Source organism: Sphingobacterium sp. UBA7855, from assembly GCA_002500745.1.
Classification (GTDB): Bacteria; Bacteroidota; Bacteroidia; order Sphingobacteriales; family Sphingobacteriaceae; genus Sphingobacterium.
Genome location: DLST01000003.1, coordinates 57672 through 288357, shown reverse-complemented (window position 1 = coordinate 288357; position 230686 = coordinate 57672). Strand labels below are relative to the sequence as shown.

At 39.7% G+C, this 230686-nt stretch carries 198 protein-coding genes and 1 riboswitch (2 of these 199 only partly in view); of the genes, 132 read left to right on the top strand and 66 right to left on the bottom strand.

Going from position 1 to position 230686, the window contains the following annotated elements:
• The 5 genes from B2107_RS03760 to B2107_RS03740 all read right to left on the bottom strand — a co-directional run.
• Window positions 1-876 carry the 5' portion of an endonuclease/exonuclease/phosphatase family protein gene (locus tag B2107_RS03760; RefSeq protein ID WP_293953255.1) on the bottom strand. The gene continues 150 nt to the left of window position 1, outside the view, so 876 of the gene's 1026 nt are visible here — the first part of the coding sequence; its start codon is at window positions 874-876; its stop codon lies beyond the left edge, outside the window.
• Between the two features lie 7 nt (window positions 877-883).
• Entirely contained in the window at window positions 884-2263 is a 1380-nt protein-coding gene (locus B2107_RS03755) for a DUF5689 domain-containing protein (protein ID WP_293953254.1), read from the bottom strand.
• 11 nt (window positions 2264-2274) lie between these two features.
• On the bottom strand, window positions 2275-4992 hold the full coding sequence (locus B2107_RS03750; RefSeq protein WP_293953252.1) for a TonB-dependent receptor: 2718 nt from the start codon (window positions 4990-4992) through the stop codon (window positions 2275-2277).
• A gap of 85 nt (window positions 4993-5077) precedes the next feature.
• Window positions 5078-6505, bottom strand: a complete 1428-nt coding sequence (locus B2107_RS03745; RefSeq protein WP_293953250.1) for a fimbrillin family protein — start codon at window positions 6503-6505, stop codon at window positions 5078-5080.
• Window positions 6506-6542: 37 nt separating this feature from the next.
• Window positions 6543-8147, bottom strand: a complete 1605-nt coding sequence (locus tag B2107_RS03740) for a fimbrillin family protein (RefSeq protein WP_293953248.1) — start codon at window positions 8145-8147, stop codon at window positions 6543-6545.
• Between the two features lie 159 nt (window positions 8148-8306).
• Between B2107_RS03740 and B2107_RS03735 the strand changes: the two genes are divergently transcribed.
• From B2107_RS03735 to B2107_RS03570, 34 genes are all read left to right on the top strand, one after another.
• A complete protein-coding gene (locus B2107_RS03735; protein WP_293953246.1) occupies window positions 8307-9437 on the top strand; it encodes a clostripain-related cysteine peptidase in 1131 nt (376 codons plus the stop codon).
• A 152-nt stretch (window positions 9438-9589) separates the two neighbouring features.
• A complete protein-coding gene (locus tag B2107_RS03730) occupies window positions 9590-10291 on the top strand; it encodes a hypothetical protein (protein WP_293953244.1) in 702 nt (233 codons plus the stop codon).
• 89 nt (window positions 10292-10380) lie between these two features.
• Window positions 10381-12351, top strand: coding sequence for a DUF4836 family protein (locus B2107_RS03725; RefSeq protein WP_293953242.1), 1971 nt, complete (start codon window positions 10381-10383; stop codon window positions 12349-12351).
• Between the two features lie 174 nt (window positions 12352-12525).
• A complete protein-coding gene (locus B2107_RS03720) occupies window positions 12526-13326 on the top strand; it encodes a tyrosine-protein phosphatase (protein WP_293953240.1) in 801 nt (266 codons plus the stop codon).
• Between the two features lie 281 nt (window positions 13327-13607).
• The gene (locus B2107_RS03715) at window positions 13608-15191 is read left to right on the top strand and encodes a DUF3843 family protein (RefSeq protein WP_293953239.1); all 1584 of its coding nucleotides are present in this window, start codon (window positions 13608-13610) and stop codon (window positions 15189-15191) included.
• Window positions 15192-15479: 288 nt separating this feature from the next.
• Window positions 15480-16034 (top strand): RNA polymerase sigma-70 factor, encoded by a 555-nt coding sequence (locus B2107_RS03710; protein WP_293953237.1) that lies wholly within the window; start codon window positions 15480-15482, stop codon window positions 16032-16034.
• 56 nt (window positions 16035-16090) lie between these two features.
• Window positions 16091-17050: a FecR family protein gene (locus B2107_RS03705; protein WP_293953235.1), complete on the top strand. Its 960-nt coding sequence runs from the start codon at window positions 16091-16093 to the stop codon at window positions 17048-17050.
• 3 nt (window positions 17051-17053) lie between these two features.
• Complete coding sequence (locus B2107_RS03700) at window positions 17054-20392, top strand: SusC/RagA family TonB-linked outer membrane protein (protein WP_293953233.1); 3339 nt, start codon at window positions 17054-17056, stop codon at window positions 20390-20392.
• A gap of 17 nt (window positions 20393-20409) precedes the next feature.
• Window positions 20410-21939 (top strand): SusD/RagB family nutrient-binding outer membrane lipoprotein, encoded by a 1530-nt coding sequence (locus B2107_RS03695; protein WP_293953231.1) that lies wholly within the window; start codon window positions 20410-20412, stop codon window positions 21937-21939.
• Between the two features lie 141 nt (window positions 21940-22080).
• Window positions 22081-24558: a phosphocholine-specific phospholipase C gene (locus B2107_RS03690; RefSeq protein WP_293953229.1), complete on the top strand. Its 2478-nt coding sequence runs from the start codon at window positions 22081-22083 to the stop codon at window positions 24556-24558.
• Window positions 24559-24749: 191 nt separating this feature from the next.
• Complete coding sequence (locus B2107_RS03685; RefSeq protein ID WP_293953227.1) at window positions 24750-25736, top strand: LacI family DNA-binding transcriptional regulator; 987 nt, start codon at window positions 24750-24752, stop codon at window positions 25734-25736.
• Between the two features lie 146 nt (window positions 25737-25882).
• Window positions 25883-28231 (top strand): GH92 family glycosyl hydrolase, encoded by a 2349-nt coding sequence (locus B2107_RS03680; protein ID WP_293953225.1) that lies wholly within the window; start codon window positions 25883-25885, stop codon window positions 28229-28231.
• 13 nt (window positions 28232-28244) lie between these two features.
• The gene (locus B2107_RS03675; protein WP_293953223.1) at window positions 28245-28964 is read left to right on the top strand and encodes a basic secretory protein-like protein; all 720 of its coding nucleotides are present in this window, start codon (window positions 28245-28247) and stop codon (window positions 28962-28964) included.
• 10 nt (window positions 28965-28974) lie between these two features.
• On the top strand, window positions 28975-31269 hold the full coding sequence (locus B2107_RS03670) for a GH92 family glycosyl hydrolase (RefSeq protein ID WP_293953221.1): 2295 nt from the start codon (window positions 28975-28977) through the stop codon (window positions 31267-31269).
• Window positions 31270-31863: 594 nt separating this feature from the next.
• Window positions 31864-34803 (top strand): SusC/RagA family TonB-linked outer membrane protein, encoded by a 2940-nt coding sequence (locus B2107_RS03665; RefSeq protein WP_293953219.1) that lies wholly within the window; start codon window positions 31864-31866, stop codon window positions 34801-34803.
• A 10-nt stretch (window positions 34804-34813) separates the two neighbouring features.
• Window positions 34814-36328 carry a RagB/SusD family nutrient uptake outer membrane protein gene (locus tag B2107_RS03660; protein WP_293953217.1) on the top strand — a complete coding sequence of 505 codons (1515 nt, stop codon included), beginning with the start codon at window positions 34814-34816 and terminating at the stop codon, window positions 36326-36328.
• A gap of 14 nt (window positions 36329-36342) precedes the next feature.
• Window positions 36343-37449, top strand: a complete 1107-nt coding sequence (locus B2107_RS03655) for a fasciclin domain-containing protein (RefSeq protein ID WP_293953215.1) — start codon at window positions 36343-36345, stop codon at window positions 37447-37449.
• 21 nt (window positions 37450-37470) lie between these two features.
• A complete protein-coding gene (locus B2107_RS03650) occupies window positions 37471-38580 on the top strand; it encodes a DUF5007 domain-containing protein (protein WP_293953213.1) in 1110 nt (369 codons plus the stop codon).
• Window positions 38581-38592: 12 nt separating this feature from the next.
• Complete coding sequence (locus B2107_RS03645; protein WP_293953211.1) at window positions 38593-41751, top strand: SusC/RagA family TonB-linked outer membrane protein; 3159 nt, start codon at window positions 38593-38595, stop codon at window positions 41749-41751.
• Between the two features lie 12 nt (window positions 41752-41763).
• Complete coding sequence (locus tag B2107_RS03640; RefSeq protein WP_293953209.1) at window positions 41764-43311, top strand: RagB/SusD family nutrient uptake outer membrane protein; 1548 nt, start codon at window positions 41764-41766, stop codon at window positions 43309-43311.
• 11 nt (window positions 43312-43322) lie between these two features.
• Window positions 43323-44084 (top strand): fasciclin domain-containing protein, encoded by a 762-nt coding sequence (locus B2107_RS03635; protein WP_293953207.1) that lies wholly within the window; start codon window positions 43323-43325, stop codon window positions 44082-44084.
• Between the two features lie 36 nt (window positions 44085-44120).
• Window positions 44121-45737 carry a DUF5008 domain-containing protein gene (locus tag B2107_RS03630; RefSeq protein WP_293953205.1) on the top strand — a complete coding sequence of 539 codons (1617 nt, stop codon included), beginning with the start codon at window positions 44121-44123 and terminating at the stop codon, window positions 45735-45737.
• A gap of 16 nt (window positions 45738-45753) precedes the next feature.
• On the top strand, window positions 45754-47490 hold the full coding sequence (locus B2107_RS03625) for a DUF4983 domain-containing protein (protein ID WP_293953203.1): 1737 nt from the start codon (window positions 45754-45756) through the stop codon (window positions 47488-47490).
• A 17-nt stretch (window positions 47491-47507) separates the two neighbouring features.
• A complete protein-coding gene (locus tag B2107_RS03620) occupies window positions 47508-48878 on the top strand; it encodes a discoidin domain-containing protein (RefSeq protein ID WP_293953202.1) in 1371 nt (456 codons plus the stop codon).
• A gap of 36 nt (window positions 48879-48914) precedes the next feature.
• Complete coding sequence (locus B2107_RS03615; RefSeq protein WP_293953200.1) at window positions 48915-49967, top strand: PKD domain-containing protein; 1053 nt, start codon at window positions 48915-48917, stop codon at window positions 49965-49967.
• 259 nt (window positions 49968-50226) lie between these two features.
• Window positions 50227-52521, top strand: coding sequence for a GH92 family glycosyl hydrolase (locus B2107_RS03610; RefSeq protein ID WP_293953198.1), 2295 nt, complete (start codon window positions 50227-50229; stop codon window positions 52519-52521).
• A 229-nt stretch (window positions 52522-52750) separates the two neighbouring features.
• Window positions 52751-53092, top strand: a complete 342-nt coding sequence (locus B2107_RS03605) for a hypothetical protein (protein ID WP_293953196.1) — start codon at window positions 52751-52753, stop codon at window positions 53090-53092.
• A gap of 289 nt (window positions 53093-53381) precedes the next feature.
• The gene (locus B2107_RS03600) at window positions 53382-54488 is read left to right on the top strand and encodes an efflux RND transporter periplasmic adaptor subunit (RefSeq protein WP_293953194.1); all 1107 of its coding nucleotides are present in this window, start codon (window positions 53382-53384) and stop codon (window positions 54486-54488) included.
• 13 nt (window positions 54489-54501) lie between these two features.
• Entirely contained in the window at window positions 54502-59052 is a 4551-nt protein-coding gene (locus B2107_RS03595; RefSeq protein ID WP_293953192.1) for an efflux RND transporter permease subunit, read from the top strand.
• Between the two features lie 246 nt (window positions 59053-59298).
• Window positions 59299-60927, top strand: a complete 1629-nt coding sequence (locus tag B2107_RS03590) for a DUF6377 domain-containing protein (protein ID WP_293953190.1) — start codon at window positions 59299-59301, stop codon at window positions 60925-60927.
• Between the two features lie 287 nt (window positions 60928-61214).
• The gene (locus B2107_RS03585; RefSeq protein WP_293953188.1) at window positions 61215-64160 is read left to right on the top strand and encodes a SusC/RagA family TonB-linked outer membrane protein; all 2946 of its coding nucleotides are present in this window, start codon (window positions 61215-61217) and stop codon (window positions 64158-64160) included.
• Window positions 64161-64171: 11 nt separating this feature from the next.
• A complete protein-coding gene (locus tag B2107_RS03580) occupies window positions 64172-65689 on the top strand; it encodes a RagB/SusD family nutrient uptake outer membrane protein (RefSeq protein ID WP_293953186.1) in 1518 nt (505 codons plus the stop codon).
• A gap of 76 nt (window positions 65690-65765) precedes the next feature.
• Window positions 65766-67238, top strand: a complete 1473-nt coding sequence (locus tag B2107_RS03575; protein WP_293953184.1) for a glycoside hydrolase family 30 protein — start codon at window positions 65766-65768, stop codon at window positions 67236-67238.
• 57 nt (window positions 67239-67295) lie between these two features.
• Window positions 67296-68633: a DUF5125 domain-containing protein gene (locus B2107_RS03570; RefSeq protein ID WP_293953182.1), complete on the top strand. Its 1338-nt coding sequence runs from the start codon at window positions 67296-67298 to the stop codon at window positions 68631-68633.
• Between the two features lie 184 nt (window positions 68634-68817).
• Here B2107_RS03570 and folP read toward each other — a convergent pair whose 3' ends face one another.
• The 4 genes from folP to B2107_RS03550 are packed head-to-tail and all read right to left on the bottom strand — an operon-like array spanning window position 68818 to window position 71596.
• Window positions 68818-69660 carry a dihydropteroate synthase gene (gene folP, locus B2107_RS03565; protein WP_293953180.1) on the bottom strand — a complete coding sequence of 281 codons (843 nt, stop codon included), beginning with the start codon at window positions 69658-69660 and terminating at the stop codon, window positions 68818-68820.
• Between the two features lie 31 nt (window positions 69661-69691).
• Window positions 69692-70171 (bottom strand): DUF4920 domain-containing protein, encoded by a 480-nt coding sequence (locus tag B2107_RS03560; RefSeq protein ID WP_293953178.1) that lies wholly within the window; start codon window positions 70169-70171, stop codon window positions 69692-69694.
• 1 nt (window position 70172) lies between these two features.
• Window positions 70173-70751, bottom strand: coding sequence for an L-threonylcarbamoyladenylate synthase (locus tag B2107_RS03555; protein WP_293953175.1), 579 nt, complete (start codon window positions 70749-70751; stop codon window positions 70173-70175).
• A 26-nt stretch (window positions 70752-70777) separates the two neighbouring features.
• Complete coding sequence (locus tag B2107_RS03550) at window positions 70778-71596, bottom strand: 2,3,4,5-tetrahydropyridine-2,6-dicarboxylate N-succinyltransferase (RefSeq protein WP_293953174.1); 819 nt, start codon at window positions 71594-71596, stop codon at window positions 70778-70780.
• Between the two features lie 348 nt (window positions 71597-71944).
• Between B2107_RS03550 and B2107_RS03545 the strand changes: the two genes are divergently transcribed.
• Window positions 71945-72379 carry an RNA-binding S4 domain-containing protein gene (locus B2107_RS03545; protein ID WP_293953172.1) on the top strand — a complete coding sequence of 145 codons (435 nt, stop codon included), beginning with the start codon at window positions 71945-71947 and terminating at the stop codon, window positions 72377-72379.
• A gap of 48 nt (window positions 72380-72427) precedes the next feature.
• On the opposite strand, the gene ytxJ is transcribed toward B2107_RS03545, so the two are convergent.
• From ytxJ to B2107_RS03520, 5 genes are all read right to left on the bottom strand, one after another.
• Window positions 72428-72766: a bacillithiol system redox-active protein YtxJ gene (gene ytxJ, locus B2107_RS03540; RefSeq protein ID WP_293953170.1), complete on the bottom strand. Its 339-nt coding sequence runs from the start codon at window positions 72764-72766 to the stop codon at window positions 72428-72430.
• Entirely contained in the window at window positions 72763-73503 is a 741-nt protein-coding gene (locus B2107_RS03535) for a hypothetical protein (RefSeq protein ID WP_293953168.1), read from the bottom strand. The genes ytxJ and B2107_RS03535 overlap by 4 nt, the downstream gene beginning before the upstream one ends.
• Window positions 73504-73781: 278 nt before the next feature.
• Window positions 73782-74270, bottom strand: coding sequence for a 6,7-dimethyl-8-ribityllumazine synthase (gene ribH, locus B2107_RS03530; protein ID WP_293953166.1), 489 nt, complete (start codon window positions 74268-74270; stop codon window positions 73782-73784).
• A gap of 79 nt (window positions 74271-74349) precedes the next feature.
• Entirely contained in the window at window positions 74350-74844 is a 495-nt protein-coding gene (locus B2107_RS03525) for a tetratricopeptide repeat protein (RefSeq protein ID WP_312332345.1), read from the bottom strand.
• Between the two features lie 260 nt (window positions 74845-75104).
• Window positions 75105-77024: a polysaccharide biosynthesis protein gene (locus tag B2107_RS03520; RefSeq protein ID WP_293953162.1), complete on the bottom strand. Its 1920-nt coding sequence runs from the start codon at window positions 77022-77024 to the stop codon at window positions 75105-75107.
• Between the two features lie 133 nt (window positions 77025-77157).
• On the opposite strand from B2107_RS03520, the gene B2107_RS03515 reads away from it, so the two are divergent.
• Both B2107_RS03515 and B2107_RS03510 read left to right on the top strand, forming a co-directional pair.
• On the top strand, window positions 77158-78369 hold the full coding sequence (locus B2107_RS03515; protein ID WP_293953160.1) for an alanine dehydrogenase: 1212 nt from the start codon (window positions 77158-77160) through the stop codon (window positions 78367-78369).
• 80 nt (window positions 78370-78449) lie between these two features.
• Window positions 78450-79301 (top strand): alpha/beta hydrolase, encoded by an 852-nt coding sequence (locus B2107_RS03510; RefSeq protein WP_293953158.1) that lies wholly within the window; start codon window positions 78450-78452, stop codon window positions 79299-79301.
• A gap of 9 nt (window positions 79302-79310) precedes the next feature.
• Here the strand turns inward: B2107_RS03510 and B2107_RS03505 are convergent, their stop codons facing one another.
• From B2107_RS03505 to B2107_RS03495, 3 genes are read right to left on the bottom strand one after another with little or no spacing between them, the layout of a single operon-like run.
• Complete coding sequence (locus B2107_RS03505) at window positions 79311-80357, bottom strand: ABC transporter ATP-binding protein (RefSeq protein WP_293953156.1); 1047 nt, start codon at window positions 80355-80357, stop codon at window positions 79311-79313.
• A gap of 21 nt (window positions 80358-80378) precedes the next feature.
• Entirely contained in the window at window positions 80379-80789 is a 411-nt protein-coding gene (gene tsaE, locus B2107_RS03500; RefSeq protein ID WP_293953154.1) for a tRNA (adenosine(37)-N6)-threonylcarbamoyltransferase complex ATPase subunit type 1 TsaE, read from the bottom strand.
• Between the two features lie 12 nt (window positions 80790-80801).
• A complete protein-coding gene (locus tag B2107_RS03495; RefSeq protein ID WP_209577497.1) occupies window positions 80802-82355 on the bottom strand; it encodes a PglZ domain-containing protein in 1554 nt (517 codons plus the stop codon).
• 267 nt (window positions 82356-82622) lie between these two features.
• Here B2107_RS03495 and B2107_RS03490 point away from each other — a divergent pair, with 267 nt between their 5' ends.
• The 8 genes from B2107_RS03490 (at window position 82623) to B2107_RS03455 (ending at window position 91472) form a co-directional block, all read left to right on the top strand.
• Window positions 82623-83873 carry an HD domain-containing protein gene (locus B2107_RS03490; RefSeq protein WP_293953152.1) on the top strand — a complete coding sequence of 417 codons (1251 nt, stop codon included), beginning with the start codon at window positions 82623-82625 and terminating at the stop codon, window positions 83871-83873.
• Between the two features lie 33 nt (window positions 83874-83906).
• Window positions 83907-84947, top strand: coding sequence for a UDP-3-O-(3-hydroxymyristoyl)glucosamine N-acyltransferase (gene lpxD, locus B2107_RS03485; RefSeq protein ID WP_293953150.1), 1041 nt, complete (start codon window positions 83907-83909; stop codon window positions 84945-84947).
• A gap of 139 nt (window positions 84948-85086) precedes the next feature.
• Complete coding sequence (locus B2107_RS03480) at window positions 85087-86487, top strand: bifunctional UDP-3-O-[3-hydroxymyristoyl] N-acetylglucosamine deacetylase/3-hydroxyacyl-ACP dehydratase (protein ID WP_209577816.1); 1401 nt, start codon at window positions 85087-85089, stop codon at window positions 86485-86487.
• Window positions 86488-86497: 10 nt separating this feature from the next.
• Complete coding sequence (gene lpxA / locus B2107_RS03475) at window positions 86498-87286, top strand: acyl-ACP--UDP-N-acetylglucosamine O-acyltransferase (protein WP_209577503.1); 789 nt, start codon at window positions 86498-86500, stop codon at window positions 87284-87286.
• 17 nt (window positions 87287-87303) lie between these two features.
• A complete protein-coding gene (locus tag B2107_RS03470) occupies window positions 87304-87933 on the top strand; it encodes an ABC transporter ATP-binding protein (RefSeq protein WP_312332356.1) in 630 nt (209 codons plus the stop codon).
• A 228-nt stretch (window positions 87934-88161) separates the two neighbouring features.
• Window positions 88162-88722, top strand: a complete 561-nt coding sequence (gene efp, locus B2107_RS03465) for an elongation factor P (protein WP_209577505.1) — start codon at window positions 88162-88164, stop codon at window positions 88720-88722.
• Window positions 88723-88972: 250 nt separating this feature from the next.
• A complete protein-coding gene (locus B2107_RS03460; protein WP_293953146.1) occupies window positions 88973-89554 on the top strand; it encodes a 5-formyltetrahydrofolate cyclo-ligase in 582 nt (193 codons plus the stop codon).
• Window positions 89555-89729: 175 nt separating this feature from the next.
• Window positions 89730-91472, top strand: coding sequence for a tetratricopeptide repeat protein (locus tag B2107_RS03455; protein ID WP_293953144.1), 1743 nt, complete (start codon window positions 89730-89732; stop codon window positions 91470-91472).
• Between the two features lie 173 nt (window positions 91473-91645).
• Here the strand turns inward: B2107_RS03455 and galE are convergent, their stop codons facing one another.
• Complete coding sequence (galE, locus tag B2107_RS03450) at window positions 91646-92677, bottom strand: UDP-glucose 4-epimerase GalE (protein ID WP_293953142.1); 1032 nt, start codon at window positions 92675-92677, stop codon at window positions 91646-91648.
• Between the two features lie 170 nt (window positions 92678-92847).
• Between galE and B2107_RS03445 the strand changes: the two genes are divergently transcribed.
• Window positions 92848-94092, top strand: coding sequence for a 3-deoxy-D-manno-octulosonic acid transferase (locus B2107_RS03445; RefSeq protein ID WP_293953140.1), 1245 nt, complete (start codon window positions 92848-92850; stop codon window positions 94090-94092).
• Between the two features lie 36 nt (window positions 94093-94128).
• Here the strand turns inward: B2107_RS03445 and B2107_RS03440 are convergent, their stop codons facing one another.
• From B2107_RS03440 to B2107_RS03430, 3 genes are all read right to left on the bottom strand, one after another.
• On the bottom strand, window positions 94129-95577 hold the full coding sequence (locus B2107_RS03440) for a glyceraldehyde-3-phosphate dehydrogenase (RefSeq protein WP_293953138.1): 1449 nt from the start codon (window positions 95575-95577) through the stop codon (window positions 94129-94131).
• A 137-nt stretch (window positions 95578-95714) separates the two neighbouring features.
• On the bottom strand, window positions 95715-96842 hold the full coding sequence (hemW, locus tag B2107_RS03435; protein WP_293953136.1) for a radical SAM family heme chaperone HemW: 1128 nt from the start codon (window positions 96840-96842) through the stop codon (window positions 95715-95717).
• 316 nt (window positions 96843-97158) lie between these two features.
• Complete coding sequence (locus B2107_RS03430; protein ID WP_293953134.1) at window positions 97159-99036, bottom strand: M1 family metallopeptidase; 1878 nt, start codon at window positions 99034-99036, stop codon at window positions 97159-97161.
• Between the two features lie 161 nt (window positions 99037-99197).
• Between B2107_RS03430 and B2107_RS03425 the strand changes: the two genes are divergently transcribed.
• Entirely contained in the window at window positions 99198-100055 is an 858-nt protein-coding gene (locus B2107_RS03425; RefSeq protein ID WP_293953132.1) for a hypothetical protein, read from the top strand.
• A 174-nt stretch (window positions 100056-100229) separates the two neighbouring features.
• Here the strand turns inward: B2107_RS03425 and B2107_RS03420 are convergent, their stop codons facing one another.
• From B2107_RS03420 to B2107_RS03400, 5 genes are all read right to left on the bottom strand, one after another.
• Window positions 100230-101648, bottom strand: coding sequence for an MBL fold metallo-hydrolase (locus B2107_RS03420; protein ID WP_293953130.1), 1419 nt, complete (start codon window positions 101646-101648; stop codon window positions 100230-100232).
• 11 nt (window positions 101649-101659) lie between these two features.
• A complete protein-coding gene (locus B2107_RS03415; protein WP_293953128.1) occupies window positions 101660-102475 on the bottom strand; it encodes a sulfite exporter TauE/SafE family protein in 816 nt (271 codons plus the stop codon).
• A 64-nt stretch (window positions 102476-102539) separates the two neighbouring features.
• Window positions 102540-102953, bottom strand: coding sequence for a DUF6691 family protein (locus B2107_RS03410; RefSeq protein ID WP_293953126.1), 414 nt, complete (start codon window positions 102951-102953; stop codon window positions 102540-102542).
• A gap of 1 nt (window position 102954) precedes the next feature.
• Window positions 102955-103515: a YeeE/YedE family protein gene (locus B2107_RS03405; protein WP_293953124.1), complete on the bottom strand. Its 561-nt coding sequence runs from the start codon at window positions 103513-103515 to the stop codon at window positions 102955-102957.
• An 83-nt stretch (window positions 103516-103598) separates the two neighbouring features.
• The gene (locus B2107_RS03400; protein WP_293953122.1) at window positions 103599-104039 is read right to left on the bottom strand and encodes a hypothetical protein; all 441 of its coding nucleotides are present in this window, start codon (window positions 104037-104039) and stop codon (window positions 103599-103601) included.
• Window positions 104040-104213: 174 nt separating this feature from the next.
• On the opposite strand from B2107_RS03400, the gene mutY reads away from it, so the two are divergent.
• The 15 genes from mutY (at window position 104214) to groL (ending at window position 119078) form a co-directional block, all read left to right on the top strand.
• Complete coding sequence (mutY, locus tag B2107_RS03395) at window positions 104214-105263, top strand: A/G-specific adenine glycosylase (protein ID WP_293953120.1); 1050 nt, start codon at window positions 104214-104216, stop codon at window positions 105261-105263.
• Window positions 105264-105282: 19 nt separating this feature from the next.
• Window positions 105283-105741, top strand: coding sequence for a single-stranded DNA-binding protein (locus tag B2107_RS03390; RefSeq protein WP_293953118.1), 459 nt, complete (start codon window positions 105283-105285; stop codon window positions 105739-105741).
• Window positions 105742-105974: 233 nt separating this feature from the next.
• Window positions 105975-107015, top strand: coding sequence for a phenylalanine--tRNA ligase subunit alpha (gene pheS, locus B2107_RS03385; RefSeq protein WP_293953116.1), 1041 nt, complete (start codon window positions 105975-105977; stop codon window positions 107013-107015).
• A gap of 123 nt (window positions 107016-107138) precedes the next feature.
• Window positions 107139-107714, top strand: a complete 576-nt coding sequence (locus B2107_RS03380; RefSeq protein ID WP_293953114.1) for a TetR/AcrR family transcriptional regulator — start codon at window positions 107139-107141, stop codon at window positions 107712-107714.
• A gap of 233 nt (window positions 107715-107947) precedes the next feature.
• A complete protein-coding gene (gene rlmD, locus B2107_RS03375; RefSeq protein ID WP_293953112.1) occupies window positions 107948-109360 on the top strand; it encodes a 23S rRNA (uracil(1939)-C(5))-methyltransferase RlmD in 1413 nt (470 codons plus the stop codon).
• 7 nt (window positions 109361-109367) lie between these two features.
• On the top strand, window positions 109368-109766 hold the full coding sequence (locus tag B2107_RS03370; protein WP_293953111.1) for a hypothetical protein: 399 nt from the start codon (window positions 109368-109370) through the stop codon (window positions 109764-109766).
• A gap of 211 nt (window positions 109767-109977) precedes the next feature.
• On the top strand, window positions 109978-110715 hold the full coding sequence (locus tag B2107_RS03365) for a hypothetical protein (protein ID WP_293953109.1): 738 nt from the start codon (window positions 109978-109980) through the stop codon (window positions 110713-110715).
• A gap of 198 nt (window positions 110716-110913) precedes the next feature.
• Window positions 110914-111603 (top strand): OmpA family protein, encoded by a 690-nt coding sequence (locus B2107_RS03360; RefSeq protein WP_293953107.1) that lies wholly within the window; start codon window positions 110914-110916, stop codon window positions 111601-111603.
• 311 nt (window positions 111604-111914) lie between these two features.
• Window positions 111915-113351 carry a tRNA (N6-isopentenyl adenosine(37)-C2)-methylthiotransferase MiaB gene (gene miaB / locus B2107_RS03355; RefSeq protein ID WP_293953105.1) on the top strand — a complete coding sequence of 479 codons (1437 nt, stop codon included), beginning with the start codon at window positions 111915-111917 and terminating at the stop codon, window positions 113349-113351.
• Between the two features lie 36 nt (window positions 113352-113387).
• On the top strand, window positions 113388-114659 hold the full coding sequence (locus B2107_RS03350) for a sigma-54 interaction domain-containing protein (protein WP_293953103.1): 1272 nt from the start codon (window positions 113388-113390) through the stop codon (window positions 114657-114659).
• 9 nt (window positions 114660-114668) lie between these two features.
• The gene (locus B2107_RS03345; protein ID WP_293953101.1) at window positions 114669-115184 is read left to right on the top strand and encodes an LptE family protein; all 516 of its coding nucleotides are present in this window, start codon (window positions 114669-114671) and stop codon (window positions 115182-115184) included.
• Between the two features lie 13 nt (window positions 115185-115197).
• Entirely contained in the window at window positions 115198-116241 is a 1044-nt protein-coding gene (locus B2107_RS03340) for a hypothetical protein (protein WP_293953099.1), read from the top strand.
• Window positions 116242-116253: 12 nt separating this feature from the next.
• Entirely contained in the window at window positions 116254-116667 is a 414-nt protein-coding gene (gene secG, locus B2107_RS03335) for a preprotein translocase subunit SecG (RefSeq protein WP_293953097.1), read from the top strand.
• Between the two features lie 337 nt (window positions 116668-117004).
• Entirely contained in the window at window positions 117005-117280 is a 276-nt protein-coding gene (locus B2107_RS03330) for a co-chaperone GroES (protein ID WP_028070710.1), read from the top strand.
• A gap of 160 nt (window positions 117281-117440) precedes the next feature.
• Window positions 117441-119078 (top strand): chaperonin GroEL, encoded by a 1638-nt coding sequence (gene groL / locus B2107_RS03325; protein WP_209577580.1) that lies wholly within the window; start codon window positions 117441-117443, stop codon window positions 119076-119078.
• A 68-nt stretch (window positions 119079-119146) separates the two neighbouring features.
• On the opposite strand, the gene ggt is transcribed toward groL, so the two are convergent.
• The 4 genes from ggt to B2107_RS03305 form a co-directional block, all read right to left on the bottom strand.
• Complete coding sequence (gene ggt, locus B2107_RS03320) at window positions 119147-120844, bottom strand: gamma-glutamyltransferase (RefSeq protein ID WP_293953095.1); 1698 nt, start codon at window positions 120842-120844, stop codon at window positions 119147-119149.
• Between the two features lie 60 nt (window positions 120845-120904).
• On the bottom strand, window positions 120905-121231 hold the full coding sequence (locus B2107_RS03315) for a nucleotide pyrophosphohydrolase (RefSeq protein WP_046674810.1): 327 nt from the start codon (window positions 121229-121231) through the stop codon (window positions 120905-120907).
• Window positions 121232-121249: 18 nt separating this feature from the next.
• Complete coding sequence (gene dtd, locus B2107_RS03310) at window positions 121250-121708, bottom strand: D-aminoacyl-tRNA deacylase (RefSeq protein ID WP_293953093.1); 459 nt, start codon at window positions 121706-121708, stop codon at window positions 121250-121252.
• A gap of 209 nt (window positions 121709-121917) precedes the next feature.
• The gene (locus B2107_RS03305) at window positions 121918-124374 is read right to left on the bottom strand and encodes a TonB-dependent receptor (protein WP_293953091.1); all 2457 of its coding nucleotides are present in this window, start codon (window positions 124372-124374) and stop codon (window positions 121918-121920) included.
• A 407-nt stretch (window positions 124375-124781) separates the two neighbouring features.
• Here B2107_RS03305 and B2107_RS03300 point away from each other — a divergent pair, with 407 nt between their 5' ends.
• From B2107_RS03300 to B2107_RS03290, 3 genes are all read left to right on the top strand, one after another.
• Complete coding sequence (locus B2107_RS03300; RefSeq protein WP_293953089.1) at window positions 124782-125957, top strand: amidohydrolase family protein; 1176 nt, start codon at window positions 124782-124784, stop codon at window positions 125955-125957.
• Between the two features lie 118 nt (window positions 125958-126075).
• Window positions 126076-126357, top strand: a complete 282-nt coding sequence (locus B2107_RS03295) for an acylphosphatase (protein ID WP_293953087.1) — start codon at window positions 126076-126078, stop codon at window positions 126355-126357.
• Window positions 126358-126362: 5 nt separating this feature from the next.
• Window positions 126363-127865, top strand: coding sequence for a lipopolysaccharide biosynthesis protein (locus B2107_RS03290; RefSeq protein WP_312332398.1), 1503 nt, complete (start codon window positions 126363-126365; stop codon window positions 127863-127865).
• Window positions 127866-127925: 60 nt separating this feature from the next.
• Here the strand turns inward: B2107_RS03290 and dusB are convergent, their stop codons facing one another.
• The 13 genes from dusB to trmD form a co-directional block, all read right to left on the bottom strand.
• On the bottom strand, window positions 127926-128921 hold the full coding sequence (gene dusB / locus B2107_RS03285; RefSeq protein WP_293953085.1) for a tRNA dihydrouridine synthase DusB: 996 nt from the start codon (window positions 128919-128921) through the stop codon (window positions 127926-127928).
• A 66-nt stretch (window positions 128922-128987) separates the two neighbouring features.
• Window positions 128988-131429, bottom strand: coding sequence for an outer membrane beta-barrel family protein (locus B2107_RS03280; protein WP_293953083.1), 2442 nt, complete (start codon window positions 131427-131429; stop codon window positions 128988-128990).
• 28 nt (window positions 131430-131457) lie between these two features.
• Entirely contained in the window at window positions 131458-132591 is a 1134-nt protein-coding gene (locus tag B2107_RS03275) for a PepSY-associated TM helix domain-containing protein (protein WP_293953081.1), read from the bottom strand.
• A 67-nt stretch (window positions 132592-132658) separates the two neighbouring features.
• A complete protein-coding gene (locus B2107_RS03270) occupies window positions 132659-133915 on the bottom strand; it encodes a DUF4374 domain-containing protein (protein WP_293953079.1) in 1257 nt (418 codons plus the stop codon).
• A 25-nt stretch (window positions 133916-133940) separates the two neighbouring features.
• Window positions 133941-136331 carry a TonB-dependent receptor gene (locus tag B2107_RS03265; protein ID WP_293953077.1) on the bottom strand — a complete coding sequence of 797 codons (2391 nt, stop codon included), beginning with the start codon at window positions 136329-136331 and terminating at the stop codon, window positions 133941-133943.
• Between the two features lie 113 nt (window positions 136332-136444).
• Window positions 136445-137533, bottom strand: coding sequence for a DUF4374 domain-containing protein (locus tag B2107_RS03260; protein WP_293953075.1), 1089 nt, complete (start codon window positions 137531-137533; stop codon window positions 136445-136447).
• Window positions 137534-137678: 145 nt separating this feature from the next.
• Window positions 137679-138317: a hypothetical protein gene (locus tag B2107_RS03255; RefSeq protein ID WP_293953073.1), complete on the bottom strand. Its 639-nt coding sequence runs from the start codon at window positions 138315-138317 to the stop codon at window positions 137679-137681.
• A gap of 49 nt (window positions 138318-138366) precedes the next feature.
• Window positions 138367-138912 (bottom strand): RNA polymerase sigma-70 factor, encoded by a 546-nt coding sequence (locus B2107_RS03250; RefSeq protein WP_293953071.1) that lies wholly within the window; start codon window positions 138910-138912, stop codon window positions 138367-138369.
• 33 nt (window positions 138913-138945) lie between these two features.
• Window positions 138946-139728 carry an indole-3-glycerol phosphate synthase TrpC gene (gene trpC, locus B2107_RS03245; protein ID WP_293953069.1) on the bottom strand — a complete coding sequence of 261 codons (783 nt, stop codon included), beginning with the start codon at window positions 139726-139728 and terminating at the stop codon, window positions 138946-138948.
• 11 nt (window positions 139729-139739) lie between these two features.
• Entirely contained in the window at window positions 139740-140315 is a 576-nt protein-coding gene (locus B2107_RS03240) for an anthranilate synthase component II (RefSeq protein WP_293953067.1), read from the bottom strand.
• A complete protein-coding gene (locus B2107_RS03235) occupies window positions 140302-140595 on the bottom strand; it encodes an isochorismate pyruvate-lyase (RefSeq protein WP_293882078.1) in 294 nt (97 codons plus the stop codon). The genes B2107_RS03240 and B2107_RS03235 overlap by 14 nt, the downstream gene beginning before the upstream one ends.
• Window positions 140592-141995 (bottom strand): anthranilate synthase component I family protein, encoded by a 1404-nt coding sequence (locus B2107_RS03230; RefSeq protein ID WP_293953066.1) that lies wholly within the window; start codon window positions 141993-141995, stop codon window positions 140592-140594. The genes B2107_RS03235 and B2107_RS03230 overlap by 4 nt, the downstream gene beginning before the upstream one ends.
• A 259-nt stretch (window positions 141996-142254) precedes the next feature.
• Window positions 142255-142932, bottom strand: a complete 678-nt coding sequence (gene trmD, locus B2107_RS03225; protein WP_293953064.1) for a tRNA (guanosine(37)-N1)-methyltransferase TrmD — start codon at window positions 142930-142932, stop codon at window positions 142255-142257.
• 84 nt (window positions 142933-143016) lie between these two features.
• On the opposite strand from trmD, the gene B2107_RS03220 reads away from it, so the two are divergent.
• Complete coding sequence (locus B2107_RS03220) at window positions 143017-144648, top strand: ABC-F family ATP-binding cassette domain-containing protein (RefSeq protein WP_293953063.1); 1632 nt, start codon at window positions 143017-143019, stop codon at window positions 144646-144648.
• A 121-nt stretch (window positions 144649-144769) separates the two neighbouring features.
• Here the strand turns inward: B2107_RS03220 and gndA are convergent, their stop codons facing one another.
• The gene (gene gndA / locus B2107_RS03215) at window positions 144770-146185 is read right to left on the bottom strand and encodes an NADP-dependent phosphogluconate dehydrogenase (RefSeq protein WP_293953061.1); all 1416 of its coding nucleotides are present in this window, start codon (window positions 146183-146185) and stop codon (window positions 144770-144772) included.
• Between the two features lie 181 nt (window positions 146186-146366).
• On the opposite strand from gndA, the gene B2107_RS03210 reads away from it, so the two are divergent.
• From B2107_RS03210 to B2107_RS03170, 9 genes are all read left to right on the top strand, one after another.
• Window positions 146367-147881: a gluconokinase gene (locus B2107_RS03210; RefSeq protein ID WP_293953059.1), complete on the top strand. Its 1515-nt coding sequence runs from the start codon at window positions 146367-146369 to the stop codon at window positions 147879-147881.
• Window positions 147882-147897: 16 nt separating this feature from the next.
• Window positions 147898-149220, top strand: a complete 1323-nt coding sequence (locus B2107_RS03205) for a gluconate:H+ symporter (protein ID WP_293953057.1) — start codon at window positions 147898-147900, stop codon at window positions 149218-149220.
• A 51-nt stretch (window positions 149221-149271) separates the two neighbouring features.
• Window positions 149272-150756, top strand: a complete 1485-nt coding sequence (locus B2107_RS03200) for a TPM domain-containing protein (RefSeq protein ID WP_293953055.1) — start codon at window positions 149272-149274, stop codon at window positions 150754-150756.
• Window positions 150757-150918: 162 nt separating this feature from the next.
• Window positions 150919-151524: a CDP-alcohol phosphatidyltransferase family protein gene (locus B2107_RS03195; RefSeq protein WP_293953053.1), complete on the top strand. Its 606-nt coding sequence runs from the start codon at window positions 150919-150921 to the stop codon at window positions 151522-151524.
• Window positions 151517-152362, top strand: coding sequence for a phosphatidate cytidylyltransferase (locus tag B2107_RS03190; RefSeq protein ID WP_293953051.1), 846 nt, complete (start codon window positions 151517-151519; stop codon window positions 152360-152362). Before B2107_RS03195 ends, B2107_RS03190 begins: the two co-directional genes overlap by 8 nt.
• Window positions 152363-152434: 72 nt before the next feature.
• Entirely contained in the window at window positions 152435-153466 is a 1032-nt protein-coding gene (locus B2107_RS03185) for a patatin-like phospholipase family protein (RefSeq protein WP_293953049.1), read from the top strand.
• Window positions 153467-153548: 82 nt separating this feature from the next.
• A complete protein-coding gene (locus B2107_RS03180) occupies window positions 153549-154304 on the top strand; it encodes an SDR family NAD(P)-dependent oxidoreductase (RefSeq protein ID WP_293953047.1) in 756 nt (251 codons plus the stop codon).
• The gene (locus tag B2107_RS03175) at window positions 154286-155611 is read left to right on the top strand and encodes a phosphatase PAP2 family protein (protein ID WP_293953045.1); all 1326 of its coding nucleotides are present in this window, start codon (window positions 154286-154288) and stop codon (window positions 155609-155611) included. The genes B2107_RS03180 and B2107_RS03175 overlap by 19 nt, the downstream gene beginning before the upstream one ends.
• A 107-nt stretch (window positions 155612-155718) precedes the next feature.
• A complete protein-coding gene (locus tag B2107_RS03170; RefSeq protein ID WP_293953043.1) occupies window positions 155719-157425 on the top strand; it encodes a bifunctional alpha/beta hydrolase/class I SAM-dependent methyltransferase in 1707 nt (568 codons plus the stop codon).
• Between the two features lie 310 nt (window positions 157426-157735).
• On the opposite strand, the gene B2107_RS03165 is transcribed toward B2107_RS03170, so the two are convergent.
• The 6 genes from B2107_RS03165 to B2107_RS03140 form a co-directional block, all read right to left on the bottom strand.
• A complete protein-coding gene (locus tag B2107_RS03165; protein WP_293953041.1) occupies window positions 157736-162580 on the bottom strand; it encodes a DNA repair ATPase in 4845 nt (1614 codons plus the stop codon).
• 104 nt (window positions 162581-162684) lie between these two features.
• The gene (locus B2107_RS03160) at window positions 162685-164802 is read right to left on the bottom strand and encodes a flotillin family protein (protein WP_293953039.1); all 2118 of its coding nucleotides are present in this window, start codon (window positions 164800-164802) and stop codon (window positions 162685-162687) included.
• An 81-nt stretch (window positions 164803-164883) separates the two neighbouring features.
• Window positions 164884-165615 carry an OB-fold-containig protein gene (locus tag B2107_RS03155; RefSeq protein ID WP_293953037.1) on the bottom strand — a complete coding sequence of 244 codons (732 nt, stop codon included), beginning with the start codon at window positions 165613-165615 and terminating at the stop codon, window positions 164884-164886.
• Window positions 165616-165626: 11 nt separating this feature from the next.
• Window positions 165627-165821, bottom strand: coding sequence for a DUF4177 domain-containing protein (locus B2107_RS03150; RefSeq protein ID WP_293953035.1), 195 nt, complete (start codon window positions 165819-165821; stop codon window positions 165627-165629).
• Complete coding sequence (locus B2107_RS03145; protein ID WP_293953033.1) at window positions 165808-166515, bottom strand: PspA/IM30 family protein; 708 nt, start codon at window positions 166513-166515, stop codon at window positions 165808-165810. The genes B2107_RS03150 and B2107_RS03145 overlap by 14 nt, the downstream gene beginning before the upstream one ends.
• Window positions 166516-166519: 4 nt before the next feature.
• The gene (locus B2107_RS03140) at window positions 166520-166909 is read right to left on the bottom strand and encodes a YbjN domain-containing protein (RefSeq protein ID WP_209577641.1); all 390 of its coding nucleotides are present in this window, start codon (window positions 166907-166909) and stop codon (window positions 166520-166522) included.
• A gap of 90 nt (window positions 166910-166999) precedes the next feature.
• Between B2107_RS03140 and B2107_RS03135 the strand changes: the two genes are divergently transcribed.
• Complete coding sequence (locus B2107_RS03135; protein ID WP_293953031.1) at window positions 167000-167659, top strand: helix-turn-helix domain-containing protein; 660 nt, start codon at window positions 167000-167002, stop codon at window positions 167657-167659.
• 111 nt (window positions 167660-167770) lie between these two features.
• On the opposite strand, the gene B2107_RS03130 is transcribed toward B2107_RS03135, so the two are convergent.
• Entirely contained in the window at window positions 167771-168166 is a 396-nt protein-coding gene (locus B2107_RS03130) for a single-stranded DNA-binding protein (RefSeq protein ID WP_293953029.1), read from the bottom strand.
• Window positions 168167-168340: 174 nt separating this feature from the next.
• On the opposite strand from B2107_RS03130, the gene B2107_RS03125 reads away from it, so the two are divergent.
• Complete coding sequence (locus tag B2107_RS03125) at window positions 168341-168706, top strand: hypothetical protein (RefSeq protein ID WP_293953027.1); 366 nt, start codon at window positions 168341-168343, stop codon at window positions 168704-168706.
• 409 nt (window positions 168707-169115) lie between these two features.
• Here B2107_RS03125 and B2107_RS03120 read toward each other — a convergent pair whose 3' ends face one another.
• Entirely contained in the window at window positions 169116-169328 is a 213-nt protein-coding gene (locus tag B2107_RS03120) for a helix-turn-helix domain-containing protein (RefSeq protein WP_293953025.1), read from the bottom strand.
• A gap of 428 nt (window positions 169329-169756) precedes the next feature.
• On the opposite strand from B2107_RS03120, the gene B2107_RS03115 reads away from it, so the two are divergent.
• Window positions 169757-170287, top strand: a complete 531-nt coding sequence (locus B2107_RS03115; protein WP_293953024.1) for a tetratricopeptide repeat protein — start codon at window positions 169757-169759, stop codon at window positions 170285-170287.
• 94 nt (window positions 170288-170381) lie between these two features.
• On the opposite strand, the gene metE is transcribed toward B2107_RS03115, so the two are convergent.
• The 3 genes from metE to B2107_RS03100 all read right to left on the bottom strand — a co-directional run bounded on the left by metE (window position 170382) and on the right by B2107_RS03100 (window position 175685).
• The gene (gene metE / locus B2107_RS03110) at window positions 170382-172694 is read right to left on the bottom strand and encodes a 5-methyltetrahydropteroyltriglutamate--homocysteine S-methyltransferase (RefSeq protein ID WP_312332434.1); all 2313 of its coding nucleotides are present in this window, start codon (window positions 172692-172694) and stop codon (window positions 170382-170384) included.
• A gap of 77 nt (window positions 172695-172771) precedes the next feature.
• A riboswitch (SAM riboswitch) is annotated at window positions 172772-172874 on the bottom strand.
• Between the two features lie 187 nt (window positions 172875-173061).
• A complete protein-coding gene (locus tag B2107_RS03105; protein WP_293953022.1) occupies window positions 173062-173751 on the bottom strand; it encodes a response regulator transcription factor in 690 nt (229 codons plus the stop codon).
• Window positions 173752-173852: 101 nt separating this feature from the next.
• Complete coding sequence (locus B2107_RS03100) at window positions 173853-175685, bottom strand: sensor histidine kinase (protein ID WP_293953020.1); 1833 nt, start codon at window positions 175683-175685, stop codon at window positions 173853-173855.
• A gap of 451 nt (window positions 175686-176136) precedes the next feature.
• Between B2107_RS03100 and B2107_RS03095 the strand changes: the two genes are divergently transcribed.
• On the top strand, window positions 176137-176466 hold the full coding sequence (locus tag B2107_RS03095; protein WP_293953018.1) for a hypothetical protein: 330 nt from the start codon (window positions 176137-176139) through the stop codon (window positions 176464-176466).
• Between the two features lie 45 nt (window positions 176467-176511).
• On the opposite strand, the gene pyk is transcribed toward B2107_RS03095, so the two are convergent.
• Together pyk and B2107_RS03085 are read right to left on the bottom strand one after the other, a co-directional pair.
• The gene (pyk, locus tag B2107_RS03090) at window positions 176512-177939 is read right to left on the bottom strand and encodes a pyruvate kinase (protein ID WP_293953016.1); all 1428 of its coding nucleotides are present in this window, start codon (window positions 177937-177939) and stop codon (window positions 176512-176514) included.
• Window positions 177940-178073: 134 nt separating this feature from the next.
• Window positions 178074-178538 carry an IPExxxVDY family protein gene (locus B2107_RS03085; RefSeq protein ID WP_293953014.1) on the bottom strand — a complete coding sequence of 155 codons (465 nt, stop codon included), beginning with the start codon at window positions 178536-178538 and terminating at the stop codon, window positions 178074-178076.
• A gap of 317 nt (window positions 178539-178855) precedes the next feature.
• On the opposite strand from B2107_RS03085, the gene B2107_RS03080 reads away from it, so the two are divergent.
• The 8 genes from B2107_RS03080 to B2107_RS03045 all read left to right on the top strand — a co-directional run bounded on the left by B2107_RS03080 (window position 178856) and on the right by B2107_RS03045 (window position 187466).
• The gene (locus B2107_RS03080; protein ID WP_028070665.1) at window positions 178856-179092 is read left to right on the top strand and encodes an acyl carrier protein; all 237 of its coding nucleotides are present in this window, start codon (window positions 178856-178858) and stop codon (window positions 179090-179092) included.
• A 27-nt stretch (window positions 179093-179119) separates the two neighbouring features.
• Window positions 179120-180373: a beta-ketoacyl-ACP synthase II gene (gene fabF / locus B2107_RS03075; protein WP_293953012.1), complete on the top strand. Its 1254-nt coding sequence runs from the start codon at window positions 179120-179122 to the stop codon at window positions 180371-180373.
• 84 nt (window positions 180374-180457) lie between these two features.
• Entirely contained in the window at window positions 180458-181198 is a 741-nt protein-coding gene (gene rnc / locus B2107_RS03070; RefSeq protein ID WP_293953010.1) for a ribonuclease III, read from the top strand.
• 24 nt (window positions 181199-181222) lie between these two features.
• On the top strand, window positions 181223-182605 hold the full coding sequence (hisS, locus tag B2107_RS03065) for a histidine--tRNA ligase (protein WP_293953008.1): 1383 nt from the start codon (window positions 181223-181225) through the stop codon (window positions 182603-182605).
• Window positions 182606-182848: 243 nt separating this feature from the next.
• On the top strand, window positions 182849-183844 hold the full coding sequence (gene pdhA / locus B2107_RS03060; RefSeq protein ID WP_046674850.1) for a pyruvate dehydrogenase (acetyl-transferring) E1 component subunit alpha: 996 nt from the start codon (window positions 182849-182851) through the stop codon (window positions 183842-183844).
• Window positions 183845-183873: 29 nt separating this feature from the next.
• Window positions 183874-185502, top strand: a complete 1629-nt coding sequence (locus B2107_RS03055; RefSeq protein ID WP_293953006.1) for a pyruvate dehydrogenase complex dihydrolipoamide acetyltransferase — start codon at window positions 183874-183876, stop codon at window positions 185500-185502.
• 371 nt (window positions 185503-185873) lie between these two features.
• Window positions 185874-187064, top strand: coding sequence for a serine hydrolase domain-containing protein (locus tag B2107_RS03050; protein ID WP_293953004.1), 1191 nt, complete (start codon window positions 185874-185876; stop codon window positions 187062-187064).
• Window positions 187065-187106: 42 nt separating this feature from the next.
• Window positions 187107-187466 carry a CoA-binding protein gene (locus tag B2107_RS03045; protein WP_293953002.1) on the top strand — a complete coding sequence of 120 codons (360 nt, stop codon included), beginning with the start codon at window positions 187107-187109 and terminating at the stop codon, window positions 187464-187466.
• Here the strand turns inward: B2107_RS03045 and B2107_RS03040 are convergent.
• From B2107_RS03040 to B2107_RS03030, 3 genes are all read right to left on the bottom strand, one after another.
• Entirely contained in the window at window positions 187463-188713 is a 1251-nt protein-coding gene (locus tag B2107_RS03040; protein ID WP_293953000.1) for an ROK family transcriptional regulator, read from the bottom strand. The two genes, B2107_RS03045 and B2107_RS03040, sit on opposite strands and share 4 nt — an antisense overlap.
• 150 nt (window positions 188714-188863) lie before the next feature.
• Window positions 188864-192265, bottom strand: a complete 3402-nt coding sequence (locus B2107_RS03035; protein WP_293952998.1) for a DUF1080 domain-containing protein — start codon at window positions 192263-192265, stop codon at window positions 188864-188866.
• A 12-nt stretch (window positions 192266-192277) separates the two neighbouring features.
• Window positions 192278-193546: a Gfo/Idh/MocA family oxidoreductase gene (locus B2107_RS03030; RefSeq protein ID WP_293952996.1), complete on the bottom strand. Its 1269-nt coding sequence runs from the start codon at window positions 193544-193546 to the stop codon at window positions 192278-192280.
• 561 nt (window positions 193547-194107) lie between these two features.
• Between B2107_RS03030 and B2107_RS03025 the strand changes: the two genes are divergently transcribed.
• From B2107_RS03025 to B2107_RS03010, 4 genes are all read left to right on the top strand, one after another.
• Window positions 194108-195355: a glycoside hydrolase family 88 protein gene (locus B2107_RS03025; protein WP_293952995.1), complete on the top strand. Its 1248-nt coding sequence runs from the start codon at window positions 194108-194110 to the stop codon at window positions 195353-195355.
• 193 nt (window positions 195356-195548) lie between these two features.
• Window positions 195549-196436, top strand: coding sequence for a glycoside hydrolase family 88 protein (locus B2107_RS03020; protein ID WP_293952993.1), 888 nt, complete (start codon window positions 195549-195551; stop codon window positions 196434-196436).
• A gap of 208 nt (window positions 196437-196644) precedes the next feature.
• The gene (locus tag B2107_RS03015) at window positions 196645-197280 is read left to right on the top strand and encodes a hypothetical protein (protein WP_293952991.1); all 636 of its coding nucleotides are present in this window, start codon (window positions 196645-196647) and stop codon (window positions 197278-197280) included.
• A gap of 156 nt (window positions 197281-197436) precedes the next feature.
• Complete coding sequence (locus B2107_RS03010) at window positions 197437-198447, top strand: helix-turn-helix transcriptional regulator (protein ID WP_293952989.1); 1011 nt, start codon at window positions 197437-197439, stop codon at window positions 198445-198447.
• 49 nt (window positions 198448-198496) lie between these two features.
• On the opposite strand, the gene B2107_RS03005 is transcribed toward B2107_RS03010, so the two are convergent.
• On the bottom strand, window positions 198497-198967 hold the full coding sequence (locus tag B2107_RS03005) for a DinB family protein (protein WP_293952987.1): 471 nt from the start codon (window positions 198965-198967) through the stop codon (window positions 198497-198499).
• A gap of 330 nt (window positions 198968-199297) precedes the next feature.
• On the opposite strand from B2107_RS03005, the gene rplC reads away from it, so the two are divergent.
• From rplC to B2107_RS02835, 34 genes are all read left to right on the top strand, one after another.
• Entirely contained in the window at window positions 199298-199915 is a 618-nt protein-coding gene (gene rplC / locus B2107_RS03000; RefSeq protein ID WP_046674864.1) for a 50S ribosomal protein L3, read from the top strand.
• A gap of 5 nt (window positions 199916-199920) precedes the next feature.
• Entirely contained in the window at window positions 199921-200550 is a 630-nt protein-coding gene (gene rplD / locus B2107_RS02995; RefSeq protein ID WP_209577699.1) for a 50S ribosomal protein L4, read from the top strand.
• A 1-nt stretch (window position 200551) separates the two neighbouring features.
• Window positions 200552-200842, top strand: a complete 291-nt coding sequence (gene rplW / locus B2107_RS02990; protein WP_046674866.1) for a 50S ribosomal protein L23 — start codon at window positions 200552-200554, stop codon at window positions 200840-200842.
• A gap of 6 nt (window positions 200843-200848) precedes the next feature.
• Window positions 200849-201676, top strand: coding sequence for a 50S ribosomal protein L2 (gene rplB / locus B2107_RS02985; protein WP_293952985.1), 828 nt, complete (start codon window positions 200849-200851; stop codon window positions 201674-201676).
• Window positions 201676-201942, top strand: coding sequence for a 30S ribosomal protein S19 (rpsS, locus tag B2107_RS02980; RefSeq protein ID WP_002997495.1), 267 nt, complete (start codon window positions 201676-201678; stop codon window positions 201940-201942). Before rplB ends, rpsS begins: the two co-directional genes overlap by 1 nt.
• Before the next feature lie 6 nt (window positions 201943-201948).
• The gene (gene rplV, locus B2107_RS02975) at window positions 201949-202383 is read left to right on the top strand and encodes a 50S ribosomal protein L22 (RefSeq protein ID WP_077438121.1); all 435 of its coding nucleotides are present in this window, start codon (window positions 201949-201951) and stop codon (window positions 202381-202383) included.
• Window positions 202384-202394: 11 nt separating this feature from the next.
• Window positions 202395-203189, top strand: a complete 795-nt coding sequence (gene rpsC, locus B2107_RS02970) for a 30S ribosomal protein S3 (RefSeq protein ID WP_046674869.1) — start codon at window positions 202395-202397, stop codon at window positions 203187-203189.
• Between the two features lie 61 nt (window positions 203190-203250).
• Entirely contained in the window at window positions 203251-203673 is a 423-nt protein-coding gene (gene rplP, locus B2107_RS02965; RefSeq protein WP_046674870.1) for a 50S ribosomal protein L16, read from the top strand.
• 91 nt (window positions 203674-203764) lie between these two features.
• Window positions 203765-203983 (top strand): 50S ribosomal protein L29, encoded by a 219-nt coding sequence (gene rpmC / locus B2107_RS02960; RefSeq protein WP_293952983.1) that lies wholly within the window; start codon window positions 203765-203767, stop codon window positions 203981-203983.
• Between the two features lie 13 nt (window positions 203984-203996).
• Window positions 203997-204251 (top strand): 30S ribosomal protein S17, encoded by a 255-nt coding sequence (rpsQ, locus tag B2107_RS02955; RefSeq protein WP_046674872.1) that lies wholly within the window; start codon window positions 203997-203999, stop codon window positions 204249-204251.
• A gap of 1 nt (window position 204252) precedes the next feature.
• The gene (gene rplN, locus B2107_RS02950; protein ID WP_046674873.1) at window positions 204253-204621 is read left to right on the top strand and encodes a 50S ribosomal protein L14; all 369 of its coding nucleotides are present in this window, start codon (window positions 204253-204255) and stop codon (window positions 204619-204621) included.
• Window positions 204622-204623: 2 nt separating this feature from the next.
• Window positions 204624-204968 carry a 50S ribosomal protein L24 gene (gene rplX / locus B2107_RS02945; protein ID WP_070570406.1) on the top strand — a complete coding sequence of 115 codons (345 nt, stop codon included), beginning with the start codon at window positions 204624-204626 and terminating at the stop codon, window positions 204966-204968.
• Entirely contained in the window at window positions 204968-205537 is a 570-nt protein-coding gene (gene rplE, locus B2107_RS02940) for a 50S ribosomal protein L5 (protein WP_046674875.1), read from the top strand. Before rplX ends, rplE begins: the two co-directional genes overlap by 1 nt.
• Window positions 205530-205799: a 30S ribosomal protein S14 gene (gene rpsN, locus B2107_RS02935; protein WP_028071569.1), complete on the top strand. Its 270-nt coding sequence runs from the start codon at window positions 205530-205532 to the stop codon at window positions 205797-205799. Before rplE ends, rpsN begins: the two co-directional genes overlap by 8 nt.
• Before the next feature lie 136 nt (window positions 205800-205935).
• Window positions 205936-206337 (top strand): 30S ribosomal protein S8, encoded by a 402-nt coding sequence (rpsH, locus tag B2107_RS02930; protein WP_223584601.1) that lies wholly within the window; start codon window positions 205936-205938, stop codon window positions 206335-206337.
• A 21-nt stretch (window positions 206338-206358) separates the two neighbouring features.
• Window positions 206359-206913: a 50S ribosomal protein L6 gene (gene rplF, locus B2107_RS02925; protein ID WP_070570404.1), complete on the top strand. Its 555-nt coding sequence runs from the start codon at window positions 206359-206361 to the stop codon at window positions 206911-206913.
• A complete protein-coding gene (gene rplR / locus B2107_RS02920) occupies window positions 206910-207272 on the top strand; it encodes a 50S ribosomal protein L18 (RefSeq protein ID WP_370877906.1) in 363 nt (120 codons plus the stop codon). Before rplF ends, rplR begins: the two co-directional genes overlap by 4 nt.
• A 26-nt stretch (window positions 207273-207298) precedes the next feature.
• Window positions 207299-207802 carry a 30S ribosomal protein S5 gene (gene rpsE, locus B2107_RS02915; protein ID WP_307188052.1) on the top strand — a complete coding sequence of 168 codons (504 nt, stop codon included), beginning with the start codon at window positions 207299-207301 and terminating at the stop codon, window positions 207800-207802.
• Between the two features lie 5 nt (window positions 207803-207807).
• Window positions 207808-207987 (top strand): 50S ribosomal protein L30, encoded by a 180-nt coding sequence (gene rpmD, locus B2107_RS02910; RefSeq protein WP_046674880.1) that lies wholly within the window; start codon window positions 207808-207810, stop codon window positions 207985-207987.
• A 119-nt stretch (window positions 207988-208106) separates the two neighbouring features.
• On the top strand, window positions 208107-208553 hold the full coding sequence (gene rplO, locus B2107_RS02905; protein ID WP_293952979.1) for a 50S ribosomal protein L15: 447 nt from the start codon (window positions 208107-208109) through the stop codon (window positions 208551-208553).
• A gap of 3 nt (window positions 208554-208556) precedes the next feature.
• Window positions 208557-209894 (top strand): preprotein translocase subunit SecY, encoded by a 1338-nt coding sequence (gene secY, locus B2107_RS02900; protein WP_046674882.1) that lies wholly within the window; start codon window positions 208557-208559, stop codon window positions 209892-209894.
• A gap of 9 nt (window positions 209895-209903) precedes the next feature.
• Window positions 209904-210686 (top strand): type I methionyl aminopeptidase, encoded by a 783-nt coding sequence (gene map / locus B2107_RS02895; RefSeq protein WP_046674883.1) that lies wholly within the window; start codon window positions 209904-209906, stop codon window positions 210684-210686.
• A 74-nt stretch (window positions 210687-210760) separates the two neighbouring features.
• Window positions 210761-210979, top strand: a complete 219-nt coding sequence (gene infA, locus B2107_RS02890) for a translation initiation factor IF-1 (protein WP_002997456.1) — start codon at window positions 210761-210763, stop codon at window positions 210977-210979.
• Between the two features lie 45 nt (window positions 210980-211024).
• Window positions 211025-211141, top strand: a complete 117-nt coding sequence (gene ykgO / locus B2107_RS02885) for a type B 50S ribosomal protein L36 (RefSeq protein WP_013665024.1) — start codon at window positions 211025-211027, stop codon at window positions 211139-211141.
• A 30-nt stretch (window positions 211142-211171) separates the two neighbouring features.
• Complete coding sequence (rpsM, locus tag B2107_RS02880) at window positions 211172-211549, top strand: 30S ribosomal protein S13 (RefSeq protein ID WP_209577713.1); 378 nt, start codon at window positions 211172-211174, stop codon at window positions 211547-211549.
• A 10-nt stretch (window positions 211550-211559) separates the two neighbouring features.
• Window positions 211560-211949, top strand: a complete 390-nt coding sequence (rpsK, locus tag B2107_RS02875; RefSeq protein ID WP_046674885.1) for a 30S ribosomal protein S11 — start codon at window positions 211560-211562, stop codon at window positions 211947-211949.
• 60 nt (window positions 211950-212009) lie between these two features.
• Window positions 212010-212618, top strand: a complete 609-nt coding sequence (gene rpsD, locus B2107_RS02870) for a 30S ribosomal protein S4 (protein WP_293952976.1) — start codon at window positions 212010-212012, stop codon at window positions 212616-212618.
• A gap of 95 nt (window positions 212619-212713) precedes the next feature.
• Window positions 212714-213706, top strand: coding sequence for a DNA-directed RNA polymerase subunit alpha (locus B2107_RS02865; protein ID WP_046674887.1), 993 nt, complete (start codon window positions 212714-212716; stop codon window positions 213704-213706).
• Between the two features lie 130 nt (window positions 213707-213836).
• Complete coding sequence (gene rplQ / locus B2107_RS02860) at window positions 213837-214361, top strand: 50S ribosomal protein L17 (RefSeq protein ID WP_293952974.1); 525 nt, start codon at window positions 213837-213839, stop codon at window positions 214359-214361.
• A 157-nt stretch (window positions 214362-214518) separates the two neighbouring features.
• The gene (locus B2107_RS02855; protein WP_293952972.1) at window positions 214519-215664 is read left to right on the top strand and encodes an aspartate aminotransferase family protein; all 1146 of its coding nucleotides are present in this window, start codon (window positions 214519-214521) and stop codon (window positions 215662-215664) included.
• A gap of 133 nt (window positions 215665-215797) precedes the next feature.
• A complete protein-coding gene (locus B2107_RS02850; protein WP_293952971.1) occupies window positions 215798-216760 on the top strand; it encodes an acetylornithine carbamoyltransferase in 963 nt (320 codons plus the stop codon).
• 51 nt (window positions 216761-216811) lie between these two features.
• Window positions 216812-217609: an acetylglutamate kinase gene (gene argB, locus B2107_RS02845; protein ID WP_293952969.1), complete on the top strand. Its 798-nt coding sequence runs from the start codon at window positions 216812-216814 to the stop codon at window positions 217607-217609.
• Between the two features lie 27 nt (window positions 217610-217636).
• Window positions 217637-218443 (top strand): pyrroline-5-carboxylate reductase, encoded by an 807-nt coding sequence (proC, locus tag B2107_RS02840; protein ID WP_293952967.1) that lies wholly within the window; start codon window positions 217637-217639, stop codon window positions 218441-218443.
• Window positions 218433-219497: a M20 family metallo-hydrolase gene (locus B2107_RS02835; protein ID WP_293952965.1), complete on the top strand. Its 1065-nt coding sequence runs from the start codon at window positions 218433-218435 to the stop codon at window positions 219495-219497. Before proC ends, B2107_RS02835 begins: the two co-directional genes overlap by 11 nt.
• A 38-nt stretch (window positions 219498-219535) precedes the next feature.
• On the opposite strand, the gene B2107_RS02830 is transcribed toward B2107_RS02835, so the two are convergent.
• Window positions 219536-220009, bottom strand: a complete 474-nt coding sequence (locus B2107_RS02830; RefSeq protein WP_046674894.1) for an Lrp/AsnC ligand binding domain-containing protein — start codon at window positions 220007-220009, stop codon at window positions 219536-219538.
• Window positions 220010-220394: 385 nt separating this feature from the next.
• Between B2107_RS02830 and B2107_RS02825 the strand changes: the two genes are divergently transcribed.
• A complete protein-coding gene (locus tag B2107_RS02825; RefSeq protein ID WP_293952963.1) occupies window positions 220395-221441 on the top strand; it encodes a hypothetical protein in 1047 nt (348 codons plus the stop codon).
• On the opposite strand, the gene ruvC is transcribed toward B2107_RS02825, so the two are convergent.
• A complete protein-coding gene (gene ruvC, locus B2107_RS02820) occupies window positions 221442-222008 on the bottom strand; it encodes a crossover junction endodeoxyribonuclease RuvC (RefSeq protein ID WP_209577727.1) in 567 nt (188 codons plus the stop codon).
• A gap of 100 nt (window positions 222009-222108) precedes the next feature.
• Here ruvC and B2107_RS02815 point away from each other — a divergent pair, with 100 nt between their 5' ends.
• Together B2107_RS02815 and B2107_RS02810 are read left to right on the top strand one after the other, a co-directional pair.
• On the top strand, window positions 222109-223083 hold the full coding sequence (locus B2107_RS02815; protein ID WP_293952961.1) for a lysylphosphatidylglycerol synthase domain-containing protein: 975 nt from the start codon (window positions 222109-222111) through the stop codon (window positions 223081-223083).
• Window positions 223067-224197, top strand: a complete 1131-nt coding sequence (locus B2107_RS02810) for a glycosyltransferase (RefSeq protein WP_293952959.1) — start codon at window positions 223067-223069, stop codon at window positions 224195-224197. Before B2107_RS02815 ends, B2107_RS02810 begins: the two co-directional genes overlap by 17 nt.
• A gap of 7 nt (window positions 224198-224204) precedes the next feature.
• Here B2107_RS02810 and B2107_RS02805 read toward each other — a convergent pair whose 3' ends face one another.
• Entirely contained in the window at window positions 224205-224939 is a 735-nt protein-coding gene (locus tag B2107_RS02805) for a lysophospholipid acyltransferase family protein (protein ID WP_293952957.1), read from the bottom strand.
• A 123-nt stretch (window positions 224940-225062) separates the two neighbouring features.
• On the opposite strand from B2107_RS02805, the gene B2107_RS02800 reads away from it, so the two are divergent.
• On the top strand, window positions 225063-225341 hold the full coding sequence (locus tag B2107_RS02800) for a DUF2089 family protein (RefSeq protein WP_293952955.1): 279 nt from the start codon (window positions 225063-225065) through the stop codon (window positions 225339-225341).
• Between the two features lie 257 nt (window positions 225342-225598).
• A complete protein-coding gene (locus tag B2107_RS02795) occupies window positions 225599-226972 on the top strand; it encodes an alpha/beta hydrolase family protein (protein ID WP_293952953.1) in 1374 nt (457 codons plus the stop codon).
• Between the two features lie 112 nt (window positions 226973-227084).
• On the opposite strand, the gene B2107_RS02790 is transcribed toward B2107_RS02795, so the two are convergent.
• Window positions 227085-227792: an SDR family NAD(P)-dependent oxidoreductase gene (locus tag B2107_RS02790; RefSeq protein ID WP_293952952.1), complete on the bottom strand. Its 708-nt coding sequence runs from the start codon at window positions 227790-227792 to the stop codon at window positions 227085-227087.
• 1 nt (window position 227793) lies between these two features.
• Window positions 227794-228708 (bottom strand): lysylphosphatidylglycerol synthase transmembrane domain-containing protein, encoded by a 915-nt coding sequence (locus B2107_RS02785; RefSeq protein WP_293952950.1) that lies wholly within the window; start codon window positions 228706-228708, stop codon window positions 227794-227796.
• Between the two features lie 473 nt (window positions 228709-229181).
• On the opposite strand from B2107_RS02785, the gene B2107_RS02780 reads away from it, so the two are divergent.
• Together B2107_RS02780 and gmd are read left to right on the top strand one after the other, a co-directional pair.
• Window positions 229182-229736, top strand: a complete 555-nt coding sequence (locus tag B2107_RS02780) for a lipocalin family protein (RefSeq protein WP_293952948.1) — start codon at window positions 229182-229184, stop codon at window positions 229734-229736.
• Between the two features lie 241 nt (window positions 229737-229977).
• Window positions 229978-230686, top strand: partial view of a GDP-mannose 4,6-dehydratase gene (gene gmd, locus B2107_RS02775; protein ID WP_293952946.1) — the 5' portion only. 443 nt of this gene lie beyond the right edge of the window; the window shows 709 of its 1152 coding nt (coding positions 1-709); its start codon is at window positions 229978-229980; the stop codon falls past the right edge of the window.

Genomic DNA, 230686 nt, shown 5'->3' with positions numbered 1-230686 from the left:
TAAACCCTTGTTTTTATTGTCCAATAAAGGTCTAGAAATGATGATTTGATCAAAGAGATTCCATTGTCCCTGATAGCCCAGTGATCCAATTCCCTTATCGTAAAACTTCCACATGGTATTATATAAGCCCTGCGCAGGTACATCCTGCGGATTTTTCTTGGCCTGCAATACTTCCTTTACACTTTTATCTTTGGGATCATCATTTAAATCGCCCATGATAATAATCTTGGCCTCGGGATTTTCGCGATATAACGAATCACATATGCCTTTGGTAATTCCGGCTGCAAATTCGCGAAGTTCAGAAGATTTATTGCCATAACGCGAAGGCCAGTGATTGACAATGATATGTACCGTATCTCCAGCAATTGTACCGGATACCAATAGTTGATCTCTCGTCTTAAAGCCTGGGTTTTCTGGTAGGTTGAATGGATGAACCTTGTCATTAAAAGGCGTGAAGAATTCCGGATTGTAAAGGAACCCAACATCCACACCGCGACGGTCAGGAGAATCGTGATGAACGATCTTTAATCCCAGCTCACGGAGCTGGGGATCTCGTGTAAGATCTTCCAGAACCCGACGGTTCTCAATTTCGGCTACCCCTAGAGCGATAGGACCCAAACTAGAACTAGGTGAACCGATGGCACGAATCGCTCGTGCCATGTTTTTTATTTTTTGCTGATACTTAGCTTCTGTCCATGTATTGGCACCCTTTGGTGTAAACTCATCGTCATTGATCGTCGAATCCTTTACAGGATCGTATAGGTTCTCCAAATTGTAGAATGCAATGGGGTAAACCCGACGGTTGGTTTGCGCGAAACCCGGGTGGGCAGTACATAAAAGGAGAAGTAAAATACAGCTGATGTGTTTATAGTTCATCTTTCATCTATTTAGTAACGATAATCGTGTTGTCTGAGCCGCTTCCGCCAGTTGCGCTTACGATTTTAATATTGTCTAAACGGAAGCCAAAGGCATTGTCAGCGCCAGTCATTATAAATTCGACAGTACTTGTCGCTGCAGGTGTAATGTTTGGAATACTGACGGTGTAATATTTATTGCGATCATCTGTCGAATTGATCGCTACAGGCGTGCTTGGAATCGTATAACTTGTTCCGTTGACCTTCACCTTTATGGCATTGAGGTTGGTTGCTTCACCAACATTGTAAATATTAGGAACAAGCTGGTAGCTCAATGTAAGATCCGTTTTGTTGGTCGTTTGGATTCCGGTGATTTTCAGTGTAATATCTTTGTTTGCCGGAAGCCATACTGAGGCACTGATTCCTGTTGCTGTACGAATATCTGCCGAACCACTTTCCTCGCTGTACGTCACCGGAGCTTTCATATCGAAATCGGTGAAACCTGCAATTTTAGGACGGTTGCCACTTGGGTATGTGCCATTTCCAAATGTCTCGTTGAAAATTGTTCCTCCGGTTTCAGGGTCAGTTGGTGTTGTTCCGGCGTCAGTTCCATCAAAGTCAATCACATCTGTTTTATCGCGCAGGAAGAGCTGCCAGCCTCCATTGTAACGGCCCAATATTCCGACTAATGTTCCATTCCCTTTAGGAAGAATATCTTTAGCAAAACTGGAGAAGTTACTGTTGCGTACATCCAATGTTTTGCCATTCGCATCTTTGACTACTTCGCTAACAGTCGCCGTTCCACCTGCGAAAGCATTGACACCACCATTGTTAAAACGCACATTTTTAATGATAACCAACTTGTTGACCATCGAAGCGTCTAATTTAGAAAGATCAACTTCCAATGGCGTTAAATTGGCCGCATTTGGCCATCCGTTTACTTTGGTATGCTCTTTGAAAATTTCCCAGGCGATACGGTTGGCATTTGTTCCACTGAAACCGATCTGTAGTTCACTACCATATTTCACCATGGACAGGCCTTTTAAGTTGATAAACACTTCCTGGCCTGCGCGGAAAGTTGTGTACATGCTGTTTTGATCGACTCCTAGATTGATGGCAGCAGTTTCATCTTGGATGTACAATTGTTTGTAGATATTACCCGAAATGTCGTTTCCGGTCACCATTGCTTTAATGATCAGATCCTCATCGATTACTTTTGGATCGGTAATGTTAGCATATTTTTCTTTCAATGCGGCTATCGTGGTGTTGGCATTGGGACCCTCATAGATCGGTTGAGTCAATAGGGGGGCTTCAGGATCACGCTTACAGGCTCCTGTAAATAAGATGAGTCCAATACAGATAACCGATAGCATCGATGTATAGACAGCTTGTATATTTTTTTTGTTCATTATTGTCGAGATTAAAATCTATAGGATACATTCATAAAACAGTTGATTCCCTGCATGTAATAATATTTGGATGCAAACTTATTTGCTGCAGTAATATCCAAACGTGCATTTTCGAAACCTCCAGTTCTGATGTTTTTGTTATTTAAGACGTTATTGACCGCTAAATTGAAGTTCATTGAATTGCGATTTTTCAGGTAAAGGATTTTACCGATTGATAGATCGACTGTTGCGCTATTTTTGAACTTTTCTTGATCAGTAAGGATATGATAAGCATTATCGAGCTCCGGATCGTAAGGATTGATTGTGCTGTAGTTAGATGCCAACTGACGAAGAGGAGCTTTCGATAGATACATATCGCCAGCGTAATTTAAATTAGCGCCAAAAAACCAGTAGTTTACGAAATAACGGACTCCTAAAGTTCCTGCGGTCTGTGGCATTCCACCAACATAGTAGTTATTGAGGTATACCATCTCGCGTTCATTATTGATCAACCCATTTTCGGAGTTTTGTGCTCCCATTGGGTTGTTGCTGTAATAGTATTCAGCCTTTGTTGCTGCGAGATCAATACTCCAATTGTTGTCAACTTTATAGGTCAATCCGAGCTCTATCCCTCTATTGACCTGGTTCATATCTTTTAGACCATGGTTGATAAAGGTACGGGCGGCATCGTTGTAGTAACTTTGTCGGCTGATGAGATCTGTAAAGTTGGTCTGAAATACCGATAAACGACCATTTAGTTTCGGCAAGGAGAAGACATAACTGATATCTGTAGAGAATATCTTGGCACTTTTGAGGTCTTCAAAAGTAAAGTCACTTACCCTTGGTGAGATATAAGCATCATTGGCCAATGGTGCTTTGGTCTGATAGCTAATTTTGGCGTTTAATAAATGGCGGCCATTGAATTTGTAGGTCATTCCACCCTTGAAAGCATAGTCAAAAAAATGGTGTTCTTGCCCTTTACCATAAGAATTGGTCGGGAAGCGTCCATTTTTCATGTAGCCTACGCGTTGAAAACTGGTGTAAGAAAGCTGTGTAGCGTAGAAAAAGTCGATGTTCGAATACGTGTATTCGTTTTGTAACCAAGCATTCGCAGATTTGATATTAATGTTGTAACGATATCCAAAAATATCATCTTTGCGTGCCTTAAAGTTGGGATTTAACAAGTCGTTTTGGCTCTGACCTGTATTTTGTCCAAAGTCACGTTCAGAGAATTTGTCAATATCCAGTACATATTCGGCGCCCAGTAGATCCGCTACAGTTTTATACTGTTGCGATTGGGAACCTTTGGCGCCTATACCGAGCGTCAGTTTAGCATGCTCATTGATCGTTTTGTTGAGCGTGGTATTGAAACTGCTTTCCAATAGGTCACTATGACGTTTCTCTAACATGTAGATGGCTGCACCATCGTTGATTTTATTTTCGAGCTTGTTGACGAGGTATAAATTGTCCCAATCCACTTGCGATATTTTTGCCGATTGCCAAAGGTGGCTGTAGTATTGATTTGTAATGGAATCCGTAAAATAACTCGGCAAATTGCGGTAATAGTCTGGTCTAGGATCCGGACCGTTGTACCAGTTTAATGCTGTACTGGCATACTTGCCATAGTGCAGCGATATACCTGTCGTTAGTTTTGTATTTGGATCGATTTTCCAGATATGTGAAAGGATTGCGGTAGGGTCATAAGCAGTGACGACACGCGAATTCCTGATTTTTCCGTCTTGATAGCCCCAATTGGGGTTGTATAGGTTGTTGTCGAGGAGGTCATAGGCTTCCTGGAAAGAACCTGATTGTTGGCCGCGCTCTACCGGTGAACCAAAGGTGACCAGTGATAAACTATGTTTGCCTTGCTGGAATTGTTTTTCGATGGAAAGTGCGTAGGTGAAGTTTTTGTAAAATGTACCTTCAATATTTCCTTTGTCTGCATAGCGTCCACCGATTAAGCCTGTAAATGCCCAGCCATTGTCCATTAGTCCCGTTGAATAGCTCAGCATACCCCGGCTATAATAATTGCGGTTGGTGTATGTGGCTGTTGCTTTTGCTCCTTTGGCGAAGGCGCTGGCGCGCATATTGATATTTTCGGAACCGCCGATGGAGCCGAATGTGAAGGTCGAGGCGTCCATAGCATTGTCTTGGTCTCCATTTCGGGTAAAATCATTGATGGCTCCGATGGAGGCGTAGTTGAAGACACCACGCAACTGGTCGTTGAAATGTACACCGTTGATATATTTTTGTTCGTATCGGTTGTTGTATCCGCGAAGGCGGAAACGGAATTGAGAGAGCTGATATCCAATTTTGTTGACGTACACGTCATTGGAAAGGATAATTTTGGCCGAAATGTTTTGATCGAAAGATTCGTTATCATCATCCAATAGATCATCGGCAGCCATGCTTAGTTGTACCATGTTGTCATTGTCGGTACTTGGAAGGACGTAGATGTCGTCCATTTTGAGCAGGCCGGAGGCCGGGATCTGAACGGTAATTTTGATTTCCTGGATATTACCACCTGTGATCAGGATCGTTTCCTCACCCGAGTTTAACTTCGGTAGGCTGAAGTTCCCTTTGGAATCGGTGACGATCGACTTTTGATTTTTCTCAAAGACGAGACGTACATTGGAGAAAGGTTCTTTGCTCACCTGGTTGCGGACAATACCCTGTACATTGGCCCTTTGGGCAAATATAGGTGTACTGGCAGCAGATAGGAGGGCAAAAAGTATGTATTTTTTATACATAGCTTGAGGTTAAATAGTGAAATGTATTTAGCTAACAAATGCAACACATTTTAGATGTGTTGCATTTGAGGATGTTTTTATTGTATTATTTTAAGCCTTTTAAGACGATATTATCGATGCGAAGACCAGCTTTGTTGGTCTGGATATCTGAGAAGAAGGATAATTTTGAGTTAGCAGACAGTGTAGTTGCAGTAGAAAGATCTACTGTTACATTAATGAATTTATTTGCATCTGCAGAAAGAATCATTTTAGATTCAGGATTGAATGTTTGACCGTTAAATATGATTGCTAGATTTTGCAGGTCGAAATCCTTTGATGTCCCAATTGCCACATCAAACGAAACTTTTAATTTACTTGCTTTTTCTGTATTAATTCCTTCTATAGCCAGCTCTGAATTACCTGTAGTAGGCAACCATACGTGATTGTTTACAATAGTCCCAGTTGTTCTAATATCCGCTTTTGCATATTGATCGGAATATGTAACGGTCGTATTCGACCAGCCTTTGAAATCAGCTATTTTAAATTTTTCATCCTTACTTAATGGGGTTGTCCCGAAATCTTCTTCATACAATGTTTGTTCTACAGGATCAGTTGTACCACCATTATCTTCGTCTTTACCGATCACGTATGAACCCGAAGGTACATCGGTCCAGTCTGTAATATTCCCAGACGCCACAATAGCTGCATTGTTGCCAGCCTGCTCTTGCAAGGTGATATTGTAGCTGTATTTTTTACCGGCTTCGTAAGTTGTTGATGATGGTAAAGTCCACGTATAGGTTTCATTACCAATTTTGAATTCAACTTTTGCACCAGCAACGCTAGCTACAGGTAATAAGATGGCCTCTGCTAATGTTGTCGATGTTCCGGCTGTAGTTCTTGCTTTGATAGCCGCCGGGTTAGTGCCAGCAGCTAATGTACCTGTTGCAAGGTCGAAATTTGCTGTAGTATTAAATCCATTGTAAGTTACGGTAAGACCTGATAGGGAACTAACACCAGTTCCAGCAGCAATTGTCAATTCAATTTTACTTAGTTTGTGGCTAAATTGTAATTGGGCATTTGCTGTATTTTTATTGGCACCAGTTACATTATTAGCATACATGAAGTCAATTTTGTTTTGTTGCGTTTGATCGCTTACATTGACTGGGTAGACATTGTTGCTGATGGTTGTTTGATAAGGATAGTAGGCAATAAAATCTACATTGGAACCATCAGCTGGGTAATTGATTTCTTCCGTAGTGCTATTCGCTTTGAAGTTTCCGTCTCCACTTGTCGTTACATACTGTTTGTTGCTTGCCAATGCATTGCTTAAACCGTTGCCGGTTTTCATGAAAACACCGATTGCATCGTTGCTTTCCCAGTTTGCGCCAGCAGCTTTTGTGGTCACTTGGTTAGAGATTGTTGACGAAAAAGTCACCGCCTTGGTGAGTTCTTGTTCTGAAATAGGTGCCTTTTGGCAGGAGCTGGTTGCGGCAGCTGCCGCAGTCGCTAGGAATAAAAGTTGGTTTACTTTCATAATTAAACTGAATTGATATGACTAAATCGTTTATTAATTATTTCCAAATAGAGGTATTTATGTTTCCTTTTTGTGTATCATTTAGATCAGGAAAAAATGTGAAGCCGGTTGCTTTTTCAAGGTCACTTACGGTTAATCTATAATTTTCGAAGGTTACTCCTGAAGGAGGGGTTTCATTGTTTATCTTATACGCTAGGGTATAATATTCGGACCCTTTCTTCATAGCTAATGCTTTGAAATAGTATTTTGGCTTGGCGATATCTTTGCCATCATTGTCCTGTGCAAAGTCTAGGCGGCTATCTGTGCTTGTCTTAGGCATTGCACCAGTTACAATATACATTGTATCGCACTGTGCCGTCCATGTTCTGACTTTCGTTTCCAGGTTTGCCCAAATTCCTTGGTTAAGTCGAGATACCTGAGCTGTCATGTTGGTAAAATAAAACGTTGTTTTATTTTGGGTTGTATTTAAGTTGCGGTCTGCACTTGGCAACTGGTGGCCTCTGTCATAGCCTGTTGGCTGGAAACCTTTAAATAGATTGGGTTGAAACGCAGTAGAGACTTGTGGGTCATATCCCCAAGCATCTGTACGATTGCCCGATCCGAGGATGCTGCTGTATAATGGGTAAGCTACCCAATATGCCATTTTTAACTTTTTGTCATAGAGCATCGCATAGTTTCTGCTGTCGCTCGCGTCGGGCATGAAATGCTGTATAAATACTTCATCATTGCCTAGCTTGCTCATTTTGGGAATCTCCAGATAGGCTTGTGAATCACCGATTCCACCGCTCGGTTTACCGTTGTCAATTTTGATGTCAAAGTTATATCTGTTGCCCGCGATCAGGTGCTGTAGATTCTCATTTTGTGGAACCGTCCAGGTATAGCTATCACCATTAGCAGCAACAAACTTCATTGCCTTTCCAGTGATGTTTTCACCCGGAAGGAGTATAAATTCAATTAAGGCTGTTTTATTCGAATTGACCGTTAATTTTCCCTGAACATCTTTTTTATCAGTTGAATTTACCGTCAATTTTCCAGTTGTTAAGTCGAATCCCCCTTGGGTACTTACTGCTGGTAATTTAACCGTAACTTGATTTGCCTCCAGTACGGCGGTATTGGTAATGGAGAGATGGATACTGATTTTACTCAATTGTCTTACAAAGTTAAGCGGGATGGTGTTGCTGCTTTTATCGATGTTTTTAGCGTTATTTGCGTACATCAGATCTAAAGCTGCGGGATTGGACTGATCACTTAAATCAATTGGATATTGAAAATCTGTTAGCGATTTATACGGATAGTATGCGATGAAATCCACTTTTTCAGCGTTTAAGAAAATTGAATTGTTGCTTTGAAACAGCGAACCATTAAAAGTGAACAAGTGGTTGTTGACCTGGTCGATAACAGTCGCTGACTCCAACGGTTGACCTGATCTGTACATGTATACACCGATTTGGTCATTCTGTTCCCAGGTAGTTCCGGTAGCTTTTGTGTTGATTTGGCCGACGATGGTGGGGGTAAATTGTACTGCCGGCCGCTCGATTCGAGATTCAGGCTTCTGACAGGAATTAAATGTAAGCGATGCAATCATAAAGCAAGCTATTCGCAACATATGCTGTTGTGGAATAGTTATGATCTTCTTAATCATATTGATAGTTAGTGTTTGTTAATAAAGTGATGGCAAAAATACTTAAGTTAAGTTAAATTAATATGAAGTCTTCGTATTCTTTTGTGTAAATAATTACTTTATTGATGTATCATTTTGATTTTTAGATATATTTGTTGCTGTTTTTAAGTGTTTTTACTAATGAATTTGATTATGTTCCGCGTATTGATGGTATCGTCTATTTTATCTATGACCTTGTTAAATAGTTGCAATGACAAAAAAGACAAGTTAATGGCGAGCGATAGCCGTGTGTTGTTGGTTTATATTGGTGCCAATAATAATCTGGTTTCAGATGCTTATAACAGCATCAATGCAATGGAAGAGGGGTTGGTTGGATTGGACGCCGATGTTTATGTATATGCCTCTTTGGCGGGCACCACGCCCAAAATCTACAAAATTGTAGCCGATCAAAGTCCAGAAATTAGAAGTACGGTCATCAAATCATATGGGGATCAAGATTCGGCAAGCCCCGAAGTAATGAAACAAATCCTATTGACCATGAATGCATATGCAGGCAGTCGTCCAGTAGGGCTTGTGTTATGGTCACATGCAACAAACTGGCTGCCAAATGTTGGTGTCAAATTGATGTCTTTTAACGAAGACAGGGGAAGCAAAACTGAACTCAGGGATCTGCAAACGGTTATTCCTTCTGGGCTTGATTTTTTAATGTTCGATGCCTGTTCCATGGCGAGTGTGGAAGTCTTGTATCAGCTTCGGGAAAAAGCTAAATATACGATTGCTTCACCAGCGGAAGTGTTATCCACTAGTATACCTTATCATTTGGTCTTGAAACATTTGTTTGATCCTAATCTTGAGCGGGGGCTGACGTCTGCTGCGGCAACATATTTTAATTTTTATAATCAGTTAACAGGGCTCTATCAGTCTGCTACGATAACTGTAGTGAATAATGCCTATTGGTCGGATCTTGCAAACAATTTCCATATTGCCCTGAATAAATCGCCACTGACAACAGTATATCGCGACAATTTACAGCGACTGGATTTTGACGAGAAGTCTTTATCTGCTGGTTTTGATTTTCTCGATTTTGTGCATCAAAATATTTCGCCCTCCGAGACAACAGCTATCGAGGCTACAGTTTCGAAATTGATTATCTATAAGGCGAATACCGCCAGGTTTCTGGGTAAACCCATTTTACGGTATTCCGGACTGTCCTGTTATGTCCCTAATGATTTAAATAAGTGGATACATCCCTATTATAATACACTCCAATGGTCTAAAGATAGCGGCTTTAACTCTTTCGTGAAGGAGTAGGCTTTATATAAATTCTCATTTTTCCCTGAATTCAGGTAGTGAAATGCTTTCGCGACTTTAATAATTTTGTCAATAAGAAAAAATAGCACAATAATTGCTGCTAATGTAAAACATATATTGATTTGACAAATTATTAATCGTACCGAGTTCTAATGAATGGATTTAAAGCAAAAAGAAAATTGAGAAGATTCTATGGAGTAATTTGTGCTTTTTTAATGACTTTGACATTGTCAAGCTGTTTTGATTTTGTTGAGCAGATTGATTTAAAATCAGACGGTTCTGGGCATATTGCGGCGACATTAAATTTGAGTAAAAGTAAGACAAAGGTGTCTTCCTTAATGAAGATGAAAAGTATAAAGGGAATCCGGATACCTTCTCAAGCCGAAATGGAGAAGGAAATTCGATCAGCTGTTCAGTTATTGAAGCAGACTAAAGGTATTTCTAATGTAGCGTACAAGACGGACTTTACCAATTACATTGTCAATATTTCCTGTGATTTTAGCCAGATTGAATCGTTGAATGCTTTTTCGGATATCTTGGCAAACCGTTTTAAAACGAAGATATCGAATTCGAACCGATATTATTATCATACACAATCTCATGTATTTGAACGCAAATTTGTGGCTTCCAATGAGTGGAGAGCAAAGTTCAATCAGTTGGGAAGCGATAATACAACCCAGTTTGCAGACGCATTCTATACACAGATCATACGTTTTGAAAAGCCTGTAATCTCTCAGGGAAACAGTTTGGCAAAGGTTGCAGGAAATAAAAAAGGGGTATTGCTAAAGTTACCTTTTATGGATTTGGTGTATGGTAAATCGAGCTTGGCAAATAAAATTACACTAACAAAGTAACCTGATAATATCGTGAAGACCGAGACCTGCTCAGTACATACATTGCAAATGAACCATAAGTCTGGTTCAGCTGAAAAATTATTTATAAAATGAAATCAAAAATTATATTAGTTGCATTCGCCTGTTTGTCTTTCGGGGCAAGCGTTAAGGCGCAGGACCTAATCAAACAGGTCCCCGAAGATGTGGAAGTCATTGCTGCTTTCAACCTGAAAGATATTGTACAGAAAGCAAATGCGAACAAACTCAATGAGCTGCTTCAAAAAGCGGGTTTTTTTGAAAAGGCTGGTATTTCTGCGAACAATGATATCAAAAATTTGGGCGTTGATCTTTCTAAGCCTGCTTATTTTTATACCAGGAAAACGGATAGTATTAGTTTTACGGAATTCTTATTTTCTTTGAACAATAAGGGGCAATTTGAACAACTTCTCCATGCGGCTGGTGAACCAAAGGCATTTTCTAATGGCTATAGTAGCGTCAGTCTCAAAGCGGGGAGCATGTTGGTGTATAACGATCATATTGCTCGATTTATTTCGGCAACAGCAAATCCAACTTTTTGGGATACTGATTCCATCGCTAACCGGTATGGTATTAAGAAGGTAGAGTATATTGCACGGCCGGCCGATGACGAGGACGCCTGGGCAGATACTACAACGGTGGCAACGGATTCAGCGGCTGTCGTTTGGGATGAGGCTGTAAAGCTTCCTGAGCAGGTATCGCCTCCTGTTGCTATCAATGTAGAACCGGATACCGTTGAGTTAGCTGCTGCAGAAATTCAGCCGCCGGTAGTGGATATTGTCGGGAGTGAGGAAGTTGAAATGCATGACCCGAGTTACTATGATTCACTTTATACAGCATATGAAGATCAAAATCGAAAAAATGATTCTATCCGCAGTGGTTTACTTGAAAAGTGGTTGTTGAACGAAACTACCCGGCTGCTGGTAGGGAATTATAAGTCCTTATCAAGTGCTGATCAGGAGAAAGTTCAGAAAAATATGGGACTTATTCGCTTGTATGTTCCCCGTGTAGAGGATCTTTATCGTAGCCTTACTCCGTATACCTCACTTCCTTATTATTACATGGGAATTAAGCTGGATAAGTTCAAGACCGGCTATCAAGATGGTATATTGGATTTAGCGCAAGATGGAAGTGTGCTGAAATTAAAAGGTTCTGTTGGATTGGATAAAGGGCTAGCTGAGATGTTCAGAAGAATGTATGCTAAAAAGCCAAATTCTAAGTTTAGTAAATATTTGACTGAAAAGACTTTAGGTTTCTTTAATGTAAATATTAATTCGGAAGCTTATCTGAAAGAGATGCCAGCCTATATGGCGCAGTATTATGGCGGTTTGCTGGGGCCGCGACAAGATGTTTTAGAATGGGGGATGATGGCGCTCGAAATTGCGCTAGATGAAAAAGCAATTGCTCAAGTAATGCCTGGCGACCATCTTGTAGTGGTTAACGGTCTTCGTAAATTCAAGAAAGACTACATCGATTATACTTATGACGATGATTACAATGCAACTGAAGTGAAAAAGACCAAAGAAGAAACACTTCCAGTATTTATTTGGATGTTTACATCAAAGGATCAACGTTTGATCAAAAAAGGCTTAGAAATGGCTGTTTCAAAGCATGTTGGCCAAGTCCATGATGGTATTTATGCATTTTCAACCAAGAAAAATGTGGATGTTCCAATGTATGTTCTTCTAAAGGAGGATTTGGTGATGGTCAGTAATGATTCACTGTCTTTAAATGACATCCGTCAAAATAAGATGAGCGGTCCAACAAACAAAGATTTCGTCAAGCTGATGAAGCAAAATAAGATGTCGGCGGCGATGGATTTAAAAAAGCTGCCTGAAATGTTAAAGGAAATGGGTGTTTCACCAGGAAAACAATGGGAAGAGATGTTGACACAACTCAATCAGTATGGCAGTACTGCAATTACTTCCAAAGGAATCGTAGGCAGCCGCGCTGAAGTTGAAATGTCTACCCGGCTACCTCAAACAGGCGATGGAGCAATCAGTTATTTAATGGATCAGATTATTACAGAATTAAATAAAAAGTAACTAAAAAACGACCAAAACAAATTTATTGCACTATTGTTTTGATTAATTTTGTAATATTATGGTTATATTTTCATAATGTTAAAATAATATTAAGTTTGTTTGCCTTGTTTATGGTACATTTGGTATTTAGCAAATTACTTTAATAGACAAACTAAACGATTTATACATCACAGTATGGGGATATTTTCAAAACTGTTTGGGAAAAAAACTCAAGATTCAAAAGTAAAGGTAGTGGGAAAATTGGCCTTCTTGGAAGTGGATATGCACAACCATATTCTGCCTGGAATAGACGATGGAAGTCAATCTATTGAGCAATCCTTGACTTTGTTGAAAGGACTTGGAAGGATGGGCTTTGAGAAATATGTCTGTACACCGCATATTATGGATGGTGTACATCCAAATTCAATTCGTACGATTGAAGCGGCTAAGGATGAACTTTTAGCTGGTATGAAGGGGCTTCCCAATATGCCAGAAATCCATTCTGCTGCAGAGCATATGATTGATGACGGTATTGCAAATCTCATCCAATCGAATGAGTTATGTGTTATGCCAGGGGGGTATGTGTTGATCGAGATGTCCTATTTACAAGAATCCAAAGCGCTATTTCAAACCATATTGGATATACAAAATCTAGGTTATCAACCTATTTTGGCACATCCAGAGCGTTATAATTACTATCATTACAATTTCAACATGTATAAGCAAATCAAGGATGCAGGTTGTATGTTGCAGTTGAACTTACTCTCGATTAGTCGTTATTATGGTGTTGAAGTGAAATCTACAGCCTTGACTATGATTAAATCTGGGATGTACGATTTTGTAGGAACAGATGTACATCACGAACGTCATTTGGCGGCTCTGGAAGATGTTGTGGCCAAATATCCGGTACGTGATTTATTGAAAACATGCTCTATCTTAAATCCAACGTTGCAAGATCATTTTGGTAGTAGTAAGAATGTGACTGCTACAGGGTAGCTTACGGAACCCTTTTAATAAAAAAGAGAGATACCCAATTGGGTATCTCTCTTTTTTATTTGCGGCAATGCTATTCGTCTAACTTAAATAGGTTCTTCAATTACGTTATTTGTAGGTGTCTCAGGATACTATGGTCGCAAATTACCCTCCCCCCCGGATGATAAAGTGTATTGTGTTGCGAGCCGTGGATTTTGCTGCAGTCGACAATTTTAATTGATGTTTATATCTGCCCGTATGGATATTTCGAAAATTTGGCTACTTTTGGTTTTAGCATTTTTCATATGAGAGGAAATAGAATTTTTATTCAAGATTGGATTGCACACCATACTTATCAAAAAACAAACGAAATAGATAGTTATTACTTACGTGTTGCAAATGAAATCAACGATAGTTTATCTACGCTTTGGTTTGAAGAGCAAGAAACGAATGATCTTATCCATACAGATGCTTTGAAAACATTGAGTATCTATTTGACCTGTTACGTAGAAGATGTTATCGCAAAAACAGGAATATTTTCTGCCTTTAGAACAATCCATAAGGAACTGTACAATCAACTTCTACCTTTCTATACGGATGATGCCTTGACAGATTATTACACCGAAGATATTAATAGCGAAGATATTGCTGTATTGACTTGGTTGTTTTTCAGCGAACGTAATCCACATCTCTTTATCGATCCCCGTGGACGTTTGATTCAGTTGATTACAGATTTAGCCTATTCAATTCTGGAAGAGCATTATGAGGTTGCGCCTGAAAATGAGAAGTTAAAGTTAGAATATGTTTTGGATGAAGGTGCGAGTTATTTTGAAGTCCGCAATTTTATAGAAAAACTCGTTGCTACAAATTATCTGACGGCGGGCGAATATAATACCAATCTGAATCATTTGATGCAGGTTGCTGAAATTGGACGATATCAACACGATCAAAATCAATTACAACAAATGATCTATCGTGTGCGAGACAACCACTTCAATAATTATAGACTGCATTTGTTTGCATTGAAAGCTTCTGAATTTGTCGCTGAGGTGGTAGGAAAGGAACATGCGCTATACCGTATTGTCAAAACGCTAGGTAACCGCATCAATAGCTTTTTCGAATATGTAAAGACAGACGAGCTGTATGTGCATGTAAAGCATATCGGTACAAAAACTCCGTTTAAAATCTTTAAGGACTCCATACAGCAATTTGTTGAACCGACAGAAACCTTATCTTTCTATATGGAAATTGTGCCATGGAAAGACGCGTGGAACTTGTCAGGAATCATGACAGTAGTAAACCCTGCAGAAGTAAATTTTGATTTACCAGAGCAGTATGAAATGACTTATCGTATCGAGGCAATGAACGGTAAGGATAAGAGTTTGAAGAAAACTGAAAAGCAGCTGAAAGATATGGGTAAATTATTCCAATCAGAGCATAAGGCAGCAGTTGTGTTTATGGAAGGAAAGGAAGTAAAGGAATTTGCGACTGATTTTTTTAAGAAATATCAGCAGAAATATCCAAGCAAAGAAGAGTCCCCGCTTCCTGAATCAAATCTAGATCTTACGGAGGATGCTAAAGTCACTGTTTTCTTTAATCCTAAAACTGGTTTGGAAGTATTCGGCGGCATAGAAGAATTTTTTCCATTGGATAATAACAATTTTGTGGAGAAAGACAATCAAAATGAAGTGCCTTTCGCTCGGTATTTTTTGAATCTTCTGGTTGAAGATTTCTTTCCAAGCGAGTTGCCTAAGTATTATATTAATTTATTCAAGGCTGAAGTGGATAAGCAGTTCTTTTTCCCTGTGGACAATGAAGTACTTGATTTCTTCCTCCGTTTCTATAAACGCGGGACTTACTTCTTAGGGCCATTTCCGTTGCTAAAATAGCTTGCGTAGTCTGCTATAAAATTACAGGACAAAAGTCTCCTTGCTTATTGCAAGGAGATTTTTTATTTCCAGCTTATTCCAGGATGTATAACGCGACATGATTCAGCGATCGTAATATTGTTAATGAAGCTCCAATGACCCATCGTGTTAATTTAATGTGAATTCATTATAATTAACGTGTTAATAGTTGTGAAACTGTGATTTATGGTTCATATCTGATGTGTGTTTCATGGGTATATTTTAAAAAATTCTCACTAAACTTGTAGGATCAATTATAAGTGATGAAGAATGCTTATTGAAAATAATAATGCCCTGGATTTTAAAGCGTTCTTTTTACTTTATAAGGATAAAGTGTATAAATATGCTTATTTACACCTGAAAGAAGAATCAGCTGCCGCAGATTTAGTCCAGGAAGCATTCTCCCGAATTTGGAAAAAATGGACGGAATTAGATGAAAATAAAAATCCGCAGTCTTATCTCTATACGATTGCGCGGAACCTTGTGTTTGACGAGTTACGGAAACAAAAGATCAGATTCCAATTTCAGGCTGCAGATATCGATCAGACCAAATTGGTAGACAATTCGAATGAGGAAGCTATTCGGTTTAAAGATTTGGAACGAGTTTATCGTGAGGCCATTTCAAAACTCCCAAAATCGCGACTCGAAATCTTTTTGTTGAGTAAAGAGGAGTTTTTGGATAATCAGGAAATTGCGGATAGGCTTGGGATTTCCGTTAATACCGTCCGCGATCAATTGGTTAAAGGCAACAAGTTTGTTCGGCAATATATTCTCGATCATTTTGAGATTTCAATAGCCCTATTGATTTTTTTAAAAATTTTTTAGAGCTGCATCGTCTTTCGGTCATCTAGATACGTATATGTATTTAAAGATGGGCATAGATGATGAATTCCAAAATTGCTGCTTTATACAAAAAATTCCTTAAGGGAGAACTTAGTCCCGAGGAAAACGCTATATTTCTTGATTTATTGACTTCTTGTGATCGGGATGAACTTCCAGATGTCGAGGAAGTCGTTTCGCTCGATAATCGCGATTGTGAGCTAAATAAAACGGCTTCAGAGGATATCTTCTTTACGATTACAGGTACGTCATTGACTCCGCGCTTAATACCTATTTGGAAAAGACGCTGGTCTGTCATTTCCGCCGCTGCCTGTTTACTGTTGATCGGTCTTGCCGGCCTCTTCCAATTTGAATTTAAGGGCCAACAGGAGATTAATAAAGTTTCTGAAATTGTTCATTATTCCAATCCGACAAAATTTGTTAAGCAACTTGTATTGCCCGATGGTACACATGTTTCTCTTCGGCAAGGTGCACATATTAAATTGTTGTCAGATTTTGATACAGACAGTTTACGTCGGATCAAGCTTTCGGGGGAAGCTTTTTTTGAGGTAGCTAAGAATGCTAAACAACCTTTTGTAATCGCCAGTTCCGGCGACTTTGATGTTCGCGTATTAGGCACCGCATTTAATTTAAATTGTTCTGAAGGAAGGAGCAGTCTCGTGTTGAATCATGGTAAAGTACGCGTTTCGCGCGATGGTCAATATTCTGTTGTTAGTCCCGGTGAGAAAGTCGCCTATGATGTGCGACAAAGACAATTTGATGTAGCCAAAGCGGATACAAGCACCGCATCGAACTGGAAAAGTGATCTCTTGTCATTTAATCAAGTTCCACTCGCGCAGATTGTAGCCGATCTAAATAATCTTTATCCCGATAGTCATCTCGAGTTAATCGATTCTTTCCGGACTGAAAGTTATACCGGTTATCTACCGGCTAGCGATTTGGAAAAGTCTCTTAAGATGCTCAATACTGCATTTAATCAAACAATTATCCATAAAAAGTAATTTATGAAAAGAACCAATTACTATTTAAAACTTATGGGAAGTGCGCTGCTCTTTCAGTCGCTCGCACTTCATACCATGGCCTCACAATTTTCTACCAGTGAAGGAATCGGGAAAATCCTCACGCGAATGGAACAGAAATTCAACGTCAAATTTGGTTATGATGCTTCGATCTCGAACCAAAAGATCAATGAAGCCGCTGACCTTGATAAATTGAAAAAGGAGCAAATCGTTCAATTTATCCAGACAATTTCAGACGGAAATCTTGAAGTCAAAAAAATTGATGAGAAGCTTTATGTGATCTCGAGAAAAACAGGAAACGAGACTAAGGTTAAAAACGACAAGCCCGTTTCTAACTTTGCCAAAGAGATCCGAGGTAAGGTTGTCGACCAAGAAACGGGGCAGCCTATTGCCGGAGTTACGGTACGTGTCAAAGGCAGTACACAAGTAACAACGACCGATCAGCAAGGCACTTTTCGATTTGTAAATGTTGCAGACGATGCTATTTTATTGGTCTCCTATATTGGTTATCAAACAAGTGAAGTATCCGCTTCAAATGCTGATGTTATTAAGTTAGGCAAATCTTCCGAAGAGCTTGGTGAAGTTGTTGTAACGGCACTGGGTATAAAGAGAGAACAAAAAGCACTGGGATATGCAACGCAAAGCATTAAAGGTGATGATCTGACGCGTGTAAAGGGGGTTGATGTAGGAACCACATTGACCGGACGTATCTCCGGTGTCCGTGTTTTGAACAGTACGGAGTTTAACAGTACACCCCAAATCCAAGTAAGGGGATTAATACCTATTTTGGTGATCGATGGTGTCGCCTATGAAAACCTTACCCTACGTGATGTGCCGGTAGATAATATCGAAGATATGAACGTGCTGAAAGGTGCAACCGCAACGGCCTTGTACGGTAGCATGGGGGCTGGTGGCGCCATTATGATCACGACAAAAAAGGGACTTGCGGAAAAAGGAACGGAGATATCCGTCAATAGCAATAACATGTTTTTTTCGGGTTATCTAGCCTTGCCGGAAGTACAACATGGGTACTCTTCAGGTGAAGGGGGAAAGTTTAATAATGATGATTATGTGTGGGGAGATAAACTGGATATTGGGCGTTCAGCCAAGCAATGGAATCCACAGACAAAACAACTGGAAGAGATGGAGTTGCTTTCCCGTGGCAAGGACAACTTTAAGAATTTCCTTGAACCGGGATTTATATCCAACAATTCCGTGAGTTTTACCAATCAGGGTGAACACGGAAGTATTAGAACATCGATAAATCATATTTATAACAAAGGGCAATATCCAAACCAAAAGCTGAATATGACAAATATGTCTGTTGCTGGGCAGACTAAGATTAGCGAAAAAGTTGATATAGAAACGCGCCTTGCCTATAACCGTCGTTCAGCAACAAGTAATTTTGGCGCAGGATATAATGATCAGGGATACATTTATAATATTCTCGTGTGGACCGGGCCTGAGTATAATTTACAGGATTACAAAGATTATTGGTTGATTAAAGATCAATCTCAAAATTGGATGTATAAAGCTTGGTATGATAATCCCTATTTAACAGCCTATGAGAAAGTTACCCCTGAGCTGGTCAATAAAATGAACGCTGCCTTGACCTTAAATTATAAGGTTTCTGATTGGGGGAAACTTATGGTGCGTACAGGATACGATTATTATGGACAAAGACGAGAGCAACGCAATCCAATGGGCATTTATGGTACGAGGGGTGGATATTCAGGCTTTGACAGTAAAGGAAAGTATTGGATGCAAAATCAGGATGGCTTTAGTACTACAAATGACGTAATCTTTACAGCGAAAAAGAAAGTCGGTGATTTTGGCTTCGACGGATTATTGGGTGGCGCAATTTTTTATCGACGTGACAATGCTGTTACAGCAGCGACAGTCAATGGCTTGTCGATACCAGGATTTTACTCGCTTCGAAACTCAATTGACCCAGTGTCGACTATTGAAAGTAAAACAAAGGAAATGGTCAACAGTACCTATGGACGACTTTCTATCTCCTGGCGTAATGCTGTTTTTGTAGAAGCGACCGGTCGTAACGATTGGTCTTCGGCTTTATCCAAAGAACAACGTTCTTATTTTTATCCTTCTGTTTCAAGTAGTGTTGTCGTAAGTGATTTAATAGCGAATAAACCTACTTGGTTGGATATGTTCAAGGTCCGTGGGTCTTGGGCGGTCACTAAGACGGTCCCAGTTCCATATGAAATAAATCAGGCTTTTTCAATTAGCAACAATGTTTGGGATGGATTGCCAACGGCTTCCTATCCGAATTCAATTAAGGACTATTCCATATCACCTACGCAGCGCGATTTGACGGAGTTTGGTTTTGATTTTGGTTTATGGAAAAATCGATTCTATGGTAATTATACCCGTTATTATCGTCTGTTACATAATGTAACGACTTATGCGACCATTTCGGGCTCATCAGGCTTTACGTCGCGGTTAATCAATACACAAGAAGAGAAAATGACGAAAGGTCATGAAATCACTTTGGGTACTGCTGCAATCAAAAAAGAAAACTTTCAATGGGATATTATTTTAAATATGTCTCAAAATCTGGAATTCTATCACAAGCTTGATCCTGTATATTCTGCCGACGCATTATATGTTAAAAAAGGAGCTAGAACAGACTATATTACCGTAAAGGATTGGGAGCTCTCTCCTGATGGGCAAATCGTTAACAATGCCTCCGGTATGCCGATATCTGCAAAATATGCTGCTCAGTTGTACGGTTATACTGCACCGAAATGGTTCGGTGGTTTGACAAATCAATTTCGTTATAAAGACTTCTCGCTTTCTTTGAGTGTTGACGGTCGAATAAAAGGAATGTCTTATTCAGGTATGAACGCTCGTTTATGGCAGACTGGTGCGCATCCTGATTCAGACAATCCATATCGTTACGAAGAGGTCGTTAATGGTAATAAAACGTTTGTTGCACCTGGTGTGAAGATCGTTTCAGGAGGTGTTACGTATGATAAATACGGACAAATTGCAGAAGACACGCGTGTTTTTGCAGACAATGATAAAGTAGTTTCTTATGAGACCTATTGGAAATCTGCGTATTCTGGAAGACGTAATTATTGGGATGAGACATTTATTAAACTTCGCGAGCTATCGCTTAATTACCGCGTCCCTGAGAAATTAGCCTCTAAATTCAAAGCGAAACGTGCCAGTGTCGGTGTTACTGGGCAGAATTTGCTTCTTTGGACAAAAGAATACCGTTTTTCTGATCCAGATGTAGGTTCAGAAGATTTGAACTCACCATCGATGCGTTACATAGGTTTTAATTTAAATGTAACTTTCTAAAAACCAGTGAAATTAAGATGAAAATGAAAAAAATGTGTATATATATTGCCATGGGGAGTTTAATCTCATTGGCAAGTTGTTCAAAATTTGATGAGATAAACACGAATCCGGAAACTCCTGTTCAAGTGAATTCTTCGATGTTAGCGACTCGTATCATATTAAATTTAGCGAACCAGCCTACTCAGAAATCATTTATGCAGCCCTATTTATTAACAAAGGAGATTGCATGGACGGAATTAGTTGAAGGGTATCAATATAACGGATTCGGTGAAGGGAGTATATCGATGAATGCAATCAATGATGCTCACTTTATGGGACAGTATGCTTCGACAGATGTGTTAGCAAATTCCTACAATGGATTAATGTATTTCGCTAGGGCTGTAAAATTTTATGAGGCTACCATGAGTGTTGGAGATATACCTTATAAAGAAGCATTAAAAGGGGAGTCTGACAAAACATATTTTCCAAAATACGACAGCCAAAAGGAAGTCTTTTTGGGTATTCTTGATGAATTAGAAAAAGCAGATCAGCTTTTTGCAAGCGGAGCAAAATTTGCAGGCGATCCGATGTATGGTGGAGATATAACAAAATGGAGAAAGCTCGTCAACAGTTTTGCGTTAAATGTACTGATCCAATTGAGCAAAAAGGAAGCTGATGCAGACTTGAATTTAAAGGGACGGTTTCAATCGATTCTAACGAACAAGCCTATATTCACAGCGAATGCCGATAATTTTCAGTTAGTACGCTCGGATAAAAGTGGTCAAACCTATCCTTTTTATAAAATCAGTAATAGTTTCGTTATTTATCCCGTTGTGTCTACGGAGATTATCGATCGTTTGAAGCAGTATCAAGATAGAAGGCTATTTTTCTATGCAAATCCATCGGCTTTGCAAATTGCCAATGGCAAGCAAGTGAGTGATTTCGATGCATATGTTGGTATTGATCCATCATTGGCATTTGGCGATATTGCGGACTTGAAGAAGAAAAACGACTATTCTAAATTGAATGATCGCTATACCGAGCTAGTAAGTGGCGAACCGACACAACAGTACAGCTATGCGCATCTATGTTTTGTAATTGCTGAAGCAGCTGCAAGAGGATGGGTTACAGAGTCTTCAGTCAATTGGTATAAAAAAGGTATTGAGTCAGCAATGAAATTCATTGCTGAAAACACCCCAAATACGAGCCAATACACACACAATATGCCTTTGGATGGGTCCTATATCGCCAGTGCTACTGCTTCCTATGGTAATCAATTCCCTGCTACTAAAGAAGGGCAGATTGAGGCAATTATGACGCAAAAGTATTTAGCTAGTTTCTTGCAAGGACGAATAAATCCCTATTACGATTATCGTCGTACAGGTTACCCAAAATGGAAAATCAATCCAGCATCTAGTTTAAATGCGGATGATCCAACCAAAATACCAGTTCGTTGGCGCTATCCAGCCAGTGAGTACAACTATAACGGACAAAATCTGGATGAAGCACTCGCCCGCCAATATGGGGGTAAGGATGAGATCAACCAATTGATGTGGCTTTTGAAATAGACCATTTGTAAAAACAATCCCCGTAGATGAGATCAACCGTTTGCGGGGATTGTTTGTTAAAAACGTTACATAAAAAAAGGTGGCGAATGAATATATTCGCTGAAGACCATTGAATTCAGTAAAGAGACTACAAATTTATTTATGGATAGCAGAAGAGATTTTATAAAGAAGGCATCCTTTTTAGCCGGAGCTTTTGGTTTGCAAAGTGTCATGCCAGATGCGATACAGCGTGCCCTGGCAATTGAACCTGTAACAGGAAGTACCTTTTTAGATGCCGAACATATTGTCTTATTAATGCAAGAGAATCGTTCTTTTGACCATAGTTTTGGGACACTTCGTGGGGTTCGTGGATTTAATGATCCACGGGCGATTAAACTGCCTGATGGCAATCCCGTATGGCTGCAGTCGTCGGCTGCGGGTAAGACCTATTCGCCGTTTCGACTGGATATCAAAAATTCAAATGCTGCCTGGACCGGAAATCTACCACATTCCTGGGAAAATCAGATGGCAGCCCGTAATCAGGGAAAACATGATAACTGGATCGAAGCGAAGCGTCCAGGAGGAAAGGTCCTGAAAGAGATTCCTTTGACGATGGGTTATTATACGCGTGAGGATATTCCTTTTTATTATGCATTAGCTGATGCCTTTACCATCTGTGACCAGCACTTCTGTTCCTCTATCACAGGTACAACAACCAATAGGCATTTCTTCTGGACTGGGACCTGTGTGCCACATAAAGGGGCGAAGCCATTGGTGCGGAATTCAGATATCTATTTTAACCGTTGGGCGCACTGGAAGACTTTTCCTGAGCGTTTGGAGGAAGCGGGGATCTCCTGGAAAGTCTACCAGAATGAAGTGAGCATAGAAAGTGGCTTAGACGGTGAGGATCTGTTGGGAAATTTCACGGACAATAATTTGGAGTGGTTTGCGCAATATCATATTGAATTCAAGAAAAGCCATCTTGATTTTATGCGTAAACGTGTGGCAGAATTACCAGCGGAGATTCAAGAACTAGAAAAGGCATTAGCGAATAATAGCTCTGAGAGTGTCCAGAAAACAAAGAATAAGCTTAAGCAGAAGCAGGAGCAGCTGAATAGCTACCAAAAACATTTGGCACGTCTTACGGATCATGCTTTTCAGCAGCTTCCTAAAGAGCAGCGTGCCTTGCATGAAAGGGCTTTCCAGACGAATGAGGGTGATTCTTTCTATCGCGAGACAAGCGTAGTGACACATGAAGGTGAAAAGATTAGAGTTCCTAAAGGAGATGTTTTACATCAATTTAGACATGATGTGAAATCTGGAAAGTTACCCGCAGTGTCTTGGCTTGTAGCACCACAAAGCTTCTCAGATCATCCGAGCGCCCCTATGTACGGTGCTTGGTATGTATCGGAGCTTTTGAATATTCTGACAGAGAATCCAGAAGTCTGGAAGAAAACCATTTTTATTCTGAACTATGATGAGAATGATGGTTATTTTGACCATATTCCTCCTTTTGTAGCGCCTAATCCAGCAGATAGTAGTTCCGGAAAAACTTCGGCGGAATTAGATTATAGTGATGAATATGTGAGTTTAGCAAAGGAGCTTGCCGATGGTGAAGAAAAAGATAATGCAACGGAAGGCCCAGTGGGGCTCGGTTATCGCGTACCTTTGATTGTGGCGTCCCCTTGGTCAAAAGGCGGTTGGGTCAATTCGGAGATTTGCGATATCACATCGACGATTCAGTTTATGGAGCATTTCTTTGAGAAAAAGTTGGGCAAGCATGTGAAAGAGGAGAATATCAGTTCGTGGCGCCGGGCCATTACAGGTGATTTGACATCGATATTTCGGAAAGCTGAGGGAGCGAATGCTGTTGATTTGCCTTTTCTTGATCGGAATCAGCAGATCTATGCGATTGATCAGGCGAAATCGAAACCGCTACCTAATAATTTTCATGTTTGGTCGAAAGAGGATGCCGCAGGATTACGGTCTAAAGGTCATTCAACTTTACTGGCAAGACAGGAGAAAGGTCAGAAAAACTCCAGCGCGTTGGCTTACGAACTTTATGTCAAAGACTCTTTTGCTAAGGAACACAATCAGATTCATCTGACACTAGAAGTTGGCAATAAGTTATTTGGTAGTAAATCGCTAAACAGTCCTTTTAATGTCTATAGTGGACCGAGCTATAAGGAAGGTGTGAAATTTTGGCCTTTTGCAGTTGTTGCTGGTCAGGAGCTGAGCTTTGGGTGGAATTTGGCCGACTTTAAAGATGGGCAGTACGATCTGACGGTATATGGCCCAAATGGGTTTATGCGGACATTTAAAGGACAAGAGGAGCCATTAACTGTTCAAGCAACTTATGAAATCGGAAAGAAGGGCCAGTTGACAGGCAATCTTCTGCTGGAGGTCCATAACAAAGGGAAAAAATCATTTCAAGTACATGTAGAAGATAACGCTTACAGCACCTGGAAGAAATCTAGTGTACTTGCCGAAGGAATGTCTATCAAATGGATTGTGGAATCCCACAAAATCCATGGTTGGTATGATGTGACTGTACATGCGGCGGATACCAAATTTGTACGTGAGTTTGCCGGTCGCGTCGAGACTGGAAGCCATTCGAAGACTGACCCGCAGTTGGGGTGATGTTTTGCCAATCTACATGTAGTCAGAAATATCTTTTGGGGTAAAGGAGCCTTTGTTTGTTATTCATTGTCAGTCTAATTCTTTTGTATAATAATGAGCGGAATGTTAATTTATTGTCTGCTATCAATTGTAATTTCCGATATGTTCATATTTATTTTCTAATTTCACCTTAATTTTATGAAAATGCTTTTATGGCCAAATCAATTAAAGAAATTGCACAGGAGCTCAATGTTTCTAAATCCACTGTTTCATTAGTCATTAATCACAAAGCCGAGCGAGCTCGCATTAGCAAGGGATTGGAAAGCCGCGTACTTGCATATGTTGAAAAAGTTGGTTATAAGCCTAATGCGCTTGCAAAGAGTTTAGCAACAGGGCGATCAAATACCATTGGTCTTATTGTGGAAAATATTGGGGATTCTTTTTTTGGGCCATTTGCCTTGTATGTGGAGGAATTATTCCGAAAAAAGGGTTATCACGTCCTCTACAGTAGTACTCTTGGAAATTCACAAAATGCGCGGGATATCATCGATTCAATGTTGGAAAAGAAGGTGGAGGGGATAATTTTAGCCCCAACAGTAGATCTGGAAGCATATCAGCGAAAAATATTGGAACATAGGGTTCCACTAGTAGTTTTTGATAGAAATTCTCCAGATGTGGAGACCCATTATGTACACATTGATAATGACGTTAGTGCAAAAAAAGCCTGCGATCATTTGAAATCTATCGGTTGCAAAGATTTTGGATTAGTAACCATCGATTCCGATCAGCCACAAATGCTGGCGCGGAAGGGTGCCTATTTGGATTTTTGTGATGCCAACGGTATGGAGCCTCGCATCCTGCAATTACCCTATCAAGAGCTGAAGCAAAAGGGAGGGCGTATGTTGAGAAATTGGGCAGCGAAGCAGACTGGGTTAGATGGTCTCTTTTTTACAACAAATTATCTCTGTATCCTCGGGTTGAAAGCACTGCGGCCAGCGGATGAAAATCACTATACGTTTCCGATGCTTTCTTTTGATGATCATGAGCTGTTTGATATTTTAAACCCTAAAATTTCCTGTATACAACAGCCATTAGAACCTTTGGCTAAAACTTGTGTGAAAGTTTTGTTGAAGGAAATAGATCAGGGGATATCCAAGCCGAAAGAATATCTTATTGCAACCAAATTGATCAAACGATAGAATGCGATGGTGAATGGGTATGTAACAGTAGAATTGTAAAAATCATAAGACGCGCCTATTGAATTTCAGGTCGTTATTTTGATTTAATATTCTTTTTTATATCTTTACTAATACGTTTTAGTAGAAATTTTTATATATCCTAAATAATGAAGAAATCTTTAAGTGTTTTTCTAGGGTCTTTATTGTCTTTTGGTTTGTTTTGCGCAAAACCGGTTTTGGCTCAGAAATTTAGAGGACAGCAAATGGATGCTGTCGATCTTGTTAATCCATTAATGGGTACCGAATCCAAATTTGAGTTGTCCAATGGAAATACCTATCCCTCAATAGCGCGGCCTTGGGGAATGAATATGTGGACTCCGCAAACGGGGAAAAATGGTGATGGATGGCAGTATCAATATACCGCTGATAAGATCCGTGGTTTGAAACAAACGCACCAACCATCGCCTTGGATGAATGATTATGGCGTCTTTTCTATTATGCCGGTTACTGGAAAGCCTGTCTTTGATCAAGATGAGCGTGCGAGCTGGTTTTCACATAAAGCTGAGATCGTAAAACCTTATTATTATTCGGTCTATCTCGCAGATCACGATGTCACTGCGGAAATGACACCAACTGAACGAGCAGCTATGTTTAGGATTTCGTTTAATAAGACAGACGACGCTTATATCGTGTTGGACGCGTATGAAAAGGGATCTGAAGTTCAGATTATTCCTGAAAAAAATATGATTATAGGCTATTCTTCGAAATATGCACGCGGCCCACTGCCTGCAAATTTTAAGAATTATTTTGTTTTGGTTTTTGATCAACCTTTTGCAAGTGTTGCTACTTGGGAAGGCAAAGAGAAAAAGGATGGGCAGCTTCAGATCAAAGGCGACCACACTGGTGCAATCGTCGGATTTAAGGTAAAAGATAAAACGAAACCCGTTCAGGTGAAAGTGGCATCCTCCTTTATCAGTGCCGAACAAGCCTTTTTAAACTTAAATGAGCTAGGTAACAAATCTTTCGATCAAATAAAAGAAGACGGACGTCAGATCTGGAACTCCACGTTAGGGAAGATTAAAGTAGAAGGCGACGATATTGATCAACTGCGTACATTTTATTCGACCATGTATCGGACTTTATTTTTCCCGAATAAATTGTATGAAATTGATGCGCAGGGTAAAGCTGTACATTACAGTCCGTATAACGGAAAAACACTTCCTGGCTATCTATTTGGAGGAACAGGTTTTTGGGATACGTTCAGAGCGTTATATCCATTCTTAAACTTGATGTATCCTTCTATCAATAAGGAAATGCAGGAAGGTCTCTTAAATGCTTACTTGGAGGGCGGTTTCTTACCTGAATGGAGTAGTCCTGGATATGCGGATATCATGGTAGGAAATAACTCTGCTTCGGTAGTGTCAGATGCTTACATGAAGGGATTACGTGGTTATGACATCAATACGCTGTATGAAGCGTTGCAGCATGGAGCCAATAACGAGGGACCAATGAGTGCTGTAGGTAGAAAGGGTGTTGATTACTATAATAGCTTGGGCTATGTGCCTTATGACGTTAAAATCAATGAAAATGCGGCGCGTACCTTGGAATATGCTTACGACGATTTTACAATTTATCAATTAGCAAAAGCGTTGAACCGTCCGAAGGCTGAAATAGATCTCTATGCGAAGCGTGCACAGAACTACAGGAACCTGTTCGATCCGTCAACCAATCTTATGCGCGGGAAAAATAAAGATGGCAAATTCCAATCTCCTTTTAATCCATTGAAATGGGGGGATGCGTTCACAGAAGGAAACAGCTGGCATTATTCGTGGAGTGTGTTCCACGATGTTCAGGGATTGATTGACTTAATGGGCGGAGAAAAAACTTTTGTGAGCATGTTGGATTCGGTATTTGTTCAGTCTCCAGATTTCGATGATAGTTATTATGGTGGTATTATCCATGAAATTCGCGAAATGCAAGTTGCCAATATGGGACAGTACGCGCATGGTAATCAGCCAATTCAACATATGCCGTATCTCTACAATTATGCTGGTCAACCTTGGAAAACGCAATATTGGTTGCGTCAAGTGATGGACCGCATGTATAAGCCTACACCTGATGGCTATTGTGGTGACGAAGATAATGGTCAAACCTCGGCGTGGTATGTTTTTTCAGCTTTAGGATTTTATCCTGTTTGTCCAGCGACAGATGAATATGTGCTCGGAGCGCCATTATTTAAAAAGGCGACGTTAACGTTTGAAAATGGTAAGAAATTGACCATTAATGCTCCTAAAAACTCTAGTGAAAATGTATATGTAAATGCATTGCAAATGAACGGTAAGGATTATGGGAAAAACTGGTTAAGTCACAAAGCTTTGCATGAAGGTGGGACACTACATTTTGATATGGAGGCAAAACCTAACTATACGAGGGGATCGTCCAAAAATGCTGCGCCATATTCAATGACAACAGACTTGCAAATAAATAATAAGGTGAAAACCAATAAAAAGAAATAATCACTGTGCTATTATGAATTTTAAAAAATTAAAAGGCGCTGCTATCCTATTTGGATTGTTGTACTCAAGTGGGATTTTCGCACAGGACAACTGGAAGCATACTGAAAATGACCGTAAGGTTGCGGTGGATGTGGACAGTATCAGCAAAGGTGGCTTTACATTGATTTGGATTAATAAGGACAAAGATTTTAGTCCATCATTAAAAGATCGACTCATTTCGGCTTATTTTGAAAACTACCCCAAACTGGCGAAGAAATATAATAAAAAGACTATAAAAAAGGTATCTTTTGTAATTGATCCGGACTACAAAGGTGTAGCAGCTACAGCGGGTGGGATTGTTCGTTATAGTCCAGCCTGGTTTGCTAAAAATCCAGGGGATATTGATGTGGTTACCCATGAGGTCATGCATATTGTACAAGCATACCCCGATGGGGCCGGTCCGTGGTGGATTACGGAGGGGATAGCCGATTTTGTGCGATTTGATGACGGAATAGACAATGCGGGAGCAAATTGGAAGCTGCCAGAATATAACGAAAAGCAGAAATACACCGATTCTTATCGCGTCACTGCACGATTCCTTTACTGGATTAACACACATGTAAAGAAGGATTTTGTCAAAAAATTGGATTCGGCAATGCGTAGCAATAGCTATAGTGATGCTTTTTGGAAAGTAGAGACAGGTAAAACTATTGATGAGCTATGGGCGGATTACATAAAAAATCCTACTATATAATCCATAAGCGATGAATATAAAAAGTTTAGTCTTTTTGGGATTAATTAGTGTCCCATATCTATTAAAGGCACAAAAAACCAAATTAGTTCAGTATGTCAAACCGCTCATCGGTACGGCAAGAATGGGACATACTTTTCCAGGAGCGACAGTTCCTTTTGGCGCGGTGCAATTGAGTCCGGATACCGATACTTTATCGTATGCAGTGAACGGCCGGTATAATGGTGATGTTTATAAATATTGTGCCGGCTATCAGTATGATGATCCTACGATTGTGGGATTTAGTCATACGCATTTTAGCGGTACCGGTCATTCCGATCTTGGTGATATACAGATTATGCCTACCCAAGGTAAAGTTCAGTTAAATCCAGGTACAGCTGATCGTCCTCAAGACGGTTATCGATCTCCATATAGCCATACAAACGAATTGGCCGAAGCCAATTATTACCGTGTTTTACTGGATAAACATCAGATTAAAGCAGAGTTGACCACGACCACGCGAGTGGGCATACATCGATATACTTTCAATCAGTCTGATGCGTCACATCTCATTGTTAATTTAACTGCGGGGATCTATAATTACGAAGGAAAAAATGTTTGGACTGTTGTGAAAGTACTGAACGATTCTACGTTAGTTGGATACCGTCAGACAAACGGTTGGTCCAGGACACGTACAGTGTACTTTGCCATAAAGACATCAAAAGCTTTTAAAAACTATGGGGCCAAGTATGAAGATGGAAAACCTGTGTATAATGGTTTCTGGCGTAAGTTTGATCAACAAAACAATTTCCCTGACCTTGCAGCGCACAATATTAAGCTACACTTGGATTTCGATACAAAAGAACAAGAGGCCATCCTTCTGAAAGTAGCTTTAAGTCCAGTAAGCATGAAGAATGCATTGGCCAATATGGAGGCTGAGGCTCCCGACTGGAATTTTGATCGGTACGTGAAGAAAGGCCAGGAGGCTTGGGAAAAGGAACTGCATAAGATAGAAGCTGAAATGTTGAACAAGGAAGATCTTGTCAATTTTTATACTGCCATGTATCATGCCAGCTTAATGCCAACGGTATATATGGACGTTAATGGTGAGTATAAGGGCTTGGATCAGGAGGTGCACCGCGCCAAAGGTTTTACGAATTATACCTCTTTTTCGCTATGGGATACATTTCGGGCTTTTCATCCCTTGTTGAATTTAATCAACCCTTCCCGTAATGCAGATATTGTGGCATCCATGCTGGCTCATTATGACCAGAGTGTATTGAAGATGTTGCCCATCTGGTCGCATTATGCGAATGACAACTGGTGTATGAGCGGCTATCATTCGGTGTCTGTTATTGTCGATGCAATACTTAAGGGCGTTTATAAAGGCGATGCGGAAGCGGCATTAGCGGCTTGCGTACAAACAGCAAATACACGTCAGTATGAGGGTATCGGTGCTTATATTGACAAGGGGTATGTTCCTTCAGATGTATCGGGAACATCAGTTTCTAATACATTGGAATATGCGTATGATGATTGGTGTATAGCGCAATTAGCGAAAAAATTAGGGAAAGACGATATTTACGCGACTTTTTCCAAAAGAGCTGAGAGCTGGAAATCACTCTATGATTCCTCCATTGGATTTATGCGCCCTAAGGATTCAGCGGGTAAATTTCAGGAGAAATTTGATGTGCTAGATACTCATGGACAGGGATTTATTGAAGGTAATTCATGGAATTACAGTCTTTATGTACCGCATCAGCCTACCAAAATGATGGCAGTCATGGGAGGTAAGCAGCGTTTAGAGACTTATTTGGATTCTCTCTTTACTATGGAATTACCCGATAAGTATTTTGAGCATACAGAGGATATTACGCGAGATGGTATTATCGGAAATTACGTGCATGGAAATGAGCCTTCCCATCATGTGGCTTATTTATACAACATCACCAAGAGTCCTTGGAAAACTCAATCACGTGTCAGACAAATCATCCGAAATCAGTACCATAATGGTCATGCGGGATTAGGTGGTAATGACGACTGTGGACAGATGTCGGCCTGGTATCTATTTACTGCACTAGGTTTTTATCCGGTGGCGCCTGGGGAAGATAGTTATTGGATTGGCAGTCCTTTGGTCAAATCGGCCAAGGTTAATTTTGAAAATGGGCGTACGCTTTCCATAGTTGCCCGTAATCAGTCTGAGAAGAATGTTTACGTTAAATCCGTTTCTTTAAATGGGCGAAAATTAGCTGATTTGCGATTACCTTATCGTAGCATTATAGATGGCGGTGAATTAATCTTCGAGATGAGTAATAAACCGAATAGATAAGAGTAAAAGATAAAATCCTATAATGCACACCCCTCCTTTACGAGGGGTTTTTATTTTTCCTGCGGTCTGAAGGGATAGTGCTATCCACTTACTAGTCATTTAAGTACGAAGCTGTTCATTCGTTTTTTGATTCATGTGCAGAATGACGTTACAATTTGAAAAAAAATTAATTGAATCTGTCATTTTAGCAAAATCATATTTTATTAGTGTAAAAAACCAGTTTTTGAGCTATAAATTGCTTAATGTTAATTACTAAACCAGTTTAGCAAACGGAAAAAATAACGCATAAAGTTTTTTTTTCTCATTTTTCTATATATCTTCATTATAACCAAGTGAGATAAGTGTAGACCAATTAAGCAAACCGATCCGTTTTAACATTCCATTATGTTGTGTTATGCTAAAACGTTTTTATATTTTATACTTAAAACCTTAAATTATGATATTAATTCTATTTGATACCGCATAATATAAATTTTTGAGAGGAATCGACCAATTTTCCTATCTCGAAAAATCAGTAAATTTCGCCTTATTTTTTAGGTGATTTTAACCAGTAATAGTAGAAAAGTAAAAATAACCTAATTATATATCATTTATATGTACATGATTAAAAAGAGGTATTTGGATAGGCTTATTCTTTTAGGGTGGTCCTGTGCCTGTTATTCTTTTGCTTTTGGTCAAGATAAGGTGTTATCACCGTCCGATAGTCTTAAGCTTCAGATTGGAACTTCGAAATTGGATTCTATATTTCAGATTAAAACTAGCCAAGTAAATCCAGTAGAACTAAAGAAACAAGCTTTATTACCTTATTCTTCCCTGCAGCAATACCTAAAAGGAAATAACACTGGACTGTACGTTACTGAGCCGTCCGGCGAATCAGGCACTAAGCAGCCCATGTACTTTCGAGGCATCTCGAGGCCATTGTTTTCTGATATTGACGTATTTCAAAATCAGCCATTGGTTGTTGTAGATGGAATTCCTTTGGTCGGAGAACACCCCTTTGCTTACGCCGTACAAACGTATAATCTCGAGCGTATTGGGCCTGCGACCAATCTATTTGCAAATATTAATATCGATATGGTAAAGTCCATTGAAGTATTAAAAGATGTCGCTGCGGTGGCGATGTATGGTCCTAATGCTGCAAATGGAGCTATCGTCGTTCGTACGAAAGAGTATAAGGCCGATAAAAGCAACCGGATAGCGATCAACATGTATACGGGATTGGCTGATCGTCCACATGTCACAACGATCAATGGTGAATACGAAAACAAATTCAGAAAGCAATTTTATGATTTATATACCTCCAACGGCAAGTATGATGATGGAGATTCTTATCCAGTGTATTTGAGTGACTCGCTTAATATGAATTATTTTGGGAGATCCGATTGGACCGATTCTTATTACAATAGTGGTTTAGTATACAATTTGAATGCAAATTTATCCGGTGGTGGGCCACGTGCAAATTTTCAATTTGCAGCGGGCTCAACACAGGATAAGGGTGTGTCCGACCAGGTAAAATTGAATAAGTATTATGCCTTGTTTGGCCTGAATATGCGACCGATGACTTGGTTAACGTTCTCTATGCAGGCAAATATCACTCGACTCGATCGAAATCGCAACCTGAATCTGCGGGATAGATTTGCCCAGTTGGCCTATTTCCCAGATTTGTCTGCGCCTTTGTCACCTAATAAGGAGGTCTACAACGAGTACCTGAGCTATTATAAAAAAGGCTTTGATAATAACAAGACGAACGTTGTGCAGGGGTATGGAAAGCTGCAATTTGATTTTGGAAATTTTCATTTTCTTTCAACAGGAATGCTCGATTATAATGAGGGGTATCGGGATCAATTCTACCACAGTAAGTTGATGGAATCCAATAATTTTGCTTCAAACTACTATGGTTATAATCAGCGGGCGGTATTTGACAATAAAGCTCTTTATGATTGGAATATTAATGAAAGCCATACGTTAAACCTATTGGTTGGCAATAGTTTGCAATGGGATACTTATCGCTACAACTATGCTTATGCTTATAAAGGTGTAAATGATTTTATTAAAGTGAATCTGTTGGAAGACGATGCGCTGAAATCAAATTATCTCGAAGCGACGGCGTATCCAAAAGCGCTTATCTTTAAGTTTTTAGATCGCATCCGTCATAACCTGGTCTCATTTTATGGAAAAGCAACTTACAATTATGAGGATAAGGTCGAAACATCGCTATTGCTTCGCTCTGACGGATCCTCTAATGCGCAACCGGATGCCCGCTGGGTTTTTACGCCGTCCTTGTCGGTAAATTGGAATATTAAAAATAGCTACTTTACGACCAATACTGACCTGAAAGATCTTACCGCCCGTTTTAGTGTCGGACGTATCGGCCTAAACAATGTGTTTGATGATTTTGCGCAAGGGCCTAATTATGTCGCTCAAATGGGATTTACGGGAAATCAGCTTATTGCTGGCTATAATGCGATTGCAGGGTTGGTACGGCCGTATGAATCGGGGTGGGTTGGTTATCATATTCCATGGGCTTATATAGACCAGGGTAATTTGGGTTTGGACTATGCGAATACACAGAAAAATTTTTATGTTTCACTGGATGTTTATTTGAAACAGACGAAGAACCAGCTAATTAATATTCCTTCATATAGCGAGTATGGCTATAAATCGAGCTATGCAGCTGGGATGAATGTTCAGAATATCGGTGCTGAATTGACTGTTGGACTAGATCCCATTCAATCCGATAATTTTAAGTGGTCTACAGCGCTCAATGTATCCCATAATCAGAATAAATTGAAGGCATTACCGAACGGTCTCGATAGGCTGGTTATCGGTAATAATCTTTTGGAGGTTGGCAAACCCTTAGACCAATATTGGCTGCTTTCCAACGACGGTATTTACAAAACTGATGCTGATGTGCCTCAGGGAATGACTTATAATGCGATTCAATTGCATGCAGGTGATCCGATATGGAAGGATCTAAATGGTGATAATATGATCAACGATGAAGATCGGAAACTGCAGGGCCATCGCTTGCCTGCTGTTTTTGGCAATTGGTACAACAATTTTGTCTTTGGCAAATGGGACCTGGGGGTGAACATGTATTATAATCTTGGTCGGGAACTCATCAATCAGGAAATGGCCAATCGTTTTGATTTTATCAATAATGAAGGTGCGAAAAGCCTAGACGCAATCAAGGAGATCACCTATTGGGAAAAAAGAGGGGATTATGGCAAATATCCCTTGTATAATCCTTGGAGTACGGTTATTGCTTATCAGGCCGATCAAGACCTTTTCCTAGAAAATGCCTCCTTTCTTAAAATACGGGCGATCACGCTGGGCTATAACTTAACATCTCTTTTGGCAGGCCGGAATCAAGCTATCAAAAATGCTTATGCTTATGTGTCTGCTAATAATGTTGCTACAATTACATCTTACAGTGGTGTAGATCCTGAGATCGTGGATTATACGGGTTATGATATTGGATCAAAAATGAGGATACCACGGATATATACGGTAGGAATAAAAGTTGACTTTTAAACGAAAAGAAATGAAAAGATATCATCTTATATGGAGTGTTTCACTACTTTTCTCATTACTTCTGGGAGGTTGTAAGAAAATGCTGGATATAGACTCTTCTCGAACGGTCAAGGAAGAGAATATGTGGAATGCTTTGGAAGACACGCGGGCAGGTTTGATGGGGATTTACGGTTTAACCAAAGCAGCTTTGGACGATAATAATGCTTATTGGCTGTATGGAGAGGTGAGGTCAGGGGATTTTGATAGCCCCACCCGTCAAGATCTTAAGGCAATTATTAAGAATGATCTCAAAGCAAATTATGAATCGTTGAACGCACTTTCGAACTGGAGACGTTGGTTTGCTGTAGTTAATGCTGCTAATATTTTTATGGAGCGCGCACCGGGAGTAAGAGAAAAAGATATGCGTTACACGGAAAACAATTTGGTCGTGGATATAGCTCAGGCTCGATTTCTACGTGCTTACGCTTACTTCAATATGGTCCGTATTTGGGGTGATGTACCCCTGATACTGAATTCACATGATGGAAATTTTGAGAATAAGCCTAAGGAGGATCGATTAAAACTGTACGCTTGGATCGAAAAGGAAATGTATGATGCGGCTCAATTATTACCTTATTCCTATAGTACGGGTGATGAACAGCAAATTGGGAACTACTACAATGAAGCATCTTCCAGATGGAATGGTGCGTTGGTCAGGAAACTTTCGGTATATGCTATCCTCGCACATTTGGCCGCATGGCAAGCCAATTATGCAGACGCGGCTTCTTATTCGCAATTTGTGATGGACAATTATAGTAAAGGAGGAGCCTATTACCTGTCGACTTCGTTTTTAACAGATGGCAATGGATTTTTCTTTGATAAGCGTTCCGAGCAGCTATTCTCATTTCCTTATATATGGGCACATGTGGAGGCATCGTTCACAGGACATATTGAAGAGTTGACGCTGGCTGCTCCTGTTGTCAATAAGACCGTACCGGATATTTATATGCCGAAGGAAATGATTTTAAAAACATTTAACGAAAAGAAGGACCAACGTTTTAGTATCGATACACTGGGAAATCCGACGACAGAAGTATATTTCCGAAACTTCAACGGCAAGTATCCCATATTTAGCAAAATCAAATGTATTATGGGAGGTTCTTCGGATCCCACCTTCCGCATATTTACCAGTGCGACAGTACTGACTCGTTTGGAAGATATTACGCTTTTACGCGCCGAAGCTTTAGCTGTGTTGGGCGAAAAATCGACGGCCATTGAGTTACTTAATGAAATTAGGGAACGCAGAGGGCTTAAAGTATATAGTGAGACGTCAAATGGAGATTTGGTTGACGCTATATTTTTAGAACGAAAACGTGAATTGATGGGTGAAGGACAGCGATGGTATGATATGATTCGACGAGAAAAGATAAAACATGACAATCCACAGTTAGCACAATTAATCGCTAGCGATGGGATTTATTGGCCAATTGCTCGAGAAATTCTCGCTCAAAATAATTTAATCGAACAAAATGCTTATTGGAAGTAAAGGAAGAACTAATTATGAAAAATAACCTATTTGTACGCAGTGTATATATATTTTTAATTACCGTCCTGCTGTATGCTTGTGCTAAAGATAAAGGCTATTATTCGCCCATATCCCAAGAAGCGATATATAAAGGTAATTTATATAGTTATCTAAAAAGTAAGCCTGGAATATATGATTCTTTAGTGAAAGTAATCGATAGAATCGGTCTAGAAAGAAAATTGCAGGATAGCACAGTGACACTATTTGCGTTGACTAATGCCAATTTTCAACTAGCTATTCAAAACCTGAACAATACCTTAAGTATCTCTGACAAGCCTGCACAATACTTGAATTCAGTGAAGTATGAAATACTAGATTCATTGCTATGTCAATATATTATCCAAGGCAGAATTGCAAGTGATTCCCTCAATAGTCAGGATGGTAAGGACGTACGCGGTATTCGATATGGCTATCCAATGCATATTGGATTGAATAAGCAATCTTCATCTGGTTATATAAATGGAGGCCCTACAATTGTTGACTTTTCCGATACAAGAAGATCTGTTTTCAACCGTAACTGGGTAACGACTGAAACTAGTTCATTAAATATCCAAACAGACAATGCTGTTGTTCATGTATTGAACCCTGATCATGTGTTCGGTTTTAACAAATTCGTCAGTCAGATTATCTATATCCCACCGCCAGAAAATCTTTTCATAAAATTCAAAGGGATAGGTTCTGCGTCGAAGGAAGCTTCGGGTGGACCAAATGCGGTCGAAGCATCTAAATATGTATTCGATGGTAATCCAGAGACAAAGTTCTTTTTATCAAGTCCGGGACAGTTTTATTTGCAGTGGGATTTTCCTGTTGAGGTGCTAGCTAACAGTTATACACTTCGTTCAGCTAATGATATTCAAGATCGGGATCCAACGGACTGGACATTACAGGGACTTGATGGAGAAAGTGGGAAATGGATCTTATTGGACTCTAGACAAGGGGAGGAGTTTGACGAGAGGTTTCAATTGCGCGTATTCTTTTTTACAAATACGAAGACGTACAAAGCTTATCGTTTGAATATTGCACGTATGTACGGTGGTAACGATTTCCAGTTGGCAGATTGGACAATGAACCGTAATCAATAACCAATTTAAGAATGTATGGACATGAAAATTGCTAGAAAATTTAATACACTAAATAAGACATGCAACTTGGGACTGCTCATCTTGATGTGCGTCTGCTTAAATGGATGTAAAAAGCTTTACAATTTGCCGGATGAAAAGGAATTTTTAAGTGTCAACTTAACTTATGATGGAAAATCTTTTTATCCCATCTTGGGAAGAACCTCACTGATGGGGAATATTAATACCGATCATTCGACCACTCCGCTACGATTTGAAATTGTTAATCCCCGTTATGGCGATGGGCGACCTTATACCGATCTTTTTGAAGTCAAACCTGTCTATCGTTGGATTTACCGCTATGATGGTACTGAAAAAAATCTGGAAGAAATTGAGGCCAAGCGTCAGCTCGTGTATCGACCTCTTTTTGAGGTTGACTCTACTGGTAGTTTTATTTTGTGGAATTCATCGACAAATGAGCTGATAGAGCCGCGTTCCAAAGACAGTATAGATCTAGTACAGAATATTCGGTATTTTGATTTAAAGGTCTCTAATTCTGGTGGTTATACCGTAATTAAAGATTTTATGATTCTCCCTTGGCGTGTTCAGGATTATGAACCTTATTCGGATAAAAACCCCTATAATGGTGAAACTGCTCCAGATCCAAATGATCCTAAAAATCCAAAAAAGAAAAGTTATATCTGGCCTTCTTATATGAATGGGGTTTATGGGGAATTGTCAAATCAGTTATTACGCACGGATGATCAGTTTAAAGACCTAGTCGTCTATATCCGCAGATTTACCGGAGGGAATGGACATAATTTACGCTTTGTCTTTTTAAACAATAAGGGTGAGCCCATTAATCCGGATAGTTTTAATGAAACAAAGTGGAACGAACTGGTGCATGGCTTTAACATGAAAAAAACGGCTACTTATGTGCAATATGATGTAGCTTATCCAATTCCTCTAACAAGTTTTCCAACAAAGTATACAAATGGAAATAGCACAAAGGTCGATTTTTCCTACTCCAGAAAGGGATTCGGCGGAGGTCTAATTACAGCCAATTTTGGGTTGAACTTTAAAATTTTTACTAAGGGGGATTGGGAGATTGTTTTCCATTTTCAAAGGGAGAATCCACGATTTGATAATGAATAATTGAAATTAGCTATGCAATTTAAGATATTTTATAACAGCTGCATGCTGTTGATATTGTGTGTGTTTCTTTCGGCGAAGGTTTTTGCGCAGACTGTCATTATGTCGGGTAAGGTAACAGATAACAAAGGAAGGCCATTAGCGGGTGTTACAGTACGTTTTGGCAAATCTGGAAAAGAGGCGACCTCGACAAATTCGTCCGGAGCATTTAGCTTAACGACAGCAACAGGCACTTCGGTTGCCTTTCGATTAATTGGTTATGATGGAGCCACGATGACGGTGCGGTCAGACCGAAATGTAATCGTTCAATTAAAAGAGATCGATAATCAAATGGATGAAGTTGTTGTTAGGGGCTATGTAAAGCGCCCGAGAGAGACGACTACTGGATCCTCGACTAAGATCAGTGGAAAAGAAATCCAGGATATTCCATCGGCGAACGTAGAAAATTTACTTCAGGGTAAGGTTGCGGGTCTTAATATACAGGTAAATACCGGAGCACCCGGTTTTAGAGGGTCTACTCAAATCCGTGGACTTTCGACCATCAGTGTGACAGGTAGCGGTGATCAGTCATTTCTAACCCCCACCTCACCGTTGTATGTGATCGATGGCGTACCAATGGATGCGGATAGAGCCAATGAACTTGGATTAAGCCAGCAGGGGCCAGGAATCAGTCCATTGTCATTAATTCCTCCTGAGGATATCGAAAGTATAGAGGTGCTGAAAGATGCGCAGGCTACATCGCTATATGGATCGTTGGCTGCCTATGGTGTGATCATTATCAATACGAAACGTGGTAATTCTGAGGTTCCCAGAGTAAGGTATACGGGTAATTTCTTCTTGAAAACGCCACCCCAGTTACGTCCAACTTTGGGAGGAAATCTAGAACGCCGTTTAAAACTATTGCAGATCTACGGAAATGCGTTGTCGCAGGATGACCTGGACCGAATTTCACAAACACCCATGTTGTCGGATAGTTTGAACGCTTATTATAATAATTCAACCAATTGGCAGGACCTATTTTATGCTACAACCTATAACCAAACGCATAATGTCGCAATTGATGGTGGGAACCAGAAGTTAAACTATAAGGCGAACCTGAATTATTATAATGAAAATGGTATTATCAAAAATACGGGTTTTGATCGCTATATGACCAATATGCGATTTGAATATTATCCCAACGAGAAATTTAAGTTTACAGCGCAGATAAGTGCTTCACTTGGCTCAAAAAGTAAGGGGAACGGGTTAGGTATTTTACAATCTGGTGTGGCAACAAACGGGATGACATCAACGTTGTTGCCTGGTCCGTCTTTTTATCTGGCATCCTCAGGATATAATTCAGCATTGAAGACCCGAAATGATAATTCGTCTAAATCGATCAAGCCTTTCATTGAAGCATCCTATGAAATTATTCCGGGTTTGCGGGCAACAACAACAATGAGTTATGAGTCTACTTCCGATAATGAAAACACGTTTACACCGGCGGCAGCAAATGGTCAATTTGCACAAATCTATGCTTATTATGGTCGATACAATTCATTGTATAATAGAAACTCCATCAATTATAGTCGCACGTTTAATGAAAAGCATACCGTATTTTTCAATCTATTCAATGAGATTCGAACCTTGGAAAAACAAGCAAATGCAACCTTACAGGCCCGTACACCAAATGATCAATTTGAAGGACCCCTTGGATTTGATGGCTATTTTTCCAAAGGAGGAGGATTATTGCGCCGTGGATTCGGAAAAGAAAGAGGATTATCTTTTGCAATCGCTGGGACTTACGATTACATGAAGAAATATGTGATAGACCTCTCTTACAGAATGGATGGGTCGTCACAGAATGGATTTGGAAACCTGTATACCAAAAATCCTGCTGTTGGTCTTCGATGGAATGCCTATCATGAGAATTTCTTGAGCGATGTGGACTGGATTAATTTGCTCTCCATTCGAACCAGTTGGGGGGTGAATGTTATGCCGAATAGTACCTTGGAGCGCGTTTACGGAAAATACGATATTGCAGGAAGCTATAATGATAAGATAGGCATCGGAATCAATTATGAACAAATTCCAAATCCTGATCTAAAACCGACAACAACAAGTCAGTATAACCTGGGGTTGGACCTCGCTTTTTTTCAAAACAGGTTTGAATTGACCTATGATACGTATTATAAGAAAGTAAATAATATTCTATTTGAAGAACGACTTTCTTCATCGTTGGGATTTGAAAAGGTAAATAGTAACTCGGCTGCAATTGCCAATTATGGTCATGAGTTATCTGTTATGTTAAGACCTTTGACCGAAGGTCGTTTTACCATGTCAGTAGGGGTAAATGGAGCATATAATCGGGATGTTCTGTTAAAGCTACCCGAGCATTATGGTGGGCAATTTGTCCGTTGGGAAAATAATGATAAATATAAGCAACATGTTGTTTTCAGGGTAGGAACTTCAACGATGTCTAATTACATGTTATTAAATCGAGGTGTATATAGCACCGATGCAGATGTACCCGTGGATCCGGCGACCGGACGACGTTATCGAATGGCCAATGGTACCGAATTTCAGGCCGGGGATCCAATTTTTGCAGATCTAGATGGTAACTATGTTTTAGATGAAAATGACTATGCCCGTACTGGGAATTCTCAACCTTTGATCACCGGTGGTATGCAATTGAATTTTAATTACAATCATGAAACCCTTGGATCTTTTGGTTTGAACTTATATGCATCCTATACAGCAAAACGTACCATCTTGAACAATGCCCTTGCAGAGCGATTGCAATTGATGAGTGATCCCTATGGGGATAGGACTGTAGTTCCTTTAGATGATATTAATATGTGGATGAAACCCGGCGATATTGCAAAGTATCCTTATGCTTATGATTTCAGAAGGTATTCAAGCGTTAATCCGTTTCGGATGGACCAAGATTTATGGGCTGAAGATGGATCTTACTTTAAGTTAAATAGTGTGACGCTCTCTTACATGTTTACGAAAAATGCGGTTAGAAGATATGGACTTGAGCGTTTAAGGGTATATGTTTCAGCTGACAATGTAACGACATTATCAAAATACAGCGGACCTAATCCCGAAAATGTAAGCACAATGGGAAGAGACGCTTCCGGAGGATATCCCGTGCCTAGACAATATAATGTTGGTGTTAATATTGATTTTTAATTGATCTGTAAGATGAAAACAAAAAGAAATATAGGAAGAATAGCTGTTGTCATATGTCTATGTACAACCGTCATGATAGGCTGTAAGAAATTTTTGACTGTAGAGCCGATAGATAGACTTACGGGTAACAATTTCTATCAGTCTAAAGAAGATGTAGAATCAAATATAGCACGTATTTATAGCCAGTTTTTCGAAAAACTGAACGAGTCATGGGTAGTTGGTGCTATTGGCGAGGCGAGGTCTGGAGAAATTTTTCCCTCTCCTACATCCGGAACTAATCGTATGATACTTCGCGATTTGGGAACAAATGATATGAATGCAGTGTATAACAATACATTAAGTGGTGGTCGGTCAAGTGGTTATGCCATGTATCAGGTGTCTATCTGGGATACCTATTATAAAGTGATTCAGAGCTGTAATATTTTAATAGCCAAATTGGATGAGGGAATCTCCGGGTTATCTGCTGCAGATAAAGACCGCTATAAAGCCGAAGCTACTTTTATGCGTTGTCTAAGTTACTTCTGGATGGTACGTCTGTATGGCGATGTGGTTTACTACACGGATGCATATTTCGCAAAGCAACTCCCCCGTGAGGATATGGTTTCTGTTATTAGTAAAAGTATCGCCGACTTGGAATCTGTTAAAGATATGATGCCATGGACATTTGGGGAAGCCTCACAGCGTGGTGCGCGGGCAAGCCGAGGAAGCATTATCGCGCTGTTGATGCATATGAAGATGTGGAATGCGAATTTTGACTCGGCTAATGCAACGAAGTATTACGAAAGTGTAGCAAGTCTTGGAAAGGAGCTGCGTGCGAGTGGAGTCCATCATTTGTACAAACTTACCCCGGAAGAATGGGCTAAGGTCTCAAAAGGACGCACGGAAGAATCATTGTTTGAATTTTACCGAACAATCAATTATAATGATCAGAATAATGACTACGCACCTTTGTGGGATCATTTTTTACGTTGGCCATATAAATTTCCCCGTTACAATCAGCAGTTCAGTATTGCCTATTATTCCTCCATTTTTATGTATCGAATTTACCCGCTGAATGGCCCTGCAGACAAGCGCAAGGATCTCTGGTATGAGGATATGTATGCGAATGATGGATCATTTGTTTTAAAGAAATTTGCAGCCAATGTCTTTGCGTCAGGAAATGAAGACTCTAATCCAGACAATACATTTATGATCTTTCGTTATGCTGATGCGTTGTTATTAGAGGCTGAGGCCCTTGCTAATTTAGGTGGCGCGCGAGAGTCCGAGGCAATCTCAGTGCTTAATATAGTTCGAGATCGAGCTGAAGCCCCGCGCTATGCCGGTGGCGGTACTGATCTGAAGAATTTTATTTTCGAAGAGCGTTGTCGTGAATTAATCGGAGAAGGGGTGAGATATTTTGATCTGATCCGGACTCGAAGGATACTCAATCCACAATGGACCATGAATCCCATGACAATTGATCAGTATAACCGTCGTGCATGGACCTGGCCTTTGGATGCTTCGGCCAAAAATTTTAATTCAAAGATCGTGTTGAACGATTATTGGACAGGAGGAAATTAAATCAGTTTATTATGAGAAAAGCTAAGATAATAGGATATGCGTCGCTAACGATGTTACTGTTTGCAATAGTATCATGCAAAAAGGATGCATATTATAAAGATGGTGGATTGGCACAGGCAAAATTTGATGGCTCTATAATGGATTATCTGGATTCCAAACCGCGGGAATTTGATTCGATTGCCAAAATTATTAGGTTGGCAGGTTTAGAAGAAGATTTTAAGACCAAGGAATTTACTTTTTTTGCCCCGAGAGATGAGAATATAAAGAAGATGATCGGTCAAGCTAAGTCAAATGTGCCCGGCAATCAATCTAGCGTGAACTGGCTGCTTTATGATTTGGGGCGCGATACCATCAAAACATTGGCAGACGTAGATAGTACTATTTGGCGTAAATATTTATTGCGTTATATGTTCAATAATAAGCGAAAATTGATGGATTATCCACAAATTGATTTTGATTTGCTAAATGTTTATAAAGGGCAAAATTACACCTCATTTGCAAATACAGTGTCTAACATAGGTGTTGTCTATAACGATGCCATAAACGACTCTGACAAGAATAATATTACCCGGTTGAAATATATGGGATATAGACAATTATATATTTCATACATTCCAGATATCAGCCGGCCAAACGACTGGCGTTCATGTCCCGTTGCCTCATCAGATATCCAGCCGGATAATGGGGTTGTCCATGTAATTGATTATACCAAAGCGCAGTTTGGATTCAATCAGAGTGATATTCTGTTAGATATATTAGAAAGTAAGCGTTAATAGCAATAAGCAGTTGTAATTTAAATTATGAAAGTTATGTACAATAAGATTTGGAAATATACATCCCTATTGTTCTTTATTGCTCTTTTTTGGGGTTGTAATAAGAATAATAAGATGTTTTCAGCTCCATACGAGGAGGGGCTTCCGCCATTGGGTATAGAAATTAATCCAACCGATAAAATGCAACCCGAATCGGGTAAAACAGGAGTCGAGACCATCATGCGAATTAAAGGCTTGGATAAGTATAAAGATAAGGCTATCATTCGATTTAACGGCGAAAAAGCACAGGTTGTCGAGCTAACGGCAGATTATGTAAAGTTGAAAGTTCCACCTTTTGCCAGTACGGGAGTGCTTTCTGTTGCCATTGACGATATTGTATTTTTTGGGCCACAATTTACGGTTTTAGGAAATGTATCTATCGATCAGACTTTTCAAGTGGGGGTAGGAACAAATAATACCGTTTCTGATGTTCTTTTTTTGGAAGATGGTAAAATGATCTTTACAGGGTCATTTACAAATTATAATAATAAAGGGTCGATACGGCCTATTAATCGTCTCGTCAGAACTTTTGCAGATGGAACGTATGATGCAAGCTTTCGTATAGGTACAGGCGCTAATAATTCGCTGAATAGCATTCTCAAACTAGGGAATTATTACTTTTTGGCAGGTTCTTTTTCAGGATATGGACAGCGAAATTCAGATATCAGCAATCTGACGCGAATTTACACCACCGGAGCGATTGATACCATGGGCATTAAACCATTCCGACGCCCGGGGCAAAGTGATACGTTGAAGTATTATCCGACATTTAACGGTGGGTTTGATGGCAATATCGGCAATATATACGAGTCGGAGGGGAAAATTTTAGCAACGGGGAATTTTAGATATTACATCCATCGCACTTATGATAAGCCCAATCGGTTGGAAACAAGGGATACGATTATCCTAGATAGTACCGAAATCAGACATGTTGCCCGTTTGAATCTAGATGGATCGTTGGATAAGTCCTTCAGGTTTGGGGCAGACGGCAAAGCAATGGCTGGTGGAAATGGAGCGGTAGCCACTGTATATCATACCAGTGGGGCCTTAAAAGGCAAAATTCTAGTGTATGGTTCTTTCAACAGGTTCGATGGACAACCCAAAGGATATATCACCCGATTGAATGCTGATGGAACATTGGACGCCACATTTAACCCAGGTGGTGTTGGAGCCGACTACAATGTCTCCTCGGTTACTTACAATAGTGTAACAAATAAATATATAGTCGTTGGAAACTTCAGTAAATATAACGGAGTATCGGCAATAAAAGTTATCATGTTGAATCCAAATGGAACAGTGGACCCAACGTTTCAGGCGAAGACCTTTGATGGTGGAAACCCTTTCTATGCGATGCAATTGAATGACGGTTTAATCGTAGTTTCTGGAGATTTTTCGCGTTATAGTAGTATTGCCCGAAATGGTTTTATGATCCTGAATCCGAACGGTGAATTGAATGGAGATTATAATTCTTCTGGTTATTTCTCTGGTTATATCAATAAAGTTGTTGAGACAAAAACAGAGGATGGTAAACGCGCATTACTTTTAATGGGCTTTTTTAGCCGCTTTAATAATGAAGAAGTACATAATCTGATTCGAATTAAATTGGAACAGTAACTTAAATTTTAAACTGATGAGATCTCAAGCTAATTTTAAAAATATAGGCCGCTGGCTAATGCCTTTGATTATATTATCAATGCTCATATCCTGTAATGATGAATTCGGACGCCTGTTGCCTGATAATGAGGGGCAACAAGATACCGTTGACCTAGTATATGGCAAGCCAAAAGTACTCATGCTCATCGTGGACGGAGCAAGGGGAGAGTCTGTCCGGACGGCAAATATTCCAACGATGAATGGATTGCTCAACCATTCGATTTATTCCTGGGTTTCGTTAAGTGAGGAGCATGACGATGCAACTGCTATGGGCGCCGATCTAGCCAGTATTATCACTGGGGTGAACCAAAATAAACATTTGGTCATTGGTGATAATTTTAAGAACAATAATTTTCAGACCTTTCCAACAGTCTATACAAGGGTCGCTGCAAATATGAAGAACCCTGAATTCAAAGTCTATAGCAGTTCTAAACTATTTGTTGAAAATCTTGCTCCTGTTGCGGTAGCTAAGTTGGAGAGTACCGACGAAGAGGTTGTCAATAGTGTTAAGGAAGGGTTAAAGCAACCGGAATTAACCTTGTTGACTGCCCATTTCACAGCGGTTGATAAGGCCGGAAAGGCCAGCGCCTATGACAATAGCAGCGCTGTTTATAAATCCGCCATAGAAAATTTCGATAAGCAGGTAGGGGAAGTTATTCAGGCCTTGGTGCAACGCCCAGCTTTTAAAAAAGAGAACTGGCTGGTTATCATCACTTCGAGTAAAGGAGGGCCTTTTGAAATTCCTCCTGCGCAGAATGACAATACAATTTTTAGTAATCCAAATGTGAATACCTTCACTATCTTTTACTCACCTAAATATAATTCAAGGTATATCAATAAACCTTACTTGGGCAGTCGCTTTTCGGGAGATTTTCTAAGATTTAAAGGCGGTGTCTACGCAGAGTTAACCGAAGGTGATAATCCTGTTTTCGATCTTGGTGATAAAGAAGAATTTACCATTGAATTAAAAGTTAAGAAGAATAAGGGGCCAAATAACACATACAAATTTTCTAATTATCCATCTTTTATCGGCAAACGTGAGAAATGGGAATCAGGTGCACCAACAAATGGATGGGTAATGGCTTTTAAAGATGATTATTGGATGTTCAACGGGCGCGGCCCGAACGGAAGTGGTGAGGTAAATGGTCCTAAATTGAACAACGCAACCTGGAATAATGTGACTATAGTCGGAGCCCTCACAAGCGAAGGTAAACGTATTTTGAAAACCTATACAAACGGTCTCCCGGGAAATGAGATGGACATAAGTTCGTGGGGAACGATTAGCAGTCCAGCGAAATTTAGGTTGGGGCTTTTAAATGGAGGAAGCAGTTGGAACCAAGGTGACTACTACCTGGCTGATGTGCGATTTTGGAAAGTAGCCTTGCCTTTGGCCGTCATTACGCAGTATAATTGTCAGGTTGGAGTAAGTGAAGAACATCCCTATTATCCGAATCTTGCTGCCAATTGGCCTATTGTTGGAACGGTTACTGATGGTGTACTTTATGACGATGGGCCTTATGGAAATACCTTAAAGATGGGCAATTCCACGTATGAAATTTCTAAGCTGAATGATTTTCTTTGTGCTCCTTCTGTTGAAACAATAAGTACGTTAGTACCGAAAAACACTGATATAACCGCTCAGATATTTAGCTGGTTACAAATTGCGCGACAGGAGAATTGGCAGTTAGATGGACGAGTTTGGGTTGATAAATAATCTTAAAAAAGCGAATTATGAAAAGACTATTTTATTATACAACGATCATTTTGTTCTTAAGTCAATTGTTGGCTTGTTCAAAAGATAATTTAGAGGTGTTTAATTTACGGGAGGGTGCTCCTGCTCAAGTTATCGCTGAAGGTGGAGGCAATGATCTGATCAAAACAAATGATTATGTACAGGTTCCGATGAAGGTAAAATTGAGTAGTCCTGCGTCAAAGACCTTTGATGTTGAAATTCAATTGAATACCGATACGGTGAACAAATTAATCCAATCAGGAACACTAAAAGAGGTGGTTACACTCCCCAATTCGGCATTTTCTTTTCCGAATATCGTGAAATTTCAATATGGTGCGGATACCACCTCCTTTTTATTAACGATTTCGCGAACAGAGATCGAACGTGTTTACGGTAAGAAGTTTGCGTTGTCCTATAAATTATCCAATCCTGGAAAAGGTAATCAGCTGGGAAATCCCAGTAGCATAATTGTAACGATGGACTCAAAGAATTTGCTGACAGCAACAGATATCCATTATCTTTCGATAACAAATTCACCTGGCAATATTATTTTAGCAAGCGATCATAACAATTACAATACTACACCTTCAGGAATCGAGATACCAATCGGCGTTTCGTTAGCATCCTTTCCAAGTAAATTTTTTTATGTTGAAGTGCGAGGTACAACTGATTCAATTTCAAATTGGATAACGCAGAAAAAGGTTCCCGCGAATACGATCGGTTTACAGGAAAATGAATACGCACTTCCTTCACGCGTGCAGGTGCTGGGGAATAAATCGGCGGCGGCCTTCAATATATCGATTCCTTGGGATGTTATTACCAAAAATAAAGATAAGTTTCTCGCTGTAACAGTCTATTTAAAGGATCCTACCCTGCATGTGATCAATCCGCTGAAAAACTATACCACGATTTTAATTGATTGCGCAAATGTTGTTGAATTTGATGTAACGGGAGAAGCAACACTATCGGTAAACCGGGATAATAATGGTGGTGCAAGTGCGGGTGAAGGTAGCTTAAAATTTGTGGACGACCTCACGAGTACCAAATTTTTGCAAAGTGCATTTACGGGCGATCTGCAGTGTACATTGACGTTCACGCGAACGCTGAAAATTGGGGCATATACACTTACATCCGGAAATGATGCGATCGAGCGTGACCCAAAAAGCTGGTTTCTTGAGGGATCGTTAGATGGTAAGAACTGGGTTACGATTGACACACGAACAAATGAGAGTTTCCCGAATAGAATTCAGACACGAAGATTTAATGTCCAAAAGCCGGGTATTTACAAATTTTATCGTCTAAATATTACAGAAAATGTTGGGAGTAGCTTATTTCAATGTTCTGAATGGAGGATGATTGAATTTTTATAGATGTAAGGCAACACATGGTATTACAACGATGAATTTATGAAGATGAAATTAGTAAAATACAGTTTTTATATTCTTTTACTGTTTACCTGTCTAGGTTGCAGTAAAGAAAAGGAAGTAGTAGTAGTTGAAAAACCTCAGCTACCCAATCCGGTGTCAGCTTTCTCTACAAAACAGGTTGCCAAGGATGATCCTTTTACTTTTGAATTTACAAATCAGTCAACGGATTATAGCGAAACGCGCTGGAGTTTTGGCGATGACAGCACCTCGTCAAAGGTTTCGCCACAACATACCTTTTTAAATACGGGTAATTTTACAGTCAAACTTAAAGTGCTCAACGAGAATGGAGATTGGGCGCAACGTGAAGAAGTTATCAAAATTGATGCTGAAAAATTAATTCGATTCAATGCGACAAAGAATGGAACTGGTAAGCTGATTTTGGCATACGACAGCGACATAGCAGTACAGGCTGTCACTTGGTCAAAGATGACTGATAAAGATAAGTATGTGCAAGTTTCTGATAAGGCAAAAGCAGATATTTCTATTGAAATCGGTAAATTTGAGACCTATCAACTTCGTGTTAAAACTCCGAAAGGTTCGCAGATCGTTATTACAAAGATGCTGACAGATCTGGGAATTGTAAAAGACTGGACAAATATTGACAATACTTTTCGAATTTCTCAGGACAATTCCAGTGGTCCTGATGCGGGCGAAGGTTCGAAAAAATTAATCGACAACGACAATACTACGAAACTTTTTGTCGGTGGATATCAGCCCGGTATGTATTGGCAGTTTGCATTCTATCAACCCCAAACGATCAATGGTTATACCATAACAACCGGAAATGATGCTCCGGAAAGAGATCCGAAAGATTGGGAAATACAGGCATCCGACAATGGAGAAACTTGGGTAACATTAAACACGGTCACAGGTTATAGCTTTGGTACTACTTCAGCAGATAGAAGAAAGTCCGTTAATTTCTCTTTTACGAACGCAAAACCTTATAGTTATTACAGGTATGTTTTAAAAGCGGTATCCTCTGGGTCAAATTTCCAAATAAGTGAATTTAGGCTTTTGGAACTACCAAAGTAAGCACCAAAAATTGACAACAGTTCGTTGAGGTTGTTAGCGACAAGAGGCTCATTGGTTTAAAAATTAGCCGTAAGGTATTGGTTTGACAAAGACAATATCTTGCGGCTATTTTATTTGGAGTGATAGGGGCTGTTCGCTTTTTTTTGTAACCATCTTGTGAAAAATAGCTTGTCAATCGGCTATATTTAAATTTCTTACCTATATTTACTAATACGTTTTAGCCTTTTGCATTATAAACGTTCAACCCAAAAGCATAAATATGTTTAATATTAAAAAACTTACAGGTAGCATTCTTTTTCTATGCGCTATTCATACAGCTATGGCGCAGCAGTCCTCACCGGTTGACTTTGTGAATCCTCTGATCGGTACCGAATCGAAGTATGAATTGTCTAACGGGAATACCTATCCAGCGATCGCAAGGCCATGGGGTATGAATTTCTGGACACCACAGACAGGCAAGATGGGAGACGGCTGGGTATATACTTACACGGCAGATAAAATCAAAGGGTTCAAGCAAACCCATCAACCAAGCCCTTGGAATAATGATTATGGGCAGTTTTCAATCATGCCTGTCACGGGAACTCCGCAATTTGATCAGGAAAAACGAGCAAGCTGGTTTTCACATAAAGCCGAAATTGCAAAACCTTACTATTATAGTGTTTATCTCGCAGATCACGATGTAACAACTGAATTATCTCCGTCGCAACGAGCGGCAATCTTCCAGTTTACCTTTCCTAAAACAGATAGTGCTTACGTTATTATCGATGCCTTTGATAAGGGCTCTTATATTAAAGTAATTCCTCAGGAAAATAAGATCATCGGTTATTCAACAAAGAATAGCGGCGGCGTTCCGGATAATTTTAAAAATTATTTTGTCATTACCTTTGATAGACCTTTCTCCTACAAAGCTGCTGTTAAAAGCGGCGCGATAAGAACAGATGAATTGGAAATTCAGGATAATCACGCCGGAGCAGTCGTTGGCTTTCCTTCCTTGAAGAGAGGCGAGAAAGTCATTGCTCGGATCGCTTCCTCTTTTATAAGTTTTGAACAGGCAGAAATTAATTTGAAAGAAGTTAAGTCGAAGACATTTCAGCAGGTTGTTGACGAAGGTAAAGCGCAGTGGAATGACGTGCTGGGACGTGTACAAGTTGAAGACCAAAATATTGACAGACTGCGTACATTTTATTCTTGTTTGTACCGATCAACACTTTTCCCTAGAGATTTTTCGGAGATTGACGCAAGTGGTAACCGTATTCACTATAGCCCCTACAATGGTCAGGTGTTACCTGGAGAAATGTTTACAGATACAGGTTTTTGGGATACATTCCGAAGTTTATTTCCATTATTAAATTTATTGTACCCTTCTATGAACGATCGTATGCAAGAAGGCTTGGTAAATGCTTATAAAGAGAGCGGCTATCTTCCTGAGTGGGCTTCTCCAGGACACCGCGCATCGATGATTGGAAACAATTCTGCATCTATTGTTGCGGATGCGTTAATTACTGGTCGGAAGGGATATGATAAAGAGTTATTGTGGGAAGCATTGAAACATGGTGCCAATAATGCCTATCCTAAACATACCTCTACTGGCCGTTTTGGTTACGAATACTATAACAAATTAGGCTATATCCCCGCCGACGTAAAGGTCGACCAAAATGTAGCGCGCTCACTGGAGTATGCCTATAACGACTGGTGTATCTATGAGTTTGGTAAAGCGCTGGGTAGACCCAAGGCGGAGACAGCGATTTATGCCAAACGGGCAATGAACTATAAAAATCTGTTTGATCCAAGTACTAAACTGATGCGCGGAAAAAACGCCGACGGTTCATTCGTTCCCAATTTTGACCCGAGTGCTTGGTCGAGAGAATATACCGAAGGAAATGCTTGGCATTGGAGTTTTTGCGTATTCCACGATCCTCAAGGTTTAATTGATTTAATGGGTGGTAATAAGTCGTTTGTATCCATGTTGGATACTGTATTTGTTATTCCGAGTTATGAGGGGATGAAGAGTCGCGGTATGATACACGAAATGCGTGAGATGCAGGTGATGAATATGGGACAGTATGCGCATGGTAATCAACCAATTCAACATATGCCCTACCTTTATAACTATGCTGCAGAGCCATGGAAAGCACAATATTGGGTACGTAAAATAATGGATAAACTGTATTTGCCCACACCGGATGGCTATTGTGGGGATGAAGACAATGGGCAGACCTCGGCGTGGTATGTTTTTTCTTCATTGGGATTTTATCCCGTTTCACCCGGATCAGGAGAATATGTGATCGGTTCTCCGCAATTTGATAAGGTGACCCTAAGTCTTGAGAACGGTAAAAAAGTGCTGATTGAAGCGAAGCAAAAGGGGGGGGATCAGGTCTATGTAGACCAACTTTCCTGGAATGGAAAACCTTATGGCAGGAATTATATCCGTTATAAAGACTTAGTGCAGGGCGCCAACCTTCAGTTCAAAATGAGCGATGCCCCAAATAAAAATAGAGGTACAAAAAAAGCGGATGCTCCGTATTCCTTTAGTCGTGAAAAGATAGATAAGTGATAAAATTGCTACAGCAGTAAGTTCGCTAATCCTTGATCTATACGAAAATTTAGCACTTCATTGAACGTTAAAAGTTCTTAACAATCGATGAAAATTGAGTTGTATTTGAAAACCATGATAGTTAATTTTGAGGCTGTCATGGTTTTTTTACATGAATACAATAATCTTGGGTATTTAAAATCATATCTTTGTCGTTCTTAATTACAATATGTTAGGTAAAATATTTCATTTGTTAATACTCTTTGCATACCTTAATTTGTTGACGTATGATTCTTTCTCGTCGGCAACGGGACAGGTTGTGCATGCGGGCGAGACTATTGTGGAGTATTTTTTAGATGATGTATTGGATTTGGATCCTATTCAATCTTCCCATGAGGAAAAAGTGCTGTTGCAGGATGATTATCGCATATTTGCTGTCAATAATCAAGTGTTGCCAATTTTCATTTTCGTTTTCGGTATTGTTTTCACCGCTTTATGCTTTGCAAAGGATCACGAACATCCTTTTTACCGTTCTAAAACCCTCTGTCGGCCGGGGTACTATCGATTCCTATACCGGTTTCGACCATTCTAATTATTCTCTATTTATCTTTTCAATCAAAGCTACATTTCATTAAAGTTGAAAAGTATGACAGTTTTTGTGCGTCATACGACCGAGGTTATAGCGTACACCTCATACTTGATGAAGTTATCGTAGTTCCCTTTGCTTACATGATCCCTTCAGTCATTGAAATTTAATGGCTAGCAAGAGAATTTAACATTTTATTATCGTTGATGAAATACCCATGTTCGGTAAACGCCTACATGGATAAAAAATTGATTGGGTATTCCATAGTGACCACTAAAAAGAAGATTATTTCCCTATGAACAAATTACGGATACTGTGCCTTTTACTTGGCGCGGTTGGGATGTTGGCATCATGCCGCTCCTCTAATGCTAACGCTGATCAGAAAGAAGAACTCAAAAATATACCCGTTGCATCTTTGATGGTGATGGACACCACTGTTTATCAGGAGTATATTGCAGATGTTCAAGCCTTAAAAAACGTCGAGATTCGCTCAAAACTGAATGGTTTTTTGGATAAAATCTATGTCGATGAAGGCGTCTGGGTAAAGAAAGGACAGCTATTATTTAAATATAATAATGAGGAATACCGATCAGAGTTAGCCAAAGCCAAAGCACAGTATGATAATGCTATTGCCGAATCTCAAAAGATAAAACTGGAGATGGAACGAACTCAAAAATTGGTTGACAAGAATATTGTGAGCCCTTCGGAGTATAATTTATTAAAGATTCAGCTAAAAGCATCCAATTCTAAAATAGAGGAAGCTCGTGCGTTGGTTAATCAGGCGCAGACAAGATTGGATTATACGGTTATACGGGCTCCATTCGACGGGCGTATAGACCGTATCTTATTGCGTGAGGGCTCTCTTTTGACCGAAGGAAGTTTGATTACAACCATCTCTGACCTCAGCAAAGTGAATGTTTATTTTGATATTTCTGAACGGGAGTATCTAGCACTTATGCGCGATAAGCTCAATGGCAAAGAAACGCAAAAGTCGGTGAAATTAATTTTAGCGAATGGCGAACTCTATCCACATGAAGGAATTGCACATCTTGTTGAAAGTGAGTTTGAAGCCAATACAGGATCCATTGCCCTTCGAGTCCAATTCCCAAATGCCGAACATATTCTAAAACACGGCGCAACTGGTAAGATCGCGGTACCTATGGAGACAGGGGAGCACACATTTGTACATCAAAAGTCGGTATTTGAGATTCAGGATAAGACCTATGTGTACACACTACAGGCAGATAGTACCGTTAAAATGATACCTTTTAGTGCTGGTCCGCGTGTAGGACATTATTATATTGTGGACGGAGGTTTGGATTCCAACGCCAAAGTTGTTTATGAAGGAGTGCAAGGACTGCGGAGTGGAATGAAAATTAATCCAAAAATGAGGAAATTGTAGCGGAGGATAGATTATGTTTGAAACATTTATAAAACGGCCCATACTGTCGTTGGTTATTTCGGTGTTTATTACACTTTTGGGTCTGTTGGCCTTATTTACTTTGCCCATTACACAATTCCCGGATATTGTCCCACCTTCGGTAGTCGTCAATGCCAATTACACAGGAGCTAATGCTGAAGTAAGTACAAATGCAGTTGCTATTCCTTTAGAAAAAGCAATTAACGGTGTTGCAGGGATGACTTACATGAACTCGGTGTCTACCAATAACGGAAGCACAGTGATTCAGATCTTTTTCGAAGTCGGCACGGATCCAGATATCGCTGCCGTAAACGTACAAAATCGCGTGACAACAGTATTGGATGAACTACCCGAGGAAGTAATTAAAGCAGGGGTTACGACAGAGAAAGAGGTCAATTCCATGTTGATGTATCTCAATGTTTTTACGGAAGATGAAACGGCAGATGAAAGATTCATTTACAACTTCGCGGACATTAACATTCTAAAGGAACTGAAACGTATTGAGGGGGTTGGACTTGCTCAGATTATGGGGATGCGCGACTATGCGATGCGTGTTTGGGTTAAGCCTGACCGTATGGCAGCTTATAATATTTCTGCTGAGGATGTAGTTGCTGCATTGCGGAAACAGAATATCGAGGCGGCGCCAGGTCAAACAGGTATCAGCTCGGATAAAATGCGTAATATGCAACAATATGTTTTGCGCTATCCAGGTAAATTCACTGAAATTGAGGAATACGCTAACGTTCCTATTCGCGCCACGGCCAATGGCTCCATTATTCGTATTAAAGACGTTGCTGATGTTGAATTCGGCTCATTAGATTACGAAATGGTATCCAAAACCGATGGTCGGCCCTCTGCTTCCATCATGTTAAAGCAATTGCCCGGATCAAACGCACAGGAGGTGATTCAGCGTGTAAAGGATCGGATGGCAGAGCTGAAACAGACCCAGTTCCCGACGGGCATGACCTATACGATGGGATATGATGTGTCGCGGTTTTTGGATGCCTCAATATCTTCTGTTATCAAAACCTTATTAGAGGCATTCCTTTTGGTTTTTATTGTGGTATTTATCTTTTTGCAAGATTTTAGAGCCACAATTATCCCTATTTTGGCCGTGCCCGTGTGTTTGATTGGCGCACTATTTTGTATGCAGATGCTCGGTTTCTCCATCAATCTGTTGACCTTATTTGCATTGGTATTGGCGATAGGAATTGTGGTAGATAATGGTATTGTTGTCGTGGAAGCTGTGTATGCCAAAATGGAAGAGGAGCATCTCCAACCTATGGAAGCGACATTAGAAGCCATGAAAGAAGTTGGTGGTGCCGTTGTGGCCATCACCTTAGTTATGTCGGCTGTTTTTGTTCCAGTAGCCTTTCTTTCAGGACCAGTCGGAATATTTTATCGTCAATTTTCACTGACACTCGCCGCCGCTATTGTTATTTCGGGAATCAACGCTTTAACATTGACGCCCGCTTTGTGTGCACTTTTCCTAAAATCGCCACATGACCGTAAACCATCGAATAACTGGTTGGATCGTTTCTTTAAAAAATTCAACCACATCTATGATAGAACTGCCTTTGGCTATAAAGGTATTTTGGTAAAAACGAGTGCACGACGCGGACTAACACTGCTTTTGTTGGGAGGATTTTTTGTCGCAACTTGGGGCAGTAGTGCCATCTTACCCGCTGGTTTTATTCCGACAGAAGATCAAGGGATGATCTATGTTGCGGTAACGACACCGCCGGGTGCAACTGTAGACCGCACAGAACGCGTTTTGGATAAAATTGACTCCGTATCACGAAAGCTCGATGTTGTTGAAACTGTTTCGACCTTGTCCGGATATAGTATAGTTACCGAAGTATCAGGAGCTTCCTATGGAATGGGTATGATTAACCTTAAGCCTTGGAAAGAGCGGGACCAGACTGTCGATGATGTCATTAAGGAGCTACGCGATAAAACCAAAGACTTTGCTGATGCACAGATTGATTTCTTTCCCCCGCCGACGGTACCTGGATTTGGTAATTCGTCGGGTTTTGAGTTGCGACTTTTGGATCGAAGCGGTAATGAGGATCTGAATAAAACGGCCGAAGTACTGCAGAAGTTTATGGACGATATGGAAAAAAGCGAGATCCTTCAGGATATCAGCTCCAGCTTTGATGTGAACTTCCCGCAATATATGCTGAAGGTTGACTACGATATGGCTGCAAAAAAGGGGATATCAGTAGAAAATGCCATGAATACACTTCAGACCTTGATGGGAAGTCTTTATGCAACAAACTTTATTCGCTATGGACAAATGTATAAAGTGATGGTTCAGGCTGGCCCCGAATATCGCCAACGCCCAGAAGATGTATTGCGCCTATATGTAAAGAATGAGACAGGTGAGATGGTACCTTACAATGCCTTTATTTCCATGGAAAGAATTTATGGGCCTGAACAAATCACGCGTTACAACATGTTTAGTTCAGCCATGATTACAGGGCAGTCTTCAGCAGGTTTCAGCTCAGGTCAAGCCATCGACGAAGTGGAAAAAATTGCTTCTTCTTTGCCGCAAGGCTATAGTATCGAATGGTCCGGTATGACCCGTGAGCAAAAGATCTCTGGAAACCAGGCTTTGTATATTTTTGCCCTATGTCTTCTATTTGTCTACCTGTTGTTATGTGCGCAGTATGAAAGTTTTCTGTTGCCTTTACCGGTTCTCCTCTGTCTTCCGGCAGGGATCTTTGGCGCATTTATTTTCTTGAAAGTCTTCGGACTGGAAAACAATATCTATGCGCAGGTAGCATTGGTGATGCTGATTGGTTTGTTGGGTAAGAACGCCATCTTGATTGTGGAATATGCCAATTTGAAATATAAGCAGGGAATGGATATTGTGACAGCTTCCATTGAAGGAGCGGTTGCACGTTTGCGTCCCATATTAATGACTTCCTTTGCATTTATAGCAGGTTTGATTCCTTTGATGATGGCCAGTGGGGCCGGTGCATTGGGCAATCGGAGTATTGGTACCGCTGCGGTTGGGGGGATGCTTATCGGAACCATACTCGGGATTCTTGTCATCCCCGGATTAGTGATTTTATTCTCAAAGAAGGATAATAAGAAACACGTTGTCAAACAGGCTTCTCTAGTCATAGCCGCACTTATTTTATTGGGTAGTTGTTCGGTGCCTAAAAAGGCGCATCAACCGGAGAAAGTAAATGTACCGGCTTCATTTTCCAAAAGCATCTCGCCGGATAGTTTAAATGTAGGCCGCAGGTCCTGGAAGGAAATCTTTAGGGATCCAAAATTAATTTCTCTGATTGATTCTGCTTTGCTGAATAATATGGATATTCGTCAATCGATCTTACGACTGGAATCTGCACAAGCTTATTTTAAACAGCGTAAGGCGGCATTAGGGCCAACCGTTGAAGCTGCAGTGGAAGGGGGAATACGGAAATATGGACATTATACAGAATCGGGAATAGGTAACTATGATTCAAATTTTTCAGAAAACCTGAAGAGTGATGAAAAATTGCCTGAGCCCTTTATTCCAGATTATTTTATAGGACTTCGCTCCTCCTGGGAAATTGACCTTTGGGGAAAGTTGAAGAGCCAAAAACAAGCAGCTTACTTTGGCTTTTTAGCTGAACAGGAAGGTAAGCGCCTTTTAGAAACAGAGTTGGTCTCTAATATTGCCACGGCTTATTATGAACTGATAGCGTTGGACCAAAAAATAAAGGTATACGATCGGAATATTGCATTGCATAAGAATGCATTAGAAGTTGTTGAGGTAAAAAAGGATGCTGGTTATGCAACGGAGCTATCTGTACAGCAATTTAAGGCCTTATTAGCCAACTCCAAAGCGGCCAAGGAGCAGTTACTGCAGGAGATAGCTTTGTGGGAACATCATATCAATGGGTTATTGGGACGCTTTTATCAACCGATTGTAAGAAGTACTTATACCGAAAATGCCGATTTATATCATGCCATGCAATTTGGTACACCAGATGACCTGGTAAATCAACGTCCGGATATTAAAGCTGCCTATCTCAAGGTGATTGCATCTTCAAACAACCAGGAAGCTTCACGTCTGGCATTTCTACCTTCTGTTGCAATAAGTCCATTTGTAGGATTACAGAGCTTTAGCTTGGGCAAGCTATTCAACTTGGATAGATCTATTGCTTATAATCTTTTTGGCGGTATTACACTTCCCTTATTTAACCAAAGACAGCTTAAAACGCAGTATGAGATTGCTAAAGCAGACTATGGAATAGCGTTTGTGGACTATGAAAAAACGGTTTTAAATGCGTACAATGAAGTTTCTAATGTGATTATGACGCAAGAGGCGATCGTCAAGCGACGTAATTTCGTGGATGAGCATGTTCAGGCATTGGAATTATCTATTGAAGCTGCCCAAGAGCTGTTTATTGCCGGGAGGGTGTCATCATTGGATGTTGTGACGGCCCAGAAAGAATCTTTGGAAGCTCAAGTTGGAAAAGTGGAGCTGGAGAAAGAGAGTACGTTAAACCAGATTCTACTCTATAAAGCCCTAGGAGGGGGCTGGCAATAAGGCTTTTTATTTCAATAGGAAAACTATTTTTCATGCGATAAAGAATTAACTTGTTAATTCTTGGACCCAAAAAAGGTCAGGGAAAGAGGCCGTCGTGAGACGTCCTCTTTTTTTTGATAGTCCTTCATGTGATAGGGCAGAAAGAATATTCAGTTTGTTCTCATTACTCATGCTTGCTGCAAAGTCATGTATGTTTTGTAGTTATTTTTATGTAGTTTAGGCACAGAATGTTGAACCGATTTTAGTATGTTGCAGCGCATCTTTCTTTTTCTACTTTGCTCTCATTTTAGTATTTACCTATCTGCCCAAGTGACTTCGGATAGTATTGGCGTTTTACAACGTTTGGAATATTTAATGGACAACCAAAAGATTTACGTCAAAAATCGTGAAGATAAGCTGGAAAAACTGAAACAAGAAGCAAAAGCTCTCGAAAGTAATCCTGCTCAATTTTTGAAGAAAAACTACGAAATCTTTGAAAATTATAAGAAATTTGATTCCGACGCAGCGCTTTCTTATATTTTACTGTGTCAAAAACTGGCTCCGCTAGGTAATGACTCTTTACAGGCAGTAATCCATCTCGATTTGGCATGGGTATATTCCACCATCGGACGATACATCGAAGCCGCACAATTATTGAAGCAAGTCGAGTCAGCTCATCTCGGCAGGAATCTTCTGGCAAAGTATTATGATACCTACAGCTCTTTCTATAGCCATTATGGTCAGAGTAATAATCGATCAGAGTATTATCAGGCAAGTGAAAAGTATCGTGATTCATTGTTGACGGTACTGCCAAAGTCTTCATTGGAATATCGTACCACCATCGCCATAAAAACGTTGTTCAACGGTAATCGTGAGGATGCTAAAAGACAACTGTTAATGCTTTGGAACGAAAACAAGAAGGATGTTGAGCAGCGTGCCCTGATAGCGTATTTTATGGGACTCATATATAAGTATGAGAAGGATGTAAAAAGTCAGATTTATTATCTTTCCATATCGGCGAGTGCTGATATTGAAATGGCTAATCGGGACAACGCATCTTTTCACGACCTCGCCCTAACATATTATGATCAGCAAGATTTTGACAGAGCTTTTCAGTTTATTGAAAAGGCAATTGACGATGCGATGTTATGTAAAGTCCGGTATCGAATTATCGAAGGCACCTCTTCATACCCTATCATCAATGCAGCCTATCAGCAGAAAATCAGTAGTCAAAATAAGCAGTTGGTTGGCTTAGTCGTTATCGTCAGTATTTTATTGATTGGCGTCATCATTGCGCTCCTTATTATTTATAGACAGGTGCAACATTTGCGACGAATACGATCACAGCTGTCAGCAACAAATCAGCAACTTCGATCATTAAATAATGAAATCAATCAGACTAATCTTAAATTATCGGAATCCAACCACATCAAAGAAGAATATATAGCTCAATTTTTTGATATGTGCTCCAGCTATATCGATAAAATGGAAGATATTAGAAAGGCTTTATTAAAGAGGGCTACAAATCAACAGTGGGATGCTCTTCGTGAGCAGTTGAAGTCAACACAAATGGAAGAACGGGAGGTAAAGCAACTGTATGTTAATTTTGATCGTATTTTCTTAAACCTATATCCGACCTTTGTTGATGAATTCAATGCTTTGCTTCAGGAGGACGAGAAGATACACCCCAAAAAGACCGAGCTATTAAATACCGAACTTCGCATCTTTGCCTTAATTCGATTGGGCATTGATGATTCGGTGAAGATTGCAAGCTTCCTGCGTTATTCTCTTCGGACTGTTTATAATTATAGAACAAAGGTACGTAATAAAGCTGCCGGAAATCGGGACGCCTTTGAAGCTGCCGTCTGCCAGATTGCGGTAATTGACCGTGCGTAGACCCACGTTTCCATACCGAAACACAGTAGATCAATCGCTTTATTTAGCTTATTTAGGTACTTTTTAAAGCGTGCTATTTTTCGTATTATTCTTATTATTAGGGTATTGAGTTTTTTAATAGGTACTTTTTAAGTACTCGCTCTTTTTTCTCTATCAAGGTGACCTTAGTTTTGTTTTGAGCAATGAAGCAGGGGAAACTCATTGCCATTTTGGAATAACCAAAAGATGAAACAATAACCAATTTTTTATTTCATATGATTTACTTTACACGAAAAGTTACCTTTTCTATGGGGTTGGCTTTCCTGTTCACTTTGATGAATGTGGTGTTTGCACAAGACCGGATCCAAATCAGTGGACGTGTCCTGGATGCCAACGATCAGAAACCACTCTCTGGAGTAACCATTACACAGAAGGGAAGTAACAATGCAGTCTCCAGTAACGGGGATGGGCGTTTTCAAATTTCGGCTGCTAAGGGCAGTACACTCCAATTTACATTTGTTGGTTACGATAGCAAAGAAGTGCCTGCCAATAATACCATGGTGGTCCAATTAAATTCGTCAACCAATGTGCTTGAAGACGTCATTGTAATCGGTTATGGTAGTGTGAAAAGAAAAGACGTGACGACCGCAATTTCTTCTGTCTCTACCAAAGACCTAGAGAAGAGACCCGTTACTAATTTTGGCCAAGCTATTCAAGGAAAAGCGGCCGGGGTAACTGTTATTCAGCCGAGTGGTCAACCAGGTGCAGCACCTCAAATACAAATTCGCGGAATAACGTCTTTTAATAGCAATACGACTCCTTTGTATGTCGTTGATGGAGTTCCAGTTGAGGATATTAAATTCTTGTCACCAAATGATATCGCGGATATCCAAATCCTAAAGGACGCTTCATCCGGCGCCATTTATGGTTCTCGAGGTTCGAATGGCGTGATTTTAGTAACAACCAAGTCCGGTAAAGCTGGTGAAGCAAAAATAACGCTTGGAACACAATGGACAGCCAATGTTGTCAATAACACTGTCCAGGTTTTAAATACTAGCCAATACAAAGATTTACAGGATGAGATCGGCCTAGTCAACCTTCCGGAAGGATTGTTGGATCAGACCGACTGGTTTAAAGAGACCTACAAAACAGGTATTCAGCAAAACCATCAAATATCAATTTCGGATGGTAATGAGAAAATCCGATACTATTTGGGCGGCGGTTATTTGAATGAAAAAGGGACATTACAAGGCTCGTTCTTTAGACGGTATAATTTCCGTGCTAATATTGACAATCAGGTTCGAAAATGGTTAAAGGTCAATGCGAATATCAATTATTCGGATAACAATGATAATGGCATTACCTCGGGCTTGGGATCCAATCGTGGCGGTGTTGTTACCTCGGTCATTACCACACCCACTTATGCCCCGGTATGGGATCTGGCAAATCCGGATCGATTCTATAATAATTTCTATGGGATCAGCAACATTACCAGTCCTTTGGAAAACTTAGCGCGGACAAAAAATAATAATAACCGAGAAAATCGGATTGTCGCCACAGGAAGTGCATTGGTTTCTTTTATGCCCAACCTCACTTGGAAAACTTCGTTTTCATTCGATCGAAGATCGGGCATCATGACTACCTTCCTGGATCCTTGGACCACAGCATGGGGAAGAAATCAATTTGGTGAGGCCTCCGACATGCGCAATACAAACACCGTATTGACCTGGGATAATATCTTAACGTATAGCAAAAGCTATGGTAAGCATAATCTGGAGGCAATGGGTGGTTCTTCCTGGACAGATTCTAAGTACGCTAGAAGTGAGATTTTTGGCTCAAACTATGCCAATGGCATCATTGAAACACTGAATGCTGCCAATAAGATTTCTTGGGACAGAACAGGATCTACGGCCTCAAACTGGGGAATTATGTCCTATTTTGCTCGCGCCATGTATAATTATGATGGCAAGTATTTAGTGACTGCGAATATGCGTGCAGACGGTTCGTCGAAGCTTAGCCCAGAACACCGTTGGGGATATTTTCCATCGGTTTCGGCTGCATGGAGAATTTCTTCGGAAGACTTTATGAAAGATATTGCCTGGATTAATGATTTTAAAATTCGCGGTGGATGGGGACAAACGGGTAACCAATACGGATTAGGCGATTATGCGTATCTGCAATTAAGCGGTATCCAGCGTCAACAGTGGTTTGTCGAAGGAAAAGAAAATTCATTGCCCAATATCAACAAACCAACAATCTTACGAGCGAAAGACCTGACTTGGGAAACTACAAGTACCACCAGCATCGGTTTTGATATCACCATGTTGAGCAATAGATTAACCGTCAGTGCAGATTATTACAACAAGGATACCAAAGACCTGTTAATGAATGCAAGTCTGCCTGCAGGACAGCAAGCAAACACGATCCAGAGAAATGGTGGCCGCCTGAACAACCATGGTTTTGAATTTGCGGTGAATTCAAAGAATCTGACCGGAAATCTAACTTGGAACACAGATTTTAATATTTCTTTCAACAGAAATAAACTACAGCAATTGGATTTACAACAGGTGTATTATGATGTCAAGACAAACGATTATGTCAATGACTTTGTGGTAAAAAATGAGCCGGGGAGATCACTTGCAGGATTCTACGGTTATCTATCAGATGGTGTAAATCCTGAAACGGGCGAACTCATGTACCGTGATCTGAATGACGATGGTAAGATTTCATCAAGTGACCGTACCTATATCGGTAATCCGCTTCCAAAGTTTGTGTACGGTATGACAAACAGCTTCTCTTATAAGAATTTCGATCTCAGTATATTCATTCAGGGGACTTATGGCAATGATATTTTCAATGCCAGCCGTATGGAAACAGAGGGCATGTATGACGGTCGCAATCAAACAACGGTGGTATTGGATCGTTGGCGGGTACCTGGACAGATTACGCATGTTCCAAAAGCAGGTTTCGATATGAAAAACTCAACCTATTTCGTCGAAGATGGTAGTTATCTGCGCATGAAAAATGTTTCTTTGGGTTATTCTATTGCGCCTGAAAAGCTGAAACGGATTGGTATCAACAAAATTCAGCCTTATCTATCTGTAAGTAATTTATTTACCTTGACAAAATATTCGGGCATGGACCCCGAAGTAAACCAATATTCTGGCGGATCCGATGCTAGAATCCAAGGTATTGATTGGGGAACCTATCCGCAGAATCGTTCATTTGTTCTAGGTCTTAATATTGAGTTTTAATTGTCTGTATCATGAAAAAATATATAAGTAACGCACTTTCTTTGCTAACGGGCTCCTTGTTTTTATTTGCCTGTTCGCTAAATCGTGATCCGCTTTCGGATTATTCGGATGTGAGTCAGGGTAAAACAGAGACAGGAACACAGGTTGTTTTTAAAAATAGGGCCGAGGTGGAAACCTATCTGGCTGGAATATATCAACAGATGAAAGACAGGCAAGAGCATTGGTATCTCGACCTGCTCTTGATCGGAGATTCTCACGCCGACAATTCCTATGCTGGAACGACAGGAGCTGAAGTTCTGCCTTTTGAGAACAATTCTATTGAAGGATCTAATTCTGTTGTTGACCGCGATTGGGGAAGATACCTGGAAGACGTTGGACGCGCAAATCGCTTGATCATTTATGTGGATAGTGTCGCCGATAAATCGCTGAGCGATACAGATATTAGAACGTATAAGGCACAAGCAAAACTATTCAGGGCATTGGCCATGTTTGATATGGTCCGTATATTTGGATCGATCCCTGTGATTACCACCATTGCACCCGATATTACGGGAGATAATGTCAATGAAGTTTATCCACAGTATTTTCCAAAACAAGCCACCGAAGAAGAAGCCTATAAGCAGATCGAAAAAGATCTGCTAGATGGATTGGCTGATGCACCAGCCAACAATAACGGCAATAAGACCTTATTTACTAAATCTGTAGCGCGTGCTATGTTGGCAAAGATCTATGCCGAAAAGCCAATTCGGGATTATGGTAAAGTCGTTCAATTTGTTGATGCCCTGACTGCAGATGGCTTTGACCTCAATGCTAATTACTCAGATTTGTATGCGATGAACGCAAGCAATACGGATCTTGCGCAACGGAATACGAAAGAATCTATTTTAGAAGCACAGTTTACAGCAGGAGGCGGTAATTGGGCCACCTGGATGTTTGGACGTGATTTGTCCAATTATGATAACAACTTTACCTGGGCAAAATGGGTAACTCCGTCGCGGGATTTGATACAGACCTATACGAACGAGGGAGATCAAATTCGTTTGGGCCAATCGATCGTTTATTATTCCACAACCTGGAGTAATTATTATCCTTCAAATAACTATCCATTCATGTTTAAGTTGCGGTCTGCATTTAATAGTATTGTTAAGCTTCGTTACGCTGATCTATTGCTGTTGAAAGCAGAAGCATTAATTCAGCAGGGATCAGATTTATCTGGAGCTGCCGACATTATAGACAAAATCCGTACGCGTGTTAAATTGCCTAAATTATCTTCAGCGGTACGTTCCAATAAAGATGCTTTATTGGATGCTTATTTGAAAGAACGTAGACTGGAATTGGCCTTCGAAGGACAGCGCTGGTTTGATCTTGTGCGCTTAGACAAGGTAGAGTCAGTTATGAATGCTGTTTATGCAAAAGATGCTGGGCGAAAAGCGCAGGTATACCCTTTTACAAAAAACTCTTACCGCTTGCCGATCCCGCAACCAAAAATTGATCAGAACCCTAACCTCGTTCAGAATCCTGGCTATTAATTGATTTAACAATGGGAAGTCCCTTCCGATGGACGGTAAAAAAAACTAACAGATGAAACGCAATAATAAAAATACTATGATATATACATTCTTGTTGTCCTGTCTCGTGGCGGCAACATCTTGTAACCGTGAGAGCTATACACCTTCACAAGGTGAAGATATTAAAAAAAGTGGTGATGTTACCATTTTTACCACGACAGGCAGTCGGTCTTTGGATTTTGGAAAACGCTTTGTTGATTTTAGTTCCAAATTTAATATGTCGCCCAACACAATCACGTTAGATCCAGCGAAGAAATTTCAGACAATGGATGGTTTTGGCGCAGCAATTACAGGTTCCACATGCTATAATTTAATGAAAATGAGTAAGGAAGATCGAACAAAATTTCTTACAGAGACTTTTTCCGATAAAGATGGGATGGGCATGAATTACATTCGTATTGCTATTGGATGTTCTGACTTTTCGTTGAGTGAATACACCTGCTGGGACAAGCAAGGGAAAGAAAATTTCGGTATGCAGATGGAAGAAACCCAATATATCATTCCGGTACTTAAAGAGATACTTGCTATCAATCCATCTATAAAAATCATGGGCTCACCATGGACTCCACCGAAATGGATGAAGGTGAACAACCTGACTGATCTAAAGCCTTTTGATTCCTGGACTAGCGGACAGCTAAATCCAAAATACTATCAGGATTATGGATGGTATTTCGTGCAATGGATCCAGGCAATGAAGAAAGAAGGTATCAATATTTATTCCATCACTGTTCAAAATGAGCCTTTGAATAGGAAGAACTCTGCGTCGCTTTATATGTCATGGCAAGAACAGCAAGCTTTTGTAAAACAATCTTTAGGGCCACAATTAAAAGCAGCAAACCTGTCGACAAAAATCTATGCGTTTGATCATAATTATAACTATGATGATATTGCTGATCAGACTGATTACCCTGTGAAGATCTATAACGATCCGGCAGCAGCCGCATTCTTTGCGGGAGCAGCTTACCACAACTATGGTGGTGATAAAGCGGAGCTAATAGATATCCATAATCAACGTCCGGATAAAGAACTGGTATTTACAGAAACATCCATTGGGGAATGGAATGATGGCCGAAACCTTGAAAAACGTTTGATGGAAGATATGCGTGAAGTCGCCATTGGCACAGTTAATAATTGGAGTAAGGGTGTCATTGTCTGGAATCTGATGTTGGATACCGAAAAAGGACCGAATCGTGAGGGCGGCTGTCAGACATGTTATGGAGCTGTAGATATCAGTAAGGCGAATTATAAAAATATAACACGAAATTCGCACTATTATATTGTTGGCCATCTTTCTTCAGTGGTCAAATCAGGAGCGACACGAATTGGCACCTCTGGATATACTGCCGAAGGCTTAGTTTATACGGCGTTTCAAAATACAGATGGAACCTATGCTGTGGTTCTGTTAAACGAGTCTGGAGATAGCCGTAAAATTACCGTCGCAGACGGTAAACATCATTTTAGCTATGATGTGCCAGCTAAGTCGGTTGTTTCTTACCGTTGGACTTATTAATTGGAGGACGATAAACCCTAAGCGCTATCACATTGATAGCGCATAAATTATGAACAAATGAAAAGATATCTCATCAATATACTCTTGGGAACTGCTGCTCTTAGCGCAGTGAGTTCCTGTAAAAAGGATGAAAAATATACCTATCAGGTAGGGGATCCTAAAATCGAATTGAAATCACCTATCTCATCCGCAAATTTTGGGGATAGCCTAGAATTCCAAGTACATGTTTCCGACAACGAAGTTGCACTCTCTACGGTTAAAGCCCAGTTATATTTTACAGACGACAAGGTAACAGAAACCGTTATCCGTACCAAACAAAATGGAGACTATGCTGGAAAAATTTATGTTCCGTTCCTGAAGGATATTCCCGATGGAAAAGCAACCCTTAAGTTTGTCCTACAGAATATTAGCCAAAAAATAACGGAACAATCTTTTGATATTAATCTGAGCAGACCCGACTTCCCATATTTGACTTTAGTCACAGAATCCAAGTCCTATCGCATGGAAAAGGTCGGGCGCAACCAATATGCGGCAAAAGAAAATTTTGCAGCTGAGGTAAAAGGCTATATTCAAGCGCCAAAAGTAGGTAGACAAGGCAATGCGATGAATTTTGGTTGGGTCAATAATGTTATTAATTTCGGTTCTACTGCCGAAATTCCATTCTCGAATTCGACTTCTGGTGTATATCCGATTCAATTTAATACATTGACATTTCAGGCTTCTCCGTTTATTGTTGTACTACTCAATGGATCGCAGTTTAGTCGACTGGATGATAAACATGCTAAAGTTGAACTCGAGCTGACCCAAGGGAAAACGACGGCTTTTGAAGGGATTGCGGATCTGCAAGATTGGTGGATCGATCCAGATTTCTTTACCAAAGCGGCCGATGGAACCCTATCGTTTAAAGGATCAACTGGAAAATACCGTGTTACCGCAGACTTTAACTTAAAATACTTTGTGGTTGAGGCGATGACAGGCAATGATTTGGCAAAACTACAGGATGACGGAACTGGTGGCGTCTGGATTATTGGCGAAGGAATTGGAAAACCTAAGGTATCCAGTAATCAGGTAGGCTGGAATACAGATAAGGCGCTTTGTTTGGTTCCGTTAGGTAATAAGAAATATCAGATAACGGTTAAGGCCGCAGAGTCTATAAATTCTGATAACATCAACTTCAAATTTTTCCATCAAAAAGGATGGGGTGGTGAATTTGGAGGTGCGGACGTCACTACAACAAGTGATATTGTATTTATTGGGAATGGCAATAACGGTCGGGATTCTGGTAATCTGGGCATCAAATCTGGTAAAGTATTAGAATCAGGTAAGACCTATATTTTCACGCTGGATCTGACTGCCGGCAATAAGAAGGCTGTGCTAACCGTAGCAGCGAAGTAACAAAAGACAAGTTTTCGAATTCCTGGGCAGTTTTTCTGCCCGGGAATTTTTATTTAAGCTTAACTTATTTGATAGATTTTAAGTCCTTTGGGCTATTCATATATAACAATCGGACGAAGACAAGAAAAGTCTGTATCACACTGTAAAAATCCGATGATATGCTTTGCAGGAAGATAGAGCAAATCTATGAATAGAAGAGATCAACCAACTGTTTCGCTTCTTTTACATCGTGTACACGGAGAATTTGTACGCCTCTTTCGAGAAGTAATGTATTTAAAGCGGTAGTACCGTTTAACGCTTCCTGGGCTGTGATCTGGATTTTTTTATAGATCATGGATTTGCGGGATATTCCGCCCAAAATTGGTAATTCGAAATAATGAAGTTCGTTGACACGATAAAGCAACTCATAGTTCTGTTCCTCTGTCTTGGCAAAGCCAAAGCCTGGATCAAGAATAATGTCTTTCACCCCCATACTTCTTAGCATGGCGATGCGCCCACCCAAAAACGTGGCAACATCCGTTACAATATCTGTATAGTCTGTTTTTTCCTGCATATTTTCGGGAATACCGCGCATATGCATAAGAATGTAAGGAACCTGGTATTTGGCTACTGTAGTAAACATATTATCGTCGAGTGTACCACCAGATACATCATTAATAATGTGAACGCCTGCTTCGACTGCTGCAGCTGCAACGTCGGCCCTGAAGGTATCAATCGATAAAATGGCGTCAGGAAACGCTGCTTTAATTGCTCGAATTGGGGGGAGGGCTCGATCCATTTCTTCCTGTGATGAAATTAATGGTGCGCCTGGGCGTGAAGAATAGGCGCCAATATCAAGAATTTGCGCTCCCTCAAGCAATAGCTCCTTCGCTTTCTCTACTGCACGCTCGATGGTCGTATTATCGCCGCCATCGTAAAAAGAATCTGGCGTTACATTGAGTATCCCCATAATAATGGGCATATCGAAGGTCATTAAGGTGCCATTCACTAGTATAGAATGACAGGGTGACGTTTGGAATCTTTTCATCGCAACAATGACTGCTTAAGCGTATGCAACTTTATTTTATAACCAACACACCATCAGCGATAATGCTTATGTCTTTTTTGGATTGTGTAATTTGATCTATTTCAGCCTGTGATTTGCCAAGATCCTTTGCCGCATGTTGTAATGATGCGACGGAAACTTCTTTTTTCTTTGCGCTTCCCTCCACGACAACCGTCTTACCCACAATATCAGATGGCATAAAGAAACCATAGTCTTTAAAACGAACGGTAATAGGCTCTTCCCCGTCACGTTGTAAGGTCATGAAACAACCCTTTTTCTTACACACTTCTACCACCTTACCCGTTATCTTTCCATGGAAAGCATTCTTTTGTGTAAGCTCCTTTTCAAGCTTTGCCACCGAAATCGCATTGGAAGCAGAAATTTCTTTCCCATATTTTACGCCGGGCTTGGCTGCGGGAATATCTTTTTGCTGACCGAATGAAAAGCGAGTGGCGACAATGGACAAAACAAGAAATAAAAAGATCTTTTTCATATTATTTTCTAATAAATTCGAATTTACCACTTGGGTCCAGCTTCATGACAGTAGATGATTTCCCATCTGTTGTTACGTCTCTGTCGTAGGCGACAATATAGTCAACTCCAGCTTTAATGGTGTCAGCAATTTCATCAAAATCTTTTGCCGTAGGTTCACCGCTGATATTGGCCGAAGTGGAAATTATGGGTTTGCGAAAGCGTTGTAACAGCTGCTCGCAAAAAGGGTGTTTGACAATTCGAATGCCAATAGATCCGTCTTCCGCTATTGCATTGGGAGCAAGATTTTTGGCATTCGAATAAACAATAGTCAAAGGCTTTTCTGTGTATTCAATAAGTTGATAAGCGACGTCGGGGATCTCATTGACATAACTCGCCAGTTGATTGTCATTATGTAATAAGACTATCAGACTTTTAGATTTATCCCTTCCTTTCAGTTGAAAAACTTTTTCTACCGCTTCAGGATTGGTAGCATCGCAGCCTATTCCCCAAATTGTATCCGTTGGGTAGAGGATTAGTCCGCCATTTTTTAGCGTTTCCAAGGCCTTATTCAAATCTTCCCGATCTACGAATCCACTCATCTTTAATTTTCTATGTTAATTTTAATTTAAACCGCAACATTGTGTTCACGTAAAGCATCGTTTAATGAAGTCTTTTTGTCCGTAGACTCTTTACGTTGTCCGATAATCAGGGCACAAGGAACCTGATATTCTCCAGCTGCAAATTTTTTCGTATACGATCCTGGAATAACAACAGAGCGGGCAGGTACATAGCCTTTATATTCTACTGGCTCAGATCCAGTCACATCAATAATTTTTGTTGAGGCTGTCAGTACAACATTAGCGCCTAATACGGCTTCCTTTTCTACGCGAATACCTTCGACTACAATTGCTCTTGATCCGATGAAAACATTGTCTTCGATAATAACCGGAGCTGCTTGTACAGGTTCCAATACACCACCAATGCCAACGCCACCACTTAAATGTACGTGTTTGCCGATCTGGGCGCAAGAGCCAACAGTGGCCCATGTGTCCACCATCGTACCTTCGTCTACATAAGCACCAATATTGACATAAGAAGGCATCATAATAACCCCTTTAGCCAAATAAGCACCTAAACGAGCCGATGCTCCTGGTACAACACGCACGCCTGTATGCTTATAGTCTGTTTTGAGTTTCATCTTATCATGAAATACAAAAGGCCCAGCAGTCATTTCACGCATGTCATTAATAGGGAAGTACAAAATAACAGCTTTCTTGATCCAATCGTTTACGTGCCATCTGGTGCCAATCAGTTCAGCGACGCGAATTTCACCGCTATCTAATTTCATGATGACCGTACGAATCGCTTCCGTATATTCTTTATATTCTAATAATTGCCTATCTTCCCAAGCTTCCTCAATCAGTTTTTTAAGTGGCTCTACCATATTATTTTTTTGCTTATTTGAATTAGTTTATTTTGATGTACAAACTTAGATAAAGTTGGACTTAAAAGCAACTTTATCCATTGTTCCTTGCGTTATACTTAACAGATGCTAACAGCGTACGAATTTATAGTCTCTCTTCACCCTTACGACCCTGTGTGCGCAACGATTTCACGTTTTAAAGGTGTATTCAGCATGCAGTTATTGCTTTAACAATCCGCTTTCGGTAAGGAGCTGGTGTTCGGTGGTGAGCGATGGAATAGGAGAATTTTGATAATTGAACTCAGTATATTGAGATTTTCTATAATTTCTTTTGATTGTAATGGTCCTAAAAATAGCTATTTTTGTACTATGGCTGGAACATCAGAAAAATTGAGAATTGATAAATATTTGTGGTCAATTCGCTTATTTAAGACGAGAACCTTAGCGACCGAGGCGTGCAAGGCCGGGCGGGTCAAATTAAAAGGGCAGAATATAAAACCATCTTACGAAGTGAAGATAGGTGATGTGTACCACATTCAAAAAGGTATTGAGCGGAAAGTCGTCCTCGTGACCGGCCTGTTGGAGCGTCGTGTGGATGCAAAGACTGCCGTACAATTCTATGAGGATCAAACTCCTGTTGAAGAGACGGTTGGCTATAAATCTATGTTTCACGCTCCTGTCCTCAAAAGAGATCGTGGCAGCGGTCGGCCTACTAAAAAGGACCGTCGAGAAATCGATGATCTGCAATCTTCAGAATGGTGGGAAAAGGACGATGAAATAGAAAATCCAGAACAAAAAAAATAGCGTGTTTATTTGATGGAATTTCAAAAGGATCCCAAATAGACTATACTATTAAATTGCCACTAAGTATTTCTCTATTTCATCAAATTGGATATCGCCATGTGAAGCATCGTATATACTGGCTTTTCCTTCAATAATCAATATTTGAGGAGATTGATGCTCTACATTCCAGCGTTGAGCAATCTCATTTGAAAGGGAACGGTAGCGTAATAGGTCTAAGAGATAAATCGTATAATCATGGTCTGATAGCGCAGACATTCGTTCAAGACTGCGTTTAGCCATATTACTAATACCACACGTTGTACTGTGTTTAAAAATAGCTGCAACTTTATCCGATTGATATAGTTCTTGTAGCTGTTGTTCTGTGTTTAATTCTATCCAATTGATCATAATTCTGTGAATTTTTTTTGTTCTACTTGTACGAAAGATGAGATAGAGGAGAATATACAACTTCTTTGTCCGTTCGTTGTGCAATTGAATAGGCTTGGTAAACGTATACCGTCGCCGATCTCCTTATAATTGCTCACTTCATACGTAATTTTTTCTCCTTTATCTTTGTATTCATAACGCGCGATTTCCCCTGTATTTTGATCGATGTAGAGCACTCCGGCAATCCTGTTCCCAAAAATGGGGGTTGAAGAAAGGATATTGGATATCATTAATTTTTGTCCTGCGCTGAAGCTTTCTTTCTGGTTTTTGAGCTGCACATTCTTTAGTCCGATGAGGGTGGGTAAGAGGAGCAAATTGAAATCCGAAAAGAGCTGGCTTTTGATTGATTTTTTAAGCTCTACATCGTCCGTGGATAAATTTCCGCCAATAAAGAGCTTATCATTACCAGGGTTTTTAAAATTAAATAGGTAAGTCACTTGGTCTGTTCCTGTATATCCATCAAATCGACACGCTCCGCTTGTTCGATTGAACAAGAATTTTCGTTCTTCGTTAGCTAATTGGTCTGAAATGTTATTCCCTTTTGCAGAGAATGCTAAATACTGTAACGAATCCCACTTTTCTTGACCGCCAATACTTTGCCATATCTGTTTATGGAGCGTATCTTCTTGCGCTATTAAATTCAACTGACAGAACAAGGTCAGGATAACGATACTGAGTACGTTCGATAATATTTTCATAACCCTATTTTTTTAGAAACAATCATTAAGTGGACTAAGCGAAAATTAAAAGTATTCCACCTCATCATTGCATTATTGTCTTTATACGGCTGATTGTCTTCTTACTCTATCCATTCGAGCCAATCAACGACAATATATTCTGATATAAAATAAAAATCGATTAATAAGATAATAGCATATTTTATTAATCGATTTATCAAAATGGAAGTACCTTACTTTAAACTATGTTCAATAAATACTTTCATCATTGACGTATAGTGCGCAAAATTGATACCAAATTAGAATCTTTTGGCGATATGAGCCATCTGTATAGCTGTAATAGCAGCTTCTTCACCTTTATTACCATGCTTTCCACCTGCACGATCCAATGCCTGTTGGAGGTTGTCTGTTGTTAATACGCCAAAAATTGCTGGCTTATTATATTTGAGCCCCACATTGGCGATGCCATTTGCAACCGCATCGCAGATGAAATCAAAGTGTCTTGTTTCGCCCTGGATAACACAACCTAAACAAATAACTGCGTCAAAGCCCTGATTTCTCAGTGCCAGATCCGCCCCTGAAATTAATTCAAAACTTCCAGGGACCTCAATAATTTCAATATTATTTTCTTTAGCGCCATGCTCTTCCAGGCCTTTTACTGCACCATTTAATAATGCACCTGTAATTTCTGCATTCCATTGTGCGACAACAATTGCAAATTTGAATGTACTCGCATCCGCAACTTGGATATGCGAGAAGTCTGATAAATTTTTAATGCTACTTGCCATAATGGGAGCAAAGATAGTATTTTAGATGGTCACAAAAAAAGAGGCTATCAAATAGCCTCTTTTTTTGTGTTGTTATCTCTTATAAATGTGCCTGTACGCGGCCTAATAAACCATCAATTGTGCTGGCCTCTTGGCTTTCAGGAAAATCTGTCTTAATCTTTTTATAGGCAGTCTCTGCACCTTTATAATCATTTTGTGCTTCATAAACAAGGCCTAATTTTTTTAAAAACATCGGTGTAGTATATGAATTGCTCGATTTTTCGGAAGCTTGTTTATAATAATCAGCAGCTTTTTTGTAGTCTTTTAACTCTGAGTATGCATCACCTGTTAAACCAATTACCAAAGGGTCTAGAATTTGGCTTCCCGTAGGAGAATATTTTTCGAGTGCTTTTACAGCCTCTTCAAATTTACCTTGGCGCAAATACAACCCGCCTAAATAAGCATTCGCTATATTTGCCGATTTTGTATTCGAATATTCATCCGCAATTTGTTTAAATCCAAGAAATGAACCATCTCCCATGATTGCTTTGTTTTGCAAAGAATCGATTGTGGCAAGCTGTTCAGCTTTATACATACGGTTCGAAGCTTCTTCTGCTCTCGGATCTAGATACAGCTTTTGATATCCAAAATAAAGTAAGATCAATACAACGATACCACCTAAAATGAACACTACGCTTTTTTGGTTATCTTGGAAAAAAGATCCTTTTGAAGGTTTGAAACCTTGATTTGTATTATTTGTGTTTTTAGACATTACTAATCAGTAAAATATGGATTGCAAAAATACACTTTTCGAGTAAAAATACAAGTATTTTGCAATTTTAAAGTGAATTAAGTTTAGTTTTCTGACTTATTTGATAATTCGATTTCTCGATCCAGTTGCTCGTAGATCGAATTTTTGCTTTTGAATTCGGGTACAATGATTTTCATTTGATACACGACTTCGTTTTTGTTTTGCGTTGCCAATCGTTGCTGCAGTTCTTGGATCTTCATGAGCACACTGTCATAATTATTTTCTCTCACTTTGGCAATCATAATTTTTTCATGGTGAGTCGGTAGGGTATTTTCTAAATCATTTAATAATTCCTCATACAGCTTTTCTCCGGGGCGCAATCCTGTAAACTTTATTTCAATATCTTCATTTGGTTTGAATCCTGAAAGACGAATCATTTTCTTAGCTAATTCGACTATTTTCACAGATTTTCCCATATCGAATACAAAAATTTCGCCGCCTTGTCCCATCGTCCCAGCTTCAAGAACCAATCGGCATGCTTCGGGAATGGTCATAAAATATCGGGTAATTTCTGGATGGGTAACTGTTACAGGGCCACCTTTTTGAATTTGATCTCTGAATCGTGGAATTACGGAGCCATTTGAACCCAGCACGTTTCCAAAGCGTGTCGTAATAAATTTAGTATGGATACTATCTTGTAATGATGCTTCCAAATGATTGTTCAATGACTGGACGTAAATTTCAGCAATCCGTTTCGTTGCTCCCATGATGTTGGTGGGATTGACCGCTTTGTCCGTAGAGACAAAAACAAATTTTTCAACTTGAAACTCAACGGCTAAATCAGCAAGATTTTTTGTTCCCATCACATTCGTTTGTACCGCTTCCAATGGATGGTTTTCCATCATCGGCACATGTTTATAGGCTGCTGCGTGATAAACATAGTGTGGTTTGAACGTTTCAAAAAGTAATTGCATCCTTTTTGAACTTCGGACATCGGCTATGTAAGTATGATATACTTGATTTGGAAATTCATCTTGAAGATCGAGTTGGAGATTATGTAAGGGGGACTCCGCCTGATCACACAGTATAATCATCTGTGGTTCGTATCTTCCCAATTGGGTTGCGATCTCACTTCCAATAGAGCCCGCAGCACCAGTGACCAATATCCTTTTGCCTTTCGTTTGGCTGAGGATGTGATCATCGTTGATCTTTATAGGTGCCCTTTCCAATAAATCTTCAATTTTTATTTTTTGGATCTGATTGGGATTAAGGTCGCCATTCATAATTTTCTTAACTGGGGGCAGCGTTAATATATTAACATTTTTTTCCAGCGCGACGTCAGTGATTTCATTTTTGCGGTCCGAAGGAATATTGTGCGAAGCAATAATGACCTCCTCGACATTTAACGTTTTGATGAGGTGGCTGAACTTCTGCGAAGAATATATCTTCGTTCCATCAATTACCTTATTTATTTTTTGTTCGTTATCATCTAAAAATCCTACAATGGCATTTTTGGATCTTACATCATGGTCTAATGTTCTTTTTACAGCAATTCCCAAGTCGCCTGCTCCATAGATCAGCGTTTTTTTTCTGGAGCCACTAGCTTTTTTTGTGTATAGAAAGAAAATCTTAATAATCGTTCGATAGACTGTTAAAATTAGAAATGAAAAGAGGGCAAAGAAAATAATGAGGGCAGTTGGGATGTTACGCTCGATCTCATTTGCTTGGATTATTATTTTTATAACAAGGAGGATGAAAACACTAAATGTTATCGTCGATAATATACGTATGGAATCGATCGCACTTGTGTAACGAACTATTCCGGTATACATTTTAAAAAGGTAGAATGAAAAAGAGCATACACCTATAAATAAAATATAGCGTATACTAAAATCAATGTCAAGCAGAAAAGCGAAGTCAAAATCATAGTAAATGACATTTGCGAGCAGATAGGCGATGGATACGCTAAAGATGTCCAATAAAAAAATGATCCACCGCGGCACTATATTTACTTTACTGAGCATGGTATTATATCTGATTAATTTAGACAAATGTAGATAAATTTGTTTCATTCCAAAGGTGTGCCAAACCAAATTTATCTTCGTTTGATAAGATTGATTATTTATTGTAATTTTAGCTAACGATCAATTTGACAAGATGAATGAGTTAGGGAAGCTTGCTAGTCAGGCTATGATTTCTCCAAAAGAGATGCTTTTTGAAAAGAAAAAGAATGCAAAAAGTTTATTTATAGGGATTCCAAAAGAGATCTCGCTACAGGAAAAGCGGATATGTTTGACACCATTAGCGGTTGCATTATTGGTAGAGAATGGGCACGACGTTATCATTGAGACGGGGGCAGGGAGTGGAGCCAACTTTTTAGATCATCATTATAGTGAACAAGGGGCTCGGATCGTTTCGTCTCGCGAAGAAGTATACCAAGCGGATTTGATTATAAAGGTCGGTAGTCCTACTGCGGCGGAAGTAAAGTTGATGAAAGAACGCCAACTTTTATTGTCTTCTCAGCAGCCCTCACTCATGAGCCTGGATGTCTTAAAGGCATTAATGCATAAAAAGATTACAGCAATTTCTTATGAGTATTTAAGAGACGAGGGCGGGTGTCTAGCGGTGGTTAGGGCCATGAGCGAAATTGTTGGGGCGACGGCAACGCTGATTGCTGGCGAATATCTGAGTAATGCGTTTGGCGGAAAGGGGCTGATGTTAGGCGGTGTGACCGGGGTAGCCTCGACAGAAGTTGTTATTATCGGCGCTGGTACTGTTGGTGAACAAGCTGCCCGAACAGCTTTAGCTTTAGGCGCACAGGTAAAGGTTTTTGATAATTCCATATATAAACTTAGACGTTTACAGAACAATCTTGGCAGCCGTGTGTTTACATCTGTTATACAGCCAATTATTTTAAATAAAGCTGTTATCAGTTCAGACGTTGTGATTGGTGCTTTGCGGGCGCGCAATGGAAGGTCTTCTTGTTTGATTTCGGAGGAAACGGTATCTAAAATGAAGCCCAACTCTGTTGTTATAGATGTAAGTATCGATCAGGGCGGGAATTTTGAAACGTCAGAAGTCACTTCACATGATCAACCCGTTTTCCGAAAATTTGATGTTATTCATTACTGTGTTCCGAATATCGCTTCTCGGGTGGCACGAACAGCAACTTATGCCATGAGTAATATTTTTACTTCAATTTTGCTCGATTTTGCTGAGCTTGGCGGATTGAAAAACGCAATTTGGAAAAATCCCGGAATCCGAAGTTCCATTTATTTGTATCAAGGTAATCTTACAAATGCTGATATGGCATCAAGGTTTAATATGACTGCAAAAGATTTGGATCTTTTAGTCGTTTCTTCATTATAAACCAGGGGTATACAGTTCATATTTGCTACATCTTTTCGAGTCGATGTGGTCTGGAACTCTCTTTTAAAATACTATATTTAATGAAAAGAATTTTTATGATTTTATGTTCGTTGATTTCACTCGCTAAGGCGCAGGAAGTAATCAATCTTTATGTAGATTCCATTCCAAATTCGACGGATAAAGCGCAAGTGAATTTAGAAAAAAATGTTCCCAGGTTGTTTGCTTATCCGGCAGATAAAAGTAGCGCTAAAAATATCGCTGTACTGGTAATCCCGGGAGGTGGGTATTCGCATATTGCTATGGATCATGAAGGACATGCTGTCGCTAAAGAACTCGTAAAAAATGGTTATTCGGCTTTTGTTTTACAATACCGTTTACCTTCGCCAAATATTATGCGTAACAAATCAATAGGACCTCTTCAAGATGCTCAGCGGGCGGTTCAACTGATTAGAACGTTGCACCCTGAACTTCGCAAGGTTGGCGTTATTGGCTTTTCTGCTGGCGGGCATTTGGCCTCTACTTTAATTACCCAATTCAAGAAGGACTATATAGCAAATTCTACACATGTATCCCTAAGAGCTGATTTTGCTGGATTAATTTATCCGGTCATCTCCATGAATAATGATATCACGCACAGAGGGTCAAGGATTAATCTGATCGGAGAAAACCCTTCGGAAGATTTGGTCAGATCATTTTCTTCTGAATTACAGGTCTCTCCGGAAGTTTGCCCGGTTTTCTTTGTACATGCCAAAGACGATATGGCTGTACCGATAGAAAACAGTTATCGGATGATTGCTGCTTTGGACAAAGCAAAAGTGCCCAACAAGCTTTATGTCTTTGAGCAGGGGGGACATGGATTTGGATTAATTAATAAAACTTCGGATAAATTATGGTTTGACGCATTTTTGTCCTGGCTAGCTACACTGGATTAGGATATCAAATTAATGGTCAAAAGAAATCCAATGGGATATTGTCAGATCAACTGTTTGTTGTTTTGACGGAATGATTTGAGAAGTTGTAATGGTATGTAAGTTGATTACATTATTGCTGACAACAATTTCATAATAAAATCCTCGGAATCGCACATCCTTGACAAAAAAAGTGGACTCTTGTGAAGAACTTATTGAAATCCATTCCTGATGGATTGCTATAGGTTTTTCGGTTGTTATCCCTAAGCTTTGAGCTTGCTGGACGTTCAAGATATTACTTTTTGCCAACAATTGGGCGGTATAAGGGTGCGAAGGATTGTCATAGAGTTGATGTGGGTTATTTTGATCTAGAATTTTACCTTCTTTCATCACGATAAGATTATCAGCTAAAGCAAGTACTTCAGTCGGATCGTGAGAAACGAGTATAACTGTTAACCCGGTTTCTTTAACGATATCTTTTATGTCTTGTTGGAGCGTGTCGCGAAAAGAGGCGTCAACCTGATTAAAGGGTTCATCCATAAGTAAAACTTCGGGCTCATTGATGAGCGCACGGCAGATTGCAACGCGCTGCTTTTCTCCGCCACTGATATCTGCTACTCTTTTTCGCCCAAGGTGGTCTATGCGAAGACGTTGCAGTATTTCCGCAGTTTTATCTTGTTTACGTTTGATATTTGTATTTGGCAATTGCGATGCAACATTGTCCCACACGTTGGCATATGTATTTAAATCGTCAAAACCCTGCGAGACTAATTTCATCGCATCGTGACCGGGAATTAACTTATCTTTGCGTGTAGGTACCTGCCAGCCTTTATAGCGCACCACACCTTCTGTGGGTTCCAATAATCCGTATATAAGCCTCAACAAGGTACTTTTCCCACTTCCGGACTCACCGATAATCGCGGTTATTTTTCCTTCTTCAATGTCGAAGGAACTGTTTTCGACAGCAAATTGCATGCTGTTCTCATGAAAGGAAAAGCTAAGATTTTCGGCGTGTATAGCAGATAAACCAGGCACATGAATATCAGATGGAATATATTGACAAGAGGATGATTGAGCCATATTGGGGGTCAAAAAAGTAAGTTAATGAATAGAGATTTGACGTGTTGTTGCATCTATGATGCTGATGTGTATTTCCTTTGCTTCTTCAGGAAGTAAATTGGGGATTTTTTCTGGCCACTCCACAAAGCAGTATGCTCCTGAATAAAAGTATTCCTCGTAGCCAAAATCAAATGCCTCCTGTTCGTCTTTGATACGGTAAAAATCGAAATGATATACGGGGCCAATAGCAGATTCGTATTCATTGACGATGGAGAATGTCGGGCTCGATGTGCTGTCTTGGACATTTAATTGTTCGCAGAGGTGTTTTACAAAAGTTGTTTTCCCTGCCCCCATTGGACCATATAGCAAAAAAATGCGATCCTCCGGAAAACTGGTTAAAAGTGTTTCAGCTGCTTGCGATAAATCTGCTATCGAATTTACAATAATTTCCATGCTGCAAAATTACTATTTCGGTAAGTATGTCGCAAAGGGGATAATCATTTCTTCCAAAGAGATCCCGCCATGTTGAAACGTTCCATTAAAGTAATTGACAAATTGGTTGTAGTTGTTCGGGTAGACAAAATAGGTGTCCTCCTTGGCAAATACGTAGGTTGAGCTCACGTGAAGTTTGGGCAATTGTGCTTCATGTGGGTTTTTGATAGCGAAGACGTCTTTGTCGATATAATTCAGATTTTTGCCCTGTTTATATCTTAAATTTGTATTTGTATTTCGATCCCCCACAATTTTACTTGGCTTTTTCACACGGATTGTCCCATGGTCAGTGGTGATAATCACGCGAACCTTTTTTTGGGAGAGCCATTTGATCGCCTCTAATAAGGGGGAATGCTCGAACCAAGACAAGGTGAGTGAACGGTATGCGGCCTCGTCGTTTGCTAATTCGCGAATCATAGAGCTATCTGTACGTGCATGAGATAACATATCCACAAAATTATACACCAATGCATTAAGCTGATTGTGCATTAAATTTCCGAGATTGTCTACAACGTCTTTTCCTTGTTCCAATGTCAGAATTTTTGTGTAAGAGTGTTTTATGGGCTTTCGATAAAGGCGCTTAATCTGATCCTCCAAAAATTTATCCTCGTATAGATTTTTACCGCCTTCGTCTTCGTCGTTTTGCCACAATTTCGGAAAACGTTTTTCCATTTCTAACGGGGTTAGTCCACTAAAAATAGCATTTCTAGCATATTGTGTTGCTGTTGGTAAAATACTGAAATAGTTTATTTCCTCCTCCAGTCTAAAATAGTCGGTGATGACTTCATTGATAATTTTCCATTGGTCAAACCGCAAGTTGTCTATTAAGAAGAAAAATGTAGGAACATCATCTTCCAGCGTAGGGAATACTTTTTTCTTAAACAACTGATGTGAGAGGATTGGGCCGTTTTCGGGACGATTAATCCAATGGATATAGTTATTCTCTATGAATTTTGAGAACTGCATGTTTGCTTCAGATTTTTGCATGGTTAGAATTTCATGCATATTATTATCTTCAAGTTTCTCTAGAGACAACTCCCAGTACACAAGCTTTTTGTATACTTCCGACCATTGGTCGTAATCTAGGTTTTCGTTGAGAGTCATCCCCAAATTACGGAAGTCCTGCTGGTAGGCCATAGATGTTTTTTCATTGACGAGGCGCTTGTTTTCAGTCAATTTCTTTATGGTCATCAAGATCTGTTTGGGATTGACCGGCTTGATCAGGTAATCATCAATTTTAGAACCTATCGCATCTTCCATGACATGTTCTTCTTCATTTTTAGTGACCAGCACAATAGGTACAGAAGGATTGATAGACTTTAGTATACCGAGTGTTTCAAGTCCGGTCAGACCGGGCATATTCTCGTCTAAAAAAACGAGATGGAAAAAACCATTTTTAAAGGCTTCAACTGCATCATTTCCATTATTGACGGTGTCAACTTTATATCCTTTGCTTTCTAAAAATAGGATATGTGGTTTTAGAAAGTCAATTTCATCATCAGCCCAGAGAATATGTGTTTTTTGCATCTGCTATATATGTGTTTAATTACTAGAGGAGGACCGTGTTTCTATGAATAGAATAGTGTAAAAGAACAACTCTTACCTATTTAACGGATTTTTGATCTCATGCTAACTTAAGCAAATATCGTGCTTTAGATTTTATTTTTAACATTTCTTAACGATGAACTAACTATCTTTGTTTTAAGTTTATACTGATGTTAACCCAGCGTTCAGGATTTAAGAGCCAGGTTTCATAATTTATAGTGTTGATGATTGCCTTAATTTGTCGCCACCTTGAACAAAAATAAAATTATAAATGATCCGGTATACGGGTTTGTTTCGATCCCCACAGGATTGGTCTTTGATTTGGTACAGCATCCTTATTTTCAGCGACTTCGCTATATCAAGCAGGTGAGTATGACACATCTCGTCTATCCAGGTGCTTTACACACTCGTTTTCAGCACGCCATTGGATCCATGCATTTGATGGCAATGGCTTTGGAAACATTAAGAAGCAAGGGTGTATTCATTTCGGACGTGGAAGAGGAAGCCGCTCTTTCAGCTATTTTACTCCATGATATTGGGCATGGCCCCTTTTCCCACTCGTTAGAACATAGCTTAATTGAAGGCGTTTCGCATGAGTTGCTGTCTTCGTTGTTAATGGATCGAATCAATAAGGATTTAGACGGAAGGTTGAGCCTTGCAATTACCATTTTTAATGACAAATACGAGCGCAAATTTCTTCACCAATTGGTGTCGAGCCAGTTGGATGTTGATCGAATGGACTACCTCAATAGGGATAGCTTTTTTACGGGAGTATCTGAGGGAGTGATTTCATTTGACCGTATCATAAAAATGCTCAACGTGGTAGCGGATGAAATTGTTGTGGATTATAAAGGGCTATATTCAGTGGAGAAATTTCTTATAGCACGGCGACTGATGTATTGGCAAGTATATCTGCACAAAACCGTTATTGGTGCCGAACAGTTGCTGATTAAAATTCTGCAGCGGGCAAAATATTTGACGGCTGCTGGCCATCAACTCTTTTCTACTCCAGCTTTTCATTGGTTTTTAAGCCAACAAATCAATAAAAGTAATTTTTTGGACAACCCGTTGCATTTAGACTGGTTTACTCGTTTGGATGATACAGACATTATGTCTGCCATAAAAACATGGGAGTGTCATGAGGACCATATTCTAAGTACAATGTGTCAACGGGTAATGAAGCGTGATCTATATCGCTCTGTATTGAGCAACAAACCTTTTTCGCGCGAATATATTGATTTGGTGAAAGCAAAAGTACAAGCCGAAATCGGCGTGGCGATGGAGGATATGCATTATTATGTATTTACTCAGGAAATTCAGAATCGCGCGTATAATTCATCCCAGGATCAAATAAAAATTTTGTTAAAATCGGGCGAACTTGTCGATATAACGGAGGCTTCTGATCTGGGGAATTTAGAAGCGCTGTCGAAAAATGTCGCAAAATATGCTTTGTGTTATCCAAAAGAGGTGGGATATGTTGCAATTCCTTCTGTCAAGTAGTTATTTTTTAATAAAAAAACATAGATTTGTACCATGCAATTTACTGCGCAACAAATAGCGACATTATTAGAAGGACGGATTGAAGGAAATCCAGAGGTTGCGGTAGGTAACCTTGCCAAAATTGAGGAGGGTAAAAAAGGTGATCTTTCTTTTTTGTCAAATCCCAAATACGAGCATTTTATATATACTACTGATGCCTCGATTGTTATTGTTAATGAAGATTTGCAATTGACACATTCGACTAAGCCTGCATTAACGATTATACGGGTTAAGAACGCCTATGCTGCTTTTTCTACTGTCCTAAATATGTATAATGAGTTTCGCCTTGACAAAAGTGGGCGAGAGGAACCTCATTTTATACATGACGAGGCTGAAATCGGCCAAGGGGGCTATATCGGTGCATTTGTATATATAGGCAGAGGAGCATCGATCGGTGATCATGTGAAAATTTACCCACAGGTTTATATTGGAGATAAAGTTACTATTGGAGATAATACAACGCTCTATCCAGGAGTGAAGATTTATCATGATTGTAAGATCGGTAAAAATGTGGTAGTACATTCAGGTGTTGTCATCGGATCAGATGGATTTGGATTTGCACCACAAGAAGACGGGACATATAAAAAAGTTCCTCAGATTGGCTATGTTCAGATAGAGGATAATGTTGAGATTGGTGCCAATACCGTAATTGACAGAGCAACCATGGGAGCTACCATTGTTCGTCATGGCGTGAAGTTGGATAATTTGATTCAGATTGCCCATAATGTTGATATTGGAAAGAATACTGTTATTGCGGCGCAGACGGGTATTTCCGGTAGTTCAAAAATTGGAGAGCATGTGGTATTGGGCGGTCAGGTTGGTGTAGTTGGGCATATCGTTATTGCTAAGGGGTCCCAAATTCAGGCCCAGTCCGGAGTGAATAGATCGATCAAAGAAGAGGGCAAGAAGTGGGGCGGTACGCCATTGATGCCTTATCAGCCACAATTGCGGTCAAATGTAATCTTTGCTCGCCTTCCTGAATTGGAAAAGCGGATCCAGGAGTTAGAAAAATTAGTAGAAAAAAAATTAAAATAATTATTTTTCATTGAAAATAAGCTGTTCTTTAATTGTGATGAAACAGTAGTTTATCGTATAACTATATCATTGACCGATATAGCATAATCAACAAATGTTTTGTCAAAAGAAGTTTTGATTTAAAAATATGTTATTAGAAATGAATGTAAAACAGCGAACCATCAAAAACGAGGTTGAGATTTCGGGGGTAGGTCTTCATACAGGGAAAATTGTGTCGATGACCATCAAACCAGCTCCGGAAAATCACTGGTTTAAGTTCAGGCGTGTAGACTTGGAGGGGCAGCCAGAAATTTTGGTTGATGCAGATAACGTGACGGACACTTCGAGGGGGACGACAATTACTCAGAACGGTGCAAGTGTAAGTACAATTGAACATTTGATGGCGTCGTTAATTGGTTTACAAATTGATAACGTCCTGATTGATATCGATGGTCCCGAGATACCTATCTTAGATGGAAGTTCAGCTATTTTTGTAAAGCTGCTTGAAGAGGCAGGCTTTGAGGAGCAGGATGCTGACAGAGATTATTATGAGATTTCCAATAATATCCATTATGCTGAGCCTGATCGAAAAGTCGAGATATTGGGTATGCCGATGGATGGCTATAGGATGACCTGCATGATCGATTTTAACTCGCCGGTGTTGGGAAGCCAGCATGCTGCGATTACGTCAATTGACGATTTTAAATCCGAAATTTCATCTTCACGTACCTTTTGCTTTTTGCATGAGTTAGAGATGTTGGTGGATCATGGGCTTATTAAAGGTGGTGACCTAAGTAATGCGATTGTTATTGTGGATAAGGAGACTTCGCCTGAAGAATTACAGAAATTAGCTCATCTTTTTCATAAGGAAACCGTTGCAGTTGCCAAAGAAGGAATATTAAACAATAATCAATTGCGCTACCAAAATGAACCTGCCCGACATAAATTGTTGGATATGGTTGGAGATTTGGCACTCGTTGGGCGACCGCTGAAGGGCCATATTATGGCTGCTCGGCCGGGGCATGCCGCCAATGTTGCCTTTGCGAAAAAAATAAAGGAGCAGATTAAGAAAGATAAAACACGTAAAAAAATTAAAGTTTACGATCCTAATATGCCAGCATTATACGATACGGTAGAAATTATGAAGATTTTGCCGCATCGTCAGCCTATGCTTATGGTGGATAAGATTCTTGAATTGACCGAAACACATGTCGTAGGCTTGAAGAATGTTACCATGAACGAAGATTTATTTATGGGACATTTTCCCGGGGCGCCATTATTTCCAGGTGTATTGCAAGTAGAGGCTATGGCGCAAACAGGTGGGATTTTGGTTCTTAAAACAGTTCCTGATCCGGAAAATTGGCTAACTTTATTTCTGAAAATTGAAAATGCCCGTTTTAAAGCGCAGGTAACTCCAGGAGATTCTGTTATTTTTAGATGCGATTTGATGGAGCCGATTCGAAGAGGTATCGCAAAAATGAAAGGTGTGGCCATGGTAGGGGAGAAGATCGTATGTGAAGCCGAGCTTATGGCTCAGATCGTAAGAGTAAATAACAACTAAAGTAGTATAGATGATACAGCCATTAGCTTATATTCATCCTGAAGCAAAAATTGCTAAAAATGTGGTCATCGAACCATTTGTAACCATTTATAAAGACGTCATCATTGGTGAAGGCACTTGGATAGGCTCAAATGTGACGATTATGGATGGAGCACGAATAGGAAAAAATTGTAAAATATATCCCGGTGCAGTAATTTCTGGAGAGCCGCAAGATTTAAAATTTGATGGTGAGATTACGACAGTGGAAATTGGTGATAATACGACCATACGGGAGTGCGTAACGATCAATAGAGGCACCAAAGATAGATATAAAACAGTCATTGGAAAAAATTGTTTAATTCAAGCATACAGTCATGTTGCGCATGATTGTGAAGTAGGAGATAATTGTGTTTTCTCAAATAATAGTACGCTTGCAGGACATATTACCGTGGGTGACTATGTCGTACTGGCTGGAATGGTAGCTGTTCATCAATTTGTCAAAATTGGTTCGCATGCATTTGTCACCGGTGGTTCATTGGTACGTAAGGATATTCCCCCCTTTGTTAAAGCAGCGCGCGAACCTATTTCTTATGCAGGGATTAATTCAGTTGGATTAAGAAGAAGAGGATTTTCGGAAGATCAGATCGCCGAAATTCAGAACCTTTATCGAATTCTTTTTGTCCAAAATAGAAATTTAGCCAAGGCTATAGAAATTATAGAGGCTGAATATCAGGCAACAGAAATTCGGGATGAAATTTTGGATTTTATTCGGAATTCCGGCCGAGGTATTATGAAAGGATTCAATAATAGAGCGATGTAATCGCGTTATCGATTCTTGTGAATTTGAAAATTACATTAAAGGATATTGGTAGGAGGTATAACAATGAATGGATTTTTAGGCATATAAACTATACCTTTGAGTCCGGAAAGAGTTATGCAATCCTTGGTCATAATGGTTCGGGAAAATCTACTTTTCTGAAAGTGCTTTCAAGTAGTTTGACACCTTCTGAAGGTGAATTGTTCTATCACTATGGAGACGAATTTTTAGATGTGGATCAAGTATATCAGCAACTTTCCCTTGCAGCTCCATACGTTGAATTGATAGAGGAATTTACTTTAATGGAGCTGATTGATTTCCATTTTAAATTTAAAAGCTATCTTCCTTCTTTTGATAAAGAAGCTGTTATCAGCTTATTGGGATTAGAGCATGCGCTCGATAGAGAGATACGTTTTTTTTCATCAGGTATGCGACAACGGGTAAAACTGGCGCTAGCGTGTTGTTCCGCATCTTCGTTGGTCATGTTGGACGAACCTACAAGTAATTTGGATAGTTCCGGCGAAGAGTGGTACTTAACTTTAATCGAACGAACAAAATTAAAATCAAGAATTCTTGTCGTCTGTTCAAATCAGAAAAAAGAATATGCGTTTTGTGATGAACATATTTCAATTCTGGACTTTAAAACCTAAGTATTACTGGTTCCCTTCATCTTTCTTTCACCTCGATCGCTGTGTCCATAATCCCTAATAAATTACGTTTTTAGTGTATTTACCTTCCGAATGCTAAGGATAATTTTTCTTCCTATTGAAAACAGTATTTTACATAAAAAGTAGTAAAGGAAATTTTTATAACACAATTAGTTTTTGTATTTTTGACGACTCAATAATGAGATAACCGTTTAAAGTTCAATTCAAAGAATGGCTAAGGCATCAGAGGTAAAATCAGGAAATATTTTAAGATTTAACGGAGAATTAGTTTCCGTAGAAGAATATATACACCGTACACCAGGTAATTTGCGCGCGTTTTATCAAGCTAGAATGCGTAATGTTAAGACGGGTAAGTTAGTTGAGTATCGTTTCAGAGTTGACGAATCTGTGGAAATTGCACGTGTAGAAACAAACGATTATCAATATTTATATGAAGATGGTGAATTCTTCGTTGTAATGGATAATAGTACCTATGAGCAATTTAATATTCCTAAGTTTTTGTTCGGTGATTCAGCCCGTTTCTTGAAAGAGGGGATGACTGTCATTATTGCTTTTGAAAGTGATGAGCCTATCATGGCAGAAGCACCGAAAAGTGTTGAACTGGAAATCACATATACGGAACCGGCAGTAAAGGGAGATACGTCTACAAACGCCTTAAAAAAGGCAACCGTAGAAACAGGTGTAGAGATTATGGTACCGTTGTTCATTAATCAAGGTGAGAAAGTAAGAGTTGATACGCAAACCGGTAACTATATCGAGCGCGTAAAATAACATAAAGATTTTAGGTTTAGGTTGATTATTCGGTCTTGTTAGCGCTCGCTACAAGGCCGTTTTTTATCTTTATAAAATCCAATAAAGTAGAATAGGGGACTTTTTAGTTTTTGGGAAGGTTCGACTTGATCTTATGGCTTATGTGAATGCAATTGATGATGGGTTGTCTTGTTTATAATTGAATGAGCCCGATGGAATGCCATCTTTAAGTTATAGATAGGAGTTGTTTTGTCATGAAAAAATTATTTAGATGAAATCGAAGAATGAGCTTAGGCGTACTTACAAAGCGAAGAGATGTCAATTGTCTGTTGCCAGAGAGGCAGTCCTCAATAGTATGCTTTTGAAGCAATTTATGAAAATTGATCTCTCCAAAGTGAGCCTTTTACACGTTTTTATTCCTATTGAAAAATATCACGAGCCAGATACTTATGCAATCCTAAATTATCTTCAAGAATTTTATCCGCAGATAAAAATCGCTGTTTCAAGATCTAGCTTTGAAGACTATTCGATGCAGCATTATCTATTTGATACGCAAATGAGATTTGAAAAGAATGCATGGGGAATATCAGAACCAACTGCAGGTGTTGAAGTTGCTCCGTCGGATATCGATATGGTTCTTGTGCCCTTATTAATCTTTGATCTTTTTGGTTATAGAGTGGGATATGGAAAAGGCTTTTATGACCGTTTCTTTTCTCAATGTAAAGTTGATGTTCAGCGTATTGGATTGTCTTTTTTTGAGCCGATTGATGTTATTACGGATCGAAACGAACACGATGTTCAGTTAACTCAAGCGATAACACCATATCATATCTATCATTTTGTCAATGAATAGTAATTAGTGTAACTAATCAGGCCTTATCCAGCGGATATTAACTAGTATACGATCTTTTTTCTATAATAGCCTACGGTAGGTAGATTAGCCTCCAATTTTGGTTTGATTAGGCCCCATGGTGATTTAATTAAAATTATTTTTTAATTTTAATATGATTTTCAATGCCTGCACCTATATGTCTAGATTTTTTCTAATTGTTTTTTTGGTAGCAATTATACCGTTTCACATTACCCGTGGAATGGGACTTATGAGTTCAAACCCGTCGATAGAAAAAAAAAACTTTTATGAAACAATCATAAAAGAATCCGCGCAATATCAATCTTCCAATCTGGCGTTGAATAAATATCTTGCACCGTATTTTAGCCAAGCTGTACGAAAAAATGACAAGGCGCTTCTTGCAATCTATTATTGTTTGCTAGCCGACCATTCTTTTAATAATGAAGGGAGGAGAAATAGCTTTAGCGATAAATACTATCTTAAAGCATTGGATCTAGATGAGGGATACAGTTATCAAAATGTGAAAACTTGGGTGAAAGTCATGTATGGCTTTTATCTGTATAGATGTTTAAAAGCATCTGAAGCTTTGCCATTTATTCTTGAAGGCGAAAGAGGCCTTGAAGATTTACCGAAAGAACTGGTGTTGGATATCGTACAGACCTATAAAAAGCTTGGTTATTTTTTTGGGACCTTGGGTGATTATACTTCTGGAATCAAGTACTTGACCTTAGGCCAACAACAGGAAATAATTTCGCCTAGATTGAGGGCCGAAATTCTAGACAATTTAGGGATGTTGACGCTTAAAAGTAGAGGGGATACGTTGCAGGCCATGAAAAATTTTGAACTAGCTCAATCCTTGGCTCTTTCAGAAAATGACTCATTGCGCTACGCGAAGGTTTTGGGCAATCAAGCCGCTGTCTTTGAAGGCATGAAAGACTATCGTAAGGCCTTATCTTTGTTAGATAAGGATCTTGAAATTTCTAGATCAATAGGCGATAAACGAAATACGATTTTTGCCTTAATGATGCAGATTAGATTAAATATTGCCAGGCAAGAAATAACTGATGTTCCCCACATGATTAAAGAGACCGAATTGCTTTTATCAGGGTCAGATGATAAGAAGACGATATTGGAACTTGAAATTCATAAATTACATTTGGCCGTTCATAATCGGGAAATTGGGCATGAATTAGATGCACGTAGAAGGATTGAGCGTCTGCAGGACTCGTTACGATTTCTCGACGGAGATCCTGTATTATCCCAATTGAAATTTATGGCTGATAAACAGAAGTATGCGGATAAATTATCTTTAGCGCAGGCTGTAATTAAGAAAAAGCAAGCCGAAAGAAGATTATGGCTCATATTGAGTTTATTGGTATTGGTGCTATTTTTCTTTGTTTACAACGCCGTTCGCTATCGGACAAGAAAACGTATTCGCGATTATGAATATCAGCTACTCAACCTGAAGTATACAAAGGCTGAACTAGATAGGGAGCTAATGAGTTCAAAAAGTCAGGTTGAAGAGTATGTAGCTTATCTTAAGCGAAACAATGAACAGATCAATGTGCTTTCCGCATTACTAGAAGAAAAGGGCAATAATGTTGAAAGAGATCGAGAGGAGCTTAAAATATTATTGCAGTCGCATTTGATAACAGAGGAAAAATGGCAGGAATTTAAGCTGCTGATTATGAAAGAATTTCCTAATCTATTACAAGAGATACAATCTAAATTTTCCGATATCACCGAATCCAATTTACGTGTAATTGTACTGATGAAATTGGGACTTAATAATAAGGAAGTTGCCAATGTTTTGGGGGTTACTCCAGATGCGATCAAAAAATCGATGCAGCGTTTGAAAAAGAAACTTGGAGATCAGGCTGGGGTACTCATGGAATACATTTCCGACAAAGAATTTGTTTAATTTGCACGCGTATTAAAGAGTGGACAAATTGAAGGTAGCGAAGAGCGCTACTGATAGTTGAGAATTAGATCAGCATGTGATCATGGAGAGATGGAAGCTATGAAAGCCCAAAATATGACCGTCTCAGTTAAACTGGACGGTCATATTAAACGTAGAGCTCAATGGGCTCCTATTTAATCCAAAGGATTTGCTTTCAGATTCTTTTCCCAAGCCCAAGCAGAAGCCATCATTTCATCAATTCCCAGTTCGGCTTTCCAATGTAGTTGTTCCGCAGATTTGGTCACATCACCATAAACCTTGATGACATCGCCATCCCGGCGTGGGCCAATTTCATAATTCAATTTTTGACCGGATGCTTTTTCAAACGCTTTGATGGCTTCGAGTACTGAATACCCCTTTCCGGTACCCACATTGAATACATCATATTTCCCGTTCGGATTTCCTTTGTCCAATAAGTTGATTGCTGCAACGTGTGCTTTTGCCAAATCAACCACATGGATATAATCCCTTACACAGGAGCCATCTATGGTGTCGTAATCGTCACCGAAAACTGTTAGTTTTTCTCTTTTACCGATTGCGGTTTGTGTAATGAATGGTAATAAATTCTGGGGCACACCGTTTGGTAATTCGCCTATCAATGCAGACTCATGCGCTCCAACGGGATTGAAGTAGCGCAATGCGATAATATTATAGTTATCGTATGCAGTAGCTGTTTCTTCTAGAATTTCCTCCGCAATTTGTTTGGTATTACCATAAGGAGAAGTAGCTCTTTTTACAGGTGCACTTTCATTGACAGGAAGTGTATCTGGTTCGCCATATACAGTACAGCTTGAAGAGAAAACAAAATTTATCGGCTTATCTTGATACGCTTCTAACAAATTGATTAACGAGAAAAAATTGTTGTGGTAATATTTTAAAGGTTTTTTTACAGATTCACCAACGGCCTTTGACGCGGCAAAGTGTATAATCCCTGAAATGTCCGTATTTTCTTTCACAAATTCGTCCACACGGTTTGTGTCACACAGGTCAAATTGGTGAAATTCGGGCTTAACCCCGATGATCTTCTCAATCTGATCCAAAATCTTGATGTTTGAATTGGATAGATCGTCTATGATGACAGGTATGTATCCTGCTTGATGTAGTTCGACCACGGTGTGCGAGCCGATGTAACCTGTTCCTCCTGTGACTAATATTTTTTTGTTCATTATTGTTGATTATAGTAAGTAAAGTCTTTCTTGCGGGTAAGGCAAAATATAAGATATTGTTCCCTATGCTCCGGCACGCGGATAATTTTGATTTTTATTTTCCACTCGTGCTTTCCTTTTAATGAAATGGGTTTAATATCTTTGACTAAGATAAACATTATTTTAAAAACATGCGTTTGCTTTATTCAATTGGAATCGTTCTTTATGGACTCTTACTGCGTATTTTGGCTCCTTTTCATGGTAAGGCCAGGCTCATGGTAACAGGGCGAAAAGACTGGTATCACAGGATGAAACAAACGGTTGATTCTACCCAAAAACATGTCTGGTTTCATTTTGCTTCATTGGGAGAATTTGAGCAAGGAAGACCTGTTTTGGAGTCCGTAAGAAATACTTATTCGGATCATAAAATAATTGTAACATTTTACTCTCCCTCGGGCTTTGAGATCCGAAAAAATACGGCTTTGGCTGATTATGTGTTTTATCTTCCCTATGATACAGCACAGAACGCGCGACTTTTCCTTGACCTCATCAAGCCAAGCTTCGCCGTATTCACAAAATATGAATATTGGTATTATTTTTTTGAGGGGCTGTATAGCCGAGGGATTCCTTTGTTTCTGATCTCAGCAATATTTAGACCCGATCAGATCTTTTTTCAGGCATATGGTAACTTTTTTCTTCAGATTTTAGGCTATGTGACTTACTTTTTTGTGCAAAATGAAGAAAGTGTACGTCTTTTAAAAGAATTTGGGATACGCAACGCCGGGCTTGCTGGAGATACCCGATTTGATCGGGTAGTAGACCTTCCTAAAAGTAAGAAAGTGATTCCGGAGGTCATCCAATTTATTGGAGAACATCCAACTTTGGTGGCTGGAAGTACCTGGCCAGAAGATGAGCAAATACTAAGAGAATTATTTGCGGATTATCCGGCCTATAAACTCATCTTGGCTCCGCACGAGATTCATGAGTCACATTTGGCGAGTATCTTCAACCTTTGGCCAAAAGCGCTCCGTTTTTCGAATATGGCCAATTATGATGCTGTTACAATAGCAGATGCTCGTGTATTAGTTATCGACAATATCGGTATGCTTTCTTCGCTGTATGGTTATGGCCAAATAGCCTATATTGGTGGTGGATTTGGGGTGGGGATACATAATACGCTGGAGGCCGCAACTTATGGCATACCGGTTCTATTTGGTCCCAATTTCAAAAAGTTTCAGGAGGCGAAAGATATTGTACAGCGTGGTGCAGGTTTTTCTATTGGAAGTGTTAAAGAACTTAATAAAGCATTTGCTGCTCTTCAAGATGGCCCTTTCCGTCAGGAAGCAGGGAAGTTGGCCCGTGATTACGTGCTGCAGAATGCTGGAGCAACACCGATTATTATGAAATACCTTAAAAGTAATCTTGCTAAAGTATAAGCGGAGGCTGCACAGCTACCGCTTATACTTTACAGTTTAATAGTAAGTATACCTTCTTACACCGGTAATATGGCGGGATAAGCGCATCACCTGATGTGAGTATCCATATTCATTATCGTACCAGATATACAGAACAATGTTTCTGCCGTCCGTCGAAACTATCGTTGCCGGAGCATCGACTATGGCAGCGGCACTGGTGCCAATGATATCCGATGAAACAAGTTCATTGTTTTTGGAAAACATAATCTGTTCAACAAGGTTACCCTGCAGCGATGCCTTTTTTAAAAGGGCATTGATGTCGTTGACTGTAGTTTTGGATTTGATTTGAAGATTTAATATCGCCAATGACCCATTTGGGACGGGAACACGAATAGCGTTTGAAGTCAGTTTGCCCGTTAGCGAAGGCAACACTTTTGCAACGGCATCCCCTGCTCCAGTTTCGGTGATGACCATATTGAGTGCGGCTGCCCTGCCCCGTCTGGATTTCTTGTGCATATTGTCGACAAGATTCTGGTCGTTGGTATAGGAGTGTATGGTTTCAATATGCCCTCTATCTATTCCTATTGTATTTTCAAGTACAGCTAAAATGGGAGATATCGCATTAGTGGTACAAGAGGCCGCGGAAAAGATCTTATGTTTTTGCAAATCGCTATCATTTTCGTTGACCGCATATACGATATTTGGGACCCCTTTCCCGGGAGCTGTTAATAATACTTGTTCGGCGCCTTTGGATTTCAGGTGGCGACTAAGTTCCTGCGCATCGCGAAAAGCCCCTGTATTGTCGATGATTAAAGCATTTTCTATACCATAGACTGTGTAATCAATATCCTCGGGTTGTTTTGCGGAGATCAGATGGACGGTAATTCCATTGATGACGAGTGCCGGATTTGCTATATCGGCCTGCACATCGCCTTCGAATGCACCGTGTATGGAATCCGTTTTTAATAGTGCCGCTCTTTTCAGGATCGATTTGCTATCATTGACGTCGCGAGTTACAATGGCGCGGAGACGAAGCTGCTGTCCCGCACCGGTGTTAAGCATAAGTTCGCGGGCGAGTAAGCGACCGATACGACCAAAGCCATAAAGCACCACATCACGTGGCTTCAATTTCTCCTGTTGATGCATGTCCTGTAACTCCGCAGTGATGAAATTGTGTAGGTCATTAGCGGAAAAGGTTTTTTTCTTGGCCTGTAAAGTGAGTTTCCCAAGGTCAATACGAGCGGGAGAAAGTGGCGATTTTTCCAATAGCTGTGCGATTTGCAGTGTGTCAAGAATGTCGACCGGCTCGTCGGTAAGCAGGGCACTTTCCTGAATCAGGTTTAGGATAGCACTCGGTTTTGCATCAAAGAGTCGATTTCGAAAGAATACGAGCTCTACGGCGTGGTTATACCACAGGTTGCTGACAATTTGAATTAAGTTTACGGCAGCATTATGTTGCTCTCTGTAACTTTTGATCTCTAAGTCAAAAGATGGCTTGTGTGACATAATAATTTTATAATAGATTATGTTACAAACATAGGACAAAGTAGGTAGAAAACTGTCTTAAATTTCCATTTTCACAATTTTTAGCGCTAAATCGCTTTTTGTATTAATGATTTTATAAAATATAATATCTTTATTTGCTAATCTTCTATTATAAATAAATTAGACATGATACGATCGGCCATTAATTTGCCCGCATCTGTTAAACGTAAGTTGTTTGGCTCCAAAATAAGATTCTTCGCTGCTATAAATGGTTCAGCTTCTTTTAAGACGCGATCTTTAACGGATCGTCCAAACTTACTTTCCAGTGCAATTAGATCTAGTCCCCACATGGTTCGCAACGATGTCATGATATTTTCATTGATCTGGTCAAGCGTGGAAAGCTCCTCAATTTCCAGGGGAAGTTGATCTAAATTAATGGATGTCATATATTTAGCATTATTAGAAACATTCCAGGACCTTGAAGTTCCATTGAATGAATGAGCTGAAGGGCCGATGCCAAGATAATGTTTGCCTTTCCAATAATTTGTATTGTGACGGGCATAACAGCCGTTTTTTGCAAAATTGGAGATTTCGTACTGCTCATATCCCGCGGATTTCAACGTATGAATAAGAAGACTCATCTGATCAGCAGCCTGATCAGAATCCATGGCTGGAGATATTCCTTTTTTAACGAAGTGGTCTAATACTGTTTTCTTTTCCACGGTCATGGAGTAGGAAGAAATATGAGGAATTTCAAAGTCAATCAGTTGTTGCATATTATGACGCCATTTTTCGGTTGTCAATAGCGGATAGCCATAAATAAGGTCACAGGTAATATTTTCAAAGCCCGCATCTTGCACACGCATAATCGATGCGACTGCTTCCTGTTGATTATGCGCTCTGTTCATCCACTGGAGATCTTCCTCAAAGAATGACTGTATACCTATGCTGAATCGATTGATTGCTGTATGCCGTAGACTGTTTACTTTGGCGGCATTTAGATCGTCTGGATTGGCTTCCAGTGTAATTTCAGCGTGATCTGCAATATCAAAGTGCTTCGCGATCGTCTCGATGATCCGCGCGATCTCATCCGCTTCCAATAAGGACGGTGTGCCGCCGCCAAAATAAATAGACTCGATCTTTTTGTCTTCCAAATACACTGCTCTAAGCGCAATTTCCCGTTTTATAGCATTGATCATCTCGCTTTTGTACTGAAGTGAAGTGCTAAAATGGAAATCGCAATAATGGCAAGCCTGTTTACAGAATGGGATATGGACATAAATCATAGGTACAAATATACCAAGACCTAATTAACTTGTCTCTTTATTCGTATGATTTCTTCTCCTATAGGCTCTTGTCGGCGCAATACGTGTTGTATTTCACTGGATAGCCCTTAAAAGTAGCCATCCATGTATTGGCTTTAGCGTAGGATGAATATTTTATGACGTCCATCACGGGCAGCCAAGCAAGATGGATTTGCGATAATGGGTATCCAATTTGCGACGAAAGTGTCCAAATAAAAAAACAGCTTCCAAACCGTATGGAATATACTTGGATTGGAAGCTGTTTTTTGTACTTTATGCTGCGATAGCCTGTGTTTCGTTATTTGCTAAAGGTGTTATTTGACGATTCTACATCTGCCAAGCGCAGTGAAGGATCAATTGTTACTGCTTTTGGTGTCTTTGATAGCGGAATGGTATAATCGGGTTTCGTCCAGAACCAGTCTTCGAGCACGGTTCTTTTAACACCTTTGTAAATGTCAAAATGTTCTTCCGGTTTTTCTCCACGCATTTCACGCAAAGGGATATAAAAGAGTTCCTTGCTTCCATCGGTGTATTCTACGAGAACATCCAGTGGCATGGCAAAATTAGACTTGTTAGCCAAAAGAATTTCTTTATCTGTTACATTTTCAATGGCGTAATCGATTTGACGGGTGGTATTGATAAACAGGTTGAAATACCATTTCAGGTTGATCCCCGAAACTTCTTCAGCAACGCGTTTGAAATCATTAGGGGTCGGATGTTTAAACTTCCAGAGATCATAAAATTTCAGAAAGGTTTTCTCTAAGTTTTCCTGTCCAATAATATAACCCAGCTGCTCTGCAAGTACAGCACCTTTGTTGTATGCTTCGTTGCTGTATCCATAATTGGTGTTATAATAATCTGCCAATAAGCTCATGGGTTCTTCTTTACCAGAAAGCGCTAATTTGTAATAACCACGGTAAGCTGCAATTTGCGGGTTGGATGCTATGGCTCCTCTTTTTTCAAAGATATGCTGCATGGCAAGCTCTTCGACATAGGAGGTAAAGCCTTCATCAAACCACTCATCTACAGTTTCGTTGATTCCAAATAATTGCTGGTACCAAGAGTGTGCTGATTCGTGGAATATTACACCAACAAGGCTTTTTAGATTGCGTCCACCGGTGATCAGGGTAGCTGTACCATACTCCATTCCCCCATCGCCACCTTGAATGATGGTATATGTTGGCCAAGGGTATTTTCCAAACTTTGCACTACAAAAATCGAAGAATTCGGTGGATAGACCTATAGCTGTTTTCCAATTGGATATCACTTCTTTGTCGGTTGGCAAAAATACGGTATACACTTTTATTCCGTTTTTACTTGAAGCTGAATCTACGACAAACTTGGGGTCCGCGGCCCATACAAAATCATGGATATTTTGGGCCTTATAGTGCCAGGTGGCTTTATTGCCGTCTAATTTTATCTTTGCCTTCGGTTGATAGCCTTTCACCTCTGCTGGGTTCTGAAGAACACCTGATGCACCGACTACATAATTTTTGTTGAGCCGTATAGTGACATCAAAATTACCAAAGGGAGCAATGAATTCACGGCCTGTATATTCATCTAAATGCCAGCCGAATTCATCAAATTGAGCCATTTTTGGATACCATTGTGCCATAGAGAGTGCTACTCCTTCGGCAGAATTTCGGCCAGTTCTTCGGATTTGTTCTGGCACTTGGGCGGTCCACTCCATGTCAAAACGGGCTGTTTCGCCATCTTGTATAACCGACGGTAGAGTGACCTCCAAGATGGTCCCATCAATTTTAAATGAGGTATGAGCCCCATTCATTGTTAAGCTTTTGATTTTTTGATAACCTATTTGATTGGTTTGGAGCTCTCCGATACGGCTTTGATATATTGGTTTTTCTTTCGTACCTACATTAATCACCATGCGCTTGTCGGGATCACTGATGTTTTTTAAGCGATAATCCATCATCGATCCTGGTTGAAAAGCATTGAAATATAGATGGAAATAGACCTTTTTTAGGGACTGACCTGAATTATTGCTATACTTCAAGATCATTTTTCCATCGTATTGATATGCTTTTTCATCCACGTTGACGTCCATTTTGTAGTCAACTTTCTGTTGCCAGAATCCTTTCCTTTGGGCCTTCACTACTGCCCCCCAAATATTGAATACACAGATAAGTGTAAAAAAGGATATAATTTTAATTTTCATGTCTCAAACTTACAAAATTGTCTCAATAAATGGCGCTTATAGGTGCTTGATGACGCTAATGTCATCAAATCTTGACGAAAATCTACCATTGGTTGTGGAATTGGCTTGGTTTTGGTTATGGGATTTATTTATTGAGTTAAAATCAATTTTACTTTTTATTTATGGATAATCTATATTATAAGCCCTCTGGAAAGGCTCCTGTATTGGCTATTGTCGGCTCCCTGATCCTAGGTACTTTGGGTGCCATTGTATTGGCTATTGTTTACATTGCTTTACAATGGTTTATACCCATTATTTACTTTAATGTATTTATTACCTTAGGTTTTGGTGCTGGAATATTCTATGTGCTGAATTTTTGTTTCAAACAATGGAAATTAAGGAATAGGGGGATAGCCATTTTGATCACATTATTGGTCGCCATTTTAGCCTTTTATGCACAGTGGGCTTTGTTTGTATCATTAATGTACAATGCGGAAGGAACAATGGGCGGAGATACCTGGGTAAAATCGTCTTTTAACCTTGAAGGTTTTAAAGCTTTTTTCTTACACCCGACATTTATTTGGGAAGCGATGCAAGGTTTAAATGAAGTAGGTACGTTTACCCTGAAAAAGAGCCCGGTTTCGGGCGGTATGTTGTGGGCCGTGTGGGCTATTGAAATGGGTATTATATTGATTACTCCAATCATTATGGCTTTCCGCGGCATCACTATCTATCCATTTTCTGAAAAAGACGAAGTATGGATGAATAAACGCGCTTTGCCGGGAAGGTTAAAGTATGTGGCTGATAAAGATGCCGTAGTCAGCTCGTTGGGCAACCATGATTTTGCCTATGTATACGACTATCTATCGGAAGAAGAAGAACATCTCTCTTTCGCCACCGCTGAATTATATGAATCTGAAACGGACGACCATCAATATTTGACGATCTATAATCATCAATTTACGGAAAAGAAAGGCAAGCTGGAAGAAAAGAAGGATGAGGTGATTGAGTTCTTGCGAATAAACAGAAATAGTTTGTAGACTAGTTGGAAAGGTAATCTATTCGGGTGCCTTTCGGCTCTGCTTCGCCTTTTGTTCGCCCCTTGTTCGCCTTGCGTACTCGTTTTCTCCACCTTGCTCCCACTGTGCGTCCACCTAATAAGTGGGCGCAAGGTGGGCGAACAGTGGGCGAACAGTGGGGGAACTCCGAACGAGTTACGAATAAGGGGCGAATGAGTCGGCAACAAGAATACCGCCCTTTGCTTTCCATTCATTAATAGAAGGGCTATAAATTTTTACCTCCTTAATACCATTTTTCGCCAATATCGATGCCGCTATGGTTGCCCGGTCTCCCGATTGACAGTGGAGATACAGCTGTTTACTTTGGTCAACTTTGCTGAGGTTGTCCTCAATTGTTCCAACAAAGAGATGTGTTGCATTCGGTAAATGGCCCTCTGCGAACTCACTGGCATTGCGCACGTCTAGAATTTGCGTGTCGGATTTGTCCAAAGCGCTCTTCATTTCTTCAAACCCGATGAGCTGTTGATGTGCTAATGCGATGTCCAAACTGGGGATTGCATCCGGTGTAATATATCCGGTAACGTGATCCAATCCGATGCGCATAAGTTTACGTGCAACGTCGTCCAATTGGTTTTCTTCTACAATGAGTATAAAAGGATCGGAGTAATTAAGTATCCAGCCTGCCCAAGTATTAAAAGTCTTGTTGTTTTGAATATTGACGCTACCTGGCAGATATCCCTTTGCAAAGTCGGACTTGTGTCGTGTATCAATGATTGTTGTTCCTTCGTGGTATAAATCAAGAAAGGCATCATTCGTTAACCTGTTGTATCGAGGTAATTCCGTTTGTAAAGGCCGCGCTATTTTGTTGAGTTTTTTCATCATGGCAAAGTAGCGAGGTGGCTCGGGTTGTCCTGATAAGAGCTCATCCACGAAAGCTGCTTCATTGTTTTGGTATTGAAGTGCCCAATTCCGTATTTTCTCATAACCAACGGTCGAACTAGGGACGGCGCCGAGTGCCTTTCCACAGGCGGATCCGGCGCCATGAGCAGGCCATACCTGAATATGATCGGGTAAAGTCAAGAAATGTTGCAACGAACGGTACATTTGCTGTGCTCCGATCTCTTTGGTTCCGATCATTCCAGCCGCATTTTCCAATAGATCAGGGCGGCCAATGTCGCCAACAAATACAAAGTCACCAGTAAAAATCATAACAGGTTCCATCGTTGCCGGTGTATCGACCAATACAAAACTAATACTCTCAGGTGTATGTCCGGGAGTATGGATAACCTTGAAAATAAGGTTTCCGACTTGAAATTGATCGCCATCTTTTAATCCTTTATGTGGAAATGCGTATTGCCAGTCCGCCCCACCTTCATCGGATAAGTAAGGTTGGGCACCTGTTAATGCTGCCAATTCCAGTGTGCCGGATAGGTAATCGGCATGGATATGTGTTTCCGCAATATGCGTTATGATCAGATTATTCTTTTGTGCAATCTCAAGATAGGTATCTACATCTCTTTTGGGGTCAATCACTATAGCTACTCCTTTTGCTTGACAGCCAATGATATAACTCGAATGAGCAAGAGATGATTCAAAAATGTGTTGAAAAAACATAACGTGTGATTTTAATGATTTACAAATTGCATGAATTCGAAAGCAAAGATTAGGGTGCCAATGCTAATTAAAAAATATCCGAAGATGCCTTTCAATTTTGCTGCATCTAATTTATCTTTCCATTTGGAGCCAATTTGGAGGCCTATTAACGTGATTAATGTAAAAGTTACTAATATAAACCAATTCATATGTTGTAAGAAATGATAATTTGCGATCAAACCAAATGACGCGTTTAATCCGATTATGAACAAAGAAGTGGCAATCGCCTGCTTAAGTGGAATCCCTAAGAGTAACACTAGGGCTGGTACAATGATAAAACCGCCTCCCGCACCGACTAAGCCTGTCATAATGCCAACTAGTGAGCCGACAAGGATAACGTTGAAAATTTGTGCAGGTCTACCCTTGAATGTTGCATCCTGTACCTGTTTTTGTCTTCTTACCATCGCCGTCGCAGAAATTAATATGACCATCGAGAACAATAGCATGATGATATGGTTTCTGGAAATCTCCATACTCCCGATGTTGAATGACTCGGGTATAGAAACGAGAAGATAGCGCTTGGTGAAATAGACTGAAATTAGCGAGGGAAGTAGAAAAATAGTTGTGGTTTTCAAGTCAATTTCCTTCTTTTTTAACGGATAAATTGATCCGACCAAGGCTAATATTCCAATAGAAAACAGCGAATAGTCCAATGCATATTGAGGTTCAATATGGAAGATATAGACAAATATGGGGAGTGTTAGGATGCTTCCGCCGCTACCCATTAGGCCCATAGATAGCCCGACGACGACAGCTAATGTAAATCCAGCTATAAATATTAATTCCATTTTCTGTTGCTAAAAATTTAATTTTTGATGGCGTGGGCTTTCAAAATAGTAGACTACCTGTAGGTCAATGGGGCAATTTGTTGCGCAAGATACCGTAAATCCATGTACCCAATAAGGCAAACAATAGTACAATGCCAATCGTCCAGTAACCGGCTCCGATCAAAGCAAACATGGGGCCTGGACAAGCACCGGTCAGCGCCCAGCCCAAACCAAAGATGGTGCCGCCCACTAGATACCGGGTAATGCTTTTATCTTTATCTACAAAGGTGATGTGCGCTCCGTGGCTGTCCTTAATTTGTTTCCTTTTGATGATCTGTACGATAATAATGGCTGTTGTTAGCGCTGTTCCAATGATACCATACATGTGAAAGGAGCGAAATTGAAACATTTCGTATATTCTATACCAGGATGCTGCTTCCGACTTATACAAGATGATGCCAAATAATATGCCTATTAATATGAATTTTAATGCTTTCATTTTATGCAAAGATTAAGGGAAATAAAAAATGGATCATAATTATTCCACCGAGGAAGAAGCCGATTACGGCGATCAACGATGGGATCTGGAAGTTGCTGAGCCCTGAAATGGCATGTCCAGAAGAGCAGCCGCCAGCATACCGCGTCCCGAAGCCGATTAATATACCGCCGATGCTTAAAATTAGAAATTGAAACAAAGATCCGTTAAAAACGAAAATGGATTCGGGTAGGTAACCTTGTATATGGTCGATAATACCCAGTTCTTTGAGATCTGCCACACTTTTCGCATGGATTTGTGCCGGTGTGCCATCGTCGAGGAAATAATGTGCGATAAAACCTCCGATAACGGTTCCGAGTACCAGCAGAAGATTCCAGGATTGTGTCTTCCAGTCGAACCTAAAAAAAGATGAAGTTTTGCCTGCACCGAATACAGTGCACATTGTACGTAAATTGTTGGACATGCCAAAATCCTTGCCCTGTTTGAGCAGAAGGTACATGACCAGTGCAATTAAAGGACCTGAAATATACCAGGGCCACGGTTGTTTGATGTATTCCAATACCATAACAATGTTCTTAAGTGATGTTACAAAGGTACATACTGCCTTTGCAAAAGCTTGTAACAAATGTTACTGAAGGAATCAAGAATTTATAGGTCGTAATATTCGATATCGGCAGCCCTCAGCGCCTCGCTCAACAGTGGAAGATCGTCTTCCTTTTGGAACAATTTGTTGCGCCATGTTCGAAAAGCCGGGCCTTTGACCGGGTGGATAATAATTAGGTTGCCGCCAGAGCGCTTCAGATTTCGGATATATGAAATACTGCTTAAAGGAAAAACGACTGTTTTCTTGGCATTGCTAATGCGGAGCACTTCTTCTTCTAAAATCCATGTCGACGATAATGTCGAAAGCTTAATGGCCAAGTATAAGGCGAAGGGAATCATTAAAAGAGCGATGATAATCTTGAGGATTTCCTGTACCGGAACTTTGGACATGCCCATTCCAATGAACAGGATTGAAGTCAACAATATAAACATGTATTTTCCACGGTGCAATGTCGACAATTGAAATGTCTGCGAATTACTCTTCATACTTTGATAAACTTCCCTTTGGCGTCAATATAGGAAAAATTCTCCAAGTCTTCCTTCCAATGTGTTTATCGATTTTTAGAAACGTCGGCTATTGTGGATAAATTAATATAGGAAGAGCAGCCTTGGGACTGGGTTAATGCTTGGAATAGGCAAAAATTATGCATTTTTGTGTTTATGATATTTGGTGAAGAATTGCAAGCATGGTATCAAGAGCATAAGCGAGATCTACCATGGAGAGAAACACATGATGCGTACAAAATATGGCTTTCGGAGATTATTTTGCAACAGACGCGGGTGGAGCAGGGCATGCCGTACTATTATCGCTTTGTGGAGCGATTCAATACCGTAGTCGATTTTGCAAATGCGGATGAAGACGACATTCTTCACCTTTGGCAAGGCTTGGGGTATTACTCTAGGGGGAGGAATATGCATAAAGCCGCTCGAATTGTCCGGGATCAATATAATGGGATTTTTCCAGTGGATTATAAGACCCTACTAAGCCTTCCTGGTGTAGGGGAGTACACTGCTGCAGCGATATCTTCTTTTGCTAATAATGAAGCTCAGGCTGTTTTGGACGGGAATGTGTTTCGCGTACTTGCACGCTATTATGGAATAGAAACTCCCATTAATTCAACGGAAGGGAAAAAGGTTTTCGCGGCGATAGCGAAAGAAAATCTGGATCACAATCATCCTGCCCAATATAACCAGGCTATTATGGATTTTGGTGCGATCCATTGTAAGCCTAAGCAACCGCTTTGCGAGCAATGTATGTTTCGCCTTTCTTGCTACGCCTTTACACGCGGCGAGGTCAATCAATTGCCTGTAAAGCTTAAAGGCAAAGGAAGCAGAGATAGATATTTCAATTATTTTATTTTAAAGAACAGCGATCATCTTCTGATGTCTAAACGCGGTGAAGGTGATGTTTGGCAAAATTTGTATGAGTTTCCACTATTAGAATCTGATCATACGATGGATATTATTGATATTCTGAACGATAAGTGGTTTGTGTCTTATTTTGGGCAAGACGCTGACCTGAGCATCTTGCAGAAGCAGACTAAGCATATTTTAAGTCATCAGAATATTTATGCCACATTTTTTGAAGTGCGGTTAAAAGGTGATTTAATTCAAAAAAAATCAAATTGGGATTATGTAGTTCTAAAAGATTTAGATAAATTAGCTAAACACAAGTTGATCTTTACTTTTTTGGAAAGGTCAAATTTTTAACCATTTATGCTTTTAAATTATGTCAGGAGTTAACAAAGTCATTTTAGTGGGACATCTTGGAAAAGATCCCGAAATTCGTTATTTAGAAGGCAATGTCTCTGTTGCCAGTTTCCCATTGGCAACATCCGAAACCTATAATAAAGATGGAAAAAGGGTGGAGCAAACCGAATGGCACAATATTGTAATGTGGCGAGGTCTGGCTGACGTGGCTGTGAAATATCTAACAAAGGGGAAGTTAGTTTATATTGAAGGCCGATTAAGGACGCGTACTTATGAAGATAAGGAAGGTATTAGACGATACGCTACGGAGGTAGTTGCAGAAACTTTTACACTTTTGGGTCGTAAATCAGATTTTGAGCCGAACACTGGTACAGCTGCGGGCAATACATCCAATACGCAGGCACAAAAGGTGGAAGATAAAGAAGTTGAAGTTGATTTTACCGAAAATGATCAAGAGGATAATCCCTTGCCATTTTAAATCTGTAAAAAGTGATGTTTATGTAAAAACTTGACTTTGGTAATCAATCGATGATATTTATAAAGGCAGGCAAATAAGTCTGCTTTTTTGTTTATAATACATTTTGACTACTCGTACAGCATAATTGGCTGCATTTCGTTTTTCAATTATCTAAAGCTGATGTTGTGTCCATGATCGGCGAATGTCCATAAATTTTCTTTTTCGCCGAAATTTTGGCTATGTTTGCTTTAATTATGTTGCAAGATAGAATTACGCAGTATACTGAGGAAATTAAGGCGTTTTCGCCAACTTCTTCAGCCGATGTAGAAAATTTCAGATTGAGGTTTTTGGTTTCCAAAGGGATTGTGAAGAATCTTTTTGATGAATTCAAAACGGTTACACCTGAAGAGAAACGTGCTTTGGGTAAAGTGTTGAACGAATTTAAGCAGTTGGCAGAAAATACGTTTAAGGAAGCACAAGAAAAATTCGGAACTGGAGAGAAGCAAAAATCTGAACAGTTTGAGGGCGATTTAACTTTACCGGGGCAGGGATTTCAGCTGGGATCTAGACATCCAATCTCCTTGGTTCGTAAAGAAATCGTTGAAATTTTCAAGAAATTAGGTTTTGTTGTTTCAGAAGGCCCAGAAATCGAAGACGACTGGCACAACTTCTCGGCCTTAAATTTTCCTCCAGAGCATCCTGCGCGTGATATGCAAGATACGTTCTTTATCAAGAAACAAGAAGGTAATGATATTACCTTGAGAACGCATACTTCTTCTGTTCAGGTACGATTAATGGAAGCTGGTCAACCTCCGTTCCGTGCCATTATGCCGGGTCGTGTTTATAGAAATGAGGCTATTTCGGCACGTGCGCATTGTTTCTTTCATCAGGTGGAAGGTTTGTATGTAGATGAAAATGTTTCTTTTGCTGATTTGAAACAAACTCTATATCATTTTGTCCAAGAAATGTACGGTGAAGGTACAAAAGTACGTTTCCGTCCTTCATATTTTCCTTTTACGGAGCCTTCAGCAGAAATGGATATTTCTTGTACCATTTGTAAAGGTGCTGGATGTAATCTGTGTAAATACTCTGGCTGGGTTGAGATTCTAGGTTGTGGTATGGTGGATCCTAATGTTCTTGACAATTGTGGTATCGATAGTAAAAAATACGCGGGCTTTGCATTTGGTATGGGTATCGAACGTATCACTAATTTGAAATATGTAATTAAGGACTTGCGTCTTTTCTCTGAGAACGATACGCGTTTCTTAGCTCAATTTGAGACGGAATTAATATAAATTAATGTATAAAACTAATATTGCATCATATTATTCTCTATTATGACGAAGTCTGGGAATAATATGGTGCTTTTTAGTCTTTGATCTTGTGGCTGAAATTCGATATGCCTATTATAAAATTACATGGAACCAGATCATATCATTGAATCAATAAAAAGAACAGCACGGGAGCTTTTTCGTCAGAATGGTTATCATAAGACCAGTGTGAATACTTTGGCGAAAAAGGCCAACATAGCGAAAGCTACTGTGTACAAATATTTTGATAGCAAAGAAATGATTTTGCATGCCATCTTGATGGACTATCTTCGTGCGAGCTTGCAGGATATTTTAAAAACGACCAAATATGAAGATGATATGGCTTCCTTTTTGGGCTTTACTATTTTGCGGGTAAGTCGACTTACCTATACTGTTTGCAATGAGTTGATCGGATGGGAGTTTATTCGGGAATCTGCGAATGCTCAGGAATACCTAAAAACGCTTTCAGAAGATTTGGAGTTTCTGCTCTTAAGTACATTCATCCAAAATGAAAAAATTAATGAAGCGATTAGTGAAGAGAAGTTAACCTTTCTGATTAAATCCAGTAAAAGTATTGTGTTTTCATTTGCGTTTACAGCGGTTTCGGATGCCGATGTGCGTAAAAATTTTATATCCTTTCAGAAGGAAATCCTGCCTTATCTTGTTCAGGCAACTGTTCAATAAATTTCGTTAACGCTGTCATTGCTGCTCCAATGGCCGGCACTCTCCTTTTTCAATGTTGTTCCTTTCTTATGATTTGCTTTTTCATATTTACGTTGGTAGATATTTAATTGCTCCATTATCCCCTATACTACGCCGCTAGTATGTGAAGAGTTACTTTATCATCGTGATAATCAATGCTTATAAAAAAAATGTGCAGGTGAAAAATCGTTATAAAAATTGTATTTTTGCATCCTATGAGTAGAAGAATTCCGCAAGATAAAAAGTTCTTGAAAGATATTGCCATCATTGATATTGCCGAAGAGGGTAGAGGTGTTGGAAAAACCGAAGATTTGGTTTTGTTTGTTGAAAAAGCTGTTCCGGGAGATGTTGTTGACGTGGAGCTTATGCGCAAGAAAAAGAATTTTGCAGAAGCTCGGGTAACTGCTTTAAAAGAAGCCTCATCTTATCGTGTAAATCCTTTTTGTGAGCACTTTGGAGTTTGTGGCGGATGTAAGTGGCAGCATATGACCTATGATGCTCAATTGAAATTTAAGCAACAGTCTGTTGATAATGCCTTATCGCGTATTGGGAAGGTTGATACATCTGCTATGGAGCCTATATTAGGCTCGGTGCAAACGGAATATTATAGGAATAAATTGGAGTACACTTTTTCAAATAAAAAGTGGTTGACTTCTGTAGATGAAGATGCGTCTGTATTGGAAATGAATGCTTTGGGATTTCACGTGCCGGGACGTTTTGATAAAATCTTAGATATTGATCATTGTTATTTGCAAGAAGACCCTTCAAACCAAGTTCGCAATTCAATTCGTGATTTTGCACTTGGCCAAGGCATTACCTTTTACGATTTGCGTGAGCATACAGGTGTTTTGCGTAATTTGATTATCCGCATTTCTTCTACTGGAGAGATGATGGTGATCGTTGTTTTTGCTTATCCGGAAGAGGGGCAGGTCGAATTGCTGATGAATTATGTCAAGGAAAAGTTCCCACAAATCACTTCGCTATTATATATTGTCAATCAGAAACGCAATGATACGATCTTTGATCAAGACATCCATATCTACGCCGGGCGTGATTTCATTTATGAAGAGATGGAAGGATTACGGTATAAAGTTGGACCTAAATCTTTCTATCAAACGAATTCTGCACAAGCTTACGAGTTATATAAAATCACCCGTGATTTTGCCGATCTGAATGGCGATGAATTGGTATATGATTTGTATACGGGTGCTGGTACGATAGCAAATTTTGTTGCTAAGCAAGCCCGAGAAGTTGTGGGTGTAGAGTATGTTCCTACAGCTATTGAAGATGCACAAGTCAATTCGTCCATCAATAATATTACGAATACAAAGTTCTATGCTGGTGATATGAAGGATGTTTTGACCCCTTCCTTCATTGCCGAACATGGTAAACCTGATGTGGTGATTACAGACCCGCCACGTGCAGGAATGCATGCTGATGTTGTGGCACGTTTGTTGGAAATGGAATCTCCGCGTATCGTATATGTAAGTTGTAATGCTGCTACGCAGGCGAGAGATCTTCTGTTGTTAGCGGAGAAATATGAGGTAAAGCGTATTAAACCGGTGGACATGTTTCCGCATACGCAACATGTTGAGAATGTCGTTTTATTGGAATTGAAAAAGTTATAGTACCATTATGGAAGTAGAAGATTTATTTGCAGGGTCTGCAAGAGGGGAAAATACAACATCTACAGGACAAAGTCCATTAAAGAGCCTGCAGGTCGATCTCGATTTTTATAGTGAATCTATCCGCGAGGTAGCGTTGGAAATCGTGGAAGAAGGGTATTCTGAATACCCCATTTTCATCGCTCATCAGCATGATGTCTCTGTTGGCGAGGTTATATTGGATCGCAAGGAGCTGGATACAAAATGGACAATTAATGCGTCCACCCTAGAAGAGTTTGTTTCGAAGGATATCATACAGGAAGATCGTAAATCGTCCTTTATTCAGAACTATAAACCTGCTAAAGATTTTATGTGTCTGTTTGTTGTGGTTGCGGAAGGGGCCAATTTTGTTTTTTATCCTTACAAGTAGCGTACATAAGAATATTTAAACTTTTTTAACAGTACAAGTGTCCAACTATTATTAATTTTAGTCAATAGCTAACGTATAAAATACAATTTTATACGGTTGAAAATAACTGTGCATGCTATCTTGAGCGTGTGCTATTGGATCCAATGAAACTGCTGTAAGCTAAAACTAATTGGCATAATTGAAGAGAGATAATAGGATGAAAATATTACAGATGCAGATAATAGGTTTTTTTTTACTTTTATTTACCTATTTCGGCGCTACTGCTCAGCAACAGCAGAAGGTTTCGGGTATGGTTTTACAAAAGGATAATGGTAATCGCATTGGGGATGCGGTGGTAATCAATCTGCGTACGCATAGATCTACGCTGACCAATTCTTTCGGTGTGTTTACAATCGACGCATCAGTGGGAGATTCGTTGTCTTTCACTAAAGTGGGGTATTCGCCCGTAAAGACTGTCTTGACCAATTTGAATGAGTTTTATGTGGAATTGCAGGAGGGCATACGATTGGAGACTGTTATTGTGGAAAGGAAGACAAAAGAAGCTGAATTAAACGATGCAATGAATAACTATTCTAAAAAGGGTGTTTATAATGGAGGTAAAAATAAGTTCGGAACTTATTTAGGTAGTCCGGCCACTGCACTTTATAATCTTTTTGGGCGCGAGGCTAAGAATGCAAAGCGCTTTGGACGATTTATGGATAGAGAGAAAGAGGAGTTGCAAGTTGACCGTATTTTTTCCCGTGAAGCTGTTAAGAATCTGACGAAACTAGACAGTGCTGAGCTGGATGCTTTTATGATACGTTATCGTCCATCTTTTGATCTCGCTGAACATTGGGGGCAATATGATTTGATGCATTACGTGCAACAGTCTATGGAAGATTTTGATGCGAAGGGGAGACCTAAAGGCTCATTATTGCCAGATATTGAAGTGAAGACACAGGAGAAATAGAACAGTTTATGTTTATAGCTAATGTTCTATTAAATAAAAATGAGTTAGTAATGTAGCGTTTTGACTGCATATAGGAAATTTAATAGTACTTTTTTCATTGTCTGGTAACAAAAAAGTTGATAAAAATATCTTTTGGCACTTAGTTTGATTTTAGTAGAGCTGTATAAGTTTAAATATAAAGTCTTAGATCGCATACATATGAAAATGAATAGAAAATTGGCTGTATTTGGTTTGACGGTTGCAACCTCAGCTATGTTATTTGGAAGTTGTTCTACCATCCAAAATACGAATAATGCCACTAAAGGCGGAGTTATTGGTGGTGTTGCCGGGGGTGCATTGGGTGCATTAATCGGAGGGAAAGCCGGTAATACGGCAATTGGTACTTTGGCCGGTGCTGCAATTGGTGGTGCTGCTGGTGTATTGATTGGTAAAAAAATGGATAAGCAAGCAGCTGAGATTTCTAAAACTGTTGAAGGAGCTGAAGTTACGCAGTCTGCAGAGGGTATCGTTGTTAAGTTCGATTCAGGTATTTTATTTGACTTTAATAAATCAGATCTTAAAGCATCTGCCAAAGATAATATTGCTAATTTGGTCACTACATTGAATAAAGAACAGGGTACTGAAATTTTGGTAATCGGACATACCGATAATGTAGGTACATTGGCTGCAAATGAAAAGGTGTCTTTGGATCGTGCGAATTCAGTGCGTGCTTTTGCCGTATCTAAAGGTTTGGCTTCATCACGTATCCGTACAGAAGGCAGAAATTTCTCCGAACCAATTGCAAGTAATGATACAGAAGCGGGACGTGCACAAAACCGTCGCGTCGAGATTGTCATCGTAGCGGGCGACCAAATGAAAAAAGAAGCGAAGCAACAGGCAGGACAATAACCGGTTTAAGACTCTAGTCTTTCCGATTTGTACTATTTGATGTTTAATCAAAAAAAGCGTTGATAAACTCAACGCTTTTTTTGTGGAATATAGCGGGTAAAAATTCCTAATGTGATTCATTTAGACCTAAAATGTGACAATTCATAAATCATATTTCTGTCTGACAAACTGTCATTATATGGATTTAAATTTCTAACTTTGTAATCTTTGAAACAACCATTGATAGGAAATTAATTGATCAAATTATGGATTTCTGCACGGGGGTTGACTTCATTAAATAATAAAAATTATATTCTATTGAATAGCGAGCTATGCTAGATTTAACACATACCACTAAGGAACACGACGAATCTCGTCAGGGTGAGGCATTATTATTGGAACAGGATCCGACTTTAAGCACTGGCCGTAAACTTTATATTGAAAGTTACGGTTGCCAGATGAATTTCTCGGATAGTGAGATTGTTGCTTCTATTTTGTTGGATAAAGGATTTGAGACTACCAAGAACTATCAGGAGGCTGATGTTGTTTTTATTAATACCTGTTCGATTCGCGAGAATGCCGAACAACGTGTTCGTAATAGGTTAAAGGAGTTTGAAGCTGCTAAAGCAAAAAATCCTGGGATGATCGTAGGTGTATTGGGTTGTATGGCCGAGCGTCTAAAGTCGAAGTTTCTGGAAGAAGAAAAATTAGTTGATGTTGTGGTGGGACCAGATGCTTATCGTGATTTGCCAAATTTGATTGATCAGGTTGACGATGGTGCTAAAGCCGTAAACGTTTTATTATCAAGAGAGGAAACGTATGCTGATATCAATCCTGTTCGTTTGAATTCAAATGGCGTCACCGCTTTTATTTCAATTATGCGCGGTTGTGATAATATGTGTTCTTTCTGTGTGGTTCCTTTCACACGGGGCCGCGAACGTAGTCGTGATCCGCATTCTATCGTGAAGGAAGCTCAAGATCTTTTTAATGCGGGTTACAAGGAAGTTACGTTGTTGGGACAAAATGTCGATTCCTATAAATATACTGCTCCTCTAGCAGAAGGCGATGTCCCTAGCGAAACGGTCACTTTTGCTACTTTGCTTACGATGGTTGCAGAAATCAGCCCGCTGCTGCGTGTTCGTTTTTCAACTTCTCATCCAAAAGATATTACGGATGAGGTATTGTATGCGATAGCATCACATGAAAATATCTGTAATTATATTCATTTGCCTGTTCAATCTGGGAATTCCAGAGTATTGGAATTGATGAACCGTACGTATGATCGCGCGTGGTATATGGAGCGTGTCGATGCAATTCGTCGTATTATACCGGAATGTGCTATTTCTACTGATGTCATTACTGGTTTCTGCACGGAAACGGAAGAAGAGCATCAGGATACACTTTCTATGATGGACTATGTGAAGTATGATTTCGCTTATATGTTTGCTTATTCGGAAAGACCGGGCACATTGGCGGCGAAAAGATATGCAGATGATATTCCTGAAGATGTTAAAAAACGGCGTTTGACGGAAGTTATCAATAAACAACGCGATCATAGTTTGTATCGTTATCAACAATTTGTTGGGAAAGTCTGTAAGGTACTCATTGAAGGGTTTTCAAAACGATCTGAGTTCGATTTCTGTGGACGTAATGACCAAAATGCATTAGTTGTTTTTCCAATAGATCCTCGATTTAAACAAGGGGACTATGTGAATGTCCTTGTTGAATCATGTACTTCTGCTACGCTGTTAGGAAAAATTGTTGATTAAGCTAACTTAGATTATTTTATTTCCAACTGGAAATTTATGGATAACCAAGATATAAAGAATAGATTTGGGATTATCGGTAATTCGCCATTGTTGAATCGGGCAATTGATATTGCGCGACAAGTGGCTCCGACAGATATTTCCGTATTAATACAAGGTGAGAGTGGTAGTGGTAAAGAAGTTTTTTCGCATATTATCCATCAATTGAGTTCACGTAAGCATGGCCCCTTTATTGCGGTCAACTGTGGGGCTATACCAGAAGGAACCATTGACTCCGAGTTATTTGGTCACGAAAAAGGTTCTTTTACGGGAGCACATGAAGCTAGAAAGGGCTATTTTGAAGTCGTTGACGGTGGTACGATTTTTTTAGATGAGGTTGGTGAGTTACCTTTAGGGACGCAAGCACGATTGTTACGTGTGCTGGAGTCTGGAGAGTATATAAGGGTCGGATCATCCAAAGTGCAGAAAACAAATGTTCGTGTCGTTGCCGCTACAAATGTGAATGTTTTTGAAGCTGTACAAAAGGGTAGATTTCGCGAAGATCTTTATTATCGTTTAAATACTGTACCCTTGCGTGTGCCCTCTTTACGTGAGCGTCCTGAAGATGTCAACTTATTATTCCGTAAGTTTATCGTGGACTTTTCTGAAAAGTACCGTACTCCTGGTGTTCAATTGACGGACGATGCTCAGAATATGCTACGCAACTATAGTTGGCCTGGTAATGTGCGTCAACTGAAAAACGTTGCCGAACAAATCGCTGTTCTGGAGAAAGAACGTGTGGTAGATGCATATACACTCCAAAACTATTTGCCCAATGAATCCCGAACGAGTCTCCCTGCAGTAGTTCCATCAAATAATGGGGGGAAGGAGGATTTTTCAGAAAGAGATTTGCTGTATAAAGTTTTATTTGATATGAAGAAAGATATGGTTGATCTGAAAAAACTGGTGGTTGAATTGATTCAGAAAGGCGTTGATTCTAGCACGTTTGATCAAAATTCTCCATACATTAATCAATTATATCAAGAGATCGAACCGCACTTGAAATCGGAGCCGGAAAATTATACAACACCGACTTTGACGATACATTCGCCATCAAATGCTGCAAATGTATTAAAAAATCCTGTTTCAAAGGATGACTATCTGCAGGATGCAGAAGAGGTGGAGGAATCTTTATCTCTTGTTGATAAGGAATCTGATTTAATCAAGAAGGCATTAAAAAAGCACCGTGGTAAGCGTAAAGCTGCCGCACAAGAGTTGGGGATTTCTGAAAGAACTTTGTATAGAAAGATTAAAGACTTAAATTTAGATTAGGGGTTAAAGATGTTGTCAAAAAAAATAGGATATACTTTTCTCACGACAATCTTTTTGTTTGTCATGAATAGTTGTGGGGTGAAATATGGATTTACTGGTGGATCTATTCCTGAGGGAATGAAAACAGTTAATATTCAATATTTTGAAAATATTGCTCCATTAGTTTACCCGACATTAAGTCAGAATTTTACGGAGGCACTTAAAGAGCGTATTCGTAATCAGTCTCGATTGAGTCAGGTGAACCAGGATGGTGATGCTAACTTTGAGGGATTTATCACTGAGTATACGATAAGTCCTGCTGCTGTTGAAGCGGGCACTGATCGTGCTGCTATGAATAGATTGACAATCACAGTTAAAGTGACTTATCATAATAAAATTAACCCGAAGGACGATTTTGAACAGCCATTTACACGTTTTAAAGAGTTCGCTGGAAACCTTCAGAGTGCACAGGAAGAGACTTTGGGTAAGGAAATTATTCAAATGCTAACGGAAGATATATACAATAAAGCTTTTGCTAATTGGTAACTCTATTTGTAAGATGAATCTTAATGTATCATTACCCAATAAGGAGCTTTTTTTTCGAGCACTCAACTACCCTGATACGGTGGAGGAAGATTTGATTTTGGCCTTGATTGAAAAATACCCTTATGCACAGAGCTTACGATTCGTTTATGAACGTAAAGTTTTTGAAAAACATCAAACTGTTCAGAATTTATCTTCCACCCTGTTATATGCTTGTTCCCCGAGTTGGCTTTATGAATTTGTGCATGTTAAATCTACCGTAGATTCTGCAGCAATAACGCCATCGGATGAATTATTAGTGGATGAGGAATCTATTAGCAATGATCGTGTTGTCGAAATTGCGGCCGATGGAGAAATAGAGATGGATGAGTTGAATCGTTTGATTGAGGCTGGGGCTGCAACAGAATATTTTCGGTCGAATAGTCAACAGGATGTAACTAGTGGTGATTTGCAGGAGTCTCCAGTTGTGGCCGCGGTTCCTCAGGAATCTGTTGCCGACGAAAGTAATGATAGTCACGAGCATGTTTCTGTTTATGATGATGATACGATGCCCTACAGTTTTTTGTGGTGGCTACATAAAACAAGATTGGAGTATGCGCATACTTATCAGCCCTACGTTAAATCTCCTTTGAGCCCAATGAAGCCATCGAGTGATGACGTTGCTAAAATTCATGAAAAATTGGATAGTCAGCTATTAGATCAACAGATCCGTGAGAATATTTTTCATTTGCAACCGCCTGAGGCGAAATTAAGTGATGAGGTTAAAACAACGGTCGCATTTCAGATACCGCGCAAGTCTGACAAGGTCATCGAGAAGTTTATTCGCGAAGAACCTATCATTCAGCCGCTGCAAGCGGAGAAGTTGGATTTAGAGAATAAAGCCCGGAAAAGTTCGGAAGATCAGTACTCTCTCGTTACCGAAACGCTTGCAAAAATCTATGTGGAACAAGGCTTATATCCAAAGGCAATAGAGGTTTACAAAAAATTAGTTTTGAAATATCCAGAAAAAAATGCTTACTTTGCGGCACGCATAACAGAATTAGAAAAGAAATTAAATTAATAACATAAAGAGATGCAAGGATTATTAATCGGTTTAATCATATTGGCTAGTATTATTTTAGCGTTTTTGGTTTTAATCCAAAATCCAAAAGGAGGAGGTTTATCATCTGGTTTTTCGGGTGGAACGAATCTTATGGGTGTAAAACGTACAGGTGACATTTTGGAAAAAGGTACTTGGATCATGGTTATTGCCATCATGGTATTTAGCTTGGGTGTAAATATTATTGGAACATCTCCAAGCACATCCAAAGGAGGATTGGGGGGGCAAATTGAAGCGCCTGCTCAACAAGGTCCATTGAACTTAGGTACTGGACAAAATCCTGCTGGTGCTCCTGCTGGACAAGAGCAAACAGCTCCGGCTCAATCTCAGGAAAAAGTACCGGCGACAGCGCCTACCACGAAACCGGTAGAAGAGGCTAAAAAATAGTTGTCAATAAAAAATTATACGCCCTGTTTGTGAAAGCAAACGGGGCTTTTTGTTTGCAGTATTTTTTAGACATTGTTTTTAAAGAAAGGATCGTGAAAGTTTTGCTAAGCGGATTAAGCGTATTAAATCAAAAGTATATTTGGTAAGCGGAAGTAAGACTGGCAGACATAAAATGACAGTGTGACAGCAAAATGAATTTTTGTCGATTGGGATGTTAACTTTTGTGTGAAAAATTGTCTTAAAAGCCCTTCTAATTACAATTGGCATAAAAGATGATGTGCTTATAGCGATTATAACATAAAAATAAATTCAAAAACAGATAAAAAGTAAATTAATTATGGCATTAAGTATCAAACCTATCGGAGACAGAGTAGTAGTAGAAGCTGCTCCAGCAGAAGAAAAAACAGCTTCAGGGTTGTATATCCCCGATACAGCAAAAGAAAAACCATCTCAAGGTACAGTAGTTGCTGTAGGTACAGGTAAAGTTGACGAACCGTTAACTGTGAAAGTTGGTGACAAAGTATTATACGGAAAATACGCAGGTACTGAAATTACTTACGAAGGAAAAGAGTACTTAATTATGCGTGAGTCTGATATTTACGCAGTCATCTAATTCATACAAAAGATTATTTAAAAATGAGCTTACTGGCTCGGTTAAAAATTCAAGTTTATTTTAGTGGAGTTGTAAATGTGCATATTAAAAGATAAAACCGGTTTACGGTTTAGTATACTATCTTCATTACACTTCTTGAAATACTTAATACTTATAAAAAATGGCAAAACAAGTAAAATATAACGTTGAGGCTCGTGAAGCCCTTAAAAAAGGTGTAGATACCTTGGCAAATGCAGTTAAAGTAACATTAGGTCCTAAAGGACGTAACGTAATTATTGAGAAGAAATTTGGTGCTCCAGTAATTACTAAAGATGGTGTTTCGGTAGCGAAAGAAATCGAATTGAAAGACGCTTTAGAAAACATGGGTGCGCAAATGGTAAAAGAAGTAGCTTCCAAAACAGCTGATCAAGCCGGTGATGGTACAACTACTGCTACAGTATTAGCGCAAGCAATTGTTGCTCCAGGTATCAAATCTGTGGCTGCTGGTGCTAACCCAATGGATTTAAAACGTGGTATTGATAAAGCGGTTGCTACTGTAGTTGCCAACTTGAAATCACAATCTCAAGAAGTTGGTCAAGACAACAATAAAATCAAACAAGTTGCTACAATTTCAGCTAACAATGACGAAGTAATTGGTTCGTTAATTGCACAGGCGATGGAAAAAGTAGGTAACGATGGTGTTATCACTGTAGAAGAAGCTAAAGGTACTGAAACAGAAGTTAAAACTGTGGAAGGTATGCAATTTGACCGCGGTTATTTGTCACCATATTTTGTGACAAATTCCGATAAGATGGAAGCAGAATTGGATAATCCATATATCTTGATCTATGACAAGAAAATCAGCAACATGAAAGAATTGCTGCCTATCTTGGAGAAACAAGTTCAAACTGGCAAACCTTTATTGATCATTGCTGAAGATCTAGATGGTGAGGCTTTGGCTACCTTAGTGGTTAATAAAATCCGTGGTTCTCTGAAAGTTGCAGCTGTCAAAGCTCCAGGTTTCGGTGACCGTCGTAAAGCCATGTTGGAAGATATTGCGATCTTAACTGGTGGTACGGTGATTTCAGAAGAAAGAGGTTTCAAATTAGAAAATGCTGAGTTATCTTACTTAGGTCAAGCTGAAAAAGTTCAAGTTGACAAAGATAACACAACGATTATCAATGGTTCTGGCAATGTAGAGGATATTAAAGCACGTGTTGCACAGATCCGTTCACAAATTGAAACAACAACTTCAGACTACGATCGTGAAAAACTACAAGAGCGTTTGGCTAAATTGTCTGGTGGTGTAGCTGTATTGTATGTAGGTGCAACTACTGAAGTTGAGATGAAAGAGAAGAAAGACCGTGTTGATGACGCTTTGCATGCAACTCGCGCTGCTGTTGAAGAAGGTATTATCGCTGGTGGTGGTGTTGCATTTATCCGTGCTACTGAAGCTTTGTTAGATCTTAAAGGTGAAAATGAAGATGAGCAAATTGGTATTGATATCATCAAGCGCGCTATCGAAGAGCCATTACGTCAGATCTGTAATAACGCTGGTATCGAAGGTGCAGTAATTGTTCAAAAAGTAAAAGAAGGAACTGCAGATTTCGGTTACAATGCACGTACAGACCGTTACGAAAACTTAATCGCTGCTGGTGTAATTGATCCAACTAAAGTATCTCGTGTAGCATTAGAAAATGCAGCTTCAGTTGCTTCAATGTTATTAACTACAGAGTGTGTATTGGCTGACGAAGCTGAAGAAAACCCTGTAGGTGCTGGTGCTCCTCCAATGGGTGGCGGTATGGGCGGAATGATGTAAGATCATCCCATTTCTAAATAAAAAGAAAGGCTCATTTGGAATTCCAAATGAGCCTTTCTTTTTGTTCTTTAATAGCCTTTTGCCGTATCGTCTCCACGCGGGTCGGCTCCTGTCTGTAATTTACCATTTGGTAATACAAGTATATTCTCCACACGACCGATTGTCCCTCTCGGATTTATCGTATAGCCATCTTTTGTCAATTGATCACGTAGATTGACATCGATTGCGTTATTTTCGACGTCAATACGATCAGGAAGCCATTGATGATGAAATCTTGGCAGGCTTACAGCTGATTGGGCATTTTGTCGGAAGTCAATAACGTTGAGGATGGTCTGAAAAACAGAGGTAATGATAGTTGATCCTCCAGGGGTTCCTACAACCATAAATAGTTTGCCATCTTTTTCTACAATAGTGGGTGTCATTGAGCTGAGCATCCTTTTGCCAGGCTGAATCTCGTTCGCTTTTTCCCCAGTAAGCCCATACATGTTTGGGACACCGGTCTTTACGGAGAAATCGTCCATTTCATTGTTTAGGAGAAAACCTGCGCCCTCCACAAATACTCCTGAGCCATAAGAATCATTAAGTGTTGTTGTAATGGATACTGCATTCCCTTGCTCGTCTACGATATTGAAATGTGTCGTTTGTTCACTTTCATAGCCAGGAATGACATCTGCATTGACATCTTTGCTTGATGTCGCTTTATGGAAATTGAATGAATGGAGTTTATGCGCATTTGAGGCAGAGTCAATAAGCTGTTGGATGGGTACCTTAATGAAATCAGGATCGCCCAAATACTTAGCCCGATTGGCATATACATAGCGTTCAGCTTCGACTATGACACGAATGGTTGAATCGGTCTGAAAGCCCCAGCGCTGAAGTGGGAACTGTTCGACTGATTTGAGCAGGGCTAAAAGAGATGTTCCCCCACTCGAAGGCGGCGGCATGGAAATCACTCTGTGGCCCCTATAATTTGTGGAAATTGGGGTACGCCAAAGTGCCTGATAATCCAGTAGATCTTGATGATTAATAATACCTTTCCCTTTGTCCATTTCGGCAACAATTAAATCGGCCGTTTTACCTTTATAGAAACCGTCTCGGCCTTCCTTTGCGATTCTTTCCAGTGTTTTTGCAAGCTCCTCCTGTATAAATAGGTCTCCCGTTTGCCAAGCTGTGGTTTTGATAATTGCAGCACCGGCGGGATTCAGCTTGATAAAACGCTCTTTATGGCTTTCAAACTCATTGGCTTGTCGTTGACTGATTTTAAAACCTGTTTTCGCTAGCTGTATTGCGGGGAGTACGAGATCTTTCCATTGTAATTTGCCGTACTTTCTGTGGGCTTCCCACATACCAGCAACAGATCCAGGGATACCAGAGGCCAATTGACTATAAAGGCTCAACTCCGGAATAACATTGCCTTGGGCATCGAGATACATATCCCGGGATGCTTTTAGAGGAGCTTTCTCACGAAAATCTAAGGCATCTAAATTACCCCGATGATCGCGGTAGAGCATAAAGCCACCGCCGCCAATATTTCCGGCATTTGGATAAACTACTGCAAGGGCAAATTGTACGGCAACTGCAGCATCTATTGCATTTCCACCTTGTCTTAAGATCTTTACACCAATTGCTGAAGCCAAAGGATGAGCAGTTACTACGGCCGCCTTATTAAATGTACTGGGTTGCTCAACGCTGGAATTTAGCCGTTGTTTTGTTGTACAAGAGGCAATGAAACTAGCTATGAGCGAATAGGTGATGAATTTATGCATCGTACGCGATTTAAAATTTAATATTATCTCATAGAGGTGTACAAATAATACTACTCTTGGTTATTTAAGTTTTTCGTTGTTTTTATGGCGGTCGGCATCCCGAATTGATTTCTTTTGAAGATTTTGTTCCAAAGCCGCTGTTAGATCAATTCCCGTTTGATTGGCAAGGCACATCAAAACGAATAATACATCGGCCATTTCATCTGCTAAATTAACTTCTTTGTCTGACTTTTTGAAAGATTGTTCTCCGTATTGCCGAGCCATTATTCGGGCAACTTCACCGACTTCTTCCATGAGTATAGCGGTGTTTGTCAACTCATTGAAATAACGTACTCCGGTACTATTGATCCATTTGTCAATAACCTCTTGTGCTTCTTTAATAGTCATCTTGTGTTCAATTAAAAATTAAAAGTTGTCCTTATCTTTTGTGTCCATGACGATGGTAACTGGACCATCATTCAGTAGGTCAATTTTCATATCGGCTCCGAATATGCCAAGCTGAACCTCTTTTTGGAGCAATTGACTTAGCAGTAAAGCCATCTCTTCATACATTGGTTTGGCTTTATCCGCTTTTGCTGCTCTGATAAAGGAAGGCCTGTTTCCTTTTTTTGTTTGAGCAAAGAGCGTGAATTGTGAGACGAGTAAGATATTTCCGTCTACATCTTGTATCGACTTATTCATCATACCCTGTTCATCCTCGAAGATGCGTAAGTTGATGAATTTCTGTCCTAACCATTTCAGATCTTCCGTTGTATCTGCTTCTTCAACTCCTAATAAAATCATTAGACCCTTCTGGATCTGGCCTGTTATCTGATTATCTACGGTACAAGAAGCTTTGGTAACTCGTTGTATAACTGCGCGCATAGTGAAAAGTATAAAACCAAAGGTAAAAATTCCGATTGTCAAACACGATGGGAAATTCAGTTTTCTCCAAGGTATATATAGAAACGTCCCTTACTCCCGAAGGAAAAAGGGGCGCTAATTATGCTAAAGGATTTGATCAGAGAGCATCTTTAGTGTGGTTTGCCCGCTATTAATTCGTTTGGGATTAGGTAGCTCTTATACAGGGTGGTTTAGAATTTGAAATTCAAGCCCAGTAGGAAATTCGTTGGTGCTTGTGGGAAATAAAAATTATAGTACTTTCGGCTATCACCTTCCATGCCGCCAAAAGTGTAGCCATTGGCCTCATACTTCTCGTTCAATATGTTGTTGACCTGTAATGTTACACTGATATTTTTAAAGCCCATTGCTGTCAAGCTATAGTTTGCCAAAAGATTGTTGACAAAATAAGCGGAAATGCTTCTCTCTTTCGCAGACGAATTATCCAGGTATTGTCTAGCCACATATTTGGATAAAAGTGAAAATGTAAGTGGTGTTATAGGGCTATAAGAGAAATTACTTGATAAAATAGTTCCTGGAGACAATGCGATGTCCGTCTTTGCGTAAAAGATCTTCATATCAGGGGCGACTCCATATATATCTTTTACAATCTCTTCAAAGTTTTTGATTTTATTTTGGCTAAAACTCGCAGTTGCTTTCCAATTAAGCTGCTTATTGATGTTCCATGAGCCATCGAACTCGATGCCGATCCGATAGCTATTGTTGACATTTTGGCGAATCGGAGAACCTGTATCACTGATTTCGCCAGTTGGAATCAGCTGATTTTTGTAAAACATTCCATATCCATTCAACCCAATGTTAAGTTTTTCGTTTGCAAATCGGTAACCAAATTCTATATCCTGCATTTTCTCCGGTGTTGGATCTGGTAAATTGCTGTTTTTTTCAATAAAATCTTTCCGAACAGGCTCTTTCTGCGCAAAAGCATAGGAAGCATACACATTTGAATAATCATTTAAGAGATAAGTTGCGCCTGCTTTTGGGTTTAAAAAATTGAATTTTGGATGATAGTTATAGTTTTTGACTTTATCGTCATCGCCATACATGTGATAGTCGACATTTCTATATTGGACATCAGCCATCAGAATCCATTGGTCCAATTTGTAATCGATCTTTAGGAAATTACTGAAATCATTTTTTTGTGATTTTCCGAAGTAGTAGTTTTCATCCAGAAATCCTGTTGAGGCATATTGTGCCCATATGACTTGACCATAATGTTTTCCTCTATATTGATTGTAGGCTCCCCCCCAGGTAATCTCCAGCTGATCGTTGGGTTTATAATTGAGGGAGTAAGTCAAGCCATAAAAATAGTTGTCCAACCATCTTCTGCGCACTAGATCTGTTTTTTGTATGGTATCTTTTCCGATAATTACATTGGGCAGACCATATTTACTCAATTTATCGGCAGATCTCATTTCTTCATAGTAGCCATAACCTCTGGTGTAATGGAGGGCGGTATTAAGTGTTACCTTGTCACTTAGGATATTGGTGTAATGAAGCTGATGATGTTTTTGCGTATAATTATCAGTTTGATTTTTATAGGTGTACAGGTTATAGTTTCGACCAGCATTCATAAATCGATCTTTTTCAGCTCCTGCTATTTCGAGGGCGTTATCGGCATAATCATCCATACGTGACCGATCTCCAGTAATTAACGGTTCGGGAACGCCATTCCAGGCCTGATATGTTTTTTCTTTTCCCCAGAATACAATTCCTTTTAGGATGTGTTTCTTACCATAATAACCACCATCTACATAGAAAGATTGTAGGTCTGAACTCCCCCTTTCAATATAGCCATCGCTGCTAATTCGGGATAATCTGGCATTGAATGCAAATTTGTCATTGATTAGTCCAGTGCCCACTTTCACGGTATTTTTCCATGTGTTATACGAACCGAACGAATTGTTAAGTTCTGCATAGGGATGTTCAGCCAATGTATTGGATTGAATATTTAATGAAGCTCCAAATGATCCGGCCCCGTTTGTTGAGGTGCCGATTCCTCGTTGAACTTGGATGCTCTCTGTGGAAGAAGCAAAGTCAGGAAGATTGACAAAAAATGAGCCCATGCTCTCCGCATCATTTAGCGGAATGCCATTTAACGTTACGTTGATTCGTTGATTATCTGATCCGCGGATGGTCATTCCTGTATAACCGATGCCAGCCCCGGCGTCTGAATTTACCTGTACCGATGGTGTTTGGTTAAGCAGAAAAGGGATATCTTGTCCGAGATTGTTTTTTGTAATTTCCTCTTTTGAGATGTTCTTGAAGGTTGTAGGCGCATTTCTTTTAGCGCGGGTAGATTGGACGAGCACCTCTTCCATTTGTATGGTAGTTGGTTCTAATTCGACCAGTATTTCCATATTATCTTTTATGTTTACATTGCGGATCCATGTTTTATATCCAATAGTGGAGATTTGAATGTGATGTTGCCCGGTGTTGATATGATGGAGCTTAATGATTCCATGGTTGTCTGACTGACCATGGAAGGAAGCTTGGCCATCGATAGATACGGAAACGTTTTGTAAAGGATTTTGGCTACTCTTATCTACAGTTTTAATTGTCAGATTTTGCTGCGCAATGGCAACTTGCATCGAAATAGTAGCTAAGGAGCTACAAATCAAAAATTTGATCATGGTAATGTATTTTGTTTGAGTTAAACAAATCATAGCAAGGGGTTACTATGACCGCACTATTTAACTAACCTCTCCCTACGCCAGCATTATCTGGATCAGGTGTACAGAATTTAATCTGTTGGGTATAATCTCAGCCTGTATTTGTGTTCCTGACAAAACAAGGCACCCCTATTTGATGCTGCGAATATATAGATTAAAAATTGAAAAGCGATATAAAGAAGTATTTTATGACAAATTAAACAAGGGAGGTTGTGTTGTTATTTCTTTTTGGTTAATATTTTATGTAAATTGTTGTTTTTGGTATATATTGTTCTTTTTAGGTACCTTGGCATAGATTTTTCTACTAATGGTATGTATTTATACAAGTCTAAAAATTTTAGTTACTAAATTGATAGTGAGGAGATAATATGTTAAAATATTTAAGCGCTAATTATATTCTGCCGATTAGCTCGATGCCGATAAAAGATGGTATTGTTGCGGTAGATGAGGAGGGGGTAATTCAAGGTATATTTGACCCAACGTCATTTACACCTATGGATAATGGTCAGGTCGAGAAATACGAAGGGGTTATAATTCCGGGTTTCATCAACGCGCATTGTCACATTGAATTGTCGCATATGAAAGGTATCGTTGCTAAAGGTACAGGGCTTCCGAGCTTTTTGAGTAAGGTGATGACAACGCGTTCGGCTTCGATGAAAAAAATAGATGAAGCGATGGCAAAAGCCGACAGAGAGATGTACGAAAATGGTATTGTCGCAGTTGGCGATCACGCTAATACGGATAACTCTTCAAAATTGAAGGACGATTCTGAAATCTTGTATCACACATTTGTAGAAGTGATCGGAATTGAGCCGGACGAAGCCGATTTTAAGTTGAAGGAGGCTAAATCACTGATCCAAGAGTTTAGGAATGGCCATGTGTCTATCACGCCACATGCCCCCTATTCTTGCTCTAAAGTACTTTTTAAAAAATTCAAGAAAGTAATTTCGGAAACAAACATTATCAGTATTCATAATCAGGAAAGTGAGGAAGAGAATAAGTTGTTCCGTTATAAAATGGGCGAATTCTTAGACTTTTATAAAAGTATCGGAAAAAATGCAGATACGATAAAAGCGCAGGCAAGAAATTCAATTCAATCTTATCTGCCTTATTTGCCTTACCCAAATAAATTGTTGTTGGTTCATAATACCTATACATCTTTAAAAGATTTTGATTTTGTTGAGCGTATGGGTCGTGACGTCACGTGGTGCTTATGTCCGAAAGCTAACCTTTATATTGAGGGGACTCTACCTAAAATACAGAACTTTTTAAATTCGGGACAACGTATTGTGATCGGAACCGATAGTTTAGCTTCCAACGATACCTTGTCCATTCTGGAGGAACTAAAGGTGTTACATGCACACTTCGAGGATCTTGATTTCTTACAGACTATCCAATGGGCCACGATTAATGGCGCTATTGCGTTAAATATTCAGGACGAATATGGATCGTTGGAGGTGGGTAAAAAGCCAGGTGTTGTTTTGCTGCAGGGGATGGAACATATGCGCTTAACTGATGATGTGAAGGTAAAACGCTTAGTCTAGTATTTTATTCCCCAAAACTTCTGTACTTTTGTTTTTAATGAACAACCCATGACTATATGAATGAAATTATAGTCATGGGTTGCTCCATCTGACAGATGGAAGAAAAAATAAGTTACAGATGAAACATTTGAATATTTCAATAAGAGGTAAAGTACAACGAGTCTTTTTTAGATTAACAACTAAGGCAGTTGCTGATCAAGTTGGTGTGAGGGGCTTCGTGGTCAATTTAAAAGACGGTTCTGTCTATATTGAGGCTGAGGGTGACGAATTTTCACTTGATTCACTTTTGGAGTTCTGCAAGGAGGGTCCAGAGGGTGCGGTTGTTGAAAGTGTAGAAATAGAGGAAGGCGAAATGAAAGGCTTTTCCAATTTTGAAGTAGTTAAAAGAGTTCAATCTTAAGCCCAGTGTCTACGATCAAAAAATTTCTCAGCGATACCTTCATCTATGGTATAACGACTATCGTTTCAAGAATGATAGGATTTTTGATGACGCCGCTTTATCTGCGAAAATTTAAAGATGCCGCAGTCTACGGCATCTATTCTAACTTTTATGCCTGGATGTCTATGTTGAATGCTGTACTGGCATTTGGTATGGAAACGACATATTTTCGCTATTTGCAAAAAGTCGAAACGCAAGATAGATCTAAAGTTTATAATAATAGTTTCTTTATTACTTTAGTCACTTCGCTTATTCTATTGTTATCTGTCTTTGTATTTACTCGGCCCATTGCAGCGTGGTTTGCAGATGGCGGTGATGTTGATCTTTATGAGCGATACATTAAATATTTCGCTTTTATTCTTGTTGCTGATGCGCTTGCTGTCATACCATTTACAAAACTTCGCGCTGAGGGAAGGCCCTATAAATATAGCGCCCTAAAATTTGTTAATATTGGAGTTACGGTGATTTCAAACCTGTTCTTCATTTATTTCTTGCCTGATTGGATTCACCAGTATAGCTTTTGGGCTGATTTTGCCGGAACATGGTTTAAAGAAGGTTGGATTGGCTATGTCTTTATTTCCAATCTTTTCGCGAGCGTTGTTACATTAATCCTACTTCTGCCTGAATTGCTAACTTTCCGATTTAATCTAGATCGAAAATTACTGAATGAAATGTTAATGTATAGCTTCCCAATTTTAGTGGCTAATATTTCGTTTATTATTAATGAGAATCTAGACAAGATGTTCTTTCTAAAATTGTTGCCTGGAAAGACTGGGAAAGACGAATTAGGAATCTATGGTGCGGTTGCTAAATTGGCCGTGTTTCTAAGCTTATTTGTTACGGCTTTTAGGCTAGGGGCAGAACCATTTTTCTTTTCGTATTCGAAAAATCAGAATGCATCAAAAACCTATGCACTCATCATGGAGTATTTTGTTATTTTGATGGTCATTGCAATGGTTGGACTAACAGTCAATCTCGATTGGCTTAAGTACTTCATTAAAGGAAATGAATCGGAGGTTGCTGTCTACTGGACCGGACTTAAAATTGTTCCAATTCTACTGTTTAACTATGTCCTGCTAGGGATATATATGAACCTATCGATTTGGTACAAGTTGACAGACCAGACACGATATGCACTTTATATTTCAGGAATAGGAGCTTTATTAACGATTATGCTGAATGTTTGGCTAATTCCGGTGTATTCCTATGTTGGGGCTGTTTTATCTACGACAGTGGTGTACTTGGTGATGATTGGATTTTCACTGTACTGGGGTCAAATGTATTATCCTATACCTTATAAATTGATAAAAATTGCCATTTATCTTGGGGTAGGGCTTCTGATTTCCTGCATGAGCTTTCAAGTTTTTCATAATAACATTTGGATAGGCAATGGGATGTTATTGTTATTATTAGGCGTCACTTTTATGCTTGAAAAGAATCGGTTGATGGAGTTGTTAAGACGAAAATAGTCTTATTTATACATCTTACAAACAAGGCAATAGTTTTATCATTATTGCCTTGCTTCTTTTTTAGACTCCTTCGGGAATGAAGGAATTTTCAATCTCATGCAGTACCTCTAAAATTTCAGCCTGGCGCTGCAAACTGACCAATTTCATTCGATACTCTTTAAAATTAGGAATTCCTTTGAAGTAATTCGCATAATGTCTACGCATTTCAAAAATACCTAATTTGTCACCTTTCCATTCGATGGATTTGTTCAAATGGGTTCTGCAAACTTCGACGCGTTCGGCAATGGTAGGTCCTTCAAGACGTTCCCCAGTATTGAAAAAATGTTTGATTTCTCTGAAGATCCAAGGGTATCCGATTGCTGCACGGCCAATCATGATGCCATCCACTTCAAACTCTTGGCGCCAAGCTGCTGCTTTTTCGACAGAATCGACATCGCCATTACCGAAAATTGGGATCTTGATCCGCGGATTGCGTTTGATATCGCGAATCATGGACCAGTCTGCTTGTCCTTTATACAATTGTGCACGCGTACGTCCATGAATAGCAAGTGCTTTGATGCCGACATCTTGTAATCTTTCAGCAACCTCATACACATTTTTTGTATTGTCATCCCATCCAAGGCGTGTTTTCACCGTTACGGGTAAATCAGTAGCTTCAACAACAGCTTTGGTCATGGCAACCATTTTATCAATATCCTGTAAAAGGGATGAGCCAGCACCTTTGCAGACCACTTTTTTTACAGGACAACCATAATTGATGTCAATTAAATTAGGTCCTGCTTTTGCGCAGATTTCAGCCGATTGACGCATGCTTTCGATATCACCGCCGAAGATCTGGATACCAATAGGTCGTTCATATTCAAAAATATCTAGCTTTTGAACAGATTTGGCAGCATCACGAATTAGCCCTTCGGATGAAATAAATTCAGTATACATTAAATCAACCCCATTTTGTTTGCACACGTAACGAAACGGGGGATCACTTACATCCTCCATAGGAGCTAATAGCAACGGGAATTCACCCAAATCAATATTTTCACCAATCTTGACCGACATCTTCGATAATTTTTTACAAAGGTACAAAATTTGGTGTTAGTATAAAGTTAGCGAACTGTCAGGAGTTTAGAGTCGACTTTTGATTTCTTCGGAGCTTGTTGAACGTTGACTGTTCAAGATTCCAGCGCCTCCAAAGCGATAATTGAAAGATAGGATGGCTGTCCTGCTGTCGGGATTTGATCTCCCATTAAGCCAAATTGTTGAAGAAACTGTTTCGTATCGGCGACTGTTAGTCCTAAAAATATCATTTACCACCAGTTTAACAGAAGCTTTTTTATTGAGAATGTTCTTTTGAATTCCGCTGTATAACTGGCCATAGCTCTTGATCTGGCTTAACCCTGTCGTCAATCCGGAGGTATAGCTTCCGCCCACTTCTATGGACCAGTCGTTCGGTAGTTTGATTGTATTCTGGCTATTCAGGGTCAGCGTATTGCCTTTGCGGCTAATCAGTATGCCGCCCTGCGGAATTTCATATTCATTACGATAGTAGTTTGTGAAGTGCGTGGCTGACCACCAACTTGTCAATTGAGTCGGAGCGATAAAAGAAATTCCAAAGTTTTTGAATGAGCCGATATTCTCTGGCCGTTCGTAAGTTATATACGGATTGGATAAATCCCTTCCTAGAATGTCGTTGACAACGTCTGTTCGTGAAGCATAATTCAGTGTGAAAATATATTTATTGGAAAAAGTATAGCCCAGCTCAAATGCATGTTCATATGCCGGGTTCAGACGGGCATTGCCCTCCGTATAGGAAAACGGATCGGTGTATACACGAAATGGATTGAGGTCCCAAAAAGAGGGTCTCTGAACACGATAACTATAACTTGTCTGTAATTTGTTTTTTTCATCGACTGCGTAAGTTAGAAATGCTGATGGAAATAGCTTGAAACAGGATTTTTCAACGTGTTCATTCAGCGTGATTTGATGGCCTGATGTATGTGTATATTCTCCTCGCAAACCAACCTGAGCCGAAATTTTTTTCCAACTTTTGGAAAGATTAATATAGCCTGCCTGTATGGTTTCTTTGTAAATGTAATGATTGCTCGTTGTCAGGTCAGCGACATATTGGTCATTTTGTAAGGTATCGTAATGTAGGTCATTTTCTGTGCGGACATGACTGGCTTTCCAGCCTGCCTCCAGTCGATAGGCATGGGCCAGCGGGTGTATATAATCTAGTTTGGCAACATATACTTTATTGTCTGAGGGGATGTCGCCTCGACGTGACGAAGGCCGGTCGAGCGGAGTGCCATCTGCTTTTAAATAATTTGTGTTCAGTTGTTGATCCATTTTGGAATAATGATCTATAAGATCAAGATCGATTTTTAATTCGTGCCCTGTCTCATTAAACTTAATGCCGTAGTTGAAATTATAAAGCATATCCCGCCAACGTTCTTTCCCTTCCGTTATCGTAGATGAAGACCATATTAATCGATTATTGTCAACGGTACTAAAGTTATTTGTCGTGGGTTCATACTTCGGGTATTTGCCGAATCCGCCATTAATAAGCACTCCAAGTGTTTGTCTGGAATCTATGTTGTAATCTATACCAGCTCTAAAGTTATTAGATCGAAGTTTGGGTTGTATCTTATTTTCCTGTTGTGTATACGATTCGGGGCGGGTGCCTTGATCCGTATAGAAGTAGCGTGTGAGGGAATTAAAGTATTCAAGGTTTTGATGATACTGATTATAGATTCCAAATACATTTAGTTTTTCAGTGCGGTAATTAAGATTAATACCTCCGCCAAAATGCGGCCCTCGGCCTGCACCGCCATTGAGAGAAATAGAACCATTCCATCCTTCTCTTATTCCTTTTTTCAAAATAATGTTGATGATTCCGGCCGACCCGGCCGCATCTTCTTTGGCACTAGGATTGGTCATGACTTCAATTTTGCTGATATCAATGGAAGATGTGCTACGCAATAGATTGGCCAATTGGTCACCAGAAAGATAAGTCAGTTTTCCATTGATCATTACCGTTGCGTCTGATTTCCCTTTAATGAATAATGTTCCGTTGTCATCTGCAACTACACCCGGTAGCTTGTTGAGCAGTTCAAGTCCGTTATTTCCCTCCGCAAGCATGGAGTTTTCAATATTAAATACTAGTTTATCCCGTTGCTGTTCAATAAATTGCTTTTTGCGTACCACAAGTACCTCAGCTAAGTACTCGTTATTTGTTAGCAGTACAATCTGACCAAGGTCGTATCCTACGAGTTGTTCGTCCAAACTGAAATGTGGACTAAAGGTCTCTTTGTGCGTGATGCTTTTTACTTTTATATAATAACGGCCGGCCTTTGTGTCACGGAAAATAAAATGTCCGGTACTATCTGCGACAATAGTTTTTGTTAATGTGCTGTCTTTCGCTTGATGGAGGCTGATATTCACATACGGAATTGCCTGCTTATCTTCACCGATAATTTGACCTTTGATGTGGCTGTTTTTTTGGGCAAAGCTACTGTATACTGTGCAAATTAATAGTAGACTAAAGATATGACGATTGAAGTAGAGCATAATGGTATAGTTACGGTATTGCTAAAATTTAGGGTGTTGCTAATGGAGTGCGTTTCGTTTTTTTTATCGTTTTTCTTTTCTTTCCCCACCAGATGTAAAATCCTGTGATAGGTAAAGTCGCGCATACAAGTGAGGCAACAAAGTAGATGATTTTGGTTGTCATTCCACCAATAAAACCCGTATGAAGCGCATAGTTGGATCGCATCAACCATTCTGCTGCATTGGCTTCATCAATGGGGCCTTGTTTCCGGCCTGTAAGTTCAAGTGTATTTCGATCGAAATTGAGATCTCGCCAGGTGCCGCCTTCCATATCTGTACATGCTGATACCGTTTTTTCGTCAGGTTCAGGATAATGCACAATAACCGCCTCTTTGTTATACTTTGCATACTCATGGCGTACCTTATACCAAATTTGGTCTGCGACAGCTAGCGCGTCATTTAGTGGCTGATCCGGAAGTTCAGGTTTATTATTCTTTTCCGTTTTTGGTTTGTTGGGATAGCCTCCCGCCATCCAAACGACAGAACTTCGAATCCATGGAAAACTCATAATGAGCCCCGTAAAGCACATGACAAATGCGATTGTTAGTGAATAGAAACCCAATACGTTGTGAAGGTCATAATTGATACGTTTGAATTTTGCTTTCCATTTGATGGTAAAGCTCTGTTCTCTCGATCTGCGGTTCCATTTCTTTGGCCACCATAATACTAGGCCGGTGAGCAGTAGTATGAAAAAGATTAGAGTGCTCCAGCCAACGACTTGCCTGCCTATTTTTTGTGGCATCCAAAGATGACGATGCCCTTCATCCATGAAATGGAAAAAATCCTCATGGTTGACGATCGCAAGTAGTTCGGCTGTGTAAGGGTTTACATAGACAAGACTGTCAGAATGATCTAGGGTGACTTTAACTGATTTATCAAGTCCATAATACCAGGCACTCGCAATTTCATACTCAGGAAGAGTCGCTTTAACAGATGTATATATCGCAGATGGAGGGAGCTGTTCTTCTGATTTCTGCGCTGCGACCTGTATATAGTTTGTAGTCAATTCTTTGATGTCATGTTCAAACACAAGTACGCAGCCTGTAATGCCTAAAATGATAACTGGAATACCCGCAGCGATTCCTAACCAAAGGTGTAGCCAGGCATTAATTTTACTAAGCATAATGAGAAACGGTTTTTTATCATCCGATCTGTACATGTTGTTTGGCAGATCGGATGATTGATGATGATTAATAGCTGATTTTGCTCATTGATGATACTTGGGATATACCAGTAAACTTCAATCCTCTTTTTGCTGTAGCGTTGTTGATATCGATGATGTAGGTATAATATTGTTTGTCGTCTTTATCCTGACAGGTATAGTAAGCCTGAGCGCCACCTTTGTCAACATAGACGACATCTTTGTATCCCTGTTGTTCATGTGCAGGAATCTCTAAGAGTTCTGTCATTTTTTTTGTTTGTATATCAACGATATACAATTTGACAAGACCACCGCCGATACCTTCAGCTTGTTCGCCTTTATTATAGATCGTCATTAAAAATTTATTGTCTTTAAGATAACTACCCCTTGCTATTTTGCCCTTTCCAAGAGATTCGATATCGAAATAATAGTCTTTATCAAATTCATCTGTCCCCTTTTTGATTCTCAGGAATCCAGATTTGTTTTTTGTGGGCAATGATGCTTCATTTGCCGAGAACCAAACATATGCATCACCTTGATCGTCTACTGCTAAACCTTGTTGAGCAAACCAGTTCCCTATATGGGAACCTCGTCCATCACGGATTGTTTTTTCAAATTTAAGTTCAGGGTAAGAGAAGATACCGATATAGGTCGTATCTGTCGTCGTAAAATCTCCACCCCAGTTATCTGAACCATCTCCGGATTGGAAAGGAATATACACCTTATTACCTACTTGAAATACACCTGTCCAGATCGCCATACGGTTACCTCCTAATACTTTGGAAAGATCGACCGTATTTTTGTTGGCGATGGAGAAATTTTGCGCATCATAATTTCGTAGTGTGGCGACAGGATTTGCCATACTTCTGTTAGTTGTCCCTAAAATCACATTTTTATCACCATAAGTGCCAAAGATACCTGCGGTTTCGGCGTTTACTTGATCATCTTTAAGTCTTTGCAGATCGCCTTTGGCATCGATAGTATAAGGAGTGATAGGACCTTGTCCACCGTATGTTAGGCCAAAAACATGATTGTTTTGATTGATAAAAGAGAACTCTGTTGCAAGCATGCCGTTACCTACAATACTTAAATTACCTTGGCTAACATCATCCGTAGTAACAATGTACGTACCTGATGAACCTGACTCGGAACTCCCTTGGCCAGTTACGATAAAGACAAATTTTTCCTTTTTTTTCGAGTTTCCCGGATCTTCTCCGCCTTCGACAGGTTTGTCCTTGGAGCATGCGGTAATAGCTAATACGCTACAGGCTACTGTAAGCAATCTGAAGTAATTTGACTTTTTCATTTTGAGTTATTTAATAAATTGTGTGTTATTTTTGACGTATAAAGTATCTGAGTTTGACATTGAAAGACCGACTCGGTTTCTGCATTTCGAAATTGTCGTATCGTGTTGCGTCGGTTAGGTTATTACATTCCAGCGCAACATTGTATTTCCCCGAAGCCATTGCATAGACAATGTTGACATCATGGGATAGTTGTTTGGGGATAATGAAACGCTGTGCTGGTGTGCCTAAACTTGGAAAATCCAAAAAGAAAGCATGGATATATTGGAGGTTGTAACCGATCGTCAATGTATTGTGTTTACCTCCGAAGTGGTGCAAATAATAGGCGGCATCCACATTCCCATATAAATACGGTATATTAGGCATACGATCCTTGTAGACGCTGCTCTCTACAACTTGACCGGGCTCAAACTTCGTATTATTGAGTATATTTTGGTAGGTTAGATTGCCACCGATAGAAAACCGATTTTTATAGAAATATTTTACATTCAGATCGACCCCATTATTGAGTACACTCCTTAAATTGAGGTATTTACTTTCTCTCTTATTGTTTGAGTTTAGTGGGCTGATGTAGAGTCTTATAAAATCAGTTGCATTTCTATAGGTATAGTTAGCATCTATAATGATATGGTTATCCTCATTCCATTTTTTTGTGTAGGAGAGGCCGATATTGATGTTATGGCTATTTTCTGGTTTAAGCGTTGGATTTGCGCTGAGATCCTGCGCATCGCCAAATAATTCGTTGTTTTCAGGTAATCTGGTAGCTTTCTCATAGGACGCTTTCAATTGTAGGGTTGTATTCACAAAGTAGGAAGCCGCAAATCCATAGCCTAATTTATTGACCGTCGTTTCTACATTTTTGTAGCTTTCATTTTTCCTGACTTCTTCAAAGTATTTACCTTTTTGATTGTAATTTTTTACAAATACATTTAAATCCCATTGATCGGCTATGCTGGTACGATAACCTAATGTAGTTATATTTTTTGTGGTTTTCCGTGGCAACTTGTTAATTTCGAGATCTGGGTAATATTTATCTTTTCCTTTGCGGTCAAACGTTGTGAATAGGTGATTGACCATAAAGTGGTGTTTTTCATTGATCGCATAGGAGAGATTGGCAATGAAGTTGCCATTGTTATTGTTGAAACGATAATCGCGTAGTTCGTTTTCTCCGCCTGGAGCATTAGGGTTATTTTTATCTTTGGGTTCACTCTCTCCGGACCAGGTGAATCTTCTGTTCACTGTATCCAGACTGCGTTCTTTACCGAGGTTGTATCGACCAAATATGTTGACATCTAGCCCCTTTACAAATAGATCTTTTTTGATGTATTTTACACTGGGTTGGATGATATTTCCCAGGGCTTCCCTGCCACCATAAACATCGTCCATGTGGTTTCCGGTCTGGATTTCTTTTTTGTTTGCTCCCAGTGTTATTCCAAAAAGAAGCTGATCTGCATAGTTCTTGTTGGAGACTCCGATATTATAAACCATGGTTTCATTTCGGTAGGTATCATGAAAACGCCTTCTTCTTCCTTTGGTATATTTTCCGGTTTCAAAATCAGCCGTCCGCACATTCACCCAGTAATTGTTGTCCGAATAATTTTGGAAGGCTGACAAGGTCATTGTTAATCCGTTATTGGAGATGTATCCTGCGTTTACCGCAGTTTTATGTGTATTAAAGGATCCATAAGAATAAGAAGCATCAAGGTATTTTCCAGGGTCATTTTTGGTGACAATATTCACAGCACCACCTAGGGCATCGCCACCTAGCCATACCGGAACAACACCTTTGTACACTTCCACACGTTCGGCAAAATTGATCGGGATATTATTCAGTTGAAATGAAGAACCAAAATTGTCCATTGGAATACCATCCAAAAATAACTTGACCTGATTACCGGAAAATCCATTGATACTAAAAGACATATTTGATCCTACACCGCCAGATTCTCTCAAACGTACGCCCGAGACTCTATTTAGTGCCTGACCGATATCTAAAGTCGTATTGTAAAGCTTTTTTGCATCTATTGCGGAGACGTTGTAAGGTTGTCGTGTTACTTCACCTGCAGTGGATCGACCTATCACTTCAACCTCCGCCATGATTTTTTGATCCGGGATCATCTGTATTTCAAATAGATCAATAACACCTTTCGTACAGGTCATTGGCCGATTGATGGTCTGATATCCGACCGCGGAAATCGTAACCTGATGATTACCGAAAGAAATTCCGCTTATTTTGAAAAAACCATTTTTGTCTGCTTTGGCTCCTTTCTTTGTGCCAGATAGGAAAATGGTTGCCCCAGGAATAGGTTCGTTTGATGTATTGATAACACTACCTTTGATTTCGGTTAATTGTTGGGCGTGTGAAGGAAAGGATATGATTAGTAAAAACAATAACCATACTATTTTATATTTTGACATTACTTTATTTAGATTAATTACACATAGATAAGTTGCGTAACTCTAAATCTACCGAAGGTCAAAAAAGTAAATAAAAATGATTATTTTTTAATGCATTGATTATCAATGGCAAATTAATGTAATCGGTCTATTCTAACAATAAAATCGGTCGCTTGATCTAAGGTAAGACCAACCTGAATGCTTTTTGATTTGATATCATAGACCCAAACTTGATGCTGATCCTTAACATCATCTATCGCGATATAGGCTTTCCCATTTTCAACGAGAACGGATTCTTTGCGTGTTCCCTTGTCAAGGGGAAGATTTAATTTTTTGGTAGTTCGGCTGATAAGATCGACCACATAGTACTCGAATTGATAGGTGGAATGGTGATCACTAAAGTCGGTGTAGCGATCTCTACGTTCACTACGGATGATAGCCTGACTGTTGCCCAAATACCACATGCCATACGCATGATTGCGCGTGTTCGCTGTTAAATTAAAAAAATAAGTAGGGTTTATGTGCGTGGAATTACTGTCTATTCTAAAAATTGCGGTAGGTTTTGATGGCCTGTTGCCGAGTGCTATACCGGGGCAGGACATAAAATAAAAATTGCCATTCTCGTCATGAAAGCTGTAAGATTGAACAGTATTTAATCCTCCGGGGTAAGTAGATCGTGTATCTTTTTTTATATTTTCTAATTTGAAAGTGGTTTTATCCAATGTAGCGACATAGAGTGTGTCTATTGTGGTAAAATCAGTTTCGTTTATTACTTTATTAAAGGTATAACCAACCAGCAACTGGTGTTGATGTATTGTGCTAAAGCCGATGGAAAGAACATTAAAATCGGCTGCTGCCGTGGACAGTTTTATCTGTTGCTGTTGGTTGATTTTGAAATCGTTGACCGTAATTTTATAGACCCATAACTGACGGTTTGTATTGTTGTCTGAAGTAAATAGGAGCAATGTGTCTCGATCAAGCCAGTTTATATTTTCAATATGCTGATCTTGCATAGCCAATTGTGCAATTTCCTTTAAACCATTTGATCCTAGTGAATATTTTCTGAACTTTCCCGCTCTTAAAAAATAAAAATGCCTGTCCTTAACGATGATGCTTCGATCGAATTGTTGTGTTGGAATGTCGATGCCATTTTTTGAAATGGTTAGATTTCCACTATCGATTGTATTTGAGGTGATGATCGTATTTCTGAGATCTTTATTCATCGTATAGAGACTAAACTTCCCGTCGATATTTTTGCCCCCATCTTCCGTTCTACAGCTTATTACTAAGTGGAGTAAAAACAAGGATAAGAATAGTGTTAAGCGGTAGGATAGCATGAGTGTATGGACTAATTGAAGTTCTTCTTATTTAGATGATATTAAATTGGACTTTCAGTTCGTGTTGGATGGTAGGGGCTAAAAAAGTAAGTTCCGATTTGGAAATTATTACCTGCTTGCCATTTTTTTTCGGTTGCAATACAAAATAGGTTTCGCCATGTCTGAATTTTCTCTTGTTTTCTGTGCCAGAAAAGCTAAAGGCAAAATCTTTTTTGGGAATGAACATCATATTGCCTGAGGTTTTGAATTCACCGGTATCCGTATTGATCTCAGCCCATGCATTTTTACCCAATATGATATTATAACTATTCTGGTTAATATACTTCAATCCAGCACTCGTTCTGTTATCAAAGATGGCGGCAGTATTTTCGGCATCCTTACTGAGTTGATAAAAACCTAAACAGAGTAAAAATACCATACTGGCTGCTATTCCAATATATTTAAAATGATATGTTTTAGAGGGAACTGTTTGCGTGACCTCGGACTGAACAATATGACTGCTCAGCTCAGCCCAGATATCCGTTTCTAATTTTGCTTTTTTTGTGGTGGAAATAGACAAGGGCTCCGACTCGAGGGTATCATCCAACAACCATTCTTCCACAAGAGTTTTTTCTGCGGGAGAGCATTGACCTAAATGATATTTCTCGATGAGTTTATGGTCTATTTTCATATGATATACTTCCTGACAAAAGTACAGGATTTCTTTTTTATAGCTAAATTTAGGATATATATTCCGTTAGTTCTGTTTTTAATGTTTTTAATGCTCGTGAAATATGATATTCTACCGCTCTTTCTGAAATGTAGAGTTTATGCGCAATTTCCTTGTTGGTGAGCCCCTGTTCTCTGCTCATGCGAAAAACATTTTTACATTGTTTGGGCAGACTATCGATTAGCATTGATATTTTCTTAGCAAGTTCGTCGGCAATCAGTGAATTATCTATGTAATGTTCTTCCCGCGTATTTGAAATGTTGTCCAGGTGTTGCTGGCGGGATACTTTATTGCGAATGTATTCAAATGTTTTGAGCTTTACCGATCTGATCAGATACCGTTCAACCTCGATGAGACGAAGCTCATCACGCCGTTCCCATAGCGATTTGAAAACATCCTGTACAATTTCCTTGGAGTGTTCTTCATCCTTGATACTGCTCAGGCAAAAGGCAAACATACCTTCCCAGTATTGAAGATATATTTGCTCAAAACCTGCTTTATCTATAATAAAAAACTTCTTTTCCAAAATATCAGTGATCAGCTTATTCTGACGCAAAGATAGTCTTATTTAGATTCGTTTTAAATAATTCTAAACTTCTTTTACAAAATCTTTAATCGCTTGTCCTGGATCCGTGGTTTTCATGAAATTTTCACCAATTAAAAAGCCTTGAAAACCAGCCTTTTTAAGGTTTTTTATGGTTGCGGGATCCGATATGCCGCTCTCCGATACCTTGATATATTCTGTTGGAATCTGGTTTAAAAGATCATAAGAATGTTGAAGATCCACTGAAAAGTCTTTCAGGTTTCGGTTATTGACGCCAATTGCATCAATTTCCTCGAACAGATTATCTAATAGTTCCTGTTCATTGTGTACTTCTAGCAAGACATTTAAACCAATTTGTTTAGCATATGCTGCGAATTCCTGTACTTCTTCCTTTTTCAGGCATGCAGCGATTAAAAGGATGACGTCTGCACCATAGGCCTTAGCTTCAGTAATTTGATATTTATCCACGATAAATTCTTTTCTTAAGATAGGGATACTGATTGCTTCACGGGCTTTCGATAGATCCGTTAAATTTCCTTTGAAAAACTCTCCGTCAGTAAGGACAGACACTGCTGAAGCACCTGCCTCCTCGTATGCCTTAACAACATCTTCAACCGCAGCAGTATTGTTGATGTCTCCTTTTGATGGTGATGCTCTTTTATACTCGGCGATGATTCCTGTTTTTTCAGGATCAAGAATAGATTCTCTCAGTGAAAGACAAGCTACACTGAAATAGGGGTAGTTTAATAGCTGTTCCAACGGAACTAGTGCTTTTGCTTTTTCTACTTCTACTTTTTTTCGTTCAATGATTTTATCAAGTATAGTCATTTTTTTAGGTTTTAGATTCCCAACCAATTTTGAATTAATTTCTTACCATTTGTAGTCAGTACAGATTCTGGATGGAATTGCATCCCCCTAACATCGTATTCAGTATGGGTTAAGGCCATAATAATGCCATTCTCATCAACTGCTGTTACCTTAAGGCATGTCGGTAATGTATTTTTACTTACGGCCCAAGAGTGGTAGCGTCCAATTTTCGAATCTTTTGGGAAGTCTTGGAATAGCTTTTCCGATTCATCAGTAACGGTGATATTTGTTGCCACGCCATGTAAGGGTTTCTCCATATTGAACAGTGTGCCTCCAAATATCTCCGCAATAGCCTGTTGGCCTAAGCAAATACCCAATATACTTTTGTGCGGGGCATAGGTGCGGATGACATCAAGCAGTAGCCCTGCTTCTTCCGGAATACCAGGACCGGGGGAAAGAAGTATCTTATCGAAAGCATCAATATCTTCCAGTTTAAACTTATCATTTCTCCATACAACATACTCTTGATCTAACTCCTGTAATAAATGGACTAAGTTGTACGTGAATGAATCGTAGTTATCTATAACGACTATTTTATTGTTGCTCATAACCTTTTGCTATAAAATCTTGATGAATGTAATGTTCAATTTCTTGGAATATGGATTGAATAAATTCAGTAGGCAAATTAAATTTTTTTGCTAGTACCCCATAATGATTGTTTAAATTCCGAATTGGTGGCTGTTCTTCTGCTTGCTCATCGTCTAGCGATTTGCCTTTGTCAATATAGGATTTTCGCAGGGCCAATAGCTCCACAATGCGGTTATCAATGGTATCTATTGACGTGCGGATATGATGCTTATCGACGCAGTATTCCAATGGTCTGATCATAATGTTTCTGCTAGTTGTAGTGCTTTTCGCAATGCAGCGATTTTGTTATTTACTTCTTGAAGTTCCATTTCAGGATCTGAATCGAGAACAATACCACCGCCTGCTTGGTAATGTAAGGTGTTTTGTTTGCTTAGGAAGGAACGAATCATAATGGCGTGATTAAAGTCTCCGTTAAAACCCATAAATCCAATTGCACCGGAATAAAAAGAACGTTGCAATCCTTCATAGCGATCGATTAAGGTCAGCGCCATATGTTTTGGTGCCCCCGACAATGTTCCGGCGGGATATGTATCGCCTACAATGTCAAACGGATTGATGTTATCTTTCAATCTGCCCGTTACTTTGGAGACCAGATGGATAATATGGGAGTAATATTGCGGTTCCATGTAGGACTCAACTTTAACTTGTGTACAATGTCTACTTAAGTCATTGCGGGCAAGATCGACAAGCATAACGTGTTCAGAAGTTTCCTTTGGATCTTCTTTGAGTCTAGAGGCAATTTTCTGATCTTCCTCCATGTTGCCCGTACGTTTGAATGTTCCTGCAATGGGGAAGATGGTTGCCTGTTTTCCGTGAATGCGTAATTGCGCTTCTGGCGAGGATCCGAAAAGTTTAAAATCACCGTAATCGAAATAGAAAAGGTAAGGTGAGGGATTGATGGATCGCAATGCACGATAGACATTGAATTCATCACCAGAGAACGGTGTTTTAAACCCTCTGGATGGAACAATCTGAAAAACATCGCCACGTTGGATATGTTCTTTCATTTTCTTGACCAACTGACGGTGCTCTTCATCGGTACGATTGGAGCTTTCTTCACCGGCAAGTTTAAAGGAATATTCAGGAAAGTTTTTGTTCTGAATTAGAAATTGCATTCTTTCGAGTTCTGATTCTTCGTCATCCAGCAGGTGTTCAAAGATGTAGAGTTGGTTTCGGAAGTGGTCAATAGCAATAACATATTTGTAGATATGATATTGCATAAATGGTATTTTCCGCGCCGGATCTGGCGAAGTGGTCAGTTTGATATCTTCAAAGTGTTCGATACAATCGAAGGTGAAATATCCAAATAAGCCATTGGAAATGAGGTTAAGTTCGGCGATTGTATGGTCTTCGAAGGAGTTTCTAAAATCGGATACTTCCTGACGTAATTCGATTTCCTTCGCATTTTTTACGGTACGCTCGCTGTTGGGATAGGTAAGCGTTAGCTCTTTTTCATCGAGCTGGATCCCGGCAATTGGCTGGCAACAGATGTAGCTAATGTTATTGTCGCGGCTATGATAGTCGGAGCTTTCCAATAGCAATGAGTTTGGAAAGATATCTCTTAGACGAAGATAGATGCTCACTGGCGTAGTTGTATCCGCAAGCAACTTTCTGCTTTTTGTTTTGAATGTATACTTCATTTTTTGTGTCTTATCTTCTTGTTGTAAATTTATGCATAAAAAAACCCCGATACTGGTTAGCATCGGGGTTGGAATTTCCATAAATGGTTTTGGTTGATTATGAAATATTATAACAATACCAATTGATTCCCGATGCTTATTGCTCCAGGCCACCACCAATTTGTATTTGTATATCTTCGTGTCATTATTACACAAATTTATAAAAAAAAATAAATAAGCAAACTTTTTGTGACAAAAAAACAAAAATTCCCCTTATTTCTTAATCATTTAATAAATCAGGACGTCTTTCTTGTGTCCTTTTTAACTGTTGTTCATCCTTCCAGGCCGCAATTTTTGCTTCGTGACCACTAAGTAGAATAGCTGGTACTTTATGGCCTTTCCACTCTGCAGGGCGTGTATAGATTGGTGCGTCGAGCAATCCGTCCTGAAATGAATCGGAAAGAGCGGAAGTTTCGTCTGATAATACGCCAGGAATCAATCTGATAATAGCGTCTGTAACAATTGCGGCTGGAAGTTCTCCGCCAGATAGCACATAGTCACCGACTGAAATCTCTTTTGTTACATAAATATCACGGATACGTTGATCAATGCCCTTATAATGTCCACAAAGAATCATCATATTTCCTTTTGTAGATAGTCCGTTCGCAATATCCTGATTGAATGTTTCACCGTCTGGAGTCATATAGATGATCTCATCGTACACCCGCTCGGATTGCAATTGCTCAATACACTTTGCAAAAGGCTCGATTTGGAGAACCATACCGGATCCGCCGCCGTAGGGATAATCATCGACACTTTTGTGTTTATTGGTTGAATAGTCTCTTAAGTTGTGAACATGTATTTCAGCCAAACCTTTGTTTTTTGCTCGTTGCAAAATGGAGTGTGCAAATGGACTTTCCAGCAGGTCTGGTAAGACCGTAATAATATCAAAACGCATGGCGCAAAGATACACAAAAATGCACCATTGTCTATTTATAAGATTGATTCGCTTATCTTTGTGCCAAAATTAAGTGTATATACAGTGATTGACGTAAATAATATTTCTGTTTCCTTTGGGGGAACAACTCTTTTTTCAGATGTATCTTTCTCCATCAATGAGAATGACAAGATCGCATTGATGGGCAAAAATGGTGCTGGTAAGTCCACCTTGTTGAAAATTATTGCTGGAGTGGGTAAACCTACGACAGGTAATGTTGCTGGTCCGAAAGATGCCATTATAGCCTATTTACCACAACATTTGCTAACAGAGGATAACGTGACTGTTTTTGAGGAAACATCAAAGGCGTTCGAAGAAGTCTATGGTATGCGTGATGAGTTGGAAAACCTGAATGAGCAGTTGAATATTCGTACGGATTATGAATCTGATGATTATATGCAATTGATCGAACGTGTTTCCGAATTAAGTGAAAAGTTCTATTCGATTGAGGAAGTCAACTATGACGCGGAGGTCGAGAAGGTATTGAAGGGTCTTGGTTTTGAGCGCACGGATTTTACTAGACAAACATCTGAATTTTCTGGTGGCTGGCGTATGCGCATCGAGTTGGCTAAAATATTACTAAAAAAGCCAGATTTGATCTTATTGGATGAGCCTACGAATCACATGGATATTGAGAGTATTCAATGGCTTGAGGATTTCTTGTTAAATTCGGCGAAAGCCGTTATTGTGATCTCGCACGATAGAGCATTTGTTGATAATATTACGAATCGAACCATTGAGGTGACGATGGGACGAATTTATGACTATCGTGCCAAGTACAGTCATTATCTGGAATTACGTCAGGAGCGTCGTCAGCATCAGCTAAAAGCGTATGAAGAACAGCAACGTTTTATTGCAGACAACCAGGAGTTTATAGACCGTTTTAGGGGTACGTATTCAAAGACTTTGCAAGTACAGTCGCGGGTGAAAATGCTGGAAAAATTGGAGATTATTGAGATCGATGAGGTGGATACCTCGGCGTTGCGTCTTAAATTTCCGCCATCTCCACGCTCAGGCCAATATCCGGTTATTGTGGAAGATCTGACGAAAGCTTATGGCGATCATGTCGTCTTTCAAAAAGCAAATATGGTCATCGAACGTGGTGAAAAGGTCGCTTTTGTCGGAAAGAACGGTGAAGGTAAATCGACCATGATCAAAGCAATTATGGGGGAAATCGATTTCGAAGGTACGTTAAAAGTTGGGCACAATGCAAAAATTGGCTATTTCGCACAGAATCAGGCAGCCTTACTTGATGGTGAAATGACTGTTTTTGATACCATTGATCAAATTGCTGTGGGTGAAGTGCGTGTTAAAATGAAAGATCTTTTAGGAGCCTTCATGTTTAGCGGCGATGATACAACTAAAAAGGTGAAAGTATTATCTGGAGGGGAGAGAACGCGTCTGGCGATGATAAAATTATTGTTGGAACCGGTCAATGTCTTGATTCTCGATGAGCCGACCAACCATTTAGATATGAAGACCAAGGACATTATCAAAGATGCTTTAAAAGATTTTGATGGTACTTTGATCCTTGTTTCGCACGACCGTGACTTTTTGGATGGCTTAGCCGAGAAAGTTTTTGAATTTGGAAACAAGCGTGTGCGTGAGCATTTCGAGGATATCAAAGGTTTCTTGGAATACAAGAAAATGAGCAGCTTAAAAGATATCGAACGTTAGCCTCTAGATAAACGGCATATAAAACCGATAGGGAGTACAGTTTTAAAAAGCGGCTTTTATAAAAAGAGCCGCTTTTTTGCGTTTCAACTGAAGATCCAATGGAATCTTTAAGCATTTTCCTTTAATCCCAAAGTGTGTGAAAGATACCTTCCTGATCAATACGTTCATAGGTATGTGCACCAAAATAGTCTCGTTGTGCTTGTATCAGATTTGTAGGTAATTTCTCCGATCGGTAGGCATCAAAATAAGCGAGTGCGTTTACGTATCCGGATACGGGTATCCCGTTTGTGATAGCATCTTTCAATACCTCACGAACGCTGGCCTGCGTGCTCAGTAGCTTCTGGGCAATGGTGCTATCGAGTAGGATATTGCGCAAGCCTGGATTAGTCGCATAGGCTTTTCTAAAATCTTCTAGCAAAGACGCACGAATGATACAGCCGCCGCGCCAAATTTTGGTTACCACCTGTAAATCTAGCTCATAACTATAGCTTTCCGATGCAACAGTAAGCTGCGCCAAACCTTGCGCATAGGTCGTGATGATCACAAAATACACTGCATCTTTTAAGCGGGCAATAAGCGTTTGGGCGGGCAGATCAACAGGCTGTCCATCCCATTTAAATAGTTTTGCCGCCTCCACACGTTCGGGTTTGTATTTGGACATATCGCGCATATTGACCGCCGCATCGATCACCGGCACTGGCACCTGTAAATCCATTGCATTTTGCGAAGTCCATTTACCTGTTCCCTTCGATCTTGCCCAATCTGAAATCAGGTCTACCAAATACTGGTCACCCTCTTTTTTCTTCAGAATCTGAGCGGTAATTTCAAGCAAGAACGAGTTTAAATCGCCCTTATTCCATTCTTCGAAAGTCTGCTGTATGGTTTGGGTGTCAAAACCATATAATCTTTTCATCAGGTCATAGGTCTCTGCTATTAACTGCATGATACCATATTCGATACCGTTATGTACCATCTTTACATAATTTCCGGCCGACCCGTTGCCTAAAAATTCCACACAGGGTTCGTCGGCTACCTTGGCCGAAACCGCCTCGAATATTGGCCTTAGTCTTTCGTAGGCTTTTCTGTCGCCACCGGGCATCAAGCTTGGACCACGACGAGCGCCACTTTCTCCTCCCGAGATGCCCATTCCGAAGAAATGTATACCCATAACGGAAAGTTCATTAAATCTTCTGTCCGTATCTGCGAAGTACGTGTTTCCGCCGTCAATGATGATATCTCCTTTATCCAAAAGCGGAACAAGACTGGCAATCGCCATATCAACCGGCTTTCCGGCCGGCACCAACAGCATAATTGCTCTGGGTTGTTGCAAAGCTCCTATAAACTCTTCGACTTGAGTCGTCACTTTGATGCGATGTCCTTCACTTGCTTCAGCTTCCAATGACTTCGCTTTTTGTGAATCGAGATCTAACCCTGCTACCGCGAAACCGTTGTCGGCCATGTTCAGCAATAAATTACGTCCCATTACGCCCAGTCCAACTATTCCAAAATCGTAGTTATTCTTTTTATTTATACTCATCGTTTAATATCGTTTTTGTAAGTTGAAATTTACCATTTTTGTTGATACTATGAAAGACAATTATCATCAGATCGTTAAGAGGTACTATTCTCTCTTTAAATTACCCTGCTGGTTTTAAGTCTTTTGTTGTAAACCACCGGATAATCCGTATATTGAACTCTCCTAAACATCAATTTTATTTATGATTATTGGATTAGACATTGGTACATCATCTGCGAAAGCTGTTGCATTTGACTATGCGGGTAACATCTTGTCGCAGCATAGTATACCTTATCCCATCTTAAATCCGTCGGAAGGCTGGTATGAGCAAGATCCAGAGATTGTTTATGGCGCATGTATTGATTCTATTAGAGATGTCATGATTGGCCTAAAACAATCTATTGCTGAGATACCGAAACCCGTATGCATTGCGGTGAGCAGTGCTATGCACGGGCTGATTGCTGTTGACTCAGCTGGAAAGCCACTTAGCAATTGCATAATATGGGCAGATCGCAGAAGCGAGGATATTGCGGTAACCTTGGAGGCAAGTGAGACTGGTAGGCTGCTTTATCAACAAACGGGTACACCAATACATCCCATGTCGTTGCTTTGCAAATTAATGTGGATGAAGTCCAACGATCAAAAATTATTTGCTCAGTCGTATAAGTTTATTGGTATTAAAGAATTTCTTTTTTACAGGCTCTTTGGCGTCTATGTGGTCGATCATTCCATTGCATCTGCAACAGGGCTTTTCGACATACATGAACTAATATGGTCTGATCAGGCGTTAAGGTTGGCCGGTATATCGGAAGAGCAATTAGCATCTCCAGTTCCGGTCGATTATATTTTAAATGTGCCTAACCGAGAAATTGCGGCCTTGATGCACATCCCTGAAGATACCCCTTTTGTGATAGGTGGTAGTGATGGTTGTCTGGCTAATCTCGGTGTAGGAGCTATACGTCCTGGAGTGGCTTCGGTAACTATTGGTACGAGTGGAGCTATTCGCGTAGCGAGTTCGCAGGCAAATCGAGAAAAAAAGCAAAGGCTATTTACATACCTACTGAGACCAAATGAATATATAATCGGTGGCGCGGTCAACAATGGCGGAGTATTGCGCAATTGGTTTCGAGACAACTTTTTACGCGAATTTATTCAAATGGAAGCAGATGGAGATCCTTCCGCGTCGTTAGATGCTTTAATCAACTCCGTCGTTCCCGGGGCAGAGGGTTTGATATTTTTACCCTATCTCACTGGTGAACGCGCCCCACATTGGAATTCCAATGCAAAGGGCGTTTATTTTGGAATACAGTTGCATCATGGCAGAGCGCACTTTGCCCGTGCCATGATGGAAGGGATGTTATTTGCAATTTACAGTGTAGGAGTTGCATTAGAGGACAACACCGGTCCAATTCATACGATCTTCGCAAGCGGCGGATTAGCGCGTTCATCACTGTTGGTACAGATGCTTGCAGACATTTTCAATAAACCTGTATACACCAAAAATACGGTAGAAAGCTCTGCATGGGGCGCAGCATTGATCGGCTTGGAAGCCTTGGGTATACTGGGGGGTGATCATCCTACTATAAAAAAGAATCAAGCGGAAGCAGAGCAAGATACCGAGCACTATTATAAACCGCGTGAGGAGAATCACGCTGTATATATGAAAAACTTCCAGAAATTTGAACGCCTGTACCATGTATTGGAAGGCGAGTTTTAACTAGATATAAATTATTATGCCGCTAATCATCGTTATTTTGGGAGTAGCTTTATTACTTCTCTTAGTTACTGTCGTTAGGTTAAACACAATCTTTTCATTACTGATAACTTCTGTTGCGGTCGGTTTTGCTATGAATATGAGTGCCGTCGATATCCTTAAATCTGTTGAAACCGGAGTGAGCAGTACCATGGGCCAGTTGGCACTTTTGTTGGCTTTCGGGTCTTTACTCGGGAAGTTGATGGCGGAGGGTGGTGCTGCAGAAAAGATTACAACGGTACTAACGGCTGTATTTGGGCGAAAGAACTTACCGTGGGCAATGGTTCTCACGGGCTTTTTAGTAGGAATTCCCTTATTTTACAATGTCGGTTTTATTGTCTTGGTTCCGTTTGTTTTCATGGTATGTGCTTCCAATAAAATGCCCTTACTTTATGTGGCTATTCCGCTGCTCGCAGCGCTTTCCGTGACGCACGGTTATTTGCCACCACATCCGGGAGCTACAGCCATAGCGGTTACTTACAATGCGGATATAGGTTTAACAATGGCTTATGGCATTGTTGTAGCAATTCCTGCCATCATTATCGGTGGGCCACTCTTTGGCAGGATGCTTAAGCATATTCCGACCAACCCACCGACCGAGTTTTTTCCTGAAGACAATGAGGCAGATCGAAAAGAGCTTCCCGGATTTGCAATTAGTATATTCACGGGTCTTTTTCCAATAGTTTTAATTGCTTTAGGTTCATTTGCACATCTACTATTCCCAAAAGACTCCTCTTGGCTGGCGGCGCTACGTTTCGTGGGCGACCCGGTTGTTGCTTTAATGATTGCAGCTTTAGTGGCGATGTATACGATGGGTATTCGTCAAGGTAAAAGTTTGCGGGAGCAGTCAGCAAGTGTGGAAGAAGCAATCCGCGGGATCATGATGATCCTTTTTATTATTGCAGCATCAGGCGCCTTCAAGCAAATTTTGGTAGATAGTGGTGTAGCGAATTACATCGCTGACATAACTGCCGACCTTATCTTGTCGCCTCTTGTGCTTGCATGGTTAATAGCCGGTGTCATTCGTCTGGTTATCGGTTCAGCAAGTGTTGCTGGGCTAACGGCTGCGGGTATTATGCTTCCCATTGTACAGGCAGGAAATGTTACTCCTGAATTAATGGTGCTAGCGACGGGAGCGGGTAGTCTCATGTTCTCCCACGTCAATGATCCGGGGTTTTGGATGTTTAAATCTTATTTTGGCGTGAGCATGAAGGATACGTTTCGCTCATGGACTGTGATGGAAACGCTCGTGTCTGTTGTTGGATTGATCGGTGTCTTGGTTTTACATTGGCTTGGCCATTGACTTTTTTTCTTAAAATCGTAAAAATGAACCGAATTTTGCTGTGCTAAAATTATGCTGAAGTTACATCGATTTTCCGTCTTTTTTTTGGTGTTGTTGGGAACTTTCCTAACGGGACTAACATCCTTTGCACAATCTACTGCTTATACGGTAGACAATTTGCCCAATCCAAAAATAAAGGGGCAGGATTATTTTGTGTCCAATCCCGATGGGATTCTATCTTCGGGGGCGGTGTCTGAGTTAGATGGTTTGTCTAAGGAGATCGAGGCTACCACAAAAAGTGAATTTGCCATCGTTGTTGTGAATGATTATGTTGGCGACAGTGATTTCGAATTTGCGTTAAAATTATTCAATACCTGGGGTATCGGTAAGAAGGAAAGTAACAATGGGCTTTTGTTATTTATTGCAAAAGAGCGGCATGAATACCGCTTTATTACTGGATATGGTATGGAGAGCATCTTGCCAGATGCTTATCTTAAACGTATAGGAGAAAAGTATCTCGTACCCAACTTTCGAAATGAAGATTATGACCGCGGTGTTTTAGAAGCTTCGGGTTTTATAAAAACAATACTGACGGCCGCAGACAGCAGGGCTGAATTGGAGCGCTTAATGCCAGAAGCGATACCTGTTTGGAGCTTTAGAAGTCCTATCCTGCGCAACTCTTTTCTGGTCTTGGGCTTGTTTGCAATATGTTATATCTGGCTGGGTGAGGTGACCAGAGCGATAAAGGGGCAGCTGACCAAAAAAAGTAAATATTTTCCACCTTTGGTAAGCGGATGTGGCTGTATGGGAATACTCATGTTTATCAGTGTGTTTATCTGTGCCTTTGCCTTAAAAAATTTTGAGGTGGTTTATCAGTGGAAAAATTTACCCTATTTTATATTTGTATTTGGCAGCATTACTTTGGCGATGAAATATAATGCTAGTCGCACACAGATTGTTAACTCCTATCGCGATGAGGAGAATATTCAGTGGGCATTACGTAAATTTCGTGTTTGGGGGCTTGTACCATTATTGCTTAGTCCATTGGCCTTATTTGATCTTATTGGATTAAATAAACGGATTCGGAAAAATGAACTGCGGCTGGCCCCGCCTGATAATTCAGGACGTTGGTTACGGATGAATAAGGATGATGCATCTACCAGAGAAAGCGCATATCTGGATCCTGGCCAGCTTTTGGAAGAGAAAATTGGCAGTCGATCTTACGAGATTTGGATCAACCAGACAAGCAATGAAATCAAGCTGGTTCCTTGGGATGAAAATGCTGCCTTTGTCGATTGTCCTGCATGCCATTATAGAACCTTCGAAACGGGGCTTACCAAAACGATCCGCGCCGCAACATATAGTTCACAAGGGCTAGAAGAACGTTTTGACCTATGTAAGAATTGTGGACATCGTGTATCCCATGGGGAGCATTCAATTCCTGTCAAGGTGAGGTCTACATCGAGCAGTTCTGGCGGCGGATCTAGTAGTAGCAGTGGTGGCGGTAGTTTTGGAGGTGGATCTTCTGGCGGAGGTGGAGCAGGCGGACGATGGTAGTCCATAATTTAAGGACAAAAAAAAGGTTTTCAAACGGGGAGAATGAAAACCTTAAATAACCAATTATAAACCTAAATTATGATGACACAAATATAGTGTATTTATTACACTATGCAAATTTTTTTTAAAAAAAATAAAAAAGAGAGCTATAGCTCGTACACTATGATTTCTGTTTATAAATTAAAACCAAAATTTCAGCAGTTGTTGATGCCGATTTTGAACTATTTGCATCGAAAAAAGGTGACCGCAAATCAAATTACAATCGGGTCGATCGCACTGTCTATACTTATAGCGCTGCTGTTTTGGTATGCCGATCGTTTCCCAATTTTCTTTTTGGCATTGCCAGTCGGATTATTGTTACGGATGGCGTTGAATGCATTGGACGGTATGATGGCCCGTCTTTTCAATCAGACAAGTAAAACAGGTGAAGTTCTGAACGAGGTGGGCGATATTTTCTCCGATGTCCTGATCTTTTTCCCCTTGCTGAAATTTCATCCCGAGAGTTTATACTTGGTTGTATGCTTTATTATACTGAGCGTGATCAATGAATTCTGTGGTCTAATTGGAAAAGTGGTCGCCAATGACCGTCGTTATGATGGGCCCATGGGGAAAAGTGACCGCGCACTGCTGTTGGGGTTATATGGTATTTTGAACTTGTTGCAGATCTCAATAACGACTATTTCGGTCTATATTTTTGCTGTGCTGTGTTTGTTATTGGTCTTGAGTTCGATAACGCGATTGAGAAAGGCATTGGTAGTCCATGAGTGAGTTATCCAATCCGAAGGACAAGTTTGCTGATGTACCTGCCCGCGTAAGAAGCTGGGGCTATATCGTGCTTGTATTGGCGATAGCTTTCGTTTCCCAAACAACATCTTTGCTGTTTGTTTCCTGGCTGACATTTCAGGGCATGCGCGAATTTATGAAGATGTTTGTGCCACATTTTAATCTTGTATTGGTCTTTGCGGTTGTAACAGGCCTATTGCAGCTGATCCTGTTATTGTACTGTTCATACAGTGGCTACCTATTGTGGGCGACACTATTGTGCATCGGGATCGGGCTGTTTTTCCGGTTGGGACAGAAAACAGCGATGGGTGCTGCTATCGGAATGACAATTGGAGCGGCTGCTTGCTTACTTGCATTCAGCCACCTGGCTTTTATTCGGGCAGTAGAAATTCATCAGAATGAGTGGATGGGATTGCGGCTGGTGGCCTTTATCATCGTTTTAACGGAACTGAATGATGTATTCCAATACCTCATGGGCAAATTCTTTGGTAAACGAAAGATCGTTCCGCGCATCAGCCCAAATAAAACGGTTGCCGGATGTCTCGGTGGTATCGGACTGACGATAATTTTGAGTAATATCTTGGGCTATTTGTTATTACCATTTGGAGATTTTATTGGCTTTTCTTTGTTGGGTCTACTCTTGGGTGTTTTAGGATTTTTTGGTGATGTACTTTTTTCCTTTTTGAAACGTAGGACGGGAGTCAAGGATACGGGAACATTAATCCCCGGACATGGTGGATTGTTGGATAGGATAGATAGCCTGCTTTTTAATGCGCCTGTTTTCTATGGTTTGATTTGTTTGATAGAAATGATGAATTTGTAATGGTGAATAAAAAATTGGAATTATAGGTCTTGACTTTGTAAAAGGATACACATACATCTAATATATCGTAAAATGAAGTATCAACGGACAGTTTTATTTTCAGGTGGTGGTACTCGTTTTGGCTTGTACCTGGGAATGTATGCGGCGTTGGACGAACTAGGATTAAAGCCGGACTTACTGATAGCTACCTGCGGTGGATCATTGGCCGCTGCGATTATTCAGGCTTTTGCAAGGGATGCAGACCGGAAATCCTATCTCCAGTCCGAAGAGTTTTACCGCTTCTTCTGTGGACATCGGCTTACAGAGCAGCGTCATCTGGGCAAACTTGGTTTATATGTGTTAAAAAAGCAATGGGATAAACGATCTGCTCCTTATTTGGAAGATGTCTTTGATCGTTATCTGGTCAAAATGGAACATGATCTTTCCCCTTTATTACCGACTTTGAACCGCCCGTTTTCACAGGAAATACCCTCAATTATTATTGGTTCGAGAATGCTTTTTGACCGTTCGGAAGTTGGGGAGAGACGTGGCGAACGTAAGCTCTATCAGAAAGTCCTGATGGGGAATGCAACTGCCCTGTCGAACGTAAATCTGGATCGTATTCAACTTCAAGGTGAAAATTATGCACAAAGTGCTGTTGCTCCAACGACAGTGATCAATTCATCGGTAACATTGTTAGAGGCTGTTCGTATTTCGATGTCCGATATGTTTTATATTAAGCCAATAGAGCGGAATGGGGAATATTATGCCGGCGGAGCCATTGATCTGGTGCCTGTGGAGCTGGCGCAGTCTTTGGCGACGGAAGTGATCGGTGAACGGAAGCAGTTATATAAATTGCAGGAAGAAGGATTGGTCAGAGCTGTATTGGGCTTCAGTGGGAATCAACGCCTACGAGATATTAATCAGCAATTTCGGGATATCCGATGGATTGATACAAGGGATGCTGCGCAACAACTGGTAGGAAACTATTGCAGAAAAGGTATAGATTGGCGTAGATTTGAAATAACATTGTCACTGCCGACCAGTCTGGATGAATTTGCGGCTGCTATGGAAGCTCAGTGGAATTATGGATATAGCAAGACGATGAAACTGCAGCTGGGCTGAGACACGATGGATTGGAATACGTGGAATTCGGGAGAGGTTCGGAAGAGATGGAAATTGTATATGATTTGATCATTCTTTTAATATGAAGGTATTTATCGCGGGAGGAACAAGTGGAATAGGTCTAGCATTGGCAAAAAGCTACCTCCAGCAAGTGGCGGAAGTTGCCGTATGTGGCCGGGACCTTTCAAGGCTGACTAATCAGCCAGCATATGATGCGCTGGTCAAGTTTAAAGTGGATGTATGTGATCGGGATGCTTTGGCTGCTGCCGTTGATTCTTTCTGTCACCATGAAACATTGGATCTTTTTATCAATTGTACGGGAAGCTATGCTGATGATGTAGCACAGCGCATCAGCTATGAGGAGGCAAGTGCTATGCTCCGAGTCAATATGTTGGGTACCCTGAATTGTTTTGAAGTCGCCCGCGAAGTCATGTGTAGACAATCAAAGGGACAAATTGCAACAATAGCATCTGTCTCGGGAACTTTAGACTTTCCGAATTCAAGTTTGTACAGTAAAACAAAGCGAGCAGCAATCCAATTGGCTGATGCTTATCGGAGGGCGTTGCTTCCGTTTGGGATTGCAGTGACAGTCATCGCACCCGGGTATGTGGATACATGCAAACTCCGTCAGCTTAATCAGCAGGATCTCTCCAAAAAGCCCTTTTTGATCAGTGTAGATGATGCCACGCAGCGCATCTTAAAAGCGATACAGCAAAAGAAAGAAATCGTTATTTTTCCTAAGCGTATGAAATGGCTGATGGGATTTTTAGGCCTTATCCCCCATGTATTATTAAGTAAAATCATGTTTAGGAAAGCCAAATGGATGAAAAACGATTAAATAAAATAGGAAGGCAGCTCCTCGTTGCCATCTATTGCCTGCTACTTTTTCAACTTACCTATCCCTTTACAGCTGCCTACGCATCCAATTTAGCTGCGGTACCTTCCTTTATATTCGACTTTGAACAACATATTCCGTTCATTCCATGGATGATCTTGCCTTATATGAGCAGTGGACTGTTTTTTTGTCTAGTGCCTTTTTACTGTGGGCAAAAGAAGGAACTTCTGTGCTATGCAAAGCGATTTACGTTTATCACCCTGATTGCGGCCCTATGTTTTCTTCTTGTTCCGCTGCGGTTTTCTTTTGACCGACCGCAGGTTGAAAATCCTTTGTTCACCATTTTCTTTTCTTTCTTAACGGAATATGATTCGCCTTTCAATCAGGCGCCCTCCCTTCATGTCGCCTATGCCTGTCTTTTTTGGTCGGTGCTGCGCTGGAGGTTCAACGGATGGAAGAAAATAATCTTGGGCATCTGGATACTGATGATGGGCTTAGGAACAATGACGGTATATCAGCACCACGTGATCGACCTATTGACAGCTTGTATACTGGTTCAGTTCAGTTTTATCCTTTTCCCGAATGCCATCGAACAATCGGCACAAAGGTTGGCTATAGCGAATAGTTATTACCTCATCGGGTGGATATTCACGTTACTGGCACTCCTCTGCGAGGGATATGTGTTTCCCTTGATTGTTGTTGCTTGGATAGCCTTCGTCTGCTTTGCCGTAGGTTACAGTTACCAGCGCAATAATAAAAGGTTTTTAAAGGATCATCTGGGGCGAATACCGCTGATAAAGAGAGTATTTTATGCTCCTTACGAATTTGCTTACTGGCTAATGTGGCGTTTTTTTAGAAAGAGAAACAATCCGCCGCTGATCGAGTTACTTCCGCGCTGTTACGTGGGGCCAAGATTGAGTGATTCGGAGCTTGTAGCGTTGGGGCTAGGTCGCGATCTGGTTGTTTTTGACCTCGCAGCGGAACTGGAGGAGGTAAAACTCTCAGGTGCCATGCGAAAATATTATTCTCTTCCTTTATTGGATATTGCGGAGGTCGACGTGGATTATGCCCATGAGATCATAGACGCTATGCTATCTGCTTACCGGAACTTGGATGAACATGAAAATATGATCATTCATTGTACCATGGGGTACAGTAGAAGTATGATTTTCGCTATTCTGATGACGCGCGAGTTTTTATCTTTAGATTTAAATAATGCTATAGATCACGTAAAGTCGATCAATAGGCATATGGTGCTGCGAGGTCACGCGATACAGTTGATGAAAATTATCGTCGCTGTTCGATCCTGATCAAAAAAATGGTGGCTTGATCTTTGTTTTTAGTAGCAACAGCTGAATAGATACGGAAATTACATACTTACATACGCCATTGTATAGATGGGATAAATTATAAAAAGATGAAATCAGGTTATTTTAAGAGTTTCGATCAGGGTGAACTGCTATATCGTGTGTGGAATTATCAAGAGGGGCAAAAAGCTTTGGTTGTATTGCACCGCGGGCATGAACATTCAGAACGCCTGCAGGAGATGGCTACCGATCCGCAGTTTGCCGATTATTCCATCTTTGCATTTGATTTGCGGGGACATGGCCATACCAAAGTGCCCGTATCACCGGTATTCATGGATAATGTGCGCGATCTGGATTGTTTTGTCTCCTATATGCGTACCGAATATGCAGTTGACACCGACGACGTCTTTGTCATCGCCAACAGCATTGCCGGGGTTATTGTAAGTGCTTGGGTACATGATTTTGCCCCTCCAATCGCAGGTATGGCTTTATTGGCTCCTGCTTTTGAGATTAAACTGTATGTACCGCTGGCCAACCAGATGATTGCGCTTGGAACCAAGCTGAAAAAGGATCTCGTTATCCAAAGCTATGTCAAGGCGAAGGTACTGACCCATGACATTGAGCAACAACAGGCTTATGATGCTGATCCCTTAATCTCAAAATCCATTAACGGCGCTTTATTGGTTGACCTGTTGAAAGCCGGTGAGCGTATCGTAGACGATGCAGCCGCAATCGATATTCCTGTGATTGTGCTATCTGCTGAAAAGGACTATGTGGTCAAAAACTCAGTGCAAAAGCAATTCTTTGTGTCTATCGCTTCCAAGCTAAAGACATTTATTACCCTGCGCAATTTTTATCATGGTATCCTGTTTGAATCCAACAGACAGAAAGTCTATACCTATTTAAAAGATTTTATTACGAAAGCCTACGCAAGGCAAAAGCCTGAACAGGGGCTGGAGCCTGACGAGTTTTCGGTAAAGGAATATGAGAAATTGTACCATAAGGTGATGCCTGCGGCTGAGAAGCTAAACTATGCTTTTCAGAAATGGACTTTAGGCAAGATCGGATCATTGAGTCATGGGATGAACTTAGGGCTTCGGTTTGGTTTTGATTCAGGAATTTCATTGGATTACGTCTATCGCAATGAGCCAAAGGGCCGGTTGGGATTAGGTAAAATTATCGATAAAGGGTACTTGGAAGCGATCGGTTGGAAAGGAATCCGTATACGCAAACAGCATCTGTTAAGTCTATTAGAAGAGAAGATTGAGCAGATCAAGTCTACAGGCCGACCCGTGAAGATTCTGGATATTGCTGGCGGTACCGGAAATTATTTGTTTGACATCAAAGAAAAATATCCAGAAGTGGAGATCCTGATCAACGAGTTTATGTTGTCAAATATTGCAGTGGGGGAGAAAATCATCAAGAAGAATGGGCTAGAAGGAATACGTTTCAGCAACTACGACTGTTTTGATCCCGAGACTTACGAAAAACTGGATTTTGTACCTAATATTGTGGTGATATCTGGTATTTTCGAATTATTTGGCAACAATGAAATGGCGAGCAGGGCGGTATATGGTGCGACTTCCATTTGTGAGGAAAACAGTCATCTGGTGTATACCGGACAACCATGGCATCCACAATTGAAAATGATCGCTTATGTGCTGAACAGTCATCAGAAGAAAGACTGGGTCATGCGCCGACGTTCGCAGAAAGAACTGGATCGGATTATGGCTTATAACGGGGTAGTTAAGGAGCGGATGCTTATTGATGATTACGGGATATTTACTGTTTCTTCTGGTGCTGTGAAAGCGGGATAATCGCTTCCACTGCTCGGAAATGCAGATCCGATCCGTTTGACTTGAGGAAGATTTATTGCGTATGAAACGTCACATTCCCGATATCGTTGAACTTGAAAGTTTACTTGAAATTGCTAAGATCGCCTTCGAGCAGAAGATGGTCGTATTATTTGGTCGTGATGAAACTGTGAAGTAGATAATTAAGGGAAAGACAATCATTAATCAGCCTAAATTCGCTAAAGCTTAAAAAAGTTGATAGTAATCGTATCAAAAACACTGCTATGCCAGGTGAACGGACTAGAAAAGTCAGTTGGCATAGCAGTAGAAAATCTTAATTCTTATACTCCCGAATTGCCTGAATAATACCTTCCAGATTTTCATTGAAGTCTAGTAGCTGACCGAAGACTTTATCATCTTTTGCTAGTCCTCCATGTTTATTGTTTTTGCGAAAGATTTCTTTGATGGCTTCCCAACGTTCCTGCTCGACAGTGTTCAGTAGTCCGGCAAGCTCTTTTAGTTTCAAAAGGTTACTTTCCGTGTCCGCAGTTAGTGTCTGCGATTCGCTCTCATAGTGTGCGAGAAGAACCTGATCAATTTCTTGCTCATTCATCATAGGAACTACCTGAGCAACAAGTTTGTTCATATTCCGATACGATCCCTGCATTTTAAATGGCGGTTCGGTACGGTAATTATCCTGCATCGCTGCACTCTGAATATAATTCTGATTCACTTTGATCACGACATTTCTGATTTTTAGCACATGCCGTAGCACAGCGATAAAGTCGTCAATATCCTGTTTCAGATAGTTTCCCTCTAAATTTGGCAATTGATCCATAACAGACTGTGCATAGTTAACCAGTGCATAGAAGTCGTTAAATGACTTGCTTGCAATCTTCTCGAGGTAACTGTTTTCAATAGCCGCATTTTCAATCAAGCTGAGGTTGAATAATGCTTCGGTATCACCGATTACATCACCAAGATTGTATACGTCGGCCCGATTGGCAAGCATGTCGGGAATCTGAAACTTAGAGCCACTCTCGGTATACGGATTTCCGGCCATCACAATGCAGAAGCGCTTGCCACGGAGGTCGTAGGTCTTGCTCTCACCCTCAAAAATACCATCAATCTTACGTTGACCATCGGCCAGAGAGATAAATTTCTGTAAAAACTCGGGATTTAGGTGCTGAATATCGTCCAAATACAGCATAACATTGTCAGCCATCTCAAATGCAAGATTGATCTTTTTGAGCTCTTCCCGTTCTCCGGATGTTTTCGCTTCAATCGGATCAATGGATGTAATCGAATGACCAATGGTGGGGCCGTTGATTTTTACAAAATGTAAACCCATCGTTTTGGCAAGGTATTCCATCAAGGTGGTCTTACCATAACCCGGAGGCGATATCAATAGCAGCATACCCATACGGGCCGTACGCTTGTTGTCACCTGCGGCTCCCAGCTGTTTGGCGAGGTTATTTCCGATCAATGGAAAGTAAACTTCGTTGATCAGTTTATTACGTACAAAGGAAGTCAGTACTTTGGGTTCAAACTCACCGATCTTTAGTTCTTTGGCATAGGACTTCGCAAGCTGCTCTTTCAATGTGGAGAAAGCCACAAAACGAGGAACGTTATACTCACTGAATTGCGCTAGACGTGCCAAAAATTCGTGATATTGGATATGCTCCTCTCCATTGTTCAGGATTGCATGATTGCCTTTTAATCCGCTGATATGTGCTTGGTCCTTTGCGATGATCAGGTGATACGCATGGGTTGGATAAAGCAACAAGATCGCTGCTTCCTCAATATATTTGCGTAGCGTATGATATTCAGGATGCTCATCAACGAAGGAGTTGAGCCAGTTTAAGGTCAGGTAAAAGCGATCTACCAAGCTAAATTGTTCATTCTGAATATCTGCTTGAAATAGCTTGTAACTTTTCTTGGATTCAAGCAATCGAATAAAAGCCTTTTTCAGTTCGTCAGACTGTTCACTGACGACAAAGGTATTGTAGCTCGTAAACGTCTGAAAAAGGTAAGTCGCCAGTTCAGGGCCGTGAATGGTGGAGCGATCCAAATGTGTCTCCCATGCATTGAATAGCTTGGTCAATTCATCAATGACAGATTGGTAACGATTCGAATTTGGAAATGTTTTTAATATCGTGTATGTCGAGTGTATCAGTGCCAGCTGCTTTGTCCGTTGATTATCCGAAAGGGATTGCCAAAATAGCTGAGCCATCGTACGCAATAGTGGATTATAGCGAAGTAGGTCCAATTTGGTATCCAACTGTTTGACCGTATCATAGATCATCAATGCATCCACATTGTGCACTCCTTTGACATAACCTTCCGAATAACTTTGCTCCACAGTTTGTGTGATAAATAATGCGGCATCAAAATCTTGTTGTCCTTTTGAAGCAACGAAAGCTTTGTATGCAAGGTATTCTGCACGATAAACTTCCTTATTTTCAGAGACAAGTTCCTGATCCCAGATATCCTGAAAACTGTTGATTTCCTCGGCCTGCACCTTATGATAGAAACTTGTCCCAGTCAGGTGGAAATACAGTTCGTCATTTCTGCGCAGTAAGGTAAGGCTGAGGGATTGACTATTGACCGCAAACTTATGCTTGCCCAGCGCGATGATATTTTCACCGTCCACAAAGAGGTCATTCTTATCCCGTAAAACCCGTAAAGCGTCTTCCTGTGATTTCTTTAATAGGTTTTCGAGATTTTCTGCTTTTGAGACATCCTGCAGTGTTTTTAGCTCCTGTACCAACTGTCTGATCTTGTCGATCATCAGGTCCGAGGCAAAAAAGCTGAGGATTTCTTCCCGCGTTAAAAATGTCTTGGATTTGTTTTCAATGTTCTTTAATACACGCAGACCAATCTGTTCGAGCGAGGAGGTACGCTTGTTGATCTGTTCAACGATTTGTTCTCTACGAGAATTAAAAGCCTTGATAACCTCATCACGTTTGTCCGCGATTTTGAGGGCAAAATCTTCAAATTCAGAAAACTTGCTTTCGAGTTCCTCCAGCTGAACGATGACTTTTGTGTAATATTCGTCTACCTTTTCGGTTGTCGTTGACAGTTCGAGGTAGTTGGTAACCGATTGTTCCAACAACGTCAGCTGTGCTGAGAACTCCGCTATCGCTTCCGTACTTTTCAATGAATTGAGTTTTCGCGTAAGCTGTGCACGAACCTCATTTAAGGAGGAAAAGATAACCGAAATCTTCTCAATGATTTTGGTAGTCTGCGTGGAGTCGTCAATTTTTAGACTATTGAGGATATCAATCAATAGTTCCAGTTCGCTTGAAATGGCCGAATTGGCTTCCTCAATTGCTTTGGCATCGTAGACCTTCACTATGGCCTCTACATTCTTCTTTTGCTGCTCTACTTTCTGTTCATATGGAAGCAGCGCTTCATCACGTAGCAGAAAAGCAATGGTTTTTTCGGCCAGTTCGGAGGTGATGCGCTGCAATTTTTCCAACAGACGGTCTATCCTGACCGTATCAATATATTTTACATTTTTAAGGTCGATGATCTCACCCTGAAGACGACGGGAGTCGGCCAATTGATGGACGAGCTGATCGAGTTTGTCCACAACGGTACTATTGATGGAGAAGGTGAGTTCTTCCATTTTCTTTTCTGCTGCTATATTTAATTCTGCGGCATGTTTGCGTTGCGCCTGTACTTTTACGAATTCATCTATAGCGGTATTGGCGACTTCCTTGATCTGTGTTAATGGCTGGCCCAGATTTGATAAAGCGTCATCTTTGATCCAGAAATAGGAATCCAATAAAACCGTGGATTTTTTGAGGATATCTTCATATAAACCTTCGTAACTGTCCTCTTTGTTGATCAGTTGGATGACTTCCTGGGCCTCGGCCATGGCCTGAACGATCTGTTTATTACCTACTTTATAAAGGGGATCATCTTTCTTCTGCTCATTTTCTTTAAGCATGGCCATATAGGGTGTTTCCCAGATCTGCACCTGATGATGTCTGGTGGCTTCCGCTTCGGTGCGGAAATAAATTAAGCTACCATCTTTGAACAGGGTAAATCCGTTGCAGATAATCGGGGTCTCAACATGCTGCTGGATGATGTTATAGGACAGTAGGATATAGGTATTGGTTTCCTCCTGGCAGAATATATATAAAAAATCTTCACCATTTGGGGAGGCTATCCTACGCAGGAACGATACATGTTCAAACTGTGCATCAAAAACCTTGTGTGTACCATTTTGTAAGTAATATCCATTGGAAAAAATAATGCCTTGATTGTCCGGTAGTAATATGGCGGATTCATTCAGCGATTTGAGGTTGACCACCTCCTTAGTCCGTTGGTTATAGACAAAGGCTCTGAAATCTTCCTGATATGGCTTTATGCGAACTGCGATAAGATTGCCAAGATCAGCGTAGTAATAATCTGCATCATCCAGTTGTTGGTCTGCATTGACCACTTTTTCGGAATAGATCCCTTTGCCGCTGTCTGTGTTGTTTTCGATCTTGAAGGTGATGTCGCCATTGATTGCTTCGATAAAGATCTTATCCATAATGGATATATGGGGATGCTTGCCGAGCCGACGGTCTTCAAGCGTGGTTTTCGTCCAGTCAAATTCAAATTGATTGGGCAATTTGACTTCGTGGATGCTGCGGTCATCCTGATATTGGAGCTGACCATCTTTGATCAGCCATTTGAATGCTTTCAGATCAGCGGGATTTTTGCTGGTCTGAAAGATCATATACAAATAGTTCTCCGTCCTACGAAATTTGGAGAATATAGAGTCCCGATAGTATTTATATAGATTTTGATAATCTGAGATGAAATTTTGATCGTTGATCAGGTCGAGGGACTGCGGAATAAATTGATTATTCTCAAATGCGTAAACACTGAAAACATCTTCCAGCTTGATCTCGGTACGCAGTCCAAAATGCACGTTATACCCAAAAATACATTGGTTATCCAAGGCTAGAATGCCGCGGGCAACACAGTTGTTTTCTGTGGTGATCCGTTGATTGGCTTTGAGCACAAAGCTCGTTGAATTGAAGACTTCTTTACGGGCTTCATTCAGCTGCTGGAGCTTGGTCGCTAGTTCTTCTTTTTGTGTAAGAAGTCGCTTTCGGATAATCTCATATGCACCTTGGTCAAGGCTGTCGTTCTGATTAATTACGTTTTCTTCTGGCATAAAATGGACAGTTCTCTACTGTATTGCTGTGAAAAAATCAATGTAGTGCGTATAAGAGAAGTTTTCGCTTATCTTACACGCAATATGTGTAGGCTTAACATGTCTTAAGACAACTTCTTGTTTGAAATGCCTAAGTTTTTTGCTAGTCCAAATAGGGAGTTGATAAAACCGGCATCTTCACCGTTTTCGGCATCTGTAGCTGCCTGTTGCAATTTGATCAACGCCGCAGAAACTGTTAAGTTCTTGATGTCATTGGAAGAGATTCCATATTTATCCGCTAATCCCCGGACTTTTTCAGCAAGATCACCTTTCCCGTCTGGGCCCAATAGTGAATTCTTGATATCCGTAGCATGTTTGGAATTATCGATCAGATGATCAAAACCTTTCGAATTTGACACCTGGCGCACGATGTTTTCGAAGAACATGGTTTCACCACCCACGATGTCAATCTTCGCCGTTTTAAGTGCCTCGGATAATACCCCAGCCTGTGCTTGTGCAATATCTTTTTGGATGTTGATCTGTGCAAGTTCGATGTCACGCTCTTTCTGTAACTGTAATTTGAATTCTTCGTGATCTTTACCTACACCGTCAAGTTTTTTCATGGCTTCGGCTTTCTCTTCGATACCTTTTGCTTCGGCTAGTGCTTTTTCTCGAACGACTTCCGCCTGTGCTAAACCTTCTTTGCGCATGGCTTCGGCTTTTTTCTCGATCACAGTTGCCTGTACAGTGCCTTGCTTTTCTTCGGCTTCGGCTTTTGCAACCATTACTTCGGCTTCTGACAAACCTAATGCGGCTTCTTCTTTCGCCTGCGCTTCAGCTATGATCTTACGGCTTTCAGCCTCTTTGAGTGATGCTTCTTTTTTCGCTTCGGCGTCTATTAATAATTCCTCTGCACGTTTTTCAGCAATCTTACGTGCTGCTTCGGCGTCGATCACTTTTTTCTCAGCTTCTTGTTCTGCCGCAATTTTCGCTGCTTCAGCAGCTTTTACCGTAGAAATTAACTTCTCTTCGGCTTCTTGTGATGCTGCGATAACGCCTGCTTGTTTCTTCCGTTCTACTTCCCGGAATACTTCAATGTCTCGGACGCCCTGTTGTTCTTCAATAACACCCTTCTCCAATTGTACCCGTTCCTTAATAACACCCTGGATGCTTTTCTTTTCGGTCTCAATCGAACGTTCTTTGTCAATCTGAGCCAAGGTAACGATACGCTCACGTTCGGTCTGCTCCAATGCACGATCTTTCTCTACACGTTCTGCTTCGACAGCATCTGTACGTTGTTTGTTCTTCTCGGCAATGATGATCTGACGTAGTTTATTTTCTTCCTGTACGGCCAGCTGCTCTTCGGTCGAAATGCGGACGCTTTCATATTTCAGGCGCTCTTCCTCACGCACTTTTGCGATTTCCGCTTCTTCCCTTGCCTTGATATTATCAATTTCACGCTTTTGTTTTTCTTCTTTTTCAGCAAGTTGGCGATCCAGTTCTAAAATAGCCTCACGCGCTTCAACGTTCTGCTTTTTAATCAACTTCTCTTCATCTCGACGGATAAAGTTGGCATTGATATTTTGTTTTGCAGTCAGCTCAGTAATCTTCTTGATACCTTCACTATCCAGGATATTGCTAGGATTCAAATGTTCGATATCTGTTTGTTCGAGATAGTCGATCGCACAGTCATCAAGGATATAGCCGTTCAGGTCTGTGCCAATGATGTCGAGGATTTCATCGCGAAACTCACGACGGGCTTCATACAATTCGATGAAGTCAAATTTCTTCCCTACGGTCTTGAGTGCTTCAGAAAATTTGGATTCGAAGATGCTCTTTAATGTTTCAGGTTCGCTGGCACGATCGCAGCCAAGGTTCTGGGCAACGTTAATCACATCGTCTACATTTTTGTTGACGCGGACAAAAAAGGCCACTTTGATATCAGCACGGATATTGTCTTTACAGATCAGTCCTTCGCCTTGCATCCGGGCAATCTCAATTTTTTTGATGGAGATGTCCATGATTTCCATCTTGTGGAAAACCGGAACGACATACATACCCTTGTTGAAGGCAACTTTCGTGCCGCCGACACCTGTCCTGACAATCGCCTTACCCTGAGGGATTTTCTTATAGAAGGCACTCAGTACAACAAAGAATGCAAAGATTAAAAAGACAGCTAAACCGACAATCAGCAATATAATTCCGTTTAAGCCGCTTAAAAATAAAAGAGGTTGATATAGCATATGATTCGTATTTATTTAGATTTTAGTATTTAAATTTTGCTTGCAAAAGCTTCTGAATGACACGGCGATTCTGTTTCCGCATCAATTTTGAATATTGTCTATGGTGATTTCCTTTGTGACATAATAATATTTTTTGTCCCTGGATTCATCGACGATAATGACGTCATCTCCATAAGCGATTTTCTCCCCATTATGGCTGACTACATTGAGGCGGATCGGATCCTGTTGAATGATAAATTCTGCGGAGCCTATTTTCTTTCCTTCAATGCTCGCTCTCATTTTTCCCATTCGTCCAAGAAAATCATGGCCTTCCTCTCCATTGTAACCAATGTTTTTAAACATCCTAGCTAGTGGCTTAGTGAGAAAATGCATTAAAATAAAGGTGATAATGAATACAGGAATTAGGATTAATACCGACTTTATTCCCCATGAAGCAACGTTGATAAAGAGTGAGGAAACAATCGTAATAATCCATCCTATAAATTTAAACAAGGTCACGATAAGCATGATGGGTACTTTTCCAACATTGATGTAATCCATCGCCTTTGTGAAGAAACTTGGTTCTCCATGACTATCGGTATTTGTATGATGATGGTTTGCATGATCGGATCCCTCATGTGCGATATCATGGGTGCCGTCAACATCAGTAACATCGGGCGTAGGGTGAAGGTCTATATCTGCATCTGCATCAAATAAATTCACTCCGTCGCCCATCAGAAACATAAATAACCAATACACTACAGACAGGCCTGTTAGTACTGTCATAATTCCATTCGATAATGGATTAAATAAGATATTGATTAATTCTGTCATCGTATTTTCTTTTAAATTTTTTCTCGTTTGAATGTGTAATGAAACGACCAAGAGTGACCATTGACCTCCAAGTCTTGCATCGCAACCAATTCCCAGCCCTGACTACCTAGATCATTCAGTATCTCGTCGATTTTGTCCGAATCCAATTTGGTTCCCCAAAAACCTTTGGGCTCGATTTTGACTGTCTTATACTCAAATCTCCGCATCGCCATTTAATTTTCGTTTTAACTCTTCTAATTCATTGTTGACAGAGTCAGAACCACCGAGGTTCTCATTGATCTCATCGATCTTACTTTTGTTGTTCGTTGCGATTTCACCATAGGCTTTGGCCAAGGCTTCATCTTCTTCGACCTTTTCTTTCATGCGCTCCAACATGGAAATTGTGCTGTTAGAATCAATATTAGCGAGCTGCTTGTTGACCATTTTGGCTGCATTGGAAACTTTCACACGTGCTTTTAAAGTTGAAAGTTCGCTTTCCCACTTCGATATGTTGAATTTTAGAATGTCTACATTTTTGTGGAGCTCGTCTGCTGAACTTTGATGAATCACTGCTTGTTTCTCTAACTCTCCAGCTTCGATTAATAGCTGTTTTTTCAGCAGCAATGCCTCTTTTGCCAAACCTTCTGCCTTTTCTGTTGTCAGCTCTCCCTTTTGTGCTTTTTGCAGTAATAGAATAGCTTTCTTTTCAAATTCATTGGCCTCTTCTTTTTTCTTCTCACCATTATTTTGCGTACGTATAGCTAGCGCTTTTACTTTTGCGTAAGCTTCTAACGATTGCTCTAGGTCTTCTTTCATCTCACGGATACCTTGCTCCGTCATTTTGATGGGGTCTTCCATTTTATCCACGACTGCGTGAATCTCTGCTTGACCGATTCTGAAAATTCTCTTAAAAATATTCATTGTTCTATAATTTTGAAAAACTTATTAACTGATTGTAGTACTCACTCATTAAAAGACTCAGCGAATTGATAGCAGCATCAAATTCGTTCTGGTCGAGATTATGTATTTGTAACGTATATCGAAATATAACTTTGGTACCGTCTTCCGTCAATGCAAAACCACCGTGGATAATATCTCTATTTTTTATCAATAATGATTTGAACATATCGATGTTCTCATTGCTTATGGTAAAAAGGTATTGCTCAAAAATAACGATGGGCTGTGCAACGCCTACGATGAGGTTGCGAATTCCATCATCTTCATTTTCGATGACAAAAACCCCCTCTTTTTTATCCTTATGAGTAATGGTATAACCAATATTGGCGATATAATTTTCAATTTTTGAGAAGTACATAATCAAGTTTTTTATATATTGCACATATTCTTTGCATAAAGATAATAAAATGCAAAAATATTTTGCAAAAATAATTCAATTTTTTTTAAAATGAGTCACGTAGGAAACAACATTAAGAAATTAAGAAAAGTGAAAGGAATGAGCCAGCAGGCTTTCGGGGATGTTTTTAATCTTACTAGAGGTAATATTTCTTCTTACGAAGAAATGCGCGCAGAGCCGAAAATTGAAACTGTCCTGAAGATTGCAAATTATTTTGGCATTCCTGTGCAGCATCTTATTGAAAAGAATCTTTCTGTCAATGAAATTCTCAATTTCAATGATTATTTCCAGGCTAATGTACCGGTGATTGGCAATAAGAAGTTTTTGCACATCCCTTTTTTGGATAGGGAAGTTGTTCTTGACGCGAGCGCTCATTTCTCAAAATTCAACGAACTTCCGATCATTGAATTTCCGTTGCAAAGCCGCAATAGATGTATAGCTATCGAATTTTCGGATGCTATCCCCGTGCCGAGCGATTTCGTAGCGGGTTCGCATGTAATTTTGTTTTTCGAAGAGGTCGATCTCGAAAGTTTGCATACCTTGGACAACGCTTTTGGTTTATACTTCTCCGCTCAGGAATTTTTTATTGGGAAATATAGCTTAGCGGAGAAGGAAATTAATCTAGTCCTAAATGCTTGGAAGAAAGTTGATTTTATATTGACTGAAAAAGAATATTTTTGGAAGTTATATGGTAAATATGAGCGTATCTGATAGGGGCAAGGCTTCAGAGGCTAAGGTTGTTTACCGTTTAAAATAAAGTGTTTCAGCAATGGACATGCGGTTTAAGGTAGGACAAATATCTTGTCCTACCTTTTTCTTTTATTAGAAGGGTAGGTCATCTTCATTTTCATCTTCAAGGGTAGGAGATTCTTCTTTAGCATTGTTAGGGTCTGATAAAACCATGAAACTATCCACTTTAATTTCAGTGATATACTGCTTTACTCCTTCTGCATTCTCATAGTTACGATAGGTAAGCTTACCTTCAACCATCAGCTTCGTTCCGCGTTGGCATTTCTTTTCTATGGTTGTGTTTTGATTGCCCCACACCACAAGTGTATGCCACTGGACTTCCTCAACCCATTCTCCGGCTTTGTTCTTAAATAGATCATTGGTGGCGAGACGTAATATGGAATAATTTGTACCTGTGGAAGTTGTTTTGATGATCGGATCATTTCCAAGATGACCCACTAACTGTACTTTGTTACGTAATGTACTCATGTGTCTAATTTTTAAATGTTTTTAATAATTCTTATTTTAGTTGATGTTCATTGGCTTTTAACACCGAATGATCTAGAGCAAAGATGAGAAGGGAGAAACATCTTATTCGTCTGTTTACCATTTGTATTCGACTGTAGTCGATTGTAACCGTTTGTTGTCGTTTAGTAATTTGCTATGAGTTCTGTTGAAAGAGCTTGCCTTGAATGTGGCAAGGGTATACGTGGCCGTTCTGACAAGCGATTTTGTGATGATGCTTGTCGGAATGCCTATAATAATAAATTGAATAGCGACCAAACCAATTTGGTGCGTAACGTGAATAATATCCTGCGAAAAAACCGCCGTATATTGTTGGATACGTTGAACGGGGAGGGCATGGTCAAAATACAGCGTGAAAAGTTAAAACAATTGGGGTTTGATTTTAAATTCCATACTCATAATTTTTCCAACAATAAAGGTCAAACTTACCAGTTTATTTATGAAACAGGTTATCTGCTGCTTGAGAAAGATTGGGTGTTAATCGTACAAAAGAAACCGATGTGATTTTGAATGCAATAGTTTCATTTGTATTGTTTTAGTTTACAGAATTGGGTTTGGCCTTTCTTATTGCGATATAATTAGAAATAGTAAATGTTAGAATCAATATGTAATAGCATACTGGGATGAGTAAAATATAGGCGCTATTAAAGATATCGCTTAAAAAAGACGGTAGCGAAATCTTAAAAAAATCTGCAATAATGATATAGCCTATGAAACTTCCGAGAAAAAATAGCCCAACAGCATGTGTTGTAATTATTCTTTTTAGGTGCTTACTGTATAAGGCGTCTCTGTTTTGTTTCGTATAGCCCATAATTGCAGGCACCAATAACCCTAATAGTGGATTGACCAGAAAGGTAAGCGATGCTAAATATAAGGCTTTAATACTTCCTGTTTGATTGTTGTCGATACTGATTTAATTTACATTTGGCATAATGAGTTGTTCTAATGGTATTTCCAAAATTTGACTGATCTGTTTGAGACTAAATCCACTGATTTCTTCCGTGCCTTTTTCTATGCGTTGCACAGTTCTTAGCGATACACCTGCTCGATCAGCGAGTTCCTGCTGCGTTAGTCCCTTACGTTTTCTTGATAGTTTGATGAATTGATTAGCTGATTGACTTTCCATGGTTCAAAGATGGGGAAATTGTCAGTGAATTTTAGTGAAATTGATGCGACAATAATATGCCAATATCGTTCTGAAGAATATAACATGTTAATAATCAAAAGTTTTTGTAATTTGGTAAATATTTTGAATCTTTGCAATTCAACAGAATAATTAATAAAAACGGAAGAATATGTTTGCAATATTAGAAAATCCCGCTTCGTCCACAGAGAAGATTCTCGGGAATATTCTTCGGAATACGGCTCTTTCCTAATCTTCTTTCTTAATACGTTAAGTAACCTAGGTTGCTATTGGCTAAAACTTGGCCCTCTAAATGGTAGTCCACTTGTCCAATATGCTTAGCTTAAAGCTTAATTAAGGAGTTTTAAAATCCAGTTACTTTCAAAGTTATTGTGAAAGCTGGATGTGAATGTTATGTTTTAGAAAATTTTATGAATTCAGTCAATAAATACGTCCTTCAGGCACTGGATAACTATCCGATATATTTGGAGGAGACAATAGAGTCCTTATCTTATGCGCTATCCTATGATGAGTCGAATACAATGGCGCTGTGTTTGATGGGAAGAGTTTATGCCGAACAGTTGTTTGATTATGAGCAGGCAAAAAGGTATTTCCAGGAAGCCTTGGCGCACAATGTGCGGGCAGTAGAAGTATATCCTTATTTCATTCAGACATTGATTGATATGGGAGAATATGAAGCTGCAAAAAAAACGATTAAATTCGCTTTGACACTTCCGGGGATGCCTCTGGCAGGGATCTGGCTAAAGAAAGCACTTCTATTTGAGAAAATGAGAAAATACAAAAAGGCGTTGAAGGCGTTAAAAATCGCGAAACTTGAAAATGTTGATCTTGATTTTTCGTCAAGCCTAAAGTCGATTGAGGAGCGGATTAGAGGAAAGCAGGAAATTAGTAAAGGTAGTGGGAAAATTAGGAAGAAAGAAAGTAATCCTGGTCATAAGTAGGCCCTTGATCTGGCTACAATTTTTAGATTAATATGCGCAAAAAAAAAGCCCTAGGTGAGATTTCACCTAGGGCTTAATCAATAGCGTTTAGGAATTATTCTGCTCTTAAGATTTTGGCAGCTTCCACCATAGATTCTAAAGCTGCTTTGGTTTCTGGCCAAGCACGGGTCTTCAATCCGCAGTCAGGATTAACCCAAAGTTGTTCTGCCGGAACTACTGCTTTTGCTTTACGCAATAGATCTACCATCTCGTCTTTGCTGGGCACACGTGGAGAGTGAATATCATAAACACCCGGACCAATATCATTTGGATATTTAAAGTCGCCAGCGAAAGCATTCAATAATTTCATTTGAGAACGTGAAGTCTCGATCGTGATAACATCAGCATCCATTGCAGCGATATCTTCGATTACATTATTGAATTCTGAGTAACACATGTGTGTGTGAATTTGTGTATCGTCTTCTACATTTGAAGAAGAAACACGGAAAGCACGTACTGCCCAGTTCAAGTAATCTTTCTGATCAGCCTTACGTAAAGGTAATCCTTCACGGATAGCTGGTTCATCAATTTGAATAATTTTGATACCTGCTTTTTCCAAAGCTTGTACTTCATCCAGGATAGCCAAAGCAATTTGGTAAGTTGTTGTTGAACGCGGTTGATCGTTACGTACGAAAGACCATTGTAAGATGGTAACCGGACCAGTCAACATACCTTTCACCGGACGGTTTGTCAACGATTGTGCGTAAGATGACCAACGTACAGTCATGTCCTTTGGACGGTAAACGTCACCATAGATAATCGGAGGTTTAACACAACGAGAACCGTAAGACTGAACCCAACCGTTTTGTGTGAAAGCGTAACCAGCTAGTTGTTCACCGAAGTATTCAACCATGTCATTACGTTCGAATTCGCCGTGTACTAATACGTCGATATCCAATTGCTCTTGAAGACGGATGGTGTTTTCCGTTTCTTCTGCGATTGCTTTATCGTATTCCTCTTGAGTAATAGCACCTTTTTTCAAATCTGCTCTCCATTTACGAACATCTTTTGTTTGTGGAAAAGAACCTATCGTTGTGGTAGGGAATGCCGGCAAGTTAAATTTCGCTTGTTGCGCTGCTTTACGGTCTGCAAATGATGAAGTACGTTTTGCATCGTCATCAGTGATATTGCTTGTACGTGTCTTAACTTCAGGTTTGTGAATTAATGGAGAAGTGCGACGGCTCTCAGCAGCAGCTTTGTTCGCTTCAAAACGTTTCGCTGTTTCCGCATCAACTTCGCCTTCTGCCAGTACAGCTAAGTCTTTCACTTCAGCTAATTTTTGTTTGGCAAAAGCTAACCAATTCTTTACTTCAGCAGGTAATGATTGTTCATTATGCTCATTATCTAGGTCAAAAGGAACATGCAACAATGATGAAGAAGGAGCCACCCAAACGCGGTCTTTTCCTAATGCATCAACAGCCTGTTTGATTTTAACCAATGATTTTTCGTAATCATTTTTCCAGATGTTACGACCTTCAACAATACCTAAAGATAATGTTAATGAAGCTGGAACTTTAGCTAGTACCGTATCCAATTGGTTTTCACCGCGTACCAGATCCAAATGTAAAGCATGGACAGGTAAGTTAACTGCGATATCTTCGTTATCTTTTAAAGCTTCGAAGTAAGTCGTTGCGATTAATTTGATATTTTTTGCTGCTGCAGCTAATTTTTCGAAAGTAGGTTGATATAAAGCTTTTACTTTAGCATCTAAATCCAAAGCTAAGAAAGGCTCGTCAATCTGGACATATTGTGCACCAGCATCAGCTAGTTTAGCCAATATTTGCTCGTATACAGGCACAAGTTTATCCAATAAATCGATACGGTCGAAGCCAGCTTCTTTTTCTTTACCGATCAATAGGTAAGTGATCGGACCGAGTAAAACTGGTTTAGTATCAATGCCCAAGGATTTTGCTTCGTTGTATTCGTTTAAGAATTTTTCAGAAGTCAATTTAAATTCTTGATCTTTTGTAAATTCTGGTACCATGTAATGGTAGTTGGTATCTAACCACTTGGTCATTTCCATTGCAGTCACGTCGATTCCTTCCTGTTGGAAACCACGAGCCATAGCGAAATATAGATCTAAACTGTAATTGTTGTCTACTTTATTCAATAAAGAATGGTAACGGGCAGGAATTGCACCAACCGTAAGGGTTAAATCCAATACTTGATCGTAAAAGGAGAAATCATTGGAAGGGATCAAATCTATTCCAGCATCTTTTTGTGTTTTCCAATTGCCTTCACGTATTTTTTTTGCGGTATCCAATAATTCCTCAACAGAAGATTTTTTAGCCCAATAGGCCTCATTGGCTTTTTTCAATTCGCGGAACGCGCCCACACGAGGGTAACCTAAATTGTTAGTCAATAACATAATGAATGTTTTTAATATTTTTTTTCAACTATATTTCTTGCTAGAGAGAGAAGGACACACTAGAATTTGGTGACTTCGGCTTATCATTCCCATATACAATGGGTAGAATTTAGCACCTTGTCAAGGGACAGGTTGCTAAGGCTTCATCGGGTCTATTCCCTCTGCCTTTCTCTATAAGCGATGCTAAGGTAACGTAATTATTTTAAAAATGCAAATTTTTTAGAAAAGTGTATTTATTTTTTATATTCTACTAAGAATAAAATTGTTTTTTTCTCTTCTTTTCATCGAATTATTACTTTATTTCATAATTCTATACACTATAGACAAAAAAAAATGGGAATGATCCTATTACTCATTCCCTCTGTTTTTAGCTTACCAAAAGTTTGTAACCTTTTCCATGTACATTTACAATCTCCACTTTACTATCCTCTTTCAAATATTTTCGAAGTTTACTGAGAAAGACATCCATACTTCTACCCGTAAAATAGTTGTCATCATGCCATATTTTTAATAAAGCCTCCTCTCTTGTCAATACATCATTTTTCTTTAGGCAGAGCAGGCGTAATAGTTCAGCCTCTTTAGTCGATAGTTTTTGCATCTGCCCTTTATAGGAAATCTGCTGGCTTGTATAATCAAAGAAATAATCGCCAATTTCAAATTTGTCTGCAACGATCTCTTCCTCTTTATCGCGAACACTGCGTTTAAGCAGAGCATTGATGCGAAGTAACAATTCCTCAACGCGAAACGGCTTGGTGATATAATCATCTCCTCCAAGTTCAAAAGCTTCAGTTTTATCTTCCATCATACCTTTTGCTGTGGCAAAGATTATAGGAACAATATTGTTCGTTTTTCTGATTTCACGCCCAACCGAGAAGCCGTCTTTTTTAGGCATCATCACATCGAAGATGCAGAGGTCGTAGTTATTTTTCTTGAATTGGGATATTGCTTCATCACCATCTGTACATAGTGTGACGTCAAATTTTCCCTTTAATTCGAGATAGTCTTTTAAAAGATCCCCTAAATTAGGATCGTCTTCTGCTAATAATATCTTTTGCATAATGAATACTTTAAATTTTAACGAATTCCCTTGATGCTGATAAATCAGCTTCCTCTACCTTTAAAATTCTTTACAGAGGAAATATACAAAAAAGGAACCTTTTATTTTTTTGTAGGCAATATTACCTCAAAGGTCGTGCCCTTATCTTTTTCGCTTTTAACCGTAATTTTTCCATTCAGTCTCCTCAGAATATCTTGTACATAACTTAGACCGAGACCAAATCCTTTTACATTGTGGACATTCCCCGTAGGTATGCGGTAAAACTGGTCAAAAATCTTTTGAAGGTGATCTCGGCTCATACCTATACCATTGTCAGCTATAGTGACCACAATACTATCACCGACGTTTTTTGATTGTATATTCACATGTAGATCACCTTTGTTGTATTTAATTGCATTATCCAATAGGTTATAAAATACGTTTGAGAAATGCAGTTCGTCGCCAACGACGATATCTTTAGTGGCTGCCAGATCAATAGTAAATTTTCCGCCAATATTCTGCATTCTCAGCTGCATACTGTCTGTAACCGCAGAAACAAGATCGTTAATATGAACATCTACCTGATCTAATTTTAAGGTTTCTTTTTCTAGTCGAGCTAAATCAAGTACACGTTCAATGTGATTTCCTAATCTAACATTCTCGTCGTAAATGATATTGGCCAATTTTTGAACGCGTTTATGGTCGGCATTGATATCGGGGTCCTTAAGCGATTCACTAGCAATCATGATAGTCGCAACTGGTGTCTTAAACTCATGTGTCATGTTGTTGATAAAATCTGTTTTCATCTCCGAAACTTTCTTTTGTCTAAAGATGATAATCAACGTGTATGCAAAACACCCTACTAATAAAAAAAGTAGTGCAAGCATAGGCAAAAGGAGATAACCCATGTTATCTGCAATAATCGCCTTTTTGTCTGGAAAATAAATCGTTAATTTTCCCGGCGCAGCACCAATGTCGCCTTTAAAGAGAGCAGTGGAGTACCGTGTTGTATTTGAAGGATTCTTTAATGCCGCTTCGTTAAGGATATTATTAAGTAAAATATTGTTTGTGCTCCATATTTCGATATTAAATGGCGCTCTGATGTCGCGTTGAGCCAATTCCTCCTTGATAAGCTCTTGAACGATGATAATATTTAACCTATCTTTCAATGGGCGTTTAGCCAATTCCATTCCAATAGCGACATCTTCGATATAGTCAGCCTTTTTGCCCCCCAACATGGCAACAGAATCGTAAACGTTAAACCCCGACCAGGAGTTCTTTTTATTAAGCACATCCAGTCTTTTTTCTAAATCAGCGATCGTTTTTGTAAGTTTTGCATCCTCTCTTGGGGGTAAGGTGGCTACCCTGAATTTGGTTTGCTGATCAACCAGGCCATCCAGTAAGGGAATAACAAAGCGCGTACTATCATCTTTTCCGCTCACCTGATCATCTACCTTTGATGCGTTGAGCATGATAAAGGCTTGTACGAGATTGTCATCGGTAAGCTCATTTGAAACAGAAAATTTGATGTATTTCTGGTACTCTGGTCTTTTAATATATGTCTCGTAAAATGAATTTTTTATTTCAATAACATTAGGATATAACGCACGTAATTGATCTTCTTGCTCTTTGAAGTTGGAGAAAATAGTATGCTGCTTGTTCTTTAGCTCTTCAATTCTATATTGTATTTCGAGTTGCTCGGCCAAAAGGCGTTGTTTTGCCTGTTCTTGTTTGGATTTTTCAAGATTTCGTTCTTGTTGAACTTTAGCGAAGTCAACAACTTCTCGCCGCTCTAACTTTCCTGCAACAGCTGTTATCGCAGCATTGACAGATTCATCAAACAATTGAGATTTTTGACGATAAGAATCTCTTAAAAAATAGAATTGCATAGCCAAAACGCCGATAAGGGCCAATGACATCAGTCCAATGATCAATACAATGCTATTTTTCTTCATTTGAATAGACGGTTAAATAAATATAAGTTTTACTGTATCACAAAGTTTAGAGCACTCAATTCGTTATTTACTATTTGTGCGTGCATGCCTTCTACCATTCTAAGGGCCATAGAGATGCTATAGCTCATCTTCTTGAATTGTTACAAATATAAAGATGCTGATGTGTTTTGAAGCTGTTTTAACAATGTTTAACAGCAAGCTTTTTAAATATAGGTGTTGTTGTTTGTAAATTAGTGGATAGTGACGAGTTATGCTGTGAATTTGAGCATAGTAGTCGATTTTTAATCAATGCCATGGAGTTTGACTGATGAATGAACGCGCTGGTGAATTCATGAGTAGGTGTGAGCAATATTATTGAATGCAATTTAAAATAATCAGGAGTGAATAAGTGGAGTGTGTACGTTTGCTTATACTTATATGCATTTAAATACTATTAAATAAAGATATACAGATGAGAAGTTACGTATTATTACTGACATTGGCTTCGGTGGGAACCGTCGCTTTGGGGCAGGTTAAGGTAAAACCACAGGTTTCCTTAATTGAGGAAAAAGAAACAAAAATGCCTATTCTTAAATTGGATTCGGCAGATGAAAAGTATCGCATGCCCGTTAAGAAGTTAAGGCGTATGGACAGTCTGGCTCCGATGCCCGGAACAGAAAAGATGCCTAAGGCAGATCGGGAAGCTGTTGATCTTCCACTCAAACGAATAAGCGATTCACTAAAGATGGAAGGGTTTAAATTAAAGATTGATTCTTTATATAAAAACAGGCAAAAAAAATAGCGTTCAATTTAGAACGCTATTTTTTTTTGCCTAATCCTATACTTCCTATAACTGAGAAACACGGATAGTATTTGTTTTACCTTTTTCAATTAACGGAGTAGAAGCCGTATTGATGATAATTGAACCTGGTTTAACATAGTTGTTTTTTACAATAAACTTGTTAACATCATGGATAGAACCATCTGTGCTTTCGAACTTGTCATAGATAAAGGTTTTTACACCCCAAAGCAGGCTTAATTGTTTCAAAAGTTTTTGTGTTCCTGTGAAAACTAAGATATCTACATTTGGTCTATAGCTAGTAATTTCAAACGCTGTTGCTCCAGACGAGGTCAAAACAGCAATTGCTGAGGCATTTGTTTTTTGAGCGAGATAGACGGAGGAAGCACAGATAGCATCAGGAATTAGTGTGCCATCGTGGATTTCACTAACTTTCTCATTATAATAAGGATAAGAAGTTTGTTCCACGTGAATAATGATTTTACTCATTGTTTCGATCACAATTTCAGGGAATTCACCTACAGATGTTTCTCCACTTAACATAACTGCGTCAGCCCCGTCTAATACAGAGTTTGCGACGTCATTTACTTCAGCGCGTGTAGGACGAGGTGTAGTGATCATGCTTTCCAACATTTGTGTCGCAATGATCACTGGTTTTGAAAGATCTCTACATTTCTGTACGATGATCTTTTGAAGTCCTGGTACCTCTTCCATGGGAAGCTCAACACCCAAATCTCCACGAGCAACCATAACAGCATCTGTTGCTTCGATAATTGCATCAATATTTTCGATCGCTTCAGGCTTTTCAATTTTTGCGATTATGCGCGCATGACTTCCTTTTGCCGCTATGATTTTTTTACATTGCGCGATGTCTTCAGCAGAGCGTACGAACGACATAGCTATCCAGTCAGCGCCATGGTCCAAAGCAAAGTTCAGGTTATCTAAATCTTCCTCTGTCAATGAAGGAATAGATACTTTTGTATTTGGTAAATTAACACCTTTACGTGAAGTAAGGACACCACCGTGTACGACTTCACAAGTAACTGTATCTTTATGATTAGTCTCTAAAACACGAAGTTGAAGTTTTCCGTCGTCAAGTAAAATGATTTCGTTGGCTTCAACATCGTTTGGAAAGTTTTCGTATGTAATGTAAATTCTGTTTTCGTCTCCGATAAGTTCTTGTGTGGTGATTTCAACTTTTGAACCGTTAACCAGAACAGCGCCACCTTCTTTCATTTTTCCGATCCGAATTTTCGGACCTTGTAAATCAGCTAAGATGGCAACATTGAATCCTGTTTCATTATTTATTGCATTTATAGTTTCGATTACCTTAAGGTGATCTGCCTGGCTGCCATGAGAGAAATTCAACCGACACACATCAACCCCTTTGGCAATCATGCTGGTCAAAACTTGTTTGTCTGCCGAAGCAGGGCCTAATGTTGCGACAATTTTAGTCCTTTTTTGAACTTTTTCCATCTGTTATTTTGTATTTTAAATGTTCTTCATTAATCACAACAAATAGCGAGCTATGTTGTTGTGTTTTGTCAAAACTAAATCGAATTAATTTAGATCTAAACGGGAGTGTATTTGCTACACTAACCTACAGTTTGCTAAAATATGAGATTTTCTTTAGATTTCAATATTTTTGGTGATATTTCTTTTGCGATGACCACTTCGGGTAATTTGCTGATCCTTTTGATCATATGCTCTACATCTTCTTCGCAGATGAAGTTTTTGATAATGATAAAAAAATCAAAGTGCGGGTTTTCAGGAATTAAATAAGTTCCTTCGATGCTCTTATTGTTGATCAGGAAATATTCTGTGTCAGCGTCGGGTACAATGTAATGATAAGCAGTGAAGTGGTAGTTATTTTTTTTCTTTGGGTCAAAGACAATATGATATTCTAGCTCTTCTTCGGATTTATTTTTTTGTCGTCCATCATGATCATATTTGCTTTCCTTTCCTCTGGAAAAATTGAGGTTAGTCTCCTTGTTGATGAAGTGACAGAGTCGGTAATCTTTCAACGGGCAGGTGATGGCGAGTAGGGTGAAATCCAACTCTTCTTCCATGTCCATATCTAACCGCGTTACTAACTTATTGACCACTTTGATGCTTAAATTTGTCTGCCTTTTGTAACGAAGGTACTAATAATTTTAAGGTTGGAATATACTTTTTGTGTAAAATTTGAGTTAATTAGCTGAGCGTTTGGAATACAAAATATTTTTTGTTATACTTGAACTAAGTTAATATAGAGTGGGTTAGCTAGTATAATACGCGAATAAGTTCGGTCGCCTAAAATGGTGACTTTCATCTAAATATCATTTTAGGTTTGAATTTTGATGAAATTTATTTTTCTTTGCACAGATTTATTAAACAATTAAACTATAAAATCATGTCAGATATCGCTTCAAGAGTAAAAGCAATTATCGTTGAAAAATTAGGTGTTGACGAAAACGAAGTAACGCCAGAAGCTTCATTCACTAATGATTTAGGTGCTGATTCACTTGACACTGTTGAGTTGATCATGGAGTTTGAAAAAGAATTCAACGTTGCTATTCCTGATGATCAAGCAGAAACTATTGGTACTGTTGGTCAAGCAATCGCTTATTTAGAAAAAAACGTTAACTAACTAATTTAATTAGGCTAATCGTAATAAATGGAGCTTAAAAGAGTAGTAGTAACAGGATTAGGCGCCCTTACACCAATTGGTAATACCGTCTCAGCTTACTGGGAGGCTTTAATAAATGGTGTAAGCGGGGCCGCTCCTATTACGCATTTTGATGCGTCAAAATTCAAAACTCAGTTTGCGTGTGAGGTAAAGGGGTTTGATCCACATGATTTTATGGATCGTAAGGAAGCTCGTAAAGTCGATCCTTTTGTACAGTATGCAATTGCATCAACCGATGAGGCAATTAAAGATGCTGGCTTAGATTTTGAAAAACTTGATACAAACCGTATCGGGGTAATTTGGGGTTCAGGAATTGGGGGCTTAACAACCTTTACTGAAGAAGTTGCAAATTTTGCAAAAGGAGATGGAACCCCGCGTTTCAATCCTTTCTTCATTCCTAAGATGCTCGTTGATATTGCTCCAGGACATATTTCTATGCGTCATGGCCTTCGTGGTCCTAACTTTTCTGCAGTATCGGCTTGTGCGTCAGCTACCAATGCAATGATAGATGCTTTCAATTATATTCGTATGGGGAAAGCTGATGTGATTGTTACGGGTGGTTCAGAGGCAACAGTTAATGAAGCTGGAATTGGTGGATTTAATGCAATGCACGCTTTGTCAACTCGGAATGACGATCCAAAAACAGCTTCGCGTCCTTTTGATAAAGATAGAGATGGTTTTGTTTCTGGTGAAGGTTCAGGTGCTTTGATTTTAGAAAGCTTAGAGCATGCTTTGGCACGTGGAGCAAAAATCTATGCAGAGATTGCTGGTGGTGGAATGAGTGCCGATGCACATCATATCACGGCCTCGCATCCTGAAGGTTTGGGTGCTAAACTAGCCATGACAATGGCAGTCAACGATGCAGAGATGGATTTTTCAGATATTGATTATATCAATGTTCACGGAACCTCTACCCCTGTTGGCGATATTAGTGAAACTAAGGCTATTGTCGACTTGTTCGGTGAGCACGCATATAAACTGAATATCAGTTCAACTAAATCGATGACTGGGCACCTTCTCGGAGCTGCAGGAGCGATAGAAGCTATTGCCTCTATTCTGGCTGTCCAAAATGATATTGTCCCACCGACAATCAATCACTTTACGGATGATCCAGAAATTGATAATAAATTGAATTTTACATTCAATAAAGCGCAGAAACGAACTGTTAACGCAGCATTGAGTAACACATTTGGTTTCGGAGGGCATAATGCTACCGTTATTGTGAAAAAATATAAAGCTTAATGTTTGATCCTTCAAACATGGTTTGATAATATGAGCTAGCGACAGGTTCTTTAATTAGGACTTGTCGCCTTATTTTTAGAAGAGATGCCTTTTGCTAGGATATATAAATTATATATTTCGCCGGAGCGGGAATACGTTAGAAAACTAAAAAACCTGCTTGGATTTGTTCCCGGAAATGTACACTTGTACAAAATGGCCTTCAGACATAAGTCTGTGGCTATTACAATTAAAGAGGGCGCAAAGAATAGCAACGAACGTTTGGAATTCTTAGGTGATGCTGTTTTGGGTTCGGTTGTCGCCGAATTGTTATTTAAGAAATATCCTTATAAAGATGAAGGTTTCTTGACTGAAATGCGCTCGAAGATTGTCAGTAGGGCAAATCTGAATCAGCTTTCCCGAAAATTAGGATTTAATGAACTGATTCAGTTTGATGCACGAATGATTAGTTTTCCTAATAAACAAGGGTCGTTACTGGGCGATGCTTTCGAAGCATTAATAGGAGCCGTTTATCTCGATAAAGGATATGTTTTTACAAAAAACTTCCTGCTGAATAGAATCATTAAGCCTCATGTTGATATTCTTCTATTAGAACAGACTGAAACAAACTTTAAAAGTAGGTTGATTGAATGGTGTCAGCATACGGGCAAAGAGATTGTCTTTCAGCAAACAGACAATCCGCAGGGTGAATCTTCTAAAATGTTTAGTATTGAAGCCGTTGTTGATGGTGTCGTCTGCGGACTAGGTCGCGATTTCAATAAAAAATCTGCAGAGAAATCAGCTGCGGAGAAAGCCTGTGAATTCCTTAAAATTCTAGAAGTAGAATAAAGGATTTTGTTAACTTTGCCAAATATGGCAGTAGTAAAACCTTCTTTGGCAAAAGGAACGCGTGATTTTTCGCCTTCCGAAATGATCAAACGCAACTATATTTTCGATACACTGAAAACGGTATTCAGAAAATATGGCTATAGTGAAATACAAACCCCTTCATTTGAAAATTTAACCACACTTACCGGTAAATATGGCGATGAGGGTGATAAGCTGATCTTTAAGATTCTTAATTCGGGTGATTACATGGCAAAAGCGCCAGACAGCCTGCTTCAAGATAAAAATTCCAATAAACTCATTCCACATATTTCAGAGAAAGCGCTAAGATATGACCTTACTGTGCCTTTCGCACGTTACGTCGTAATGCACCAGAATGATATTGCTTTACCATTTAAGCGTTTTCAAGTACAACCCGTATGGCGTGCTGATCGTCCGCAGCGCGGAAGATATCGTGAGTTTTATCAATGTGATGTGGATGTGGTTGGATCTGAAAGTTTACTGAATGAAGCGGAGTTCATTCTGATTTATCAAGAGGCCTTCGAGCGTTTTGGACTGAAAGACTTTACGATTAAAATCAACAACCGGAAAATTCTCTCAGGTATTGCCGAAATTATCGGAAAGCCGGAGTTGATTGTCGATATGACGGTAGCTATCGACAAATTGGATAAAATCGGCTTGGATGGTGTCAACAAAGAATTGCTTGAGCGAGGCTTTACTGAAGCGGATCTTGCTATTTTGAAACCTATCATTTTATTGGAAGGCTCGAATGAAGAGAAAATTTCTTCCTTAAAAACGATTTTAGCCACTTCTGCTGTCGGTTTGAATGGTATTGCGGAGATTGAGGAAGTGTTTGACTATGTTGGCAAATTAGGTGCAGAAGAAAAATTGCTGAATCAAATCATGGACTTGGACATAACATTGGCTCGTGGTCTAAATTATTACACGGGCTGTATTTTTGAGGTCAAGACCAATGAGGTTGCCATGGGAAGCATCGGTGGCGGCGGTCGTTACGATGATCTCACAGGGATGTTTGGACTGAAGGGGTTGACCGGAGTTGGAGTTTCTTTTGGTGCTGACCGAATTTATGATGTACTCGAAGAATTGAATCTTTTTCCAACTGGTAAAGCCGAAACCACAAAACTTCTTATTATTAATTTTGATAAGCAACTCGAAGTGTATACACTTCGCTTACTAAACAAACTTCGTCAAGAAAATATTGCTTCGGAACTTTATGCTACTCCTGTCAAATTGAAAAAGCAAATGGGGTATGCGGATGGAAAAGGAATTCCCTATGTGTTATTGGTAGGGGAAGAAGAGGCTGCTTCGGGGCAATTGTCTTTAAAAGACATGGAAAGTGGTGAGCAAATAAAGGTTACTGAAAGTGAGCTGATCCAAAAACTTCGATAACGCACTGTTTGTGTAGAATAGGTTAAGCCAAATGATTATTAAGTCGTTTGGCTTTTTTATTTTCATAAGTTTTTGATTTATTTGGTTGTGCCGTTCATTTATTTGTAATCAAATGCTATATACTTTAAATCAAATGTCTTAGAAGTGTCTTAAAGTAGAAATAAAATTGATTTTTGAACAAGGAAATTCGTCCAAAATTATTAGATTTGTAGTCTAGAATAGTAAGAAAATCAAAACTTTGAAATGAGTTCAACACCTATAACAAAAGAGACATATTTGGAGTGGTATAAGTCAATGTTACTTATGCGTAAGTTTGAAGAAAAAGCAGGTCAACTTTACGGACAGCAAAAGATTCGTGGTTTCTGTCACTTGTACATAGGACAAGAAGCAGTTGTCGCTGGAACGATGTCGGTTATTAAACCTGAAGATTCTTTAATCACTGCTTATCGTGATCACGCCCACGCTTTGGCTAAAGGCGTTTCTGCCAATGCTTGTATGGCTGAATTATATGGAAAGATCACAGGTTGTTCCAAAGGTAAAGGAGGCTCCATGCACTTCTTCTCCAAAGAGCATAAATTCATGGGTGGCCATGGTATTGTTGGTGGTCAGATTCCTTTAGGTGCTGGTATTGCCTTTGCTGAAAAATATCTCGGTACAGATAATGTAAACATCTGTTATATGGGCGACGGAGCTGTACGTCAAGGTGCATTCAACGAAACATTGAACATGGCGATGTTGTGGAAACTGCCTGTTATTTTTGTTTGTGAAAACAATGGTTATGCCATGGGTACGTCTGTCCAACGTACAACTAATATGCAGGATATTTACAAAATGGGCTTGGGCTTTGATATGCCTTCAGCTCCAGTAGATGGAATGGATGTTGTTGCTGTACACAACGCGATGGATGAGGCTGTTCAACGTGCTCGTGCGGGCGAAGGACCTACATTCTTGGAAATTCGTACTTATCGTTACAAAGGACACTCGATGTCTGATCCAGCGAAGTATCGTACTAAAGAAGAGCTAGAAGCTTATAAAGACCGTGATCCATTGTTGTCGACCAAACATGCTATCTTAGAAAACAACTATGCTGATGACGCTTGGTTTGCTGAAGTAGAAGCTGATGTGAAAAAAGTAGTTGAGGAATCGGTTAAATTTGCAGAGGAATCTCCTTATCCAACTGCAGATGAATTGTACAAAGATGTCTATGTACAACAAGACTATCCATTTATTTTAGATTAATACTCTTTAACTTGATAATATAATAAAGAATGGCTGAAGTAGTAAGAATGCCGAAAATGAGCGATACGATGACCGAAGGGGTTATCGCTAAATGGCACAAAAAAGTTGGTGATAAAGTGAATTCTGGCGATTTAGTAGCGGAGATCGAGACGGACAAAGCTACTATGGACTTTGAGTCTTACCAAGAAGGAACTCTTTTATATATTGGTCCCAAAGAAGGCGAAGCAGTAGCTATTGACGCTGTTATTGCAGTTTTGGGCGAACCAGGAGAAGATTTTCAAGCGCTGTTGAGCGGAGATGCTCCTGAAGCTGAGAAAGCACCAGAAAAGACTGAAGACAAAAAAGAAGAAGTTTCTGCTCCAGAATCTTCAGCGAGTACAGTTACCCCCGAAGAATTAGGGTGTACCGTGATCACAATGCCGTTGTTGAGTGATACCATGAAAGAAGGTGTGATCGCGCAATGGAACTTTAAAGTTGGTGATACCATCAAATCTGACGATGCCATTGCAGATGTAGAAACGGATAAAGCTACGATGGAAGTTACTGCCTATGCTGACGGTACCTTGTTATATGTAGGTCTTGAAGCTGGAGAAGCTGCAAAGGTTAACGACATCATAGCAATCGTTGGTCCTGCTGGAACTGACATTACTCCGTTGTTGAATCAAAAATCTGATGCGCCAAAGGCGGAGACGACTGAAACTCCTAAAGCTGATGCTACTTCAACTGCATCATCTCCTGCGGCTCCTGCGGCCGTTAGCAACGATGATTCTCGTGTGAAAGCTTCGCCTTTAGCACGTAAAATTGCGCAAGAAAAGGGGATCAACTTAAGTGATATTAAGGGGTCTGCAGATGGTGGCCGTATTGTGAAGAAAGACGTTGAGTCTTTTGTTCCTGCAGCTGCACAACCTGTAGAGACAAAATCCGCAGCTGCTCCTGCAGAAGCAAAGGCGATTACTTTACCTACGTATGTGGGGGAAGAGCGTTACACAGAAAAACCAGTTAACCAAATGCGTAAAACTATTGCGCGTCGTTTGGCTGAATCATTGTTTACCGCACCGCACTTCTATTTGACAGTATCCATAGAAATGGATAATGCTATGGCTGCTCGTGCGCAGATCAATGAAGTTGCTCCAGTAAAAGTTTCTTTTAATGATATCGTTGTAAAAGCTGTAGCTGTTGCGTTGAAAAAACATCCAGCTGTAAACTCTTCGTGGCAAGGCGATAAAATCCGTTTCAATGAGCATACCAACATTGGTGTTGCAATGGCTGTTGAAGATGGTTTATTAGTTCCAGTTGTGCGTTTTGCAGATGGTAAATCATTATCGCATATCTCTGCCGAGGTGAAAGACTTCGCTCAAAAAGCAAAAGCTAAAAAACTGCAACCTGCGGATTGGGAAGGATCTACATTTACAGTTTCCAACCTGGGTATGTTCGGAATTGATGAATTTACTTCCATCATAAACTCTCCAGATGGTGCAATCCTTTCTGTTGGAGCGATTCAGGCTGTTCCTGTTGTCAAAAATGGCGCAGTAGTTCCAGGTAATGTAATGAAAGTGACATTAGGCTGTGATCACCGTGTGGTAGATGGCGCAACTGGAGCTGCATTTTTACAGACATTGAAATCTTTGGTTGAAAATCCAGTGAGATTGTTAGCATAGTCCTTTAACAAAGGAATGAAAGCCACTTTAGCAATAAAGTGGCTTTTTTTGTTTTCTAAATTAGTCTAAGCTCGTGAAAGTGAATAGCTTCTATTATCTTGGCCATGTTGCCGGATGTTCACCTAATTAGGCTTGAATGTTCTTAAAACGGAATAACGTAGTAAGCCGATTAGGTAACATAAACGATGAATAACAATATAGTGAGGAAAAAATTCGTTTTTTTATACTAAAATCTTCATTTTAGCATTATTATCAATACGCTTGTTCTTCGATTATGAACTTCGATAATTTTATATCATTTAATAAAAGAGAAATAGGTGATATTTATTGATATACAGTACAAATCACAAAAATCCGGGAGACATAATATAGTGAAATTATTTTTTTTAAAGGGAATGGTCGCTCTTTTTTTGGCATCTACAGTTGCCTGTAGTTCAAAAGAGAAAAAACAAAAAGAAGCAGCAATCGCGCAGGCAAAAGTAGATAGTACAAGACTGGTTTATAATTCTAATAATGCAGATTTGAAGATCGATGCTTTTATGAAAAATCTTCATTCAAAAGCTGCCTTCAACGGAAATGTTCTTATTGCCAAAGATGGAAAAATTTTATATCAAAATACATTCGGTTGGGCTAATTACTTAAAACGGGATAGCCTAAAAATTGACGACAAATTTGAGTTGGCTTCCGTTTCTAAGCCGCTTACAGCCGTCGGGACTTTAAAGTTGGTGGAGGCTGGAAAGTTGCGCCTCGATCAAACGATCAATGACTTCTATCCTGATTTTCCATATCCAGGCATTACAATAAAAATGTTATTGACTCATCGTTCGGGATTACCTAATTACGTATACTTTTCAGAAAAACACTGGCCTGATCGTAAAAAGGGGATGACTAATCAGGATGTAATGAAAATGCTGACCGAGTTTAAGCCTAATCGCTATGGGGCGCCAGGGGGACGTTTTTTTTATAATAACTCGAACTTTATGGTCTTAGGGGCTATCATAGAGAAGGTTTCAAAGCAAGACTACGCTACTTATATGAAAGATAGCGTGTTCAATGTCGCAGGGATGACAAATACGGCTGCTCTTTCAAAGGCTGTATATGATAAAATTCCTACCAACGTTATTGGTCACGATAAGATATGGAGGAGATCCGTTGTACAAAATTTTCAGGATGGACCGCTTGGTGACAAGGGGATCTATAGTACCGTTCGTGATCTTTATCGCTTTGACCTCGCTTTGAGGGATGGAAAGCTGTTAAAACAGTCCACATTAGATTCGGCATATAGAGGATATCCTGATGCGAAAAAAGGGATTTTTAGCTATGGTTATGGTTGGCGTACGTTTGAGCATGGTGATGATCATATCGTATACCATACAGGTTGGTGGCACGGTTTTAGACATATTTATGTAAGAGATCTAAAAAGAAATATTGTCATTGTTCTGCTTTCTAATATGACTAATGGAAGTTTGGTTAAATTAGACGAGCTTTATAAAATCTTGGGAATGCCGGTATTGCGTAAAAACGCCTATAGTAGTCACGGGGATTTTATCATTGATGAGTAAGTTTTCGGGCGTGATCAATAGGTGATATAAACGAATATAAAAATGAAAAAAACATTGATTTTGGGTGCTAGTAGCAATCCTTCTCGTTATTCAAATAAAGCGGCTAATATGCTGCATAGGCATGGACACGGTATTGTTAATATCGGTCTGAGTGGGGGCGAAGCTGCTGGAGTTTCTATTGAAAAGAAAGGCGAGGTCTATTCCGATATCGATACTGTAACGATGTACGTCGGTGAACATAATCAGAAAGAATATTATGACTATATTTTGGCAACGAAACCTAAACGGATTATATTTAACCCGGGCGCAGAGAATCCTGAATTAGAGCAGCTCGCAATGGAGCACGGTATTAAAACTGAAAGAGCCTGTACCTTGGTCTTATTGAGTACAGGACAATTTTAAATTTTGGATTTTCGAAGTAGTTCAACCGATAAGTACTTTGTGATAAAATAGTTTGTAAGGCCCACAGTATTGCTGTCAAGATTCAAACTGGAAACTTTTATTTCACAATGTTCTTTCAATATTGCCATGGTGTACGAATTAATAGCCTGTTGTATCGGAATAGTGATCAATTCATTTGCTTTTGCAATTTTTCCACCTAACACGATTAATTCCGGATTGAGGAGTTGTATCAGTGACGCAAACGCTTTTCCAAGGTTTGTTCCCAGTTTTGAAATCTGATTTATAGCGAATTGATCGCCTTTATTTGCAGCTTCAATAATATGGGTTGGTGTTAAATGTTGTAAATCATCAGCTAGTAATTCGTTTAATTTAGTCAGTTCTCCTTTTTGGATCTCCTGCTTGGCATTGTTAACTAATGCGATTCCTGAAGCAACAGTCTCCAAGCAGCCTCTTTTGCCGCAGTAACAAAGTTCACCGTTGTCGATAAAAGGCATGTGACCCACTTCACCAGAGTAGCCATCCCGGCCAAGATAGACTTCACCATTTGAAACGATTCCTAAACCTATTCCCCAATCCATTAAAATAATTAGGCTGTTTTTGGTGTTTTTTGCCAAACCAAATTTCAATTCAGCGTATGCTGCTCCTTTAACATCATTCAGAATGAAGACTGGTTTTTTATATTTACGCTCGAAATAGTCCGAAATAGATTGATTATCGTCGTGTAAAAATGTCTCATTGGTACCCTCCTCTGCATTAATCAATCCAGGCATGCCAATAATCAATCCTGTTAAGTTTTCGATATCAACAGATTTGTCGATAAGGTATTGATCAATAATTTGTGTGATGGTTACCAGATTTTCTGCATTGCGGGATAATTCATTTTCAAGCTCGATCATTTCTGCAATGACATGCTGATTATTATCCATGATGCTCATAGTAATCGAGAAGCGTTGAAGCTCAATCGATAAAACCTGAAACAATCCATCCCGTAATTTATATAAATTAGGTTTGCGCCCACCAATAGATTCACCTTTATCAAATTGACGTATAAAATCATCTTCCAGTAATTCTGCGATCAAGCTATTTACTGTCGGCAGGCTTAAATAAAGGTTTTTAACAATGTCATTTACCGATACAGATCCTAATTCGGCTATTAATTTTATAATGGAAAGTTTGTTGAATACATTTTTCTTTTCAGGTTTACTCTCCAATTTTTTGTTAATCAGTAAATTTACGGCTTTAGTCATAAAACATCATATTTTGAAATAGAATCCTCAGGGCTTTAATTTAGCAAAAGTTTTGGAATCATTTGGTTATTTTCTTAATTGGTAAGTAAGTTGGCTATTTAACAAAAAGGGGATAAGATACCTTATCCCCCCGCTACTTATACATCTATACTATTTGAGTTTTTTTACCCGAATGTCTTTGAAGAATACTTCAGTACCGTGCCCCAAAAATCCGATATGACCAGACGTACGTTTAAGTCCAGGATGTTGTTTTCCGTCCAGAGTACCGTTTTTACTTGCCTCTGCAATATCTGCATCCACAATCACAGTACCATTGAGGGTAACTTTGGTGCGATTCCCTTTCACCATTATTTCCTCAGAGTTCCATTCACCAAGAGGTTTTAAATGGCCCTTTTTGGCAGGAACAACGCCATAAATTGAACCGTGATACTGATATTGTTTCAAGTCTTTATAGACATCTGCATCATCATCCAGCACCTGGATCTCCATGGCTTCATATGCGGCGTCTCCCTCCAATGGAGCCCGGATTCCCACCCCATTGTTGGCACCTGGGGTTAATTTGAAGTCAAAGCGATAAATGAAGTCTGCGTATTCTTCTTTTGTGTAGAGGTTTCCACCAAATTTTGCATTTGGATACACCCAGATATAACCTTCATCATTGATCACATAAGCTTGGTTTTCTGTCCACTTGTCGAGGTTTGTTCCATCAAAAAGTACTTCAAAACCTTCTTTTTTCTCTTGATCGCTCAACTTAAAGATTTGCTTTCTTGGGAATTCCTTGATAAAAAGATCTCTATAATAAACAACAGAACCATGCGCCTGTAACTCAATTTGTTCGGTAGGGAAAATGGATTGGTTTCTATCCCAATAGTTTTCAAGCGGAATGTTATCGGTTACTAATTGTCCATTTAACCAAACCGTGACTTTGTCGTCTACCATTTTGATTTTAAACGTATTCCATTCGCCAGTAGCGTTGTCGGCAACCTTCAATGGTTTGCTTTCATTTTTTTGATTGTTATATAATCCGCCAGATCCCACTTGTGCGCCTACTCTTGTATTGGCGATATCCCAAATTTGTACTTGTGGCGTGCCTCTGAGGTAAATGCCAGCATCACCTTCTATGCCACCGTAGTTCTCCAATTTCCAGTCTACGAGCATTTCGAAGTCGCCGTATTGTTTTACGGTTGCTAGATTGTCGCCTTTACCATTAAATACGATTTCACCATTAGATACAGACCAGCCTTTGCGCATGATATCATCAGCTTTAGCTTGTTCTGCGGCTAAGGTTTTTTCGTTCATCTTACTGCGTTTGATCGGATCCGCGACCAAACCTTTCCAGCCACTGAGGTCTTTACCATTGAACATCGAAACGTAACCCTCTTTCATGGGCATTTCAGCAAGATAACGAACGACAGCTTCTTTGAGATATCCACTTTCGCTACCGGACAATTTACCGATGACCTGTTCGAGAACTTCTCGGACCTTCTTACCGTAGAATTTATTGTCCATGGCAATGTTCATCGCCACATTAGTTGCTGTTCCGGCAAGTTGGGGATCGTTCATCAGGTCAGCTGCGAAAACGAAAGACTGATATGTTCCTGTTGGTTGCAATGCCGATAGCGCAGCTCTTTTCTGTTCTGCTGTTTTGGCGACACTGAATGCATCTCGCAACAATAAGGTTTTCTGGTCAGGTGTATTTGAAGAAGAAGAGATTGATTTGATCAATCCTCTGTATACTGTATTGAAAAGATTATCGTCTTTTTCTGTTCTGGATAGTGTTATTAATTCCGGTAACGCGTTTGCGGATGACCAGGTAGCCAACGACTCGATTGCTGCTGACCGTAGACTTGTGTTTGTGTTGTCAAGATATGAGGTTACAGCTTTCAATGAATGTGCGTCGCCAAGTCCAGCAAAAATAGGGAAATATTTGGCGGTATTTGTCGCTGCTGAGTTCGATAGGCGAGCGGCGATTTTTTCAGTTAATCCTTTTGAATTTGCGCTCGACCGAATCACGTTGACTAGGGCACGTTGCAACAGGGCTGCAGATTTACTATCTGTGGTATTGTTTAATCTATTGAATAATTCTTCTAAATCTGCTTCCTGCGCTACATTTGGAAGCGCTTTGTTAATGGCTTCTTCGACAGCGGGGTTTGAACTCTTTATTGCTAATACAGCTTTGGATGACGCATTATCGGAACGCTTACTCAAAATGTCCAGCAATTGAATCTTTTTTTCGTCGTCTACATGTGCAAGGGCATTGTTGACATCGCTAACGACATTTGCATCTTTCGATGAGAGGATCAATGCTTTTACCGAATTGTTGAATTGTTGGTCGGTATTAAGCGCTTGGATCAGAGTATTGGTCTCTTTTCCCTGTGAAAGCGTATTTAATGCACTTAATCCAGCCAATTTAGTTGCCGAAGACTCCGTCTTATTGACTAACCCATGGATTAGCTTTAAGCTGCTTGCAGAACCATTGTGCGCTAAATAGTTCAATACACTTTCTTGCACTTCAGGTGTGCTTTTGCTCGCTAAAGCAAGCAAGCTTTTTGCGTCACTGCCTTTGCCGTATTTTCCGAGTAATTGCAAAGCAATGTTACGGTAGGCACCATTATCGCTCTTTACTGCTGCCAATAAGTTCTTTCGCTGTTTCGCCGGGTCAATGGTTGTCAATAATTTGAGTGATGCAATCTGACCGTTGATCGATTTTGCTTTTTGCGATTCCTGGAAAAATTTGTTGAGGAACTTAACCGCATCTTGGTCGTGCTTATTGTCGATCAATGCTTGGGCATAGTCAATACCAAGTCCAACCGCATCAAATTTGTCGTAACCGTAACCTGCAGCAGTTAGTTTTTCCTGGAATAGCGATTCGGAAGCTGTGCCTCCGATTTTGCTCAATGCAATTAAAGCTGTTCGTTGAAAACCGTCCGAATTATATTTTTTGGTCAATCCCAAAATAGCATTTTCAGCATTTTTATCCTTTAAATCTCCGAGTGCAGTAACTAAAGCAATAGCCGTTTTCTCTGTCGTCGAAGCAGCCAAAGCATTTTCTAATGCTGCTGTCGACTCAGGAGTACGAATAGATACCAGCGTTCTCGCTGCCGCGTCGGCAAGGTAATCGTTTGCCAAGCAATTTGCGACAGCAGGTATAGCAGTATTATCTGCACATTGACGTAACAGGCGTAGAGCAAAGACCTGATTAGTTGGTTCACTCAATTGCGCTATGGATTTTGCCAATCCTTCAACAAACACTCTTTTCTGCTGTTCTTTGCCTGGTTGGTTTACGTAAAACGAATAGCTGTTTGCCGCAAATTCTATCGGAGCATTGTTGCTACCTGGTGCTTTAAGTCCTTTGAGGAAGGTAACGACGTCACCAGAAGAAAAACCTTCCAGCTCATGCATGGCAAGCAAAAACTTTTCTTTTTCTTCGGCAGGCTGCTGTGCCAATACGTCTGCTATTTTGGTTGCAGTCGTTCTATTTTGTGGTTGCTGAGCGTAAGTTGCACTAGAAATAAGAAGCAATACAGTCAGCGAATTTAATATTCTTTTCATTAGGATATCTTTTTAAATAGACCAAGGGCCTCTCATTGGTTGGTGAATCAATCTATTTGCGGCCTCATCATTAATAAATAGCTCGTTTTGGGAGTCATATTTTAATGATCTGTTTAGTCGCAATGCTGCTAATCCCATGTTGACCAAAGTACAAGAACGATGTCCGTTGATTTCATTCAGTGCAAACTTTTCTCTTGTGCGAACAGATTCCAAGAAGTCGACAATCTGTGGTGCAGGTTCAGGGTATTGTGCAAGTTTTCTTTCCAAATCTGGTATATCTGACTGAAACCCTCGATATAATTTACCTTTTGGACCTTCAATATAAGCGGCCTTTTCATCTTTCGCTTCTCCGTCTAGAATGATCTGACAACCATCGGCATAAGTAAATGTAATGCGTCGCCATGTACCCACAGCATCCGGATGTTGCTGCGGAGCATCCACGTCGACAGTAATGGGACTTTCGTTGTCTTTACCTAAAAAGTATTGAACAGGATCCATATAATGTTGTCCCATATCTCCAAGGCCACCGCCATCATAATCCCAATATCCCCTAAAGGTCGTGTGTACACGGTGCTTGTTGTAAGGTTTGTATGGCGCTGGACCTAACCATAAATCGTAATCAAGTTCTGCTGGAACCTTTTCCTCTGGTAAATTTTCCTTTCCTACCCAATAGAATTTCCAGTCAAAACCCGTATGCTTGCTTATCGTTACTTTCAACGGCCAACCCAACATACCTGTGTCGACTAATTTTTTGATTTTGCTTACGGGAACGTTCATTCCATAAAAGTCGTCCTTGAAACGAAACCAGGTATTTAGACGAAAGATATTGCCGTGCTGAGCAATGGCTTCTTTCACTTTTTTACCTTCACCAATCGTTCGAGTCATTGGTTTTTCACACCAGATATCCTTTCCTGCTTTTGCCGCTTCAATAGACATCAATCCGTGCCAATGTGGAGGAGTAGCAATATGTACAATATCTACTTCTGGAGATTTAATCAACTCCCTAAAGTCATGGTATTCCTTCACACCACCGCCTAAGTCTGCTTGTGCTGCCGCCAGATGGGTTTTGTCCACATCACAAATAGCTACTGTTTTAGTTCCGGCGTAGCCAAAGTGCCCACGGCCCATATTGCCGACACCAATGACACCTTTGGTTAGATGGTCGCTCGGAGCAAGATATCCCTGTCCTCCGAGTACAAAGCGAGGTACAATAGAAAATGCCGCAGCACCGACCACGGATTTTTTTATGAAATCACGCCTTGATGAATTCTGTTCTTTCATTTTGGTTGGATTAGTTGTTGTATAATTGATCCTCTATTAGGCTGTTAAAATTAACCGCATTGGATATTTAGTCTTAAAAATAGACAAAAAACTGATGAATGTAAACTGATAACTAAAATTTTACGTATTGTTTATTCAAGTTTTATTAAAAAATGATAAAAGAATAGTTGTAAATCCGTTTCTTTCAAAGATAATAGATGATTGTATACCTATGATTCTATTTTTGTGTGTGAATTGTTACACTTCAATACAGTGGCAAACCGCCGAGACAATGTGATGGTACAGTAAATTTCAATTATACTTAATCGTTTTCGTAAAATGGGCTTGATTCCGGCAAAATATTGCAGCATCTTTATTGTCACTCTGATCGCAAATCCTAAAAGATGAATTTAAGATACCAATCTTTTGGATTGTAGAATATGTTGTAAAATCACATGGATGTAGCTAGAAACTGCACTTCTACGCATTGTTAATTAATTTCAATTTGTGTTAAGGAGAAACGTAATTAGGCGCGATCAAATTGATTCGCCGGCATTGACTGACTAAAAAATCTAATAGATAATGAAACTAAAGCAATCTTTTGTATTGGTATTAGCTATATTGGGCATATGCCCCGTTGTCCAGGCGCAAATAGTGAAACCGAATTTGTCCAAAGCCTTTATTCAGGAGCAACTGGACGCTGCTGCGAATCAGATAAAGGTTCTTGCGGCAGAAACTCCGACAGAAAAGTTTCCAAAAACTTTCGAAAATGGCAAAGAGGTATTTTCTTCTTCGAGCTGGTGGTGTTCGGGCTTCTATCCGGGGACATTGTTGTATTTATATGAAGGTACCAAAGATGAAGGGCTATTAAAGAAAGCAACCGAGAAATTGACCTATCTAGAAAAAGAAAAGAACAACAAGGGTACACATGATTTAGGGTTTATGTTATTCTGTAGTTTTGGAAACGCACTGCGTCTCACGGGTGATAACCAAAAGTATGGTCCAGTACTCAGCACCGGCGCCAATTCCTTGGCGTCTCGCTATAGTCCCGTTACCAAAACAATCCGATCTTGGGATCACGGATCATGGCAATATCCCGTAATCATTGATAACATGATGAACTTGGAATTTTTGACACAGGTATCTAAAATGACTGGTGATAAAAAATGCTATGATATTGCGGTAGCTCATGCTGAAACAACCTTGAAAAACCACTTCAGAAAAGATTATAGTTCCTACCATGTGATCGATTATGATAAGACCACAGGTATTGCTATTGGAAGAAAAACACATCAGGGTGCATTTGATGAATCGGCATGGTCAAGAGGACAAGGATGGGCGTTGTATGGTTATACCATGATGTACCGCGAGACAAAGAAGAAAGAATTTTTGAAGCAGGCGCAAAAAATCGCAAAATATATATTAAGCAATCCGAATCTGCCTGCTGATCTGATTCCCTACTGGGATTTTGATAAAGATAAAATTGCGAAGTCAGATAAAATGTATCCGAATAAGGATCTGCGGGATGTATCTGCGGCGGCATTATATGCATCTGCTTTGTTAGAGCTCTCACAATACACAAAGGGAAGTGAAGCTTTGAATTATTTTGATAAAGCAGAAGCGATTCTTAAAAGCCTTTCTAAGGCACCCTATCTGGCTTCTTATGGTCAAAATGGAGGCTATATATTACAACATAGTGTTGGCGCGCTACCGTTGAATTCGGAAATCGATGTCCCATTGACCTATGCAGATTATTATTATGTGGAGGCTTTGGTGCGGTATCAACGTTTGTTGGATGGTGAACCAATGATTAAATCGATTGCTCAATAAAGTGATCAAAAAATAAAGCAAATTCTTGGGAGATGAACTCGTTTTAACGACACCGGAATAGATCAAAAAGAGAGGCTCTGAGTTTCTCTTTTTTTTTGCAACAGGATATAGAGTACGTTGAAATTACAGCTAAGGTTTAGTGTTGTGGCCCGAATTTGCTGTTTGTTCTGATGGATTATGTCCAAACTGTTTTTTGTACTGCAGCTTTGGTAATGCATTGCGCTTGACAGGGGATTCGACGTCCTATAAAGAAATTTTAAGTACTGGAGCAGCATCTTTGGCAACACGTTTCCATGAAACAACGAAAACGATTCGTTCATGGGACGGTGGAAAAAACTGGGATGGCCAGCCTTGGACTTATCCGGTGATCATCGACAACATGATGAATCTGGAATTTCTGATGGAAGTTTCCCAAATGACAGGTGATAAGCGTTATCGTGATATTGCGGTGCAACATGCCAATACAACGATGGTCAATCACTATCGAAAAGATTACAGTTCCTACCATGTCGTGGATTACAATCCGCAAGATGGAAGTATTATTTCGAGAAAGACTGCGCAAGGAGCTTTTGACGAGTCTGCATGGGCCAGAGGGCAATCCTGGGGGCTTTATGGTTATACGATGATGTACCGCGAAACGGGTGACAGGAGATATTTGAAGCATGCTAGGCATATTGCACAGTTTTACCTGAATCATCCCAATCTTCCAAAAGATCTGATACCTTATTGGGATATGGACCAGAACAAGCTTACTCCAGATAGTAAATATTATAGCCAGAAAGACCTTCGTGATGTATCGACCGCTTCGGTGACAGCGTCGGCTTTACTGGAACTGGCGCAATACACAACAGGTGGTGAAAGCCATCTGTATATCTCGAAGGCTGAGCAGATGTTGCGGTCTTTATCATCTAAACCCTACAAAGCAGATTACAAAGAAGCAGGGGGATATATTTTAAAACATAGTGTCGGTTCCATTCCACATAAAACAGAAGTTGATGTTCCGTTAACCTATGCGGATTACTATTATGTAGAGGCATTGGTGCGGTATGACCGATTGCTCCGTGGAGAGAAGGTCAAATAGCTACCTATTTAACACCAATTCCTATATTAACAAGGGATTTATAGGGGGGTAACAGGGGGATAACAGGGGGTTAACAGGGGTAATACCCCTGTTAACCCCCTGTTAATACTTTGTAAAAGTAGTGTTACTCCTCTTTGAATGGGGAATTTGGTGTTATATTAGTAATAAGTTATATACCATCAATTATAGACAAAAGGAGAAAAATTTTATGGCAATTTTACAAAATGGTCCGAACGGTGCTATTGTTGGAAAATTTGGTTCGGTGAGTGCTTATCTATTGAAAGGCCAAAATGTCGTACGTGGCGGCAAAAAAAAACGAACATCTCCGCCGAGTGAGGCCGAACTTTTAAATAGAGAAAAACAAAAAGTTGCAGGTAAGTTTGCTGGTAACAATAAAGTAATTCTAGAGTTTGGTTATCAATCACTCGCGACAAAAGAAAGTCGTGTAGGAGCTTTCCAATTGGCGCAGCGCCACATTTTTAAAGAAACTCTTGAATTAGGTGAAGACAACAAGCCTTTTGTTAATCCTGAAAAACTCCTCCTGTTTTCAGGTCCGCTTACCTCATTAGCTAACTGTCAAGTCAGTTTGGATGGCGATCGGATTGATCTTAGCTGGACTGTAGATGATGAATATAAAAGTAGTATATATAAAATCAATGTGGGATTGATCGACATAGAGGGCGAGTCGCGGTTGAAAATATCTGTTGCCAATGTGAATCAAGGCTTCTGCTCATTCGAAGTTGAGGGGATAGGCAAGAAAGCATTCGATTACCATGTTTATGTCGGTGTTTGGGATACACTTAAAGACGACTTTTCGAATTCCATTTATTGTGGGATTATATAGTTGTTTTCTGTCGATTCCAAGGTTGGGTTCGTTGTTAATAGAAGGAAATTTGTGCGAGATTTGAGTGATGAATTGAGAAAGTATTAAGCACTATACCTGTGAAAACATATCTTTATATTCGTTGAAGAAAATAGAATAACTCGTACCTTTATCCCAATGACGGATATCCAGAAAAGATTTGATCGTATACTCGCTATTTATATGCATCTACAGGCCAAACCTGTTGTGACAGCGGGAGCTTTGGCAGAACGCTATGAAGTAAGCCTGCGCACGATTTATCGCGATATCAAGTCACTGATGCAGGCCGGAATACCAATTTATGGTGAAGCTGGAAGTGGATACTCTTTAGTGGAGGGGTATAAGATGCCGCCCCTGCAATTTACAAAAGAAGAGGCATTAAGTTTTGTCGCAGCGGAGAAACTGGTTGAAAAATATACGGATCGCAACCTAGCCCATCATTTTGCCACAGCATTGCTTAAAATGAAGGCGATACTGAGAGGTAACGAAAAAGAGCAAGTTGCCCTAGTAGGAGATAAATTTCTTGTGCGGGGTGGGCGACACCAGTTCAACGAAAAGTTAACGCATGGTACCAACATATTGATCGAAAGTATCGCTGCAAAGAAGTGCGTAGAAATTTATTACACCAAACCTTCGGACAAAAATCCTGAGAAAAGGGAAATTGAAGCAGTTGGTATCTTTGTTGAAAGTAAATTCTGGTATATCCTCGCATTCTGTAAACTACGAAAGGATTATAGGCAATTTCGATTGGACCGTATAAATAATATCCGAATGCTTACAGATGATTTTGGAAAAGAACATCCTGAGCTATCTTTCTTTCTCAACAAACGACGTGAAGATCCGACAACTAAAGTCGTGGTACGGGTGGAAAAAGAAATGGCAAGGTATATGGAATGGGACCGTCATTATTTCGGCTTCCAGCAGGAAGTAATTGTTGACGATTATGTTGAAATGCATTTCGAATGTGTAAATATGGAAAGTGGGTTTGCACGTTGGTATTTGATGTTTGCTGACAAGGGAAATATTATCGAGCCCGAGTCGTTGAAAGAGGTGGTAAAACGCTTGCTGTCATCAGCATTAGAACAGCTTAATCACGACAAGGTGCAGGCAGGCTTCAGCTGTATTGAAGAGGGCAAGAATACTTGCTAGGTTCTTTCTGTTGAGTCCACGCAAGTATTCTTATCGGGTTTGCCCGAAATTATCCCCTTTCCCAGAAAAACGGGGGTTGAATGCCAAGCATGCGTAGGTAGACAAATCCCTGCCCGCGGTGATGGATTTCATTGTCTATAAAATAAAGAATGCTGTGGGCAACCGGCGATTTGTATTGTCCAAACAAGTTAAATTCTTCCGCAAAACGTTCTTCCGGTATCTTGTCAAATAGATCGATGAGTATTGGAGTAGCCTCGTCCCAGGCTTGTAAAAGCTGGGCTTTGGTTGAATAGTTTAGATTTTCGTTTAGCTCACCGCTTTTGTTATCTACGATCTCCTGTAGGCCGGGGACGGCAAGTGCCAATAATTCTTTCAACATATCCGCAAAAGTTCGCATGCCTTCTACTTTATAATGGAACAATTCTTCTTCGGGAAATTTTTCAATAGTTTGGCGGGTCAGTTTTCTATGGCCCAACCAGTGTTCAAGTAATTCTTGTTTAGAAATGATCGCTGTACTCATTTTTTTCGTATTTAAAATTTAAAAATTTACATCGCCTCTTGCGTTGTAATATGCCACAAATTTAGGTGGTCTAATGACAGCAGTATGGCAGTATGAATTTTTATACTCATTTTTTATTTCTTTTCTTCGAACCTCGTGGTCGTTGCTGATACGAGAAGGGGGCAGGGGGGTAAGGCAGTTTTCCTGTTACAGGATAAAATAAAAAAAATAATTCATTAATTATTTGACAGTTATAAAAATGTTTGTAACTTTGCAGTCCCTTAAAGGGGAAAGTATGTCTTGAGCGAAGCCCTACTGCTTCGAAGGACTTTTAATTAATTAATTTACAACATGTCAGGTATTATTGGAAAAAAAGTAGGAATGACGAGCCTGTTTAACGCTGATGGGAAAAATATTCCTTGTACAGTGATTCAGGCCGGGCCGTGCGTGGTTACGCAGATACGTACGGAAGAAAAGGATGGCTACTCGGCAATTCAACTTGGTTTCGACGAAGCTAAGGAGAAAAACACGACAGCTCCTTTGAAAGGGCACTTTGCGAAAGCAAATACAACGCCTAAGCGTAAGTTGGTAGAGTTTAAAACTTTCCCAGATGCAAAACAACTTGGTGACGTAGTTGACGTTACTCTTTTTGAAGAAGGTGAGTACGTAGATGTAGTCGGTACTTCAAAAGGTAAAGGTTTCCAAGGTGTCATGAAACGTCATGGATTTGGTGGTGTAGGTGGTGCGACTCACGGTCAGCACAACAGATTACGTGCTCCAGGTTCATTAGGTGCTTCATCATGGCCTTCACGCGTATTCAAAGGTATGCGCATGGCAGGTCGTACAGGTGGTGACAGAGTTAAAGTTCAAAACTTACAGGTGTTGAAAGTTTACGCTGAGCAAAACCTTATCGTTGTTAGTGGTTCCATTCCAGGAGCTAAAGGTTCTTATGTAATCGTAGACAAATAGTAGAGATGGAAGTTAAAGTTTTAAATTTATCAGGTAAAGAAACAGGTGCCAAGGTGCAACTTCCTGAGTCGGTATTTGGGTTAGAGCCTAACGATCATGCGATCTATTTGGATGTGAAACAATACTTAGCGAACCAACGCCAAGGAACTCACAAATCTAAACAACGTAACGAAATCGCGGGTTCTACTCGTAAATTACACAAACAAAAAGGTACAGGTGGTGCTCGTGCGGGTTCTATCAAATCTCCATTGTTTAATGGTGGTGGTCGTGTATTCGGTCCTCAACCTCGTGACTACTCGTTCAAATTGAACAAAAAACTGAAACAAGTGGCACGTAAATCAGCGTTGTCTTACAAAGCAAAAGATAATAACATTGTGGTATTGGACGAAGTGAAATTCGATGCTATCAAAACTAAAAACTATGTTGCTTTAATCGATGCGTTGAATGTAGCTGATGAGAAAACATTGTTGGTATTGCCAGCTTACGATGAAATTGTTTATAAATCAAGCAGAAACTTGAAAAAAGCAAAAGTTATTGTTGCATCTGATTTAAATACATATGATGTATTGAACGCAACAAAATTATTGTTGACTACAGATTCTGTTAAATCTTTGGAGGAAGCATTAGCTAAGTAATATGGAGATTATTAAAAAACCTATCTTGACTGAGAAAGCTTCTTTGTTAACGGAAAAATTAAACCGTTACGCTTTCAAAGTAGATCACAGAGCAAACAAAATCCAGATCAAAGCAGCTGTTGAGGCTATGTTTGGTGTTACAGTTCTTGCTGTAAACACTGCAGTAGTAGCTGGTAAAGCAAAAAGCCGTTACACAAAAGCAGGTTTCGTATCTGGTAGAGCTCCTAAGTATAAAAAGGCTGTCATTACGATTAAAGACGGCGAAACTATTGACTTTTACAGTACTATATAATAAAAAATGGCAGTTAAAAGATTCAAACCGGTAACCCCTGGTACTCGTTTTAGAGTGGGCGCAGACTACTCTGATGTTACTACAAACGTTCCTGAAAAATCGTTAGTAGTTAAAATCAACAAGAAATCAGGCGGTCGTAATAACTCCGGTAAAATGACTATGCGTTATCTCGGTGGGGGACATAAAAAAGTATACCGATTAATTGATTTCAAACGCGATAAAAAAGATATCCCTGCAAAAGTAGCTACTATTGAGTACGATCCAAATCGTACTGCTCGTATTGCATTGTTGCATTATGCAGATGGTGAAAAACGTTACATCATTGCTCCAGCTGGTTTAGTAGTTGGTCAAACTGTAATTGCAGGTGATAAAGTTGCCCCAGAAGTTGGTAATACATTACCATTAGCAAACATTCCATTGGGTTCTATCATCCACAACATTGAATTAAATCCTGGTCAAGGTGGTTCAATTGCTCGTTCGGCTGGTACTTATGCTCAATTGTCTGCTCGTGATGGTAAATATGCCATCATCAAATTACCTTCGAGCGAAACACGTATGATCTTGTTGACTTGTGTTGCTACGATTGGTTCAGTATCGAACCATGAAAGATCTAACCAAGTGTTAGGTAAAGCAGGTCGCAAACGTTGGTTAGGTCGTCGTCCAAGAGTTCGTGGTGTTGCGATGAACCCAGTAGATCACCCTATGGGTGGTGGTGAAGGCCGTACTTCAGGAGGCCACCCACGCTCACGTACAGGTGTATTAGCTAAAGGCTTCAAAACACGTTACAAGAAGAAAACATCGAATCGTTACATCATTGAGAGAAGGAAAAAATAATGGCTCGTTCAATTAAAAAAGGTCCTTATATCGATCACAACTTAGAAAGAAAAGTTCTTTCTATGAATGAAACTAACAAAAAGTCAGTTATCAAAACATGGTCTCGTAGATCAATGATTTCCCCTGATTTTGTTGGCCATACCTTCGCAGTGCACAACGGGAATAAATTTATCCCTGTTTATGTAACAGAGAATATGGTAGGTCACAAGCTTGGTGAATTCGCTCCTACGCGTACATTCAGAGGCCACGCAGAAAAGAAAAAATAATAGGTAATGGAAGCAACAAAAAAACTTAAAAAGTCTGTCTTAATTAGACAACGCAAAGAGCAAGAGAAAGCTCAACAAGGAGGAGCTTCGGATGCCAAATTATTGAACTGCCCGACTTCGCCTCGTAAGATGCGCTTAGTGGTAGATCTAATTCGTGGTCAACGTGTTGAAAATGCATTATACATTTTAAAACACTCAAGTAAAGAAGCTGCTGCTCGTGTAGAAAAATTATTATTATCTGCAATCAAAAACTGGGAAGCCAAAAACGAAGGTAAATCAGTGGAAGAAAGCGAACTAATTGTAAAAGAAGTATCAGTAGGTGGTGGTCGTCAATTGAAAAGATTACGGCCGGCTCCTCAAGGTCGCGGATACAGAGTTCGTAAACGTTCAAATCACGTTACGTTGGTAGTTGATAGCAAATTAAACGTTGAACAAAACTAATTTATTGAGAAATGGGACAAAAAGCAAATCCAATAGGTAGCAGATTAGGAATCATCAAAGGTTGGGATTCTAACTGGTTCGGAGGTAAAAACTATTCCGATAAATTAGTTGAAGACGAAAAAATCAGAAAATATCTTTCTGTTCGTATCGCAAAAGGTGGTGTAGCTAAAGTTGTTATCGAAAGAACGTTAAAACGTATCACTGTTACAATACACACTGCTCGTCCAGGTATCGTTATCGGAAAAGGTGGTCAAGAAGTTGACAAGATCAAAGAAGAGTTGAAGAAACTGACTAAAAAGGATGTTCAAATCAATATTTTCGAGATCAAACGCCCTGAGTTAGATGCGAAGTTAGTAGCAGAAGGTGTCGCTAAACAATTAGAGGCACGTATTTCATTCCGTCGTGCAATGAAAACTTCAATTGCTTCTACCATGCGTATGGGTGCAGAAGGTATCAAAATCATGTGTTCTGGTCGTTTGGGTGGTGCTGAAATGGCGCGTACTGAACAATACAAAGAAGGAAGAACTCCTTTGCACACATTGCGTGCTGATATCGACTACGCTTTAGCTGAAGCATTGACTACATACGGTAAAATTGGTATCAAAGTTTGGATCTGTAAAGGTGAAGTTTACGGTAAACGTGACTTATCTCCAAACATTGGTCAAGCATCTGGTGTAAAATCACGTGGCAACCACGAAGGTGGTGGCGAACGTCGTGACAACCGTAATAACAAAGGTGGTCGCGGTGGAAATAACCGTGGTGGAAACAACCGTGGTGGAAGCAACCGTGGTCCGAAAAAAGATTAATAGTTTTATTTAGATTACAACAAAAACCTGCTGAAGAAGCAGATTTAAAAAGTATACGAACATGTTACAGCCAAAAAGAACGAAGTTCAGAAAGATGCAGAAAGGCCGCATGAAAGGTAACGCTTCTCGTGGAGCGGAGTTAGCTTTCGGTTCTTTCGGTATCAAAACAATGGAGCAAGCATGGATCACTAGTCGTCAAATCGAGGCAGCTCGTATTGCGGTTACACGTTATATGAAACGTGAAGGTCAAGTTTGGATTCGTATTTTCCCTGACAAACCGGTTACGAAAAAACCTGCAGAGGTACGTATGGGTAAAGGTAAGGGTGCTCCAGAATACTGGGTAGCAGTAGTACGCCCAGGCCGTATGTTATTTGAAGCAGAAGGTGTGCCTTTGGAAATTGCCAAAGAAGCTTTACGCCTTGCCGCTCAAAAACTTCCGGTTCAAACTAAGTTTGTGATTCGTAGAGACTACGTTGAAGCATAAAATCTTGGTAATGTCATCATTTAAGCGTTAGGGCCGTTACCCCTAACGCTATATATAAACCGATGATAACCCAAATAACAACTGAAAAAACATGAAAAATTCAGAAATTTTAGAATTATCTAATGAGGACTTAAAAGCTCGTCTTGTAGAAGAGAAAACAGCCCTTACAAAATTGAAATTTGCACATGCTGTTTCAGCTATTGAGAACCCTAACGTGATCAAAGCAGCACGCAGAACTATCGCTCGTATCAGTACAGAGATCAGTGCACGCAACGCTGCAGCTAAAAATGAAACAGCCTCTGAGGCATAAATTTAAAGTCGAAATGGAAAGAAATTTAAGAAAAACAAGAATCGGCTTAGTAGTTAGCAACAAAATGGACAAATCTATCGTGGTATCTGTAGAGCGTAAAGTGAAACACCCGATTTATGGTAAGTTCGTTAAAAAAACTACTAAATTTAAAGCTCATGACGAAACTAATACCTGCGGTATCGGCGATACGGTATTAATTATGGAAACTCGTCCGCTGAGTAAAACAAAAAACTGGAGATTAGTTGAAATTATAGAAAGAGCTAAATAACATGGTACAACAAGAATCAAGACTTAATGTAGCTGACAATAGCGGTGCTAAACAAGTTTTAGTAATCCGTGTATTGGGCGGTACGCGCAAGCGTTATGCATCAATCGGAGATAAGATTGTTGTATCGGTGAAAAGCGCTATGCCTTCAGGAAACGTGAAAAAAGGTTCCGTTTCTAAAGCAGTAGTCGTTAGAACGAAAAAGGAAATCCGTCGTAAAGATGGTTCATATATCCGTTTCGATGACAACGCCGCTGTATTATTAAATAATAATGATGAACCACGTGGTACACGTATCTTTGGCCCTGTGGCTAGAGAGTTGCGTGAGAAACAGTTCATGAAAATTGTATCATTAGCACCGGAGGTTTTATAATTATGGCACAGAAAACAAAAACAACTACGCACAAAATCAAAATTAAAAAAGGTGATTTAGTGAAAGTTATCGCTGGTAACTCTAAAGGTGTTCAAGGAAAAGTATTAACTGTTTTAGTGGATAAAAATAGAGCTATCGTTGAGGGCGCTAACATCGTAAAAAAACACACTAAACCAAGTGCAGCTAATCCTAATGGTGGTATCATTGAGAAAGAAGCTGGTATTCACATCTCTAATTTAGCTGTTATCGATCCTAAAACAGGTGCAACTACACGTGTAGGTCGTAAGTTAAATGCAGATGGTAAATTAGTTCGTTACGCTAAAAAATCAGGGGAGGAAATTAAATAATGACTTACGTACCAAGATTAAAAGTGAAATATGCGGAAGAAATCCGTAAAGCACTTCAAGAAAAATTTCAGTATAAAAGTATTATGCAGGTTCCTAAACTTGAGAAAATCGTTGTTTCACAAGGCGTAGGAGCTGCAACAGCTGACAAAAAATTAATCGATAACGCTATCGCTGAGTTGACTTTAATTACAGGTCAACAAGCTGTGGCTACAAAATCGAAAAAAGATATTTCAAACTTTAAATTACGTAAAGGTATGCCTGTAGGGGCACGTGTTACTTTACGTGACAACAATATGTTTGAATTCTTGGATCGTTTGGTAGCCGTATCGCTTCCACGTATTCGTGACTTCCGCGGTATCAATGATAAAGGCTTTGACGGACGTGGTAACTACAACTTAGGTATCACTGAACAGATCATTTTCCCTGAGATCAACATTGACAAAATCAATAAGATCCAAGGTATGGATATCACTTTCGTGACTTCTGCTCAAAATGATGTTGAGGCTTTAGAATTGTTGAAACAATTCGGTTTACCATTTAAAAATCAAAATACTAATAACAATGGCTAAAGAAGGATTAAAAGCACGCGAAGTAAAACGCGCTAAATTGGTAGCTAAATATGCAGCAAAACGTGCAGAATTAAAAGCTGCTGGCGATTACGTTGCATTAGATAAATTACCTAAAAATGCTTCTCCAGTACGTTTACACAATCGTTGTAAATTGACTGGCCGTCCTAAAGGATATATGCGTCAATTCGGTATCTCTCGTGTAACATTCCGTGAGATGGCTTTGGATGGCAAAATCCCAGGGGTGAAAAAAGCTTCTTGGTAATTTAAAAAAAATACTTAATTTTGCCCGGGCAATTCAATTTAGGATTGCCGGGTTTTTTGCATTTTAAAATCGTTTAACAGATAGAAGGTCCCATACCAACGGTTGGGAGGGAAACCGCTGTCACAAATTTTCATATATAATGACTACAGATCCAATTGCGGATTACCTTACACGAGTAAGGAATGCCATCAAGGCCAACCACAGGGTTGTTGAAATTCCTGCATCGAACCTAAAAAAAGAAATCACAAAAGTTCTTTTTGATAAAGGTTACATTGCTAATTACAAATTCGATGAGAATGGCGTACAGGGTACGATCAAAATCGCATTGAAATATAACCCAATTAGCAAAATTCCGGCTATTCGTACGTTGACACGTGTGAGTAAACCTGGTTTAAGAAAGTATGCAAGCGTTGATACTATGCCCCGTGTTTTGAATGGTTTAGGTATTGCTATCTTGTCAACATCTAAAGGTGTAATGACAGATAAAGAAGCTAGACTTCAAAATGTTGGTGGTGAAGTTTTATGTTACGTTTATTAATCTAGGTAAAAGCACAAAGAAATGTCAAGAATTGGAAAAGCGCCTATCGCTATCCCTGCTGGGGTAACTGTTACTATTTCGGACAAAAACTTAGTTTCAGTAAAAGGTCCTAAAGGCGAATTAACACAACAAGTTGACCGTGACATCACGATTGCTCAAGAAGAAGGCAATATCGTTGTAACACGTCCAACTGATCAAAAGAAACACAAAGCATTACACGGTCTATACCGTTCCCTGTTGGCTAACATGGTTCACGGTGTGACTGAAGGTTACAAAACTACGCAAGAGTTAGTCGGTGTAGGTTACCGTGCTTCAAGTACTGGTAATGTATTAGAGTTAACTTTAGGTTTCTCTCACCAGATTGTTTTTGTATTGCCAAAAGAGGTTAAAGTATCAACTACTGCTGATAAAGGTAAAAACCCTACAATCACTTTAGAGTGTGCCGATAAGCAATTGATCGGACAAGTAGCGGCAAAAATCCGTGGCTTCCGTAAACCAGAACCTTACAAAGGAAAAGGTGTGAAGTTTGCAGGTGAAGTATTGAGAAGAAAAGCAGGTAAATCAGCTAAAAAATAATAATCATGGCAGGACAAAAAGCATCTCGTAGAGAGAGAATCAAAAAAGGAATCAGAAAAAACCTTGCTGGAACGTCTGAACGTCCACGTTTATCGGTTTTTAGAAGTAACAAAGGTATCTATGCACAGATCATTGATGACAATGCAGGTAAAACATTAGTTGCTGCATCTAGCTTATCAAAAGAGTTTGCTGCATCGGGTAACAAAGTGGAACAGTCTAAAGCTGTCGGTAAATTGGTTGCTGAAAAAGCAGTAGCAGCAGGTATTAATAAAGTAGTTTTTGACCGTAATGGGTACTTATACCATGGCCGTATCAAATCTTTGGCTGAAGGTGCTCGCGAAGGCGGTTTAGACTTTTAATCATAGAAAAAATGGCATTAAGCAATATAAAAAGAGTAAAATCAAGCGAAATTGAATTAAAAGATCGCTTAGTAAGTATCCAACGTGTAGCAAAAGTTACTAAAGGTGGTCGTACTTTCAGCTTCTCTGCAATTGTTGTAGTAGGTGATGAAAACGGCATTGTTGGTTATGGTTTAGGTAAAGCTAAAGAAGTAACTGAAGCAATCACCAAAGGTATCGATGACGCAAAGAAAAACTTGGTAAAAGTTCCTATTATCAAAGGTACTGTTCCTCACGCACAATATGGTAAATATTCTGGTGGTTCAGTGTTGATTAAACCAGCAGTAGGTGGTACAGGAGTTTTAGCTGGTGGTGCAATGCGTGCAGTATTGGAGTCTGCTGGTATCAAAGATGTATTGGCTAAATCATTAGGTTCTTCTAACCCACACAACGTGGTAAAAGCAACTGTAGCAGCTTTATCAGATATGCGTGATGCATATACAGTAGCACAACACCGCGGTGTCGATTTGAACAAAGTATTTAACGGTTAATTATCATGGCAAAAATCAAAATCACCCAGATAAAGAGCGTTATCGACAGAAGCGAGCGCCAAAAGAAAACTATTGAGGCATTGGGTTTGAAAAGAATCAACCACTCAGTAGAAGTTGAAGCTACTCCATCAATTATTGGAATGGTACGTAAAGTAAACCATTTAGTAGCTATCGAAACTATTTAATATTAGCATATGGAAGAGGTCGTTGGACTTCTTCCATTACTTGTTATTAATAATCATTATTTTTTAATCGCTAGTACCTGTTTAGTGAGAGCGAAGGGCTAGCACAATTTAGTTTAAAAATGAACTTAAGTAATTTAAAACCTGCAAAAGGTGCAGTAAAAAGTAGCAAACGTATTGGCCGTGGTACTGGTTCTGGTCGTGGTGGTACTTCAACGCGTGGTCACAAAGGTGCTGGTTCTCGTTCAGGTCACTCTACGAAAATCGGTTTCGAAGGTGGTCAAATGCCTTTGCAACGTCGTGTGCCTAAATTTGGTTTCAAAAACATCAACCGCGTAGAGTATAATGGCGTAAACTTGGATACTTTGCAAACGTTGATCGAGAAATACAATCTAACAGCTGTAGATTTCGATACGTTGAAAACTCATGGTTTAGTGTCTAAAAATGACAAAGTTAAAATCTTGGGTCGCGGTGAGTTGAAAGCTAAAGTTGAAGTAACAGCGCACGCGTTTACTGCTTCTGCTCAAAAAGCTATTGAAGCTGCAGGCGGTTCTATCGTTAAAATTTAATAAATGAAGAAACTAATCACAACCTTAACCAATATTTGGAAAATCGATGATTTACGTACGCGTATTTTAAATACCTTACTTTTTCTTTTGATTTACCGTATTGGATGTCACGTGGTATTACCAGGTGTAAATCCTCATGCGCTGGCTTCTGGTCAGAAAGAGGGTTTATTAGGCTTACTGGATATGTTTGCGGGTGGGTCATTCTCCCGTTCAGCTATCTTTGCTTTAGGGGTAATGCCATATATTTCGGCATCCATTGTTGTTCAATTGCTGGGCATCGCGGTTCCTTACTTCCAAAAGATGCAGAAAGAAGGGGAAAGTGGTCGTCAAAAAATGAACCAAATTACTCGCTATTTAACTTTAGGGATTACTTTGCTTCAAGCTTTTGCCTATGTGCGTACTCAGATCGAGCCAAGTGCTAAGACAATTGCAGATCCATTGTTCACTATTCTGACTGCAATAGTTTTGACAGGCGGTACTTTATTTGTGATGTGGTTAGGGGAAAAAATTACAGATAAAGGTATCGGTAATGGTATTTCTTTGATCATCATGACTGGTATTATCGCTCAATTGCCAAGTGGTATCACTGCGGAATGGGTTTCGAGAATGGCGAAAGGTGGTGGTGGTCCAATTCCATTGTTGCTTGAATTTGTGGCTTTGTTCTTTGTTGTGATCTTTACGATCTTGATCGTACAGGGAGTTCGTAAGATCCCTGTGCAATACGCGAAGAAAATTGTTGGAAACAAGCAAGTCGGTGGGGTACGTCAGTATATTCCTTTAAAGGTAAATGCTGCAGGTGTAATGCCTATCATTTTTGCACAGGCGATTATGTTTGTGCCGATGAGTTTGGGGCAGTTCTTCCCAAATCTTCAGTCGGAGTTTTTGACTTCGTTGAGTAACTATACTTCTGTAGCGTATAACGTAACATTCGCGGTGCTAATTATCGCATTTACGTTTTTCTATACAGCAATCATGGTGAACCCACAACAGATGTCGGACGACATGAAGAAGAACGGAGGTTTTGTTCCGGGTATTAAACCGGGATTAGAGACGAGTAATTTTATAGACCGCGTAATATCAAATATTACATTTCCTGGCGCGATTTTCTTAGCGATCATTGCTATTCTTCCTGCTATTGCAAGTTTGTTTGGTATTAATAATCAATTTGCGCACTTCTATGGAGGAACGTCTTTATTGATTTTAGTAGGTGTGGTGTTGGATACTTTGCAACAGATTGAATCTCATTTGTTGATGCGTCATTACGATGGATTAATGAAAACAGGTCGCATTAAAGGCCGTTCGGCTGCGTCTGTTGAGGGAATGGATCATTCGGCAATTTAATTTCTTTAGATGTCTAAAGTATTTTATAAGTCAGCAGAAGATATAGAGCAATTGCGAAAGTCCGCAGATGTGCTTTCGCAATTGCTTGGTGAAATCGCAAAAGTGATTAAGCCTGGGGTAAAGACTATATCTCTTGATAAATTAGCTTATGAGTATATTCATGATAACGGAGGGACGCCAGCGTTCTTAAATTATCAAGGATTTCCATATTCTTTGTGTATATCTGTCAACGATCAAATTGTACACGGTTTTCCCAGCGACTACGAAATTAAAGACGGAGATCTTGTTTCAGTCGATGGAGGTGTCAATTTGAACGGTTTTATCAGTGATTCTGCTTATACCTTTGGTGTGGGTGAAATATCTGAGGAAGCACAATTGTTGTTGGATGTAACAAAGGAGTCATTGTACAAAGGTGTTGAGCAAGCTGTTGCTGGTAAGCGTGTCGGAGATATTTCTTCGGCTGTCCAGGAATATGTGAGCAAATTTGGGTTTGGAATTGTGCGTGAGCTGGTAGGACATGGTGTGGGTTACCACTTACACGAAAAACCTGAGGTTCCTAATTATGGAAAACGTGGGGCTGGCCCAAAACTGGAAGAAGGTTTGGTTATTTGTATCGAACCGATGATCAACGCTGGGCGTGCAGGTGTTCGTTTTTGGGATGATGGTTGGACAGTAAGTACAGTGGATGGGAAATTATCGGCGCACTTCGAACAGATGGTTGCAATCCGAAAAGGAGAACCAGATGTGTTGCTGACATTCGAACATGTAGAGAAAGTTTTGAACAAAAAGTAGTTGGTTTTCAATTATTTTTATTTATCTTTGCACTCCTGTTCGCAGGCTTTTAAATTAAATTTAATCGAGAATATATGGCTAAACAAGCCTCAATAGAACAAGACGGTATAATTAGAGAGGCACTTTCTAATGCTATGTTTAGGGTAGAGTTGGAAAATGGACATGAAATCATTGCCCATATTTCTGGTAAAATGCGCATGCACTATATCAAAATTTTACCTGGTGATAAAGTTAAATTGGAAATGTCTCCGTATGATTTGACTAAAGGAAGGATTACTTATCGCTATAAATAGCAGTAAGCCCTTGTATTAGTGCAAGCTTTTGAAAAAATAAATATCATGAAAGTAAGAGCATCAATAAAAAAACGTAGCGCGGACTGTAAGATCATCCGTCGTAAAGGTAAAGTTTTTGTAATCAACAAAAAGAACCCTAAGTTTAAACAACGTCAGGGTTAATTCATTAAAAAAATAATAGCTTAATATTATATGGCAAGGATAGCAGGTATTGATTTACCTAAAAACAAAAGAGGTGTGATCGGCCTTACCTATATTTTTGGTATCGGTCGTACAAGAGCTGAATATATCTTGGAAAAGGCTGGTATCAGCGAAGATGTGAAGGTACAAGAATGGAATGATGACCAATTGGCAGCAATTCGTACTATCATTAACGACGAATTGAAAGTTGAAGGAGCATTGCGTTCCGAAGTTCAATTAAACATCAAACGTTTAATGGATATCGGTTGTTACCGCGGATTGCGTCACCGTAAACATTTACCAGTTCGTGGTCAACGTACTAAAAACAACTCACGTACTCGTAAAGGTAAACGTAAGACAGTTGCAAACAAGAAAAAAGCTACTAAATAATAAATAAGAAATGGCTAAAACTAAAAAAGCTGCAAAAAAGCGTATCGTTGTTATCGAACCTGTAGGTCAGGCTCACATTAACGCAACGTTTAACAATATCATTGTAACTTTGACGAATAATCAAGGTCAAACTATTTCTTGGTCTAGTGCTGGTAAAATGGGTTTCCGTGGTTCTAAAAAGAACACGCCATATGCTGCTGGTCAAGCTGCACAAGACTGTGGAAAAGTTGCACACGACTTGGGTCTACGTAAAGTTGAAGTGTTTGTAAAAGGTCCTGGTGCTGGTCGTGAATCTGCTATCAGAACATTACAAACTGTGGGAATTGATGTGACTACTATTAAAGATATCACTCCGCTTCCTCACAACGGTTGTCGTCCTCCAAAACGTAGAAGAGTTTAATTAATTTAAAGATAAGATTCATTGGCTATAGGCTGATAGATACTTTAATTGTAAAAAAAAATGGCTAGATATACAGGACCTAAGTCCAAAATTGCCCGTAAATTTAGAGAGCCGATCTTCGGCCCGGATAAAGCGTTAGAAAAGAAAAATTACCCTCCTGGACAACATGGAGCTTCTAAACGCAGAGGAAAGCAATCTGAATATGCTATTCAGTTGTTGGAAAAACAAAAAGCGAAATACACTTATGGTGTATTGGAGCGTCAATTCGCTAATCTATTTGCTAAAGCTTCCTCTAAACAAGGTATTACAGGTGAGATCTTCTTGAAATTACTTGAAGCTCGCTTGGACAACGTAGTTTACCGTTTAGGTATTGCTACATCCCGTGCCGCTGCTCGTCAGTTGGTATCCCATAAACACATTACTGTTAACGGTGAAGTTGTTAACATTCCATCATATAGCTTACGTCCTGGTGACGTTGTAGCAGTTCGTGAACGTTCTCAATCACTTGAGGCCATTACAAATTCAGTTGCAGGTCGTACTGTAAATAAATTTTCTTGGTTAGAGTGGAATGCGAAGGAATTGAAAGGTACTTTCTTAAGCTATCCAGAAAGAGCTGATATTCCTGAAAACATTAAAGAGAACTTAATCGTTGAGTTATACTCTAAATAATAAATAAAATAGAGGAATGCATAGTCCAATTTTGGGGTATGCATCTTCTATTGTATTACTATTATTATTACAAATAAAAAATTAAAAGAAAATAAATGGCAATTTTAGCATTTCAAAGACCGGATAAAGTTATCATGCAAAAATCTACGGATTTTGATGGTACGTTTGAATTTCGTCCATTGGAGCCTGGTTTTGGTGTAACCATTGGTAATGCTTTGCGCCGTATTCTATTGTCCTCTTTAGAAGGATATGCAATTACGTCGATAAGGTTTTCTGGCGTTTCGCACGAATTTTCAACGATCAAAGGTGTTGTTGAAGACGTAACTGAAATTATCTTGAACTTGAAACAAATCCGTTTCAAAAAAACAGGTGAGATTGGCGACAACGAAAAGGTATTTGTAGTAATCAATGGTCAAGAACAGTTCTTAGCTGGTGATATCACCAAGTTCTCTAATAACTTTACGGTTTTAAACCCTGACATGGTAATCTGTAACATGGATAATTCAGTGACAATTGAATTGGAATTGAGTATTGCCAAAGGTCGTGGATACGTAAATGCTGATGAGAATAAAGTCGTTGATGCGCCAGTAGGTGTTATCGCAATCGATTCGATCTTTACTCCGATCAAGAATGTTAAATATACCATTGAGAATTACCGTGTAGAGCAAAAAACTGACTATGAGAAATTATTGTTAGACATCTCTACTGATGGCTCAATTCACCCTGAGGAGGCGCTGAAAGAAGCTGCTAAAATCTTAATTCAACATTTTATCTTATTCTCTGATGAGAATATGCTTCTTGAATCTCAAACAAAAGAAGAAACTAAAGTTGTTGATGAAGAAATCTTACACATGCGTAAGATCTTGAAAACAGAGTTAGTAGATCTTGATCTCTCTGTGCGTGCATTGAACTGCTTGAAAGCTGCTGATATTCGCACATTAGCTGAGTTGGTTACTTACGACGTAGCTGATATGTTGAAATTCAGAAACTTCGGTAAAAAATCGTTAAGTGAAATTCAGGAGTTGGTGAAATCGAAAGGTTTGTCATTCGGAATGAACTTGGCAAAATACAAATTAGACGAAGAATAATAATTTAATAAGCGACCACTATATATAATTCCTCTTGTGCTGATGGCTGAATTTGATGGAATAGAAACCATCGAATGTTTAGTAGATTAGCGAATGCAAGAACGGTATATGTAGTATAATAAAATCCAAAATGAGACACGGAAAAAAAGTAAATCACTTAGGCCGTACGGATAGCCATAGAAAAGCAATGTTGGCTAACATGGCAACGTCATTGATCAAACACAAACGTATTACAACTACTTTGGCTAAAGCAAAAGCGTTGCGTATGTATGTTGAGCCATTGATTACTAAATCTAAAAATGATACGACTCACTCTCGTCGTACAGTATTCGCTTACTTGAAAGATAAAGATGCAGTTTCTATCTTATTCCGCGAAGTATCTGAAAAAGTGGCTAATCGTCCAGGTGGTTATACACGTATCATCAAAATGGAAAACCGTTTGGGTGATAATGCAGAGATGGCTTTCATCGAGCTAGTTGACTACAACGAAATCTACGGTAAAAAAGCTGCTGCTTCTGAGAAAAAAGCTACTCGTCGTCGTGGTGGTGCTAAGAAAGCTGCTGCTGCCGAAACTGAGGCTGCTGTTGCCGAAACTGAAGCTCCTGCAGAAGTTAAACCTGAAGTAGAAGGTGAAGAAAAAGTTGACGGAGAATAGTCTTCTTCCGATATAGCATAAAAAAGTCCTCTTTTTAAGGGGACTTTTTTTATTTTATAACCATTCCTACCGTTATAACTAATATATTTGTATTGCTAAAATCTGATAGCTTTTTCTATTACTAGCTATTTCGTTTATCAATCTATAATTCATTAAGATGAAACCATTTAATGTTTATCCCATTAATCCCATTAACATTGTAAAGGCTAATGGATCGACGGTGTGGGATGCCGAAGGAAATGCTTACTTGGACTTGTATGGTGGTCATGCGGTGATATCGATCGGACACACGCACCCACATTATGTACAACGTATCACAGAACAATTGAACCGTATTGGCTTCTATTCTAACTCTGTTGAAATTCCAATTCAGCGTGAACTTGCCCGATTACTAGGGGAAGTTTCCGGTAAGGTTGATTATGAGGTATTCCTTTGTAATTCGGGCGCGGAAGCAAACGAAAATGCGCTCAAGCTAGCTTCTTTTTATAACAAACGGAAAAAGGTTATAGCGTTTTCAAAAGCTTTTCATGGCAGAACGTCCCTTGCAGTGGCAGCAACAGACAATCCAAGTATCGTGGCGCCCGTTAATGAGACAGACCATGTTGTATTTCTTCCTTTTAATGATGAAGATGCTTTAAAGGTCGCCTTCGAATCATATGGTAATGAAATTTCGTCTGTGATTATTGAAAGTATTCAAGGGGTAGGAGGGATCAGAGAAGCCTCAGTATCTTTTCTTCGATTGATCCGATCGCTTTGTGACCAATATAATGCTGTATTTATTGCTGACGAAGTACAATGTGGGTATGGAAGAACTGGCTTGTTTTATGCGCAAGATTACTCTGGCGTTGACGCAGATATTTATACCATGGCAAAGGGTATGGGAAATGGTTTTCCTATTGGCGCAATTAGCATTTCACCCAAATTTGAGGCTAGTTATGGCAGTTTAGGAACGACATTTGGAGGGAATCATCTGGCCTGCGCAGCTGCTTTGGCTGTGTTGGAAGTGATGCAACAAGATAAGCTTATGGAAAATGCTGCTCAGGTGGGACAATATCTTATTGATGAACTTAGGCAGATTGAAGAGATTATAGAAGTGAGAGGCCGAGGTTTAATGATCGGTATAGAATTGCCGGAATCTTTGGCTCATGTAAAGAAAGATCTCTTGTTAAAGAATCGTATATTTACTGGAGAAGCTAAGCCTTTTGTCATTCGCTTGCTGCCTGCTTTGAATATTACAAAGGAGCATGCTGATCAATTTTTAGTGGCATTGAAGAAGCAGATCAGTGCAGTAACGGTTGCATAAGACTGCCGCGAGGGCTAATCCATTGTGGTATTAGCTCGAGCAGATTATATTGTGTTGTATTAGTTTAAATATATACGGAGTGTGACGTGTCTAAATATTGTCCGTTGAAGTGCACTCGAATAAATAAATATTGATGAAAAGATTTTTCTCTGTTAAGGATGTACCTAGTATAGCTGACGTGGTTCAAGAAGCGTTGGCATTGAAGGCTGCGCCCTATGATAATCAGGAACTCGGTCAGCATAAGACGTTGGGACTTGTTTTTTTGAATCCGAGTTTGCGTACACGTTTAAGCACTCAGAAAGCGGCGATGAACTTGGGGATGAATGTCATGGTCATGAATATGGATAAAGACGGCTGGGCTCTTGAGACACAGGACGGTGTTGTGATGAACGGGACAACTGTTGAGCATATCCGTGAGGCCGCAGCTGTAATGGGTGAATATTGCGATATTTTGGGACTACGGTCATTTCCAAAACTGAAAGACCGTGAAGAAGATTATAGCGAGGACCTTTTTAACAAATTCATGAAGTACTGTGGGGTTCCTGTTGTTTCGTTAGAGAGCGCAACACGTCACCCTCTACAGAGTTTAACGGATATGATTACCATCACGGAGTACAAGAAGGTTGAAAAACCAAAGGTAGTGTTAGCTTGGGCTCCTCACGTTAAGGCTTTACCTCAGGCAGTACCTAATTCTTTTGCAGAGTGGATGTGTAAAGCACAAGAAGAGGGATTGGTCGATTTTACGATAGCTCAGCCTATGGGATACGAGTTAAGTGAAGAGTTTACCGCTGGTGCAACTATATCAAATAATCTCGAGGAAAGTTTAAATAATGCTGATTTTGTTTATGTAAAAAATTGGTCTTCTTATCAGGAATATGGTGAGGTATATGGTGTTGAAGATAATTGGATGATGGATAACAAGAAGCTCAATTTGACGAATGATGCTAAAGTTATGCATTGTCTGCCTGTAAGAAGAGATCTGGAATTATCTTCTGAGATTCTGGACGGTCCAAATTCACTTGTAATTAAAGAGGCTAGCAACCGTGTATGGGCTGCTCAGGTTGTTTTGAAACGTATGTTAGAGGATTTGGTATAATCCAGTCCTATTGATTATTGAAAAACTATTTTTATTGGGAAAAGTTGCGTAATGGCTAATAGTGTATTAAATATAATTAAAATTGGTGGTAATATTATTGATGATGAGCACCAATTAGATTCTTTTTTAGAAAAGTTTTCCGCATTGTCGGGAAAGAAGATTCTTGTGCACGGCGGGGGCAAAATTGCGACTCGTTTAGCCAATGAATTGGGGATTGACGCCCAAATGATTGAGGGACGTCGTGTCACAAATGAGGAAATGTTACGCGTGGTAACAATGGTATATGCTGGGTTGACAAACAAGACTATCGTTGCCAAATTACAAAATTTGAAATGTGATGCTGTTGGATTAACAGGAGCTGATGGCGATGTTATAAAAGCGATCAAACGGCCTGTTAAGGATATCGATTACGGTTTTGTGGGTGATTTGCTTCATGACTCTGTAAACACCCTTGCGATTAAAAAATTTCTAGAAGCTGGGTTTGTTCCTGTATTTTCAGCGATTACACACAATGGCCTCGGTCAATTGCTTAATACCAACGCGGATACCATTGCCTCTTCATTGGCGGTTTCTTTAGCTTCGTTGTATGAAACTTCTCTGGTTTACTGTTTTGAGAAGAACGGTGTTTTACGTGATGTAACAGATGAAAATTCTGTCATTCCAACCATTAAGTCTGAAGAGTTTGAACAGCTTAAGGAATCCGGTGTCGTTCATGAAGGAATGATTCCTAAGCTGCAAAATGCATTCAATGCTATAAATAAAGGTGTTCAAGAGGTCTATATTGGAAATGCCAATAATTTGCATTTATTCCAACAAGGGCAATTTGGTACCTGTTTGACATTAAAATAAAAATCTAACCTAAACCTAACGATTGCTATGAAAAAAGTCACCATTATCGGCAGTGGTAATATTGGTCTTTCTTTGGCAAAGGGACTTGTAAAAAGCGAATTTGCGCATGCTGCTGATATTACACTGACAAGGAGAAATCTCAACGCATTGGCCAATGAAGCCAGTAGTGGCTTTTCAGTAAGCAATGATAATAAAAATGCAGTTCAGGGGGCTGATATTGTCGTCTTTGCTATCTTACCGCAACAGCTTAAAAAGGTGCTACTAGAAGTAGCCCCTGTAATTGAAAAGACAAATCAAATTTTTGTGTCCGTTGTATCGGGAGTTTCCTGTGCTGATTTAAAAGCGGAGTTGGGTGAGGATGCCACGGTAATACGTGCGATGCCAAATACGGCAATTGCAATCGGTCAGTCAATGACCTGTATTGCCAGTGACAATGCTTCCGATGATAGTTTGAAAGAGATTGAACATATGTTTGAATCAGTGGGGTCAGTAGTTGTCATTAATGAAGATCTCATGACATCGGCAACAGCATTATGTGCGTGCGGTATCGCTTTCTTTCTCCGTGCTATTCGAGCGGCCTCACAGGGCGGAGTTGAAATTGGATTTCATGCGCATGATGCGTTAAAAATGGCAGTTCAAACAGCAAAAGGTGCTGCTGATTTGTTATTGCATACCAATGCTCACCCAGAAGGAGAGATTGATAAAGTAACTTCACCAAAAGGCTGTACAATTGCGGGACTAAATGAGATGGAACATAACGGTTTTAGTTCTGCCTTTATAAAAGGGATTAAACTGTCTGCGGATAAGGCAGGAGGATTGTATCATGAAGGATAAGGAATGCCTGTTTGAAGATGCCTTGAATCTTTTGAAACAATTGATTGGATTGTCCTCTTTGAGTAGAGAAGAGGACCTTACAGCAAATCTTATTTATGGTTTCTTTGAGGAACGAGGCATTAAAGCCTATCGAAAGGGCAATAATATTTGGGTGTATAATGCCCATTATGATCGTACTAAACCAACAATACTGCTCAACTCTCATCACGATACAGTAAAACCAAATACAGGTTATACAAGGGATCCGCTACAGGCTACGGTAGAAGACGGGAAATTGTATGGGCTGGGAAGCAACGATGCAGGTGGCTGTCTAGTCTCTTTGATCGCAACTTTCTTGTATTTTTACCAGCAATCGAATTTAACATATAACTTCTGTCTCGTTGCCAGTGCCGAAGAAGAAATTTCAGGTCGGAATGGTATAGAATCTGTTTTGGATGAAATTGGTCCTATAGATTTTGCTATTGTGGGTGAACCTACCTTATTGGATTTGGCAATTGCCGAAAAGGGGCTGATGGTGTTGGATTGTACCGCTTTAGGAACGGCTGGACATGCCGCACGTAATGAGGGGGATAATGCGATCTATAAAGCGATCAAGGATATTGAATGGTTTCAACATTATGCATTTGAAAGAACTTCTTCAACTTTAGGCCCAATTAAGATGTCGGTAACCGTGATTCAGGCGGGATCGCAGCATAATGTGGTGCCAGCTACTTGTAACTTTGTTGTCGATGTCAGAACCACAGATGCTTATTCGAATGAAGAGACATTGGATATTATCAAGTCTCATGTAAAATCTGAAGTCACAGCGCGGTCGACACGTTTGAAGTCTTCTTTTATTCCTGAATCACACCCAATTGTCAAGGCAGGTATTGCCCTTGGGCGTAAAGTATATGGCTCACCTACGATGAGTGATCAGGCTCTTATCCCTGTTCCTTCTTTGAAGTTAGGACCTGGCGATAGCGCCCGCTCCCATATGGCGGATGAATTTATTTATATTGACGAGATTAGGGCAGGAATAGATCTCTATATCGGCATGTTAGAAAAGATCGTATAAAAAAAGCTTCCATTTTTTTGATGGAAGCTTTTTTTATACTAGACCAAGCTGATTTGACGTTTTATACTCTCTTCGAGAGAGATAATAGTCTCTGTACGTTGGATGCCAGGCACAGATTGAATATCTTCATTCAGTACTTTTCTGAGGTGCACTGTATCTCTACAGATTATTTTGGCAAAAATACTGTATTGGCCAGTACAATAATGTAATTCGACCACTTCTTTGATTTCTTTCAATTTATCTACTGCATCTGCATATTGTGAACCTTTTTCAAGATAGATACCCAAAAAAGCCGTAATATCAAATCCGACTTTTTGAGGATTGATAATCAGATTTGATCCTCTAATGATACCTAGTTCTTCCATCTTCTTCATTCTAACGTGAATTGTACCACCTGATACGATTAGCTTTTTTGCTATTTCGGTATAAGGAATTGAGGCATCGTTCATTAGAATAGACAAGATTTGGATATCCAAATTGTCTAGATCATAGTTTGCATATTGATTTTCCATTAACAATGGGTTTTGTGTTCATTAACTGGCCGTTGCATCAGAATCGGACCAATAGCTAAAACAATTAAATTTATTTCAAAATTACTAAGAATTTTCGGTTTATAGATGTAAATTTAATAAAAAATACGAATTCATATTGATAATGTTATATGTTTTTGGTCGAAACTGCTTACACTTATTTTTGCGCGGAATTTGTTGTTAGATAAGTAATTGCGAGCATGGACGATAGCAATATTGGAGTAAATTATTGAAGCATATATTGCGAATAAATAAAGAATATCGATTTACTGTACTAAAAATTTGGTGAATTTGTGATATTGTATGATCAAAAAAAAAATTGGGGGCCATATCTTGGTACAGTAAATAATATAAATAGGAAAAGGAGATGGAAGAAGTTCAAGACGTAAAGATTTCGAAGAAGAAACCAATTTTTGAAGTTGGCGAGGGACTTCATAAATATCTTAAGCTATATCAGCGCGATGAGAAGCTGCCAATAGGATATAAGGATCTTCTGAATTTCACGGAAACAGTACCCGTCATGGATAAATTTGGCAACGACACCTTTTGGGAGACTCCCCTATATCCACACTACTTTATGGATCAATTGTATGACGGGCTGAAGGTGATCTATGCAAAATTGAAAGCATCGGGTAATACGCGCATCGTTCAACATAAATATATTGATCGTGTAGAATATTGCAGCTTTGGTAATACGAAGCCATTTCGTATACGGATCGTAAATCGTTTAAATGATGTTTACGATTATTTTTACATCAAACAGGCGGACGCGTCGAGAATATATGGATTGGAGCTGGAAGAAATATTGTCTCCCAATCAGGTAAATTACATGGTAGACCATGATACGCTGGTCGAAGAACATATTGTTGGGATCCCTGGAGATACATTTTCAAAAACACGGATGTTTTCTCCGGACTATAATTTGACTCGAATTTCCAAGGAATTTGTAAAATTCAATGAGCGATGTATTATTACCTTGTTGGGTGATATGCGGGCCTATAATTTCGTCATGCAGATTACCCCTGATTTTGATGATTTTCAATTTAGGATTAGAGCTATTGATTTCGACCAGCAGTTTTATGAAGGGAATCCGAAGGTTTATATGCCTCAATTTTTTAAGGAAAACCTTCCTTATGTTAAGCTGGCCATGGAACATTTGAATGAAAAGACCGTATTACAATATCAACAAGAGGAGCGTTCTTCCATTGTACACAGAGTTCGAAGCGAAAGACACCGAATTGCTGATTTAAGGGATGCTTCGCAGACGCAGGTTCTTTCCACTTTAGAAAATATTCGACAGCTACGCGAGGGCTATGCGGAATTCTATCAGAATAATTCCTACCTCAAATGTAAAACGATGACCGATATTGTCGAGCTAAACGTAAAAAATGTGATTCGTCAGGTGCAGATGTAATTACTTGACTCGATCCTTATTGTCTTTGATAAAGGATGACCATCCTGAGTAAGATTTACTGCTGCCAGATACAGCATTCTTCTGAAAAGAATGGCATACAGCAATTGCCAAGCCGTCGGTAGCATCTAGAAACTGAGGTGTTTCTTCAAATTTCAATAGATTCTTTAACATCGCAGAAACCTGCTCTTTCGTGGCATTTCCATTCCCTGTAACAGATTGTTTAATCTTTCTTGGGGAATATTCAAAAATCGGAATATCTTGGGCAAGCGCTGCCGCCATGGCGACACCCTGTGCTCGTCCTAACTTAAGCATTACCTGTATGTTTTTGCCATAAAACGGTGACTCGAGTGCTACACAGTCGGGATTATATTCTTGCATCAAAGCAGAGGTTTTTTTGAAAATACGTTGTAGTTTTAGTGCCTGGTCATCCAAATGTCCCATTTTAATCACACCCATGGAGATCAGGGATATATTATTGCCCACTTCTTTGATGATACCATACCCGAGGACGACTGTTCCGGGGTCGATTCCTAAAATTATTCTTTCTTTCGCCTTTTCCTTCTGCATATACAATAATACAAATTTTGCGTTTTATTCGTGGATTGCCTTCGACAAAACTTAATCATTTGGCTAAAATTTAGTAACATTGCTCTCTAATTATCAAAAGTTGACTGGAATACAAAAAAAATACGTCAGTCTTTTATTGAAGATATTGGTGTTCGCCTTAGCGACTTGGTATATCGTCGTGAAAGTATCTGATAAAAGCAATATTGAGAAGTTTAAGACACTAATTGCCGGATTGGAACAGCATTCTGTTGCATGGACGCTTGTCCTGATCGTAGTATTAATGCTCGTCAATTGGTTGCTTGAGGTAGTAAAATGGCGATACCTCGCATCTAAATTGGAAAATATTTCTTTTTGGAGGGCCTTTCAGTCTGTTTTTTGTGGACTCTCATGGGCCATTTTCACACCTAATAGGATTGGAGAGTACGGCGGGAGGGTACTTTTTTTACAACCTCAGCATAGGGCTAAGGGCGCTGTGGCGATGGGAGTAGGATTATTTGCGCAATTGGTTTTGACAAGCGTTGCAGGCGCGTTGAGTATTGCTTGGTTTGTCTGTAAATTTCTTTTGCCCCCTCTATCGGTGCAATTTGGCGTATGGCTGCTCGCTATTATCTATGCTGCTGGATTTGTCATATTATATTTCAACGTAAAATGGATTGACTTGTTGGTCGGTAAAATAAAGTTTCTGACCCGGATTAAACCCTTTTTTGAAGTATTGGAGCATTATTCAATGTCTGAACTCAGTATTGTTCTTTTAAATTCCTTAGCACGATTTATCATTTTTACCTCTCAGTATATCATCTTAATGAAGCTTACATTGCCTGAACTGCCGCTATTATCGATGATTCTGATGATTTTTATCCTGTTTTTTGTCCAGGCCGCCTTACCAACATTGGATATTTTTGATTTCAGCGTAAGGAGTTTTGTGGCAAGTAATCTTTATAGTTATATCACGACACAGGAAATAGCTGTTATGGCTATTGTTTCCTGTATTTGGTTTGTGAATTTGATTCTTCCGGCAGTATTTGGTTCTATTTTTGTTTTTAAGATTAATTTTTTCGGTGATACAAATACTTAACTATTTATTGATCAGTTTTGCCTGCATTTACGCAATTCTAGTTTTATGGATGCGTAGAGGCTGGACTTTAATCCCAGTACCCAGCAATCTTAATCAGCCAACAAAAGCGATTTCTGTGATCATTGCTGCACGGAATGAGGAGCTCAACATAGGCCGTACCATCGACTGCATATTGGCCCAGAATTATCCGGCAGCACTCTTGGAACTTATTATTATTGACGACCATTCAGACGACAATACATCGTTGATTGTGAAGAAATATGCTGGAAAAGGGGTTAGGCTAATTCAATTGAATGAAAATGGACGTTTAAATTCATACAAAAAACTGGCAATTTCAAGGGCTATAGCATGCTGTAAGGGCGAGATTATTATAACCACTGACGCAGACTGCCGTATGGGACCAAATTGGTTAGCGACGGTGGTAGGTTCATTCGAAAAAGAAAACGCCTATTTACAATCTTCTCCAGTGGTATATTCAGAAGAAAAGGTTTTTTTTGAACGACTCCAAACCTTGGAATTCCTTTACTTGATAGGCCTTGGCGCTGCGGGTATTGGAAATAAGAAACCAACAACTTGTAATGGGGCAAATCTGGCGTATCGGAAAGATATTTTTAAACAGATGGGCGGATTTAAAGGAATCGACGAGCTTGCTTCGGGAGATGATGAACTTTTTTTACATAAAGTCGCAGAACAGTATCCCGATAAAATAACGTTTTGCAAATCAAAAGATGCTATTGTTTATACAGATGCCAAACCAGATTTAAAGTCATTTATCAGTCAGCGCCGACGCTGGGCTTCAAAAAGTACCAAATATAAAAATAAAGGTGTGATTGCCCTGGGTATTTCCATTTGGTTTTTTAATGTATTGATCTTAGTTGCTTTGGTTCTCGCTCTTTTTGGCGTAAATTTCGTTGCCTGGGTCGTACTTTTTGCATTACTATTAAAGATGATCGTCGAATGGCTATTTATTCGGCCTTTAACTGTATTCGCCAGCAGAAAAGAACTTTTATGGTATCTTCCTTTACTGAGCTTAGCGCACATCTTTTACCTAACTTATATCGGAATATTAGGGAATGTTGGGAAGTATGACTGGAAAGGTCGACAGGTCAAATAATTTTTTCCTATTTTTCGACCTTCAATCTTATGGCTTCTTCAGCTGATTTTACGATTTCCTCAATTGTCTTACCTTCTGTATCTAAGGGATTAAGTACCTCCCAAGTCATATGTAGAAACGGTGTCAGGGGGTACATTCCATACTGTACCATTTCGTAGGACCCGGTGATGGCAACTGGAACAACGAGTGCATTTGGATTTTTCTTTAATAATGTAGCAATTCCACCCACATGGAACGCCTTCATTTTACCAGTTTTCGATCTTGTTCCTTCTGGAAAAATAAATGCAGACCAATTTTTTGTTTTCATGTTGTTGGCGAGTTTCAGTATCTCGGCAATAGATTGTTTGGGGTCATTGCGATCGATATTTGCGGCGCCGCCATGTTTTAAGTTAAAAGATATACTCGGTATACCACTAGCAAGTTCTATTTTGGAAATAAACTTCCCATGAAATCTGCGTAAGAAATAGATCATTGGGGGGATATCAAACGTACTCTGGTGGTTTGCTACAAACACAACGGGCTGTCCAGTTGGAATATTTTTATTGTCAATAAATGTCACGCGATTAAATAGTGTGTAATAGGACGCAACAAGACAGGCATTTAATAGATCTACACTCCTTTTATGGGCATTGTATCCCCCAAGCTTCAAACATAGCCACTGTATGGGGTGGAAGATAATCAAGGATAAACCAAAACAGAACCAAAATATTATAGATAGGAAATAGCCTAAAAACTTCTTCATAAACGTTATTTAATGATACAAATATATCATTAAGCAATGGTTTTTGAAAGATATTGATTTTATAGTGTTTTATTTTAACATTATTAATGTTATATTTAATAATGTTAATGTAAATATTGATTAATGAAAAAGATACCCAGTGATTGTCCCTGTTGTGAAGCGAAGTTAAAGGTTTCTAAATTAGTTTGTGACGCCTGTGAGACTGAAGTAGTTGGTAAATTTTCGTTACCCTTACTCACGCAGCTCACTGTCGAAGAACAGGAATTTGTCATGAACTTTTTGAAGCATTCGGGAAGTTTAAAGGAAATGGCCAATCAGATGGGAAAATCCTATCCAACAGTGCGTAATATTCTCGATGATCTGATCTATAAATTGAAATCTCTTACAAGTACAATGGCCTAGAAAAATTCACCGATTAACTGTTGAAAGTGGTGCAAAAGGGCGATAATGTAGTGAAAGGAGCTGGTAAAAATGGAGCTACTCTTGTTCGGCATGTTCGGAGTCGTCAGTTTATTATTGCTGTATTATCAATTCTATTTATTGATTAAGGGTATGAATGTTGCAGTTAACAATAAGAAAATGGAGATCAGTATACTATTTGTGGCACTATATTTTATACTGGATCTATGTATACAGTTTAATTTCTAGTAAAGAAGACAATGAGAAAAATTTTATACCTATTTATCATTTTTTTCCACTTTTCATGTTCTCATGCGCAGACATTTGATGGATCCTGGAAGGGTGAGGTTGAGGTGTCAGGTCAGAAGTTGCTACTGGTATTCAATCTACAGCAAGATAGCACAGGGAAATGGAATGGAACCTTTGAAAGTCCAATGCAAACTTCACAAAAATTCGCAATAAGCCAAATACGGATCCAACATGATTCTATTTGGATGGATGTGAAAAATATCGGTTTAGCTTATGCAGGTTTTTTGGATCGGGACAAAGATGTGATGAAAGGTGGCATGAAGCAGGGAACTTTTGAATCTGCGATGATTCTGGTTAGGAGCGAAAATGAACAAAGTGGACTGTCTCGTAAGCAGGATGTTTTTCCTCCTTATAACTATATGGAAGAGGAAGTATCATTTAAAAATAACAAAGGTAATTCCTTTTTAACTGGATCCTTAACCTATCCAAAGGGTAAGGGGCCATTTCCTGCAGTAGTATTGGTCAATGGTAGTGGACAACAGAATAGAGATTCTGAAATGTTTGGCCACCGACCATTTAAGGTTCTCGCTGACCATCTTACTAAAAATGGTTTTGCGGTATTGCGTTATGATGACCGTGAAATCGGAGGATCGAAAGGAGAAGTGAATTTAGCGACAACGATCGATTTTGCTTCTGATGCAAATGCTGCAGTTGATTTTTTGAGCAAAAAGAACATCGTCGACGTTGATAAAATCGGAATGATTGGCCATAGCGAGGGTGCTTTAATTGCCGAAATAGTCGCATCCGAGAATGATAATGTAAAGTATATTGCACTTCTATCGGGACCGGTATTAAAAGGAGACTCATTATTAATCTTACAGAGTTATGCTTTAGGGAAGGCGGGTGGCTTGTCAGAAGCTGCATTAACGATTAATAAAGCAAACAACAGAAAATTATATACTATTTTAATGAGGGATGAACCACCAAAAGTTTTGGCTGAAATTTTGGAAAAGGAACTTGTTCGTCAAAATAACAACAATCCACTGACTCCCGATATGAGAATTAAGCTCAGTCCGATGATGAGTCCTTGGTTTAGGACTTTCCTCAGCATTGATCCGGCTTATTATCTGAAGCAGCTGAAAGTACCTATTTTTGCTTCTTTTGGCGGGAAAGATGTTCAGGTACCTGCAAATGAAAATATTTATAGCCTTCAGCGTCTTCGCCTAAATACAACAGATGTGACAATTAAAGATTATCCAAACTTAAACCACCTTTTTCAAAGTACTCAAACAGGGAAAATCGAAGAATACTTTGAGAATTCAGAAAGTTTTAATGAGCAACTGATGGATGATTTAACGAAGTGGCTTCAGATGAAGACCAAGTAGTTAAGTGTATATCCTTTTCGTTTTTACTACAAAAAAAGGTAATTTAATAGCTTATTAAATTACCTTTTTTTTGTTTTTTATACAGATTTAAATTCTTCCAGATCTATTCGCCTTAAGGTGTTGTATTTGCTACAGGAAGTATTTTTCCATTAAAATAGCGGTGTCCATTTTGAGCGAAATCCGCTATATAGCGTCCCATTTCGAAGGCCAATGTACCGGCTTCAACACCAGGAAAAGCGGCTTCAAACATTTCAGTCTGTGAAGATCCCAACGCTAAACAGTTCACCTTAATTCCCTTTTCCTTAAATTCTTCAGCCAAACACTCTGTAAGTACCGATAAGGCTCCTTTACTGGCTGAATATGCTGAAAGGCCAGAAAACTTCATTGATCCTTGAAAACCGCCCATGCTGCTGATATTTACAATATGTGATCCTGCGTGCATCATGGGAACAACATGCTGTATCATATTAACGTGCCCCATTACATTGGTCTGTAACATTTCAGCAAAATCTTGTCCATCAGTTTCCATAAATGGCTTATAGATAAGTGCACCCGCATTGTTGATCAAAATATCAACCTTATCAAATTTTGACTGAATGAAGGGCACTAACGTAGCATAGTCGTCGTAGACAATATCAAATTGGGCGGGATACAACGCTCCGCCGTCAAAATTGAGTTGGCCTGCAATTTCGTGAAGCTTTCTTAGTTTGTCCGCTGATCTGGCCAATGCAATTACGTTGTTGTCCTTTTTAGAGGTCAAATCCAATACCGCTTCAAATCCAACACCACTGCTGGCTCCTGTAATAATAATATTTGCCATGTTATTCTTCTAGTTTTTGACTTTGTTCAACTTCTTCGACAGTAGGCAATTTGTCTTCTCCGATGGCTTTGGGATGGAAGATATAGTAAATCCCCGAAAGCGCAACGAGAGCAGAAATAATATAAAATAACAATGTGATTAAAACCGCATTGTGTGAGTCGACATGAAAGATACCCGCTCCCCACATAATTACAAGTTCGCGCATGCCTAAGCCTCCAACGGAAAAGGGAATGATTGAAACGAGCGAAGATGCCAGAAATAAAAACAGGTAAGGGGAGAATTTGCCGCTAAAACCTAAAGCATAAAGAATGAGGATTGCTGCGATCACTTGCATCGACTGTACGCCGATGGCTTTTAAATGAGCTTTTAAAAATGTTGATTTGTATTCCTTAAAGAACTTGGTGACAATAAAATAATAGAGAATGCTCCCTAAAATAAATAAAATAATGGTCAGATAGTTTGGAATTCCCAGCTGTGGCATATAGGTAACCAGTGCTGCAATAATAAGGCATAATGCCCATAAACCACTTAATCTGTCTAAAAATAGAGCCGTGAATAATTTTCTTCCTTTAATATTAAATCGTTTCCTGAGGAAGAATATCTTGTACCCATCCCCGCCCACACCACCAGGTAGGATAAGGTTATAAAATAAACCAAGTTGATACAATTTTAAGTTATATTTTTCGGTGACATCCAGGCCGATTGCTTTTAAAAATGTTAATAAGCGCGAAGAAGAAATAAAAATAGAGATACTATACGCGACTAAAGCAAAGAATAGGTAAAGTGGGTTGGAATGGATGATGGCTTCTTTGAGGTCTTTTACCGATACCTTGCTGAATACCCAATATAAGGCGCCCACCGTAACAACAACCTTTGCTATATTTTTGGCTATTTTGAGCCCTTTTTTTCTATCCATATAAAGTTATACGTTCAATCCTCCTCGGCTAATTGGCGATTTGGCGAATCCAAAGTTAGAAACTTTGCGGAGATGTGCAATTTTGCTTAAGCAATCGTTGGGTAAATTCTTGAATACAATAATATCAAATACAAAATACCAAAGATAGTCGCGAGCGAAAATAGCCAATTTAGGTCAATTCTGTTATATTTGTGTTTGAGTACGGCAATCATTAATCCAATGATGATGCAAAATAATAAAATAGGAGCGACAAGGGCTATCTTATTTGTAAATGCAAGGCTTATCTGATCCAATTTGCTTTTTGCTTCCTGTCCTAAAAATAGCGGATAAGTAGCAAAGGCTAATAAAATGACGAATAGCCGCAATAGCGTTTTCGCTATTATTTTGCTTATGGTATGATTTTTGGCTGTAATCTGCATGATTTGTGATTTAATTTACTCCAAAAATACAATTTGAAATTAAAATTTATACATATGAATCGATTCGTTTTATCATTAGCAACTGTTTTTGCTACCGTGACCTTATTTTCTTGTGGAGCACAAAAGCAAGGTACATCCACTGGAAATCCTTCTTCCAATACGAGTGCAGCTTCTGGTCCAAGCGCTTCTGATTGGAAATCTGCCGTTAAAGGAACTTGGACATTGAATACAATCGATAGAGAGAATTTGCCATCTTCATTCACAATCAAAAGTGTTTTTGAAGAGGCCCCTGCAGAATGTTTTGTAGGCAGTACATGGAACTTTATAGGAAATGGTAAGGGGGCAATTACCTTTAATGCTCAGGGAACGCTGTGCGCTCCAGGTGCATCACGTGAGATCTTTTGGTCGATCTATAATCCTGGAAAAGGTCTGGGAGAACCTCAGTTTCAGTTTAAAAAAATCTATGCAGGAGACAAAGCGAAGAACGTAACGACAGGTTATCGTTTGGATTTATCTTATTCGGATGGGAATAAATTAGTTATGCGTATGCCGTTGACCGTTGCTAATGGAGAGGCGTATTTAGTCTTTAATTTCACGCGCGCTAATTAACCTTAAACGATAAAAGTAGAAAAACATTAAGCTATAGGATTTCCTATGGCTTTTTTTGTTTAAAATTTAATACTTTTACATTCCCAATTCATTATGATTATTTACGCTATAGCTGGGGGGAATCACAACATTTTGAAGCAGTTTATGCATAGAATCTTGTGGACGGATACGCTTAACGTAAGTATGATGATGGGACAAATACCTGGTGATTCGTCGGGTATTGCATAATCTAGAGAGAAACATGGCTGAACAACACACCAAAACTGCTTTAATAACGGGTATAACAGGACAAGATGGTGCCTATCTAGCAGAATTCTTATTAAAAAAGGGGTACAAAGTGCACGGTTTAAAACGTCGAAGTTCTTTGTTTAATACAGATCGTATTGACCACCTTTATCAAGATCCTCATCTTGACAATAGAAATTTTACTTTGCATTTTGGCGATTTGACTGATTCAACCAATTTAATTCGTATTATACAAGAAACACAACCGGATGAGATCTATAATCTTGCTGCACAGTCTCACGTAAAAGTTAGTTTTGACACCCCAGAATATACGGCAAATGCAGATGGTATCGGTACATTACGTATTCTTGAAGCGGTTAGGCTATTGGGAATGATTGAGAAAACCCGGATTTATCAGGCGTCTACTTCTGAGCTTTATGGTTTGGTGCAAGCGGTTCCACAAAGCGAAACAACACCTTTTTATCCCCGTAGTCCTTATGCTGTCGCCAAAATGTATGGTTATTGGATTACTGTAAATTACCGCGAAGCTTATAAGATGTATGCCTGTAACGGTATTTTGTTTAATCATGAGAGCCCTGTAAGGGGAGAAACCTTCGTGACACGTAAAATCACCAGAGCCGTTGCAAAGATAGCTCTTGGACTTCAGGATAAGCTATACCTTGGTAATCTGTCTGCGCAGCGCGACTGGGGGCATGCGAAGGATT

Excerpts from the sequence above, each read along its gene's own strand:
- B2107_RS03595 (WP_293953192.1), top strand. The coding sequence starts at position 54,502 with ATGTTTGAAACATTTATAAAACGGCCCATACTGTCGTTGGTTATTTCG.
- rpsN (WP_028071569.1), top strand. The coding sequence starts at position 205,530 with ATGGCTAAAGAAGGATTAAAAGCACGCGAAGTAAAACGCGCTAAATTG.
- dtd (WP_293953093.1), bottom strand. The coding sequence starts at position 121,708 with ATGCGCGCAGTTATACAACGAGTTACCAAAGCTTCTTGTACCGTAGAT.
- B2107_RS02800 (WP_293952955.1), top strand. The coding sequence starts at position 225,063 with ATGAAAAAGATACCCAGTGATTGTCCCTGTTGTGAAGCGAAGTTAAAG.
- B2107_RS03650 (WP_293953213.1), top strand. The coding sequence starts at position 37,471 with ATGAAAATTGCTAGAAAATTTAATACACTAAATAAGACATGCAACTTG.
- rpsK (WP_046674885.1), top strand. The coding sequence starts at position 211,560 with ATGGCTAAAACTAAAAAAGCTGCAAAAAAGCGTATCGTTGTTATCGAA.
- B2107_RS03660 (WP_293953217.1), top strand. The coding sequence starts at position 34,814 with ATGAAAAGATATCATCTTATATGGAGTGTTTCACTACTTTTCTCATTA.
- B2107_RS03410 (WP_293953126.1), bottom strand. The coding sequence starts at position 102,953 with ATGAAAGCATTAAAATTCATATTAATAGGCATATTATTTGGCATCATC.
- B2107_RS03515 (WP_293953160.1), top strand. The coding sequence starts at position 77,158 with ATGAATGAGTTAGGGAAGCTTGCTAGTCAGGCTATGATTTCTCCAAAA.
- B2107_RS03445 (WP_293953140.1), top strand. The coding sequence starts at position 92,848 with ATGCGTTTGCTTTATTCAATTGGAATCGTTCTTTATGGACTCTTACTG.
- B2107_RS03260 (WP_293953075.1), bottom strand. The coding sequence starts at position 137,533 with ATGAATAAAGATCTCAGAAATACGATCATCACCTCAAATACAATCGAT.
- B2107_RS03575 (WP_293953184.1), top strand. The coding sequence starts at position 65,766 with ATGATATATACATTCTTGTTGTCCTGTCTCGTGGCGGCAACATCTTGT.
- B2107_RS02795 (WP_293952953.1), top strand. The coding sequence starts at position 225,599 with ATGAGAAAAATTTTATACCTATTTATCATTTTTTTCCACTTTTCATGT.
- B2107_RS03235 (WP_293882078.1), bottom strand. The coding sequence starts at position 140,595 with ATGATCAGACCATTGGAATACTGCGTCGATAAGCATCATATCCGCACG.
- B2107_RS03400 (WP_293953122.1), bottom strand. The coding sequence starts at position 104,039 with ATGAAGAGTAATTCGCAGACATTTCAATTGTCGACATTGCACCGTGGA.
- B2107_RS03330 (WP_028070710.1), top strand. The coding sequence starts at position 117,005 with ATGGCATTAAGTATCAAACCTATCGGAGACAGAGTAGTAGTAGAAGCT.
- B2107_RS02850 (WP_293952971.1), top strand. The coding sequence starts at position 215,798 with ATGAAAAGATTTTTCTCTGTTAAGGATGTACCTAGTATAGCTGACGTG.
- argB (WP_293952969.1), top strand. The coding sequence starts at position 216,812 with ATGGCTAATAGTGTATTAAATATAATTAAAATTGGTGGTAATATTATT.
- B2107_RS03495 (WP_209577497.1), bottom strand. The coding sequence starts at position 82,355 with ATGCAAAAAACACATATTCTCTGGGCTGATGATGAAATTGACTTTCTA.
- B2107_RS03370 (WP_293953111.1), top strand. The coding sequence starts at position 109,368 with ATGGAAGTAGAAGATTTATTTGCAGGGTCTGCAAGAGGGGAAAATACA.
- B2107_RS03360 (WP_293953107.1), top strand. The coding sequence starts at position 110,914 with ATGAAAATGAATAGAAAATTGGCTGTATTTGGTTTGACGGTTGCAACC.
- B2107_RS03560 (WP_293953178.1), bottom strand. The coding sequence starts at position 70,171 with ATGAAAAAGATCTTTTTATTTCTTGTTTTGTCCATTGTCGCCACTCGC.
- pheS (WP_293953116.1), top strand. The coding sequence starts at position 105,975 with ATGTTGCAAGATAGAATTACGCAGTATACTGAGGAAATTAAGGCGTTT.
- rlmD (WP_293953112.1), top strand. The coding sequence starts at position 107,948 with ATGAGTAGAAGAATTCCGCAAGATAAAAAGTTCTTGAAAGATATTGCC.
- B2107_RS03155 (WP_293953037.1), bottom strand. The coding sequence starts at position 165,615 with ATGACAGAATTAATCAATATCTTATTTAATCCATTATCGAATGGAATT.
- B2107_RS02865 (WP_046674887.1), top strand. The coding sequence starts at position 212,714 with ATGGCAATTTTAGCATTTCAAAGACCGGATAAAGTTATCATGCAAAAA.
- B2107_RS03145 (WP_293953033.1), bottom strand. The coding sequence starts at position 166,515 with ATGAATATTTTTAAGAGAATTTTCAGAATCGGTCAAGCAGAGATTCAC.
- B2107_RS03230 (WP_293953066.1), bottom strand. The coding sequence starts at position 141,995 with ATGAAGTATACATTCAAAACAAAAAGCAGAAAGTTGCTTGCGGATACA.
- B2107_RS03200 (WP_293953055.1), top strand. The coding sequence starts at position 149,272 with ATGCTGAAGTTACATCGATTTTCCGTCTTTTTTTTGGTGTTGTTGGGA.
- B2107_RS03390 (WP_293953118.1), top strand. The coding sequence starts at position 105,283 with ATGTCAGGAGTTAACAAAGTCATTTTAGTGGGACATCTTGGAAAAGAT.
- B2107_RS03005 (WP_293952987.1), bottom strand. The coding sequence starts at position 198,967 with ATGAGTACAGCGATCATTTCTAAACAAGAATTACTTGAACACTGGTTG.
- B2107_RS03645 (WP_293953211.1), top strand. The coding sequence starts at position 38,593 with ATGCAATTTAAGATATTTTATAACAGCTGCATGCTGTTGATATTGTGT.
- rplQ (WP_293952974.1), top strand. The coding sequence starts at position 213,837 with ATGAGACACGGAAAAAAAGTAAATCACTTAGGCCGTACGGATAGCCAT.
- B2107_RS03010 (WP_293952989.1), top strand. The coding sequence starts at position 197,437 with ATGACGGATATCCAGAAAAGATTTGATCGTATACTCGCTATTTATATG.
- B2107_RS03710 (WP_293953237.1), top strand. The coding sequence starts at position 15,480 with ATGCTTATTGAAAATAATAATGCCCTGGATTTTAAAGCGTTCTTTTTA.
- rpsM (WP_209577713.1), top strand. The coding sequence starts at position 211,172 with ATGGCAAGGATAGCAGGTATTGATTTACCTAAAAACAAAAGAGGTGTG.
- B2107_RS03265 (WP_293953077.1), bottom strand. The coding sequence starts at position 136,331 with ATGTCAAAATATAAAATAGTATGGTTATTGTTTTTACTAATCATATCC.
- B2107_RS03295 (WP_293953087.1), top strand. The coding sequence starts at position 126,076 with ATGAAACATTTGAATATTTCAATAAGAGGTAAAGTACAACGAGTCTTT.
- rplX (WP_070570406.1), top strand. The coding sequence starts at position 204,624 with ATGGCACAGAAAACAAAAACAACTACGCACAAAATCAAAATTAAAAAA.
- B2107_RS03525 (WP_312332345.1), bottom strand. The coding sequence starts at position 74,844 with ATGTATAAAGCTGAACAGCTTGCCACAATCGATTCTTTGCAAAACAAA.
- fabF (WP_293953012.1), top strand. The coding sequence starts at position 179,120 with ATGGAGCTTAAAAGAGTAGTAGTAACAGGATTAGGCGCCCTTACACCA.
- B2107_RS03665 (WP_293953219.1), top strand. The coding sequence starts at position 31,864 with ATGTACATGATTAAAAAGAGGTATTTGGATAGGCTTATTCTTTTAGGG.
- rplN (WP_046674873.1), top strand. The coding sequence starts at position 204,253 with ATGGTACAACAAGAATCAAGACTTAATGTAGCTGACAATAGCGGTGCT.
- B2107_RS03240 (WP_293953067.1), bottom strand. The coding sequence starts at position 140,315 with ATGAGCAACAATAAAATAGTCGTTATAGATAACTACGATTCATTCACG.
- hisS (WP_293953008.1), top strand. The coding sequence starts at position 181,223 with ATGGCAGTAGTAAAACCTTCTTTGGCAAAAGGAACGCGTGATTTTTCG.
- B2107_RS03675 (WP_293953223.1), top strand. The coding sequence starts at position 28,245 with ATGAATTTTAAAAAATTAAAAGGCGCTGCTATCCTATTTGGATTGTTG.
- rnc (WP_293953010.1), top strand. The coding sequence starts at position 180,458 with ATGCCTTTTGCTAGGATATATAAATTATATATTTCGCCGGAGCGGGAA.
- B2107_RS03300 (WP_293953089.1), top strand. The coding sequence starts at position 124,782 with ATGTTAAAATATTTAAGCGCTAATTATATTCTGCCGATTAGCTCGATG.
- hemW (WP_293953136.1), bottom strand. The coding sequence starts at position 96,842 with ATGATTTATGTCCATATCCCATTCTGTAAACAGGCTTGCCATTATTGC.
- B2107_RS02855 (WP_293952972.1), top strand. The coding sequence starts at position 214,519 with ATGAAACCATTTAATGTTTATCCCATTAATCCCATTAACATTGTAAAG.
- B2107_RS03025 (WP_293952995.1), top strand. The coding sequence starts at position 194,108 with ATGAAACTAAAGCAATCTTTTGTATTGGTATTAGCTATATTGGGCATA.
- rplD (WP_209577699.1), top strand. The coding sequence starts at position 199,921 with ATGGAAGTTAAAGTTTTAAATTTATCAGGTAAAGAAACAGGTGCCAAG.
- B2107_RS03610 (WP_293953198.1), top strand. The coding sequence starts at position 50,227 with ATGTTTAATATTAAAAAACTTACAGGTAGCATTCTTTTTCTATGCGCT.
- B2107_RS03135 (WP_293953031.1), top strand. The coding sequence starts at position 167,000 with ATGAGTCACGTAGGAAACAACATTAAGAAATTAAGAAAAGTGAAAGGA.
- B2107_RS03405 (WP_293953124.1), bottom strand. The coding sequence starts at position 103,515 with ATGGTATTGGAATACATCAAACAACCGTGGCCCTGGTATATTTCAGGT.
- pdhA (WP_046674850.1), top strand. The coding sequence starts at position 182,849 with ATGAGTTCAACACCTATAACAAAAGAGACATATTTGGAGTGGTATAAG.
- B2107_RS03035 (WP_293952998.1), bottom strand. The coding sequence starts at position 192,265 with ATGAAAAGAATATTAAATTCGCTGACTGTATTGCTTCTTATTTCTAGT.
- B2107_RS03620 (WP_293953202.1), top strand. The coding sequence starts at position 47,508 with ATGAAAAGACTATTTTATTATACAACGATCATTTTGTTCTTAAGTCAA.
- tsaE (WP_293953154.1), bottom strand. The coding sequence starts at position 80,789 with ATGGAAATTATTGTAAATTCGATAGCAGATTTATCGCAAGCAGCTGAA.
- lpxD (WP_293953150.1), top strand. The coding sequence starts at position 83,907 with ATGCAATTTACTGCGCAACAAATAGCGACATTATTAGAAGGACGGATT.
- B2107_RS03130 (WP_293953029.1), bottom strand. The coding sequence starts at position 168,166 with ATGAGTACATTACGTAACAAAGTACAGTTAGTGGGTCATCTTGGAAAT.
- B2107_RS02830 (WP_046674894.1), bottom strand. The coding sequence starts at position 220,009 with ATGGAAAATCAATATGCAAACTATGATCTAGACAATTTGGATATCCAA.
- B2107_RS03270 (WP_293953079.1), bottom strand. The coding sequence starts at position 133,915 with ATGAAAAAGTCAAATTACTTCAGATTGCTTACAGTAGCCTGTAGCGTA.
- efp (WP_209577505.1), top strand. The coding sequence starts at position 88,162 with ATGGCTAAGGCATCAGAGGTAAAATCAGGAAATATTTTAAGATTTAAC.
- B2107_RS03455 (WP_293953144.1), top strand. The coding sequence starts at position 89,730 with ATGTCTAGATTTTTTCTAATTGTTTTTTTGGTAGCAATTATACCGTTT.
- B2107_RS02805 (WP_293952957.1), bottom strand. The coding sequence starts at position 224,939 with ATGAAGAAGTTTTTAGGCTATTTCCTATCTATAATATTTTGGTTCTGT.
- B2107_RS03015 (WP_293952991.1), top strand. The coding sequence starts at position 196,645 with ATGGCAATTTTACAAAATGGTCCGAACGGTGCTATTGTTGGAAAATTT.
- B2107_RS03380 (WP_293953114.1), top strand. The coding sequence starts at position 107,139 with ATGGAACCAGATCATATCATTGAATCAATAAAAAGAACAGCACGGGAG.
- B2107_RS03055 (WP_293953006.1), top strand. The coding sequence starts at position 183,874 with ATGGCTGAAGTAGTAAGAATGCCGAAAATGAGCGATACGATGACCGAA.
- B2107_RS03550 (WP_293953174.1), bottom strand. The coding sequence starts at position 71,596 with ATGGTAGAGCCACTTAAAAAACTGATTGAGGAAGCTTGGGAAGATAGG.
- secY (WP_046674882.1), top strand. The coding sequence starts at position 208,557 with ATGAAGAAACTAATCACAACCTTAACCAATATTTGGAAAATCGATGAT.
- B2107_RS03150 (WP_293953035.1), bottom strand. The coding sequence starts at position 165,821 with ATGCGGAGATTTGAGTATAAGACAGTCAAAATCGAGCCCAAAGGTTTT.
- B2107_RS03680 (WP_293953225.1), top strand. The coding sequence starts at position 25,883 with ATGAAGAAATCTTTAAGTGTTTTTCTAGGGTCTTTATTGTCTTTTGGT.
- B2107_RS03440 (WP_293953138.1), bottom strand. The coding sequence starts at position 95,577 with ATGTCACACAAGCCATCTTTTGACTTAGAGATCAAAAGTTACAGAGAG.
- B2107_RS03580 (WP_293953186.1), top strand. The coding sequence starts at position 64,172 with ATGAAAAAATATATAAGTAACGCACTTTCTTTGCTAACGGGCTCCTTG.
- miaB (WP_293953105.1), top strand. The coding sequence starts at position 111,915 with ATGCTAGATTTAACACATACCACTAAGGAACACGACGAATCTCGTCAG.
- B2107_RS03630 (WP_293953205.1), top strand. The coding sequence starts at position 44,121 with ATGTACAATAAGATTTGGAAATATACATCCCTATTGTTCTTTATTGCT.
- rplF (WP_070570404.1), top strand. The coding sequence starts at position 206,359 with ATGTCAAGAATTGGAAAAGCGCCTATCGCTATCCCTGCTGGGGTAACT.
- B2107_RS03625 (WP_293953203.1), top strand. The coding sequence starts at position 45,754 with ATGAGATCTCAAGCTAATTTTAAAAATATAGGCCGCTGGCTAATGCCT.
- rplO (WP_293952979.1), top strand. The coding sequence starts at position 208,107 with ATGAACTTAAGTAATTTAAAACCTGCAAAAGGTGCAGTAAAAAGTAGC.
- B2107_RS03585 (WP_293953188.1), top strand. The coding sequence starts at position 61,215 with ATGGGGTTGGCTTTCCTGTTCACTTTGATGAATGTGGTGTTTGCACAA.
- B2107_RS03705 (WP_293953235.1), top strand. The coding sequence starts at position 16,091 with ATGATGAATTCCAAAATTGCTGCTTTATACAAAAAATTCCTTAAGGGA.
- B2107_RS02825 (WP_293952963.1), top strand. The coding sequence starts at position 220,395 with ATGGAAGAAGTTCAAGACGTAAAGATTTCGAAGAAGAAACCAATTTTT.
- B2107_RS03740 (WP_293953248.1), bottom strand. The coding sequence starts at position 8,147 with ATGATTAAGAAGATCATAACTATTCCACAACAGCATATGTTGCGAATA.
- pyk (WP_293953016.1), bottom strand. The coding sequence starts at position 177,939 with ATGGAAAAAGTTCAAAAAAGGACTAAAATTGTCGCAACATTAGGCCCT.
- B2107_RS03180 (WP_293953047.1), top strand. The coding sequence starts at position 153,549 with ATGAAGGTATTTATCGCGGGAGGAACAAGTGGAATAGGTCTAGCATTG.
- B2107_RS03505 (WP_293953156.1), bottom strand. The coding sequence starts at position 80,357 with ATGGCTCAATCATCCTCTTGTCAATATATTCCATCTGATATTCATGTG.
- rplV (WP_077438121.1), top strand. The coding sequence starts at position 201,949 with ATGGAAGCAACAAAAAAACTTAAAAAGTCTGTCTTAATTAGACAACGC.
- B2107_RS03600 (WP_293953194.1), top strand. The coding sequence starts at position 53,382 with ATGAACAAATTACGGATACTGTGCCTTTTACTTGGCGCGGTTGGGATG.
- B2107_RS03095 (WP_293953018.1), top strand. The coding sequence starts at position 176,137 with ATGAGAAGTTACGTATTATTACTGACATTGGCTTCGGTGGGAACCGTC.
- rpsC (WP_046674869.1), top strand. The coding sequence starts at position 202,395 with ATGGGACAAAAAGCAAATCCAATAGGTAGCAGATTAGGAATCATCAAA.
- trmD (WP_293953064.1), bottom strand. The coding sequence starts at position 142,932 with ATGCGTTTTGATATTATTACGGTCTTACCAGACCTGCTGGAAAGTCCA.
- B2107_RS03195 (WP_293953053.1), top strand. The coding sequence starts at position 150,919 with ATGATTTCTGTTTATAAATTAAAACCAAAATTTCAGCAGTTGTTGATG.
- B2107_RS03640 (WP_293953209.1), top strand. The coding sequence starts at position 41,764 with ATGAAAACAAAAAGAAATATAGGAAGAATAGCTGTTGTCATATGTCTA.
- infA (WP_002997456.1), top strand. The coding sequence starts at position 210,761 with ATGGCTAAACAAGCCTCAATAGAACAAGACGGTATAATTAGAGAGGCA.
- B2107_RS03340 (WP_293953099.1), top strand. The coding sequence starts at position 115,198 with ATGAATCTTAATGTATCATTACCCAATAAGGAGCTTTTTTTTCGAGCA.
- B2107_RS03315 (WP_046674810.1), bottom strand. The coding sequence starts at position 121,231 with ATGACTATTAAAGAAGCACAAGAGGTTATTGACAAATGGATCAATAGT.
- B2107_RS03670 (WP_293953221.1), top strand. The coding sequence starts at position 28,975 with ATGAATATAAAAAGTTTAGTCTTTTTGGGATTAATTAGTGTCCCATAT.
- B2107_RS03100 (WP_293953020.1), bottom strand. The coding sequence starts at position 175,685 with ATGAAGAAAAATAGCATTGTATTGATCATTGGACTGATGTCATTGGCC.
- rpsQ (WP_046674872.1), top strand. The coding sequence starts at position 203,997 with ATGGAAAGAAATTTAAGAAAAACAAGAATCGGCTTAGTAGTTAGCAAC.
- rplE (WP_046674875.1), top strand. The coding sequence starts at position 204,968 with ATGACTTACGTACCAAGATTAAAAGTGAAATATGCGGAAGAAATCCGT.
- rpsD (WP_293952976.1), top strand. The coding sequence starts at position 212,010 with ATGGCTAGATATACAGGACCTAAGTCCAAAATTGCCCGTAAATTTAGA.
- B2107_RS03105 (WP_293953022.1), bottom strand. The coding sequence starts at position 173,751 with ATGCAAAAGATATTATTAGCAGAAGACGATCCTAATTTAGGGGATCTT.
- B2107_RS03280 (WP_293953083.1), bottom strand. The coding sequence starts at position 131,429 with ATGCTCTACTTCAATCGTCATATCTTTAGTCTACTATTAATTTGCACA.
- B2107_RS03185 (WP_293953049.1), top strand. The coding sequence starts at position 152,435 with ATGAAGTATCAACGGACAGTTTTATTTTCAGGTGGTGGTACTCGTTTT.
- B2107_RS03165 (WP_293953041.1), bottom strand. The coding sequence starts at position 162,580 with ATGCCAGAAGAAAACGTAATTAATCAGAACGACAGCCTTGACCAAGGT.
- B2107_RS03045 (WP_293953002.1), top strand. The coding sequence starts at position 187,107 with ATGAAAAAAACATTGATTTTGGGTGCTAGTAGCAATCCTTCTCGTTAT.
- B2107_RS03735 (WP_293953246.1), top strand. The coding sequence starts at position 8,307 with ATGAATTTGATTATGTTCCGCGTATTGATGGTATCGTCTATTTTATCT.
- B2107_RS03420 (WP_293953130.1), bottom strand. The coding sequence starts at position 101,648 with ATGTTTTTTCAACACATTTTTGAATCATCTCTTGCTCATTCGAGTTAT.
- B2107_RS03170 (WP_293953043.1), top strand. The coding sequence starts at position 155,719 with ATGAAATCAGGTTATTTTAAGAGTTTCGATCAGGGTGAACTGCTATAT.
- galE (WP_293953142.1), bottom strand. The coding sequence starts at position 92,677 with ATGAACAAAAAAATATTAGTCACAGGAGGAACAGGTTACATCGGCTCG.
- B2107_RS03690 (WP_293953229.1), top strand. The coding sequence starts at position 22,081 with ATGGATAGCAGAAGAGATTTTATAAAGAAGGCATCCTTTTTAGCCGGA.
- secG (WP_293953097.1), top strand. The coding sequence starts at position 116,254 with ATGCAAGGATTATTAATCGGTTTAATCATATTGGCTAGTATTATTTTA.
- B2107_RS03120 (WP_293953025.1), bottom strand. The coding sequence starts at position 169,328 with ATGGAAAGTCAATCAGCTAATCAATTCATCAAACTATCAAGAAAACGT.
- B2107_RS03040 (WP_293953000.1), bottom strand. The coding sequence starts at position 188,713 with ATGACTAAAGCCGTAAATTTACTGATTAACAAAAAATTGGAGAGTAAA.
- B2107_RS03695 (WP_293953231.1), top strand. The coding sequence starts at position 20,410 with ATGAAAATGAAAAAAATGTGTATATATATTGCCATGGGGAGTTTAATC.
- B2107_RS03655 (WP_293953215.1), top strand. The coding sequence starts at position 36,343 with ATGAAAAATAACCTATTTGTACGCAGTGTATATATATTTTTAATTACC.
- B2107_RS03030 (WP_293952996.1), bottom strand. The coding sequence starts at position 193,546 with ATGAAAGAACAGAATTCATCAAGGCGTGATTTCATAAAAAAATCCGTG.
- rplB (WP_293952985.1), top strand. The coding sequence starts at position 200,849 with ATGGCAGTTAAAAGATTCAAACCGGTAACCCCTGGTACTCGTTTTAGA.
- B2107_RS03725 (WP_293953242.1), top strand. The coding sequence starts at position 10,381 with ATGAAATCAAAAATTATATTAGTTGCATTCGCCTGTTTGTCTTTCGGG.
- B2107_RS02785 (WP_293952950.1), bottom strand. The coding sequence starts at position 228,708 with ATGGATAGAAAAAAAGGGCTCAAAATAGCCAAAAATATAGCAAAGGTT.
- B2107_RS03510 (WP_293953158.1), top strand. The coding sequence starts at position 78,450 with ATGAAAAGAATTTTTATGATTTTATGTTCGTTGATTTCACTCGCTAAG.
- ykgO (WP_013665024.1), top strand. The coding sequence starts at position 211,025 with ATGAAAGTAAGAGCATCAATAAAAAAACGTAGCGCGGACTGTAAGATC.
- B2107_RS02835 (WP_293952965.1), top strand. The coding sequence starts at position 218,433 with ATGAAGGATAAGGAATGCCTGTTTGAAGATGCCTTGAATCTTTTGAAA.
- rpmD (WP_046674880.1), top strand. The coding sequence starts at position 207,808 with ATGGCAAAAATCAAAATCACCCAGATAAAGAGCGTTATCGACAGAAGC.
- ruvC (WP_209577727.1), bottom strand. The coding sequence starts at position 222,008 with ATGCAGAAGGAAAAGGCGAAAGAAAGAATAATTTTAGGAATCGACCCC.
- rplW (WP_046674866.1), top strand. The coding sequence starts at position 200,552 with ATGGAGATTATTAAAAAACCTATCTTGACTGAGAAAGCTTCTTTGTTA.
- B2107_RS03415 (WP_293953128.1), bottom strand. The coding sequence starts at position 102,475 with ATGGAATTAATATTTATAGCTGGATTTACATTAGCTGTCGTCGTCGGG.
- B2107_RS03755 (WP_293953254.1), bottom strand. The coding sequence starts at position 2,263 with ATGAACAAAAAAAATATACAAGCTGTCTATACATCGATGCTATCGGTT.
- B2107_RS03570 (WP_293953182.1), top strand. The coding sequence starts at position 67,296 with ATGAAAAGATATCTCATCAATATACTCTTGGGAACTGCTGCTCTTAGC.
- B2107_RS03615 (WP_293953200.1), top strand. The coding sequence starts at position 48,915 with ATGAAGATGAAATTAGTAAAATACAGTTTTTATATTCTTTTACTGTTT.
- gndA (WP_293953061.1), bottom strand. The coding sequence starts at position 146,185 with ATGAGTATAAATAAAAAGAATAACTACGATTTTGGAATAGTTGGACTG.
- B2107_RS03750 (WP_293953252.1), bottom strand. The coding sequence starts at position 4,992 with ATGTATAAAAAATACATACTTTTTGCCCTCCTATCTGCTGCCAGTACA.
- B2107_RS03460 (WP_293953146.1), top strand. The coding sequence starts at position 88,973 with ATGAAATCGAAGAATGAGCTTAGGCGTACTTACAAAGCGAAGAGATGT.
- mutY (WP_293953120.1), top strand. The coding sequence starts at position 104,214 with ATGATATTTGGTGAAGAATTGCAAGCATGGTATCAAGAGCATAAGCGA.
- map (WP_046674883.1), top strand. The coding sequence starts at position 209,904 with ATGTCTAAAGTATTTTATAAGTCAGCAGAAGATATAGAGCAATTGCGA.
- B2107_RS03685 (WP_293953227.1), top strand. The coding sequence starts at position 24,750 with ATGGCCAAATCAATTAAAGAAATTGCACAGGAGCTCAATGTTTCTAAA.
- B2107_RS03080 (WP_028070665.1), top strand. The coding sequence starts at position 178,856 with ATGTCAGATATCGCTTCAAGAGTAAAAGCAATTATCGTTGAAAAATTA.
- B2107_RS03555 (WP_293953175.1), bottom strand. The coding sequence starts at position 70,751 with ATGAGTGGATTCGTAGATCGGGAAGATTTGAATAAGGCCTTGGAAACG.
- B2107_RS03590 (WP_293953190.1), top strand. The coding sequence starts at position 59,299 with ATGTTGCAGCGCATCTTTCTTTTTCTACTTTGCTCTCATTTTAGTATT.
- B2107_RS03715 (WP_293953239.1), top strand. The coding sequence starts at position 13,608 with ATGAGAGGAAATAGAATTTTTATTCAAGATTGGATTGCACACCATACT.
- B2107_RS03205 (WP_293953057.1), top strand. The coding sequence starts at position 147,898 with ATGCCGCTAATCATCGTTATTTTGGGAGTAGCTTTATTACTTCTCTTA.
- B2107_RS03535 (WP_293953168.1), bottom strand. The coding sequence starts at position 73,503 with ATGAAAATATTATCGAACGTACTCAGTATCGTTATCCTGACCTTGTTC.
- B2107_RS03125 (WP_293953027.1), top strand. The coding sequence starts at position 168,341 with ATGAGTTCTGTTGAAAGAGCTTGCCTTGAATGTGGCAAGGGTATACGT.
- B2107_RS03700 (WP_293953233.1), top strand. The coding sequence starts at position 17,054 with ATGAAAAGAACCAATTACTATTTAAAACTTATGGGAAGTGCGCTGCTC.
- B2107_RS03480 (WP_209577816.1), top strand. The coding sequence starts at position 85,087 with ATGAATGTAAAACAGCGAACCATCAAAAACGAGGTTGAGATTTCGGGG.
- B2107_RS03275 (WP_293953081.1), bottom strand. The coding sequence starts at position 132,591 with ATGCTTAGTAAAATTAATGCCTGGCTACACCTTTGGTTAGGAATCGCT.
- rpmC (WP_293952983.1), top strand. The coding sequence starts at position 203,765 with ATGAAAAATTCAGAAATTTTAGAATTATCTAATGAGGACTTAAAAGCT.
- B2107_RS02790 (WP_293952952.1), bottom strand. The coding sequence starts at position 227,792 with ATGGCAAATATTATTATTACAGGAGCCAGCAGTGGTGTTGGATTTGAA.
- B2107_RS03305 (WP_293953091.1), bottom strand. The coding sequence starts at position 124,374 with ATGATCAAATTTTTGATTTGTAGCTCCTTAGCTACTATTTCGATGCAA.
- rpsS (WP_002997495.1), top strand. The coding sequence starts at position 201,676 with ATGGCTCGTTCAATTAAAAAAGGTCCTTATATCGATCACAACTTAGAA.
- B2107_RS03365 (WP_293953109.1), top strand. The coding sequence starts at position 109,978 with ATGCAGATAATAGGTTTTTTTTTACTTTTATTTACCTATTTCGGCGCT.
- B2107_RS03350 (WP_293953103.1), top strand. The coding sequence starts at position 113,388 with ATGGATAACCAAGATATAAAGAATAGATTTGGGATTATCGGTAATTCG.
- ribH (WP_293953166.1), bottom strand. The coding sequence starts at position 74,270 with ATGGCAAGTAGCATTAAAAATTTATCAGACTTCTCGCATATCCAAGTT.
- ytxJ (WP_293953170.1), bottom strand. The coding sequence starts at position 72,766 with ATGATCAATTGGATAGAATTAAACACAGAACAACAGCTACAAGAACTA.
- B2107_RS03745 (WP_293953250.1), bottom strand. The coding sequence starts at position 6,505 with ATGAAAGTAAACCAACTTTTATTCCTAGCGACTGCGGCAGCTGCCGCA.
- B2107_RS03345 (WP_293953101.1), top strand. The coding sequence starts at position 114,669 with ATGTTGTCAAAAAAAATAGGATATACTTTTCTCACGACAATCTTTTTG.
- B2107_RS03425 (WP_293953132.1), top strand. The coding sequence starts at position 99,198 with ATGGATAATCTATATTATAAGCCCTCTGGAAAGGCTCCTGTATTGGCT.
- B2107_RS03730 (WP_293953244.1), top strand. The coding sequence starts at position 9,590 with ATGAATGGATTTAAAGCAAAAAGAAAATTGAGAAGATTCTATGGAGTA.
- B2107_RS03520 (WP_293953162.1), bottom strand. The coding sequence starts at position 77,024 with ATGCTCAGTAAAGTAAATATAGTGCCGCGGTGGATCATTTTTTTATTG.
- B2107_RS03635 (WP_293953207.1), top strand. The coding sequence starts at position 43,323 with ATGAGAAAAGCTAAGATAATAGGATATGCGTCGCTAACGATGTTACTG.
- B2107_RS03255 (WP_293953073.1), bottom strand. The coding sequence starts at position 138,317 with ATGAAAATAGACCATAAACTCATCGAGAAATATCATTTAGGTCAATGC.
- B2107_RS02780 (WP_293952948.1), top strand. The coding sequence starts at position 229,182 with ATGAATCGATTCGTTTTATCATTAGCAACTGTTTTTGCTACCGTGACC.
- B2107_RS03545 (WP_293953172.1), top strand. The coding sequence starts at position 71,945 with ATGGCTGGAACATCAGAAAAATTGAGAATTGATAAATATTTGTGGTCA.
- trpC (WP_293953069.1), bottom strand. The coding sequence starts at position 139,728 with ATGACTATACTTGATAAAATCATTGAACGAAAAAAAGTAGAAGTAGAA.
- folP (WP_293953180.1), bottom strand. The coding sequence starts at position 69,660 with ATGAAAAGATTCCAAACGTCACCCTGTCATTCTATACTAGTGAATGGC.
- rplP (WP_046674870.1), top strand. The coding sequence starts at position 203,251 with ATGTTACAGCCAAAAAGAACGAAGTTCAGAAAGATGCAGAAAGGCCGC.
- B2107_RS03160 (WP_293953039.1), bottom strand. The coding sequence starts at position 164,802 with ATGCTATATCAACCTCTTTTATTTTTAAGCGGCTTAAACGGAATTATA.
- rplC (WP_046674864.1), top strand. The coding sequence starts at position 199,298 with ATGTCAGGTATTATTGGAAAAAAAGTAGGAATGACGAGCCTGTTTAAC.
- B2107_RS03190 (WP_293953051.1), top strand. The coding sequence starts at position 151,517 with ATGAGTGAGTTATCCAATCCGAAGGACAAGTTTGCTGATGTACCTGCC.
- proC (WP_293952967.1), top strand. The coding sequence starts at position 217,637 with ATGAAAAAAGTCACCATTATCGGCAGTGGTAATATTGGTCTTTCTTTG.
- groL (WP_209577580.1), top strand. The coding sequence starts at position 117,441 with ATGGCAAAACAAGTAAAATATAACGTTGAGGCTCGTGAAGCCCTTAAA.
- B2107_RS03210 (WP_293953059.1), top strand. The coding sequence starts at position 146,367 with ATGATTATTGGATTAGACATTGGTACATCATCTGCGAAAGCTGTTGCA.
- B2107_RS03430 (WP_293953134.1), bottom strand. The coding sequence starts at position 99,036 with ATGAAAATTAAAATTATATCCTTTTTTACACTTATCTGTGTATTCAAT.
- B2107_RS03720 (WP_293953240.1), top strand. The coding sequence starts at position 12,526 with ATGGGGATATTTTCAAAACTGTTTGGGAAAAAAACTCAAGATTCAAAA.
- B2107_RS03140 (WP_209577641.1), bottom strand. The coding sequence starts at position 166,909 with ATGTACTTCTCAAAAATTGAAAATTATATCGCCAATATTGGTTATACC.
- B2107_RS03085 (WP_293953014.1), bottom strand. The coding sequence starts at position 178,538 with ATGGACATGGAAGAAGAGTTGGATTTCACCCTACTCGCCATCACCTGC.
- B2107_RS03175 (WP_293953045.1), top strand. The coding sequence starts at position 154,286 with ATGGATGAAAAACGATTAAATAAAATAGGAAGGCAGCTCCTCGTTGCC.
- B2107_RS03115 (WP_293953024.1), top strand. The coding sequence starts at position 169,757 with ATGAATTCAGTCAATAAATACGTCCTTCAGGCACTGGATAACTATCCG.
- ggt (WP_293953095.1), bottom strand. The coding sequence starts at position 120,844 with ATGCATAAATTCATCACCTATTCGCTCATAGCTAGTTTCATTGCCTCT.
- dusB (WP_293953085.1), bottom strand. The coding sequence starts at position 128,921 with ATGTCGGTCAAGATTGGTGAAAATATTGATTTGGGTGAATTCCCGTTG.
- metE (WP_312332434.1), bottom strand. The coding sequence starts at position 172,694 with ATGTTATTGACTAACAATTTAGGTTACCCTCGTGTGGGCGCGTTCCGC.
- lpxA (WP_209577503.1), top strand. The coding sequence starts at position 86,498 with ATGATACAGCCATTAGCTTATATTCATCCTGAAGCAAAAATTGCTAAA.